This is a genomic window from Rhizobium sp. Leaf306 (genome assembly GCF_001423425.1).
Lineage (GTDB): Bacteria > Pseudomonadota > Alphaproteobacteria > Rhizobiales > Rhizobiaceae > Neorhizobium > Neorhizobium soli.
This window is the reverse complement of the sequence record NZ_LMNX01000002.1, coordinates 396,339-627,024: the sequence shown is the minus strand read 5'-3', so window position 1 is coordinate 627,024 and position 230,686 is coordinate 396,339. Positions and strand designations below refer to the sequence as shown.

Annotated in this window: 209 protein-coding genes, 2 tRNA genes and 2 other RNA genes (2 of these 213 only partly in view); 87 read left to right on the top strand and 126 right to left on the bottom strand. The window is 60.4% G+C overall.

What is annotated here, in order from left to right; all coding sequences use genetic code 11:
• The 3 genes from ilvC to ASG19_RS10795 form a co-directional block, all read right to left on the bottom strand.
• Positions 1-809: the 5' portion of a ketol-acid reductoisomerase gene (gene ilvC, locus ASG19_RS10805; protein ID WP_062456348.1), read on the bottom strand. Its footprint begins 211 nt before the window's first position; the window shows 809 of its 1,020 coding nt (coding positions 1-809); it begins with the start codon at positions 807-809; its stop codon lies off the left edge, out of view.
• A gap of 39 nt (positions 810-848) precedes the next feature.
• Positions 849-1,499: a TetR/AcrR family transcriptional regulator gene (locus ASG19_RS10800; protein WP_062456344.1), complete on the bottom strand. Its 651-nt coding sequence runs from the start codon at positions 1,497-1,499 to the stop codon at positions 849-851.
• Positions 1,500-1,674: 175 nt separating this feature from the next.
• Positions 1,675-2,580, bottom strand: coding sequence for an AraC family transcriptional regulator (locus tag ASG19_RS10795; RefSeq protein WP_062456341.1), 906 nt, complete (start codon positions 2,578-2,580; stop codon positions 1,675-1,677).
• 189 nt (positions 2,581-2,769) lie between these two features.
• On the opposite strand from ASG19_RS10795, the gene ASG19_RS10790 reads away from it, so the two are divergent.
• Positions 2,770-3,819, top strand: coding sequence for an NAD(P)-dependent alcohol dehydrogenase (locus ASG19_RS10790; protein WP_062457989.1), 1,050 nt, complete (start codon positions 2,770-2,772; stop codon positions 3,817-3,819).
• A gap of 51 nt (positions 3,820-3,870) precedes the next feature.
• On the opposite strand, the gene ASG19_RS10785 is transcribed toward ASG19_RS10790, so the two are convergent.
• On the bottom strand, positions 3,871-4,278 hold the full coding sequence (locus ASG19_RS10785; protein WP_062456338.1) for a helix-turn-helix domain-containing protein: 408 nt from the start codon (positions 4,276-4,278) through the stop codon (positions 3,871-3,873).
• Positions 4,279-4,395: 117 nt separating this feature from the next.
• Here ASG19_RS10785 and ASG19_RS10780 point away from each other — a divergent pair, with 117 nt between their 5' ends.
• Both ASG19_RS10780 and ASG19_RS10775 read left to right on the top strand, forming a co-directional pair.
• The gene (locus ASG19_RS10780) at positions 4,396-5,280 is read left to right on the top strand and encodes an SDR family oxidoreductase (RefSeq protein WP_062456335.1); all 885 of its coding nucleotides are present in this window, start codon (positions 4,396-4,398) and stop codon (positions 5,278-5,280) included.
• An 85-nt stretch (positions 5,281-5,365) separates the two neighbouring features.
• Positions 5,366-6,310, top strand: a complete 945-nt coding sequence (locus ASG19_RS10775; RefSeq protein ID WP_062456332.1) for a helix-turn-helix domain-containing GNAT family N-acetyltransferase — start codon at positions 5,366-5,368, stop codon at positions 6,308-6,310.
• Positions 6,311-6,363: 53 nt separating this feature from the next.
• On the opposite strand, the gene ASG19_RS10770 is transcribed toward ASG19_RS10775, so the two are convergent.
• Together ASG19_RS10770 and ASG19_RS10765 are read right to left on the bottom strand one after the other, a co-directional pair.
• Positions 6,364-7,632: an NAD(P)/FAD-dependent oxidoreductase gene (locus ASG19_RS10770; RefSeq protein ID WP_244474072.1), complete on the bottom strand. Its 1,269-nt coding sequence runs from the start codon at positions 7,630-7,632 to the stop codon at positions 6,364-6,366.
• Positions 7,633-7,906: 274 nt separating this feature from the next.
• Positions 7,907-8,659: a pyridoxine 5'-phosphate synthase gene (locus ASG19_RS10765; protein WP_062456326.1), complete on the bottom strand. Its 753-nt coding sequence runs from the start codon at positions 8,657-8,659 to the stop codon at positions 7,907-7,909.
• A gap of 340 nt (positions 8,660-8,999) precedes the next feature.
• Here ASG19_RS10765 and ASG19_RS10760 point away from each other — a divergent pair, with 340 nt between their 5' ends.
• On the top strand, positions 9,000-9,716 hold the full coding sequence (locus ASG19_RS10760) for a MerR family transcriptional regulator (RefSeq protein WP_244476141.1): 717 nt from the start codon (positions 9,000-9,002) through the stop codon (positions 9,714-9,716).
• A gap of 6 nt (positions 9,717-9,722) precedes the next feature.
• On the opposite strand, the gene ASG19_RS10755 is transcribed toward ASG19_RS10760, so the two are convergent.
• The 6 genes from ASG19_RS10755 to nthA all read right to left on the bottom strand — a co-directional run bounded on the left by ASG19_RS10755 (position 9,723) and on the right by nthA (position 13,286).
• On the bottom strand, positions 9,723-10,847 hold the full coding sequence (locus ASG19_RS10755; RefSeq protein WP_062456323.1) for an ATP-dependent RecD-like DNA helicase: 1,125 nt from the start codon (positions 10,845-10,847) through the stop codon (positions 9,723-9,725).
• Positions 10,848-10,931: 84 nt separating this feature from the next.
• Positions 10,932-11,363, bottom strand: coding sequence for a type II toxin-antitoxin system HicB family antitoxin (locus tag ASG19_RS10750; RefSeq protein WP_062456318.1), 432 nt, complete (start codon positions 11,361-11,363; stop codon positions 10,932-10,934).
• A 3-nt stretch (positions 11,364-11,366) separates the two neighbouring features.
• Complete coding sequence (locus ASG19_RS10745; RefSeq protein WP_062456314.1) at positions 11,367-11,555, bottom strand: type II toxin-antitoxin system HicA family toxin; 189 nt, start codon at positions 11,553-11,555, stop codon at positions 11,367-11,369.
• 45 nt (positions 11,556-11,600) lie between these two features.
• Positions 11,601-11,963, bottom strand: coding sequence for a nitrile hydratase accessory protein (locus ASG19_RS10740; RefSeq protein WP_062457983.1), 363 nt, complete (start codon positions 11,961-11,963; stop codon positions 11,601-11,603).
• Between the two features lie 13 nt (positions 11,964-11,976).
• Positions 11,977-12,636, bottom strand: coding sequence for a nitrile hydratase subunit beta (gene nthB, locus ASG19_RS10735; RefSeq protein ID WP_062456311.1), 660 nt, complete (start codon positions 12,634-12,636; stop codon positions 11,977-11,979).
• On the bottom strand, positions 12,633-13,286 hold the full coding sequence (gene nthA, locus ASG19_RS10730) for a nitrile hydratase subunit alpha (RefSeq protein ID WP_062456308.1): 654 nt from the start codon (positions 13,284-13,286) through the stop codon (positions 12,633-12,635). Before nthA ends, nthB begins: the two co-directional genes overlap by 4 nt.
• 196 nt (positions 13,287-13,482) lie before the next feature.
• Here nthA and ASG19_RS10725 point away from each other — a divergent pair, with 196 nt between their 5' ends.
• Positions 13,483-14,325, top strand: a complete 843-nt coding sequence (locus tag ASG19_RS10725; protein WP_062456305.1) for an aldo/keto reductase — start codon at positions 13,483-13,485, stop codon at positions 14,323-14,325.
• Here ASG19_RS10725 and ASG19_RS10720 read toward each other — a convergent pair.
• The 3 genes from ASG19_RS10720 to ASG19_RS10710 form a co-directional block, all read right to left on the bottom strand.
• Positions 14,322-15,332: a capsular biosynthesis protein gene (locus ASG19_RS10720; RefSeq protein WP_062456302.1), complete on the bottom strand. Its 1,011-nt coding sequence runs from the start codon at positions 15,330-15,332 to the stop codon at positions 14,322-14,324. The genes ASG19_RS10725 and ASG19_RS10720 overlap by 4 nt on opposite strands.
• A 30-nt stretch (positions 15,333-15,362) precedes the next feature.
• Positions 15,363-15,935 carry an acetolactate synthase small subunit gene (ilvN, locus tag ASG19_RS10715; RefSeq protein WP_062456299.1) on the bottom strand — a complete coding sequence of 191 codons (573 nt, stop codon included), beginning with the start codon at positions 15,933-15,935 and terminating at the stop codon, positions 15,363-15,365.
• Positions 15,936-16,005: 70 nt separating this feature from the next.
• The gene (locus ASG19_RS10710; protein ID WP_082476316.1) at positions 16,006-17,784 is read right to left on the bottom strand and encodes an acetolactate synthase 3 large subunit; all 1,779 of its coding nucleotides are present in this window, start codon (positions 17,782-17,784) and stop codon (positions 16,006-16,008) included.
• Between the two features lie 382 nt (positions 17,785-18,166).
• On the opposite strand from ASG19_RS10710, the gene ASG19_RS10705 reads away from it, so the two are divergent.
• The gene (locus ASG19_RS10705; RefSeq protein ID WP_062456295.1) at positions 18,167-20,356 is read left to right on the top strand and encodes a DUF87 domain-containing protein; all 2,190 of its coding nucleotides are present in this window, start codon (positions 18,167-18,169) and stop codon (positions 20,354-20,356) included.
• A 16-nt stretch (positions 20,357-20,372) separates the two neighbouring features.
• Here the strand turns inward: ASG19_RS10705 and miaA are convergent, their stop codons facing one another.
• Entirely contained in the window at positions 20,373-21,266 is an 894-nt protein-coding gene (gene miaA / locus ASG19_RS10700; protein WP_062456292.1) for a tRNA (adenosine(37)-N6)-dimethylallyltransferase MiaA, read from the bottom strand.
• Here miaA and serB point away from each other — a divergent pair, their 5' ends adjacent.
• Positions 21,267-22,160 carry a phosphoserine phosphatase SerB gene (gene serB / locus ASG19_RS10695; RefSeq protein WP_062456288.1) on the top strand — a complete coding sequence of 298 codons (894 nt, stop codon included), beginning with the start codon at positions 21,267-21,269 and terminating at the stop codon, positions 22,158-22,160.
• Positions 22,161-22,186: 26 nt separating this feature from the next.
• Positions 22,187-22,789, top strand: a complete 603-nt coding sequence (locus ASG19_RS10690) for a GNAT family N-acetyltransferase (protein WP_062457977.1) — start codon at positions 22,187-22,189, stop codon at positions 22,787-22,789.
• 9 nt (positions 22,790-22,798) lie between these two features.
• Here the strand turns inward: ASG19_RS10690 and ASG19_RS10685 are convergent, their stop codons facing one another.
• The 5 genes from ASG19_RS10685 to ASG19_RS10665 form a co-directional block, all read right to left on the bottom strand.
• The gene (locus ASG19_RS10685) at positions 22,799-24,538 is read right to left on the bottom strand and encodes a Do family serine endopeptidase (protein ID WP_244476140.1); all 1,740 of its coding nucleotides are present in this window, start codon (positions 24,536-24,538) and stop codon (positions 22,799-22,801) included.
• Positions 24,539-24,810: 272 nt separating this feature from the next.
• Positions 24,811-25,773 (bottom strand): protease modulator HflC, encoded by a 963-nt coding sequence (locus tag ASG19_RS10680; protein ID WP_062456283.1) that lies wholly within the window; start codon positions 25,771-25,773, stop codon positions 24,811-24,813.
• Entirely contained in the window at positions 25,773-26,882 is a 1,110-nt protein-coding gene (gene hflK / locus ASG19_RS10675; protein ID WP_062456280.1) for an FtsH protease activity modulator HflK, read from the bottom strand. The genes ASG19_RS10680 and hflK overlap by 1 nt, the downstream gene beginning before the upstream one ends.
• Before the next feature lie 162 nt (positions 26,883-27,044).
• Positions 27,045-27,572: a dihydrofolate reductase gene (locus ASG19_RS10670; protein ID WP_062456277.1), complete on the bottom strand. Its 528-nt coding sequence runs from the start codon at positions 27,570-27,572 to the stop codon at positions 27,045-27,047.
• Positions 27,572-28,366, bottom strand: coding sequence for a thymidylate synthase (locus tag ASG19_RS10665; protein ID WP_062456273.1), 795 nt, complete (start codon positions 28,364-28,366; stop codon positions 27,572-27,574). Before ASG19_RS10665 ends, ASG19_RS10670 begins: the two co-directional genes overlap by 1 nt.
• A 124-nt stretch (positions 28,367-28,490) precedes the next feature.
• On the opposite strand from ASG19_RS10665, the gene ssrA reads away from it, so the two are divergent.
• From ssrA to ASG19_RS10645, 4 genes are all read left to right on the top strand, one after another.
• Positions 28,491-28,859: a transfer-messenger RNA gene (gene ssrA / locus ASG19_RS10660) on the top strand.
• 111 nt (positions 28,860-28,970) lie between these two features.
• On the top strand, positions 28,971-29,474 hold the full coding sequence (locus ASG19_RS10655; protein ID WP_062456270.1) for an SspB family protein: 504 nt from the start codon (positions 28,971-28,973) through the stop codon (positions 29,472-29,474).
• Between the two features lie 9 nt (positions 29,475-29,483).
• Positions 29,484-29,690: a DUF4169 family protein gene (locus ASG19_RS10650; RefSeq protein WP_062456267.1), complete on the top strand. Its 207-nt coding sequence runs from the start codon at positions 29,484-29,486 to the stop codon at positions 29,688-29,690.
• Between the two features lie 98 nt (positions 29,691-29,788).
• A complete protein-coding gene (locus ASG19_RS10645) occupies positions 29,789-30,034 on the top strand; it encodes a ribbon-helix-helix domain-containing protein (protein ID WP_062456265.1) in 246 nt (81 codons plus the stop codon).
• A 51-nt stretch (positions 30,035-30,085) separates the two neighbouring features.
• Here the strand turns inward: ASG19_RS10645 and ASG19_RS10640 are convergent, their stop codons facing one another.
• From ASG19_RS10640 to ASG19_RS10630, 3 genes are all read right to left on the bottom strand, one after another.
• The gene (locus ASG19_RS10640) at positions 30,086-33,814 is read right to left on the bottom strand and encodes an AsmA-like C-terminal region-containing protein (RefSeq protein WP_244476139.1); all 3,729 of its coding nucleotides are present in this window, start codon (positions 33,812-33,814) and stop codon (positions 30,086-30,088) included.
• A gap of 87 nt (positions 33,815-33,901) precedes the next feature.
• Complete coding sequence (locus ASG19_RS10635; protein WP_062456259.1) at positions 33,902-35,317, bottom strand: FAD-linked oxidase C-terminal domain-containing protein; 1,416 nt, start codon at positions 35,315-35,317, stop codon at positions 33,902-33,904.
• Between the two features lie 87 nt (positions 35,318-35,404).
• Positions 35,405-36,268, bottom strand: a complete 864-nt coding sequence (locus ASG19_RS10630; RefSeq protein ID WP_062456257.1) for a DMT family transporter — start codon at positions 36,266-36,268, stop codon at positions 35,405-35,407.
• 94 nt (positions 36,269-36,362) lie between these two features.
• Here ASG19_RS10630 and ASG19_RS10625 point away from each other — a divergent pair, with 94 nt between their 5' ends.
• Positions 36,363-37,799: a PLP-dependent aminotransferase family protein gene (locus ASG19_RS10625; protein WP_062456254.1), complete on the top strand. Its 1,437-nt coding sequence runs from the start codon at positions 36,363-36,365 to the stop codon at positions 37,797-37,799.
• Between the two features lie 10 nt (positions 37,800-37,809).
• Here ASG19_RS10625 and ASG19_RS10620 read toward each other — a convergent pair whose 3' ends face one another.
• Both ASG19_RS10620 and ASG19_RS10615 read right to left on the bottom strand, forming a co-directional pair.
• Positions 37,810-41,004 carry an efflux RND transporter permease subunit gene (locus ASG19_RS10620; RefSeq protein WP_062456252.1) on the bottom strand — a complete coding sequence of 1,065 codons (3,195 nt, stop codon included), beginning with the start codon at positions 41,002-41,004 and terminating at the stop codon, positions 37,810-37,812.
• Entirely contained in the window at positions 41,001-42,179 is a 1,179-nt protein-coding gene (locus tag ASG19_RS10615; protein ID WP_062456249.1) for an efflux RND transporter periplasmic adaptor subunit, read from the bottom strand. Before ASG19_RS10615 ends, ASG19_RS10620 begins: the two co-directional genes overlap by 4 nt.
• A gap of 218 nt (positions 42,180-42,397) precedes the next feature.
• On the opposite strand from ASG19_RS10615, the gene ASG19_RS10610 reads away from it, so the two are divergent.
• Both ASG19_RS10610 and ASG19_RS10605 read left to right on the top strand, forming a co-directional pair.
• Positions 42,398-44,974, top strand: coding sequence for a UvrD-helicase domain-containing protein (locus tag ASG19_RS10610; protein ID WP_062456246.1), 2,577 nt, complete (start codon positions 42,398-42,400; stop codon positions 44,972-44,974).
• 68 nt (positions 44,975-45,042) lie between these two features.
• The gene (locus tag ASG19_RS10605) at positions 45,043-46,188 is read left to right on the top strand and encodes an amidohydrolase (protein ID WP_062457974.1); all 1,146 of its coding nucleotides are present in this window, start codon (positions 45,043-45,045) and stop codon (positions 46,186-46,188) included.
• A gap of 46 nt (positions 46,189-46,234) precedes the next feature.
• On the opposite strand, the gene ASG19_RS10600 is transcribed toward ASG19_RS10605, so the two are convergent.
• On the bottom strand, positions 46,235-47,683 hold the full coding sequence (locus tag ASG19_RS10600; RefSeq protein WP_162238145.1) for a DUF2778 domain-containing protein: 1,449 nt from the start codon (positions 47,681-47,683) through the stop codon (positions 46,235-46,237).
• Positions 47,684-48,190: 507 nt separating this feature from the next.
• Positions 48,191-49,414 carry a YeeE/YedE family protein gene (locus ASG19_RS10595; RefSeq protein ID WP_062456240.1) on the bottom strand — a complete coding sequence of 408 codons (1,224 nt, stop codon included), beginning with the start codon at positions 49,412-49,414 and terminating at the stop codon, positions 48,191-48,193.
• Positions 49,415-49,718: 304 nt separating this feature from the next.
• Here ASG19_RS10595 and pncA point away from each other — a divergent pair, with 304 nt between their 5' ends.
• The 3 genes from pncA (at position 49,719) to ASG19_RS10580 (ending at position 51,544) form a co-directional block, all read left to right on the top strand.
• Positions 49,719-50,345, top strand: a complete 627-nt coding sequence (pncA, locus tag ASG19_RS10590; protein WP_062456237.1) for a bifunctional nicotinamidase/pyrazinamidase — start codon at positions 49,719-49,721, stop codon at positions 50,343-50,345.
• A gap of 117 nt (positions 50,346-50,462) precedes the next feature.
• Positions 50,463-51,209, top strand: a complete 747-nt coding sequence (locus ASG19_RS10585) for an AzlC family ABC transporter permease (RefSeq protein WP_062456234.1) — start codon at positions 50,463-50,465, stop codon at positions 51,207-51,209.
• Between the two features lie 11 nt (positions 51,210-51,220).
• Positions 51,221-51,544 (top strand): AzlD family protein, encoded by a 324-nt coding sequence (locus tag ASG19_RS10580; protein WP_062457971.1) that lies wholly within the window; start codon positions 51,221-51,223, stop codon positions 51,542-51,544.
• 6 nt (positions 51,545-51,550) lie between these two features.
• Here ASG19_RS10580 and ASG19_RS10575 read toward each other — a convergent pair whose 3' ends face one another.
• The gene (locus ASG19_RS10575; protein WP_062456231.1) at positions 51,551-53,386 is read right to left on the bottom strand and encodes an aminopeptidase P family protein; all 1,836 of its coding nucleotides are present in this window, start codon (positions 53,384-53,386) and stop codon (positions 51,551-51,553) included.
• Positions 53,387-53,624: 238 nt separating this feature from the next.
• On the opposite strand from ASG19_RS10575, the gene ASG19_RS24210 reads away from it, so the two are divergent.
• Positions 53,625-53,798, top strand: coding sequence for a hypothetical protein (locus ASG19_RS24210; RefSeq protein ID WP_062456227.1), 174 nt, complete (start codon positions 53,625-53,627; stop codon positions 53,796-53,798).
• Positions 53,799-53,878: 80 nt separating this feature from the next.
• Here the strand turns inward: ASG19_RS24210 and ASG19_RS10565 are convergent, their stop codons facing one another.
• The 3 genes from ASG19_RS10565 to ASG19_RS23880 all read right to left on the bottom strand — a co-directional run bounded on the left by ASG19_RS10565 (position 53,879) and on the right by ASG19_RS23880 (position 55,681).
• Positions 53,879-54,760 (bottom strand): 50S ribosomal protein L11 methyltransferase, encoded by an 882-nt coding sequence (locus ASG19_RS10565; protein ID WP_062456224.1) that lies wholly within the window; start codon positions 54,758-54,760, stop codon positions 53,879-53,881.
• Positions 54,761-54,826: 66 nt separating this feature from the next.
• Positions 54,827-55,426 (bottom strand): SCO family protein, encoded by a 600-nt coding sequence (locus ASG19_RS10560; RefSeq protein ID WP_062456221.1) that lies wholly within the window; start codon positions 55,424-55,426, stop codon positions 54,827-54,829.
• A gap of 99 nt (positions 55,427-55,525) precedes the next feature.
• Positions 55,526-55,681: a hypothetical protein gene (locus ASG19_RS23880; RefSeq protein ID WP_156466476.1), complete on the bottom strand. Its 156-nt coding sequence runs from the start codon at positions 55,679-55,681 to the stop codon at positions 55,526-55,528.
• A 123-nt stretch (positions 55,682-55,804) separates the two neighbouring features.
• Between ASG19_RS23880 and ASG19_RS10555 the strand changes: the two genes are divergently transcribed.
• A complete protein-coding gene (locus tag ASG19_RS10555) occupies positions 55,805-56,272 on the top strand; it encodes a chemotaxis protein CheW (protein ID WP_062457968.1) in 468 nt (155 codons plus the stop codon).
• Between the two features lie 79 nt (positions 56,273-56,351).
• Here ASG19_RS10555 and ASG19_RS10550 read toward each other — a convergent pair whose 3' ends face one another.
• Positions 56,352-56,849, bottom strand: a complete 498-nt coding sequence (locus ASG19_RS10550; RefSeq protein WP_062456218.1) for a CreA family protein — start codon at positions 56,847-56,849, stop codon at positions 56,352-56,354.
• A gap of 66 nt (positions 56,850-56,915) precedes the next feature.
• Positions 56,916-57,506 (bottom strand): 3'-5' exonuclease, encoded by a 591-nt coding sequence (locus tag ASG19_RS10545; RefSeq protein ID WP_062456214.1) that lies wholly within the window; start codon positions 57,504-57,506, stop codon positions 56,916-56,918.
• A 274-nt stretch (positions 57,507-57,780) separates the two neighbouring features.
• Here ASG19_RS10545 and ASG19_RS10540 point away from each other — a divergent pair, with 274 nt between their 5' ends.
• Positions 57,781-58,320, top strand: coding sequence for a GNAT family N-acetyltransferase (locus ASG19_RS10540; protein ID WP_062456211.1), 540 nt, complete (start codon positions 57,781-57,783; stop codon positions 58,318-58,320).
• A gap of 3 nt (positions 58,321-58,323) precedes the next feature.
• Here the strand turns inward: ASG19_RS10540 and ligA are convergent, their stop codons facing one another.
• From ligA to ASG19_RS10500, 8 genes are all read right to left on the bottom strand, one after another.
• Complete coding sequence (gene ligA, locus ASG19_RS10535; protein ID WP_062456208.1) at positions 58,324-60,501, bottom strand: NAD-dependent DNA ligase LigA; 2,178 nt, start codon at positions 60,499-60,501, stop codon at positions 58,324-58,326.
• Positions 60,502-60,680: 179 nt separating this feature from the next.
• On the bottom strand, positions 60,681-62,354 hold the full coding sequence (recN, locus tag ASG19_RS10530) for a DNA repair protein RecN (RefSeq protein ID WP_062456205.1): 1,674 nt from the start codon (positions 62,352-62,354) through the stop codon (positions 60,681-60,683).
• A 40-nt stretch (positions 62,355-62,394) separates the two neighbouring features.
• Positions 62,395-63,261, bottom strand: a complete 867-nt coding sequence (locus tag ASG19_RS10525) for an outer membrane protein assembly factor BamD (RefSeq protein ID WP_062456202.1) — start codon at positions 63,259-63,261, stop codon at positions 62,395-62,397.
• 192 nt (positions 63,262-63,453) lie between these two features.
• Positions 63,454-64,410: a UDP-3-O-acyl-N-acetylglucosamine deacetylase gene (gene lpxC, locus ASG19_RS10520; protein WP_062456199.1), complete on the bottom strand. Its 957-nt coding sequence runs from the start codon at positions 64,408-64,410 to the stop codon at positions 63,454-63,456.
• Positions 64,411-64,776: 366 nt separating this feature from the next.
• Entirely contained in the window at positions 64,777-66,537 is a 1,761-nt protein-coding gene (gene ftsZ / locus ASG19_RS10515; protein WP_062456196.1) for a cell division protein FtsZ, read from the bottom strand.
• Positions 66,538-66,619: 82 nt separating this feature from the next.
• Entirely contained in the window at positions 66,620-67,951 is a 1,332-nt protein-coding gene (gene ftsA, locus ASG19_RS10510; RefSeq protein ID WP_062456193.1) for a cell division protein FtsA, read from the bottom strand.
• Entirely contained in the window at positions 67,948-68,868 is a 921-nt protein-coding gene (locus tag ASG19_RS10505) for a cell division protein FtsQ/DivIB (protein ID WP_062456190.1), read from the bottom strand. Before ASG19_RS10505 ends, ftsA begins: the two co-directional genes overlap by 4 nt.
• Positions 68,856-69,782, bottom strand: a complete 927-nt coding sequence (locus tag ASG19_RS10500; protein WP_062456188.1) for a D-alanine--D-alanine ligase — start codon at positions 69,780-69,782, stop codon at positions 68,856-68,858. The genes ASG19_RS10505 and ASG19_RS10500 overlap by 13 nt, the downstream gene beginning before the upstream one ends.
• A 393-nt stretch (positions 69,783-70,175) precedes the next feature.
• On the opposite strand from ASG19_RS10500, the gene ASG19_RS10495 reads away from it, so the two are divergent.
• Positions 70,176-71,480 (top strand): MFS transporter, encoded by a 1,305-nt coding sequence (locus tag ASG19_RS10495; protein WP_062456185.1) that lies wholly within the window; start codon positions 70,176-70,178, stop codon positions 71,478-71,480.
• A 193-nt stretch (positions 71,481-71,673) separates the two neighbouring features.
• On the opposite strand, the gene ASG19_RS23520 is transcribed toward ASG19_RS10495, so the two are convergent.
• The 18 genes from ASG19_RS23520 to ASG19_RS10410 form a co-directional block, all read right to left on the bottom strand.
• Positions 71,674-71,901: a hypothetical protein gene (locus ASG19_RS23520; protein WP_113167596.1), complete on the bottom strand. Its 228-nt coding sequence runs from the start codon at positions 71,899-71,901 to the stop codon at positions 71,674-71,676.
• Between the two features lie 31 nt (positions 71,902-71,932).
• On the bottom strand, positions 71,933-72,907 hold the full coding sequence (murB, locus tag ASG19_RS10490; RefSeq protein WP_062456182.1) for a UDP-N-acetylmuramate dehydrogenase: 975 nt from the start codon (positions 72,905-72,907) through the stop codon (positions 71,933-71,935).
• A 1-nt stretch (position 72,908) separates the two neighbouring features.
• Entirely contained in the window at positions 72,909-74,318 is a 1,410-nt protein-coding gene (gene murC, locus ASG19_RS10485; RefSeq protein WP_062456179.1) for a UDP-N-acetylmuramate--L-alanine ligase, read from the bottom strand.
• Positions 74,315-75,439: an undecaprenyldiphospho-muramoylpentapeptide beta-N-acetylglucosaminyltransferase gene (gene murG / locus ASG19_RS10480; protein ID WP_062456176.1), complete on the bottom strand. Its 1,125-nt coding sequence runs from the start codon at positions 75,437-75,439 to the stop codon at positions 74,315-74,317. The genes murC and murG overlap by 4 nt, the downstream gene beginning before the upstream one ends.
• A gap of 4 nt (positions 75,440-75,443) precedes the next feature.
• Positions 75,444-76,598 (bottom strand): putative lipid II flippase FtsW, encoded by a 1,155-nt coding sequence (gene ftsW, locus ASG19_RS10475; protein ID WP_062456173.1) that lies wholly within the window; start codon positions 76,596-76,598, stop codon positions 75,444-75,446.
• A 2-nt stretch (positions 76,599-76,600) separates the two neighbouring features.
• A complete protein-coding gene (gene murD, locus ASG19_RS10470; protein ID WP_062456170.1) occupies positions 76,601-78,007 on the bottom strand; it encodes a UDP-N-acetylmuramoyl-L-alanine--D-glutamate ligase in 1,407 nt (468 codons plus the stop codon).
• Between the two features lie 4 nt (positions 78,008-78,011).
• Positions 78,012-79,115, bottom strand: a complete 1,104-nt coding sequence (gene mraY, locus ASG19_RS10465; protein WP_062456167.1) for a phospho-N-acetylmuramoyl-pentapeptide-transferase — start codon at positions 79,113-79,115, stop codon at positions 78,012-78,014.
• A 30-nt stretch (positions 79,116-79,145) separates the two neighbouring features.
• A complete protein-coding gene (locus ASG19_RS10460; RefSeq protein ID WP_062456163.1) occupies positions 79,146-80,579 on the bottom strand; it encodes a UDP-N-acetylmuramoylalanyl-D-glutamyl-2,6-diaminopimelate--D-alanyl-D-alanine ligase in 1,434 nt (477 codons plus the stop codon).
• The gene (locus ASG19_RS10455; protein WP_062456161.1) at positions 80,576-82,048 is read right to left on the bottom strand and encodes a UDP-N-acetylmuramoyl-L-alanyl-D-glutamate--2,6-diaminopimelate ligase; all 1,473 of its coding nucleotides are present in this window, start codon (positions 82,046-82,048) and stop codon (positions 80,576-80,578) included. Before ASG19_RS10455 ends, ASG19_RS10460 begins: the two co-directional genes overlap by 4 nt.
• 59 nt (positions 82,049-82,107) lie before the next feature.
• Positions 82,108-83,856: a penicillin-binding protein 2 gene (locus ASG19_RS10450; RefSeq protein ID WP_062456158.1), complete on the bottom strand. Its 1,749-nt coding sequence runs from the start codon at positions 83,854-83,856 to the stop codon at positions 82,108-82,110.
• A complete protein-coding gene (locus ASG19_RS10445; protein ID WP_062456155.1) occupies positions 83,856-84,323 on the bottom strand; it encodes a hypothetical protein in 468 nt (155 codons plus the stop codon). Before ASG19_RS10445 ends, ASG19_RS10450 begins: the two co-directional genes overlap by 1 nt.
• Before the next feature lie 3 nt (positions 84,324-84,326).
• Positions 84,327-85,352 (bottom strand): 16S rRNA (cytosine(1402)-N(4))-methyltransferase RsmH, encoded by a 1,026-nt coding sequence (gene rsmH, locus ASG19_RS10440; protein WP_062456153.1) that lies wholly within the window; start codon positions 85,350-85,352, stop codon positions 84,327-84,329.
• 14 nt (positions 85,353-85,366) lie between these two features.
• A complete protein-coding gene (gene mraZ / locus ASG19_RS10435; protein WP_062457964.1) occupies positions 85,367-85,801 on the bottom strand; it encodes a division/cell wall cluster transcriptional repressor MraZ in 435 nt (144 codons plus the stop codon).
• A 443-nt stretch (positions 85,802-86,244) separates the two neighbouring features.
• An RNA gene (gene rnpB / locus ASG19_RS10430) (RNase P RNA component class A) lies at positions 86,245-86,691 on the bottom strand.
• 42 nt (positions 86,692-86,733) lie between these two features.
• Positions 86,734-87,954 (bottom strand): FAD-dependent oxidoreductase, encoded by a 1,221-nt coding sequence (locus tag ASG19_RS10425; protein ID WP_062456150.1) that lies wholly within the window; start codon positions 87,952-87,954, stop codon positions 86,734-86,736.
• A 67-nt stretch (positions 87,955-88,021) separates the two neighbouring features.
• The gene (locus tag ASG19_RS10420; protein WP_062456147.1) at positions 88,022-88,648 is read right to left on the bottom strand and encodes a lytic transglycosylase domain-containing protein; all 627 of its coding nucleotides are present in this window, start codon (positions 88,646-88,648) and stop codon (positions 88,022-88,024) included.
• A gap of 243 nt (positions 88,649-88,891) precedes the next feature.
• Complete coding sequence (locus ASG19_RS10415) at positions 88,892-89,662, bottom strand: N-acetylmuramoyl-L-alanine amidase (protein WP_062456144.1); 771 nt, start codon at positions 89,660-89,662, stop codon at positions 88,892-88,894.
• The gene (locus ASG19_RS10410; protein ID WP_062456142.1) at positions 89,659-90,402 is read right to left on the bottom strand and encodes a DnaJ family molecular chaperone; all 744 of its coding nucleotides are present in this window, start codon (positions 90,400-90,402) and stop codon (positions 89,659-89,661) included. The genes ASG19_RS10415 and ASG19_RS10410 overlap by 4 nt, the downstream gene beginning before the upstream one ends.
• Positions 90,403-90,759: 357 nt before the next feature.
• Between ASG19_RS10410 and ASG19_RS10405 the strand changes: the two genes are divergently transcribed.
• The 3 genes from ASG19_RS10405 to ASG19_RS10395 all read left to right on the top strand — a co-directional run bounded on the left by ASG19_RS10405 (position 90,760) and on the right by ASG19_RS10395 (position 93,911).
• Entirely contained in the window at positions 90,760-91,971 is a 1,212-nt protein-coding gene (locus ASG19_RS10405) for a pyrophosphate--fructose-6-phosphate 1-phosphotransferase (protein WP_062456140.1), read from the top strand.
• Positions 91,972-92,020: 49 nt separating this feature from the next.
• Positions 92,021-92,656, top strand: coding sequence for a hypothetical protein (locus ASG19_RS10400; protein WP_062456138.1), 636 nt, complete (start codon positions 92,021-92,023; stop codon positions 92,654-92,656).
• A 112-nt stretch (positions 92,657-92,768) separates the two neighbouring features.
• On the top strand, positions 92,769-93,911 hold the full coding sequence (locus tag ASG19_RS10395) for a transglycosylase SLT domain-containing protein (protein WP_082476284.1): 1,143 nt from the start codon (positions 92,769-92,771) through the stop codon (positions 93,909-93,911).
• Here ASG19_RS10395 and ASG19_RS10390 read toward each other — a convergent pair.
• Positions 93,851-95,209 carry a serine hydrolase gene (locus tag ASG19_RS10390; protein WP_062457961.1) on the bottom strand — a complete coding sequence of 453 codons (1,359 nt, stop codon included), beginning with the start codon at positions 95,207-95,209 and terminating at the stop codon, positions 93,851-93,853. The genes ASG19_RS10395 and ASG19_RS10390 overlap by 61 nt on opposite strands.
• 108 nt (positions 95,210-95,317) lie before the next feature.
• Between ASG19_RS10390 and ASG19_RS10385 the strand changes: the two genes are divergently transcribed.
• From ASG19_RS10385 to ASG19_RS10365, 5 genes are all read left to right on the top strand, one after another.
• Entirely contained in the window at positions 95,318-96,577 is a 1,260-nt protein-coding gene (locus ASG19_RS10385) for a DUF3419 family protein (protein WP_062456132.1), read from the top strand.
• A complete protein-coding gene (locus ASG19_RS10380) occupies positions 96,577-97,260 on the top strand; it encodes a class I SAM-dependent methyltransferase (RefSeq protein ID WP_062456130.1) in 684 nt (227 codons plus the stop codon). The genes ASG19_RS10385 and ASG19_RS10380 overlap by 1 nt, the downstream gene beginning before the upstream one ends.
• Positions 97,261-97,393: 133 nt before the next feature.
• Positions 97,394-98,188 (top strand): GH25 family lysozyme, encoded by a 795-nt coding sequence (locus ASG19_RS10375; protein ID WP_062456127.1) that lies wholly within the window; start codon positions 97,394-97,396, stop codon positions 98,186-98,188.
• 130 nt (positions 98,189-98,318) lie between these two features.
• Positions 98,319-99,548 carry a lytic murein transglycosylase gene (locus ASG19_RS10370; RefSeq protein ID WP_062456124.1) on the top strand — a complete coding sequence of 410 codons (1,230 nt, stop codon included), beginning with the start codon at positions 98,319-98,321 and terminating at the stop codon, positions 99,546-99,548.
• Positions 99,549-99,637: 89 nt separating this feature from the next.
• Positions 99,638-100,552 carry a DMT family transporter gene (locus ASG19_RS10365; RefSeq protein ID WP_062456121.1) on the top strand — a complete coding sequence of 305 codons (915 nt, stop codon included), beginning with the start codon at positions 99,638-99,640 and terminating at the stop codon, positions 100,550-100,552.
• Positions 100,553-100,963: 411 nt separating this feature from the next.
• Here ASG19_RS10365 and metF read toward each other — a convergent pair whose 3' ends face one another.
• The 4 genes from metF to ASG19_RS10340 all read right to left on the bottom strand — a co-directional run bounded on the left by metF (position 100,964) and on the right by ASG19_RS10340 (position 106,589).
• Positions 100,964-101,860 (bottom strand): methylenetetrahydrofolate reductase [NAD(P)H], encoded by an 897-nt coding sequence (gene metF, locus ASG19_RS10355; RefSeq protein WP_062456114.1) that lies wholly within the window; start codon positions 101,858-101,860, stop codon positions 100,964-100,966.
• Positions 101,861-101,870: 10 nt separating this feature from the next.
• Positions 101,871-102,869: a metalloregulator ArsR/SmtB family transcription factor gene (locus tag ASG19_RS10350; protein ID WP_062456111.1), complete on the bottom strand. Its 999-nt coding sequence runs from the start codon at positions 102,867-102,869 to the stop codon at positions 101,871-101,873.
• Positions 102,870-103,016: 147 nt separating this feature from the next.
• Positions 103,017-104,666, bottom strand: coding sequence for an energy-dependent translational throttle protein EttA (gene ettA / locus ASG19_RS10345; RefSeq protein WP_062456108.1), 1,650 nt, complete (start codon positions 104,664-104,666; stop codon positions 103,017-103,019).
• Positions 104,667-104,786: 120 nt separating this feature from the next.
• Complete coding sequence (locus ASG19_RS10340) at positions 104,787-106,589, bottom strand: hypothetical protein (protein WP_062456105.1); 1,803 nt, start codon at positions 106,587-106,589, stop codon at positions 104,787-104,789.
• A 149-nt stretch (positions 106,590-106,738) separates the two neighbouring features.
• Between ASG19_RS10340 and ASG19_RS10335 the strand changes: the two genes are divergently transcribed.
• The 5 genes from ASG19_RS10335 to ASG19_RS24615 all read left to right on the top strand — a co-directional run bounded on the left by ASG19_RS10335 (position 106,739) and on the right by ASG19_RS24615 (position 111,753).
• On the top strand, positions 106,739-107,701 hold the full coding sequence (locus ASG19_RS10335; RefSeq protein ID WP_062456101.1) for an alpha/beta hydrolase: 963 nt from the start codon (positions 106,739-106,741) through the stop codon (positions 107,699-107,701).
• 54 nt (positions 107,702-107,755) lie between these two features.
• Complete coding sequence (locus tag ASG19_RS10330; protein WP_062456098.1) at positions 107,756-108,721, top strand: DMT family transporter; 966 nt, start codon at positions 107,756-107,758, stop codon at positions 108,719-108,721.
• 2 nt (positions 108,722-108,723) lie between these two features.
• Positions 108,724-109,923 carry a CaiB/BaiF CoA-transferase family protein gene (locus ASG19_RS10325; protein ID WP_062456095.1) on the top strand — a complete coding sequence of 400 codons (1,200 nt, stop codon included), beginning with the start codon at positions 108,724-108,726 and terminating at the stop codon, positions 109,921-109,923.
• Positions 109,920-111,569: a thiamine pyrophosphate-binding protein gene (locus tag ASG19_RS10320; RefSeq protein ID WP_062456092.1), complete on the top strand. Its 1,650-nt coding sequence runs from the start codon at positions 109,920-109,922 to the stop codon at positions 111,567-111,569. The genes ASG19_RS10325 and ASG19_RS10320 overlap by 4 nt, the downstream gene beginning before the upstream one ends.
• Positions 111,570-111,630: 61 nt before the next feature.
• Positions 111,631-111,753: a hypothetical protein gene (locus tag ASG19_RS24615; protein ID WP_256413794.1), complete on the top strand. Its 123-nt coding sequence runs from the start codon at positions 111,631-111,633 to the stop codon at positions 111,751-111,753.
• A 75-nt stretch (positions 111,754-111,828) separates the two neighbouring features.
• Here ASG19_RS24615 and ASG19_RS10315 read toward each other — a convergent pair whose 3' ends face one another.
• The 3 genes from ASG19_RS10315 to ASG19_RS10305 all read right to left on the bottom strand — a co-directional run bounded on the left by ASG19_RS10315 (position 111,829) and on the right by ASG19_RS10305 (position 113,496).
• A complete protein-coding gene (locus ASG19_RS10315; RefSeq protein WP_062456089.1) occupies positions 111,829-112,170 on the bottom strand; it encodes a RidA family protein in 342 nt (113 codons plus the stop codon).
• 79 nt (positions 112,171-112,249) lie between these two features.
• Positions 112,250-112,588, bottom strand: a complete 339-nt coding sequence (locus tag ASG19_RS10310) for a TIGR01244 family sulfur transferase (protein ID WP_062456086.1) — start codon at positions 112,586-112,588, stop codon at positions 112,250-112,252.
• A 74-nt stretch (positions 112,589-112,662) separates the two neighbouring features.
• On the bottom strand, positions 112,663-113,496 hold the full coding sequence (locus ASG19_RS10305; RefSeq protein WP_062456083.1) for a DUF4432 family protein: 834 nt from the start codon (positions 113,494-113,496) through the stop codon (positions 112,663-112,665).
• 183 nt (positions 113,497-113,679) lie between these two features.
• Here ASG19_RS10305 and ASG19_RS10300 point away from each other — a divergent pair, with 183 nt between their 5' ends.
• Entirely contained in the window at positions 113,680-115,101 is a 1,422-nt protein-coding gene (locus tag ASG19_RS10300; protein ID WP_062456080.1) for a L,D-transpeptidase, read from the top strand.
• A gap of 77 nt (positions 115,102-115,178) precedes the next feature.
• Here ASG19_RS10300 and ASG19_RS10295 read toward each other — a convergent pair whose 3' ends face one another.
• Together ASG19_RS10295 and ASG19_RS10290 are read right to left on the bottom strand one after the other, a co-directional pair.
• Positions 115,179-115,895 (bottom strand): ParA family protein, encoded by a 717-nt coding sequence (locus ASG19_RS10295; RefSeq protein ID WP_062456077.1) that lies wholly within the window; start codon positions 115,893-115,895, stop codon positions 115,179-115,181.
• Positions 115,896-116,110: 215 nt separating this feature from the next.
• Entirely contained in the window at positions 116,111-117,610 is a 1,500-nt protein-coding gene (locus ASG19_RS10290) for an amino acid permease (protein ID WP_062456074.1), read from the bottom strand.
• A gap of 666 nt (positions 117,611-118,276) precedes the next feature.
• On the opposite strand from ASG19_RS10290, the gene ASG19_RS10285 reads away from it, so the two are divergent.
• The 4 genes from ASG19_RS10285 to ASG19_RS10270 all read left to right on the top strand — a co-directional run bounded on the left by ASG19_RS10285 (position 118,277) and on the right by ASG19_RS10270 (position 122,225).
• Positions 118,277-119,380 (top strand): ABC transporter substrate-binding protein, encoded by a 1,104-nt coding sequence (locus tag ASG19_RS10285; protein ID WP_062456071.1) that lies wholly within the window; start codon positions 118,277-118,279, stop codon positions 119,378-119,380.
• An 80-nt stretch (positions 119,381-119,460) separates the two neighbouring features.
• On the top strand, positions 119,461-120,336 hold the full coding sequence (locus ASG19_RS10280; protein WP_062456068.1) for an ABC transporter permease subunit: 876 nt from the start codon (positions 119,461-119,463) through the stop codon (positions 120,334-120,336).
• An 11-nt stretch (positions 120,337-120,347) separates the two neighbouring features.
• Positions 120,348-121,136 (top strand): ABC transporter permease, encoded by a 789-nt coding sequence (locus ASG19_RS10275; protein ID WP_062457958.1) that lies wholly within the window; start codon positions 120,348-120,350, stop codon positions 121,134-121,136.
• A 27-nt stretch (positions 121,137-121,163) separates the two neighbouring features.
• Positions 121,164-122,225, top strand: a complete 1,062-nt coding sequence (locus tag ASG19_RS10270; RefSeq protein ID WP_062456065.1) for an ABC transporter ATP-binding protein — start codon at positions 121,164-121,166, stop codon at positions 122,223-122,225.
• 126 nt (positions 122,226-122,351) lie between these two features.
• On the opposite strand, the gene metH is transcribed toward ASG19_RS10270, so the two are convergent.
• On the bottom strand, positions 122,352-126,122 hold the full coding sequence (gene metH, locus ASG19_RS10265) for a methionine synthase (protein WP_062456062.1): 3,771 nt from the start codon (positions 126,120-126,122) through the stop codon (positions 122,352-122,354).
• A 160-nt stretch (positions 126,123-126,282) separates the two neighbouring features.
• Here metH and ASG19_RS10260 point away from each other — a divergent pair, with 160 nt between their 5' ends.
• Positions 126,283-127,539 carry an AGE family epimerase/isomerase gene (locus tag ASG19_RS10260; protein ID WP_062456059.1) on the top strand — a complete coding sequence of 419 codons (1,257 nt, stop codon included), beginning with the start codon at positions 126,283-126,285 and terminating at the stop codon, positions 127,537-127,539.
• Positions 127,540-127,555: 16 nt separating this feature from the next.
• Here the strand turns inward: ASG19_RS10260 and ASG19_RS10255 are convergent, their stop codons facing one another.
• The gene (locus ASG19_RS10255; RefSeq protein WP_062456056.1) at positions 127,556-127,951 is read right to left on the bottom strand and encodes a response regulator; all 396 of its coding nucleotides are present in this window, start codon (positions 127,949-127,951) and stop codon (positions 127,556-127,558) included.
• Positions 127,952-128,257: 306 nt separating this feature from the next.
• Between ASG19_RS10255 and ASG19_RS10250 the strand changes: the two genes are divergently transcribed.
• The 4 genes from ASG19_RS10250 (at position 128,258) to ASG19_RS10235 (ending at position 131,614) form a co-directional block, all read left to right on the top strand.
• A complete protein-coding gene (locus tag ASG19_RS10250) occupies positions 128,258-129,775 on the top strand; it encodes a PAS domain-containing sensor histidine kinase (protein ID WP_062456053.1) in 1,518 nt (505 codons plus the stop codon).
• Positions 129,762-130,382 (top strand): response regulator FixJ, encoded by a 621-nt coding sequence (gene fixJ, locus ASG19_RS10245; RefSeq protein ID WP_062456050.1) that lies wholly within the window; start codon positions 129,762-129,764, stop codon positions 130,380-130,382. Before ASG19_RS10250 ends, fixJ begins: the two co-directional genes overlap by 14 nt.
• 140 nt (positions 130,383-130,522) lie before the next feature.
• The gene (locus ASG19_RS10240; RefSeq protein WP_139283807.1) at positions 130,523-130,894 is read left to right on the top strand and encodes a transcriptional regulator; all 372 of its coding nucleotides are present in this window, start codon (positions 130,523-130,525) and stop codon (positions 130,892-130,894) included.
• A gap of 78 nt (positions 130,895-130,972) precedes the next feature.
• A complete protein-coding gene (locus ASG19_RS10235; RefSeq protein ID WP_244476138.1) occupies positions 130,973-131,614 on the top strand; it encodes a helix-turn-helix domain-containing protein in 642 nt (213 codons plus the stop codon).
• An 8-nt stretch (positions 131,615-131,622) separates the two neighbouring features.
• Here the strand turns inward: ASG19_RS10235 and ASG19_RS10230 are convergent, their stop codons facing one another.
• The 5 genes from ASG19_RS10230 to ASG19_RS10210 all read right to left on the bottom strand — a co-directional run bounded on the left by ASG19_RS10230 (position 131,623) and on the right by ASG19_RS10210 (position 136,741).
• Entirely contained in the window at positions 131,623-132,351 is a 729-nt protein-coding gene (locus tag ASG19_RS10230) for a copper homeostasis protein CutC (protein WP_062457952.1), read from the bottom strand.
• Between the two features lie 5 nt (positions 132,352-132,356).
• On the bottom strand, positions 132,357-133,319 hold the full coding sequence (locus tag ASG19_RS10225; protein ID WP_244476137.1) for an ROK family protein: 963 nt from the start codon (positions 133,317-133,319) through the stop codon (positions 132,357-132,359).
• Positions 133,316-134,872 (bottom strand): VOC family protein, encoded by a 1,557-nt coding sequence (locus ASG19_RS10220; protein ID WP_062456041.1) that lies wholly within the window; start codon positions 134,870-134,872, stop codon positions 133,316-133,318. Before ASG19_RS10220 ends, ASG19_RS10225 begins: the two co-directional genes overlap by 4 nt.
• 113 nt (positions 134,873-134,985) lie before the next feature.
• A complete protein-coding gene (locus tag ASG19_RS10215; protein ID WP_062456038.1) occupies positions 134,986-136,137 on the bottom strand; it encodes a M20 family metallopeptidase in 1,152 nt (383 codons plus the stop codon).
• A 31-nt stretch (positions 136,138-136,168) separates the two neighbouring features.
• Positions 136,169-136,741 (bottom strand): DUF922 domain-containing protein, encoded by a 573-nt coding sequence (locus ASG19_RS10210; protein ID WP_244476136.1) that lies wholly within the window; start codon positions 136,739-136,741, stop codon positions 136,169-136,171.
• 185 nt (positions 136,742-136,926) lie between these two features.
• Here ASG19_RS10210 and ASG19_RS10205 point away from each other — a divergent pair, with 185 nt between their 5' ends.
• The 9 genes from ASG19_RS10205 to ASG19_RS10165 all read left to right on the top strand — a co-directional run bounded on the left by ASG19_RS10205 (position 136,927) and on the right by ASG19_RS10165 (position 145,311).
• The gene (locus ASG19_RS10205) at positions 136,927-137,679 is read left to right on the top strand and encodes a FadR/GntR family transcriptional regulator (RefSeq protein ID WP_062456032.1); all 753 of its coding nucleotides are present in this window, start codon (positions 136,927-136,929) and stop codon (positions 137,677-137,679) included.
• Between the two features lie 71 nt (positions 137,680-137,750).
• Positions 137,751-138,656, top strand: a complete 906-nt coding sequence (gene kdgD / locus ASG19_RS10200; protein ID WP_062456029.1) for a 5-dehydro-4-deoxyglucarate dehydratase — start codon at positions 137,751-137,753, stop codon at positions 138,654-138,656.
• 4 nt (positions 138,657-138,660) lie between these two features.
• Positions 138,661-139,812: a mandelate racemase/muconate lactonizing enzyme family protein gene (locus ASG19_RS10195; RefSeq protein ID WP_062456024.1), complete on the top strand. Its 1,152-nt coding sequence runs from the start codon at positions 138,661-138,663 to the stop codon at positions 139,810-139,812.
• Positions 139,812-140,693: an amidohydrolase family protein gene (locus ASG19_RS10190; RefSeq protein WP_062456021.1), complete on the top strand. Its 882-nt coding sequence runs from the start codon at positions 139,812-139,814 to the stop codon at positions 140,691-140,693. Before ASG19_RS10195 ends, ASG19_RS10190 begins: the two co-directional genes overlap by 1 nt.
• Positions 140,694-140,744: 51 nt before the next feature.
• Positions 140,745-141,731, top strand: a complete 987-nt coding sequence (locus ASG19_RS10185) for a TRAP transporter substrate-binding protein (RefSeq protein WP_062456018.1) — start codon at positions 140,745-140,747, stop codon at positions 141,729-141,731.
• Positions 141,732-141,818: 87 nt separating this feature from the next.
• Positions 141,819-142,340 carry a TRAP transporter small permease gene (locus tag ASG19_RS10180; protein ID WP_062456015.1) on the top strand — a complete coding sequence of 174 codons (522 nt, stop codon included), beginning with the start codon at positions 141,819-141,821 and terminating at the stop codon, positions 142,338-142,340.
• Positions 142,340-143,620 carry a TRAP transporter large permease gene (locus ASG19_RS10175; RefSeq protein ID WP_062456012.1) on the top strand — a complete coding sequence of 427 codons (1,281 nt, stop codon included), beginning with the start codon at positions 142,340-142,342 and terminating at the stop codon, positions 143,618-143,620. Before ASG19_RS10180 ends, ASG19_RS10175 begins: the two co-directional genes overlap by 1 nt.
• 125 nt (positions 143,621-143,745) lie before the next feature.
• A complete protein-coding gene (pepT, locus tag ASG19_RS10170) occupies positions 143,746-144,981 on the top strand; it encodes a peptidase T (RefSeq protein WP_062456009.1) in 1,236 nt (411 codons plus the stop codon).
• Positions 144,982-145,080: 99 nt separating this feature from the next.
• Entirely contained in the window at positions 145,081-145,311 is a 231-nt protein-coding gene (locus ASG19_RS10165; protein ID WP_062456007.1) for a hypothetical protein, read from the top strand.
• Between the two features lie 9 nt (positions 145,312-145,320).
• Here the strand turns inward: ASG19_RS10165 and ASG19_RS10160 are convergent, their stop codons facing one another.
• A complete protein-coding gene (locus ASG19_RS10160; protein WP_062456004.1) occupies positions 145,321-146,034 on the bottom strand; it encodes a Crp/Fnr family transcriptional regulator in 714 nt (237 codons plus the stop codon).
• 224 nt (positions 146,035-146,258) lie between these two features.
• Between ASG19_RS10160 and ASG19_RS10155 the strand changes: the two genes are divergently transcribed.
• Positions 146,259-146,612 carry a hypothetical protein gene (locus ASG19_RS10155; RefSeq protein WP_210168446.1) on the top strand — a complete coding sequence of 118 codons (354 nt, stop codon included), beginning with the start codon at positions 146,259-146,261 and terminating at the stop codon, positions 146,610-146,612.
• On the opposite strand, the gene ASG19_RS10150 is transcribed toward ASG19_RS10155, so the two are convergent.
• The 3 genes from ASG19_RS10150 to ASG19_RS10140 form a co-directional block, all read right to left on the bottom strand.
• Positions 146,609-147,247, bottom strand: a complete 639-nt coding sequence (locus tag ASG19_RS10150) for a Crp/Fnr family transcriptional regulator (RefSeq protein WP_244476135.1) — start codon at positions 147,245-147,247, stop codon at positions 146,609-146,611. The genes ASG19_RS10155 and ASG19_RS10150 overlap by 4 nt on opposite strands.
• A gap of 146 nt (positions 147,248-147,393) precedes the next feature.
• Entirely contained in the window at positions 147,394-148,032 is a 639-nt protein-coding gene (locus tag ASG19_RS10145; protein WP_062457949.1) for a nucleoside triphosphate hydrolase, read from the bottom strand.
• A gap of 58 nt (positions 148,033-148,090) precedes the next feature.
• Positions 148,091-148,753 carry a phosphatase PAP2 family protein gene (locus ASG19_RS10140; RefSeq protein WP_062457946.1) on the bottom strand — a complete coding sequence of 221 codons (663 nt, stop codon included), beginning with the start codon at positions 148,751-148,753 and terminating at the stop codon, positions 148,091-148,093.
• Positions 148,754-149,024: 271 nt separating this feature from the next.
• On the opposite strand from ASG19_RS10140, the gene ASG19_RS10135 reads away from it, so the two are divergent.
• Both ASG19_RS10135 and ASG19_RS10130 read left to right on the top strand, forming a co-directional pair.
• Positions 149,025-150,407: a sensor histidine kinase gene (locus ASG19_RS10135; RefSeq protein ID WP_348271489.1), complete on the top strand. Its 1,383-nt coding sequence runs from the start codon at positions 149,025-149,027 to the stop codon at positions 150,405-150,407.
• Positions 150,404-151,069: a response regulator transcription factor gene (locus tag ASG19_RS10130; protein WP_062455995.1), complete on the top strand. Its 666-nt coding sequence runs from the start codon at positions 150,404-150,406 to the stop codon at positions 151,067-151,069. The genes ASG19_RS10135 and ASG19_RS10130 overlap by 4 nt, the downstream gene beginning before the upstream one ends.
• A gap of 11 nt (positions 151,070-151,080) precedes the next feature.
• Here ASG19_RS10130 and ASG19_RS23875 read toward each other — a convergent pair whose 3' ends face one another.
• Positions 151,081-151,782: a hypothetical protein gene (locus ASG19_RS23875; protein ID WP_156466473.1), complete on the bottom strand. Its 702-nt coding sequence runs from the start codon at positions 151,780-151,782 to the stop codon at positions 151,081-151,083.
• A gap of 390 nt (positions 151,783-152,172) precedes the next feature.
• Between ASG19_RS23875 and ASG19_RS10120 the strand changes: the two genes are divergently transcribed.
• Complete coding sequence (locus ASG19_RS10120; protein WP_062455989.1) at positions 152,173-152,571, top strand: DUF1236 domain-containing protein; 399 nt, start codon at positions 152,173-152,175, stop codon at positions 152,569-152,571.
• Between the two features lie 281 nt (positions 152,572-152,852).
• Entirely contained in the window at positions 152,853-153,512 is a 660-nt protein-coding gene (locus ASG19_RS10115) for a peroxiredoxin (protein WP_062455985.1), read from the top strand.
• A gap of 63 nt (positions 153,513-153,575) precedes the next feature.
• Here ASG19_RS10115 and ASG19_RS10110 read toward each other — a convergent pair whose 3' ends face one another.
• The 5 genes from ASG19_RS10110 to ASG19_RS10090 all read right to left on the bottom strand — a co-directional run bounded on the left by ASG19_RS10110 (position 153,576) and on the right by ASG19_RS10090 (position 158,555).
• The gene (locus tag ASG19_RS10110; RefSeq protein WP_062455983.1) at positions 153,576-153,854 is read right to left on the bottom strand and encodes a hypothetical protein; all 279 of its coding nucleotides are present in this window, start codon (positions 153,852-153,854) and stop codon (positions 153,576-153,578) included.
• A 126-nt stretch (positions 153,855-153,980) separates the two neighbouring features.
• Positions 153,981-154,070 (bottom strand) — tRNA-Ser (locus tag ASG19_RS10105).
• Between the two features lie 112 nt (positions 154,071-154,182).
• Complete coding sequence (locus tag ASG19_RS10100) at positions 154,183-155,238, bottom strand: siderophore-interacting protein (protein ID WP_244476134.1); 1,056 nt, start codon at positions 155,236-155,238, stop codon at positions 154,183-154,185.
• A gap of 114 nt (positions 155,239-155,352) precedes the next feature.
• On the bottom strand, positions 155,353-157,527 hold the full coding sequence (locus ASG19_RS10095; RefSeq protein WP_062455978.1) for a TonB-dependent siderophore receptor: 2,175 nt from the start codon (positions 157,525-157,527) through the stop codon (positions 155,353-155,355).
• 140 nt (positions 157,528-157,667) lie between these two features.
• On the bottom strand, positions 157,668-158,555 hold the full coding sequence (locus ASG19_RS10090; protein WP_062457940.1) for an AraC family transcriptional regulator: 888 nt from the start codon (positions 158,553-158,555) through the stop codon (positions 157,668-157,670).
• Between the two features lie 132 nt (positions 158,556-158,687).
• Between ASG19_RS10090 and ASG19_RS10085 the strand changes: the two genes are divergently transcribed.
• Positions 158,688-159,461: a siderophore-interacting protein gene (locus ASG19_RS10085; RefSeq protein ID WP_062455974.1), complete on the top strand. Its 774-nt coding sequence runs from the start codon at positions 158,688-158,690 to the stop codon at positions 159,459-159,461.
• A gap of 45 nt (positions 159,462-159,506) precedes the next feature.
• Here the strand turns inward: ASG19_RS10085 and ASG19_RS10080 are convergent, their stop codons facing one another.
• The 8 genes from ASG19_RS10080 to ASG19_RS10045 form a co-directional block, all read right to left on the bottom strand.
• Positions 159,507-160,940 (bottom strand): aldehyde dehydrogenase family protein, encoded by a 1,434-nt coding sequence (locus tag ASG19_RS10080; RefSeq protein WP_062455972.1) that lies wholly within the window; start codon positions 160,938-160,940, stop codon positions 159,507-159,509.
• Between the two features lie 15 nt (positions 160,941-160,955).
• Positions 160,956-161,753: an NAD(P)-dependent oxidoreductase gene (locus ASG19_RS10075; RefSeq protein ID WP_062455968.1), complete on the bottom strand. Its 798-nt coding sequence runs from the start codon at positions 161,751-161,753 to the stop codon at positions 160,956-160,958.
• Between the two features lie 81 nt (positions 161,754-161,834).
• Complete coding sequence (gene hutH, locus ASG19_RS10070; protein WP_062455965.1) at positions 161,835-163,325, bottom strand: histidine ammonia-lyase; 1,491 nt, start codon at positions 163,323-163,325, stop codon at positions 161,835-161,837.
• A gap of 92 nt (positions 163,326-163,417) precedes the next feature.
• Positions 163,418-164,239 carry a PhnD/SsuA/transferrin family substrate-binding protein gene (locus ASG19_RS10065; protein WP_062455964.1) on the bottom strand — a complete coding sequence of 274 codons (822 nt, stop codon included), beginning with the start codon at positions 164,237-164,239 and terminating at the stop codon, positions 163,418-163,420.
• The gene (locus ASG19_RS10060; RefSeq protein WP_062457937.1) at positions 164,239-164,955 is read right to left on the bottom strand and encodes an ABC transporter ATP-binding protein; all 717 of its coding nucleotides are present in this window, start codon (positions 164,953-164,955) and stop codon (positions 164,239-164,241) included. Before ASG19_RS10060 ends, ASG19_RS10065 begins: the two co-directional genes overlap by 1 nt.
• Positions 164,936-165,715 carry an ABC transporter ATP-binding protein gene (locus ASG19_RS10055; RefSeq protein WP_062455961.1) on the bottom strand — a complete coding sequence of 260 codons (780 nt, stop codon included), beginning with the start codon at positions 165,713-165,715 and terminating at the stop codon, positions 164,936-164,938. The genes ASG19_RS10060 and ASG19_RS10055 overlap by 20 nt, the downstream gene beginning before the upstream one ends.
• The gene (locus ASG19_RS10050; RefSeq protein WP_062455958.1) at positions 165,712-166,722 is read right to left on the bottom strand and encodes a branched-chain amino acid ABC transporter permease; all 1,011 of its coding nucleotides are present in this window, start codon (positions 166,720-166,722) and stop codon (positions 165,712-165,714) included. Before ASG19_RS10050 ends, ASG19_RS10055 begins: the two co-directional genes overlap by 4 nt.
• Position 166,723: 1 nt before the next feature.
• A complete protein-coding gene (locus ASG19_RS10045; protein WP_062455955.1) occupies positions 166,724-167,587 on the bottom strand; it encodes a branched-chain amino acid ABC transporter permease in 864 nt (287 codons plus the stop codon).
• A gap of 386 nt (positions 167,588-167,973) precedes the next feature.
• Here ASG19_RS10045 and ASG19_RS10040 point away from each other — a divergent pair, with 386 nt between their 5' ends.
• Entirely contained in the window at positions 167,974-168,291 is a 318-nt protein-coding gene (locus ASG19_RS10040) for a hypothetical protein (protein WP_062455952.1), read from the top strand.
• Between the two features lie 128 nt (positions 168,292-168,419).
• Here ASG19_RS10040 and ASG19_RS10035 read toward each other — a convergent pair whose 3' ends face one another.
• Complete coding sequence (locus tag ASG19_RS10035; RefSeq protein ID WP_062455948.1) at positions 168,420-168,941, bottom strand: hypothetical protein; 522 nt, start codon at positions 168,939-168,941, stop codon at positions 168,420-168,422.
• 172 nt (positions 168,942-169,113) lie between these two features.
• On the opposite strand from ASG19_RS10035, the gene ASG19_RS10030 reads away from it, so the two are divergent.
• From ASG19_RS10030 to ASG19_RS10020, 3 genes are all read left to right on the top strand, one after another.
• Complete coding sequence (locus tag ASG19_RS10030; protein WP_156466472.1) at positions 169,114-169,521, top strand: DUF6508 domain-containing protein; 408 nt, start codon at positions 169,114-169,116, stop codon at positions 169,519-169,521.
• Positions 169,522-170,268: 747 nt separating this feature from the next.
• Positions 170,269-171,552, top strand: a complete 1,284-nt coding sequence (locus ASG19_RS10025) for a GSCFA domain-containing protein (protein ID WP_082476282.1) — start codon at positions 170,269-170,271, stop codon at positions 171,550-171,552.
• Between the two features lie 982 nt (positions 171,553-172,534).
• Entirely contained in the window at positions 172,535-173,926 is a 1,392-nt protein-coding gene (locus ASG19_RS10020) for a reverse transcriptase domain-containing protein (RefSeq protein WP_062455942.1), read from the top strand.
• An 80-nt stretch (positions 173,927-174,006) separates the two neighbouring features.
• On the opposite strand, the gene ASG19_RS10015 is transcribed toward ASG19_RS10020, so the two are convergent.
• The 3 genes from ASG19_RS10015 to ASG19_RS10000 all read right to left on the bottom strand — a co-directional run bounded on the left by ASG19_RS10015 (position 174,007) and on the right by ASG19_RS10000 (position 176,599).
• Positions 174,007-174,477 (bottom strand): recombinase family protein, encoded by a 471-nt coding sequence (locus ASG19_RS10015; protein WP_062455939.1) that lies wholly within the window; start codon positions 174,475-174,477, stop codon positions 174,007-174,009.
• Between the two features lie 53 nt (positions 174,478-174,530).
• Entirely contained in the window at positions 174,531-175,058 is a 528-nt protein-coding gene (locus ASG19_RS10010; RefSeq protein ID WP_062455936.1) for a hypothetical protein, read from the bottom strand.
• Positions 175,059-175,504: 446 nt separating this feature from the next.
• The gene (locus ASG19_RS10000) at positions 175,505-176,599 is read right to left on the bottom strand and encodes a hypothetical protein (protein ID WP_062455930.1); all 1,095 of its coding nucleotides are present in this window, start codon (positions 176,597-176,599) and stop codon (positions 175,505-175,507) included.
• Positions 176,600-176,933: 334 nt separating this feature from the next.
• Here ASG19_RS10000 and ASG19_RS09995 point away from each other — a divergent pair, with 334 nt between their 5' ends.
• Positions 176,934-178,298 (top strand): P-loop NTPase fold protein, encoded by a 1,365-nt coding sequence (locus tag ASG19_RS09995; protein WP_162238143.1) that lies wholly within the window; start codon positions 176,934-176,936, stop codon positions 178,296-178,298.
• Here the strand turns inward: ASG19_RS09995 and ASG19_RS09990 are convergent.
• Positions 178,295-178,858 carry a recombinase family protein gene (locus tag ASG19_RS09990; protein WP_062455924.1) on the bottom strand — a complete coding sequence of 188 codons (564 nt, stop codon included), beginning with the start codon at positions 178,856-178,858 and terminating at the stop codon, positions 178,295-178,297. The genes ASG19_RS09995 and ASG19_RS09990 overlap by 4 nt on opposite strands.
• Positions 178,859-179,353: 495 nt before the next feature.
• Between ASG19_RS09990 and ASG19_RS09985 the strand changes: the two genes are divergently transcribed.
• Both ASG19_RS09985 and ASG19_RS23870 read left to right on the top strand, forming a co-directional pair.
• On the top strand, positions 179,354-180,424 hold the full coding sequence (locus ASG19_RS09985) for a DUF262 domain-containing protein (RefSeq protein WP_062455921.1): 1,071 nt from the start codon (positions 179,354-179,356) through the stop codon (positions 180,422-180,424).
• Positions 180,425-181,363 carry a hypothetical protein gene (locus tag ASG19_RS23870; RefSeq protein WP_156466471.1) on the top strand — a complete coding sequence of 313 codons (939 nt, stop codon included), beginning with the start codon at positions 180,425-180,427 and terminating at the stop codon, positions 181,361-181,363.
• A gap of 55 nt (positions 181,364-181,418) precedes the next feature.
• Here ASG19_RS23870 and ASG19_RS09975 read toward each other — a convergent pair whose 3' ends face one another.
• Entirely contained in the window at positions 181,419-183,203 is a 1,785-nt protein-coding gene (locus ASG19_RS09975; protein WP_162238141.1) for a site-specific integrase, read from the bottom strand.
• Between the two features lie 117 nt (positions 183,204-183,320).
• A tRNA-Ile gene (locus ASG19_RS09970) sits at positions 183,321-183,396 on the bottom strand.
• A gap of 195 nt (positions 183,397-183,591) precedes the next feature.
• Here ASG19_RS09970 and ASG19_RS09965 point away from each other — a divergent pair.
• Positions 183,592-184,359, top strand: coding sequence for an SIMPL domain-containing protein (locus ASG19_RS09965; protein WP_062455912.1), 768 nt, complete (start codon positions 183,592-183,594; stop codon positions 184,357-184,359).
• 78 nt (positions 184,360-184,437) lie between these two features.
• Here ASG19_RS09965 and ASG19_RS09960 read toward each other — a convergent pair whose 3' ends face one another.
• The 6 genes from ASG19_RS09960 to ASG19_RS09935 all read right to left on the bottom strand — a co-directional run bounded on the left by ASG19_RS09960 (position 184,438) and on the right by ASG19_RS09935 (position 192,257).
• Positions 184,438-184,779: a hypothetical protein gene (locus tag ASG19_RS09960; protein WP_092661070.1), complete on the bottom strand. Its 342-nt coding sequence runs from the start codon at positions 184,777-184,779 to the stop codon at positions 184,438-184,440.
• Positions 184,780-184,934: 155 nt separating this feature from the next.
• On the bottom strand, positions 184,935-185,357 hold the full coding sequence (locus ASG19_RS09955) for a secondary thiamine-phosphate synthase enzyme YjbQ (RefSeq protein ID WP_062455906.1): 423 nt from the start codon (positions 185,355-185,357) through the stop codon (positions 184,935-184,937).
• A gap of 25 nt (positions 185,358-185,382) precedes the next feature.
• A complete protein-coding gene (locus ASG19_RS09950) occupies positions 185,383-186,696 on the bottom strand; it encodes a DUF930 domain-containing protein (RefSeq protein ID WP_156466470.1) in 1,314 nt (437 codons plus the stop codon).
• A gap of 122 nt (positions 186,697-186,818) precedes the next feature.
• Positions 186,819-188,870, bottom strand: a complete 2,052-nt coding sequence (gene rpoD / locus ASG19_RS09945) for an RNA polymerase sigma factor RpoD (protein WP_062455900.1) — start codon at positions 188,868-188,870, stop codon at positions 186,819-186,821.
• Between the two features lie 537 nt (positions 188,871-189,407).
• Positions 189,408-191,420 carry a DNA primase gene (gene dnaG / locus ASG19_RS09940; protein WP_062455898.1) on the bottom strand — a complete coding sequence of 671 codons (2,013 nt, stop codon included), beginning with the start codon at positions 191,418-191,420 and terminating at the stop codon, positions 189,408-189,410.
• A 384-nt stretch (positions 191,421-191,804) separates the two neighbouring features.
• Positions 191,805-192,257, bottom strand: coding sequence for a GatB/YqeY domain-containing protein (locus tag ASG19_RS09935; RefSeq protein ID WP_062455897.1), 453 nt, complete (start codon positions 192,255-192,257; stop codon positions 191,805-191,807).
• 307 nt (positions 192,258-192,564) lie between these two features.
• Here ASG19_RS09935 and carA point away from each other — a divergent pair, with 307 nt between their 5' ends.
• A complete protein-coding gene (gene carA / locus ASG19_RS09930; RefSeq protein ID WP_062457935.1) occupies positions 192,565-193,770 on the top strand; it encodes a glutamine-hydrolyzing carbamoyl-phosphate synthase small subunit in 1,206 nt (401 codons plus the stop codon).
• A gap of 42 nt (positions 193,771-193,812) precedes the next feature.
• Here the strand turns inward: carA and ASG19_RS09925 are convergent, their stop codons facing one another.
• The 4 genes from ASG19_RS09925 to ASG19_RS09910 form a co-directional block, all read right to left on the bottom strand.
• Positions 193,813-195,228 (bottom strand): MATE family efflux transporter, encoded by a 1,416-nt coding sequence (locus tag ASG19_RS09925; protein ID WP_082476280.1) that lies wholly within the window; start codon positions 195,226-195,228, stop codon positions 193,813-193,815.
• Positions 195,229-195,609: 381 nt separating this feature from the next.
• Positions 195,610-196,506: a neutral zinc metallopeptidase gene (locus ASG19_RS09920; protein WP_062455896.1), complete on the bottom strand. Its 897-nt coding sequence runs from the start codon at positions 196,504-196,506 to the stop codon at positions 195,610-195,612.
• Between the two features lie 100 nt (positions 196,507-196,606).
• Positions 196,607-197,854, bottom strand: a complete 1,248-nt coding sequence (locus ASG19_RS09915) for an MFS transporter (RefSeq protein WP_062455893.1) — start codon at positions 197,852-197,854, stop codon at positions 196,607-196,609.
• A 71-nt stretch (positions 197,855-197,925) separates the two neighbouring features.
• A complete protein-coding gene (locus ASG19_RS09910; RefSeq protein WP_062455890.1) occupies positions 197,926-198,939 on the bottom strand; it encodes a phosphatase PAP2 family protein in 1,014 nt (337 codons plus the stop codon).
• A gap of 248 nt (positions 198,940-199,187) precedes the next feature.
• On the opposite strand from ASG19_RS09910, the gene carB reads away from it, so the two are divergent.
• Positions 199,188-202,676, top strand: coding sequence for a carbamoyl-phosphate synthase large subunit (carB, locus tag ASG19_RS09905; RefSeq protein ID WP_062455887.1), 3,489 nt, complete (start codon positions 199,188-199,190; stop codon positions 202,674-202,676).
• Between the two features lie 107 nt (positions 202,677-202,783).
• Positions 202,784-204,352 (top strand): MFS transporter, encoded by a 1,569-nt coding sequence (locus ASG19_RS09900; RefSeq protein ID WP_062455884.1) that lies wholly within the window; start codon positions 202,784-202,786, stop codon positions 204,350-204,352.
• Positions 204,353-204,358: 6 nt separating this feature from the next.
• Here ASG19_RS09900 and ASG19_RS09895 read toward each other — a convergent pair whose 3' ends face one another.
• From ASG19_RS09895 to ASG19_RS09885, 3 genes are all read right to left on the bottom strand, one after another.
• Complete coding sequence (locus tag ASG19_RS09895) at positions 204,359-204,736, bottom strand: DUF6693 family protein (RefSeq protein WP_062455881.1); 378 nt, start codon at positions 204,734-204,736, stop codon at positions 204,359-204,361.
• Positions 204,737-204,836: 100 nt separating this feature from the next.
• Positions 204,837-206,288, bottom strand: coding sequence for a UdgX family uracil-DNA binding protein (locus ASG19_RS09890; RefSeq protein WP_062455878.1), 1,452 nt, complete (start codon positions 206,286-206,288; stop codon positions 204,837-204,839).
• On the bottom strand, positions 206,288-207,520 hold the full coding sequence (locus tag ASG19_RS09885; RefSeq protein WP_062455876.1) for a putative DNA modification/repair radical SAM protein: 1,233 nt from the start codon (positions 207,518-207,520) through the stop codon (positions 206,288-206,290). Before ASG19_RS09885 ends, ASG19_RS09890 begins: the two co-directional genes overlap by 1 nt.
• Before the next feature lie 242 nt (positions 207,521-207,762).
• Between ASG19_RS09885 and greA the strand changes: the two genes are divergently transcribed.
• The 3 genes from greA to ASG19_RS09870 all read left to right on the top strand — a co-directional run bounded on the left by greA (position 207,763) and on the right by ASG19_RS09870 (position 210,316).
• On the top strand, positions 207,763-208,239 hold the full coding sequence (gene greA, locus ASG19_RS09880) for a transcription elongation factor GreA (RefSeq protein WP_062457929.1): 477 nt from the start codon (positions 207,763-207,765) through the stop codon (positions 208,237-208,239).
• A gap of 63 nt (positions 208,240-208,302) precedes the next feature.
• Positions 208,303-209,355, top strand: coding sequence for a glycosyltransferase family 4 protein (locus tag ASG19_RS09875; RefSeq protein ID WP_062457926.1), 1,053 nt, complete (start codon positions 208,303-208,305; stop codon positions 209,353-209,355).
• Between the two features lie 70 nt (positions 209,356-209,425).
• Positions 209,426-210,316 (top strand): hypothetical protein, encoded by an 891-nt coding sequence (locus ASG19_RS09870; RefSeq protein ID WP_062455873.1) that lies wholly within the window; start codon positions 209,426-209,428, stop codon positions 210,314-210,316.
• Between the two features lie 23 nt (positions 210,317-210,339).
• On the opposite strand, the gene ASG19_RS09865 is transcribed toward ASG19_RS09870, so the two are convergent.
• Genes ASG19_RS09865 through ASG19_RS09855 form a run of 3 tightly spaced genes read right to left on the bottom strand, consistent with a single transcriptional unit; the run spans position 210,340 to position 212,665 of the window.
• Complete coding sequence (locus ASG19_RS09865; RefSeq protein ID WP_062455870.1) at positions 210,340-211,071, bottom strand: hypothetical protein; 732 nt, start codon at positions 211,069-211,071, stop codon at positions 210,340-210,342.
• Between the two features lie 60 nt (positions 211,072-211,131).
• Positions 211,132-212,145: a Stealth CR1 domain-containing protein gene (locus ASG19_RS09860; protein WP_062455867.1), complete on the bottom strand. Its 1,014-nt coding sequence runs from the start codon at positions 212,143-212,145 to the stop codon at positions 211,132-211,134.
• A gap of 49 nt (positions 212,146-212,194) precedes the next feature.
• Complete coding sequence (locus ASG19_RS09855; RefSeq protein ID WP_062455864.1) at positions 212,195-212,665, bottom strand: Lrp/AsnC family transcriptional regulator; 471 nt, start codon at positions 212,663-212,665, stop codon at positions 212,195-212,197.
• Between the two features lie 341 nt (positions 212,666-213,006).
• Between ASG19_RS09855 and trxB the strand changes: the two genes are divergently transcribed.
• The 4 genes from trxB (at position 213,007) to ASG19_RS09835 (ending at position 216,950) form a co-directional block, all read left to right on the top strand.
• Positions 213,007-213,981 (top strand): thioredoxin-disulfide reductase, encoded by a 975-nt coding sequence (gene trxB, locus ASG19_RS09850; protein WP_062455861.1) that lies wholly within the window; start codon positions 213,007-213,009, stop codon positions 213,979-213,981.
• Positions 213,982-213,983: 2 nt separating this feature from the next.
• On the top strand, positions 213,984-214,886 hold the full coding sequence (locus ASG19_RS09845) for a LysR family transcriptional regulator VtlR (RefSeq protein ID WP_062455858.1): 903 nt from the start codon (positions 213,984-213,986) through the stop codon (positions 214,884-214,886).
• A gap of 591 nt (positions 214,887-215,477) precedes the next feature.
• Positions 215,478-215,774, top strand: a complete 297-nt coding sequence (locus tag ASG19_RS09840; RefSeq protein WP_062455854.1) for a metalloregulator ArsR/SmtB family transcription factor — start codon at positions 215,478-215,480, stop codon at positions 215,772-215,774.
• 51 nt (positions 215,775-215,825) lie between these two features.
• Complete coding sequence (locus ASG19_RS09835) at positions 215,826-216,950, top strand: alkene reductase (RefSeq protein WP_062455851.1); 1,125 nt, start codon at positions 215,826-215,828, stop codon at positions 216,948-216,950.
• An 80-nt stretch (positions 216,951-217,030) separates the two neighbouring features.
• On the opposite strand, the gene ASG19_RS09830 is transcribed toward ASG19_RS09835, so the two are convergent.
• Entirely contained in the window at positions 217,031-217,291 is a 261-nt protein-coding gene (locus ASG19_RS09830; RefSeq protein WP_062455848.1) for a DUF2188 domain-containing protein, read from the bottom strand.
• 201 nt (positions 217,292-217,492) lie between these two features.
• Here ASG19_RS09830 and ASG19_RS09825 point away from each other — a divergent pair, with 201 nt between their 5' ends.
• Positions 217,493-218,605 carry a calcium:proton antiporter gene (locus ASG19_RS09825; RefSeq protein ID WP_062455845.1) on the top strand — a complete coding sequence of 371 codons (1,113 nt, stop codon included), beginning with the start codon at positions 217,493-217,495 and terminating at the stop codon, positions 218,603-218,605.
• A 124-nt stretch (positions 218,606-218,729) separates the two neighbouring features.
• A complete protein-coding gene (locus ASG19_RS09820) occupies positions 218,730-219,950 on the top strand; it encodes a PQQ-dependent sugar dehydrogenase (protein WP_062455843.1) in 1,221 nt (406 codons plus the stop codon).
• A 134-nt stretch (positions 219,951-220,084) separates the two neighbouring features.
• On the opposite strand, the gene ASG19_RS09815 is transcribed toward ASG19_RS09820, so the two are convergent.
• Positions 220,085-221,287: a pyridoxal phosphate-dependent aminotransferase gene (locus ASG19_RS09815; protein WP_062455840.1), complete on the bottom strand. Its 1,203-nt coding sequence runs from the start codon at positions 221,285-221,287 to the stop codon at positions 220,085-220,087.
• Between the two features lie 220 nt (positions 221,288-221,507).
• Here ASG19_RS09815 and ASG19_RS09810 point away from each other — a divergent pair, with 220 nt between their 5' ends.
• Positions 221,508-222,449, top strand: coding sequence for an EAL domain-containing protein (locus tag ASG19_RS09810; protein WP_062455836.1), 942 nt, complete (start codon positions 221,508-221,510; stop codon positions 222,447-222,449).
• 476 nt (positions 222,450-222,925) lie between these two features.
• Positions 222,926-223,141: a cold-shock protein gene (locus tag ASG19_RS09805; RefSeq protein WP_006725577.1), complete on the top strand. Its 216-nt coding sequence runs from the start codon at positions 222,926-222,928 to the stop codon at positions 223,139-223,141.
• 78 nt (positions 223,142-223,219) lie between these two features.
• On the opposite strand, the gene ASG19_RS09800 is transcribed toward ASG19_RS09805, so the two are convergent.
• Entirely contained in the window at positions 223,220-223,867 is a 648-nt protein-coding gene (locus ASG19_RS09800) for an MBL fold metallo-hydrolase (RefSeq protein ID WP_062457923.1), read from the bottom strand.
• A gap of 68 nt (positions 223,868-223,935) precedes the next feature.
• On the bottom strand, positions 223,936-224,130 hold the full coding sequence (locus tag ASG19_RS09795) for a hypothetical protein (RefSeq protein WP_062455833.1): 195 nt from the start codon (positions 224,128-224,130) through the stop codon (positions 223,936-223,938).
• A gap of 264 nt (positions 224,131-224,394) precedes the next feature.
• On the opposite strand from ASG19_RS09795, the gene ASG19_RS09790 reads away from it, so the two are divergent.
• Genes ASG19_RS09790 through ASG19_RS09780 form a run of 3 tightly spaced genes read left to right on the top strand, consistent with a single transcriptional unit; the run spans position 224,395 to position 227,002 of the window.
• Positions 224,395-224,871, top strand: a complete 477-nt coding sequence (locus ASG19_RS09790; protein WP_156466496.1) for a MarR family transcriptional regulator — start codon at positions 224,395-224,397, stop codon at positions 224,869-224,871.
• Between the two features lie 13 nt (positions 224,872-224,884).
• Positions 224,885-225,583 carry a response regulator gene (locus ASG19_RS09785; RefSeq protein WP_062455827.1) on the top strand — a complete coding sequence of 233 codons (699 nt, stop codon included), beginning with the start codon at positions 224,885-224,887 and terminating at the stop codon, positions 225,581-225,583.
• Positions 225,584-225,622: 39 nt separating this feature from the next.
• Positions 225,623-227,002 (top strand): ATP-binding protein, encoded by a 1,380-nt coding sequence (locus ASG19_RS09780; RefSeq protein ID WP_062455824.1) that lies wholly within the window; start codon positions 225,623-225,625, stop codon positions 227,000-227,002.
• A gap of 71 nt (positions 227,003-227,073) precedes the next feature.
• Here ASG19_RS09780 and ASG19_RS09775 read toward each other — a convergent pair whose 3' ends face one another.
• The 4 genes from ASG19_RS09775 to ASG19_RS09760 form a co-directional block, all read right to left on the bottom strand.
• The gene (locus ASG19_RS09775) at positions 227,074-227,415 is read right to left on the bottom strand and encodes a tRNA-binding protein (RefSeq protein ID WP_062455821.1); all 342 of its coding nucleotides are present in this window, start codon (positions 227,413-227,415) and stop codon (positions 227,074-227,076) included.
• Positions 227,416-227,421: 6 nt separating this feature from the next.
• A complete protein-coding gene (proC, locus tag ASG19_RS09770) occupies positions 227,422-228,237 on the bottom strand; it encodes a pyrroline-5-carboxylate reductase (protein ID WP_062455818.1) in 816 nt (271 codons plus the stop codon).
• The gene (locus ASG19_RS09765) at positions 228,237-228,737 is read right to left on the bottom strand and encodes a YbjN domain-containing protein (protein WP_062455815.1); all 501 of its coding nucleotides are present in this window, start codon (positions 228,735-228,737) and stop codon (positions 228,237-228,239) included. Before ASG19_RS09765 ends, proC begins: the two co-directional genes overlap by 1 nt.
• A gap of 538 nt (positions 228,738-229,275) precedes the next feature.
• On the bottom strand, positions 229,276-229,560 hold the full coding sequence (locus ASG19_RS09760) for an accessory factor UbiK family protein (RefSeq protein WP_062455813.1): 285 nt from the start codon (positions 229,558-229,560) through the stop codon (positions 229,276-229,278).
• A gap of 234 nt (positions 229,561-229,794) precedes the next feature.
• Here ASG19_RS09760 and lgt point away from each other — a divergent pair, with 234 nt between their 5' ends.
• On the top strand, positions 229,795-230,613 hold the full coding sequence (lgt, locus tag ASG19_RS09755; RefSeq protein ID WP_062457920.1) for a prolipoprotein diacylglyceryl transferase: 819 nt from the start codon (positions 229,795-229,797) through the stop codon (positions 230,611-230,613).
• 7 nt (positions 230,614-230,620) lie between these two features.
• Positions 230,621-230,686: the 5' portion of a class I SAM-dependent methyltransferase gene (locus ASG19_RS09750; protein ID WP_062455810.1), read on the top strand. It continues 1,050 nt past the right edge of the window; the window shows 66 of its 1,116 coding nt (coding positions 1-66); the start codon lies at positions 230,621-230,623; its stop codon lies off the right edge, out of view.

Here is a 230,686-nt window from a genome sequence, read left to right as displayed (position 1 = left end):
TCGGCGGTGATGATGCGCGGACCGGTGACGTATTCGCCCCACTCGGCCGTGTTGGAGATCGAGTAGTTCATGTTGGCGATACCGCCTTCATAGATCAGGTCGACGATCAGCTTCACTTCGTGCAGGCACTCGAAATAGGCCATCTCCGGCGCGTAGCCGCCTTCGACCAGCGTTTCGAAACCGGCGCGGATGAGCTCGACGAGACCGCCGCAGAGAACGGCCTGTTCGCCGAACAGATCGGTTTCGCACTCTTCCTTGAACGTGGTCTCGATAATGCCGGACCGGCCGCCGCCAACGCCACAAGCGTAGGAGAGAGCGATCTCAAGCGCATTGCCGGACGCGTTCTGGTCGATGGCAACGAGGCAAGGAACGCCGCCGCCCTTCTGGTATTCGCCGCGAACCGTATGGCCCGGGCCCTTAGGTGCGATCATGACGACGTCGACGGAAGCCTTCGGCTCGATCAGGCCGAAATGGACGTTGAGGCCGTGGGCGAAAGCGATGGCAGCGCCGTCGCGAATGTTGCCGGCGATGTCGGCCTTGTAGATGTCTGCCTGCAGCTCGTCGGGAGCCGCCATCATCATCAGATCTGCCCAGGCGGCAGCTTCGGCAACGGTCATGACCTTAAAGCCATCGGCTTCGGCCTTCTTGACGGTCGGCGAATCGGCACGCAGGGCGATGACGACATTGCTGGCACCACTGTCCTTCAGGTTCAGCGCGTGGGCGCGACCCTGGGAACCGTAGCCGATGATGGCAACCTTCTTGGACTTGATGAGATTGAGATCAGCATCCCGATCGTAATAAACGCGCATCGTATGTTCCTTCCCTATGAACGTAACTGTTGTTGATGATTAGCGGGCCGAGGAGGTGCGCAACACCTCCAGCGGCTGTTTCTCGGTGCGATACAGCGACAGAAAGGCATCGATGGCTCTTTCCGCCTGGCGTGCAGTATCCTTCAGCCCCGGTTCGCCGAGCAGCATGCGAACATGCAGATCAGAGACGATCAGGCCGTAAAGCGTATGATAAGCGGCATCCGCGTTGTCGAACCGCAGGAGACCTACCCGTTTGCCCGCATCGATCAGCGCCATGGCGCGACGATCGATCTGGCGGCGGCCGTGCTCGACCAGCAGTTTGCCGAGCTTGGATCCGTTCGGTCCGGCACCCGGTCCCGACTGGCCGATCGCCAGCCGGTTCAGCGCCAGCGACACGTCGCCGGAGAGAACCTCCAGCAGATCGCGTGCGAAAAGTTCGAGATGCTCGCGCAGAAGCTCGGCGCTCAGCCGCTCGCCGGAGCGCTCGAAAGTGCGGACCTTGGCGGCCTGGTGGGCGATCATCGCCGCCAGCAGGCCTTCACGGTCGCCGAACCACTTGTAGAGGCTTTCCTTCGAGCAGCTTGCGGCGCGCGCAAGCCCGGATGTGGTGAGTGCTTTCTCACCGCCTTCGACGAGCAGACGCAGCGCCTGCTCCAGAACCTCGTTCTGGCGCGGCGAAAAGTCGGGCATGTCTGCGGTTTCGGTTCTCACGGCTCACCTCTGAAGTACCGTACGGTACGGTTCTGCCGGTATAAATGATTTCACATGTCCGTCAAGTGCTTCTGGCGGGTCCTGTGAATAAGATGCGGAAGGAACTGGCTTTGCAAAGCAAGAGAGAAGTCGCGCTCACCCGCCTCAACCGCGATCAGCCGGCAGACGGCTCACGCACTGCGCTGATGTCACGGCTCGGCGACATGCCGTAGAGACGGCCATATTCGCGGCTGAACTGGGACGGGCTCTGGTAACCGACGCGGTGGCCGGCATTGCCTGCATCCAGCCCGTCGACCAGCATCAACCGGCGCGCCTCATGAAGGCGGAGATGCTTCTGGAACTGGACAGGCGTGAGAGCCGTCACGGCCTTAAAGTGATGGTGGAACGAGGACGGGCTCATTCCCACGTGATCCGACAAATCCTCGATCTTGAGCGGACGATGGAAATTTGATCGCAACCAGCTGACGGCGCGTGCGATTCTGGAACTCTGCGTTTCCGACATGGCCATATGGACAAGCCTTGGCCCATCGGGCGAGGTCAGCAGGCGGTAGAAGATCTCCTGTTCGATAAGCGGCACCATCGCAGCGATATCGGATGGCGTATCAAGCAACCGCACCAGTCTGGTTGTCGCATCGATCAGATCAGGCGACGCATGGTTGACCGTCAGCCCGCGGTATCCCTCGCTTGCCAGAGAGTCTGGCTGGAAGTTGATACGGTCGAACAATTCGTGCAGCCGCTCCATCTTCAGATCGAGGCAGAGGCAGTAGTAGGGAATATCGCCGCTGGCCTCCACCACCCAGGACGCGACGGGCAGATCGAGTGATGTCAGAAGATACTGACCAACGCCGTAGCGATACGTCTCACGGCCAAGCGTCAGGCTCTTGGAGCCCTGTAGGACCAGCGTGTAACTGGGAGAATAGGCCGTATGAAGCGGAGCTGTTGGAGCCGAACATCGGTGCAGCCGCAACCCTTCGATCGCAGTCGTGCCGTCATTGCCTTCGACCGCATGCCGGGCAGCGAGTGCCGTCAGTTCCTGATAAGGCATGAAGGAAATTGTCATGAAGTCTCACCACCGTCGCGCGTTCGGGCACTGACATGGCAAATCCATATCAGGCACAAGACAGAGGTAGTATCCGAAAACGGAATTTGTAGGATCGTGCAAGAAGCTTGCAGGATCGATCTAACGCTTATGACGACGGATCGGCATAGTCCGGCAGTTGATTTCAACTGAAAATGAATGGAGTTTTCCATGGCTATTGCACGAGGCTATGCCGCGACCGACGCCACCAAGCCGCTCACACCGTTTACCTTCGAGCGCCGCGAGCCGAACGAAGATGACGTGGTGATCGATATCAAATTCGCCGGCATCTGCCATTCCGACATCCATACCGTCCGCAACGAATGGAAGAACGCCGTCTACCCGATCGTTCCCGGTCACGAGATCGCCGGCATCGTTACCGCCGTCGGTTCGGCCGTCACCAAATTCAAGGTCGGCGACCGCGTCGGCGTCGGCTGCTTCGTCGATAGCTGCGTCGGCTGCGCAGCGCGCGATGTCGACAACGAGCAGTACATGCCGGGCCTTGTCCAGACCTATAACGACGTGGATACGCTGAACGGCAATGCGGCCACCCAGGGCGGCTATTCCGATCACATCGTCGTCAAGGAAGGCTATGTCCTGTCCATCCCGGACAATCTTCCGCTCGACGCTGCCGCTCCGCTGCTGTGCGCCGGTATCACGCTCTATTCGCCGCTCCACCACTGGCAGGCTGGCCCTGGCAAGAAGGTCGCGATCGTCGGCATGGGCGGTCTCGGCCATATGGGCGTCAAGATCGGTTCCGCGATGGGCGCTGATATCACCGTCCTCTCGCAGGGCCTTTCCAAGAAGGAAGACGGCCTGAAGCTCGGCGCCAAGGAATATTACGCGACGAGCGACGCGGAAACCTTCACCAAGCTTGCCGGCACATTCGATCTGATCATCTGCACGGCAGGCGTGGCGATCGACTGGAACGCCTATCTTGGCCTGCTCAAGGTCAACGGCTCGATGGTCATTGTCGGTGCACCGGAGCATGCGATCCCGGTTCATGCCTTCTCGCTGATCCCGGGCCGCAAGAGCCTGTCGGGTTCGATGATCGGCTCGATCAAGGAAACCCAGGACATGCTGGATTTCTGCGGCAAGCACGACATCGTTTCGGAAATCGAGATGATCAAGATCCAGGACGTCAACGAAGCCTATGAGCGCGTGCTGAAGAGCGACGTGCGCTACCGCTTCGTCATCGACATGGCATCGCTCGACGCCTGATCCGTTTGGTAGAGTGGAATGACAAGGGCGGTCTTCGGGCCGCCCTTTGTGTTAGCGAAGATCGCTCGCGTCGAACTTCGACCGTGCCGCCCTGACGTTGGCGTGGTTGCTTGCCGCCCACGCAAGCACTGCCGAGAGTGGTTCAAACAGCGAGTAGCCTAGCGGCGTCATCCGGTATTCGACGCTTGGCGGCTTGGTCGGAAACACCTGCCGATCGATGTAACCGTCGCGCTGCAGATCCCGCAGCGTCTGCGTCAGCATCCGCTGGGAAATATCGGGCACAAGCCGCCGCAGCTCGCCGAACCGGTACGGCTTTTCCGAAAGCGCCTGAAGAATGAGCGTCGACCACTTGCCTGCGATATGGTTCATCACGTCCCGGACCGGACAGTTCCCGGCATCCCAGGTTGACGTGTCACAGGGTCGCTCAGCCAGCGTCGGCTTGCTTGCGGTAACGGCCATTGCGGTGGTTCCCTTTTGGTAACGATCTCCCTCAAACCTGCCTCCTTTACAGGAGGTCGTCAATTCCTATTCTAGTGTTAGTCTCTTTTTGAGACCAACAAAGATAGGAAACGCAGGATGACCAAACTTCTCGTCACCGGTGCCGCCGGTCAGCTCGGCCGCGCCGTTCTTCATCACCTCCTGGAGACATCGAAGGTTTCCGCAGGCGATATCGTTGCCGCAAGTCGCGATCCGTCCAAACTGTCGGAGTTCGCAGCCAAGGGCATCGAAACCCGCAAGGCTGACTTCACCGACGAGGCCGGGCTTTTGGGCGCCTTCGCCGGGATTGATCGCTTACTGATCATCTCGACCGATGATCTCGCCACGCCGGGTGGTCGCCTCAAGCAGCACAAGGCTGCCGTTGCCGCTGCTGAAAAGGCCGGCGTCAAGCACATCCTCTACACATCTATGCCGAACCCGGACAGATCGCTGGTGAGCTTCGCGCCGGATCATCTCGGGACCGAGGAGGCCATCAAGGCGACGGGGCTGTCCTACACGATCCTGCGCAACGCCTGGTACGGCGACAATTACCTGATGTCGATGCCGCATAACCTCGTGACCGGCACCTGGTACACGGCCATGGGCGACGGCAAGCTTTCCAACATCGCGCGCGATGACTGCGCCCGCGCCGCCGCAGCAGCGCTCGCCAATCCCCCGGCCGGCAACAGGACGGTGACATTGACGGGCTCGGAAAGCCTCAGCGCGGACGAGATCGCATCACTGGTTTCGAAGGTCACGGGAAAGCCGCTTGCGGTCGTCAAGGTCACCGAGGAGCAACTTGCAGGCGGAATGGCCAATGCGGGGCTTCCCGACTTCCTGATCAAGATGCTCGTATCCGCCGACGCCAATATCGAGGCGGGCAACTTTGATCTGGTGACCGAAGATTACGAGACGCTGACAGGTGCAAAGCCCCAATCGCTTGCGTCCTATTTAGACAGCCGCAAGGCCGACCTCACCGCGTAAGACAACAGGCAACCTAGTTCCGGTATTTAGTTGACTCAGTCAACTAAATACCGGAACATCTATCCTCCTGGATGGGAGGATCATCATGTCTAGAGCAGAGACCTTCGAGGCAATCCGCGCCTTCAACCGCTTCTACACCAACAAGCTCGGCGTGCTGTCGAAGGGGTACCTCGATACCGACCACACGCTGACGGAAGCGCGTATCCTCTACGAGATCGGCGCGAGCCAAAGAATTTCGGCCACCGAGCTCAACCGTGAACTCGGGCTCGATCCTGCCTATCTCAGCCGCATCCTGAAGAAATTCCGCGAAGCAGGCTTTCTCGGGAGCGAACCCGACCCGTTGGACCGGCGCAGTCAAATCCTGACGATTACCGCGCCGGGGAAAGCGGAATACGAAATGCTCGGCACGCGATCGAGAGCGCAGATCGCCCGCGAGCTTTCCGGCATCAGCGACGCTGATCGAGACAGAGTGGTCACCGCGATGGCTACCATCCACGGTATTCTGGCAGCCACGGAGCGCTCCACGGCACCGGTCGTGATCCGTGAACACCGAACCGGCGACATGGGCTGGCTGATTGAGGCGCAGGCGGTTGCCTATACGCGGGAATACGGGTGGAACGACCGGTTCGAAGGTCTCGTTGCCGAGGTGGCGGGACGGTTCATCCAGAACTTCAATCCGGACAGGGAGCGGTGCTGGATTGCCGAAAGAGACGGACAGCGCATAGGCTCAGTTCTGGTCGCTGACGCTGGCGAAAACATCGCCAAGCTGCGCGTCCTTTATGTCGATCCTGCAGGCCGTGGCCTCGGCCTTGGCAGGACCCTTGTCGAGCAAGCAATCGCCTTCGCGAAGGCGGCAGGCTATGCCAAGCTGTCGCTGTGGACCAATGACGTGCTGAAGGCTGCCCTCCACATCTACGAGGCCACCGGCTTCACGCTTGTCGCCGAGGAGAGACATGCGATGTTCGGCCCGGAATGCATTGGCCAGACCTGGGAACTCGATCTGACGAACGCTCAACGCGCCGATGTCTGAGATCGCGCTTGGATCCCTGGATCACGCCCGAGGATCCATACCCCGCCAGACGATCAGGACTCGTCCTTCAGCGTTTCCTTCTGGGTGATCAGCCGCGCGCTATGCTGGCCGGACAGATAAATCCACAGCCAGCTCCAGGCAACGGCGGCGCGTGATCTGGTGCCGATCAGGAAGTAGATATGGGCAAGCCCCCAGATCCACCAGGCAAGTCCGCCGGTCAGCTTGAACTTGCCGAAATCGATCACCGCCGCACGCTTGCCGATGGTTGCGAGACTGCCCTGGTGGCGATAGTGGAACGCCGCGGGCACAGGCTTGCCGGCGAGCCGCGTCTTGATCACCTTCGAGACGTACTCGCCCTGCTGCTTGGCGGCCGGCGCGATGCCGGGCACCGGCTTGCCGTCGTCCTGCGAGACCAACGCGGTATCGCCGATGACAAAGATCTCGGGCTGCTCGGGGACTGACAGATCCGGACCAACGACGGCGCGCCCTGCCCGGTCCGCCGACGCACCGATCCAGCGCGCTGCGGGCGATGCCTGAACACCGGCTGCCCAGATCACCGTCTTGCAGGGAATGAAGGCGTCGCCAACGGTGACGCCTTCCTCGGTGATCGCGGTGACGGGCTTGCCGGTATGAACCTCGACGCCGAGCTTTTCGAGCGCCGTCTTCGTGTAAGCCGACAGATCCTCGGTGAAAGCCGGCAGCACGCGTGGACCTGCCTCGATCAGCATCACCCGTGTTCGGGTCGTGTCGATCTTGCGGAATTCCTTCGGCAGCACCTTGTTCGCGAGTTCCGCGATCATGCCGGCCATTTCCACGCCTGTCGGACCGGCGCCGATGATCGCGAATGTCAGCTCGGAATCCAGCTCCGACGTCTTTTCCGCCATCTCTGCCCGCTCGAATGCGAGCAGGATGCGGCGGCGCAATGTCGTCGCATCCTCCAACGTCTTCAGGCCGGGCGCGACACTTTCCCATTCGTCGCGGCCGAAATACGCGTGGCGTGCGCCGGTTGCGAGAACCAGCGTATCATAGGGCACCATACGGCCGGACGCGAGCTTCACCGTCTTCGCACCCTTGTCGATTCCGAGAACCTCATCGAGCACCGTCGTGACATCGCGCCGATCGCGGAACAGCCTGCGGATCGGCCATGCTATTTCCGACGTGGCGAGCACCGTCGTCGCGACCTGATAGAGGAGCGGCTGGAACAGATGATGGTTGCGACGATCGATGAGCGTGATGTCGGCATCGGCACCTTTCAGCCCATGCACCGTTTGCAATCCCCCGAAACCTCCCCCGACGACGACAACTCTATGCTTGCTCACGATGGATGCTTCCCCGAATGACGAATGACAATGAAATGCTGCAGCGCAATATGATGCAGGTCTTAATCAAGTTCTCAGTCAACGGAACTGCGGCACTTTGTCCATCTGCCTTTTGTGCAAGGCAGGGAGCCGCCTGATGCAAGGCATTCAGGCGCTCGATAGCGCCGCGTGGGGGCAGCATCCGACCCGTCGCCTTCACGCGGTGACAAGCCTGCCGTGACGGCACCAGACTCTAACAGCCTCATGGTCGAAGAGAGAACCGCGGCTGCGGGTTCAGTTAGATCGTCTGACCGCAGGCGCGGCAGAAACGACGCACCGTCTCGGCCATTCCGTATTCCAGCGCATCGGCCGTCAGCCCGTGGCCGATCGAGACTTCGGCAAGCGCCGGAATGCGCTTCACCAGCGCGGGGAGATTGTCGACCGTCAGGTCGTGCCCGGCATTGACGCCAAGGCCTTGCGCCAATGCAGCATCCGCAGTCCTTCCCAACAGCTCGAGAAATTCGATGCCGCGTTCCGGATTGTCGAAACAGCCGCCATAGGGACCGGTATAAAGTTCGATCCGATCGGCACCGGTCGCCTTGGCAAGCGCCACCGCTTCGACATCGCCGTCACCATCGGCAAACAGCGAAACCCGCATGCCGCCCTTTTTCAAGCGCGCCACAATCGGCTTCAACATTTCGCCTGTCGCACGGAAATCGAAACCGTGGTCGGACGTCGCCTGGGCCGGATCGTCAGGCACCAATGTCACCTGCTCCGGCTGGATACGTTCGCACAGCGCCAGGAAATCCTCGCTCGGATAGCCTTCGATGTTGAATTCTGCGTCCGGGAATTCGTCGTCGATCAGGGCTCGAAGAACCGGCAGGTCGGAAAAGCGGATGTGGCGCTGGTCGGGACGCGGATGAACCGTCAGTCCGGATGCCCCGGCCTGCAACGCAATCCGCCCCAAAGCTTCAACGCTCGGCCACGGAAGATCGCGGCGATTGCGGAGCATGGCGACAGCATTGAGATTGACGGAGAGCGTAGTGGTCATGGCAGCGTCCGAAGCGAGAAATGTCAGCCTGCTTTTAGGACATGCGCAGCGTGTTGACCACCGTTTGGGAACATTACGTAGAAAATAGATCTTTCCGATACGTAAGCATATTATAATCTACAAAATTCCGGAGTAGTAATCGTTAAAACTTTACGTACGTTGTCTTCATGCAGAATTCGCCAAGTCGGCAAGATGCGGCACATGAGGCCGGCGAGGCGAATTCTGCTGTCACGATCAATCGGGTCCGCATTCCTCTTACCGAAGATCATCCGCTCATCATGACGCATAAAGCGGCCTGTGGATGCAATCGAGCAGGACCAGGTAGCGACCGAAGGATCCGATGCGAAGCGACCTGTTTGATGCAACGAGCCAGACTTCCCAGCCCTCCTGCCTGTTGTCGCCGGAATTCCTGGCGATCAGATTTTTCCCGCAAATCCAGTTGCCGTTCGAGCTGCCGGATCAGCCTGTGCCGATTGCCGACGTGGCGGACCTGTTCGGCGTAACGCACCGGACACTGCATTTCTACGAGGAAAAAGGGCTGCTGGTCGCAGGCCGTGCAACGGGACGCGGAACGGCCCCGATGCGGGTTTACGCATCAGATCAAATCCGTCGCATGGCAGTTATCACGGCCTGCCGCGAGGTCGGCATCGGCATCGTGATGATCCAGGACCTCCTGTCGGAGCTGGCAGGAGCTGCCAGCCAAGCCAAGGCCGACGACATCTTCAGTACCGCACTTCAACAACGCAAACGGGAGATGACCGCAGAGATTTCCCAGATCCGGCGGCAGATGCAGCAGATCGAGACCCTGGTGTCGCAGGACACCGACGACCGTGCCGAGACCAGCCGGCGTGCAGCCTGTCCGCCGCTTGCCGATATCGAACGCCGATGCCTGTCGTTGATGAGCGATGGATATTCCGCATCAAGGATAGCCCGCGAGCTTGAGATTGATCTCGACGAAATGCGCCGAATCGAAATCGCGCTGATCGACAAGTTCGAGGCGAGCAACCGTTTTCAGGCAATCGCCAAGGCACTGGTGGCCGGTGTCGTCCTCAACTGAACCGCTCTAGCGGACGATCGTCAGCGTTTCGGCAGCACGGGTGATCGCCGTGTAGAGCCAGCGCTCCCGCGTATCGCGAAAGGCAAAACTCTCGTCGAACAGAACGACGTTCTGCCACTGTGAACCCTGCGCCTTGTGGACGGTCAGCGCATAGCCGTAATCGAACTCGTCATAGCGTTTGCGTGTCGACCACGGAATTTCCTCGTCGCTCTCAAACGCAGTCTTCAGCAGCTTGATCTTGGCTGCACCGCGATCCATGTCGTCGTCTTCCGGGCGGATCATCAGGTTGATACCGGGCTTGACGGTTTCTCGCGACGAACTCATCACCTGCCACAGAGACCCGTTCAAAAGGCCCTTGACCTGATCGTTGCGAAGGCAGACCAGCTTGTCGCCGGACTGTGGGTAATCGGCGGTAAAGCCCTTCAGTTCGCGAAGGCGCTGGTTGTAGCGCTTGCGGGTCCGGTTGGTTCCGACCAAAACCTGATCGGCCTCCATCACCAGTTCCTGCGTCACCTCGTTGCGGGAAATTACCTTCGCCTTGCCGTAGTCGCCATGCATGATCTCCTTGCCTTCGCGCACGGTCATGGCGAGCTGGATGATCGGGTTGTCCTGCGCCTGGCGATGGATATCGGTCAGCAGATAATCCGGTTCCTGTTCGGTAAAAAAACCGCCGCCCGTGACCGGTGGCAGCTGGCCGGGATCACCCAGAACCAGAACAGGCGTGCCGAAGCTTAAGAGGTCACGCCCCAGCTGTTCGTCTACCATCGAGCATTCGTCGATGACGATCAGTGCTGCCTTGGTGAGCGGGCTCTGGCGGTTGATCGAAAACATCGGCGACACGGAAGTCTTGCCGGTTTCCTCGTTCTCAACCTCCTCCTCGCCCCGCGGGCGATAGATCAGCGAGTGAATGGTTTTCGCATTGCGCGCGCCGCGCGACCGCAGCACCTGCGCCGCCTTGCCGGTAAACGCGGCAAACAGCACGTCGCCATCGACGTGCTCGGCGAAATGCTTGGCAAGCGTCGTCTTGCCCGTGCCCGCATACCCGAACAAACGGAAAACCTGGCTACGGCCTTCCTTCAGCCATTTCGAAACGGCCTTCAAGGCCTCGTCTTGTTGCGGCGCAAATTGCATGGCCGCGACTTGGCAGGATTCTGCCCGTCAGCGCAACTGAAAAGAACGAAAGATGAATGGAAGCCGGGGATGAAGGAAGCTGATTCAGGCGCCCAGCGCCAACTTCCGGCCATTGCCCGACTCGGCGGACTCCATCTCATGCTTGGCTGCACGGGCGAGAAAGCCGGATCGGGTAAATCCATTCGCCTCGGCGAAAGCGTCGATCGAGGCGAGCATGTCTTCGGGAAGCGTGATGTTGATGCGAACGGCCTTCTTGCCTTCGGTCTTGAGCGAAACAAGGATGGCGACACCGTCCCTGTTGTCCTGGTTTTCCATCACGGCATCAAGTGACGCCGGTTCCGGAATGGCATCGCCATCTTCCAACAGTCCTTCGACATGCAACGCCAGCGCTTCCTCAGCCATCCGCCGCGCCTCATCCAGATCCCGACCAGCGGTGACAACACCGGGGAAATCCGGGAAGGAAACGCCGAAATCGCTGTCGGCATCCTTATGAATCAGTGCGATATAATTGCGCATGGCTTACCTCAAATTTAGTCCGGCTTGCTTTTCGATGCTCTTAAGCGTTCCGACTGGAATATCTCGCTTAGGGTGAGGAACAGTTACCCGACCAAGCTTCCTTGGATGCTTGAACTGGACATGACTGCCCTTCCTGGCGACCTCGTACCAGCCATCAGCCTTCAACGCAGAGATGATGTCGCCACTCTTCATGGCCTATCTATACACACTTGATGTGTATTTTCAAGGTGCCTGTTGTCAACTCTGTCGGTGCGGATCGTTCCTCAGCTCGATCGGCATGCCATGCGGCGTGGCTTCCGCCGCGCGCTGCCAACTCTGCTGCAGGCTAAGGATCGTCGCTTCGTCGGCGACCTGTTTTTCTGCGAGAAGGTCGCAGAGCGCTGCAACCCAGCAGTCGAAATAGTCGCTTCCATCATCTGCCCTGCCGGGCTGATGGACCTGGCCCGAGAGCGCTTGCGCCCATTCCGGCCACGTAAACACGCCGCGCTCGTGCAGATGCACGGTCATCGCGAAGGCTTCGGCCGCCCAGGGCTCGGGAAATACCGGATCACCCTCCGGTGACACCGGCAAGCCCGGCGATTGCACGATGTCCGGTTTGATATCGCATCGGTGTTCAGAGGCGCTCAAGATAGCTCTCCCAGGCGTCGATGGAAACCGTCAGCGTCGGATCGGCGCCCTCGCCCCAGATTTCAGCCGCATCGAAAACGACGGTATAGACCCATTGCGGGTTTTCGCCCTTGCCATGGGCATTGTCATCCGGGAACACGAAAGCGCCCTGCACCGCCTCGACCACGCCGGTCTTGGCGCGTGCGTAACGCGGCAATCGCGTGTGGGTCTCCGGGTTGAAGTTTTTCGTGCGGACACGATCGCCCGCGGCAAAGGCTGGCCTTGTCTCCAGCGGCCGGTCGCACGGCCCGCCTTTGGAAAGCACGCCCGCAACCGTCTCGGCTTTCAAGATGCGTTTGGGCACCGCCGGTTCGACCTGTTTTGTGCCCGAGGCAATTTCCGCGCTGGTCGCAAAACCGTGCCGTTCCAGAAGCACTTCCAGCGCCCGGGTCCAGATCTCGTAATAGCTGGCCGCGAGATAGCTCGCCGGTGGGATATTCTCGCGCGCATGCCGGCTTTCATCGATGTTCCATGCGCCAAATGCACCGCAGGAGAGCGTCAGGCCCAGCACGCGGCGTTCCCAGTCCGCATGGAAATAGGGCTCGTTGCTGTCAGGTGCCACCAACCCGAAACCCATCTGTCCGCCAAGGTCGTGCGGGCCGTTCATGACGGCACCCCTGCGATCGCGGTACCGATCATCGCGTCACGGCTGACCAGTGCGGCAAGCGCTTGCTCGTCCAGCCCGTCCGTCCCGTCAGGTCGTTCAGGAATGACGAGGTAGCGCAGTTCCGCCGTCGAATCCCAGACGCGGATCTTCGTCTCCTGGGGAAGAGCCAAGCCGAATTCGGCCAGCACGCCGCGTGGATCGATCACCGCACGGGAGCGATAGGCCGGCGCCTTGTACCAGGTCGGCGGCAGGCCAAGGACCGCCCACGGATAACAGGAGCAGAGCGTGCAGACGATGAGGTTATGGGTACCCGGCGTGTTGAACACGGCGCGCATATGCTCACCCTGGCGGCCGGTATAGCCGAGGCTGGCGATCGCCGCCGTGGCATCTGCCTTCAGCCAGTCCGCAAACACCGGATCGCTCCATGCTTTCGCTACCACGCGGGCGCCGTTCTTCGGCCCGATCTTCGTCTCGTAGGTCTCGACGATCGCATCAACCGCTTTCGGATCAATCAGGCCTTTTTCGACCAGCACCGTCTCAAGCGCCCTTACCCGCGCCTGCATGTCGGTGTAGCGGTTGTCGTGGTCGTGAAAGTGACCGTGAGCGTGGCCATGGTGGTCGTGGTGATCGGTCTCGTGATCGTCGTGCATGGCCGGACCTCATGATCGCTGCGGGATACCTTTGCCAACGTCCGCATCGAGGAGATGCAAACGTTGTCGTCGTCGGTTCAGCGTATGCGCCTTCCTCATGCCCGGCAAGCCTTTGCCGCCACCGGACGGACCGGAGGCTTGGCATCACGGCAGAGCGCCTTATCTGACATCAGATCACTCATCAGCGAGGTCGAAGATGCCCGATATTCCAACCGTCACCCTGCCCTCCGGCATCTCGGTTCCAGCGCTTGGTCTTGGAACCTGGAAGATGGGCGAGTCCCCGAACGACGCCAACGCCGAGATCGAAAGTCTGCGCCGCGGGCTCGACCTTGGGATGACACTGATCGACACGGCGGAAATGTATGGCGAAGGCGCGTCGGAAGAGCTCACAGGAAAAGCCATCGACGGCCGGCGCGACGAGGTGTTTCTGGTCAGCAAGGTCTATCCCTGGAATGCCAGCCGCCCCGGTGTGATCGAGGCCTGCGAGGCCAGTCTCGAACGCCTGCAAACGGATCGGCTCGACCTCTACCTCCTGCACTGGCGCGGCGAGCATCCGCTCGAAGAAACCGTCGCCGGGTTCGAGGCTCTGCGCCGCGACGGCAAGATCGGCGCCTGGGGCGTCTCCAATTTCGACACCGCCGACATGGAAGAACTGATGGCGGTGCCGGATGGACGCAACTGCGCGACCAATCAAGTACTCTACAATCTGTCGCGCCGCGGCATCGAATACGATCTCTTGCCCTGGTGCCAGGAGCACGAGATTCCGGTCATGGCCTATTCCCCGATCGAACAGGGACGGATCCTGCGCAATGCGGAACTGATCCGCATCGCCAAAGCCTACCAGGCAACGCCAGCGCAGGTGGCGCTCGCTTTCCTGCTGGAGCGGGACAAGGTGATCGCGATTCCGAAATCCTCGACCGCGTCGCGCGTCGAGGAGAATGCCGTTGCTGTCGACCTCGACATCAGCGACGAGGACTGGGAGGCTCTCGACGCCGCCTTCCCGCCGCCGGAACGCAAGCAGCCGCTGGAGATGCTCTAGTCGAGATTCAGCCGTCGGCGCTCGTCCGCGAGCGTCTCGATCGCCTTGAAGACGTCGATTTCGGCAAAGCTCTTCGTGTCGCGATAGACCGGGTATAGGCCGAAGGCTGCCGCTGCCAGCTGATCGATGGTGGGACGGGCGGTCCGACGAGACAGAGTGGCCTGCGCGCCCCCACCGAGGTGATCTTCGGTCAGGTCCCAGCCCGCATAGAACGGACCGGCATAACACCGCACCGGCTTTTCGCGCAGGAGCGCGTCCAGCCCGAACTGGCTCGAGACCGTCCAGACTTCGTCCACCACGTCGAGAATGGAGGCAACCGAGACCGCATCCGACAGGAGAATCACGCCGGACGCGTTCGCTGCCTGTTCGGTCAGGTAGCCCTTGCGGAAACCGGCCATCACATCCGGATGGGTGCGCACCACGCATTGAGCACCGCTCGCGATCGCATCCTTGAGCATCCGAGAAAAGCTGTCCGGCGAGCCGCCCGCCATCGGCACCGAAACATCGCCGAACACCTGGTCAACCAGAAGGATGCGCTTTCGCAGCGATCTCTCGAGTTTCAGCTCCCGATGCGGCAGGTTGTTGTATTTCGAGAGCTTTTCAGACACCAGCGCAGTGCGGATATCACTGCCCAGGGATGCAGCATCCCAATCGTCGGCAGATGCCGCGATCACCTTTTCCAGCCGCGAGGGAACGGCGGCCCTTACCGGCATGCCAAGGTCGTCGATCTGGATCGAAATCGGCAGCGCGTTCTGCTTGCCGAGACCCACCGAGCGTAAAAACCCGTCTTCGAGAAACCAGCTCGGCAGGCCGCGCAGCGCGGCAATCAACCTCGCCGCCTTTGCCGGAGCGCGACCGCCCCACAGAACGATCCCGCCGATCCCCGGCCGAAGCGTCGGCTCAAGCGCCTCTACGCCGAAGTAATGCCGCAAAAAGGGCTGGGACTGCCGGACATAGAAGGTCGCACCGATGCGCGTTCCAGGTTTCGGCAGCCAGCCCTTTTGCAATGGAATATCCCCGGCGCCACGGCCCGACACTTACATGCCCTGCGAGCCGCGGTTCATCGCGGCGATGCCCGTGCGGCAGATCTCGATCAGGCCGAGAGGTCTGATGACCGCCACGAACTGATCGATCTTCGACGACTTGCCGGTGATTTCGAAGATGAAGTGCTCGATCGTCGCGTCCACGACCTTCGCCTGGAACGCGTCGGCGAGACGCAAGGCCTCTGCCCGCTGGTCGCCGTGGCCGACGACCTTGAGCAATGCCACTTCCCGTTCGATCGGCCGGTCCTGGCCAAGATCGCGCGCTCGGACCGTCAGGTCGAGAACCCGGTGGACAGGCACGATGCGCTCGAGCTGCGCTTTGATCTGCTCAAGCACGGTCGGCGTTCCGTTGGTGACGATCGTGATGCGCGATAGGTGCGCTTCATGCTCGGTCTCCGAAACCGTCAGGCTTTCGATATTGTAGCCGCGGCCGGAGAAAAGCCCGATGACGCGGGCAAGAACGCCCGGCTCGTTGCTGACGAGAACCGAAAGCGTATGGCTCTCGACCTTGGCCGTCTCCGGCTGGAAGAAGTAGGCAGAACCGGTCGGCTGCTGATGTGCATTCATGGTCTCAGGTCCGTTTCCTCAGAGATAGGTTCAGGACGCCAGCGTTCCGCTGACGCCCCAGATGCGCCGATCAAACCAGCTGACGGCCCTTGGCGTCGATCGCTGTCGCAACAGCGTCATCGGTCGCCTCGTCCGGCAGCAGCATCTCGTTATGAGCCTTGCCTGACGGGATCATCGGGAAGCAGTTGGTGAGGTTCGCAACGCGGCAATCGAAGATGACCGGCCGCCTGACCGCGATCATCTCGGCGATCTTGTCGTCCAGCTCCTTGGGATCGTCGCAATACATGCCGACAGCACCGTAAGCTTCCGCTAGTTTGACGAAGTCAGGCATCGCTTCCGTATAGGAGTTCGACAGGCGGTTGCCGTGAAGCAGCTGCTGCCACTGGCGCACCATGCCCATATACTGGTTGTTCAGGATAAAGATCTTGACCGGCAGATCGTGCTGGATCGCGCAGGACATTTCCTGGATGCACATCTGGATCGACGCGTCGCCGGCAATGTCGATGACGAGCGCATCGGGATGCGCGACCTGAACGCCGAGAGCTGCCGGCAGGCCGTAACCCATCGTGCCGAGACCACCCGATGTCATCCAGCGGTTCGGCTCTTCGAAACCGAAGAACTGTGCCGCCCACATCTGGTGCTGGCCGACCTCGGTCGTGATGAAGGTCTTGTGACCCTTCGTCGCCTCGTAGAGACGCTCGACCGCGTATTGCGGCATGATGACGTCGGTCGAGTTCTTGTAGGAAAACGACTTGCGACCCCGCCAGCTCTGGATTTCGCTCCACCAGTCGGAGATCTGCGCCTTGTCCTGCTTTTGCGGCAGGGCGCGCCACAGGCGGACCATCTCCTCCAGAACATGGCCGACATCACCGATGATCGGGATCTCGACACGAACGTTCTTGTTGATCGACGACGGGTCGATATCGATGTGGATCTTGCGCGAGTTCGGCGCGAACGCGTTCAGGCGACCGGTGATGCGGTCGTCGAAACGCGCACCGACGCAAACCATGACGTCGCAGTCATGCATCGCCATGTTGGCTTCATAGGAACCGTGCATGCCCAGCATGCCGAGCCAGTTCTTGCCCGATGCCGGATAGGCGCCGAGCCCCATCAGCGTCGAGGTGATCGGGAAATCCGTGAGCTCGATCAACTCGCGCAGCAAACGCGACGCTTCCGGACCGGAATTGATGACGCCACCGCCGGTATAGAGGATCGGCCGACGGGCCGAGGCCATGAGCTGTACGGCTGCCTCGATTGCCTGCATATCGCCGGCAAGCTTGGGCGCGTAACTCTTGTTGGCAGGCGTCGCGCCCGGTGGCGTGTAGGTGCCGGTCGCAAACTGGATATCCTTCGGGATATCGACGACAACAGGTCCCGGACGGCCCGACTGGGCGATACGGAACGCCTCGTGGATGACACCGGCCAGCTGGTCGACGTCCTTGACGAGCCAGTTGTGCTTGGTGCAGGGGCGCGTGATGCCGACCGTATCGGCTTCCTGGAAGGCATCCGAGCCGATCAGGTTGGTCGGAACCTGGCCGGTCAGACACACGAGCGGGATCGAATCCATCAGCGCGTCCTGCAGCGGCGTAACCGCGTTGGTGGCGCCTGGACCTGAGGTGACGAGCATGACACCAACCTTGCCGGTCGAACGGGCATAGCCTTCGGCCGCATGGCCGGCGCCCTGTTCGTGGCGGACGAGGATGTGCTTGATGTCATCCTGCTGGAAGATTTCGTCATAGATCGGCAGGATCGCGCCGCCGGGATAGCCGAAAATATGCTCGACGCCGTTGTCCTTCAGCGCCTTCAGGACGATCTCTGCGCCCGTCATCCTGTTATTCGTATCCGTCATCATCGTCATCCGTTCACTTCTGGATTTACCGGCGGCTCCTCCGAGCCGGTTTGAAGACATAAAAAAAGGCCCCTTGAGGAGCCTGTCTTTCCGCGCATGGGTGGCTATCGCCGGACGGTTACACCGTCCTGCCCATGCGCGTTCCCACCACGATAAGTGCGTTCGAAATCTTCATGGCCGTGAGTGTTAGCCGGATATGCCCCATTCGTCAACGCAGACCGTCAGCAAAAACGTCATCTCATTGAGATCGCTCGCAGTTCGCGCCGAAAGTCACGAGGTCCTACACAAGTTGTTAAGCCGGCAAGGCTACAGTCGCGAGATTGGAGGAACCTGATCTCCATATCACCTTTCGATTGCCACCCCATTTGCAGGGCCGTTACTGTTGTTGAACAACGACCTTCACCGTTCGATCTCTGCCGGGGAGCAAGAGCGTCGCGATGCCCAGAAAATCGGTAACCGGATGCTGGGCCGTGTCGTCGCCTGCAACGGCTCGCATGCGACGATCGCAGCTGTCGCCGAGCATGGCGACACCGATCTCACCGAACTCTGGTCCGTCGGCCGGCTGATCTCCATTTCCGTCGGCAGCAACCGCGTCGTCGCGCTTGCCTATTCGATGCAATCTGGCGAACGCCAGTGGGCGGAAGGCGAAGACACGAAATTCCACATCGAAGTCGAGCTGCTCGGCGAGGTCCGTGTCGGGCATGATGGCCGCGAAGAGTTTTCGAGCGGCATTTCCGCCTACCCCTATCTCGGCGCCATTGCCCATCGTATCCGCTCGGCCGACCTTCTGCGCATCTACGATGCCGGCAAGAACGATACGTGCACGATCGGCAAGCTCAGCCAGGATGAAAGCATCGATGCGGCGATCCATGTGCCTTCAATGCTGTCGAAGCATTTCGCCATCGTCGGCTCCACCGGCGTCGGCAAGTCGACAGCCGTTTCGCTTCTCCTGCACAAGGCGATCGAAGCTGACCATCGGCTCCGCGTTCTGATCCTCGATCCGCACAACGAATTTGCGGCAGCCTTTCCCGATCATGCGGTCATTATCGATACCGACACGCTCGACCTGCCTTTCTGGCTGATGCGCCTTGAGGAATTCTCGGAGGTCATTTTCCGTGGCCGCCCGGCTATCCCCGAAGAGCTCGACATCATGCGCGACCTCATCCCGGAAGCAAAACGCGCTTTCAAGGGCAGCGATTCGGGCCTGATGCGCCGCTCGGCTTCGGAAAAAAGTTCACTGACCGCCGATACGCCCGTCCCTTACCGCATGGCCGATCTGCTGGCCCTGATCGACGAACGGCTCGGCAGGCTGGAGGGTCGCTCCGACAAGCCGTTCCTGCGCGCTCTGAAAATGCGCATCACGTCGGCTATCAACGATCCGCGCTACCATTTCATGTTCTCCAACAACACGATCCAAGACACGATCATGGAGACGATCGCGCATATCTTCCGCATTCCCGGCGACGACCGGCCGATCTCGACGTTCCAGCTTGCCGGCATCCCATCGGAAGTCGTGAACTCTGTCGCCTCTATCCTCTGCCGCATGGCGTTCGAGCTTGCGCTCTGGAGCAATGGCGCAATTCACATGCTCGTTGTCTGCGAGGAAGCGCACCGCTACGTACCGGCGGACCGGGAGCTCGGGTTTGCGCCGACCGTGCAGGCCATCTCCCGCATCGCAAAGGAAGGCCGGAAATACGGCGTTTCCCTTGGCATCATCACGCAGCGCCCCGGCGAGCTTGACCAGACGATCCTGTCCCAGTGCTCGACACTGTTTGCCATGCGCCTGTCGAATGAACGGGATCAGGTCATCATCAAGTCGGCGATCCCGAATTCGTCGATTTCGACGACGAGCTTCCTGTCGTCGATCGGCAATGGCGAGGCAATCGCGTTCGGCGAGGCCATCTCGGTTCCCATGCGCATGCGCTTCTCACGCGTCGAGAAACGCTATCTTCCAAAGACCAACAGTCTTGCAAACAAGGGCAGCGAAGAAACGCCCGACACGGTTGATTTGCGTTCGATCGTGTCCCGCATGCGCTCGGTCACAGCGCCGGAAATCTCATCGTTCCAGCAGAGCTATTCCGCCAATCCACCCGCCCCGGAGGCAGGTCTGCCGATCCCCCCCGAAGACAGGCAGGCTGTGCCGGCCGCCGATGACGCGGAACTGAATGACTGGCGGCGTGAAATCGGCAGCGGTATACCGCCGCTCGATGCGCCTGCCCCGCGCTCGCCGGAGCCGCCCTCGTTGGCACCCTACACATCCGACATGCTGCCGACCCCGCGTGCAGCGGAGCGGCTTGCACCGCGCTTCCCGGAACGCGACAGGCCGGTTGAGCGCTTTGCCGAGCGTCCCGCGGAGCGCCAGACCGACCGGCTCACGGATCGCCCGCCCGCCATTCACGACCGTTTCGCCGATCTTCGTCGGCAGGTTTCGTCCGAGACCCCTCGACCAGGCTCGCCGTCACTGGAACCGCGTCCGAACGCATTCCTGCGGCGCGAAGCTCCGCCAAGGGAAGGTTCGTTGCGCGATGGTCTTCTCAAGAAGCCGCTGAGCAGTCTCTACGACAAGGACTGATCCCGAGCGAGCGCCCTCACGTCGCGAGGCGCTCCCAGCTTTCGTCCATCTGGTTGCGGAACCAGGTCATCTGACGCTTGGCGTATTGCCGCGTCAGCGCGGAGCCACGCTCGATGACCGCGTCGCGGGTCATCCGTCCCGCGAGCATTTCGACGATCTCCCGCACGCCGATCGCCTTCATGATCGGCAGGTCCGGGGCCGGATCGCAGGCGAGCAGCGATTCGACCTCCTCGACTGCGCCCCCATCCAGCATCTTGACGAAGCGGGCATTGATACGATCGTGCAGGATCTTTCGATCCGGCAGAACGACGATTTTGCGCGCTCGCAACGGATCGATGATGACCGGGCCTGCCTTGCCCTGAAACTCGGTGATGGATCGGCCTGTTTCTTCCAGCACCTCCAGTGCCCGCAGGATTCGCTGTCCGTCCATCGGCTTCAGATTGGCGGCCACCGCCGCGTCACGTGCCGATAACTCCGAGTGAAGCGCCTGCGGTCCCTCCTCCTTGAGCCGCAAGCGCACACGGCACCGAATATCCTGGGAAATCTCCGGCATGTCCGACAGACCGCCCGTGAGCGCCTTGAAGTACAGCCCCGTGCCGCCGACGAAGACCGGAATCCGCCCCTGTTCTTTCAAGACCGGCAGGAGTGCGGATACGTCCCGCTGCCATTCGCCCGTCGAATAGGCGTGCGTCGCCGGCACATGCCCATAGAGGTAATGGGCGATGTCCCCTGTCTCTTCCTCTGACGGACGCGCGGTGATGATCCTGAGCGTGTCGTAAACCTGCATGCTATCGGCATTGACGACGACGCCGCCGCATTCGCGTGCCATGCGAATGGCAAGCGCCGACTTGCCGCTGGCAGTTGGCCCGGTTATCAGGATCGCATCAGTATTTTGCATAAGGTCGGTCATATGGCTTTCGTTGCCACGCTCATTGCCCATCCGTCAAACCCCGTTCTCACTCCGGCCATCGCCGAACGGGCCGCCGAAGCGGTCAACGCCTCCGGTCTGTACTGGCTGGCAGACGGGATCGCCTGCGATATCGCCCTTCGCGACGGCACCGATCCGTCGGCTGCGGAAGAAACACTCCGCGGCTTGATCGGCGAGGAGCGGATCGATGTTGTGGTGCAGCAGGCGGAAACCCGGCGCAAGTCGTTCCTCATCGCAGACATGGATTCCACCATGATCGGCCAGGAATGCATCGATGAACTCGCCGACGTCGTCGGTTTGAAGGACAAGGTGGCGACGATAACGGCACGTGCCATGAACGGCGAGATCGCATTCGAGCCGGCGTTGAGAGAACGGGTGGCGCTCTTGAAAGGCCTGCCGATCGGCGTCGTCGACGAGGTCATCGAGAAGCGGATCACGCTGACATCGGGTGGACCGGAACTGATCGCGACGATGAAGGCGAAGGGTGGGTACACGGCACTCGTGTCCGGTGGCTTTACCGTCTTTACCAGCCGCATCGCCGCAATGCTCGACTTCGACGTCAACCGCGCCAACATCCTCCTCGAACAGGATGGTATCCTTACCGGCGACGTCGCCGAACCAATCCTCGGCAAACAGGCCAAGGTGGATGCGTTGGAAGAGATCGCCCGCGAACTCGGCATCACCCCTGATGATACGATTGCTGTCGGCGATGGCGCAAACGACCTTGGCATGCTCGGCATCGCAGGCTCCGGCGTGGCCCTCCACGCCAAGCCCACTGTTGCGGCCCAGGCCAAGATCCGAATCGACCACGGCGACCTGACCGCGCTCCTCTATATCCAGGGCTACCGGAAGACGGATTTCGTCATTCCCGGCTGAGGCTCCACAGAGGGATGAGCAACACCATGCAGCCGCAGCCTATCGCAACCACGCTCCTTGAAACTTCACGCCTCGTCCTGCGCCGCTGGCTCCCCACGGACCGGGACCTGTTCCGCGAAATCAACGCGGATCCTGACGTGATGGCGTTCTTTCCGTTCCGTCGCAGCCACGACGAATCGGATGCGTTCCTCGGGAAACTGAACGACATGTTTTCCGAAAACGGGCTTGGCTTTTACGCGCTCGAACTCAGGGAAACCGGCGAGCCACTCGGGTTTTGCGGGCTGACCTATGCCAATATGCCGGGGATTTTTCCGGCCGAAACGGTGGAGATCGGCTGGCGTCTGGCTGCCCGTTACTGGGGCAATGGCTATGTGACGGAAGCGGCAGAAGCGCTGCTTGATTTCGCCTTCGTGGAGAAGGACATCAAGGCTGTCGTCTCGTTCGCCGTAGCGGACAATAACCGCTCGACGGCTGTCATGAAGCGCCTTGGAATGCATCGGGCGGCCGGCATGGATTTCGACCATCCGCGCGTGCCGGAGACGCATCCCCACCTCAAGCGCCATGTCGTCTATGCAATGACACCGGAGGAATGGACAAGGCGGAACGCCCGCCTTGTCGAGAAAGCCTGAACTCTCAGGCTATTCCAGCGGAAGTGCCACGAACCGCAGGTTTCCGGTCTTGTCGGCCACCATGACATGCGCGTTGCGGCGGCCTTCCTTCTTCAGCACGTCGAAGCGCTTGGCGACCTCACCCGGGTTCTCGACGAAGTCCTGGGCGATTTCGACCACCACGTCGCCGGCCTTGAAGCCCTTGGCAGCGGCAACCGAACCAGCCTTCACCTCGGACACCACCACGCCCTCGACGCTTTCCGCGATCCCGAACGTCTTGCGGTGCGCCTCATCCAGCACGCTCAGCGTCATGCCGTAAACCGTGACGGGCTCGCTGCTTTTCTCGCCGGCGTCCGGGGAGCCGCTGTCATTCTTGCCCTGGTCATCCGGGGACTGATCGTCAGGGCTTTGTGCGTCTGGCGACTGTCCTTCGGGTGCTGCCGGCTCATCGCCATCTGCGGCATCGGCCGTATCATCGAGTTGCCCGAGCGTGATGCGGACGGTCTGCTCCTTGCCGTCGCGCAGCAAACGCACCTCGACATCCTTGCCCACAGGGCTTTCGGCAACAATCCGCGGCAGATCGCGCATCGAACTGACCGACTGTCCGTCGAAGGCGAGCACGACATCGCCCGACTTGATTTCACCGTTCTTGATCGGACCGTTTTCAACGACGCCGGAAACCAGGGCTCCACGGGCCTTGTCGAGCCCCAGGCTCGCTGCAATATCGTCGGTGACCGGCTGGATGCGGACACCGAGCCAGCCGCGGCGGGTCTCGCCGAACTCGATCAGCTGATGGACGATGTTTTCCGCAAGTTCTGTCGGGACGGCAAAGCCGATCCCGATCGAGCCGCCGGAGGGCGAAATGATCGCCGTGTTGATCCCGATCACCTCGCCGCGCATGTTGAACAGCGGTCCGCCGGAATTGCCCTTGTTGATCGCCGCATCCGTCTGAATGAAGTTGTCGTAGGGCCCTGCATTGATGTTTCTGCCGCGTGCGGACACGATGCCGAGCGTCACCGACCCGCCAAGACCGAACGGATTGCCGATCGCCATGACCCAGTCGCCGATCCGGATCTTCTTGGAATCACCGAAGGGAACGGCCTTGAGCGGCGTCTTGGACTCGACCTTCAGCACGGAGAGGTCGGTTTTTGTGTCGGTGCCGACCAGCCGGGCCTTCAACTTACGGCCATCCGGGAAAATCACCTCGATATCGTCGGCGCCTTCGATAACGTGGTTGTTCGTCACCACATAGCCGGAGGAATCAATCACGAAGCCGGAGCCGAGCGAAGACACCTTCTGGTTTCCGCCCTGATTGTCCTTGTCGTCGAAAAAGTCGTCGAAGAATTCCTGGAAGGGTGAGCCCTCCTGGATCTGCGGCTGCGGGCCGGCACCCTGGTCCTTGACGCTCTGCGACGTCGAGATGTTGACGACGGCGTCGAGCAGACCTTCCGCCAGGTCGGAGATCGGCGCTGGACCGGCGGGCACTGCGGACGGGCTGACCGGAGGTGGCGGATTGAACTTGTTGCCGACTGGCGCTGGTGGCGCGGGCAGCATGCCGCCGGGCTGGGTGGCCGGCTGGCTGTTCGCCTGTGGAGCCGGCGCCTGTCCCGGAGGTGCCGGGGCTTCCCCCTGCGGAGCGGGCGCCTGTCCCTGAGGCGCTGGCGCCTGTGGCCGAGGAGCCGGGGCCTGGACCTGCTGCGGCTGGGCCGGGCTTTGCGCCAGTGCCTGAAGCGGACTGACCATGACGGCAACCACTAGACCGAGGCTCACGGAACCCTTCAAGGACGATAGTTTCGAATGGCCCATTGGCATCCTCGTTTTCTGTCACGGTGTCTGCCGCGGCAGAAAAGCATCCGTGCAACCCACAACGTTACGCATTGATAACTCGCGCCCCGTTCTGAAGAAAGCATAGGGCGGAATAACGGCCGGGAAAATTACCTTTTCGTGAAACCGCGACCATCAGCGAACATGGATGTGGATGACGGGTGAAAAGGGCAGTTGCGAAAAGGGCGGCCATGACAGGCCGCCCTTTTCTTGAGTGCTTAGTTCGTCGGTTGCACCGGTGCCGGCTGGGCTGGCGTCGGCTGGGCCGGTGCAGGCCGTCCCGCTGCAGGCGGCGTTACCACTCCGTCCGACGAGTTGAAGAACCGGAAGAACTGTGAATCAGGCGAAAGCACCAGGGTCGTATCCTTCCCGGCCATCGAGGCGACATAGGCGCGCATCGACCGGTAGAACTGGAAGAACGACGGATCACGCTGGAACGCTTCCCCGAAGATGCGGTTACGCTCGGCATCGCCCTGACCTCGGATGATTTCCGAATCGCGCTGCGCTTCCGATACGAACTCGACAACCTGGCGGTCGGCGATAGCACGGCGGCGCTGGCCTTCTTCGCTACCACGGGCGCGGATGAGTTCCGCTTCCGCGAGACGCTCGGCACGCATGCGCGCAAACGTCTGCTGCGAGACTTCCTGCGTCAGATCCGTACGGCGGATGCGAACATCCTGGATCTTGACCCCAAGCGTTTCGGCGGCAACGTCGAGATCACGCTTGACCTCGGTCATCATCGACGCACGCTCTTCGGAGAGTGCTTCAGTAAAGCTGCGCAGACCGTAGACGCGGCGCAGACCGGCGTCGAGACGCGTGCTGATACGCGATTCGGCAGACACGCGATCGCCCGAAACCGCTTCCCGGAAACGCTGCGGGTTTTCGATCCGGTAGATCACGAACGCGTCGACTTCATAGAAGGCACCGCCGCGGACCTGAACGCGGATATTGTCGAGATCCAGGCGAAGTGCGCGGTCTTCGATATACTGAACGCGATCCGCATCGGCAAAGGCGAAGGGAAGCTTGAAATAGATCCCCGGCTCGTTCTTCACGCTCTGGATTTCACCGAAGCGAAGCACGAGCGCCTGCTGCCGTTCGTTGACGACGAAGACGGACGAGTAGACGAGGAAAAGGAGAACGGCGAGACCGATCAGGAAAGCGGGCAATTTGTTCGAGATCATCAGTTGCCCCCCTGTGCGGCTGCCGGCCGGTTGATTTCATTGAGCGGCAGATAAGGGACGACGTTCTGACCCTGCTCGATGATGACCTTGTTGGAGTTCTTCAGAACGTTCTCCATGGTCTCGATGAAGATGCGTTCGCGCGTCACGTCCGGTGCGTTCACATATTGGTCGTAGATCGACACGAAGCGCTGCGCTTCACCCTGAGCCTCGTTGACCGTCTGGTCACGATAGGCGGACGCCTCTTCGCGGACCTGCGCGGCCTGACCACGGGCGCCACCAAGCTTCTGGTTGGCGTAGCGATTGGCTTCCTCGACGATACGGTCTTCGTCCTGCTCGGCGCGCTGAACCTCTTCGAACGCGTCTGCCACTTCACGCGGCGGCGCTGCATCTTCGATCGGCACGGCGTTGATGGCAATGCCTGCGCCGTAACGGTCCATCGTGCCCTGAATGATGTCGCGCACCTGGGTCGACATGCCTTCACGAGCGTCGCGGAAAATATCCTGAGCCGGACGGCGTCCGACGACTTCGCGCATGGCGCTGTCTGCAACCTGCTGCAGCGTCTGGGCCGGGGCCTCGACGTTGAAGAGATAGGCGCGTGGATCGGTGACGGTGAAGAGGACCGAAAACTGGACGTTGACGATATTCTGGTCGCCGGTCAGCATCCATCCGGCATTCGAATTGGTGGCACTGCTGCGCGCACCGATATTCTGCTGCTGCTCGGTGACCTTGACGATCTCCACCGTTTCGAACGGCCAAAGATGGAAGTGAAGGCCCGGCATGGACAGTTCTTCCTTGGGCTTTCCAAATCGAAGTTCGACGCCCCGCTCGTCCGGCTGAACCGTATAGATCGATTCGAATGCCAGGAATGCGAGAACGGCCAGAAAGACGACCGCGACTGCTCCGCCGTTGAAACCACCAGGCATAAAACCCTTCAGCCGGTCTTGGCTGCGCCGCAGGATGTCTTCGAGGTCAGGCGGTCCGCCATTTCCCCCTCCGCCACCACCGCCGCCGCGCGGACGGTTCGGGCCTTGTCCCCAAGGTCCTTGATTGTTACCGCCGCCGCCGCCGCCCCATGGGCCGCCGCCGCCATTCTGATTGCTCCAGGGCATCAAAACCTCTTTGTTAGTGCTACTCCCTAACCGGTCGCCTGTCCGAGCCGCCTGAAATGCAGCAGCTCGCGGTCCGTGCCCCCGGTCATGCCGTTATAAGTATCGGAAGAGCCGCTTTCAACGCAGCTTCAATAACTTCCCGGTGTTCGGTAACGAATTATGTCACTTTGGCATCGATCGGCGGCTGTAGACAGCAAAACGGGTGGCAAAGCTGTCGCGCTCGCCGGCCGGGACGAAGATCTCCTCGATCTTTTCGTACACGGTTGGATCGATTGCTGGAAACATCGTATCACCGTCTGCAATATCCGCTTCCACATGGGTTACGTAAAGTCGGTCTGCCAGATCGATTGCTTTCGCGTAGATTTCACCGCCGCCGAGAATGCCGACCTCTTCAGCACCGGTCGCTGCAGCGATCTCCCTCGCCCTAGATATCGCCTGCTCGAGGGACGCCGCCGTCTCCACACCCTCGACCGAGAGATCGCGATTGCGGGTGACCACGACATGCGGGCGGCCGGGCAGCGGCTTGCCGCCGAAGCTGTCGAGCGTCTTTCGCCCGACCACCATCGGCTTGCCGAGCGTCATCGCCTTGAAACGTTTGAGGTCGGTCGACAATCGCCACGGCATGTCGCCATCTCTGCCGATGACATTGTTGCGCGACACCGCGACGAAGATTGCGACCGGAACCGCCATCAGACTGCAATCGGTGCTTTGATGCTGGGATCAGCGACGTAATTCTCCAGCGCAAAATCCTCGAAGCGGAAGGAGAAGATGTCCTTCACATCAGGATTGATACGCAGTGTCGGCAGCGGCTTCGGCTCGCGCGTCATCTGCAGCTGCGCCTGTTCGAAATGATCCGAATAGATATGCGCGTCGCCAAGCGTATGCACGAAATCGCCAAGCTTCAGCCCGGTCACCTGCGCCACCATCATGGTCAGGAGCGCGTAAGAGGCGATGTTGAACGGAACTCCCAAAAATATGTCCGCCGACCGCTGGTAGAGCTGACACGACAGCCGCCCCTCCGACACGTAGAACTGGAACAGGCAATGGCAGGGCGGCAGCGCCATGTCGTCAACCTGTGCAGGATTCCAGGCTGTGACGATGTGCCGGCGCGAGTTCGGGTTGACCTTCAGGTTCTCGATCAGGTTGGCGATCTGATCCACATGACCGCCATCAGGCGTCGGCCATGAGCGCCACTGATATCCGTAAACCGGACCGAGATCGCCTTTTTCGTCTGCCCATTCATCCCAGATGGAGACACCATTTTCCTTGAGATAGGCAATGTTCGTATCGCCCTTCAAAAACCACAAGAGCTCATGGATGATCGAGCGCAGATGCAGCTTCTTCGTGGTGAGGACCGGGAAACCCTCGTTCAGATCGAATCGCATCTGGTAGCCGAAGACCGAGCGGGTACCGGTCCCGGTGCGGTCGCCGCGGTCGGCGCCAGTCTCCATCACGTGCCGGAGAAGGTCGAGATACTGCTTCATAGGTCTTCCGCCGATTGGTCGAGATCGTCCTACATAATAGCACGAAGCCTACTCACCAATCACCTCCCCGTCACCGGCGCGGCTTTTCCAAGCTTTTCACGTTGATGATAGGAATATGACGAGACCTCTTTTCATCCGGTTCGCAAACCCCTATATCACTCGTGCCGGACTTCGGTTCGGATATGGCGATAAACGGTCGATGAAATAAGCCTATTGGACCCGGGGGCGGTACCCGGCGCCTCCACCACAAACCGGTCGGTCAATCTGGACCGGCTTGTGATGGGGGCGAAATAGGATCGACAAGGGTGTAAAGATCGAACTTTTGCTCGGCATGATACCGCCGTTATCGGGTCACAAGTGTAGTTGCAAATGACAACAACGCTAAGGGTTACGCTCTCGCTGCCTAATGGCGGTGCGGGAAACCCGAACTAAGTCCTTACGGTTAGCCCCGTAAGGCGGGGTCCGGAGGCACCTGGCAACAGAAGCCTTCACCTTCGCTCCCCGGTGGAATATCATGACATGACTCGACGCCGAAGCGGACTTCCCCGCGGGCGCGTCTCGTGACATAAGCGGCGTTTGAAGAGCAATAGAAAGACAGGATCGCATGGGGCAGGATCACATCCGCTACGATATTCTGGCACAGGACGCCCTCCGCGGCGTTATCCGCAAGGTTTTGTCCGAGGTCGCGGCAACCGGCAGACTGCCGGGTGACCACCACTTCTTCATCACATTCCTGACCGGCGCACCCGGGGTACGAATCTCTCCGGCGCTGAAGTCGAAATATCCGGAACAGATGACGATCGTCGTCCAGCACCAGTTCTGGGACCTCAAGATCACCGATACGCTTTTTGAAATCGGCCTGTCGTTTAACGATACGCCGGAACGCCTGGTCATCCCGTTCAACACGATCCGCGGCTTCTACGACCCGTCCGTGAATTTCGAACTCGAGTTCGAAGTGCCGATGGTCGAGGAAGGCGAAGTTTCCGCCGAGATCACCGCGATCCCGGTCGATACCACGCCAAAGGTTGTGGATGCGGATGCCGCCACCGGCGAGGACAAGAAGGAAGGCTCCGTCGTCTCCCTCGATTCGTTCCGCAAGAAGCAGTAGGCAGACACGATGTGCGCCGAGATCGTCAACCTTCGGCAGTTTCGCAAAGGCAAGGCGCGTTCGCAAAAGGACGCGGCTGCCGAACAGAACCGCATCAGCTTTGGCCGCACCAAGATTGAAAAGCAGCTGACGACGGCCCTCAACGAAAAAGCGGGGAAAACCCTCGATCAGGGCAAGCTCGAAAAGCCTTCTCCGGAAACGGACGAACGGCGTTAAGGCTTCGTTAGGCTGACTCATGGCAACGGCTTGACCGTGCGCATGCGACATCCTCAATTGCGCTCCATCAATCACCATGAGGGTGACGGGGCCTACACTTGATCCGAAAACATTCTGCGACCCTGCACGGTCATCGAACGAGTTTTTCGCTGGAAGATGAATTCTGGCATGAACTGAAATCCATTGCTGCCAAACGCGGCATCAGTCTGGCCGCCTTGATCGCCGAGGTCGACGACGGTCGTTCGGAAGACAACAATCTTTCCTCTGCACTCCGCCTGCATGTGCTGCGCTGGTTCAAGACCTCGCTGGCCGACTGTCTTGCCGGGCTGCCAGCCAGGCGCTGACGGTCAGCGTCCTCCCGCCCCCCATTTGCTCTGATCAGCGTGCCGCCGCACTCACGGCTGCACGCCCGGCAAACTGGGGTTTGAGGAGCGACCCGTACCCGAAGGCTGCTCCTGGAAAAGGTCGCCGGCGGGTGGCATCGTGAACGGCGCCGGCGCCGATGGCTGCTGGTTCTGCCTTTGGATTTCCCGTTGCCGCTCCTGCTGGAGCCGGGCTGCTTCAGCGCGCCTTGCTGCCTCCTGCCGTTCGGCTTCCTGGCTTCTGCGTTCTGCCTCCGCCGCCTCCTGGCGTGCCCGCTCCTCGGCCTCTGCCTTCACGCGTGCCGCCTCCCGTTCCACGCCACGGAACGTGTAGAGCGCGACTTCGCGGCGCAGCCGCTGTTTCTCGAGCACGCTTGCCTGCAGCGTCTCGACGCGGCGGCGTTCCTGTTCGAAGGCCCGCAGTGACAGGAAGTTTGCCATTGCGGCCATATCGATGCGCTGTTCCGGCTGCTCAAGCGATCCGGAATAACCGAGCGTGACAGTCGGTTCTCCGCCCGCCACAGCCTCTTCACCCGCATCGTAACGGACCGACAGCACGGCATCGATGCGGCTATCGACAAAGTCGAGCACGCCCTCAGCCGAGACCTGTGCGGCGCCGGCCGTTGCGGTAAAATTCTGAACCCGTGCGGCGCCGCCGGTAATCGTCATCGGAATGGTGACGGACCCGAGCCGGGCTGTCCCTTTCAGGACCTCAGTTGTCACGATCGGGCGAACCGCCGCCTCGTTGACCTCACCCTGCAGCCTGTCGGCACCGGCAAGAACTGGCGCGAGCGCATCCGGATTGATCCCGGCAATCTCGAAATTCTTGAGGCGAATCTCGCCGGAGCCGCTGACGCCATGCATGAGTTCGTCCATGGTCTTGCCCGTCGCCTCGATGCTGACAGTGCTGTCCAGCCTGCCCGTCGCGACCGGTGTGCCGCCCTTTTGCCAGACGAGCGGCGCGAGATCGGCGTTTTCGACCTGCAGCTTTGCCTGGACGATACCGGTTGCATCGCCGTTCGACATCATCAGCCGTCCGGACAGCTTTCCGCCCTGCCAGGTTCCGGACGCGTTGTCGATCGTCAGACCACCGGCTTTGCCGTTCACCCTGCCCGAAAAACCGGTAATTGTTCCAAGCGCATCGGCCCGCAGCGTTTTTGCCGACAGATTGATGCCGACATCCGTCGATCCAATCAGCGGCGTGGCGAACGGCGTCTTCGATGGGGCGCCTGTCACGCCATTCTCCATCGGCCCGAATACCGCCTCGCCCATCCAGGCAAGATCGATCGTGTCGACAGACATATCGCCGGTAACGGGCAGGCCGGGAGCGCGGCGATCGGCGGACAGCGACCCGCCGACAGCGTTTCCGGCAAGCTCGCCAGTGAGGCCCGAAACTTTCACAGTGTCCGCCGAAAGCTCGACATCGGCTGCGAGATCGACAGGCAGTCCGCTGCCAAATTGCGGCAGGCTGACACCGGTAACCAGAAGATAGGGCTCGATATCGGCGCTCTTGAGCGACACCCGCGCGCGCCCTTCGCCAAATCCGGCATTCTGGATATTCACGTCGCCGGCCATCAGCAGAGATGTCTTGGGCGTCGTGAAGCTCAGTTCGGTGGTGGCCGCTTGCTGTTCCTTTTGCTGCAAGGTCAGCGCCAACCTTCCCGCGCCGTCACCATCGAAAGGCAAGGGATCGAGACCGGCTTGACCCAGCAGGACCGTCGCCTTCGGGTTGGCAAGCGATGCAGACAGCGTCATCGCGTTGCCTGCCGTGAGATCGAAGATGCCGGGTAGCTTTAGATCCGCATCGACCGTGCTGCCATTCGCCTTGCCGCGCAGCTTGATATTGGCACCGCCAAGACCGCTGCCGCCGAGCGAAATATCGGCGATCAGATCTGAATCCGCATACCAGCTGCCGTTTCGGGCCAACCGGTCGAGCAACGGATGATGCGGCAGCCGATCCCGCAGCATGGTGATGAAAGACGTAGGGTCCGGTGAACGGAAACTCACCGACCCGGTCCCGCCGTAGGAAACCAGCGAGCCCTCGAACATGCCTTTGGCGGACAAGGTGGCACCCTCGATATCTCCGACAGTCAGCCGCTCCAGCGACAACACGCCCTCGGCCACGCTAAACGCGGTATCGACCTTGGTTGCGACGACGCCTAGAGCCGTCAGCCGGTCGGCCTTGAGGCTTGCTGCGACCCGGTGATCCAGCACGTCCTGACCGGCATCGTCGCCGGTGACCAGCGACGCGAGCGCGCGCATGGCGTCGATATCGATCTCGTTGCCGGCAAGCGCCATGGAAAGGCTTGGCGCCTGGCCGTTCGGCGACTGGCGCTCCAGCCTTCCTTTTAGCGTTGCAGGGCCTATCCCAAGTTCCAGAGCTTCGAACCGCTGAAGTTCCGGCGTGAGGTTCACCTTGGCCGAGAAGCCGGCGTTTTTCAGCTGCCGGATCGCAGGATCAACGCTGCCGGACAGCCAGTCGGCAAGCCCGGAGGGCTGTGTCGATGCAACCAGCATGTCGCCGACGAAAGCGGTTCGGTTTGCAAGGTTGAGATTTCCCTTGGCCTCCAGCTGGGTGCGGCCCGGCAGGGTGGCAGTCACGTTGTCGACGGCCCAGCCGCGGCCGGCCGGTCTGACGTCGAGATGGATGTCGCGGATCGTTGTGTCGTTGAAGACGATCGCCGGCAGCTTGAGGTTGACCCGCCCCGGTACCTGCGGGATCGGGATCGATGCAACCATCTGCACGAAGGCATTGAGGCGACGCTGCGCGGAGGCGGCCGGATTGCGACCCGTCTTTGCCTGCGGCCCTTCGCTCAGGCGGTTGACGTCGATCTGCTGGCCATCGGCCGTCAGCAGGAATTCCGGCTTCGGCCCTGTATCGAGCGTTGCCTCGCCGGTGACGATGTAAGGGTTTTCCTTCGGACCGACTTCGACCCGGTATTGCGGAATGCGGGCGCGCTCGCCGGTCAGCTCAAAATCGCCGGACACGCGCGGACCGGGCGGCGGCGCCTTGACCGGCTCGGACTCGTCTTCTTCCTGCAGGAAGGCAAGGTTGAACTTGCCATTGTAGCTGGGCTTGTTGTCGACCGCGGCAAGTTCGCCATCGAAATCGACCACGACCGGATGGGCATCCGGCCAGACGCGAAGCCGCAACGGAATCTGCCGTCCCTCGGCAGCGGCTTCACCGCTTGTCAGGCTGAAGCGGGCCTCCTGGCCATCCAGCACCGCATTGCCCTCGCCCCGCCATGGCCCGGCAAGCGTCCCCGCCGACAGGTCGGTGGACAGTCCGGTCATGTGGCGGACCTGGCCGTTGCGATCGTCGATGATCTCGATTTCGCCACCCATGATATGGACGTCTTCGAGAATGACGCTGCGGGCCGCGATCGTCGGGCGACTGCCGCGCAGCCATTCGAACGTGCCGTCCTTCAGGATGCGGAAGCGAACCTTCGGCTTGTCAATGCGCATATCGAAAATGCGGGCCTCGCCGGAGAGAAACGGCGCGAGTTCCATATCCATCGAGAATTGCGCCACCTGCACGAGCGGCTGGCCATCGACGTCCTGGCCGACGCGCACGTCATGCAGTGTAACCGACGGAAATGGGAGGATCCGCGCATCGACCGAGCCGTGGACGGCGACCTTCTTGCCGAGCAGACGGCTGGCCTGATCCTCGAAAGCGACGCGGAAGCTCGACCAGTCGACAAAGAACGGCACCAGCAGCGCCGCAAACAGCGCCGCCACGACCAATCCGCCCAAAGCCAACATGATGCGTCCGAGCACCGGCCTATCTCCCTGTTTCTATGGCAAGAGTAGTTCCACGCGCCGGACTGGCAAGTCAATCATTGGGAAGTGTTATTCCGCGATGCGGAAGATCTTTCCCGGATTGAAGAGGTTTTGCGGATCAAAGCCTTTCTTGATCGACCGCATCAGCTCGACGGCACCGCCCAGTTCCTCGTCGAGATAGGACATCTTGCCCTGCCCGACGCCGTGTTCGCCGGTGCAGGTTCCGTCCATCGCGAGAGCACGGCGGCTCAGGCGTCCCGTAAACGCCTCGACATTGGCAACGGAAGCCGGATCCTTGTCGTCGAAAAGCACGAGAACATGGAAATTGCCATCGCCCGCATGGCCGACGATCGGCGCCAGAAGCCCTGCTTCACGAATATCGGCCTGGGTTTCGGCCACGCATTCCGCCAGCCGCGAGATCGGCACGCAGACATCGGTCGAAAGCCCGTTGAGCGACGGATCGAGCGCGCGGCCGGCCCAGTAGGCATTGTGGCGGGCGTTCCACAGCTTCGTGCGTTCCTCGGCATTGGCAGTCCAATGGAACTCGTCGCCGCCACAGTCGGAGGCAATCTCGGCAAACTGTTCCGACTGGATGCGGACCGTTTCCTCGGTGCCGTGGAATTCGAGAAACAACGTCGGCTTCTCCGGGTAGGATAGGCCCGAATAGGCATTGCAGGCGCGGATCTGCACGTCGTCCAAAAGTTCGATACGGGCAACCGGAATGCCCATCTGAATGGTCATGATGACGGCATCGCAGGCAGCCTCGACGCTCGGGAAGGCGCAGACGCCACCGCCGATCTTCTCCGGAATGCCCTGAAGCTTCAGCGTCACCGAGGTGATCACGCCGAGCGTCCCTTCGGAGCCCACGAAGAGCCGGGTCAGATCGTAGCCGGCCGAGGATTTGCGGGCGCGACGCGCGGTGCGGATCTCTTCGCCATCGGCGGTCACCACGGTCAGCGCCAGGACATTGTCCTTCATCGTGCCGTAACGCACCGCGTTGGTGCCCGACGCACGCGTCGACGCCATGCCGCCGATCGTTGCGTTGGCACCGGGATCGATCGGAAAGAACAGGCCGGTATCGCGCAGTTCGCGGTTGAGCTCCTCACGCGTGATCCCTGGCTCGACGGTGACGTCGAGATCTTCAGGGCTGATGCGAAGGACCTTGTTCATGCGGCTGAAATCGATCGAAATGCCGCCGGACGGCGCATTCACCTGACCTTCCAGAGAGGAACCGACGCCAAACGGGATCATCGGAACCCGATGTTCGCCGCACACCTTCACCACGGTCTTCACGTCGTCGCTCGTCTCGACGAACACGACGCCATCGGGAAGCTGGCCCGGAAGATAGGTGGTCGTGTGTGCATGCTGTTCGCGGAACGACTGGCCGGTCTGGAACCGTTCGCCGAAAGCCTGTTTCAAGATCCCGAGGACCGCGGCAATGCCCTCCTCGTTCCGTTGGCCTGCCTTCACGTCGCGAATTGCCATGCTACGTCTCCTCAAGATGCTAGGGCTTGGTTAGGAGACACGGCAAGGTTTGTCCAGAACGAACAACCCCGCATCGGTACGGTGGGCCTATCGCGCGAAGCGGCGAGCACCGGCGACGCAGAGGATGACGGCCAGCGTGACCACGATCATCATCGGGCTGATGCTTTCACCGAGCAGCAGGGCGGCAAGCACGAGGCCGAAGAATGGCTGCGTCAGCTGCAGCTGGCCCACCGCAGCAATGCCGCCCTGCGCCAGCCCGCGGTACCAGAAGATGAAACCGATCAGCATGCTGAAGAGTGAGACATAGCCGAGGCCAAGCCATGCCGGCATGCGGATTGCTGAGAAATCCGGCGGCAGCTGCGTAAGCGTGATGACGACCATCACCGGCAGAGATAGAACAAGCGCCCAGCAGATCACCTGCCATCCCCCAAGCGTCCGCGACAGGCGGCCACCTTCCGCATAACCGAGGCCGCAGACGAGAACCGCGGCAAGCATCATGCCGTCGCCATAGGGTGACGCCATCACACCCTGCGACAGCGCAAAACCGGCAACGCAAGCGCTCCCGGCAATCGCGAAGATCCAGAATGCCCGCCTGGGTCTCTCGCCACCGCGCAGAACCGCAAAGCATGCCGTCGCGAGCGGCAACAGAGCGATGAAGACGATGGAATGGGCCGATGTCACGTGCTGGAGTGCCAGCGCAGTGAGAAGCGGAAAACCCACCACGACGCCGAGCGCGATGACCACAAGAGACACGAGGTCGCGGCGCGACGGCCATTTCTCCCGGAAAACAAGGAGAATGCAGAGCGCGAGGATGCCGGCAATCGCGGCGCGGGCAACGGTCAGAAAAACCGGATCGAACTGCGTGACGGCAACCCTTGTCGCCGGCAGCGACCCGCTGAAGATGATCACGCCGATCATGCCGTTGATCCAACCTGAAAGAGAACGATCCATAAGCCTGCATACCCCTACCAAAAGCCTTCGACGCTTATGCACGCAAGCCTCTGGCCGCGACAGCTACACTCAGGTACGATTTGACAAAACTGTAATGGTGCATGAGGCAGTACGGATGGACTTGGGGACGCAAGGTGGGCAGAAGGTCGCTATGGTCGTTGCGACCATTCGGCAACGGATTTCCGGGCGCAGCCTTGTGCCCGGAGCAAAGCTTCCCTCCGTGCGCAGCCTCGCGGCAACTCTTAAAGTCTCCACCTCCACCGTCGTCGATGCCTACGACCGGCTGACGGCAGAGGGCGTGATCACCTCCCGCCCCGGCTCCGGTTTCTACGTTGCCAGCCAGACGGCACCGTTGTCGCTCGCGCAGATCGGTCCGAAGCTCGACCGCGCCGTCGATCCCTTGTGGGTGTCGCGGCAATCGCTCGATGTCCGGCGCGATGGCCTCACGCCGGGTTGTGGCTGGCTACCGCCATCCTGGTTACCGGACGAGACCCTGCGGCGATCGCTTCGCACGCTGTCCCGCGGCGATACGGCAGCGCTTACGGACTACGGTTCTCCGCTCGGCCTGGCACCGCTTCGAAGCCTGATTGCGCGCAGAATGGGAGAGCGCGGCATCGAGGCGTCGCCCGACCAGATCGTATTGACAGATTCCGGTACCCAGGCGATCGACCTTCTATGCCGGTTCCTGATCGAGCCCGGAGACACGGTCCTTGTGGACGACCCGTGCTATTTCAATTTCCAGGCAATCCTGCGCGCTCACCGAGCCCGGATCGTCGGCGTGCCCTATACGCCGAACGGGCCTGATCTAGACGCTTTCTCAAACGTCCTCGCTGAGCACCGCCCTCGCCTCTACATCACCAATTCGGCGGTCCACAATCCGACGGGGGCAACGCTCAGTCCCGTCACTGCGCATCGCGTCCTGAAACTAGCCGAACAGTTCGGCCTGACGATCGTCGAGGACGATATCTTTGCGGATTTCGAGCACACGCCGGCACCGAGGCTGGCCGCCTTCGACGGTCTGGACCGGGTCATTCATATCGGCAGCTTTTCGAAAACGCTGTCCGCTTCGTTCCGCTGCGGCTTCATCGCCACGAAGCGCGAATGGATCGAGGGTCTGACGGACCTCAAGATCGCGACCTCGTTCGGCGGGCCATCGCTTGCGTCCGAACTGGTCTATCAGGCGCTGAGCGATGCCAGCTACCGAAAGCACCTGGACACGATAAGGGGGCGGCTCGCCGGCGCAAGGGTCGAGGTATCGGCACGGCTAAGAGCGATCGGCATCGTGCCGTGGATCGAGCCGCAGGCAGGCATGTTTCTGTGGTGCCAGCTGCCCGATGGTCTCGATTCCGCGGACGTGGCGCGGGCGGCACTGAAGCACAACATCGTGCTCGCCCCGGGCAATGTCTTCAGCCCGTCGCAATCAGCGGCGAGCTCCATGCGCTTCAACGTGTCACAATCGCTCGACGGCCGGATCTACGACGTCCTGAAGCAGATTTTCGCCGACATGCGACCCCCCGAAAACGCTGCCTGAAGGCAAGCCCCTACTCCGCAGCCATCAGCTGCTGCTCTTTCGTATCGTTGGCGCGTCCTTTGCGGGCGCTTTCCAGCTCGTCCTGCAGACGCTGTTCCTCATGCATCTGCGGCTTGGAGAAGCGGGCAATCAGAAGGTAGGCGACGGGGGTTATGTAGAGCGTCACCATGGTTGCCATGCCGAGGCCACCGACGATCACCCAGCCGAGCGCGATACGGGCTTCGGCACCGGCGCCCTTGGCAAGAACCAGAGGCACGCCGCCGATCACGGTGGCGATCATCGTCATCATCACCGGTCGAAGACGGATCGCGCACGCCCGTTCGATCGCCTCGCGGCAGGAGGCGCCCTCGTTGCGGAGATGGTTGGCAAACTCGACGATCAGAATGCCGTTTTTCGCCATTACCCCGACAAGCAGCACAAGCCCGATCTGGCTATAGACGTTGAGACTGGAGCCCGTCAGCACCAGCGCGAAGGCAGCACACGCTAGTCCCAGCGGCACGGTGGACATGATGATGATCGACGACAGGACGCTTTCGAACTGCGCCGCAAGCACCAGGAAGATGATGGCGATCGCAAAGCCGAATGTCAGCGCCATGCCGCTCGAGTTTTCCTTGAGTGTCGCAGCCTCTGCTAGCGGAATGAGACGCGATCCGGCAGGCAGAAGTGGCTGGGCAAGCTCGGTCGCCACCTGGACCGCCTGACCGAGCGAGACCCCATCCTTAAGGCTCGCCGAGAAGGAAACGGCCGCGAGCCTTTGTTCACGGGTGAGCCTTGGCGCGACGGCCCTTTCTTCAAGTGTCGCCACGGTCGAAAGCGGCACCATGCGGCCATCCTTGGCCTTCAGGAAAATGTTCTCGAGATCCGTCGGATCGTCGATCGGACGAGTGGTCGATGTCAACTTGACCGGCGTCGCCTCGCCGTCGACAAACACGTCCACCACAGACCGCCCTTCGAGAAGAGACTGCAGCGACGTGCCGAGATTGGTGATGTCGATCCCGAGGTCGGATGCCCGCTCGCGGTTTACCGACACAAAAATTTGCGCCTGTGTCGGCTCGTTGTTGAGACGCGGCGTATCGAACATTCCGCTCGCGCGCAGCTGGTCCACCAGTTTCAGTGCGGCGGCCGTCAGCTGTTCGTGGTTGGTGCCGACCATCGCCATCTGCAACCCGTTGCCGGCGCCGCGGATACGCAGACTGTTCTGCTGCGTCGCAAAGGCGCGAAGCGACGGCACGGTCGCGGTGGCCGCGTTGATATCGCGCACGATATCGGCCTGGCTGCGCTCTCGCTCGGACCACGGTGCAAGGGTCAGAACCATGAAGCCGTTATTGGTGGCGCCACCCTGTCCCGAGATCGAATAGATGTTTTGGATCTCGCCGGAAGCCACCAGCGGCTGCAGTTTTTCTTCGATCTGCTGCAGCTTGTCGCGCATATATTGCAGGCTGATGCCTTCGGGTGCCGTCGCCCGCAGCATGACCATGGCCCGGTCTTCCGGTGGGGTAAGTTCGCTCTTGACTGTCTTGAAGGCCATATATCCGGCACCGCCGAACAGCAGCGCAAAGACGATGACGATCGCCGGCGCGCCAAGGCAGGCATGCAGCGTCACCCGGTAGAAATTGGCAAACAGCGTGCCGAACCGGCCAAGCAGGCCGTCGTTCTTTTCCTGTATCGGCTTTGTCAGCATGCGCGAGGCAAGCATCGGGCAAAGCGTCAGCGCCGTAACCGAAGACAGCGCGACGGCAAACGCCAGAACGAAACCGAACTCGCGGAACAGGCCGCCCATCTGGCCGGGGAGGAAGGATAGCGGAATAAACACGGCGGCAAGCGTCGCGGTCGTCGCCAGCACCGCGAAGAAAACCTCCTGCGTGCCAATCACGGCGGCCGCGCGCGGACCCATCCCCTCGGATCGTCGCCGCACGATATTTTCGAGAACGACGATCGCGTCATCCACCACAAGGCCGGTCGCGAGCACGATCGCCAGCAGCGTCAGAATGTTGATCGAGAACCCGACGGCATAGATCGCGACCAGCGTACCGATCAGCGCCACCGGCATGGTAAGCGCCGGGATCAGCGTCGCCTTCCAGTCGCGCAGGAAGAGATAGATGACCGCAATGACGATCGTTCCCGACAGCGCCAGCGCGATCTCGACCTCGTGCAGCGCGCCTTCGATGAACACCGCGTCATCACTGGTGATGGCAATGCGCGTGCCCTTGGGCAACGTCTTCTGGAGATCGGCGACGGCGGCCCTTACACCTTCCGAAATGCTGAGCGTATTCGATTGCGCCTGGCGCAGAACGCCAAGACCAACGCCCGGAACGCCATTTGATCGCAATGCCGTCGTGCCATCATCCGGCCCGAGCATTACGGTCGCCACGTCGCGCAGCCGGACATTGTTGCCCAGCATGACGTTTTCGAAGTCTTCGGGCTTGGTCAGGCTCGCCGTCGCGCGCACGACGATGTCCTGCGTCGAGGATTCGAGCGACCCGGCGGGCACGTCGAGCGCAGCCGTCGAAAGCGCCTCGGCCAGATCCGCAATCGTCAGTCCGCGACTGGCGAGCGCCGTCTGGTTCACGTCGACGCGGAATACCTTCTCCTGATCGCCGTAGAGTTCCACGTCGGCCACGCCATCCACCGACGCAAGCCGGTCGGACACCTCGTTATCGACCAGAAGCGTCAGGTCTTCCATGGAGAGCGTGTTCGACGTGACGGCAAGCCGCATGATTGGCTGGCTGTCGGAATCGGCCTTGACGATACGCGGCTCGTCCACATCGTCGGGCAGCTGCCCGGTGACGCGTCCAAGCGCATCGCGCACGTCGTTGGCCGCGACCGCAAGATCGGCGGTGTCGTTGAATTCCAGCGTGACGCGGCTCTGGCCGAACTGCGATTCCGACGAAACGGCCTTGAGGCCGGCCACACGGGCAACCGCGCCCTCGATGATATCGGTCACCTCCTGGTCCATCGTCTGGGCAGAAGCGCCGTCATAGGTGGTGCGGATGGTGATGACCGGCTGGTCCACATCCGGCAACTCGCGCACCTCGACCCCCGCCAGAGCGGCAAGGCCTGCGACGACGAGAAGCGTATTCAGAACCGCGGCAAGAACCGGACGACGCACGAAGAGCGCGGTGAAGCCGTTCTGCTTGCCGCCAGACTGGCCGGACTGGTTCGCCGAAGGGTCGTTATTGGAGTTTCCGCTGTGGTTGCTGCTCATCGGCTGGCGACCTCCGGCGGCTTTTCACCGGCAATACGAACGGCACCGTTTGCGCGAACCCGCTGGAGGCCCTCAGTCGCAACGATATCGCCATCCTTCAGATTGGCTGAAACGAGGATCGCATCGGGATTGCGCTGGATCACCCTCACCCGCTCCTTGACCGATTTGTGATCGACGATATGCCAGACGAACGAGCCTTTCGCATCCCACTGGACTGCAAGCGGATCGACGCTTGGAAAGGTCTCGCCCGGAAACCGCATCGTCACGCCGAAAGACATGCCGGCGCGGAGTTCGTCATCAACATTGGGAATTCTGGCACGAATGCGGATCGTACGGCTTGCCGGATCGACCCTGTTGTCGACGGCCTCGACCGAACCCTCGAAGGTGCGGCCTGGACGCGAGACGGAGGCGGCCTCGACCGGCATGCCAGGCTTGACCTGAACCGCGAAACGCTCCGGCGCCCAGAAATCCACCAGCAGCTCGGTACGGTTGTCGATCGTCACGATATTGCTCGCGGTCGTGACGTTGTCACCGATATTGACCGCGACGATGCCGACGATCCCATCGATTGGCGCGACGACCGAGCGACGCTTCAGCGCCAGTTCGGCGTTGGTGACCGTCAGCTGCGCCGTTTCGGACGCAATCTGCGCGTCGAGCACGTCGAGGCGGGAGAAGCTCTTGAGGTTCCGGTAAGTATCGGATTTCTCACGCGCACTGCGCAACACCACCTGCGCCTGATCGCGCAGGATGATCTGCTCATCGTCATCGAGCTGCGCAAGAATCTGGCCCTTTTTGACCATGTCGCCGGATTTGACGAGGATCTCGTTTACGGTGCCCGTCGCCTGCGGCATCACGATAACCGACTGGATCGCCTCGCCGTCACCGATCGCCGACAGTCTGTCGTTGACCACACCGGTTCCGACGGGTCTGGTTGCAACCAACACCACCTGGCTCTCACCGCCGCCCCGCTGCCCGCCGCGCGATGACGAAGCCGGTGAGCCCGCAACCGTTGCGGCCGCCGGCTCGGCGACATCAGGATTGATGGAAGTCACCATGCCTGCGGGAACGCCCATCGAAATCAGTGACCGCCCGGCATCTGCCGACAGGTAGACCCAGAGACAGAGCCCTCCGAGCAGTACCGCAACCGACATCAGAAGCTGGTTCCAGATCCGCATTCATTCCTCGCAAGTCTATCGATAAGTGGTGCAAGTATCCCCGTTTCGCGCCCAACTGGCAAGGTCGAGGAACCTACCTTACTGTTTTGTAACATCACGCGATTTCACGGATGTGTCAGAGCTTCAACGACACGAATCCGAACGATTCCTAGGGGAAACACAGGAATGAAAAGAGAACATCGGCTGGTCTTTCGAGCCCGAATCACTACATTGGCCGGATGAGTAACAGTTACGACGACATTCCTTTCTTCGATGAGGAGCCGGAGCCCGCCCCCCGCAAGGCGCGAGGCGAAGACCAATCGGACCAGCGCCCGGTGCCGGCATCGGCTGGCAACCATGGTTCGGCTCCCGTTCCTGCTGGTAGTTCCGGTGGTGCCTCCGGTGGTTTGGGGATCGCGGCACGGGCCATGGCGGCGCGCGGCGGCAACCGGCCGTCGCCCGACTATATGACTGGCCTTAACCCGGAACAGCGCGAAGCAGTCGAGACTTTGGATGGACCCGTTCTGGTTCTGGCGGGCGCCGGAACCGGCAAGACGCGGGTGCTGACCACCCGTATTGCCCATCTGCTGGAGACCGGCCGCGCCTATCCGAGCCAGATTCTCGCCGTGACCTTTACCAACAAGGCTGCGCGCGAGATGAAGGAGCGCATCGGCGTTCTCGTCGGCGGCGCCGTCGAAGGCATGCCGTGGCTCGGCACGTTTCACTCGATCGGCGTCAAACTGCTGCGGCGCCATTCGGAGCTGGTCGGCCTGCGATCCGATTTCACCATCTTAGACACCGACGACGTCGTGCGCCTGATCAAGCAGCTCATCCAGGCGGAAGGTCTGGATGACAAGCGCTGGCCGGCCAAGCAGTTCGCCGGCATGATCGATGGCTGGAAGAACAAGGGCCTGTTGCCGCCCGACATTCCGGAAGGCGACGCCCGGGCCTTTGCCAACGGCAAGGGCCGCGAACTCTATGCCGCCTATCAGGCCCGCCTGCGCACGCTCAACGCCTGCGATTTCGGCGACCTTCTGCTGCACCCGATCGCCCTGTTCCGCAAGGCACCGGATCTGCTGAAGGAATACCACCAGCGGTTCCGCTATATCCTCGTCGACGAGTATCAGGACACCAATACGGCCCAGTATATGTGGCTGCGTCTTCTCGCTCAGCGCCCGAAGGATGTGCCGCAAAACGTCTGCTGCGTCGGCGACGACGACCAGTCGATCTATGGTTGGCGCGGCGCCGAAGTGGAAAACATCCTTCGCTTCGACAAGGATTTCCCGGGCGCCAAGGTCATCAAGCTTGAGCGCAACTACCGCTCGACTGAGCATATCCTCGGCGCTGCCGGCCATCTGATCGCCCATAACGAAGGACGCCTCGGCAAGACGCTGTTTACCGACCGGGTCGATCCCGAGGACGAAAAGGTCATCGTCCACGCCGCCTGGGATAGCGAAGAGGAAGCCCGTGCCGTCGGTGAGGAGATCGAGCGGCTGCAGCGCGGCGATGGTCGCAGCGATGCCAAGAAACACGCGCTGAACGACATGGCGATCCTGGTGCGCGCCTCGTTCCAGATGCGCGAGTTCGAAGACCGGTTCGTGACGCTCGGCCTCAACTACCGCGTCATCGGCGGCCCGCGCTTTTACGAGCGGCTCGAGATCCGCGATGCGATGGCCTATTTCCGCATGGTCTGCCAGCCGGCCGACGACCTTGCCTTTGAGCGCATCGTCAACACACCAAAGCGCGGCCTCGGCGACACGACCATACGCTACCTGCATGACAGCGCCCGCGCCCGCGATGTGCCCATGCTTCAGGCCGCAAGCGAAATGATCGAGACCGACGAGCTGAAGCCGAAGGCCCGCAAGGCCCTGTTCGATGTCGTGCAGAATTTTCGCAACTGGCAGGCACGTCTCGAAACCGTGCCGCATACGGAACTGGCCGAGCAGATCCTCGAAGAGTCGGGCTATACCGACATGTGGAAGAACGACAAGACCGCCGAAGCGCCGGGGCGGCTGGAAAACCTCAAGGAACTGATCCGCTCGATGGAGCAGTTCGAGAGCATGCGCGGCTTCCTAGAGCACGTCTCGCTCGTCATGGATGCCGAGACCAACGAGAACCTCGATGCCGTCTCGATCATGACGCTCCACTCGGCCAAGGGTCTGGAATTCGAGACCGTGTTCCTGCCCGGCTGGGAGGAAGGCCTGTTCCCGCACCAGCGCGCGCTGGACGAAGGCGGCCGCTCCGGGCTGGAGGAGGAACGCCGCCTCGCCTATGTCGGCATCACCCGCGCAAAACGCCGCTGCCATATCTGGTTCGTCTCGAACCGCCGCATCCACGGCCTGTGGCAATCCACAATGCCCTCGCGCTTTCTCGATGAACTGCCGCCGAGCCATGTCGATGTCGCGGCATCGGAATCCTCAAGCTTCGGCGGCTATGGCGGCCGCGGCGGCTACGGCCAGTCGCGCTTCGACAAGGCGGATGCCTTCGCCGGCAACTCCTATTCGACGCCCGGCTGGAAACGCGCCCAGGCCAACAAGACAGATGCCACCCGCGACAACTGGGGCAGCCGCTCCGGCCACGCCGTGGAACGCATCGGCTACGGCGAAAGCGGCCCCCGCGGCCGCACGATCGACGGCGAGCTGGTCGCCAAATCGACAACCGACACGCCGTCGAAATTCACCACCGGTGACCGGGTCTTCCACATCAAGTTCGGCAACGGCAATATCACCGCGATCGAAGGCAACAAGCTGACGATCGAGTTCGACAAGGCAGGGCAAAAGCGGGTGCTGGACGGGTTCGTGGAGAAGGCGGGCTGACGAGACGTCTACTCACTCGCAAACGAGGGTCGTGACCATGATGAGGGCTTTAGAATCTGATGAATGACATCTCCCTCAGCAACAGCGACGTCGTCGAACTCACCGCATGGCGCCGCCGGCTTCATACCATGCCTGATGTGTCCGGTGAGGAAGTGGAAACCGCTCGCGAGGTGGTGCGGTTTCTGTCGGAGACCGGTCCGGACGCGATCGTTGAGGGTCTGGGTGGCGCCGGCGTCGCGGTCGTCTACGACAGTGGCCTGCCCGGAATGACGGTGATGCTGCGGGCGGAGCTCGATGCTCTTCCGATCGAGGAACTCGGCGACCCCGAGCACAAGTCGAAGGTATCGGGAAAAAGCCATATGTGCGGCCATGACGGGCATATGGCAACGCTTGCGGCGGTCGGCCGCGCGCTCGGACGTCGGCGGCCAGCGAAGGGTCGTGTCGTTCTCCTGTTCCAGCCGGCGGAGGAAACCGGCGCCGGGGCGGCAGCGGTCCTTGCCGACGACAAGTTTCGGGACCTGACGCCCGATATCAGCCTGTCCCTGCACAACATGCCGGGCATCCCGCTCGGCCACGTTCATCTGAAGGACGGCCCGACCAATTGCGCGTCGCGCGGCATGAAAATCATCCTGACCGGCAAGACTGCCCACGCGGCATGGCCAGAGACCGGGATCTCGCCGGTTTCGGCCGTGGCCAGGCTGCTGCCAGCCCTGAGCGGTATTTCGGCAGGCTCTGTCGAAAACGACGACCTCGTGCGAGCGACCGTGACCCACGTGACGATCGGTGAACTCGCGGCGGGCATTTCACCGGCGCATGGCGAGATCTGGGTGACGCTGCGCACCTCGACGGATGATCAGATGTCCGCTCTTGTCGAACAGGCGGAGACAATGGCGAGAGACGCGGCTGCGGCGGATGGGCTGGCCCTGGCCTTGTCCTATCAGGATGTGTTCGGCCACTGCATCAACGATCCCGCTGCAGCCGACATCCTGAGGGCCGCCATGGATGCCGAGGGCGTGCCGCATGTCGCTGGGGAAGCCTACCGCGCCTCGGAGGATTTCGGTCGCTTCGCTAAGGTCTCGAAATCGGCCATGCTGTTTCTCGGCGCCGGCGAAAGCCACCCTGCCCTGCACAATCCGACTTATGATTATCCCGACGATCTGATTGCGATCGGCGCGCGCATCTTCCTGGCCGCAACGCGGCAGACGCTGGGCTGACAACGAAAAACGGAGCCTAAAAGGCTCCGTTTTTTGTTGAGTTTAATCAGGCGTCTTTGTTGCCGAACAGCTTTGCCATGATGCCGCCGCCGCTTGGGCCGGCGCCGGGGCGCTTGCCATCCCACTTCGGCACGATGATCATGTGGGTGATTTCGCCGCGCTGGAAGGCCTTCAGGAACTTGTCGTAGTCGGCGAAGGCCACGCAACCATGGCTGTCGCCGCGAACGCGAAGCAGGAAGCTGTGGGCGAGAAGACCCGTGCGGCCCTGCGGCGCCTTGCCGTCGGTCGGCGTCAGGCGGATCGCCGCAACGCCGTGGAACAGCGATTCGCGCATCGAGAGCTTGTAGGTGCCCGGAGGTGTCGGGCCGCGCATCTTCACATGCGTGAACTTCGGGTTGTCGCGCATGCTGCCGATGCCGGAATGGGCCTCGAGCTTGCTGCCGTTCGGCATGATGACAACGCCGTTGGTGATGTCGTAGATCGCAACCTTGGTGCCAATGCCCGGCCACTTCGGCGAACCCTGCGACGGAGCGAGAGGCTCTTCGCGCATCGGGTTGTTCGGCTTGGCAAAGGCAAGCACGGTTGGCTTGTCGTTATCGTTGTCGCCACGGCCAGGCTTTTGCGGTGCGACGGCTGCGATTGCGGCAAGTGCATTCGGCTTTTCAGGCTTGACGGAAGCGACGGCCATGGAAGCGCTGGTGGTGGCCGCACCGGGACGCAGGACGGGCAGTGGTCCGGCTTTCGGCAGCGCCTGGGCGAGAGATGTCGGCGCAGGTGAAGGCAGCGGCGTCGCCTGTTCGGCAATCGCCACCGTATCCTCCGACATGCTTTCCGGCAGATCGCTTTCGAGCGACGCCAGTTCCACCGGCTTCATCGTGTTGAGTTCCGCCACCTCTGTCGCCGGCTGAACTTCCTGGAGAATGTCGGGCATTGCGCCCAGAGCTTCACTACCGCGTGGCGCTACGACCACAAGACTTTCCATGGCAGAACCGAGGGCGGACTTGATCTGGTCGGAGCCGGGCCGAAGCTTGCCAAGGGCCGCAAACTGCTGTTCGGTTTCGGCGTGACGGGCAGCCTTTGCCATCGCAAGATGCATCGACTGACGAACGCTTGCGTCATCAGGACGCTGGGAAGAGAGAGCAGCAAGCTGCGCTCCTTCCAGACGACCGCGCTTCGGCTCCGCCGGCGCGCTGCCTGGAAGGCGGGAGAATTTCGAAACATCGAGATTGCGGTCCGCAGTGCGCGCCGATGCAGCCACGAGATGCTCGCGCGCGGTCGGTGGCGCAAGCAGGGCCGTTTCGAACCTGATGCTGGGGGCAGACTTGACCGAGGTCGCGACCGTGACCATCGAGGCACCAACCAGCGCCGCCACGGTAAAGCCGACGCCAAGCGCCATATTCGTCATGAGTGAGCGGGACTTCTTGCGGCGCGCCTGCGCCGAGGATGCTTTCGATGCCGCTTTGCGACCGTTCTGCTTCGAAGCTTTGGATTCCAACTGACGCGCCATTACTCGTTACCCGAACCGTTACTCACACCGGCAAGGCCTGCTTTCGCAGTCTTGCCCGCAAGATCAAAGCGGACTGAGAAAGCAGACAGGATCTGCTCATCGCCGCCAATCGACTGCATATGAGAATGAACGATTATGGTAACCAATGTCTTTACGCCGCCCCGATTTGGTTTCGGTGGTGCACTTAAAAGCGCATACCGCCGGAAGTTAAGCAGAAATGCGGCAAAGGGGTGTCCGACCCTGCCCGCAAGTCCGGTGTCTAGCTCGTCGACTGTTGCTGTTTAGCGACAAAAGTTAACAAACTCAAGGCTTACACCGGTTTTTAACTGTTGCGACATTTGAGGTACGAAATCGCACCCGCAATTTTGAGGGGGTAAGATGCGGCAAGCCCGAGCCAAAGTGTGGCGACACTCTGTCTGAACCCACATGCGAAAATGGGCGCCTCTGTGGAGGCGCCCATGGATCGTGGAGTTTTGAAGGGATGCGGTGAACGGCTCAACCGTCGGCCCGGCGAATGGACCGACCTTCCATGAAGAAGAAGGGCCGCAATTTCACACCCAGCACATTTCCGGCAAACGCCGCGACTGCCCAGAGATAACCATGCAGGCTGCCGGACGCGATGCCGGAGAAATAGGCTCCGATATTGCAGCCATAGGCGATTCGCGCACCGTAGCCGAGCAGCAGACCGCCAACGACGGCCGCGAGGATCGAACGCAGCGGGATGTCGAGGCTGGGAGCAAACTTTCCGGCCAGCGCCGCCGCCAGCATGGCGCCCGCGATGAGGCCGAAATCCATGACGGATGTGACATCGGCAAACACGCTTCCGGCCAGTGCCTTGGCATTCCCCGGCTGCTGCCAGTAGGCCCAGGCTGTCGGATCAAAGCCGATCGCCTGCGCGCCCTTCGCACCCCAGAGCGCGAAGGCGGACGTGATCCCCCAGGGACGGCCGGCGAGTGCGAGCGTCGCGAAATTGAGGATGACGAGCGCAATCGCGCCAGCCACCAGCGGCCACGGACCACGCAGATAGCGGGCAAGACCATGCCGTGGCGAAGGCGGTGCCTGTTCAAGTGCGCCGTTGCGCCGCTTCTCGACGACCACAGTGATCGCGGCGATCGCCGCAAAGATGGCAAGCGATACCGCAATGCCGCCAAATGCACCGAAGGTCTGGAACAGAGACGTCGGCGGCAGCGAAGGAAGACTGACCCACCAGTCGAAGTGGATGGTGGCGAGAACCGAACCGACGATGAAGAAGAACAGGGTCACCAGCATGCGCGCATTGCCACCACCGGCGGTAAACAGCGTGCCGGATGCACAACCGCCGCCAAGCTGCATCCCGATGCCGAACATGAAGGCGCCGACGATCACGCCGATACCGGCCGGCGAAATATTGCCACGCACCTCGGTGCCGAACAGCACGCCGTTGGATAGAGCCGGGAAAAACAGGATGACGGCAAGCGCCAGAAGAATCATCTGAACGCGAAGACCCCGGCCCCGGCCCTCCGCAATGAAGACACGCCAGGCAGACGTGAACCCGAAGGCCGCGTGATAGAGCGCGATGCCAAGCCCGCCTCCGATGAGGAAGAGCGCACCTTGGGCTGGACCATAAGCGAGGCCGAGCGCAACGGTGCCGACAACAAGCACGATGAGAGCGCCGAGACCGGGAAAACCGATCGGCGGCAGGCCTTCAGCCCGCGTTTCTAGCGAAGACGACAGTGACATGGGAGAAACTCCGTGAAGATGACCTCTAGATAGGGTTGTGGTCCGCATCCGACGAGGAATCACGTTTCAACATTCGGCTCGAAACCGGATTGGGATTTCAGATCCGTCAGCAAAAGCGATCGAGTCATCTTCAGACATCCTAGAAACCGCGGAGATCAGATGACCGCAGAACCTGCCACCAAGGCCGACCGTTTCGTCACAAATGATTTGGAGCGACGATCGTGTTGGGCAGAAGAGGCTTGATCGATGCCGCCATGCTTGGCATCTTCGTGTGACAAGGAAGAACCACTCGTGAGGACGATCTATGAAAGCGCTGCTCCTGATCGACATCCAGAATGGCTTCTGCCCTGGCGGCAACCTCGCTGTTGCCCACGGTGACGACATCGTGCCGATCGCAAACAGCCTCATTTCCGACGGCGGTTACGATGTGATCGTCGCCTCGCAGGACTGGCATCCCGCCAATCACGGCAGCTTCGCCTCCCAGCATCCGGGCAAGAAACCATTCGACATGGGCGAGCTCTCGGGCCAGCCGCAGGTCATGTGGCCGGATCATTGCGTGCAGGAAACACCGGATGCGGAATTCCACCCGGATCTCGATATCGGCGCAGTCGATTATATCCAGCAGAAGGGCGAAAACCCTGCGGTCGACAGCTATTCCGCCTTTCGCGACAACGACCAGGCCGCCCTTACCGGCCTTGCCGGTTACCTCCGGGCGCAGCAGATTACGGAGCTTGACGTTTGCGGTCTCGCCACGGACTACTGCGTGAAGTTTTCAGCCTTGGACGCTGTCGAAATGCTGCCGGACGTCAAAGTGCGCTTCATCGAGGATGCGAGCCGCGGCATAACACCCGAGGGTGTCAGGGCTGCCATCGAGGAGATGCGCGCCAACGGCGTCGGCATTATCAAGAGCAGCGAGATTCTCGCGGACTGACGCACTCCGCGCCGCCGATCGTTCAGCAAAATCGATACACGCATCAACGCAATTCGATTGTCACCGGGCGCTCACGTGCATAAACGAAGCATTGCACGCGCACGCATCGGAAGACTCATGAGTTTCAGCGAACCGATCACCACAAGCGGCCAGATCAGGAACGGATTGAAGAAGGGCTTCGTCATCGTCCTCTCCTCAGCCCCGTTCGGCATCCTGTTCGGAGCGATCGCCATCGACAACGGTTTCAGCATGGCGGAAGCGGCGCTGATGAGCGCGTTTGTCTTCGGCGGTGCGAGCCAGTTGGTCGGGATCGAACTGTTCGGCCACCATGTCGCGGCCTGGATGATCGTGCTCTCGGTGCTCGCCGTCAATTTCCGCCACGTTCTCTATTCTGCGGCAGTATCGCCGATCCTCGGGCGCTTCCCGCTCCTCAAGCGCTGTCTTTCGTTTTTCCTGCTAACCGATCCGCAATTTGCCGAGACGGAGAAACGTGAAGAACAAACCCCGGTCACTTTCGCCTGGTACATCGCCATGGGCGGAGTGGTCTGGATTGGATGGGTCGGCAATACCATTGTCGGCGCGCTGTTCGGCAGCCTGATCGGCGACCCGAAGGCGATCGGCATCGATGTCCTCCTGCCAGTCTACTTTCTCGGTCTGGTGATGGGCTTTCGCAAGCGGCACAATTTTCTACCCGTCCTCGTCGCCGGAGCAGTCGGATCGGTTATCGCCTACTGGGTCGTCGGGTCACCCTGGCATATCAGTGTGGGGGCAGCGCTCGGGATCGTCGTCGCGGCCATCCTGCCTCCTCCCGGAGCCTCGGATCACGACGTGAAAGACCCGGCCCTTGAAACGGAGGCTGCGTGATGGAAACCGGCATGAGCGCCTTCTCCGTCGATAGCCAGACCGTCACCCTGATCCTGATGGCGGCAATTGCGACATACGCCACGCGGCTCGGCGGCTACATCCTTGTCAACAGCCTGAAACGCATACCGCCACGGGTGGAATCGGCCCTCAACGCCGTGCCGGCCGCCGTTCTGGTGACACTCGTCGCTCCACCCTTCGTCAACAGCGGCTGGGACGTGCGCATTGCGATGATCGCGGCGCTGGTGTTCGGACTGCGTTTTCCGGGCCTCATGGTCCTCGTCGTCGGCTGGGCGGCAGTCATGGCCGCCCGGCACGGTTTCGGTATCGGGATGTAATCCGGCTCAGCCGGAGATCGGCGCCGTCGCAGTTGTGAGCCAGGTCTTGACCGAATCCTTGTCGATCAGCGGCATCAGTTTTTCGCGCACCTGTGTGTGATAGTCGTTCAGCCACTGCAGTTCTTCCGAGGTCATCAGCGAGGCGACCACAAGCCGGCGATCGATCGGGCACCAGGTCAGCGTCTCGAACGACAGAACCGGCATGTCCCCACCCTCGACAGGCGCGGCATCGTTCACGAAGATCAGGTTCTCGATGCGGATCCCGAAGGCGCCGGGGCGATAATAGCCGGGCTCGTTCGAAAGGATCATGCCGGGCAGAAGCTCCTGCGTCGACATCCGCGAAATACGCTGCGGTCCCTCATGCACGGAGAGATAGGACCCGACGCCGTGTCCCGTGCCATGCGCGAAATCCGCCCCCGCCTTCCACAGCGCGATACGCGCCAGCGGATCGAGATCGCAGCCGCGCGTTCCCTTCGGAAACTTCGCCATGCTAATGGCGATCATGCCCTTCAGAACCAGCGTGAAGAAGCGCTTGCGATCCTCGGAAACCGAGCCGACCGCAACCGTGCGGGTGATATCCGTCGTTCCGTTGACATACTGCGCGCCCGAATCGATCAGGAACAGTTCGCCGGGCAGGATCTGCCGGTTGCTTTCGGACGTCACCCGGTAATGCATGATCGCAGCATGCTCTCCGGCACCGGAAATCGTATCGAAGGAAACGTCCTTCAGCGGGTTCTGCATGCTCTGGCCGACGCGGGCCCGGGTCGCTTCCAGCGTCTTTACCGCATCGATCTCGGTGATTGAGCCCGGCGTCTGGCCATCCAACCAGCACAGAAACTCGACGACAGCCGCGCCATCCTGCAGATGCGCCTTCGCCGATCCATCGAGTTCCGCCGAATTCTTGCAGGCGCGCGGCAGCTTTGCCGGATCGATCCCCTCGATCACCTCGCCGCCAGCTGCGACGATTGCAGCCGTCAGCGCGAGCGGTGTCAGATCCGGATCGATCAGGATGCGGGCGCCGTCTTTTGAAACCTCAGCAAGACGCCCGAGGAACTCGGAGGGATCCCGCCGGAGGGCGAGAGCGTCCAGGTAAACCGCCTCTTCGCTCCCGAGCTTTGCCGCATCGATGAAGAGTTCTGCCTTGCCGTTTGCAAAGACGATCGCGCGCGCCAGCGGGTGTGGCGTGTGCGGCACGTCAGCCCCGCGAACATTGAAGATCCAGGCGACGGAGGACGGATCCGTGATCAGTACCGCAGACAGTCCCTTCGCTTCGGTCTGCCGCGCGATCTCGCTCAGCTTGTCGCCGGCCGGCTTTCCGGCAAACTCTTCTCTCTGGATGGTCAACGCGCCAACCGGTTCCGCAGGGCGATCGCTCCAGATCGCATCGAGCGGATTGTGGGCCAGCGAAACCAGCGTGCCGCCGATCTCCGCAAGCGCCTTTTCCAGCCTGCGCACTTCCGCACCGGCATGCAGCCAAGGGTCGATGCCGAGGCGGACCCCTTTCGGCGCATGTTTCGCAATCCAGGCATGCGGCGGCTCGCCGACCAGATCGCCGCCGGAAAACACAGTTCCGTCAACCTGTTCGGCCAGTTGCGTCACGTAACGCCCGTCAACGAAGACGATCGCTTCACGCTGCGTGATGAGCGCCATGCCGGCAGATCCGGTAAAGCCGGTCAACCACGACAGGCGCTCGGCCGACTCAGGCACATACTCGCCCTGATACTCGTCGGCGCGGGGCACGAGAAACCCGTCGATGCCGAGTTCGGCAAAGCCGTCGCGCAGGGCAGTCACCCTTTCGCGGCCGAACTGCGGGGCGGACTTGGTCTCGAACGATTGAAACATGAGTGAATTCCGGCTGGTTTGATTCCGACTGATGGCCGCCATGTTAGAACATTTCCCCGCGCCGCCGCCAGTATCCTATGCAGATACGTGACAGGGCAGTCAGTGTCAGGAACCTATCCATGCAGCCGACGCATGCCACACATGATGCAGACCCACTGCCTGCCTCATTTTTTATCATTTAAGGTGTCGTCAAGGTTCGATGACTTCTGGGGTCATCACTTTGAAAAGGACGAACACGATGGCCAACTCATTTCTCCGCAATGCAATGAACCGCGTGGTCGAAGCCCGTCAGCGTCAGGTCTCCCGTTACGTCAACGGCGCAATGCTTGGCCTTGATGATGCGACGCTGAAGAGCCTCGGCACGACGCGCGAAGAACTTCAGCGCCAGGGTGCGACCCGTTACATCTTCTGATTTGAAGACGACGCGATACCCGGCACGCAACTCGGTGTGCCGGCAAGCCTACAGAACCTGACAGGCCAGCCCATGGCCCATCACATGCCTCGCACGAAGTGCATGGTCACCCAGCCGTTGCGCCAGATCGTGCGCACATGCCGGCAGCGGGCGCCTGCATAAGCGGAAATCACCTTCCAGCGCTGCTCGGCTAGAATACCGGACAGGATCACCGATCCGCCCGGTGTCAGATGCGTCACCAGCTGCGGCGCCATCTTGATCAACGGCCGCGCCAGAATATTGGCGATGATGAGGTCGAACGGACCGTCCTGGCGAAAGGCCGAGGAGTGGAAACCCGGTGCCGTCTCCAGCCGCAGTCCGCTGGCAATGCCGTTGCGGCGAACATTCTCCTTGGCAACCCGAACGGCGACCGGATCGATGTCCGTTGCAAGAACCGGGATGTTGCGCAACTTGCGCACCGCAATCGCCAGAACGCCGCTGCCCGTTCCCAGATCGAGCGCATTTCTCGGCTCGGTTGCTCGAACGACCGTGTCGATCACCTCGAGGCACCCCGCCGTTGTCCCATGATGGCCGGTCCCGAACGCCTGTCCAGCATCGATCTCTATGGCAATGTCATTGATCTTGACCTTGTCGCGGTCATGCGAGCCATGAACCAGAAACCGCCCTGCCCTGACAGGCTTGAGCCCTTCGAGCGATTTGGCAATCCAGTCGACATCCGGGATAACCTCCATCGCAATCGAAAGATCGGGAAAATCCTCGCTGATCGCCTTTGCGATGCGTTCTCTGAAGACCTCTTCGTCGTCCGCCATCATGTAGACGGAGGCTTCCCAGATATCCTTCTTCTCGTCCACCTCGGTCGTGGCAATCGCCACGTCCTCTTCGCCGAACTCCAGCGACAGGAGGTCGAGGATCTCGGCCGAACCGATTTCGGTGGATGTCACGTAAAGCCGGATTTCACTCAAAGGAAGTCGCCTTTCATAATCTTCGCGGCAAGCTTTGCCACAGATAAGGCATCCGCCTCAAGCGACTTATCCCTTGGTCAGGTTCTCGAGCTTCTTTGCAGCAGCAGCTGGATCCTCGCCGTAAGCGATCGTCCCGGCAAAACGGCCGCCGTCCTTCAGGAGGAAAATCGATGCCGTATGGTCCATCGTGTAATCGCCGCCAGGGTTCTTCTCATCCACCGGCACCTTGCGGGCGAGCACGCGAAACCCTTTGACCATCTCCATCACCTTGGCAGGCGGGCCTGAGATACCGCGAATACGGTCGGAGACATTCGAGACATACTGTCCCATCAGCTCCGGCGTATCGCGCTCCGGGTCGACGCTCACAAAGTAAGCGTTGAGCTTGGTGCCATCGGGATCGACCTGATGCAGCCAGGTGTTCAGCTCGAACAGCGTTGTCGGGCAGACTTCCGGGCAATGGGTAAAGCCGAAGAACACGGCCGTCGGTTTGTCGCGGAACGCTGCTTCGGTGATCGGGCTGCCATCCTGCGCCACAAGCTCGAACGGCACACCGAACGGCCCTTCGGCAACCTGCTGCTTCGAACGCGTGACCTCCAGGGTCAGCCAGGCCAGAACACCGGCCAGAATGACGACGGCGAGCCAAAGTACAATTCGGAAAGTCTTCATCGTAGTTTGCCTGCTGCATCATCAGTTGAGATCGTGACCGCTGATAGCCGCAGACGACGATTGTTGCAAATCACCACCACGTTTTCACAGACGTGGCCGTCACATGCACCAGGAGAGCGTTCCCTCGGCCGTCGCGAGGAAGATGGAAGAACCGTGCTGCGCCCAACCAACAAAAGCGAGGACGCCGATCAGCATCGCGGCAAGCGCGGCGATCAGAAAAACCGGAAGTCGAAGCGATGGAGCGATCGGTTGCATGACCCACTATAGCATCGTCGACCGGCCTGGAAATAGAACAAAAAGCGCGTTGTGGCGGCAAAGATTAGGGGAAGTTTAACGGGGACGTGAGACCTTCAAAAAAACGACATCAGGATGATCGACATGAGTAACGCCATCAAGCAGTCGGGAGCCTATCTCGAAATCGTCTCCTTCCATCTGGGAGACCAGGAATTCTGCATCGACATCATGGCGATCCGCGAAATTCGCGGTTGGGCGCCGGTCACTCCGATGCCGCATACTCCGCCTTACGTGCTTGGCCTCATCAACCTGCGCGGCGCGGTGATCCCGGTCATCGACATGGCCTGCCGCCTCGGCATGAAGATGACCGAACCATCAGAGCGTTCGGCGATCATCGTCACCGACATCGCCGGCAAGCTGGTCGGCCTTCTGGTCGAACAGGTCTCCGACATGATGACGATCAGAAGCGAAGATCTGCAGCCGGCACCGGAAATCATTCCGGAAGCCCAGCGCGATTTCTGCCGCGGCATCGTTGCCCTGGAAAAGACCATGGTCTGCTTCCTGAACCTCGACACCGTCATTGCAGACGAACTGTCGCGCGAAGCCGCCTGATCGTAAGCCTTAGAGCTGTCCTAATTGAAACCGGGTTCCGAAAGGAGCCCGGTTTTCTTACGTCAGGACGTAGAGCGGATCAGGGTTTGCCCTTTTCCCAGGTCACCGGCTGGTTGAACAGCGGCACGCTGGAGATCGCCATCTTCGCCGATCCTTCGACAACCTGTCGCGAATGGGCAAGGTAGATCAGCGTATCGTTCGGCTTGTCGTAGATCCGCTTGACCAGAAGGTCTTTCCAGATCAGCGACCGACCCTGGCGAAACACTTCCTCGCCACCGTCGTCGAGCTCGATGTCACCAATCTCGATCGGCCCGGTCTGGCGGCAGGAGATGGAATTGTTGGACGGGTCCTCGAACCACTTGCCGTTCTTCAGCCTGTCGATGACGCTGCGGTCGAAATACGTGACGTGGCAGGTGACACCCTTCACCTTCGGGTCCTGCACTGCCTCGATGATGATGTCGTTGCCGATCCAGTCGACGCCGACCTTGCCGACCACCTGGGCAAGAGCGGGAACGGCAAGACCGCCGAGGATAGCGGCGGTCGCGAGAACGGCAAGGCGGCGGCTCGAACGAGTCATAGTGGCAAAATCTCCAGTCAACGATACGTGATCAGAGATAAGCTTCGGCAGCGGGGTTACAAGTGATCACTGCTTGCGCAATGTGCAGGCATCATAGCCACCGGAAAACAACCGCCCTGCCCGCATGCCGATCGCGGTCGGGATGTCGTGGATATGCATGACCTCAAGCGACCGTGCAATCGCGATCGAGGCTTCGGCGCAGACCGCCGCATCCTCGGCTGCATTGTGATGCAGAAAGCTCAGCCCCAGGTGCTGCGCGAGGATATTGAGCTTGTGCGAGATCAGATGCGGCCAGACCTTTTGCGCCATCTTGACGCTGCAGAGATAAGACAGTTCCGGATAGGACTGCCGGTACTGGTCGAGACAGGCCCGCCAGACGCTGAAATCGAAGGCGGCATTATGGGCGATCATCGTCGCGCCACGAAAATCGTCGATGAACTCGTCCATCACTTCGGGAAACTCGCCGGCATCCTCGACATGGTCGGGCCGGATCCCATGGATGGCGATGTTGAAAGACGAAAACCGCATATCCCGCGGCCGGATCAGCCGTTCCTCGACCCGCACCACACGACCGTCCTCGATCCACGCGAGGCCCACCGAGCAGGCGCTGCCGCGCTGTTCGTTGGCGGTTTCGAAATCGATCGCAATGGTCTTCAAGGTCGCGTCCTAATCTTCGGTCATCGGACTTTTATGCCGGATGGAGCGATTCGGCAAAGCGGATCCCCGCCTGCATCTTGACCTCCACATGATTGTCAGGCCCAATGTGACCATGATGAACGCTATCGCCCTTACCCGTCTTACCATAACCATCCGCCTTGCAGGGCGTGTGGCGGGTTTGGCGCGTTAGTCGATCATCCGTCCACCACCCTGCCGAAGATGGCAGGGATCGGCTGGTCCGCTCTGCCTCGGTCATACCTGAAGGAGAGCCATCATGACATCAAGCGACGAAATCCAGGAAAAACCACCCCGAGCCGAACGACTGGACGGCTACGTCATCAGGTCGTCGACACCTGACGATGCGGTGGCCATCACGGCCCTCGCCAATCTTCCCGGTTATCGCTACGGCACTCTGAGGCTGCCTTTCCAGACCGTAGCGGAAACTCGCCAATATTTGGAAAACCCGACGCCCGGCGCAAAGAATCTCGTGGCTGACCTCGACGGCGTCATCATCGGCGGCATCTCCCTCGGTCCGCTACAGGGCCGCCGCCGGCATGTCGGGACGATCGGCATGGGCGTGCACGACGATTTCGTCGGCCGCGGCGTCGGTTCGGCCTTGATGAAGGCCGCGATCGACCTTGCCGACAACTGGCTGAACCTGCACCGCCTGGAACTCGACGTCTTTACCGACAACCACGACGCCATCAGGCTCTACGAGCGCTACGGCTTCGTTATCGAAGGGCATCTCAGGGACGACGCCTTTCGCGACGGGCACTATGTCGACGCCTATGCGATGGCGCGGCTGAAAACCTGATGCTTAGCCCCCGATGAACGTCAGCCACTCGTCTTCCGTCATCACCTCGACGCCGAGTTCCCTTGCCTTGTCGAGCTTGGAACCGGCGCCGGGGCCGGCAACGACGTAGTCGGTCTTCTTTGAAACCGAACCGGCCACCTTGGCGCCGAGCCCTTCGGCACGGGCCTTGGCCTCGTCGCGGGTGAACCTCTCCAGAGAACCGGTGAAGACGACCGTCTTGCCCGCAACCGGGCTGTTCGACGCGGCGATCTGTTCTGCCGCCTGCGGCGTCACCTCGGTGAGGAGACGCGTCACGACGTCGAGATTGCGGGGCTCCTTGAAGAACTCGACGATGGCGCGGGCGACGATCTCGCCGATGCCCTCGATATTGTTGAGGTCAGCCCAGGCATCGCCCGAGAGACTGGCCGCGTCGTTCATGGCCTCGGCGAAGGCCTCGTAGGTGCCGTAGTGACGTGCCAGAAGCTTTGCCGTCGTCTCGCCCACGTGGCGAATGCCGAGCGCGTAGATGAAGCGGTTGAGCGCGATCGATCGCCGCTCGTCGATCGCGTCGAACAGCTTCCGGACGCTTACCCTGCCGAACCCATCGATGTTTTCGAGCTTCAGCAGTTGAGATGTTTCCTGACGCTTCTTCAGCGTGAAAATGTCGGGCGCGGTGCGGATCTGCAGCGCCGGGTCTTCCGCCTCGAAGAAGAAGTCGACCTGCTTTGCCCCCAACCCTTCGATGTCATAGGCATTGCGTGACACGAAATGCTTCAGGTGTTCGGTCGCCTGCGCGCGGCAGACGAAGCCGCCGGTGCAGCGGGTGACCGAATCGAGCTTGCCGGTCTTCTCGTTCTTCTCGCGCACCGCATGACTGCCGCAGACCGGGCATTTCTTCGGAAACTCATAGGCCTTGGCATCCGCCGGCCGCTTTTCCATGACCACGTCGAGAACCTGCGGGATGACGTCGCCGGCACGCTGCACGATGACCGTGTCGCCGATGCGGATGTCGTGATCGTCCTCGCGGATCCGCTCGCCGGAATTGCCGATGCCCTTGATATAATCCTCGTTATGCAGCGTCGCATTGGTGACGACGACACCGCCGACGGTGATCGGAGTCAGTCGCGCGACCGGTGTCAACGCGCCGGTACGTCCGACCTGGATATCGATATTCTCGACCGTCGTGAATGCCTGCTCGGCGGGGAATTTGTGGGCCGTCGCCCAGCGTGGCGAGCGCGAGCGGAAACCGAGGCGCGCCTGCAGATCGAGCCGGTCGACCTTGTAGACGACACCGTCGATATCATAGTCGAGCTCGGGGCGCTCGAGGCCGATCTCCCGGTAATGACCGAGAATATCCTCGAGCGAATTCAGCCGCTTCATCAGCGGATTGACCGGGAAACCCCAGTCCTTGAAGGTCTGCACCATCTCGTATTGCGTGCTCGGCAGATCGTTCGGCTCGGACATCTCGCCCCAGGCATAGGCGAAGAATTTCAGCTTGCGGCTGGCCGTCACCTTGGCATCGAGCTGGCGCAAAGAGCCTGCCGCCGTGTTGCGCGGATTGACGTAGAGCTGCTTGCCCTTCGCTTCCATCTCCGCATTGAGCGCCAGGAAATCGCTCTTGCCCATATAGACTTCGCCGCGAACCTCGACGACCGAGGGAACGCCTTTCGGAAGCTTGTTGGGGATTTCCTTGATCGTCTTGATATTGGCAGTGACGTTTTCACCCGTCGTGCCATCGCCACGGGTCGCGGCATTGACGAGGATCCCGTTCTCGTAGCGAATCGACATCGACAACCCGTCAATCTTCGGCTCGGCCGTAAAGGCGATCGAGCCGTCCGGCAACTGACCGAGAAAGCGGTAGACGGAGTTCACGAAGTCGCGCACGTCGTCGTCGGCAAAGGCATTGTCGAGCGACAGCATCGGTCGCGAATGGGTGATCTGTGCGAAGGTCGGCAGAGGTGCTGCACCAACCTTGATGGACGGCGAATCGGCCCGGATCAGCTGCGGGTAACGCTCTTCGATCGCCGCATTACGCTTCTTCAGCGCGTCGTAATCGGCATCGGAAATCTCCGGCGCGTCCTTGGCGTGGTAGAGCTCGTCGTGATGGGAGAGCTCCTTCGCCAAACGCTCCAGCTCGTCGGCCGCGGCCTGTTCTGTCAGATCGTCAACAGCGGTCTCGGTCGTGGTCTGGTCGGCGGCCATGCGGGAATCTCCATCTTCAACGGCATTTCTAGTGCAATTTGAGAAGATTGGAAGAAGCAGCGCCCATCACAGCTGTGACTGAACGCCACGAGATGCAGCATCGTTTCGGGATACGTGATTGCGTTACGCCCTGTCCGGGTGAGCCTGCCCGCACGCTCCCGCGACTGCCGGATAACCGTCTAGCCGTTGCCGGCAAGCAGGCTTCTGGCGGCCGCCCTCGCCTCGTCCGTTACCGAAGCGCCGGCCAGCATGCGAGCAATTTCCTCGGTGCGGTTTTCAGGCGCCATCGTCGCCACCCGTGTGGCAATCTTGTCGGAACCGTCGCCGGCCGGACCCTTGGAGATCAGAAGATGCGTCGCAGCACGGGCCGCCACCTGCGGCGCGTGGGTCACCGACAGCACCTGCACGGTGCCCGACAGACGCTTCAGCCGCTGGCCGATCGCATCCGCCACCGCACCACCGACACCGGTGTCGATTTCGTCGAAGACGAGCGTTGGTGCCGAGCCGCGATCGGCAAGCGCGACCTTAAGCGCCAGCAGGAAGCGCGACAGCTCGCCGCCGGACGCGACCTTCATGATCGGCCCGGGGCGCGTGCCTGGATTGGTCTGAACGTGGAATTCGACCGTATCGATACCCTCGGCAGCCGCAGCCTCCGGATTTGCGGTCACCTCGACCATGAAGCGGGCCCGCTCCAGCTTCAGCGCCGGCAATTCCTGCATCACCGCTTCGGCCAGCGTCTCCGCGCCCGCTTTACGTTTGTCCGAGAGAACGAGTGCCGCCCGATCGAATTCCTCTTTCGCGGCGGCCGCGAGCTTTTCCAGCTCGCCGAGGCGTTCCTCGCCCGCATCGAGATCGGCAAGGTCCGCCACCATCTTTTCGGCAAGTGCCGGAAGATCGACGACGGCGACCGAATATTTGCGGCCGGCGGCGCGCAGGGCAAACAGCCGTTCTTCGACCCGTTCCAGTTCACGCGGATCGAATTCGGTCCGGCGAAGCGCCGTTTCCACTTCCATCTGTGCGTTCGACAGATGGTTGAGCGCCTGATCCAGCAGTTCGACGGTTTCTTCCAGCAGCCCAGGCGCCTCGTGGCTCTTGCGCTCGAGGCGGCGCACCATGGAGGCGATCAGCGGTACAGGCGAACCGTTGCCGTTGAGAAACTCCGACGCTTCCGAAATATCACCGGCAATGCGCTCGGACTTCTGCATCTTCGAGCGCTGCTCGGCCAGTTCCTCCTCCTCGCCGTCGCGGGGAGAGAGGGCTTCCAGTTCCTCGACCGAGGCCCTGATATAATCGGCCTCGCGTGCGGCGGCCTCCACCTTGGCGCGATGCGTCTTCAGGGTCCGGTCGGCATCCCGCCAGGATTTGTAGAGGTGGGAAACCGAGAGAACCTCATCGTTTAGGCCTGCAAAAGAATCGACAAGCGTGCGGTGGGCGCCGGTATCGATCAGAGCGCGATCGTCGTGCTGGCCGTGGATCTCGACCAGAACCTGTCCCGCCTGGCGCATCATCTGCACGCTGACCGGCTGGTCGTTGATCGAGGCGCGGGTGCGCCCGTCGGCCGACTGGATACGGCGGAAGATCAGATCGCCGTCGTCGTCTATGCCGTTGTCGCGCAGAAGCTTGCGGGCGGAATGGTTCATCGGCACGTCAAAGACCGCCGTCACCTGCCCCTTGTCCTCGCCATGGCGCACGAGACCACCGTCGCCGCGGCCGCCCAGCGCCAGAGAAAGACTGTCGAGAAGGATGGATTTGCCTGCACCGGTCTCGCCGGTCAGCACGGAAAGGCCCGCTTCGAAGGCAAGGTCCAGCTTCTCGATCAGAACGATGTCGCGGATCGAAAGCTGGATCAGCATGCGGCCTCGCCTATCCTGTCAGGCACTTGGTTGAAAGGTCTCAGGCGCCGACGAGCTTTGCGCCGGCACGCGCAATCCACGAGCCCTTGTTCTCGCGCGGCTGAACACCGCCGGACTGAAGCAGCTTGTAGGAGTCTGCGTACCACTGGCTGTCCGGATAGTTGCGGCCAAGCACGGCTGCGGCAGTCTGCGCCTCTTCGACGATGCCCATCGCGTAATAGGTTTCCGTCAGACGCGCGAGGGCTTCTTCAACCTGGTTGGTATTGGAAAAGGTCTCGACGACCCTGCGGAAGCGCGAGATGGCGGCAAGATATTCCTTGCGCTCGAGATAGTATCGCCCGACCTGCATTTCCTTGCCGGCAAGCTGGTCACGCGCAAAGCGGATCTTGGCCTGCGCATCCTCGACATATTCCGAATCGGGATAATCACGGACGACCTTGGTCATCGCATCGATCGTGTTGTTGGCGGCCTTCTGGTCCTGCGTGACGTCGGCGACCTGCTTGGAATAGGCAAGGCCGACCAGATACTGCACGTAGGCCGAATCTGCGGAGCGCGGGTACTGGTTGAGATAGCGGTTACCGACGGTGATGGCTTCGTCGTTGCGGCCCATGCGATACTTGCTGAACGTGCTCATGACGAGCGCCTTGCGGCCCCATTCGGTGAACGGGTTCTGCTTCTCGATGGCGTCGAACTTGCGGCTCGCTTCGACGATATTGCCCGCCTTCATGTTGGCAAGGCCCTGATTGTAGAGGGCCTCGGGCGACTCGCTTTCGAAACCGAGCTTGGTGATGTCGATGTCTTTGTCCGACTGGCATGCGGTAAGGCCGAGACCGGCACCCGCAAACACCAACGATACAAGTGCGATCCTTGCCGCTCTACGCATTTCTACAGCCTTCGCATACGCCATTCGACAATTCCCGATGTCCCGCCCGTTTTGCCCTGCTGCCCGAAAGCAGGTCGTTCTAGCCATAAAAGTATTGGCAGAGCAACGCAATGCTCACCCATTAACGCATTTTTGTGGCACCGAACGCAGCACACATGGCTATTCAAAAGAAAAGCCGCTTCCAACGGAAGCGGCCAAGTCGACTGGAGTTGTTATTCAAGCAAAAGACGGCGCCAGTTCACTGACGCTGACCGGAACGAAATCTCCGGCCCTCACGCGCGCAACCCGCGACGATGGCGCTTCGACGATTTCATAAGCCATCGGATCGTTGAGCAGAGCTTTCAGCGCATTGGCGTTCATCTTGTGGCCGCCGCGATAGGAGCGGTAGCAGCCGATGAACTGAGCGCCGGCAAGCGCAAGATCGCCAACCGCGTCCAGCGTCTTGTGGCGCACGAATTCGTCCTGATAGCGAAGACCCTCGACATTCACGACCGTTTCGTCATCGGAAATGACGACGGAATTCTCAAGCGACGAACCGAGAGCGTAGCCAGCAGCCCAAAGGCGCTCGACGTCACGCATGAAGCCGAATGTACGAGCCCGTGAAAGATCCTGCTTGAACCGCGCTGCGGTCAGTTCACCGTTCCAGCTCTGACGGCCGATCAGCGGAGATGCGAAATCGATCTCGACTTCAAAGCGGGTACCATCATGCGGCCGGAACTCGGACCAGGACGCGCCCGATTCGATTCGGACCGGCTTGATGACACGGATGTAGCGACGCTTCACATTGAGATTGACGATGCCGACCTGTTCGATCGCATCAATGAAAGGATAGGAGCTGCCGTCCATGATCGGCATTTCGGCGCCATCGACATCGACAGTCACGTTGTCGATCCCGAGCGCGTAGAGTGCTGCCATCACGTGTTCGATCGTGGCAACCCAGGTGGCCGGCGACGAACCGAGGATCGTGCAGAGATCGGTCGGTCCAACCTGAGAGGAGACGGCGCGGTATTCGGCAGAAGATCCGTCATCAAACTGACGCGCGAAGATGATACCGGAATTGGCTTCAGCAGGCTGGAATGTGATGCTGACCGGAAACCCCGAATGCACGCCAATACCGGTCAAAGAAACCGGGGCCGCGATGGTGGTCTGGAAACCGAGCAATCCGATGGTCATTCTAATGCCTTCTCTCAAGACCCCTGGTCTGGGATCGAGCTTGGTTAGATACCGGCGACAACGCCTCTCAAACGTTCATGTCAGCATCATTTATCGTCTTACATACGCAGGCGTCTTTAACATTCCAAATCACTGTTCGTATCGGATTGTTACGCCACCAACCCGCAGAATGACGCGGTGTTAGGACTCAAGGCACAAACGCGGACGTCTACCGGTAACAACCTGAATTAAGGCAACTTTTCCGGAGGTCCAGGACAAAATCCTTAACGCCTCAGGCGTCCGGATACACAAAGCCCGGGTGCAACGACCCGGGCTCTGCAGACATTTGTTGAACGCCGCGCGCTGACGCTGCGACGCTCCCACAAATCAGTTCGACTGACGGCGAAGGAATGCCGGAATTTCGAGCTGATCGTCGTCATGCTGCGAGCTCTGCGGTACCGAACGACCGTGATCGTCGAGGTTGCCGCGACGCGGTGCGTAGAGGCTTGCCTCAGGCGACAGCGGACGGCGCTGCTGCTGAGCCGGTGCCGGAGCGGCGGCCGGTTCGACATGCTCTTCTTCATCACGGCGGCCAAGCGAGTTGGTGATTCGCTTCAGAAGCCCCATCGGGCCGCGCTCTTCCTGCACATGGCTGGCAGGCTGGGTGCGGTGATCCATCTCGGCCTTTACGACCGGCGGAAAATCCTCGACCTTCGGCATGCGGACCGGTTCCATGACGGGTTCGCGGTAGACAGGTTCCTGCTGAACCGGCTGTGTCATGCGCGGTGCTGGCTGCTGCGTCATCTGCGGAGCCGGGCGCGAAACCTGCGGAGCGGCTTCTGCAGGTGCAGACTGTGCAAACAGACGGCTCTGCGGACGGAAAGCCTCTTCGGCCGGCGGCTGCTGCTGCATGACAGGCTGCGGCGCAGGCGCTGCAGGCTGATGCATGACCGGCTGCGGGATAGCCAGTTCGCGTTCCATGTCGGCTTCAGCCTGGCGGATGGTCTCGGCGATCGGATCGATTGCCTTGGGAGCCATTGGCGCAGGCGCTGCGGCCTGAACCGGTGCCTGCATCATGACAGGCTGCTGTGCGGCCGGAGCCGGAGCAACGGCCGCCGAAGGACGGATAATCGGCTTCTGGGCTGCGCGCATTTCAGCGGCACGCAGGTCGATTTCGCCATGGGCGCGGTCGATGCCGGTGGCAACCACGGAAACGCGGATGATGCCTTCCAGCGCTTCGTCGAAGGTTGCGCCGAGGATGATGTTGGCGTCCGGATCGACTTCTTCGCGGATGCGGGTTGCCGCTTCGTCGACTTCGAACAGCGTCAGGTCGCGACCACCGGTGATGGAGATCAGCAGGCCCTGTGCACCCTTCATCGAGGTCTCGTCGAGCAGCGGGTTGGCGATAGCAGCTTCCGCTGCCTGCATCGCGCGGCCCGAACCCGAAGCTTCACCGGTGCCCATCATCGCACGGCCCATTTCGCGCATCACGGAACGAACGTCCGCGAAGTCGAGGTTGATGAGGCCTTCCTTGACCATCAGGTCGGTGATGCAGGCAACGCCCGAATAGAGAACCTGGTCGGCCATGGCGAAGGCGTCGGCAAACGTCGTCTTGTCGTTGGCGATGCGGAATAGGTTCTGGTTCGGAATGACGATCAGCGTGTCGACCGACTTCTGCAGTTCCTGGATGCCCTGTTCGGCAAGCCGCATGCGGCGACCGCCTTCGAAGTGGAACGGCTTGGTAACAACGCCAACCGTGAGGATACCCTTGTTGCGGGCAGCCTGTGCAACGACTGGAGCAGCACCGGTGCCGGTGCCGCCGCCCATGCCGGCGGTGACGAAGCACATATGCGTTCCGTTAAGATGATCGATGATCTCGTCGAGGCATTCCTCAGCGGCAGCGCGACCGACTTCCGGCTGCGAACCTGCGCCGAGACCTTCGGTGACCTGCACACCCATCTGGATGATCCGCTCGGCCTTGGTCATGGTCAGCGCCTGGGCATCGGTATTGGCAACGACGAAATCGACGCCTTCCAGCCCTGCGGTGATCATGTTGTTGACGGCATTGCCGCCGCCGCCGCCGACGCCGAAAACGGTGATCCGAGGCTTCAGCTCGGTAATATCAGGCTTTTGAAGCTTGATCGTCATTGTACCTGTCCTTCTTCTCGTGGCCGCATTGCCGAGCTGGCCAATTCATTGCAACTTCTCTGATCCGGGAGCAGAGCCCGGGTCAAAAACTTTCCTTGAGCCATTGCCCGACGCGGGCGAGACGGCCGTTTCCATTTCCGAGCGAGCTGATCAGGCCGCTCTGGGATGCATGTGTTTCGAGGTCCGCGACCTGCGGGTAGATCATCAGTCCGACGGCCGTCGAAAAGGCCGGGCCCTTGGCGGCAGCCGGCAAGCCGGAAATGCCCATCGGACGACCAATACGAACATTGCGGGCCAGAATGTGACGGGCCGTCTCCGACAGGCCGGTCAACTGGCTGGCACCGCCCGTCAGAACCACGCGCTTGCCGACGATCGGGCTGAAACCCGATTTCTGGATCCGGTCACGAATCAGTTCCAGCGTTTCTTCGATGCGGGCCTTGACGATTCGGGTGACGAGCGAGCGTGGAACCTGGGTCGGCTGGTCGCGGTCGTCCTCGCCGATCGGTGGAACCGAAATCATGTCGCGGTCGTCTGCGCCGTTGGAGACGGCCGAGCCATGCACGACCTTCATCCGCTCGGCATCCTCGATCCGGGTCGAAAGACCGCGGGCAAGGTCCGTGGTGACGTGATGGCCACCGAGACCGATCGCATCCGTATGAACGAGCTTGCCTTCGGCAAACACCGAAATTGTTGTCGTGCCGCCGCCCATGTCGATCGCTGCACAGCCCAGTTCGACTTCGTCGTCGACAAGGGCTGCAAGGCCGCTGGCATAAGGCGTTGCCACCATACCCTCGACGGACAGATGCGCCCGGTTGATGCAGAGCTCGAGGTTACGCAGCATCACGCGCTCGGCGGTGACGACATGCATATCGACGCCCAGCATATCGCCGTACATCGCCAGCGGATCGCGGATCCCGACTTCGCCATCCAGCGTGAAGCCGGTCGGCAGCGAGTGAAGGATTGCGCGGTCCTGGCGAGCCGACTTCTGGCTGGCGGCGACGAGAACACGCTTCAGATCGGCCGATTCGACTTCCTGTCCACCGAGGTCGATCGATGCCGTATAGACGTCGCTGGTCAGACGACCGGCAGAAACATTGACGATGAGGCTGTCGACCGTGAGGCCGGCCATGCGCTCTGCAGCGTCAACCGCAAGACGGACGACGCTTTCCGCCGCATCGAGATCGCCGATGACGCCGGACTTGACGCCGCGCGAACGCTGGTGGCCGATGCCGATGATCTCGACATGATGGGTCCGACCCGGCAGGATCTGGCTTTCCTGCTTTGGCGTCAGCCGCGCAATCATGCACACGACCTTGGTCGAGCCGATGTCGAGCACCGAAACGATGTGGCTGCGCTTGGAAGACAGTGGCTTCATGTGCGGAAGCCCGTAATTGGAAGAACCGAATACACTCACGTCTCTCCTGCCTTCTTCAACGCCTTCGTGCGTGCCTCGACTGCCTCGTTGCGGCGTTCGGTGGCGGCAGAAGTAAGTTCAACGGTTGTGCGGTCGTGCAGGCGAAGATCGACGGCAGCGATGTCACGCTCCAAGATCCGTTCTTCCTTTTCCAGACGAGCCAGCACGCTGAGCGCGGTCTCGACCTGGGTTTCCGGCAGCTTCAGGACAACGCCGTTGTCGATGTGCAAATCCCAGCGACGACCGGCGACGCGGACGTACGCCTTTACCCGCGAGCGAAGCTCCGGCCACGCAGCCATCTGATCGACGAAAGCGGATGCGGCCTTGTCTGCTTCACGACCCACGAACAGTGGCAGGGAAGCGAACTTGCTGTCCCGCAGCGGCGCGATGATGGAACCGTTCTTTTCGATCAGAGCGAGATCCGAACCGTTCTGCCAGATCCCGAAAGCCTCGCGCTCCTTGAGCATCACTTCGATCGTGCGCGGATAGACTTTGCGGACTTCGGCATAGCGAACCCAGGGAAGCTCAGACAGCTTGCGGCGCGCCTGATCGACATCGAGAGCGACCAGCGAGGTCGTGCCATCGAGACCGAGAAGCTGCAGGATGTCGATTTCCGACGTCTGGTCATTGCCCGAGACGCGAACGTCTTCGATGGCGAAACCGACGGCCGCTGTCGTCGCCTGGGCAACCGTCTGGGCATGGCCGCCGAGCGACATTCCGTAGAGGCCGACAACCGCGAAGAAACCGAAAGTCGCGAACGTGCCGGTATGATCAGGGATATGGATGCGGCCCGTCGCAAGGCTCAAGCCGAAGCGGACGACGCGGCGCAGTGGACGCGGCAGTACACGACGCTCTTCAGCGCCGAGATAGTTTGCCCGGCCGTGATCGTCAGCTTTTTTGCTATTCAACGCAAACACGACGCGTCCTCCACCATCCAACGGACGAGACCACCAAAAGTATGACCGGCATGAACAGCCATCTCAGGCACAAGCGAGGTCGGCGTCATCCCGGGCTGCGTGTTGATTTCCAGCCAGATGACTTCGCCGTCTTCGGAAAACCGGTCGTCGAAGCGAAAGTCCGAGCGACTGACGCCACGGCACCCCATCGCCCGGTGCGCCTCAAGCGCCAAGGATTGAATTTTTTGGTAAATATTTGGTGAAATTTGTGCGGGAATGACGTGGCTCGAACCACCGACCGCATATTTCGCATCGTAGTCATAGAACGCGTCGCCGTTCGGGATGACTTCCGTCACACCCAGCGCCACGTCGCCCATGACGCCGCAGGTCAGCTCGCGGCCATAGACATAACGCTCGACCATCACCTGGCTGCCGTACTTCCATTCCGGCGAGGTAATGATCTGCGGCGGGTGAGACTGGCCTTCCTTGACGATGACGACACCGAAAGACGAGCCTTCGCGCACCGGCTTGACGACGTAAGGCGTGGCGATTGGATGCTCGTTGGTAAACTCATGGCGATCCATGACCTTGGCTTCAGCAACAGGAATACCGGCAGCCTTGGCCACGTGCTTTGCCTGCTGCTTGTCCATCGCGAGAGCGGAGGCCAGAACGCCGGAATGCGTATAGGGGATCTCGAGATATTCGAGCACACCCTGGATGGTGCCATCTTCACCGAAGGGACCATGCAGCGCATTGAAGGCGACATCCGGGCGCAGGCTGGCAAGAACCGCTGCGACATCACGATCGACATCAACCCGCGTCACCTTGTAACCCTCGCCTTCCAAAGCCTCAGCACAGGCGTTGCCGGAAGACAGGCTAACCGGCCGCTCGGAGGAAAACCCTCCCATCAATACAGCCACATGCATGTCGTTCATCAACCACTCCCGGAAAAGGGCTTTAGGCTTAAGCGACATCGCTTGCGCCAAACTTGTACGACCAACGATTCTTTCTCAGATCTGATCGCCAGGCTATTGGTGCACCAAAATGGTTAACAAATCGTTTACTTTCCTTAATGGGAGAACCCAACAGGCTGAAATTGAAGCACAAATTAGATTTTGAAATGGTTAATGCAGGACTTGAGGGCGCAGGGTACCGCACGGGACATGAAGCTCGAACGGCTGCTCGAACGCGGCAAGATCGCAATGGATCAGGGGTGAAAACGTGCCGTTTATTGCGCGTTTTTTGTTTTACTCGTCAGAAAACTGCTGTATGTCGCAGCCGGTACTCCTAGAGAGCCGCATATTTAAATCTCCTGAATTGGAATCAGTATGACAAACGCGACGCCTCCCGCTTCGCCGTCAGCTGAGCCGTTAGCGCATGTTGCAATGAATTCTCCTGCACGCGTCCTGACGGCCAGCCTGGTCGGCACGACGATCGAGTTCTTCGATTTCTACGTTTACGCGACGGCTGCGGTCCTCGTCTTCCCGGCGCTGTTCTTCCCCAACAGCGATCCGACGACGGCGCTGCTTGCCTCGTTCGCAACCTTCTCGATCGCATTTTTTGCCCGCCCGCTCGGAGCCGTCGTGTTCGGCCATTTCGGTGACCGGATCGGACGCAAGACCACGCTGGTTGCCGCACTTTTGACCATGGGCATTTCCACCGTGATCATCGGCCTGCTGCCGACCTATGAGACGATCGGCGTGGCAGCACCGCTGCTTCTGGCGCTTTGCCGTTTCGGCCAGGGCTTTGGCCTCGGCGGCGAATGGGGCGGTGCCGTTCTGCTCGCGACTGAAAACGCACCTCCGGGTAAGCGCACCTGGTACGGCATGTTCCCGCAGCTTGGCGCTCCTGTCGGCCTGTTCCTGTCTTCGGGCGTGTTCTGGATCCTGCTGCACTTCATGTCGCAGGAAGCGCTTCTGTCCTGGGGCTGGCGCATTCCGTTCATTGCATCGATCCTGCTGATTGCCGTTGGCCTCTGGGTACGCCTCTCGATCACCGAGACGCCAGCCTTCCAGAAGACAATCGACAAGCAGGAGCGGGTCGAGATCCCGGTCGTGGAACTGTTCCGCACGCACAAGCGCAGCCTGGCGCTTGGCACTTTCGTGGCGCTTGCAACCTTCGTGCTGTTCTACATCGGCTCGGCCTATCTTCTGTCCTACAACGTCAAGATCCTGAAGATGCCGTTCCTCGATGCGCTCGAGGTGCAGTTGCTCGGCTCGATCGTGTTCGGCATCTTTATTCCGATCGTCGGCAAGCTGGGTGACCGCTACGGACGCCGCGAGATGCTGATCGTGACGACGGTGCTGATCGGGCTGTTCTCGTTTGTCCTGCCAGCACTGATGACCAATGGCGAAGGCATGATCTTCCTGTTCGTCGTACTGGCGATGGTGCTGATGGGCATGACCTACGGCCTGATCGGAACGGCGCTGGCCGCGCCCTTCCCGACCGCTGTCCGCTATACGGGCTCGTCGATCACCTTCAATCTTGCCGGCATCTTCGGCGCGTCGCTTGCGCCCTATATCGCAACCTACCTCCAGGCCAATTACGGCATGGCCTATGTCGGCTACTATCTCGGCATCGCTGCCGTGATCACGCTGGTCTGCATCCTCCTGTCGGGCAAGGACGAAGTCTGAGCCACGGCGGAATCAAACTGACAAAAAAGCCCGTGAAGTCTATGACTTCGCGGGCTTTTTTGTGTGAACTGTCACTCTCCTGGATGTAGCCGGTGCTTGCGACGGCTGCTTCGCTCCGCAAGCAAGACGGCAACCCAACCCGCCCCAGCGATCACAAAGGGCAGGACATACAGGAAGAAGAAAGTGGGTGCGTTCATGAGATCAACTCTCCAAGAGCACGTCTTGCACCCCAATGTAGTAGCAAACCGCCGGAAATCCAAGCCAGCGTCGAAAGGGCGATAGACAGCGAAATACCAGCCGACGCTGCTCCGTTGGAAAGCGAGACAGCCGGAGCTATGAAACCTGCCGCCACACAAGCCGTGGAAAGCCTGTCCAGCGAATTCGCCAGAAGTTTGGTTCGCTCGTTGTGTATCAGCGTCATTCGCCCATCCTTGAAGAAGGACTAGTTATAGCTACTCCGTCGTCGTACCCTGGAAGGGTCGCACTTCCCGGCCCGGCATGAAGATGCCGAGGCGCTTGATCTCCCATTCCAGCTTGATGCCCGATTTGTCGAACACGCGCTGGCGCACCATCTCGCCGAGATATTCGAGATCATAGCCGGTGGCATGGCCGATATTGATCATGAAATTGCAATGCAGCGACGACATCTGGGCGCCGCCGTTCATCAGGCCGCGGCCGCCGGCCTCGTCGATAAGGCTCCAGGCGGAATGGCCTTCCGGGTTCTTGAAGGTAGAGCCGCCGGTCTTTTCCTTGACCGGCTGCACGGTCTCGCGGTGCTGGCGCACAGCGTCCATGTCGGCGCGGATCTTGGCACGGTCCTCCGGATATCCTTCGAACACCGCATGGGTGAAGATCAGGTCCTTGGACGCCGACGAATGACGGTAGCTGTAGCCCATGTCCTCGTTGGAAAGCACATGTACTTGACCCTGGCGATCGACGGCATGGACTTCGACCAGCCGCTCGGCAGTCTCCCCGCCATTGGCGCCGGCATTCATGCGCAGCGCTCCGCCAATCGAACCCGGTATGCCGTAGTAGAAGGCAAACCCGCCGATACCATTGTCCATCGCCATCGCAGCGAGGTGCTTGTCCGGGCAGATCGCACCGGCCTTGATCCGGTTGTCACCCATGAGATCGAGCTGGCCGAACCCCTTGGCAGAGAGACGGACCACGACGCCCGGAATACCGCCATCGCGCACCAGCAGATTGGAGCCGACGCCGACGACCGTAAGCGGAACGTCTTGCGGCAGCATCTTGAGGAAAGTCGCGAGATCCTCGGCGTCATGCGGCTGGAACATCAGCTCGGCAAGTCCGCCCGCCTGGAACCACGTGACACGGTCCATCGGTGCATTCGGCGTCAGACGACCACGCAGGTTCTTGACGCCGTCCCCGAGTGACGTCAGCAGCTTTTCCCCATTCACTTGTTTCATTCTACTGTCCCGAAAATCTCTCAAGTTCCTTCGGCAACGACGCAGCCCATTGCGTGATGTTGCCTGCCCCCAGAAGCACCACGAAATCCCCCGGCTTCGCAATGCCGGAGACGATCGACGCCAGTTCGCTCGGAGAGGTCATGTAACGTGCATCGCGGTGGCCGCTCGATTTGATCCGCGACACCAGCGATTCTGAATTGACCCCTTCGATCGGATCTTCTCCCGCCGCATAGACCGGCGCAAGGATGATACTGTCGGCATCGTTAAAACAATTCGCAAAATCGTCAAACAGGCTCGACAACCGGGAGAAACGGTGCGGCTGGTGGACGGCGATGACGCGCCCCTGGCATGCCTCGCGCGCTGCCTTCAGCACGGCCTTGATCTCGACCGGATGGTGACCGTAATCGTCGAAGATGGAAACGCCGTCGACAGTGCCGGTCAGCGTGAAGCGGCGCTTGACGCCCGAGAAATTCGCAAGCCCCTTGCGGATATTCTCTTCCGATATCCCGAGACGGTTGGCGACGGCAATCGCTGCCGTTGCGTTGGAGATGTTGTGGCGGCCTGGCATCGGCAACACTAGATCCTTGAAGGTGAAGATCCGGCCGGTGCGACGGCGACGGATTTCCACGTCGAAGATCGACTTGGTGCCCTCCATGCGGATGTTCGAAAACCGCGCATCGGCCTGCGGGTTCTCGCCATAGGTGACGACCTTGCGGTCCTCGATCTTGCCGACCAGCGCCTGCACTTCCGGGTGATCGAGGCAGAGAATGCCGAAGCCGTAGAACGGCACGTTCTCGACGAATTGCCGGAAGGCCGCCCGCACCGCGTCGAAATTGCCGTAGTGGTCGAGATGCTCCGGATCGATATTGGTCACAACCGCGACGTCAGCGGGCAGTTTTAGGAAGGTACCGTCCGATTCGTCGGCCTCCACCACCATCCACTCGCCCTCGCCCATGCGGGCGTTGGTGCCGTAGGCATTGATGATGCCGCCGTTGATGACCGTCGGATCGAGATTGCCGGCTTCGAGCAACGCCGCGACCATCGAAGTCGTGGTGGTCTTGCCGTGCGTGCCGCCGATCGCGATCGCGTTGCGGAAGCGCATCAGCTCCGCCAGCATTTCCGCGCGCCGGACGATCGGCAGCGATTTTTCGCGCGCAGCAACCAGTTCCGGGTTGTTCTTCTTGATCGCCGTCGAAACGACCACGACTTCCGCATCGCCGAGGTTTTCGGCGGTATGGCCAACGAAAACCGGGATACCCTTGTCGCGCAGGCGCTGCACGTTGGCGCTATCGGCCTGGTCGGAGCCCTGAACGTTGTGGCCGAGATTGTGCAGCACTTCGGCGATACCGCTCATGCCGATCCCGCCGATGCCGATGAAATGAACGAGGCCAATAGCCTTCGGCATCTTCATGCCCGTACTCCCTTGAATTCTGCAATATTTTTACGTTCAGCAACCGCGGTGACGAGGTCTGCGAGTGCGATCGCCGCATTGGGCCGACCTGCCCGCTTGGCGGCTGCCGCCGTCTGTTCCAGCCGCTCCGGCTCATTCATGGCAGACGATATCATCGCCGAGAGGCGTTCCGGCGAAAGCTCGGACTGCGCCACGACCTCGGCTCCGCCGGTCGCAACGAGCGCCGCCGCATTGGCCGCTTGGTCGTGATCCAGAGCATAGGGATAGGGCACCAGAATGGCCGGTCTGCCGATCACCGAGATCTCCGATACCGTCGATGCACCCGAGCGGCACACCACGAGATGCGCCGCCGCAAGACGCTCGGCCATATCGGGGAAGAACGGCGAGATTTCTACCTTTGAATTCAGCTTGCCGAAGCACGAGCCGACACGGCCCTGATCCTCGGGGCGTGCCTGCTGTGTAACAACCAGCCTGTCCCGCTCGGATTGATCGAGAAGGCTCAAGGCTGTGGGCACGGCAGACGAGAAGAACTGAGCGCCCTGGCTACCACCGAACACGACGAGCCGGAACGGATCAGTTCCCCGCGACGCGACGTAGGGCACGTTTGCGGCTTCCAGAACCGCGGGACGCACCGGATTGCCGGTCGTTACGGTCTTTGCCGCGTATGTCCCGGTCGTTTCGGGAAGAAACCCGCCAGCGATCGCCTGCACCCTCGAAGCCAGCGCCTTGTTGGCGCGGCCCATCACCGCATTTTGCTCGTGGATGATCGTCGGCACACCCATGCCGGTCGAGGCCATCAGTGGCGGGACTGTTGGATAGCCACCGAAGCCGACGACCGCGATCGGCCGCAAACGCGATATCAGCTTGCGCGCGGCGCGAAGACCGGTCCAGAGCTTCCAGGCAGTCCGCGCCATCGCGATCGGATTTTTCGAACCGAACGTCGCCGACGGTACGACATGAATCTCATCCGCCGGAAACTTGCCCGCGAAACGCTCGGCGCGGCTGTCGGTCACCAGATGCACGGAAAAGCCACGTGCTTTCAGCTCGTGACCCAATGCTTCCGCAGGAAAAAGATGACCGCCGGTTCCCCCGGCGGCTAACAGAATAATGCCCTTGCTCATATACCTACTCCGCGGGAACTCCGGACGCGACGCGGAACAAGCTGCGTTCCTGCGCGCGCCGTTCCGGCCGGTGACGTGTGAGTGCCAGAATAAAACCAGCTGTCACACATATGGCGATCATCGACGATCCGCCATAGGAGATCAACGGAAGCGTCATTCCCTTTGCCGGCATCAACTCGAGATTGACGCCGATGTTGATCATCGACTGTATACCGATCTGCAGCACCAGACCGGCGACGGCAAAGCGGTTGAAGTCGTTGCGCTCGTTGAAGGCATGCTTGAGGCCGCGCAGCACGATGAAGGCGAAGATTGCGACGAGCGCCATGCAGAAGATAATGCCGAATTCCTCGGCCGCGACGGAGAACACAAAGTCGGTGTGACTGTCGGGCAGGATCCGCTTGACGATGCCCTCGCCCGGTCCCTGACCGAACCAGTTGCCCCGCACGATTGCCTCATGCGCGGTTTCCACCTGGAAGCGGTCGCCTTCGCCGGTCAGGAACTTGTCGAAACGCGCCGTCACGTGCGGCAGCATGTAATAGGCCGCAAGAAGACCGCCGACACCGACACCGCCGAGCAGAACGATCCAGAGCCACGGCATGCCGGCCATGAAGAACATGCCGCCCCACACGATGCTGGTCAGGATCGTCTGCCCAAGGTCGGGCTGCGCGACAAGAAGGGCCGCGACGATGCCGAACAGGATGATGGCGAAGAGATTGCCCGGAATTTCAGGCTGCCGTGCATGCTCCGAAAACAGCCAGGCGCAGACCACCACGAAGGCGGGCTTCATGAATTCGGACGGCTGAATGGACAGCGCGCCGACCCCGATCCAGCGCCGCGCCCCCTTGACCTCGACGCCGAAGAACAACGCCAGAACCATCGCGGCCAGCGAAAGAGCAAGAAGCACGATTGCGGTCCTTCGTACCTGACGCGGGGTCAGGAACGACAGGCCGATCATGATGGCGAGCGACGGAATGAGGAAAACCGCATGGCGTTCGACGAAGTGAAAGTCTGAGAGACCAATGCGCTGGGCAACGGCTGGCGATGCCGCAAACGACAACATGAACCCGATGCCCATCAGCATGATAAAGGCCGCCAGGAAAAAACGGTCGATCGTCCAGAACCAGTCTGCGAGCGGTCCACGGTCTGCGCGGCTTACCATATTCAGTTTCCTTTTCCGGTATCGACCAGCATGTCCACACTGTCGAGAGCTGCGACGAGTGCGACAAACGCATCGCCGCGCACTTCGAAATTCTTAAACTGATCAAAGCTGGCGCATGCCGGCGACAACATCACTGCCGACGAAACAGTGTCGGCTGCCGCATCTGCGGCTGCATGGGTAACGGCCCGTTCGAGCGTGCCCGAAATCTCGTAAGGGACCGTGTCTCCAAGAGTTGCTGCGAATGCCGGTGCCGCTTCTCCGATCAAATAGACTTTTGTTATATTCTGGAAGAGTGGTGCGAGGCTTGCGATGCCGCCTTCCTTGGGAAGACCGCCCGCAATCCAGTAGATCCGATCGTAGCTGGAAAGCGCAGGGGCCGCGGCTTCGGCGTTCGTCGCCTTCGAATCATTGACGAAAACAACATGGTCCCGTCTCCCGACCGGCTGCATGCGGTGCTTGAGGCCCGGGAATGACCGCAGACCGGCGCGGATGTCATCGGCAGACACGCCGACCGCCAAGCAGGCTGCAATCGCGGCTGCCGCGTTCTGAGCGTTGTGGCTGCCCTTCAACGTCGGGATGCCATCGAGGTCGACAAGCGCAGACGAAACGCCACCATTCATCTCAACGAGCCGGGTTGTCTCGGCATAGATACCATCGGCGACCGCATTGCGCTTGGAAATGCGCCGAACCTTGACGCCTGTGCGCTCGACCCGGTCGGCGATCAGCGTCGAATAGCTGTCGTCGACGCCGATGACGGCGGTCTTCGCCCCAGCAACCAGTCGCTCCTTGATGTCGGCATAATGCTGCATCGTGCCGTGACGGTCGAGATGATCAGGCGTGAGGTTGAGCAATATGCCGGCAGTCGGATTGAGCGTGGGCGCCAGATCGATCTGGTAGGACGAGCATTCGACGACGTAATAGCGTTCGGCCTTCGGCGGATCGAGCGTCAGGATCGCCGTCCCGATATTGCCGCCCAGCTGCGTGTCGCGCCCGCTTGAGCGCAGAATATGCGCAATCAGCGCAGTCGTGGTCGACTTGCCGTTGGTGCCGGTGATGGCGATGAACGGGCAATCCGGCGCATGCGCCCGGCGCTCGCGCACGAAAAGCTCCACATCGCCGATGATCTCGACGCCCGCAGCACGCGCCAGATCGGCACTCCAATGCGGCTTTGGATGGGTCAGCGGAACACCCGGCGACAACACGAACGCCGCCTGCGCGCTCCAGTCGATGGTTCTCAAGTCCGCCGTTTCGATGCCTGCAGCGTTTGCCTTGGCGACGCTATCAGGGTTGTCGTCCCAGGCGAGAACCGTAGCACCGCCGGCAACCAGCGCCTGCGCGGTCGCCAGCCCCGAACCACCGAGACCGAATAGTGCGACACGTTTTCCGCTGAACGTCGTGACCGGGATCATCGGATCACCGCAGCTTGAGGGTCGAGAGGCCGAGCATCGCGAGGCCGACGGCGATGATCCAGAACCGGATCACGACCTGGCTTTCGGTCCAGCCGAGCTTTTCGAAATGGTGATGGATCGGCGCCATCAGGAACACACGCCGGCCGGTCATCTTGAAGAAGCCGACCTGAATGATCACGGACATCGTTTCCATCACGAACAGGCCGCCGATGATCGCCATGACGATCTCATGCTTGGTGGCGACGGCAACCGAACCGATCAGGCCGCCGAGTGCCAGCGAACCGGTATCGCCCATGAAGATCGCAGCCGGCGGGGCGTTGAACCAGAGAAAGCCGAGGCCAGCCCCGATCACCGCGCCCATGATGACGGCGAGCTCACCGGTTCCGGGAACAAAATTGATCTGCAGATAGCCTGCAAAGACGGCGTTACCGACCAGATAGGCAATCACTCCGAACGACGCGGCGGCAATCATGACCGGCACGATCGCCAACCCGTCGAGACCGTCAGTCAGGTTGACCGCATTGCCGGCGCCGACGATGACGAAGCCACCGAACAGGATGAAGAAATAGCCGATATTGATCAGGAAATCCTTGGCGAAGGGAAAGGCGACCGAGGTTGCCAGATGCGGGTTTCCCGCAGGCTCCGTCACCATCGCTAGTCGCATCATGAAGAACACGGCGATGCCGGCGATGAGGAACTCGATGCCGAGGCGCGCCTTGCCGGAAAAGCCCTTGTCGGTCTGCTTGGTGACCTTGAGATAGTCGTCGTAAAAACCGATCGCGCCGAATCCGAGCGTCACGAGCAGCGTGGCGACCACGTAGATGTTGGAAAGATCGGCCCAGAGCAGCGATCCGCCGACGATGCCGGCGAGAATCATCAACCCGCCCATGGTCGGCGTACCGGCCTTCTTGAAATGGGTCTGCGGTCCGTCAGCGCGGATCGGCTGACCCTTGCCCTGACGGATTCGGAGTGAATTGATCATCCGTGGCCCGAACATGAAGACGATGAACGCCGAGGTGAAGAGCGCTGCTCCCGTCCTGAACGTGATGTATCGGAACAGGTTGAAGAACTGAATCTTGTCTGCCAGTTCCACGAGCCAGATCAGCATAAAGGGCCCTTTCAAAAAAGCCGCGTCGTCTTAAGGTTGGCGGTCCGTGTCGGAAAAAGCCGGGTAGTTGTCAAGCAGCGCGGCAACGATCTTGCCGAAACCAAGCCCAAGTGACGACTTCACCATCAGCACGTCGCCGGGAATGACGGAGCGCACGACGTATTCAGTCAGTGCGTCCGTCGTTTCGAAATACTGTACGTCGACACTATCAGGCAGCGCATCCCGCAGAGCGGCCATTTCCTTGCCGGCGAGCCAGACGTGCTCGATCCCGGAGGCGAGCAATGGCCCGCCCAGCTCTTCGTGCACCTGGGCCGAGAACTCGCCCATTTCCAGCATGTCGCCGAGGACGGCAATACGGCGACCGGTCAGTTCCGGTGCTGTCGCTGAGAGCAGGGAGATCGCGGCCCGAACCGAGGCAGGATTAGCGTTGTAGCTCTCGTCGATCAGCGTCAGATGGCCTTCGCCAATACCGAGACGATGGCGCTGTCCCCTGCCCTTGACGGCCTTGAGTTCGGCCAGCGCCTGCCCCACCGAGCCCATATCGGCACCGAGGAGAAGCGCCGCTCCTAAAACTGCCATGGCATTTTCGGCGATGTGGCGGCCAGGTGCGCCGATCACAAACTCCTTCGTCTCGCCATTGAGAACGGCCCAGATAACGGAGCTCTCGGCATTGCCCTCGAAATCGGCAAGGCGATAGTCGGCCTTTGCATGCTGGCCGAAGGTCATGACATGGCTGACGCCCAACTCGTGGGCTTTCTCTTCCAGCAGCGCAAACTGTGCATTGTCGTGGTTGAGGATGGCAGCCCCGCCGGGCTCGATACCCTCAAGGATCTCGGCTTTGGCAGCCGCGATCTCTTCGAGACTGTTGAAATGCCCGAGATGGGCGGCCGCAATCGTCGTGATGATCGCCACATGCGGGCGCACCATTTTGACCAGCGGCCGGATTTCGTCGGCATGGTTCATGCCGATCTCGAACACGCCGAAATCCGTATCGGACGGCATGCGCGCAAGCGTCAGCGGGACGCCCCAGTGATTGTTGAACGAGGCCACGGCCGCATGCACCTTGCCGGACGGGGCAAGCGCATGCCGCAGCATTTCCTTGGTCGTCGTCTTGCCGACCGAACCGGTCACGGCAACGATACGGGCGCGACTGCGGTCACGTGCCGCGATCCCGAGCTTGACGAGTGCGGCCAGCACGTCCTCGACGACGATCATCGGGATCGTCAGACGGCCCATTGCCGGCAGCTTCGCTTCTGAAACGACGATCAGCGATGCACCGTTGGCAATCGCCATGCTGGCATAGTCATGCCCGTCGACCCGGTCACCCTTGATGGCGAAAAACGCTTCACCCTCGGTGATTCCGCGGCTGTCGATCGAAAGACCGGTGACGCCTTCCGGCATCTGCCCGATCGGCCGGCCGTCCATGACGGTGGCCATTTCCTGCGAGGTCCAAAGAAAGCTCACGATGCTACGCCCTCCGCCAGGTCCTGCAATGCCTTGCGCACTTCGACATGATCGGAGAACGGCAATGTCGTTGCCCCAACCGTCTGTCCTTCCTCATGCCCCTTGCCGGCAACGATCAGCGTATCGCCAGTTTTGAGCAGTCCGACCGCGTGACGGATTGCCTTTGCCCTGTCGGCGATCTCTTCCGCGCCCGGCGCTGCCGCCATGATCTCGGAGCGGATCGTGGCCGGCTCCTCGGAGCGAGGATTGTCGTCGGTGACGATCACCACGTCCGCAAGGCGGGTGGCAATCTCTCCCATGATCGGACGCTTGCCCTTGTCGCGATCTCCGCCGCAGCCGAACACAACGACCACGCGGCCGGTGGTGAACGGACGCACGGAGCTCAGAACGTTCTCGAGCGCATCGGGCTTGTGGGCGTAATCCACATAGGCAAGCGCGCCATCCTTCGTCTGGCCGACAAGCTCGAGCCGGCCGGATGCGCCGACGAGCTTTTCAAGCGCCGCCATGGCGACCGCGGCCGGAACGCCGGTCGACATCGCAAGTCCTGCGGCAACCAGCGCATTGGCGACCTGGAAGTCCCCCGCAAGCGGGATATCGACCTCATAGATCTTGCCGTCCGCATGGATCTCCGCGGTCTGCTTGTGACGGAAGTGTTCGACACGCTTCAGGCAGAGATAGCCGCCCTTGCGCCCGACGGTCCGGATGCTGAGGCCTGAAGCAAGTGCCACCTCGATCGCAGTTTCAGTCCAGCGGTCGTCGGCAAAGATCACGGCCGGAGCGCCCGCAGGTGCCAGCGTATCGAACAGCCGCATCTTGGCGGCCATGTAGCTCTCGACGGTCGGATGGTAGTCCATATGGTCGCGGCCAAGATTGGTGAAACCGACAGCCGACAGCTTGACGCCGTCGAGACGGCTCTGGTCGAGACCGTGGCTGGACGCTTCCATCGCCGCGTGGGTGACGCCTTCGGACGCGAGTTCCGCCAGCAGCTTCTGAAGCTCGACGGGATCAGGCGTGGTCAGCGAGCCGTAGTCGTTGCGATCAGGCGAGACGACGCCCGTGGTGCCGATCTGTGCAGCCGCATGGCCGGCATAGGCCCAGATCTGCCGGGTGAAAGAGGCAACCGAAGTCTTGCCGGCAGTGCCTGTTACCGCAACCATCGTCTCCGGCTGAGCGCCATACAGCCGAGCGGCAGCGATTGCTAGAAAGCGGCGTGGATTGTCCACGACCACAACCGGGATGCTGCTGTCTGCCGGATGGGACGCGATGGCGACAACCGCGCCCTTGGCGGCGGCATCGTCGACAAAGCGCGACCCGTCAGCCTTGGATCCAGCAAGAGCTGCGAACAGCATGCCCTCGGCGATTTGCCGACTGTCCGAGGAAAGACCGAGAATATCCACATCACCGGCTGGTCCAGCCAGGATATCGGCCGCTTCCGGAAAATCGTCTCCGGCAAGATCGCGCAGTTTCATCGGTAATCTTTCCATCTAACAGCAGGCTCCCTCACGAATCGAGGGTCCGTTCTTGATCCTCAATAAGACACAAGCAGGGCAGAACCGTCATTGCCGAATTTTGGCTTTACACCGAGAATGGGAGCAGACCGCGCGATGATCTCCTTGACCATGGGTGCTGCGGACATTGCAGCAAGCGCGGCGCCATTGCCTTTGTCGGTCTTCGGCTCGTCGCTGAAGGACAGGACGACATAGCGCGGATTGTCCATCGGGAAGGCAGACAGAAACGCGTTGAAGTTCTTGTCGTGGGCGTAGCGGCCGTTGACGACCTTGTCCGCCGTTCCGGTCTTGCCGCCCACATTGAAGCCGGCCACGCGCGCATTGCGGCCCGATCCGTTGATGCCGTTCCATTCGAACAGGAAGCGCATGTCCTTGCTGGTCGTGGGCTTCATGACCTGGGTGGCGATCTCGTCGGCCTGCGCCTGGGTGCGGGGCAGGAATGTCGGCGGAACGAGCTTGCCGCCGTTGACCAGTGCCGCACCGGCAACAGCCGTCTGTAGCGGCGTCGTCGACACGCCGTGACCGAACGAGATGGTGATGGAGTTGATCTTCTTCCATTCACGCGGCTGACTTGGCATCGCGATCTCCGGCAGTTCGGTCTTCATCCGGCTGAGAAGTCCAAGCCGCGTCAGGAAGTCCTTGTGTCCCGCAATGCCGACCATGTCGGCGATCTTCGCCGTGCCGATGTTCGAAGAATACTGGAAGATTTCCGGAACGCTCAACACGCGCCCCTTGCCATGGAAGTCCTTGATGGTGAAACCGCCGATGCGGATCGGGAAGCGCGCATCGAACGAGCTCTGCAGGTTCATCTTGCCGTCATCGAGACCCATGGCGAGCGTGAAGGATTTGAAGGTGGAGCCCATTTCGAACGTGCTGTTCGACATGCGGTTCATCCAGCCCTTTTCAGCGTCCACGCCGTTCGGGTCGTTCGGATCGAAATCCGGTGCGGATGCCATACCGAGGATTTCACCGGTGTGAACGTCGATGACGACGGCGCCTGCACCGATCGCCGAGTATTTGCCGATCGATTCGGCAACGACCTGCTGAACGATTGCCTGCACGCGCAGATCGATCGACAACTTGACCGGCTCAAGCGGCTGATCGGAGGTCATGCCGACGGCCGCAAGGTCCGCGAGACCCTGGGAATCGATGTAGCGTTCCATTCCGGCGACGCCGCGGTTGTCAATATTGACGTAACCGACGAGATGCGCAGCAGTTCTGCCACCGGGATAGAAACGGCGCTTCTCAGGCCGGAAACCGATACCCGGGATGCCGAGTGCCAGAATCTGGCTCTGCTGCTTCGGGGTCAGCTGGCGGCGCAGCCACTGGAAATGCGAATTGGAGCGAAGCTTCGTATAGGTGCCCTTCACGTCGAGATCGTTCAGCACGGTCGCGAGCTTTTCGATCACCTCGTCGGCGTCGACGATCTTGTGCGGCTCGGCAAACAGCGAGACGGTGCGGATGTCGGTGGCCAGCACCTCGCCGTTGCGGTCGACAATATCCGGGCGCGACGCCATGAACCGGTCTGCCGGCAGAATGCTCGACGTTACCTCCGGCATCGCAAAGCCGTATTGCACGAGACGTCCGCCGATGACGCCGTAGAACGCGACAAAGCCGGCGATCAGGAGGCCGACGCGGTTTTTCGCCTGGGCGGACTTGCGCTTGCGCGTACCTTCAAAGGACGCGCCGCGCATCGTTGGGCGGCCACGGCCACCGGCCGAAAAATGCGCCCTGCTCTTCAAAACCATTATTCGTGACAGGAAGGACATCAGCGTCTCACCGATCCGGTTGAATGAACATCAAGAGTGGAAGCACCACGGTTTTTCGGCACCGGTATCTTGGACGGAGGCCTGGACTTTGCAGCCTCGACGCCCTTCAGCGCCGCTGCGACTTCACTGTCCTTGCCGGAAATGATGTCCTCGATGGTGGTCTCGGGCTGCGGCAGACGCGACTTCATCATCGGCAATTCCTTGGGCATGGCGAGTTGCGTCGTATCGGTCGCGCCAAGGCCGAGCTCGGTGCCATAGACGCCGATCAGCCGGTGAAGACGGTTTGGCTGAGTCAAAAGCGCCCAGTCAGCCCTCAAGAGATCTATCGTATCTTTCTCGAGCCTGATCTCGGTTTCGAGACGCCGGACCTCTTCAAGTTTCTCATCGGCGCGATGCTTGATCGAATAGGTCACAACAGCCGTTGCCGTCATGACGCCGATCAGCACGAGATCGAAGCTTCTCAACATCCGTCAGACCCCCAATGTCGAAAGGCTTGCGAGGCTCGGCAGGTCGAAGATCGACATGTCGGAGCCACGCGATTTTGCTTCGGTGCGGATACCGGCGCGCAGCTTGGCGGAACGGGCGCGCGGATTGATCTCCGCCTCCTCCTCGCTTGCCGCCACCATCGCCTTGCCGAGCGGATCGAAGATCGCTTCCTTCACCGCAACCATCGGCAGATGCCTGGAGCCGGAGGTCTTGGACGAGCGATCGGCGAAGAACTGCTTGACGATCCGGTCTTCCAGCGAATGGAAGGTGACGACCACGAGCCGGCCACCGGGCTTCAACGCCTGCTCGGCGGCAAACAGCGCCTGCGCCAGCTCGCCGAGTTCGTCGTTGACGAAAATGCGCAGCGCCTGAAAAACACGCGTCGACGGATGGATCTTGTCCTTGGCTTTACGCGGATTGACGCTCTCGATGAGATTGACGAGATCGCGCGTCGTGCGGAAGGGCTCGGTCACGCGGCGCTTTTCGATGGCACGTGCGATACGACCGGAATGTTTTTCCTCGCCGAGAAAGCCGAAGATGCGGATGAGATCGCCGACCTTGGCGCGGTTGACGACATCGGCCGCCGATACGCCATTGCTCGACATGCGCATGTCGAGGGGACCGTTGCGCTGGAACGAGAAGCCGCGCTCGGCCTCATCGATCTGCATCGAGGACACGCCGATATCGAGCACGACGCCATCGAGCCCGCCTTCCGGCGCATGATCGGCAAGCTGCGAGAACTGTGAATGAATGAGAGAGAGGCGACCTGCATGCGCGGCAACAAGAGCCTGCCCATTGGCGATTGCGGAAGGATCGCGATCAAGGCCAATGACGTCAGCACCGGCAGCCAGCAGGGCGGACGAATAACCGCCCGCCCCGAAGGTGCCATCAAGGATGACCTTGCCAGGAAGAGGCTGAAGCGCCTCCACCACTTGGTGCAGAAGAACTGGAATATGGCGAACCGGTCCGCCTTCGGGCTCAGTTTGACCTTCGCCTGGATTCGCCGACATCCCGCTCTCCTGTACTATGCGGGACGTGAACTCAAACGTCCCTCCCGTGCTGCCGCCTGCGCCTCGTGAAATGCTTGCGGCTGCCAAAGCTGAAAATGATCCGAACGCCCGACGAAAGTGACTTCCGAGCTGATACCCGTGAAATCCCGGATGAAATCCGAGACCATCAGCCGGCCTTCCGCATCGAGCCTCATGAAGACACCGCCGCCGTGAATCAGCAGCGACATCCTGTTGGCGTCCGGTGAAAACGGATCGACGGACGCAATCTGCCGCTCGTAGCGATCGAGCAGATCCGGACCGCCGACGCTGATCGCCGGATAGATGAAATCCTGGAGGCAGTAGAGCTCCTGAATTCCGCGCTCGGAAAGAACCGCGCGAAAGCCGGCAGGCACAGAGACCCGCCCCTTCGTATCGATCCTGTTCGTCGCATTCGACAGGAAGCGGCTCATCGCAACAAACACCCGCCCCGTTCGCAAAAGACACGGGAAACTTCCCGCCAGACTGCTTGGATTCAAACAAGGAAGATCCGTGCGGATAAGCAGATGCTTGCCCGATTGTGAGATCGAAACTCTTGATTTGATGGGCAAAATGCCCTTGTGCAGTGCGAATTTGGGATACCATGGGACCATATGGGCGTCAATGGGAGAGGCCCTGCAAGCTCCTCCATGTTCGGATTTATTTATAAGCTGTTAAGTTTAACAAAGGGTTATTAAGCGCTTTGGAGAAACTGCCTTTGCGACCCTTCGCAAGTGATATTTTGACAGTTGCTAAGAGCCGGAAACGCAAGGCGCTTTCCGGCCTGCTCATATAAAAAGCGGCACCGAAATTGGGCAATTTGCATGTCAGATTGCCCCGTCGGGGACGGGCACAATTGACGAATCAGAAGAGAGTAGTGACCAGTTGGCCTGTAAGCCGGGTTCTGTATGGCCCCGGTGCGAACACCGGAACGTGGCAGCCATTCATCTGGGACGCCGTTTACACGTCGCCTCGCGCAACCCACCCGGATGACTGGCCCGGAAACAGGCTGTAGACGTACTTGCGCACGTCCCGCGTCATCCCTATTCGGTCTTGCTCCCGGTGGGGTTTACCATGCCGCTTCCGTTACCGGTCGCGCGGTGGGCTCTTACCCCACCCTTTCACCCTTACCCCGCTATCTCATCGACCCTTGCCGCAATGCGTCATCCGGTCGATCAGAAAGCGGGGCGGTTTCCTTTCTGTGGCACTGTCCCTAGGGTCGCCCCCGCCGGACGTTATCCGGCACCGTGTTTCCGTGGAGCCCGGACTTTCCTCACCCTACCGCCTTTCGGCATTGGTAAAGTGCGGCTGCCCGGCCAACTGGTCGCGCGGCTCATAGCCGAGATGCACAGATAAGGCCATAGGCCTACCGGTATTCCGCATGGAAATCGACCGGATAGCCATCGTCGATGATCGACCCGTTAAAGATCAGTTCGGCGCCGAGCCGGCCTATCTCGTCGGAACTCTTGGCGGCAGCGCCACAACCGCCGGTCAGAACACCGATCCGGTCGAACGCCGTCATGGCGATGGCCGGATAGTTGTTCGGCGTGAATGACGTGACGCAGGCGGCCATGGAAGATCGCGACAGATCGAGCCTCGGCATCAGCCGTTCCATGACGTCCGTCAGGTGGCGCCGGGTCGTCTCGCGTCCGCCGCTCTTGAACCAGTCCCGGATCTCAGGCTCTGACGGCAGCAGAAGATCGTCCGGATCGCCGCCGATCTTCACATAGGTTTTGCCATCAGGATAACGGACCGGAGGCAGAAGGTAGATCCCGTCATCCTCCTCGTTCCATTTCCAGATCAGCGATGGCATGGCCTTCAGCTCCTCCATCGCCCCCTCGCCGACCTCGTAGAACGCGATGGTCCTTGCATAGACTGAGAGATCGAGACGAGCGCCGACAAGTGCTTCGTTGATGGAAAAGCCGCCCGCCGCCACAAGCACCTTGTCGGCCGTGTAACTGCGCCCTTCCGCCGTCGTCACGGTCACGATCGCGCCGTCCTGGCGAACAGCCGAAACGGTCTCGGGGATCAGCGTGGCACCCTGGCGCTCCGCAAGCATGACTTGCGCCTTCACCAGCCGGCGCGGATTGATGTGCCCCGCCCGCTTCTCCTCCCAGACGCCTTCGGCGCCATCCTGAAAGGCGAAATATGAAAACCGGTTCGAAAGGGCCTCATGCCCCAGCGTTTCGGTCTCGACACCTAGCCGCCCGGCGGCATCGAGCACGCGACCGACATAGGATGGCTGCCCGGTACGCCCGGGCGCAGAGGACTGCAGTCCGGCGCGCCCAGGCCCGACCATCAGACAGCCCACTTCCGAGTAGAAATCGATACCGCTTTCGGACGCGATCTCGCCGTAGCGCTCGATCGAACGATTGGCGAGGCGGGCCCAGACTGGATCCTGATCGATCGTCCGGGTGATGCGCGCCTCGTCGTAATGGCTTGCGAACACGCCGTCATGCCGCTGGTAATCGTCAGGTTCGCCCGGCCCGATCAACGCCACACCATCGGTCCATTTGGAAAGATGCCGGGCCGCTGCCGCCCCCATCATGCCGCTTCCGATGATGATGTATTTGAACCGCGCCGCCATGCCCTGTCCTTTCGATTCCCTAGCTCGAATTGCCGCTCTTTTCAGGCAGTTCTAACCGTTTCCCGAATCAGAATACCAGAGGCGCCAGAACGGCATACCCCTTCGGCGGAAAATCGAACGCGAAGGTCTTTTCGATCACATCGTCCTTGTTGTCTTTAAGAACCGCTTCGACCCGCTGACAGTAGCGCTTGGACGTCGGGTTCATACGCTTGGCGGCGTGGCCCGCATTGTATTTAAGGATCGTGCCGCAAATCTTGCCGCCACCCAGATCATGGGCGCCCGCCAGATACTTCATGCCGTAGCGAATGTTGGTTTCCGGATCGTAGAGGCCATAATCAGGGCCCTTGTAGCCCATCAGCCTTGCGGTCGCCGGCTTCACCTGCATCAGGCCGATCTCGCCGGCACTGCCCTTCACAGTCGGGCGAAAATTGCTTTCGATCTGCACGACAGCCTCAGCAAGGTCGAACGGCACATCGTATTGATCGGCATATTTGGCGATCAGCGTCGTATAATGCATCCGGCGAACCATCTGCCTCTCGGTGGCCGTCGGGGCAGCAAACCCGGTTTCGCGTGTCTCCCAGGGAATGGTCAGCGGTTTGACATAAACCCGAACCACGTCTCCGCCGTCTTCGGCACGCACAGATCCACATCCCGCGAAAAGCATGGCAATGCCTGCCGCGACCGCACAAGTCATCTTAGTCAATTCTAAAGTATCTCCGGAACAACAGGCTCGCGGGATATCGTGATACGCAAACATCCCTCGTCGCGACGCCGGACGACGGCGCGAGGTTTTACAAGACCTGTAGGTTTATCTTGGCAGCCCCCGTCTGGGGACGCTGCGTTAGCAACTCTTTAGAAAGCCGCATTAAGGAGATCATGTGGCAATGCAAAAAAGCCCTGTCCGCAAACGCTTCCGACAGTTTCGCGAAGCTTGCGCCTAGCTGTATTTCGGCAGTGCCTTGAGCAGCCGATGCAGCGTGTCGATCGTCGAAAAATCGGCAATCCCATCGACCAGCGCGGGCCTGAAATGCCGTTGGAAAGCCTCGACGACGCCCTTCGTGCGATCGCAGAATGTGCCCGTGATTTCAATATCGTATCCGTAGAGCGACAGCATCGACTGCAGGGCCTCGATCGGCTGACCACTTTCGCCGTGCTGGAAAAACCGGCCGCCGCTGATCTGACCTGGCTCGACCCAGTGACCGATCCCCGCCAAATACAATTTCTGCCAGGGGAAATTTTCGCCCGGGTCGAGCTTGCGGATGGGGGCGACATCCGAGTGTCCGACGACCCGTTCCCGAGATATTCCCCAGCGATTGCCGCAGTCTCGACACAATTCGACGACCGCATCGATCTGGATATCCGGAAAATGGGGAAGTCCGCCGGGATGTCCGGGATTGGCGATTTCTATCCCGATGGAGCAGGAATTGATGTCCGTTTCGCCGGCCCAGCTGCTTTTGCCCGCATGCCAAGCGCGCCGCGCCTCGGGAACAAGCTGCACGATCCGGCCGTCTTCATGGATGAAATAGTGACTGGAGACCTGGCTCGCCTCGTTGCGAAGCCATGCCAGCGCCTGATCGGCATCAGGCATGCCGGTATAATGCAGGAGGATCATGTCCGGCTGGCGCCCGCCTGCCCTTTCCCCATGATTTGGCGAAGGCTCGACCGTGGCGCGGGCATGATCGGCGGCAAAGGAAGCCGGAATTGTCATGCCGCGCGGCGCTCTTTCTCGATCGCTTCATAGGCCGCGTTGAGCGCGGCCATCCGTTCGGTCGCAGCCGCATGCAGTGTTGCCGGCACGCCGCGTGCGATCAGCCGGTCGGGATGATGCTCCGAAACCAGCAGACGGTACTGTTTGCGGATTGCCGAGAAATCGTCGTCACGCGAAACGCCGAGCACCAGATACGGGTCACGACCGTCGAGATGCACGTGGCGGGCCATGATGCGGCGGAAATGTTCCTCGTCGATCCGGAAGATTTCGGCGATGCGCGCCAGAAACGCCAGCTCGCTCTCATGCACGAGACCATCCGCCTTGGCGATATGAAACAGACCATCGACGACGCTCTCAAGCATCGGGCAGTTTTCCATGTCGCCGCTGCTGCACAGCCCCGAAAGCTTTGTGGCATACGCCTCGTAGCCGGCAATGTCCTGGCGTGCGAGGTTATAGAGACGTGCAACGTTGCGCGCTTCCTCGGCCGGAAAATCGAAAATCTGCTGGAAGGCACTCACTTCGGCTTCGGTGACCACGCCATCGGCCTTCGCCATCTTTGCAGACAGGGCAATGATCGCCACCGAGAAGGAAACCTGGCGCCGGGTTTCCGGATCGCCCTCGAACATGGTGCGGATCGCATCGACGACTCGGTTGAGCACACCGCCCGCGGCATCGCCGACGGCACCGAGCAACCTTTCCCACAGGGAGGACAATTGGAGACAATTGAAATCGAAAATCATCCCTTAAATGACCAGATTACCGACGTTTTGGCAAGCTGAGGACGGTCCGCTGAAGATTAAACTCTGTTCATGTTTTTCGAACAATCATGCTGAAAGCCCGGTCTGTCCGGCAACGGCACAAAGTCGTTGACGGCCAATGGGTCGAAACGCCGACCAAAACGACCCGTCCTGCCGTGTGCCACGGCAGCCCGCGAGGCTGGTGATTTCTTTGAAACGATTAGATCGGGGAACGGACAGGAAAAACCTCGAAGCGACGGAATTTTCTTGAGAAATTCACTTTACAGGCTCTAGCTGGTGTCGCATCCATTCATCCCGTTTTGTCAGTTTCTTGCGCCCTGAGCGCATCAAGGAGGATCGATGTCCAAACAGAAAGTCGCACTGCTGACCGCCGGCGGCCTTGCGCCCTGCCTCTCGTCTGCCGTCGGCGGATTGATCGAGCGCTACTCGGATGTTGCCCCTGATCTGGACATCATTGCCTACCGCTCCGGCTACCAGGGCGTGCTCTTGGGCGACAGCATCGCGATCACATCCGAGATGCGTGAAAAGGCTCCTCTCCTTCATCGTTACGGCGGCTCGCCGATCGGCAACAGCCGCGTCAAGCTCACCAACGCCGCCGATTGCGTCAAGCGTGGCCTCGTCAAGGAAGGCGACAACCCACTGCAGGTCGCAGCCGAACGACTCGCCAAGGACGGCGTTACGATCCTTCACACGATCGGCGGCGACGACACCAACACGACGGCAGCCGATCTCGCAGCCTACCTCGGCGCAAATGGCTATGATCTCACCGTCGTCGGTCTTCCGAAGACCGTCGATAACGACGTCGTGCCAATCCGCCAGTCGCTCGGCGCATGGACGGCCGCCGAAGTCGGCGCGCGTTTCTTCGACAATGTCAGCAACGAGCAGACCGCCGCCCCCCGCACTTTCGTGATCCACGAAGTCATGGGTCGCCACTGCGGCTGGCTGACGGCCGCAACGGCGCGCGCCTATATCGAGCAGAGCCGCGGCAACGAGTATGTCGACGGCCTCATGATGAACGCCGAGCTGAAAAGCATCGATGGCCTCTATTTGCCGGAACTGGAGTTCGACCTCGAACAAGAGTCTGCACGCCTGAAGCGCGTGATGGAAGAACGCGGCACCGTGACGATCTTCGTCTCGGAAGGTGCCGGCATGAATACGATCATCGCGGAACGGGAAGCCGCCGGCGACACCGTCAAGCGCGATGCGTTCGGCCATGTGAAGCTCGACACGATCAATGTCGGCGGCTGGTTCCAGAACCAGTTTGCGGGCCTGATCGGCGCCGAACGCTCGATGGTCCAGAAGTCAGGCTATTTCGCCCGCTCGGCCCCGGCCAATGGTGATGATCTTCGCCTCATCCAGGGCATGGTCGATCTTGCGGTCGAAAGCGCTCTCAACAAGGTGTCCGGCGTCACCGGCCATGATGAAGACCAGGGCGGAAAACTGAGAACCATCGAATTTCCAAGAATCAAGGGTGGAAAACATTTCGATCTGACGGCAAAATGGTTCGGCGAGGTGATGGACCATATCGGCCAGCCCTACGAAACCGTATAACGCGTCGCGCTGAGCGACAAACGAGAGCCGTGGGCTCCGGAGGAATGTGATGACGATCGAAACATGGTTCGCATTTGCCGCGACCGCTGTGGCCCTCGTCATCCTTCCCAACCCGCTGACGAGGACAGTCGCGCTCTATTCCAAGCAGCGCGGCCGTCTAAGCGCAGTCGTGACGGTCCCCGCATTGGCCTTGGGACTGGGTCTCGCCTTCACCGCGGGCCTCGCGCCGCTACTGCTTGTCTGTTTTTACGCGCCATCGGCCATGACCGCGATCGGCTGGGTCGGCATCGCCTACGCCATGGTCTATGTACTCTGGTGCTTCCAGGACCCACAGGTCCGCGCGCCGCTCGCCGACAATGACAATCTGCCGACGCGGCGGTTTGACCGGATCTTCGCAGACGTCTTCGTTCGATGCGTTCGCACCCCCAGATACGCGATCATTCTTGCCGCGCTGACTGCACAGTTTCTGCGCCCTTCGCTGTCGCTCTCGCTCCAGGCCGAAGTGCTGACGGCGATTTTTCTCGCCTCCATCGCTGGCAGTGCGTTGGCACAGGCACTCATCCCCAGCCTTGCGCTGCGGGGCACAAAGCGATTTTCGAGGCGCAATCCAGCCTTGAACAAGCCCGGCACGGTATTCATCGCCAGGCGTGCCGTGACGGCTGGTTTCCGGCGAATCGCTGCTTGAGGAAACAGAAAGCGTCCTTCGACTTGCCGGGCGCCGCCTTATACGTTAATGGAAATCCACAATCGGTGACTTTTTGGCGGGTACGGTAACCATTTCAAATGAGAGCAACCTGATGACGGTGGTCAGATTCGTCAGCCGTAGAGCTGCTGTGGCGCTTGCGATGTCTTCCGTTCTGGCTGGATGCTCCAGCGTTGAGCGCGATACAAAAGTCGCGTCCGGTCAGCCGTCTCAGACCACGTCAGCTGACGGTCAGCTCGTCATCCAGTACAATTCTTCCGCCGCCGATCAATCTCAACAAATGGCGCCCGGCCAGACAATGGCGCAGATCGCCAAGAGCGGTCGCATTGCCGTTCCGGTTCCGCCGACCGTAGAAACCGTATCGGCTCAGAATGCCGCCATGGCGTCTCCGACCATGGCGCCGATCGTTGCCTTCACGCCGCCGCCGATCGCAACCGCGGTCCAGCCCGTGAGCCTTGCTTCGGCGCAGCCGCTCAAGCCGGCAGCCGGTTCGGTCATGACCCAGAAGTCGAGCCGTCTCGTGTCGCCGCCGGTCGCGACCGCCGTTGCGTCTGGCCAGATCCAGCCGGCAGCGGCGCAGGCCATCGCGCTCGACGAGGAAGAACTGACGCCGGATATGGTGGCGCTGCAATCGGTCGTGCCGACACCGCGTCCAGCCACGCTTACATCGAGCGCTATTGCTGGTGCTGCAACGCCGGCTGCCGCAAGCTCCACGCTTGCCTATGCAGCCGCACCCCGCGCTGTGGCTGCGGTCTCGGCCATGGGCAATATCAAGGACTTTCCGCCGGCTCCCGGCGAGCCGATGCCGGATACCGCGTCGAACGCGCCCGCAGACCTCAAGAAGCTCATCAAGCGCTATGCCGGTCTCTACGGCGTGCCGGAATCGCTGGTGCACCGCGTCGTCCACCGCGAAAGCAAATACAATCCAAAGGCCTATCACAAGAACGGATATTGGGGCCTGATGCAGATCAAGTACTCGACCGCGAAGTCGATGGGCTACCAGGGCAAGCCGGAAGGACTGCTGGACGCCGAGACCAATCTTAAATACGCGATCCGATATCTCCGCGGCGCCTGGCTCGTTGCCGACAACAAGAACGACAACGCCATCCGCCTCTATGCCCGCGGTTATTACTACGACGCCAAGCGTCGCGACATGCTGCATGTGCTGAAGGCCGATCAGAGCCCTGCGACACCTGTCGCCTTCTCAACGGCGCCGAACAGCAAGCCCGGTTCGTAACCCAGCGACCTGGGCGTCAGCCCAAGCCGAACCACCACGAGATCAGCCGACGGCATGACAGCAATTGTCTGCCCGTCGTGGCCCTGCAGGTAGAAAGTATCTGCCGGTAGCGGCATACCATCGGCCTTCGGCAGCCACGTCTGCATCTTCGAAAACCGTCCGCCCGAATGCGCATTCGGCTCCTGCATCAGGTGCACAAAGCCCTCGGGGAGCAGTCGCATCCCTTTCCACACCCCGTCGCGCGCCAGAAACAGGCCGAACCGTGCCCAGTCGCGCCCGGTCGCATAGAGATAGGAACTGCCGGCAAACGTCCCCGCCGCATCCGGCTCCATGACGGCGCTTGTCATGCCGAGCGGATCGAACAAGGCCCTGGATGGATAGCCAAGAGCCGTCGCGCGATCACCGATCCTGTCCATCCATATCTTCGACAGAAGTATGCTGGTGCCCGACGAATATCGGAAACGCGCGCCCGGATCTGCCTCGAGCGGGATCGTGGCCGCGAACGCGGCCATGTCGGGTTCGAGGTAGAGCATCCGCGTGACATCGGCGACGGCACCGTAATCCTCGTTGAAACCAAGCCCGCTTTCCATGGCGAGAAGGTTGGCAAGCGTGATTTCGCGTCGTTTGTCGTTGCTCCACGCGGGCAGAAGATCACGATCTCCGAGCGACATCCGGCCGCTCTCCATCATCGTACCGATCAACGCCGCATTGACGGTTTTCGTCATTGACCAGCCGAGCAACGGCGTATCCTTCGAGAAGCCGTCTCCATACCCCTCGCCGATGATGCGCCCGTTCTTGACGACCACCACAGCCCGCATGCCAGGCCCCGTCAGCGACTTATCCTCTAGAACCTCCATCACACGCGGATCGCGTTCGACCCCCTGCCCCACCGGCCAGGGCGAAGCCTGATCGACCGAGGGCGATGATCGCGGCGGCAGCGCGACTTGCGGCAACGCCGAACCATCCGGCGAAACGGTGCAGCCGAGGCCAGGCCTGTAGGTTGCCTGATTGGTTCCGATGAAGCCAAGCAGCCCGGCATCGACACGTCCGGCATCGCGGTCAACGGTCACCCGCATCATCAGGAGCAGCGGGTTGCCCGGCGCCTGCACGTCGATCGCCAGCACCTCCTGCGGATCGCGTCCGGCCAGAAACACGTTGGAGCAGACGATCTTGGCCGCATAGCCGCTTCCGACCCGAAGCAGTTGCGGCGGCGCAATGGTGATCCACGCCAGTCCCCCGACGATACCAAGTACCAAGGCTCCTGCAGTTCCCGTCACAATCCGCTTCATCAGGCGCATGCGCAAAATGTCCTTGTTCAACAACAGCCCGCGTCATCCAGCTGTAGCATGCCGGGTTTAGGCCTGCGTTCTACACATCGCGAAATAATTCACGCAGCGAGAGACGCAATGGCCGACGTCGTCAGGGAAACCGGTTTCACCAGCAATCAGAAGCTCAAGGATGCGCTGCTCCAGCACAAACTATTTTCGCGCGAAGGGCTGTCGGAACGGCTGTTCGGGCTCCTGTTTTCCGGTCTCGTCTATCCGCAGATCTGGGAAGATCCAGACGTCGACATGGAAGCAATGGAGCTCTCATCGGAGCATGCGATCGTCACCATCGGCTCCGGTGGCTGCAACATGCTGGCCTACCTCTCCCGCAATCCGCGCAGCATCGATGTCGTGGATCTTAACCCCCACCATGTCGCGCTGAACCGGCTGAAGCTCGCGGCATTCCGTCATCTGCCGAGCCATATGGATGTCGTCAGGTTTCTCTCGGCGCAGGGTACACGATCGAACAGCATCACCTTCGACAGACTGATCGCGCCGAATCTGGATCGCGCAACCCGCAGCTACTGGCAGAAGCGCTCGATCACCGGCCGTCGCCGCATCTCCGTGTTCGACCGCAACATCTACCGCACCGGGCTCCTCGGCCGGTTCATCGGCGCGGGACACCTTCTGGCGCGCCTGCATGGCGTCGATCTGACGAAGATGGCGCAGACCAAATCGGTCCGAGATCAGCGCCGCTTCTTCGACGAAGAGATCGCGCCCCTGTTCGACAGAAAACTGGTCCGCTGGATCACCTCGAACAAGAGTTCGCTGTTCGGCCTTGGCATTCCGCCGCAGCAGTATGACGAGCTGGCCGGCATGGCGACCGGCGGCGGCGATAACGGCTCAATCGCGACCGTGCTGCGGGAGCGTCTCGAAAAGCTCGCCTGTCATTTTCCTCTGAAGGACAATTATTTCGCCTGGCAGGCGTTTGTCCGCCGCTATCCCGCCGCCCACGAAGGCACGCTGCCCACCTATCTCAAGGCCGGCAACTACAAGGCGATCCGTGCCGCCACAGACCGGGTCGCGGTTCACCACGAGAGTTTCACCGCTCTCCTCAAGCGCAAGACGGCGGGCTCCGTCGATCGCTACGTCTTGCTGGACGCGCAGGACTGGATGAACGACCAGCAGATCAACGACCTCTGGTCGGAGATCGACCGGACGGCCGCTGTCGGCGCCCGGGTGATCTTCCGGACGGCCGCCGAGCGCAGCGTCATCGAAGGGCGCCTCTCGCCCTCGCTTGCCGCGCGCTGGACTTATCTCGACGAGCGCTCGCAGGCCCTCAACCTGCAGGACCGCTCCGCCATCTACGGCGGCTTCCATGTCTACGCGAAGGCCGACTGATGGCAGAGACCGACGCAGGCAACCTCGGACCGGCCAATCGTGAAGAGATCGGCCATGCCGGCAGGATGGACCGGATGTACCGCTACCAGCGGCATATCTACGACCTCACCCGCAAATACTATCTCCTGGGACGCGATGGCACGATCGCAGGTCTTGCTCCGCCAGTCGGTGGAAGCGTGCTGGAAGTCGGCTGCGGAACCGGCCGTAACCTGCTGCTCGCCCACAAGCTTTTCCCGAACGCGAAACTCTACGGCCTCGATATCTCCGCGCAGATGCTCCAGACGGCAGACGCGAATTTCCGCGGCACAGGAATAAAGCCTATTCTGAAGGTCGCAGATGCCACGACATTCACGGCGGAGGAGTTCGGCGTCAACGGTTTCGACCGGATCCTCATTTCCTATGCCCTGTCGATGATCCCAGACTGGGAGAAGGCGATCGACGCCGCCCTTGCGGCGCTGTCGCCTCAAGGGTCGCTGCATATCATCGACTTCGGACAGCAGGAAAACCTGCCGAACGTCATGGGATCTGCGCTTAAGTCCTGGCTCGCCCGCTTTCATGTGACCCCGCGCGCCACCCTCGAACAGGCGCTGGAAAAGCGTCTCGCAACGGCAAAGGCCGACATGATGTTCGAGGTGATCGGCCGCGGCTATGCCTGGCGGGCGATCCTTCGCCGCCGGGGATAATCACTAAGCGTATTCCAGATCTTGCTTTCTAACTGAATTTTTACGAGCTTATGGTAAACGGGACGCTACGCCTCCCTTTTGCCCACTCGATCGCGGACAAGGCTCTCTGTCTCTGCCCTAACACGGAACCTTCATGCCCCGGCTTCCAACCGTTCTTTCTGCTGCCGTCCTGTCTGCCGCGCTTCTGATGTCCGGTTGTACGTCCACGAGCTACGATCTGGTCGATACTGGCTCTGTCCGGCAGATGAAGTTCAAGGACACGGATCCGCAGGATTTCGGCGCCAACCATCCGGGCCGCCACGAGGTTCACGGCATCGACCTGTCGAAATGGAACGGCACCGACATCGACTGGCAGACGGTGAAGAAATCCGGCGTCGCCTTCGTCTTCATCAAGGGAACCGAGGGCAAGGACCGCATCGATTCCGCCTTCACCACCCATTGGCGCAACGCCGCCAATGCGGGCATTCCGCACGCGGCCTATCACTTCTACTACTTCTGCTCGACACCGGAAGATCAGGCAGACTGGTTCATCGCCAATGTTCCCAAGGAAGCAAACATGCTGCCGCCGGTACTGGACATGGAGTGGAACCACGCCTCGCCCACCTGCAAGCTGAAGCCGGATCCGCAGACCGTGCGGGCCAGCATGAAACGCTTCATGGACAGGATCGAGGCCCACTACGGCAAGCGGCCGATCATCTACACGTCGGTCGATTTCCACCGCGACAACCTCGTCGGCGCCTTCCCCAACTACCATTTCTGGGTTCGCTCGGTCGCCGCCCATCCGACCAAGATCTATACGGACCGCAAGTGGGCGTTCTGGCAATACACGGCAACAGGCGTTGTCCCGGGCGTCAAAGGCGCAACCGATATCAATGTCTTTGCCGGAAACAGCAAAGCGTGGAAGACGTTTATTGCGTCGGCCGACTGATGTGCTAACCCGCACAAGCTCTCTGGCAATGTATCTGACGTTACGCTAAAACCGGCGCGACCTGAGGGTCTGCGCCCATGTCCACCAGTGACCATGTCGCGCGGAAGAAATCGATTTTAGGAAACCGCTGATGTCTTCGACACTTGTCCGCCGCGCAGCTTTGGCTTGTGCTCTCGCCGCCTGCCTCTCTTCCACCGCCCTTGCCCAGACAGCCACTCAGCCGACCGCTCCGCCAATTCCGGCAGCACCTTGCGGCGGCGATCTTGCGACCTTCCTCGAAGGCGTCAAGGCTGACGCGATCAAGGCCGGCGCTACCGCTGCCGCAGCGGATCAGGCATTTGCAGGCGCCGAGATCGACCAGAAGGTTCTGTCACGCGACCGCGCGCAGGGCGTCTTCCGCCAGACTTTCCTCGAATTCTCGCAGCGCACCGTCAGCCAGGGCCGCCTCGATATCGGTCGTCAGAAGATGAAGCAGCTTTCGGACGTGTTCGGCCGCGCCCAGAGCGAATTCGGTGTTGCGCCTGGAGTCATCACCGCATTCTGGGCGATGGAAACCGATTTCGGTGCCGTTCAGGGCGATTTCAACACCCGCAACGCGCTTGTCACGCTGTCGCATGACTGCCGCCGTCCTGGCCTGTTCCGGCCGCAGCTGATCGCGCTGATCGAGATGGTCCAGCACGGCGATCTCGACCCGGCCACCAACACCGGCGCATGGGCCGGCGAAATCGGCCAGGTGCAGATGCTGCCGGAAGACATCATCGCGCACGGCGTCGATGGCGACAACAGCGGCCATATCAACGTCAAGACGAGCGGTCCCGACGCCATCCTGACGGCGGCCAAATTCATTCAGAGCATGGGCTTCACGCCCGGCCAGCCCTGGATCCAGGAAGTGACGCTACCGGAAAGCCTGCCCTTCGAAAAGAGCGGCCTCGGCAACGAGATCCCGGCCAGCGAATGGTTTTCCTATGGCGTCACGCCGCGCGACGGCGTCACGTCCTTCGGCAATCTGCCGGCAGCACTCGTTCTGCCGCAGGGCCGCAAGGGACCCGCGTTCCTGACCTATCCGAACTTTGGCATCTACCTGCAGTGGAACCAGTCGTTCATCTACACGACGTCTGCCGCCTATTTCGCCACCCGCCTCTCCGGCGCCCCGCCTTACCTGAAGGGCAACCCGGAACCGGGTCTCGACGATACGGGCATGAAGGCACTGCAGACCAAGCTTCAGGCGCATGGCTATGACGTCGGCAAGATCGATGGCATTCTGGGCTCCGGCACGCGCGTTGCCGTCCAGAAGGAACAGGCACGCCTCGGCATGCCGGCCGACGGCTGGCCGACCCAGGCTTTGCTGTCCGCGCTTTGATCAGCGGGCCTTGCATCACATGACATGAAACGGGTGGCGGGCTGACCGCCGCCCGTTTTATCTTCGAGCAGCATCAATAAAGGCATTCCATGTCATCCGCCGCAGCCAGACTGACCCCCGTCGCCTGGGCATTGCTGTTCGTGCTCGGCCTTCTCTGGGGCGGCTCGTTCTTCTTCGCCCGCATCGCCGTCCAGGAAGTACCGCCGTTCACTCTGGTGTTTCTGCGCCTCGGTCTTGCGGCGCTCGCTCTCCACATCTACCTGCACGGCCGCAACGGAACCTACTCCATCCTTGCCACCCACTGGCGCGCCTTTGTCGCAATGGGCTTCCTCAACAACGCTCTGCCGCACACGCTGATCTTCTTCGGCCAGACGGAGATCGGCGCAGGCCTTGCCTCGATCCTCAACGCGACGACGCCGATCTGGACCGTCATCATCGCCAACCAGTGGACGTCGGACGAAAAGCTGACCGGGGCAAAGCTCGCAGGATGCGCTGCAGGCCTTGTCGGCACCTGCATCCTGATCGGCCCGAGCACGATTACAGATACGGCAGCACCGCTCTGGGCGCTGCTCCTGCCGATCGGCGCCGCGATCTCCTATGGTATCGCCGGCACCTACGGAAAACGCTTCCGCGGCATACCGGCCCCGGTGACGGCCACGGGACAGCTCACGGCGTCGAGCCTGATGATACTGCCGGTCTCGCTGGTCGCGGACCAACCCTGGACGCTTGCTGCACCGTCTCCTCACGTCGTCATGGCTATCGTGGCGTTGGCGTTACTCTCGACCGCGCTCGCCTACCTGATCTTCTTCAGGGTCCTGGCACTGGCCGGCGCAACCAACGCTTCCCTCGTCACGCTGCTCATCCCTCCGAGCGCCATTCTTCTGGGAGTATTCTTCCTCGGCGAACGACTGGAATGGACTGATATTGCCGGCATGGCGGTCATCTGTGCAGGGCTCCTTCTGCTGGATGGGCGAATCCTTCGCACCCGCACAACGGCAACGTAGTCCTCGCTGGAAACGGTACTGTTAACCGTCTGATCGCGATATTTAACACTTTGAAAACTTCCGTTAACGGGACTTTCCGTTGTCAAATCAATGAGATGGCAAATCATCGGTCGGTTTCGGCCGCGTCTTGATGCGCTGCAGCACAGTTTCCCTCTTCCCATTTGCCATGAAACAGACATAAACTCTGTCAGTCAACGCAAGGAGGCAGACATGGGAAGAACCTACCCTCTCAATGTCCTGGTGGTTGGTATTGCGTTTGTGTTCGTCGCTTCGATGTTGTTCATCTAGACGCATTCCAAAACAACGCATGCAACCGGTGACCGGTGATACCTCGGACTGACCGTTTGATAATCGGCAGCATTACAAAAGCGCATGTTCCCGCATGGAACATGCGCTTTTTCATTGTCGGCGCTACGCAGCGTTACCGACGTTTGCATCCTTGTCAGGGTGCCGGCCAAGCCGTTCCAGCACACCTGAGACCAGCGGGACGCGGTTCATCGTGTAGAGATGGAAGTGATCGTGACCGCGGCGCATCAGGTCTGCGATCTGCTCGGCCGCGACATCGGCCGCCACCTTGGCACGATCATCAGGCTTGTCGTCCAGACCTTCGAAGCGGGCATCGAGAAACGCCGGAACGGTGGCGCCGCAGCGGCCCGCAAAACGCTTCAGCTGAGTCAGGTTCTGGATCGGCATGATACCCGGCACGATCGGGATGGTGATGCCCGCCGCATGAACGGCCTCGAGATAGCGCTCGAACACCTCGTTGTCGAAGAAGAACTGCGTCAGGGCGCGGTTGGCACCTGCATCTGCCTTGCGCTTGAGCGTATCGATATCGGCAGCCATGCTCGGGCTTTCCGGATGCATTTCCGGATAGGCGGAGACGGAAATATCCATGTCGCCATATTCCACCAGCATGCGCACCAGATCGGCCGTGTCCGAGAAACCATCGGGATGCGGCGTATAGGCCGCGCCGACGCCTGCGCTCGAATCCCCACGCAGCGCAACGATGCGACGAACGCCCGCTGCCCGGTACTCCTCGACAACAGACTTGACCTCCTCGCGCGCGGCATCGACGCAGGTCAGATGCGCAGCGGTCTGGAGTTTGGCATCGTTGATCATACGCTGAACCGCTGCGAGCGTCGGCTCGCGCGTGGAGCCTCCGGCGCCATAGGTCATCGTGACGAATTCCGGCTTGAAGGCTGCAAGCGCATCGACCGTTTCCCAGAGCTGCGTCTGCATCTCATCGGACTTCGGCGGAAAGAACTCGTAGGAGAGCTTGAACGGGGCCTTGGCTGCGGGTGTATCCATGATCAGGCTCCTAGATAACGGTTTCGGCGAGAGCGGGTGTGTCGGCTTTCGCCATCAGCAGGCGACGGTCGCCGGCAAGCCACACTGTCACTGTGAGGGCGCCTTCGCGGCCCGGGCTGAGGTCGATCACCTTCTGGACGTCCAAGCCCACTCTGTTCAGCCACTCGTTCATCGCCTGATGGGAGAAACCGAGGCGCAGATGCGCGTGCTCGTCACGCAGATGCTCCAGCGCATGCGGCGCAAAATCGACGATCAGCAATCGCCCGCCGGGCCGCAGCATGCGGGCGGCTTCGGCGATCGCAAGATCCGGCCGGTCGAGGAAATGCAGCACCTGGTGAATGGTGATGAGATCGAAATCCTGGCCTTCGACAGGCGGATTGAGAATGTCGCCGTGCCGGACCGATGCCTTGACGATGCCTGCATCGTCGAGATTGGACCGGGCGACAGACAGCATGTCGCGGCTGGCGTCGACACCGATCGCGCGGCGATAGCGGCTTGCCAGCAAACGCAGGATCCAGCCCGTTCCCGTGCCGAGATCGAGCAGCGAATCAACTGGCGATGGGCCGATCAGCCGCAGCAGCGCCTCTTCGACCGTCTCGTCGCTGGCATGCAGACGACGGAGTTCGTCCCACTGCGAAGCGTTGCGGCTGAAATATTCCTGGGCCTTCGCCGAGCGCTGGTTTTTCACAGTTGTCAGACGCTCGCGGTCACGCACAAGCACCGGATCATCCTGCGAAGCGGAGGCGAGCAAAGTCTGGACCAGTGCGGCGCCGTTCCCTTCCTGGCGCAGCCGAAAGTAAGCCCAGGCGCCTTCCTGGTATCGCTCGATCAGCGCTTCTTCGGTCAACAGCTTGAGATGACGCGAGATCCGCGGCTGGGACTGACCTAGAATTTCGGTCAGATCCGTGACGGTCAGATCGCCTGCGGCCAAAAGCACCAGCAAACGAAACCGTGTGGGCTCCCCTGCTGTCTTCAGCACATCTACCAGTTCATCGAGGACCAACCCCATACAACACGCCTTCACAATCAACATATAAAGATATGTTTATGTGATTTCAAATTGCCACGCAAGACGCAACGGGAGCTGAGCAGGCATTCCTACAAAAAAACCCGGGGACGACCCCGGGTTTTTGTAAGCTTCAAACTGCGTCTGCAGTTAGCGTGTCAGACGCTTGTGGGCCTGGCTGCCGGGATTGAGAGCATCAGGGCCGAGACGACGGATCTTGTCCTCTTCGTAATCCTCGAAGTTGCCTTCGAACCATTCCACATGGCCATCGCCTTCGAACGCGAGGATATGCGTCGCCAACCGGTCAAGGAACATGCGATCATGGCTGATGATGATCGCGCAGCCGGCAAACGCTTCGAGCGCGCTTTCGAGAGCGCCCAGTGTTTCCGTATCAAGGTCGTTGGTCGGTTCGTCGAGCAGCAGAACGTTGCCGCCGGCCTTCAGCATCTTGGCAAGGTGGACGCGGTTACGCTGACCACCCGACAGGTTGCCGACCTTCTGCTGCTGATCGCCGCCCTTGAAGTTGAAGGCGCCGCAATAGGCGCGGGAGTTCATGTCGAACTTGCCGAGCTTGATGACTTCGGCACCGCCCGAGATTTCTTCCCACACCGTCTTGTTGCCGTCGAGAGCATCGCGGCTCTGGTCGACATAGCCGAGATGCACGGTTTCACCGATGCGGACAGAACCGGCATCCGGCTTTTCCTGTCCGGTGATCATCTTGAACAGGGTCGTCTTGCCGGCGCCGTTCGGGCCGATAATGCCGACGATACCGCCCGGTGGCAGCTTAATCGACAGGTCGTTGATCAGCGTGCGGCCTTCAAAGCCCTTGTTGATGCCTTCCATCTCGATCACCACCTGGCCGAGACGCTCGGACACGGGGATGATGATCTGCGCATCGCCGGGACGGATGCCGTCGGCAGCATCGACCAGCTGTTCGTAGGCCTTGATACGGGCCTTCGACTTGGCCTGACGGGCCTTCGGGCTGGAGGCGATCCATTCCTGTTCGCGCGAAATCGCCTTCTGGCGGCCGGCATCTTCGCGGGACTCCTGCTGCATGCGCTTGGCCTTCGCCAGCAGGTAAGCCGAGTAGTTGCCTTCGTATGGAATGCCGCGGCCGCGGTCGAGCTCGAGGATCCAGCCGGTGACGTTGTCGAGGAAGTAGCGATCGTGGGTGATCATCATCACGGCGCCGGGATAGTCGCGCAGGTGCTTTTCGAGCCAGGCGATGGTCTCGGCGTCAAGGTGGTTGGTCGGTTCGTCGAGGAGCAGCAGGTCCGGCTGCGACAGAAGCAGGCGGCAGAGCGCGATGCGGCGACGCTCACCACCCGAAAGCAGCGTGACGTCCGAATCCTTCGGCGGGCAGCGTAGCGCTTCCATCGCCATTTCGACCTGCTTGTCGAGATCCCAGAGGTTCTGTGCGTCGATGACGTCCTGGAGCTTGGCGCCTTCGTCCGCCGTCTCGTCGGAATAGTTCATCATCAGTTCGTTGTAGCGCTCGAGCACCGCGGTCTTGGCAGCAACGCCGACCATGACGTTCTCGAAAGCCGTCTTCGTTGGGTCGAGATGCGGTTCCTGCTCGAGATAGCCGACGGTCGCACCTTCAGCGAGCCAGGCCTCACCGGTGAACTCCTTGTCCTGTCCAGCGATGATGCGCAGAACCGTCGACTTACCCGCGCCGTTCGGACCGAGGATACCGATCTTGGCATCCGGATAGAAGGACAGGTTGACGTTCTCGAGGATCTTCTTGGCGCCGTAGGACTTGTTCAGCCCCGACATGTGATAGATGAACTGACGTGCCATGGATAAATGTGCTCCGGGGAATTTGTTTGCCCGCTATGTAGGCGAAGACGGGCTTGGGAGCAACGCATACGAGGCGCAAACCATGCGCTTTCCGAACGGAATCGTGGCACCGGAGGCTTTCTAGCGCAGGTTTGCGTGGTCGATCCGGAAAAGCTGAAACGGATTTGCGGGACCGGTATCAAGCCGTGCGAGACCGGGCCAGTCCTTGCCCGCGGACAATGCATCGTAGAGCGGCGCCGATCCAGGCTCAGCCTGCGCAGGGAAACGGCAGACCGCCACATAATCGAACGGTGCAAGCGCTTCGCGACGCGTCTCTGGGTCGGTTGTGATAAAGGCTGTATAGGCGTTCGCCATCCCGCGTGAGGCCCGGTGAAACGGGATCGGCCCGACCGTCAGCCCTGATGGCATCGGGTTCCTCAGCACCGACATGGCAAGTGTCGGGGGGGCTAGAAGATGCCATTGGCCGAGATTTGTGAGAGCGGACATGTCGCCGGCCTTGCAGTCGTCGATGGTCATCGCCTGGACGGCATCGCCGTGTATCGTTTGTGGCCGCGAAAGGCTCCAGAGACCGACCATGAGCAGAAAGACGCCGGTCCCGACGCTGAACAAGGTCCTTGATACTCGGCCGGACTGCCTTGATGTCTGATCGATATGGCGGAGCGCCAGCGGCACGAAAAGTGCGGCGAAGACGAATGGAAAGCGGATATAGCGAAGCAGACCGGTTGCCAGAAGCACACTGACGAGTGCGGTGACGAACAGGATCGCAAGGGCAGGATTACCGGCGCGAACCTCACTCAAGACCCGTGGCGCCGCAATAGCCAGTATGGTGAGGAAAATACCGATCAACAAGATGCCCGGCAAGGGCGAGCCGCCTGCATAATGGAGCAGTCCCTGCTCCTGCGGCACCCGGTCGAACCATAGCTGCTTGGCGAGCGGATCCATCCCGGCATAGGGGCCCGCAAGGCATTCAGTAAAAGAGATTCCGGTTGTAACGATGACGCCGATCGAGGCAGCGGCAAGAACGGGCAGTTTTACCCAGCCGGATGCATCCGCGAAACATCTGCAGGCAATCCAGGATGTGCCGGACAGACCGACAAGAAGACCGATATAGGGTGCAGAAAACGCATCGCACGGCGTCGACATCGTACCTGAGGCACCAAGCAGTGCCAAAGCTGTTGGAACAGTGGCGATACATATTGTGGCCGACGCCGCCGAGAGCGTTTCGGCCGCCCTGGTCGCCCCTGCGACGAATGCCACAACAAGTCCGCCGAACATGATGACCAGGAACGGCAGACCTTCGAGTGCGATGGCGACCGACATGACGGTGCCTACCCCGACAACGATACCGCCGATACGATCGAAGCGGACAAGACCGTAAGCGACAGCCATCAGTGCAACGATCTGAAAATTGTGATGGTCGATCCGACCGGGCGAAAATTCGAAGACCGCATACAGCATCGCGAACGTCCCAGCCGCCAGCCGGAGATAGTGAATCCCCTCAGTGATCGGAGCAATGCGTTTCCAGATCATGGCAACAAACAGCCCATAGACCGAAAGCAGCATCGGAGGCCAGATCAACAGGGATGCGGAGATGGCTTCGTCGCGGCCAAGCAACGGCGTCAGCAGAAGCGAAAGGCCGGCATAGGGAAGATCGACGAGACGAGACCAGGGCGAGACGTAGATCCCTGGGCTGTCGATCATCGGCAGCGTCAGGTGCCAGAAGGACCCGGATGCGGATAACAGATGGCGAATCTGAACGCCCCGGAGAACATCATCCACATCCGCGAAGAACAGCCGTCCATCCGAAAGGTCGAGTAGCAGCAAAAGGATTGCCGTCAGATAGACAACGAAAAAGATCCGCAGAAGCGATCCTTCCTGCCGCGTCGATGACGCGCCTGCCTCGCCTCTCCTCGCGCCAGCCATCCTCGAAGCCACCTGCGTTTTGCCCTTCAGCACCGGCTTACCTAGCTTGAATTAACATTGCGCTACCGGATTGCCTCTGCGAAAGATCGAACGGGAGAAGCGGCCGGGCAGGACAAGCGACTGACAGCGTCGGTGCCGCAGGAATAGCGATGTTTGACACAACCAACTGGCTCGATAGTTCGACGGGCGCGCGCATAGCATTTCATCATCAACCCGCGACATCGGACGGCCGTGGCGTCATCCTCGTCTTGCACGGTCTCGCCGACCATTCCCGCCGTTACCGGCGGTTTGCCGAAGCGATGGCGACGCACGGTTTTCATGTCTATGCGCCCGACCACCGCGGCCATGGCGAGACCACGGCACCCGGCATACCGCTCGGCCGCTTTGCTGTGCGCGACGGTGCAAGGCATGTAACTGCGGATGTGAAAGCGGTTCGCGATCTCGCGGCTGATGCCCATCCGGACCTGCCGATCATTCTCGTCGGGCATTCGATGGGCGGCCTCATCGCCCTCAATGCCGCGATCGATTATCCGCAGGCCTTCGACGGGATTGCCGTCTGGAACTCCAACTTCGATCCAGGCCTCGCCGGGCGCGGTGCCCAAGCAATTCTGCTTGTCGAGCGCGCGCTAAAAGGGTCTGATGTTCCAAGCACGCATCTGCCGAAACTCACTTTCGGCGCATGGGGAAAATCGATCCCCGGCCATCGCACGGATTTCGACTGGCTGAGCCACGACCAAACCGAAGTCGATGCCTATGTTGCCGACCCGCTCTGCGGTTTCGATGCCAGCGTCTCGCTCTGGCTCGATATCTTCGAGATGTCCTACCGGGGACCCGCGCTGCTGGAACGTCTGCCCGCCGACCTGCCGGTCAATCTGGTCGGTGGCACGGACGATCCGGCGACCGACGGCGGACGCGCCATCCGCTGGCTTGCGGACAGGTTCCAGAAGCGCGGCATGCGCAATGTCGAAACGATCATCTACCCACAAACCCGCCACGAGACCCTGAACGATCGCGTCCGGGACCGCGCGACCAACGCCTTCGCCGAATGGGCGAAAACGCTCACCTCGCGTCGCTCAGATCCGTCGCGCGATACCCGCACGCAAACGGAATGAGTTCATGACATTTCCTCAAGTGCGCTCGGAGAATGCCGAAGGTATAGCTTTGCCATGACGTCACCGCATGCGCATACGAGACCTGCTCTGCAAGCGTCCGGCATTTCCGCCGGCATGGGCCTGATGCTGCTTGCCATGCTGATCACGCCGCTGATCGACGTGTTTTCCAAGCTTGCAACTGCCAACGCCTCCCCGACGCTCATCACGATGGTGCGCTTCATCGTCCAGGGCCTTTGCATGCTGCCGATCGTGCTGTGGACCGGGTCATGGCGCAATTTCTCCTGGGAGCTCAGTTTCTATCACGCCATCCGCGCGGCCGTGATCACGCTCTCGATGATCTGCTTCGTCGCAACGCTCGCCGTCATGGAAGTTGCCGATGCCGTCGCGATCTTCTTCGTCGAGCCGATTATCCTCACCGTCATGTCGTCGATCTTCCTCAAGGAAATCATCGGCTGGCGGCGCTACACGGCTTGCGGCGTCGGCTTCCTGGGCGCGATGATCGTCATCCGCCCGAGCTTCCAGGAAATTGGCTATATCGCGGTATTGCCCGTGGTCACAGCTTTCGGCGTCGCCGTCTTCGCCCTGATGACGCGGGCGCTCGCCCATCGCGAAAACCCATGGTCGATGCAGTTTCAGATGTCGCTCTGGGGAATTCCGATATCAGGTGCCCTCCTCCTGATCGGTCATGTCAGCGGCATCGAATTCATGGCCCCGTCGATCCCCGATTTGACGACGACCACATGGATGGTCGGCGTCGGCACGGTCGCTGCCCTCTCCGGCCTGCTTGCCGTCTATGCCTATCGCGCCGCGCCCGCCTCCGTCATTGCGCCGCTGCAGTATTTCGAGATCGTCTCGGCGACTTTGTTGGGCTGGCTGGTGTTCGGTGATTTCCCGGATCCGGTCAAATGGCTCGGCATCTCCATCATCATCGGGTCAGGCCTCTACATCATCTGGCGCGAACGCCGCGCCGCCTCGCTTAAGCCCGTCACCAACAGCGAAAACACAGTGGTAAGCCCCTGATCATGGATGAGCCCAAGAAAAAGCCGCCGCTTGCCGGCATTCGCGTTCTCGAACTGGCCCGCGTGCTCGCAGGCCCCTGGGCCGGCCAGATGCTGGCCGATATGGGTGCCGATGTGGTCAAGGTCGAAAACCCTGATGGCGGCGATGATACCCGCGCCTGGGGCCCTCCCTTCGTCGAAAGCATCGACGGTGAAAATCTCTCGGCCGCCTATTACCATTCGACGAACCGGGGAAAGCGATCGATCGCAGTCGATCTGAAAACGGAAGAAGGCCAGGACATCGTCCGCCGCCTCGCCGCGCAATCGGACGTCCTGATCGAGAACTTCAAGGTCGGCGGTCTTAACAAATACGGGCTCGACTACGAGAGCCTGAAGGCGATCAATCCGAAGCTGGTCTATTGCTCGATTACCGGTTTCGGCCAGGACGGGCCCTATGCGACCCTTGCCGGCTACGACTATATCGTCCAGGGCATGTCCGGCTTCATGTCGATCACAGGCGAACCGGACGGCCAGCCGATGAAATCGGGCGTCGCCATCGCCGACATCTTCACCGGCATCTATTCCGTCACCGCCATCCAGAGCGCGCTCATCCACGTCATGAAAACAGGCGAAGGCCAGCATATCGATATGGCGCTGCTCGATGTCATGTCGGCGGTCCTTGCCAACCAGAACATGAACTACCTGATTTCTGGCATCTCGCCGGTCCGCCTCGGAAACGCCCATCCGAACATCTCTCCTTACGAGGTGATCAACGTGCAGGACGGCTACATCATTCTCGCCGTTGGAAATGACGGACAGTTCCGCCGTTTCTGCCGAATTCTCGGCATCGAGCACGTCGCGGATGACGAGCGGTTTTCCACCAACAAGGCGCGCGTCGCGCACCGGATCGAGGTCCGCAGTCTCCTGATCGCCGAGACGATCAAGTGGACCAAGGCTGATCTCTTGTCCGCCTGCGGCGACAATGCCGTGCCTGTCGGACCGATCAATTCGATCGGCGAAATGTTCGAGGATCCCCAGGTCAAGGCGCGCGGTCTGCGGGTCGATCTCGAGGCAGCCGACGGCACTGTCATTCCCGGCGTCCGCAGCCCGATCGTGCTATCGGAGACTCCTCTTGCCTATCACCGCCCGAGCCCGAACGTGGGCGAGCATACGGCCGAAATTCTTGCCGAACTGAACATGATCGAAAAGGAGCGCAATCGATGAAAACGGGTGGAGAACTGATCGTCGAGGCACTGAAGGCAAACGGGGTGAGCAGAGTGTCCTGCGTCCCGGGCGAGAGCTATCTTGCCGTGCTCGACGCGCTCTATGAAAGCGGTATCGAGGTTCTCGTCTGCCGCCAGGAAGGCGGCGCGGCGATGATGGCGGACAGCTGGGGGCGGCTGACGGGCCAACCCGGCATCTGCATGGTCACCCGTGGCCCCGGCGCCACCAACGCGTCTGCCGGTCTCCACATCGCCAAACAGGATTCGATCCCGATGATCCTGTTCATCGGCCAGATCGGCCGCGACATGAAGGAACGCGAAGCGTTTCAGGAAGTCGAATACCGCCGCGCCTTTACCGAGTTCGCCAAATGGGTCGGCGAAATCGACGATGCCCGCCGTATTCCGGAATTCGTCACCCGCGCCTTTGCCGTCGCCACTTCCGGCCGCCCCGGCCCAGTCGTGCTGACGCTGCCCGAGGATATGCTGACGGAAGCGGTCGAGGCGGTTCAGCCCCGCCCCTATACCCCGGTCGAAAGCCATCCCGGCAAGAGCCAGATCGCGACCTTCGACGAGATGCTGCGCAATGCAAGGCGGCCGATGGTAATCCTCGGCGGCACCCGCTGGGACGAGAAAACGGTTTCGGATTTCCAGGATTTCGCCAGCCGCTTCAAGCTGCCGGTCGGCTGCTCATTCCGTCGCCAGATGCTGTTTGATCACCTCCATCCATCCTATGCCGGCGATGTCGGCATCGGCATCAACCCGGCGCTTGCGCATGAAATAAAGGACAGCGATCTCCTGATCCTCATCGGCGCCCGCATGTCGGAAATGCCGTCCTCCTCCTATACTCTTCTCGACATTCCCTACCCCAAGCAGACCTTGGTCCATGTCTACCCGGATCCGGAAGAGCTTGGCCGGATGTACCGCCCGGATCTGGCGATCTGCGCGGCACCGGCGGAATTCGTCGCAGCCATCAAGGATCTGCAGCCGCCGGCGCTGCCACTCTGGACCGAGCGCAAATCGTCGATGCACGATTCCTATCTGAAGTGGTCGACGCCCCCGAAAAGCGGCCCCGGCGACGTCCAAATGGGACCGATCATGGCCTGGATCGAGGAAAACGTTCCGACCGACGCGATCTTCACCAATGGCGCCGGCAACTATGCCACCTGGGTGCACCGGTACCACCGGTTCCGGAAATACAACACGCAGTCGGCACCGACATCAGGATCGATGGGCTACGGCCTTCCGGCGGCGGTCGCGGCAAAGCAGCTGTTTCCGGAACGCGAAGTCGTCTGCTTTGCCGGCGATGGCTGCTTCATGATGCATGGACAGGAATTCATCACCGCCGTCCGCTACGGATTGCCGATCATCACCGTCCTCGTCAACAACGGCATCTACGGCACGATCCGCATGCATCAGGAACGGGAATATCCCGGCCGCGTGTCGGCGACGGATCTCGTCAATCCGGATTTCGTCGCCTATGCGCAAGCCTTCGGCGGGCATGGCGAACTGGTCGAGAAGACGGAGGATTTCGGTCCCGCCTACCTTCGGGCCCGCGCAAGCGGCAAGCCAGCCATCATCGAAATCAGGCTCGATCCGGAAGCGATCACGCCGGCCAAAACGCTGACGCAGATCCGCAACAGGAACTGAAACGGCGGCATCTGAGCAGTCGACGGGTGGAACATTTCGCCGGCCATGCCGTTGATGGCGCATGGCAAATGACACAAAACGCAAAGCACTGGGCGGCATGACGACCTTCGTCGCCGTCATTTTTTTTATCGGTCTCGCACTCGCGGCTTACTACTTCATCGGCATGACGCCGGGCGAGCCGTGATCCCAAGGGATCGTCGATACAAAAAGGGGGCCGGTTTTCACCGGCCCCCTTTTCATGTCAGTATGAACCGGCCGATCAGATCGCTGCGGTAACGATGAATTCGACCTTGTACTTCGGCGCAGCGAGCTTGGCTTCGCTGGTGGCGCGGGCCGGTGTATTGGCCGGATCGACCCATGCTTCCCAGGCTGCGTTCATTTCGGCGAAATCAGCAATGTCGGAGAGATAGATCAGGGTCTGCAGGATCTTCGACTTGTCGGAGCCGGCAGCGGCCAGCAGACGATCGACTTCGGCAAGCGCGTCCTTGCACTGGTCGGTGACGCTGTCGCCTTCGCCAACCTGGCCGGCCAGATAGACGGTGTTGCCATGGACGACGGCGCCGCTCATGCGGGCGCCGGGCTCGATACGCTGAATGCTCATAAAATGCTCCTGAATGCTGAGCTTCGGAAATTAAGGGCGTGGCATACCGCGCCCTTGCGTGGAAAGGCTTTCGAACCGATCAGCCGCGCAGGCGCAGGCTCTGTTCGTAGATCGCCGTGGAGCGTGCGCCCGAGCGGCAATAGCCAAGCAGCGGCTTGGGAAAATCTTCGAGCACGTCGACCATCTCGGTCACGCCTTCCGGTGTCAGGCCCATGCGGCCGACCGGGATATGGCGGATGTCGAGACCGAGCTCCTTGGCGCGTGCCTCGATCGCGGCGAAATCCGGCTGGCCGGGCTCTTCCTCGTCGGGGCGGTTGCAGACGATGGACTTGAAGCCGAGCGCCTTGATCTGGTCGAGGTCTTCGACCGTGATCTGGCCTGAGACCGAGTATTCGTCGTTGATCTCGCGGATATCCATGGCAGAGCCTCCATTCTCGATAGGGGGCAAGCTTTACGATGCACCCCGGGGAGCGTCAATCGCCAAGCGGCCTTTTACGCAAACACGAAGCGCAGGCCGTAGTCGACGCTTTCGCCGGGTTGAAGCCATTTCAGCTCGCCTGACGCCTCCAGTTCGCCGCGGGTGGCCAGCCGGTGCGAGACCGGCTCGATCCCCAGCACATGCGCCGGCTGCTTCTGGTTGCGCCACATCTGCAGGTATGGAAGCGTGTCGGTCCTGAAACGCACTTTGAGCGTGAGACCACCGAGCGCCGCGATCGGTCCCAAGGCCAGTTCCGCCCAGGGATCGCCGCCCGCTGCCGGCACGCAGAACACGCTCCCTGGCTCGGGCCCGAAATTCCAGGGCATCTCTTTTTGCTCTAACATCGCGCTCGAAAGACGGACGTTGTCGTCCAGCAGCCAGGCCCCGATATTCATATGGTACATATGCACCCGGGCGATGGCTTTCGTTCCAGTGTTCGTCACCCTGTCGGACAGGCAGACTTCTCCGGTCACTCCATCAATCCGCCAGTGGCGTTCCAGAAGCGCGGATCCCCCCTCGGCTGTCGTGACCGGAACGCGCGCCCGGCATTCGGCATCCTCCTGCATATCCCAGAATACGATCTCGGCCGGGTGCGACGAGTAGGAGCCGTGCAGCGGAAATCTCGCGCCGTCTGCGCGACCCGGAATGGCTTCGGGGTGGCGGATGTGGTCGGGACCACAGGTGAACAGAAACCCTTCCAGCGAATGATCGATTCGCGGATCGCCGTCGTCAGGAATGGCCCGACCTGGCGCAATGTCGATACCGCCGACGAAACACGCGCCGATATCCAGCACAGACGCCTCGTCCAGGTTGAGCTTCGGCCCGTTTCCTGCTGAAAACGCTTTCATAAAACCTCCCTCACGGCTACTCTCGCCGGATCGTGATCGAATTTAACCAACGGTTCATAACGAATTCACTTTTCTCACGATAAAGTCGAAATTACCTTGTCTATGGCACCAGATACTAGAGCCGGGAACCATGTGCGCGGTTTCCCGCTTAACGTAGACGGAATAATTTCTTTCGGTGGAAACGTGAAGCGTCTCATTCTCGCAAGTATCAGCCTTATGGCAATTTCAGCAGCCTTTGGGCCCGTGTCGGCGCAGGCCCAGAGCGGATATCTGTATCCGCAGGAGCAGACGACCCTTGTCGCACCTGACGGCGCCATTCTCGACTACAGGCCGGATCCGCGCGACGTCGTGATCAGCCGCGACGGCATGGGCCGTCGTGTCTATCTCGATCGCCGCGGAAACATTGTCGCGACCGAAACGCGCCAGGATGCTTACCGTCCGCAGCAGGCGGAATATCCGCCGGCACCTCGTGGCTACAGAAACCAGCGCGACACGGTCTATCAGCCGCAGGATCAGTATCCGCAAGACCAGGGCGGATATCAGGATTACCGCCAGTATCGTCCCGGTGAAGAACCGGGTGCCGTGACCGGGTCGATTGCCGGCCCCGGTTCGATTACCCGCGAGCCACTTACCAACGATGCACTTCCCGGCATCGACGAGAACTATTCCGAGCCCGAAGAAGCCTCGATCGACCCGAATGCGGGCTCGCAGCTTCCGGCACCGCAGCATGATGCCAAACCGGTCATCACCGTCACTAAGAAGCCGCAGGCCGAGATCGCCGCACTCCAGGTGTTTCTTGACCGCGAGGGCATTTCGCCGGGTGTGATCGACGGCCATCTTGGCGACAACGTCAACAAGGCGATCGCCGCCTGGCAGGAAATGACCGGCGAGACGCTTGATCCGAACAATTCCGAAGACATCATGCAGCGCCTGACCTATTCGGGCGGCCTGCCGATCATCGATTATACGATCACGGCCGCGGACGCTGCCGGACCATATGTTGCGTCTATCCCGGAAGACTACGCTCACAAGGCCACTCTGCCGGCGATGTCCTACACATCCGTGACCGAAAAGCTCGCCGAGCAGTTCCACATGGATGAGAACTACCTGAAGTCGCTCAACCCGAACGTCGACTTCACCATTCCCGGCATGACCATCAAGGTGATCAACCCCGGCACGCCGAAGACCGGACAGGTGACGCGGATCGTTGCCGACAAGTATCGCAAGCAGGTCTTCGCCTACGGTGAAGACGGTGTGCTGATTTCGGCTTATCCGGCCACGATCGGTTCGAGCGATACGCCATCGCCGTCGGGCAACCATACGGTCCAGCGCATCGCGCTCGATCCGGGCTACACCTACAATCCGAAGATCAACTTCACACAGGGCAACAATACCCAGATCCTGCAGATCCCTCCGGGTCCGAACGGCCCGGTGGGCACGGTCTGGATCGCCTTGTCGAAACCCACCTACGGCATTCACGGCACGCCGGAGCCTTCCAAGATCGGCAAGACCAACAGCCACGGCTGCGTGCGCCTCACCAATTGGGATGCGACGGAACTTGCCAAGATGGTCAAACCCGGCACGACCGTCGAATTCCTCGAGTAGGTTTTGCCAGACTTAACAACGCAAAAAGCCTCTCCGGCAAACCGGAGAGGCTTTTTTTTGGCTACGTTAAATTGGCTTCAGGCGGCGTTGCGGCGAAACGGAAACAGTTTCGATCCCATCGAGCGCACGACGCGGACAGGCATCATGCGCATCACTTCCTGAGCGAAACTGCGCGCATTGTCTTTTGCCTTGTCGACATTGCTGACCTTTGTCGCGTCGAGCGTGTGCAGCGTTCCGCCGGTCTCGAACAATTCCTTGAACGCGACCCGTTCGCCGATCGACGTCTCCAGCACATTGACGCCCTTGGCCGCCAGCAACCCCTTGATCGCCAGCATGGCTCGCGTCGTTACCATCGAGGTGACACGGGTAAGGACGACGGAATGGGGAATGTCGAGCTTGGCCTTGTCCTTCATCTGCGCGAGCAGATCGAGAATCTGTGCTGCGCCCTTCGCATCCATCGCCGAGCCCTGGACCGGGATGATGACGTGGTTGGAAAGCCCGATTGCAGTGGTTACCAGCGCGTCTCGCGCGCCGGCAAGATCGATGATGAAGTAGTCGGTCGAAGATGCCATCTCGCGCAGGTGGCATGGAAGCGACGCCGTCGTGACTTCTGAAATCACCGAGAGGTTGGGCACGGGGCCGGAGATCTCGCACCACTGGCTGATCCACTTCTGCGGATCGGCATCGATGATCGTGATGCGAAATCCCTGGTGGGCGAGTTCCGTGGCAAGCAGCAGGGCTGCAGTCGTCTTGCCGGCACCGCCCTTGGCATTGGCAAATGAAATTACGGGCATTCTCGGTCCTTGATGAAATAGAGCCGCATCGCTCACCACCACGCCGCTTCATGCGCAGTTAACGTATTCTTCATGAACTTGGTTAACGAGACGTAAATTAAGGGTTAACGCATATTGCCTGTCACATTTCAGCATGCCGACCTAAAAAGGCTGAGAACGCAAATGTGGCCCGCGAAGCGATCGCGGGCCACGTGTTGATCACGGATGTCTGGGGATCAGACCAGCGCTGCCGCCTGCTTGTGCTCCATCGCGAACTCTTCTTCCGGCGAAAGGATCAGACGATGGCGGCCAACAAGCGCGAAATAGGCGATCGCGACAGCAAACCAGATCACCACCCAGACGACGCCCTTGAAGAAGTTGGGATCCTGAACCTGATAGAGAAGCGTCACCACGGCGATGACGATCGTCAGGACGGCACCCGGGATGCCCAGTGGAGACCGGAACGGCCGCTCGATATTGGGCAGTTTCTTGCGCAGGATGATGAACGAGATCGCCTGCATGATGTAGGAGAACATCGCGCCGAACACCGCCATGTTGAGCAACACGCTGCCGATGGCGCTGCCGCCTGCTTCCGCACCGAGCGAGAACCAGATGACCAGCATCACGGCAAGACCGACCAGCGCTCCCGCCAGCATCGCGACGTAGGGCGTCTTGTAGGTCGGATGCGTGACCGAGAGCGCCGTCGGGAAATAGCCGGCCCGTGAGAGCGAGTAGATCTGGCGACCCTGTGCATAGAGGATCGTATGGAAGCTGGCGATCAGACCCGTCAGCGCCACCAGACCGAGGATAACGACGCCGCCGTCGCCATAAACGGACTTGAACCCGTCGAGAAGCGGCTCCAGCGCCGTACTCAGATGAAAGGCGCCGACACCCGGCAGAGAGGGATTGAGGAGCACAATCATGAAGGCCGACAGCATCAGCGTCATCATGCCGAGGATGATGCCCTTCGGCATGTCACGCTTCGGATCGACCGATTCTTCTGCCGCCAGCGGCAACTGTTCGATGGCAAGGAACAGCCAGACCGCAAAGGGAAGCGTTGCAAGCACGCCTGTGATCCCGAACGGGAACCAGTCGCCATTGCCTTCAGGCAGTTCGATCGCTGCACCATCAGGTCCGACGCCGATGTTCAGCGCCCAGCGGGAAAAGTCCATGTTGGGGATGGCGCTGACCCAGAAGAACACCAGCACCGCCAGCGAAACGATCGTGATGACCAGCGTCACCTTGAACGACAGTTCGAGGCCGAACACGTTGAGCGCTAGGAAGATGATGTAGAACAGGATCCACAGGATCGGCGAGTAGACGGGATCGAGGCCGAGGATCGAATTCACATAGGCCGTAATAAAGGTAACGATGACGGCGGGCGTGAGCACGTATTCGACGTTCTCGCAGAGCCCTGTAATGAAGCCGCCCCAGGGTCCCATCGCCGTTCGCGCAAAGGAATAGGCAGCACCCGTGTGCGGCAGCGCCGGGCTCATCTCGGCGATCGAGAACGTCAGGCCGAGATACATGACGGCGATGATGATGCCTGCAACCAGCATCCCTCCCCATCCGCCGGTCGCGAAACCGAAATTCCAGCCCGAGAAATGCCCTGAGATAACGGCGCCGACGCCGAGCGCCCAAAGCGACCAGACCCCTGCATAGCGCGAAAGCCCGCGCTTTTCGAAATAGGCAGCATCCGCCTTCTTGTAGCTGACGCCCGCTGATGAACTTTCCATGCCTTCTCTCCTGATCAAAGAAATAGGCAGCGAGGCCGTCCGGCCCGCCGTCCCCGTCCATTCGGATCCGCCCGCTTTTGTCGGTGTCGGTATCCCGCAGCTCTGGCTGTTCCCCTGGTCTCTCAGTAAACCGGCTGGAGAGTTCCCACACCGGCCCGTCGAAAGCCTGCCTCGACCGTAGGCGGCTTCGTTTCGAATAAACTCGTTCATAGTCTAGGTCGTGAAGTCAGTGCCGGACGCGATGACTGTCCTTTGATCCCGCCGACATCGGTCTTGAAGCGATTTCGTGAAGTATGAACACGCATTAACCACGACGAGAATTCTTCACTTCCGCCGCGTCGTCAACGGTAATCTCAAATCTCCTCCATGGGCCCCGTTGACTCGGTCCTGGAAACGAATGTTAATCCTGTCACAAACCGGCGCAGACCGGAGGGAACGGCTTTCGTATGACCGGCAGGATTGACCAGTGATGACAGGGCAAACACGATTGCCGTGTCCGAGCGCAGTTCCCTCCGGACAAACGGATTCAATTGGTGAGGGATATCTTCTAAATTCCTGAAATACAGGCCTGATTTCTAGCATGCGCTTGGAATGCGCGCTGTCACATACGATACACACAATGGCTCTACGAGTCGCGCCGAGACGCTCAACCCCAGGAGGACACCCGTGCTCAAGAACGCCCATCGTCTGCTGTCTCTGACGACAGCAGTCCTCATCGCTTCCACCAGCCTTGCAGCAGCCGAGCCGAGCGCGGAACTGATCGCCGCCGCCAAGAAGGAAGGCGCGCTGACCACCATCGCCCTGCCCCACAGCTGGTGCGGCTACGGCGACGTGATCGCCGGCTTCAAGGCCAAGTACGGAATCGAAGTCAACGAACTGAACCCGGACGCGAGCTCGGGCGACGAAATCGAAGCCATCAAGGCCAACAAGGGCAACAAGGGCCCGCAGGCTCCTGACGTGATCGACGTTGGTCTGTCCTTCGGCCCGTCCGCCAAGGCCGAAGGCCTGATCCAGCCTTACAAGGTTTCCACCTGGGACTCGATCCCGGCTGAAGCCAAGGATGCTGAAGGCTACTGGTACGGCGACTATTACGGCGTTCTCGCCTTCATGGTGAACAAGGATCTCGTCAAGGAATCGCCGAAGGACTGGAAGGATCTTCTGAAGTCCGACTACGCGAACGCCGTCGCACTCGCCGGCGACCCGCGCTCTGCAAACCAGGCTGTCCAGGGCGTCTATGCTGCCGGTCTCTCCGCCGCTAAGGGCGATGCCGCCAAGGCTGGCGAAGAAGGCCTGAAGTTCTTCGCAGAACTCAACAAGGCCGGCAACTTCGTTCCGGTCATCGGCAAGGCTGCCCCGTTCGCACAGGGCTCCACCCCGATCATCATCGCCTGGGACTACAATGCTCTGTCCTGGGGCGAAAGCCTGAAGGGCAACCCGCCTTATGAAGTCGTCGTTCCGCAGTCGGGCGTCGTTGCCGGCGTCTATGTGCAGGCGATCTCCGCTTTCGCACCGCATCCGAACGCTGCCAAGCTCTGGATGGAATACCTCTATTCCGACGAAGGCCAACTCGGTTGGCTGAAGGGCTATTGCCACCCGATCCGTTTCAACGATCTTGCCAAGAACAACAAGATCCCGAAGGCACTGCTCGACGCCCTGCCGCCGGCCGCGTCCTATGAAAAGGCCGTATTCCCGACACTCGAACAGCAGGCTGCCGGCAAGACCGCGATCACCACGAAGTGGGATTCCGTGGTCGGCGCCAACGTCAAGTAATCTAGCCTAGACGGCCTTCCCGCTCCGCTTTTATGGGCGCGGGGAGGCCTTTTTCCTCCTCCGACAGAAACACCGGATTCATGTCCACCGCATCATCGTCCTTCATCGACCGCCGTACCGTCGTCGATTGGCTCGGCGTCGCGCCGTTCATGATCTTCGCGTTGATGTTTCTGATCGTCCCGACCTTCTATCTTGTCGTCGGCGCCTTCTTCACGCCCGAGGGAACACTCACCTTCAAGAATATCGCGGACCTGTTCACGCCGACGATCCTTTCGGCCTACTGGATCTCGATCAAGGTCTCCTTCGCATCGTCGCTCGGTGGCGCGATCATCGGCTTTGCGCTTGCCTGGGCGATCGTTCTCGGCGGCCTGCCGTCCTGGATCCGCTCCAGCCTCCTGACTTTCTCCGGCGTCGCCTCGAATTTTGCCGGCGTGCCCCTCGCCTTCGCCTTTATCGCCACGCTTGGCCGCACCGGCCTCGTGACCGTCTTCATGCGCGACTGGTTCGGCTTCAATCTCTATTCGACCGGCTTCAATCTCCTGTCCTTCGTCGGTCTCACCCTCACCTACATGTTCTTCCAGATCCCGCTGATGGTGCTGATCCTGACCCCGGCACTCGACGGTCTGAAAAAGGAGTGGCGTGAAGCCTCCGAGATCCTCGGCGCATCCACCTGGCAATATTGGCGCATGGTGGCGATGCCGATCCTGTGGCCAAGCCTCCTCGGCACCAGCCTGCTTCTCTTCGCCAACGCCTTCGGCGCGATCGCCACGGCCTATGCGCTGACCGGCTCCTCGCTCAACATCGTGCCGATCCTGCTTTATGCGCAGATCCGCGGCGACGTGCTGCACAATCCGAACCTCGGCTATGCGCTGGCACTCGGCATGATCGTCATCACCGGCGCCTCCAACGTCTTGTACATCTGGCTGCGCATGCGCGCCGAACGCTGGCAGAAGTGAGGATGCGCGAGATGAAGATGACAAAATTCTTCGCCTGGCTCGCCATCGCCGTCGGCGTCATCTACTTTTTCGTGCCGCTGCTCGGCACGTTTGAATTCTCGTTGCGCATGCGGCGCGGCGAATACTCATTCGATGCCTACGGCTCGGTGTTTTCGGATGCCGCCTTCCGGGCAACCTTCGGCTTCTCCATGCTGATGGCGCTGCTCACCATCATCTTCGGCATGCTGCTGATCGTGCCGACGGCCTACTGGGTCAGGCTGCGCGTCCCCCAGATGCGACCGGTGATGGAGTTCATCACGTTGATGCCGCTGGTCATCCCGGCGATCGTCATCGTCTTCGGATATCTCAGGCTCTACAATTCGTCGTCCTACATCCCGTTCACCGGTTCGACCTTCGGCACCAACGTGCTTCTGGTCATGTCCTACATCACCCTGTCGCTGCCCTACATGTATCGCTCGGTCGATACGGCGATGCGCACCATCGACGTCAGAACATTGACGGAAGCGGCGGAAATCCTCGGAGCCAAATGGCCGACGATCCTGTTTCGCTGCATCTTCCCGAACGTGATGTCGGGCGTGCTGTCGGGCGCCTTCATCACCTTCGCGATCGTGATGGGCGAATTCACCATGGCCGCCCTTCTCAACCGACCCGCATTCGGTCCCTATCTCCAGCTCGTGGGCGCCAACAAGGCCTATGAGCCGTCGGCGCTCGCCGTGATCGCCTTTGCAATCACCTGGCTTTCGATGGGCCTGCTCCAGCTCGTTTCCCGTTTCAGCAAGATGGCACCCTCCCGGGCTTAGGGACTGCGCCTCAAGGATTTTCACCTCATGTCGTTTCTCGTTCTCGACGGTATCAAGAAAAGCTTCGGCCAGACGCAGGTCGTCAAGGACTTCCATATGGCGATCGAGAAAGGGGAATTTGTCTCCTTTCTCGGACCGTCCGGTTGCGGCAAGACCACGGTTCTGAGGATGATCGCCGGGTTCGAGAACCCGAGCGACGGCACGATCTTCATCAACGGCCGCAACCAGTCGGGCCTGAAAACCAGCCAGCGCAATATCGGCATGGTGTTCCAGGCCTATGCCCTGTTTCCCAACATGAGCGTGTTCGACAACGTCGCCTTCGGCCTCAAGGTCGCTGGCATGTCGAAGGCGGATATCGACGCCCGCGTGAAGGAAATGCTGAGGCTGATTGGCCTTGAACACCTGGCCGACCGTTACCCGTACCAGATGTCCGGCGGCCAGCAGCAGCGTGTCGCACTCGCCCGTGCGCTCGCACCAAAACCGCAGGTCCTGCTGCTGGATGAACCGCTGTCAGCGCTCGACGCGAAGATCCGCGTATCCTTGCGTGAGGAAATCCGCCAGATCCAGATGAAGCTCGGCATCACAACGGTCTTCGTCACCCACGATCAGGAGGAAGCGCTGTCCATCTCGGATCGGATCGTCGTCATGAACGCCGGTCGCGCCGACCAGATCGGCACGCCGTCGGAGATCTACAACCGCCCGGCCACCCGCTTCGTCGCCTCGTTCGTCGGCACGCTCAACATCATCGACGCGATCGTCGTAGATCCGGCCGCCAACACCATCCGCATCGGCGACAACATCATCACGCTGCGCGAACCGATCGGCGCCTTGAACCAGGGCGACACCGTTTCGATCGCGCTGCGCCCCGAAGCCGGCTCGCTGTCTGAGAGCGCCACGGGCGATACGGCTTTAACCGGTACCGTCGTCTCGACGCATTTCCTAGGGTCCGTCGTGCGCACCCGGTTCACCGCGGGCGGCAACCAGATCTCGTTCGACATGTTCAACGCGCCGGACAAGGTGCTGCCGCAGCCAGGCGAAACAGTGACCCTGCGTTTCGCCGCAAGCGACCTGCTGGTGGTCAAGGAATAGGCGCTGCGCGCCGCGACTGGAAAATGCTTGATCGCTAACAATGCAGCAATATCAAACGGAAGAAGCCGGCAAGTGATTCAACTTGCCGGCTTCTTGATTCAATCTGTGAACATGGCGGCAGACCGCCTAAGCGGCATCCTCGACCGCGGTCACATTGGTCGGGATATAGTTCAGCACCGGGCCGAGCCAGCGTTCGACTTCCTCGATGGCCATGCCCTTGCGGGATGCATAATCCTCGACCTGGTCCCGTTCCACCTTGGCAACGCCGAAATAGTAGCTGGCGGGATGGCCGATATAGAAGCCCGAGACGGATGATCCCGGCCACATCGCGTAGCTCTCGGTCAGCGTCACGCCCGTCGCCTTGGTAGCGTCAAGCAACCGGAACAGCGTTTCCTTTTCCGTATGGTCGGGTTGCGCTGGATAGCCCGGTGCCGGACGAATGCCGGCATACTGCTCGTGGATCAACTCGTCGCTGGTGAGCGTCTCATCCGGCGCATAGCCCCAGTACTCCTGACGCACGCGCTGGTGCATGCGTTCGGCAAACGCTTCCGCAAACCGGTCGGCGAGCGCCTTGACCAGGATCGACGAATAATCGTCGTTCGCCCGCTCGAACCGTTCCGCGATCGCCACTTCCTCGATACCGGCCGTGACCACGAAGCCGCCGACATAATCCGCCTTGCCGCTCGAAACCGGTGCGACGAAATCCGACAGCGCCACATTCGGCCGGCCGTCACGCTTGGACAGCTGCTGGCGCAGCGTGAACAGCGTCTCGAGCTCCGTGCTGCGCGTCTCGTCGGTAAACAGCTTGATGTCGTCGCCGACAGCGTTGGCCGGCCAGAAGCCGATCACGGCCTGGGGCCGGAACCACTTTTCCGCAATGATTTTTTGAAGCATCGCCTGCGCATCTGCAAACAGATGCCGCGCGGCCTCGCCCTGCTTCTCGTCTTCGAGAATGGCCGGGTAGCGACCCTTCAATTCCCAGGTCTGGAAAAACGGCGTCCAGTCGATATAGGTCGCAAGCTCCGCCAGATCGTAGCCTTCGAACACTTTCGTGCCGAAGAACTGCGGCTTCTTGGGCTCATAGGATGTCCAGTCGACCGTCTCGGCATTGGCGCGGGCACGCTCGATCGGCAGCCGCTTTTTGTCCGCTTCCGAGCGGGCATGCGCCGCCGCGACCTTGGCATATTCGCCGCGGATCGTCTCGACATAGCCATCCTTCGCGTCCGGCGACAGAAGCGCCGAGACGACGCCGACGGCGCGCGAGGCATCCGTAACATAGACGGCCTGGCCCCGCTCATACCGCGGATGGATCTTGACGGCCGTATGAACCCGGCTGGTCGTGGCACCGCCGATCAGCAGCGGAACGTTGAAGCCCTGCCGCTCCATTTCGGCTGCCACATGCACCATTTCGTCGAGCGACGGCGTGATCAGGCCCGACAGACCGATGATATCGACCTGCTCGGCAATTGCCGTTTCGAGGATCTTCGTCGCCGGTACCATCACGCCGAGATCGACGATCTCGTAATTGTTGCAGGCGAGCACGACGCCGACGATGTTCTTGCCGATATCGTGGACGTCGCCCTTGACGGTTGCCATCAGGATCTTGCCGGCGGTCTTGCGCTGGTCGCCGCCGTTGAGGCGCTTTTCCTCTTCCATGTAAGGCAGCAGCACCGCAACCGCCTGTTTCATCACGCGGGCGGACTTCACCACCTGCGGCAGGAACATCTTGCCCGAACCGAACAGATCGCCGACCACATTCATGCCGGCCATCAGCGGCCCCTCGATGACGTGCAGCGGACGCGCGGCTTGCAGCCGCGCCTCTTCCGTATCGGCGTCGATAAATTCGGTAATGCCGTTGACCAGCGCATGCGACAGCCGCTCTTCCACCGAGCGTTCGCGCCAAGCCAGATTCTGGACCCTTGCTTCCTTGCCGGGGCCGCCACGATACTTTTCCGCCACTTCCAGCAGCCGCTCGGTCCCGTCGGCGCGGCGGTTCAGCACCACGTCCTCGCAGGCCTCGCGCAGTTCCGGATCGATGTTCTCGTAGATCGCCAGCTGACCGGCATTGACGATGCCCATGTCCATGCCCGCCTGGATGGCGTGGTACAGGAACACGGCATGCATCGCCTCGCGCACCGGCTCGTTGCCGCGGAACGAGAAGGAGAGGTTCGAAACGCCGCCGGAAATATGCACCAGCGGCATGCGTTCACGGATGGTGCGCGTCGCCTCGATGAAATCGACGCCGTAATTGTTGTGTTCCTCGATCCCGGTCGCAACCGCAAACACGTTCGGATCGAAGATGATATCCTCGGGCGGAAAGCCTGCCTGCTCGGTCAGGATCTTGTAGGCGCGGCTGCAGATCTCGACCTTGCGGTCATAGGTATCCGCCTGCCCCGTCTCGTCGAACGCCATGACCACGACGGCCGCGCCGTAATTGCGGATCAGCTTGGCCTGCGCCAGGAACTTTTCCTCGCCTTCCTTGAGCGAGATCGAGTTGACGATCGGCTTGCCCTGAACGCATTTCAGTCCGCCTTCGATGATCTCGAACTTCGAGCTGTCGATCATGACGGGCACGCGAGCAATATCCGGCTCGGCGGCGATCAGGTTGAGAAACTCGATCATCGCCTGGCCCGAATCGATCAGGCCCTCGTCCATGTTGATGTCGATGACCTGCGCGCCGTTCTCGACCTGGTCGCGGGCAACGACCAGCGCTGCCGCATAATCGCCGGCAGTGATCAGCTTACGGAATTTGGCCGAACCGGTGACGTTGGTGCGTTCGCCGACATTCACGAAGGGAATGTCCTTGGTCAGCGTGAAGGGCTCGAGGCCCGACAGCGACATGAACGGCGAATGCTCCGGGATCTGGCGCGGCTTGTACTTGGAGACAGCCTCGGCGATCGCGCGAATATGCTCCGGCGTCGAGCCGCAGCAGCCGCCGACGACGTTGACGAGACCTTCGCGGGCAAATCCCTCGACCTGCTTCGCCATCATTTCAGGCGTCTCGTCATACTGACCAAACTCGTTGGGCAGGCCGGCATTCGGATAGGCGCAGATGAAGGTGTCGGAAACGCCCGACAATTCCTGCAGGTGCGGACGCATGGCATCTGCGCCAAGCGCGCAGTTGAGACCGATTGTGAACGGGTTCGAATGGCGCACAGAGTTCCAGAACGCAGACGGCGTCTGGCCGGACAGCGTGCGTCCGGAAAGGTCGGTGATCGTGCCCGATATCATCACCGGCAGGCGAATACCCTTCGCCTCGAAGCGCTCCTCGCAGGCAAAGATCGCAGCCTTGGCGTTGAGCGTGTCGAAGATCGTTTCGATCAGAATGATATCTGCACCGCCGTCGATAAGACCGTCGATCTGCTCGCCATAGGCAATCCGCAGGTCGTCGAAGGAGACGGCGCGGTAGCCCGGATTGTTGACATCGGGAGAAATCGAGGCCGTCCGGTTGGTCGGCCCGATGGCGCCGGCCACGAAACGGCGGCGGCCGTCTTCCTTTTCGGCGCGGATCGCGGCCCGGCGGGCAAGGCGTGCCCCGTCGCGGTTGAGATCGTAGACAGCGCCTTCCATCTCGTAATCCGCCTGGGCGATACGGGTGGAGGAAAACGTGTTGGTCTCGAGAATATCGGCGCCGGCCTTGGCGTAACGATAGTGGATATCCTCGATCGCCTGGGGCTGCGAGAGAATCAGAAGGTCGTTGTTGCCCTGCTGGTGACAGGCGCAACCGATGAAGCGTTCGCCACGAAAATGCTCTTCGTTGAAGCCGAGCCCCTGGATCTGGGTGCCCATGGCGCCATCTATCACGAGAATTCGTTCGCGTGCGGCCGCCTTTAGAGCCGCAAGGATTTCCGCACCGTCGCGGCGATCGCCTTCGGGACCGAAGAGTTCATCAAACAAGGGACACACTCCTGAACAGCATCAAACGGTATTCATAATCATATAAAGATGCGTTTATATGATGTCCAGCCGTCGTGCCGTGAGTAATAAACGAATTGTCGATGACAGGCCATACTCCTGACGGTATAGCCTTGAAGCAGAATGCAAAAGGGAGAGAAGCATGAGCGACGCGGGCCAGGTATCGAAATTCTGGAGCGATCTGCCCTACCACCGGCGTTGGCTGCTGCAACAGGCTGACGGCCTGTTCGATTTCTTCCAGCACAGGGCCATCAACCCCAAGGGCGGCTTCTTCGATCTCGACCCCACCGGCAACCCGCTCCCCGGCGACAATCCCGTTCGCGGCATTCACGCGTCTGCCCGCATGGTGCACTGCTATTCTATCGGCTATTTGTTGGGACGTCCGGGTACGGGCGACCTGGTCGACCACGGCATGAATTTTCTCTGGAACGGTCACCGCGACCAACAAAACGGTGGCTATGCCTGGTCGATGAACGACGATGGCCCGGCCGACAGCAACAAGCAGGGTTACGGCCATGCTTTCGTGCTGCTCGCCGCATCCTCCGCCAAGGTCGTCGGCCATCCGCTTGCGGACGCGATGCTGGCCGACGTCACCGACGTGCTGGAAACCCGGTTCTGGGATCGCGAACACGGCGCCATCGCAGAGGAATTCGCGTCCGACTGGTCGCCGATCGACGGTGGCAGCTATCGTGGCCAGAACTCGAACATGCACCTGACCGAAGCGCTGATGGCGGCCTTTGAGGCAACCGGCGAACGGCATTATCTGGACAAGGCCGAAAGCATTGCGGACCTCGTGATCCGGCGCCTTGCCGGTAGCGTCGGCTTCCGCGTCGCCGAGCATTTCGATACCGACTGGCAGATCGACAAGGATTACTACCACAAAGACGAGATGTTCCGCCCGGCCGGCACGACACCTGGCCACTGGCTTGAATGGGCCCGCCTGACGCTGCAACTGTGGACGCTTGGCGACAAGAAGCACGCCTGGATGCCGGATGCGGCCAAGAACCTGTTCGTGCAGGCCATGTCACTCGGCTGGGACAAGGAAAAAGGCGGCTTTTTCTACACACTCGACTGGGAAGACAAGCCCGCCAAGACCAACAAGCTCTGGTGGCCGATGTGCGAGGGCGCAGCAGCTGCCCACTTCATCAACCAGCATCTGCCGGCCGACAGCTTCTACGAAGACAGCTACAGGCTGATCTGGGGCACCATTGCCAACAAGTTCATCGACCACAAGAACGGCGGCTGGCACGAGGAACTGACGGAAGATCTGGTCCCGGCTCACACCCTGTTTCCCGGCAAGGGCGACATCTATCACGCGCTGCAGGCATGCCTCATCCCGCTGTTTCCCGCGGATGGCAGCCTGACGAAGATGATCGTGGAGGCGGATGGCCGGATCTGACGGCCGGTTCCGCCGGTCAGCCGGCCGAGACCATGGAGCGGATCAGCGAGACAAGGCTGTCGTAGTCATAGGGCTTGGTCACCAGGCCCGAACGCGACAGGCCTTCGGCGCCTTCGACATTGCGATCGCCCGTCGCGAAGATGACCGGGAGATCCGGAAATTGGGCGCGGAGTTTGATGGTCAGTTGCAGGCCTGTCATGTCGGGCAGATGCACGTCGGTAACCAGGATATCGACCGGCTGCTCGGAGGCAAGGCCTAGCGCCTCACCCGCTGTGCCGGCTTCGACGACGCCCATGCCGGCATCCTGCAGGAAATCGGCTGTAGAGATGCGGATCAGGGCTTCGTCTTCTACGAACAAAACCTTGATCGGTGCGGCGCGCCCTTCATTTGCTTCGGCGGCTACGGTCGACATATCAAATTCTCCGGCAGCAGCCATGGCTGCGTGTGTGTTACCAGTCTGATTCTGGTTGATAACCTAGCGGAATGTTTAGGCCAAGGCCCAGCCTTATCGGGTTTACCGATCAATTGCACGCCGGGATGAACAGGGTTCCGGAGCGAATGCGCGGTTTCTCTGACATATGGTGAAAAGCATGTGTATGAAGACCCCTCCCCGATTTGCCCGTTGGACGCTGCATTTAAGCCTGTGCTACAACGCGTTCAAGACATCCGCGCCCGTCTCTCCGCGCGCCTGTCGATCGCCTTTTCAGTAGGATGAGCGATGATCCTAAGCGAAATGACCGGGCGCACCGAACGCTTCGTACAGTTCATTCAGAAACGTGATTTCACCCGTGGTGAGGTCTATCTCCTTGCTGTCGTCGGCTTCCTGGTCGGCTTTGCAGTTCGTCTGGCTCTTTCCGTTCCCATGAACGGCAAGGGGATCTACTTCTTTTTCGTGCCGTCGATCATCTTCGCCTCCGTCATCGGAGGCTTGAGACCGGGTGTGGTCGCGGCAGTCCTCTCCGTAATCGGTGTCTGGGCGTTGAAGGAACTGTCACCCGTCAGCGCGACCTCGGCGGAACTGAGAGTGGTCGCTCTGACCAGCCTGGCAATCGCGGTCACCGGCAAGGTCCTGCATATCGCCCGTATCATCATCGCAAAGACCCAGGCCAAGGCCGAGGTTCGCGAGGCGCATCTGCGATCGATCCTCGACACCGTGCTCGATGCCACTATCGTCATTACCAAGGAAGGCATCATCGTCTCCTTCAATTCCGCGGCCGTTCGCCAGTTCGGATATACGGAAGACGAGGTCGTCGGACGCAACCTGCGTATCCTCATGCCGGAGCCCTACCACAGGGAGCATGACGGCTATCTCGAGCGCTACGCGCGCACCGGCGAGAAGCGGATTATCGGCCGGGATCGCGTCGTGGTCGGCCGTCGCAAGGATGGCTCCACCTTCCCGATGAAGCTTGCCGTTGGCGAAACCCGGTCGGGTGGCGAGACCTTCTATACCGGCTTCGTGCGAGATCTTACCGAACGCGCCGAATCGGCGGCACGATTGCAGGAAATGCAGGGTGAAGTTGCCCGTCTCGCGCGACTGAACGAGATGGGTGAAATGGCCTCGACCCTTGCCCATGAACTGAACCAACCGCTTTCGGCCATCGCGAACTATGTCCACGGCTGCGCAAGACTCCTGCGGGACATGGACGACGACATGGCGTCGCGATTGCGAGACGCGCTGAAGGAAGCCGGCAACCAATCGCTCCGCGCCGGGCAGATCATCAAGCACCTGCGCGAATTCGTGACGAAGGGTGAAACGGAAAAAGCGCCCCACAACATACGCCGGCTGATTGAAGAAGCCGCGGCTCTGGCCTTGGTCGGCTCTCGGGAAAACGGCGTGCGGACGATGTTCGAATTCAACGACGGCCCGGAAATCGTCGTCGCTGACAAGATCCAGATCCAGCAGGTCCTGACCAATCTGATGCGCAACGCAATCGAAGCGATGCGCGACAGTGAGCGGAAAGAGCTCACGATCCGCACGCTGGTCCAGGACGACGAGCACGTGGCTGTGGTCGTCGAAGACACAGGCCCCGGGATTGCGGAGGAGATCGAGGCCCAATTGTTCAAGCCATTCGTGACGACCAAGGCGGGTGGTATGGGAATCGGACTTTCGATATGCAAACGTATTATCGAAGCCCATGACGGTGAGATGGTGGTCACCCGAAATGTCGCCGGAGGTGCCACGTTCCGGTTCACGCTGCCGTTGTACAAGGAGGACGAAGAGAATGCCGACCGCTGACTACGTGGTGCATATCGTCGACGATGAGGAGCCGGTGCGCAAGTCGCTCGCCTTCATGCTGACGATGAACGGATTTGCCGTGCGCGTGCATGAAAGCGCGACAGCCTTCCTGAAATTTGCGCCCGGAACTCGCAACGCCCTGCTCATCAGCGACCTCAGGATGCCCGATATCGGGGGTCTCGAGCTGATCAGGTCACTCGCCGCCCAGAAGATCCGGATGCCTGTGATCTTCATAACCGGCCACGGCGACGTGGCAATGGCAGTGGAAGCAATGAAGGCCGGCGCTGTCGATTTCATCGAAAAACCGTTCGACGATACGACCATCATCGAAGCAATCGAGCGGGCTGCCAAGCTTCTCGTCGAAAAGCCGACGGAAGTGACCGAGGTGCAGGAAGTGTTGAGCCGCCTCCAGTCGCTCAGCGATCGCGAGCGCCAGGTCCTTTTGGCAGTCGTTGCCGGCTTGCCGAACAAGTCGATCGCCTACGATCTCGACATCAGCCCCCGGACGGTTGAAGTCCACCGCGCCAACGTGATGGCCAAGATGCGGGCGCGCAGCCTGCCGCAACTGGTTCGGATGACCATGGCGGCCGGCTTCGACCAGGAGTGACGCCGAACCTGAACAAACGGACAATCCGCGATTTAATTGCAACTTCTTGATCTAACGCAAAGTCCGCTTGGGGCGCGGCGCGCATATTACAATCGGCGTCCAATGTCGCCCTAGCGCCCCCCGGATCCTGGATAGTCCACGTGTTGTCACCCTCGACCACTATTGCAGTGATCGCTCCGGATGCCGGGCTTAGACAGTCGCTGGCGTTCGCGCTGGAGGTCGAAGGTTTTCAGGTCCTCTCCTATGAAAGCTGGTGCGCGGGCCACGCTTCGGCAGCCTCGTCCGCGTGCACGATCATCGACTCCCACGAAGTCCACGGCAACCTCGACGCCCAGCACAAGCTTCTCGACTCTCCCAGCCGTTTCATCATGCTGGCAGACGGAATGACGCCGATCCCATCCAAAAACACGGCGCGCATCCTGATAAAGCCGTTCGATGGTGCCGAACTCCTGCGGATGGTGAGGGATTTCGCCCATCTGAGCCACGCCACGCCAGCACCGGTTGCTACGTAGAACTCCGTAGGGAGACACCTCAATATCGCCGACGAGTGGCTTGCGGCATCCTAGCTCTGATCACTTGGAGGAAGAGCCGTGAACGCTCCGGTCGCGAACGCCCAGGCAAAGATGCTAAACGCAACGCCGATCGCGTTTCCGTGTTCCTCCGCACCAGTCACCCGGGTTACCCAGGTCCAGACCTATGCCGGCGGCAAGGAAATCTACACGCCCGGCGAGAAATCCGGCACGTTCTACGAGGTCGAATTCGGCGCCGTCCGCCTCCATCGGCTGCTGTCCGATGGCCGCCGTCAGGTCATCGGCTTCTACCTTGCCGGCGAGACCTTTGGTTTTGAAGCCGACCGCACGCATGCCTTTTTTGCGGAAGCGATCGTTCCGACGGGACTGCGCAGGTTTTCCCAGCCCGGCAATGGCGACGACATTCTGAAGCTCGCCTTGCGCGGCATGCTGCGCGCCCAGGAGCACTTGGCGGTCATCGGCCGCCAGACCGCGGTGGAGCGCATCGCCGGCTTCCTGCTGGACATGGCCAACCGCCAGGGCAATCTCGACCATTTCGACCTGCCGATGTCGAGACTCGACATCGCGGATTATCTCGGCCTGACGATCGAAACCGTTTCGCGTGTGTTCGCAAAGCTGCGCGCATCCAACCTGATCAAACTGCAAAGCGTCCGCTGCGTGCAGATCCAGGACTTCAAGGCCCTCGCCAGCCTCTGCGCCTGAGCGAACCCTCAGCTGCCGACACCATCCAAGATCGTCCGCATCTCGCGCACGATGACTTCGCTTGTCCGGTATGATTGCGTAGCCTCAAAACCGAACTCGACAGCCCTGCTGTCACCGCGCTTGAGAACAGCGCGGCAGGAGCCGTGGACCTCGCGGGCACCGGTGCAGTTCAACAATTCGACAACGTTTGCCGGCGTGACCCCGCTGCCCGGCATGATCGACAACCGTGTCCCGGCTTGATCGACCAGTTGCTTCAACAGGTTCACGCCGTCTATGGCGCGCGGAACCAGCCCGGACGTCAGGATGCGCTCAACGCCGAGCGTCATCGCCACGTCGAGGGCCTCAACCGGATCAGGCACCAGATCGAAGGCACGGTGCAGCGTCACACCGAGACCGTCAGCATGTCGCATCAGGCGTTCGAGCAGCGCCACATCGAGACGGCCGTCGGCCAGATTCGCACCGATCACCACACCCGCCAACCCGGCGGACCGCACAGCGTCGATATCGCCGAGCATCGCGGCCTCGTCACCGAGACCGAAGACGAAATCCCCTGCCCTCGGTCGGATCATCGCATAGACCGGGGTCGACGCTTTCGCCGCCAGTGCCATCAGCCCCGGCGAGGGCGTCAGTCCGCCCAGATCGAGCGCCGCGCAGAGTTCGATCCGGTCGGCCCCGCCTGCCACAGCCGCCTCGAACCCCTCAGGCGTATCGACACAGACTTCGAGCGTGATCCGCATCGCCATCAGCCCTCCTGCCGGCCGAGCACCGCTGCCCCGACCAGCCCACCATCCGCCTGCCGAAGCGCCGGGATCACCAATGGGTGACTTATCCGGTTGAGGATGCGTTTGCGCACTGCTCCGTCCAGCAGGTCGATCAGTGCCGAAACGGAGGCCAGTCCCCCTCCGACGGGCACGACCGACGCCCCTGTCGTGTTGACCGCGAGCGCCAGGGGATCGGCAATCAGTTCCAGCCAGACGGCGATCGTCTTTTCCGCCAACGCATCGCCGGCCTGCCAGTCTTCAATGATCGTGTGACTGGTCTCGGCTCTCTCATGGAGCAGGCCGTCGATACGCTCTATCCCGCGTGCGCCGCCGACCGTATCGGCACAGCCGGACTGGCCGCAACCGCAGGCCAGGCGCGGAATGTGGATCGTCTCGCCGGCGATCTCGACGGTCGTATTGACGATCGGCCCGTGGCCCCATTCGCCGGTCACGCCGCCCGCACCGCGCACCAGCTTGCCACCAATCGCCAGACCACCGCCGATCCCGGTGCCGATGATGGCGCAGAACACGACGTCATGGCCCTTGCCGGCACCTTCACTGGCTTCGGCAAGCGTCAGACAATCGGCGTCGTTGGCCGCAACGACCGGCCTTCCGAGCCGCGCGGAAAGTTCCGCCGCCACGGGACGTCCTGTGATGCAGGGAATGTTGGCGGCAATCGAAACGCCGGTCTTGGGATCGACGATCCCGGTGATCGACAACGCCAGCGGCGTCGAGTCATTGTCTTTAACCAGATGGGCATGCCGCGCGATCAGGTCAGACAGCGCTGCCACGAACGCATCCCAGTCGGACGCGGGTGTTGGAACCCGCTCCAGAGGCTCGATGACGCCAGGCTTCGGCGACACCGCGAACTTGATGAACGAACCGCCGATATCGGCACAGAATACCGGCTTGTCGTTTCCGGTCGTGAACACGTTACCTGTCAACCAATCCGCTCCTTGAGCCATTCGTGCACGATGACCTCGTCTTCCGCGTCGAGGCCATGATTGGCATCGAGTACCCGGGCCGTCACGTCGGCCCCGGCCGTCCGTAGCCTGTCCTCGATCTCGCCGGCAAGTGGGCCGTAAAAATCGTTGATGGCGCTGAGTGACAGGACCTCTGCCCCGGAAAGATCAACGACGGGTCGGTCTTCCAGCACGTTCATTGAGCGCAGCAGCACTGCCTTGCGGATCAGCTCAGGGTAAAGCTGCATCGTCGCTCCGATCATGTTGCCGCCGTTGGAATAACCGAGGAACGCGGTGCGCGCCGGATCCGCGCCATAGGCCGGAGCGATATCCTCGATGAACCCGACGAAAGCCTCCACTTCCGAGGCTATCTCCTTCTGGTCGAACGTCGTCTGACTGAGCCTGCGGAAAAACCGCGGATAGCCCTCGTCCACGGAGCGGCCGCGCAAACCGATCAGCATCGCATTGGGTGCCGCCTTTCGGCCGAGCGGCAGCAGCGCCGTTTCGTTGGCGCCGGTGCCGTGCATCAGCACCAGCGTCGTGCCGTCCCAGTTGTCAGGCATGTGGACCCGATGCACGAACGGCAGGTCGCGGTAGATGACGCGTTCCTCGCCCGGCAGACCGAACTGCGGCAGCATCACCTTCAGCGCCTCGTGGTCCGCCTTGAAATGCTTCGGAATGAACAGCTGGCTTCCGAGCGTCTCGACCGGTTCATCGGTGGCAAAACCCGGCCCGTCCGAGGCGAGTTCGATCAGCGTGCCGCCCGGCTCGCGCACGTAAAGCGAATGGAAATACTGCCGGTCGTGGATGTTCATCTCGCCCGAATCGGCAGCAGCAAGCTCTGCATGCACCGCTTCGACCGCCGCGCGATCGGTGGCGCGAAACGCGATATGATCGATCGCGCCCGTCCCCGGTGCTGCAGTCCAAAAGCCTGAAGCGTCGCGGACATCGACGATATCATGCGCATCCGAAACCAGCCGCTGGATGTTGCCTTCCCGGCTTCCAACAGCCAACCCCATATGCCTCACAAGGAATTCAGCGGTCTCCTGAGGCTTCTCGGAAAGGATCGTCGCGCCGTAAAGCCTGCGGACTGCGTTTTCTTCGGCAATGCCACCATCCTTCCACCAGACCCAGGGTCCCGTTTCCTCGACGCCGACGAGCTTGACGATGATCCCGTCCGGATCCGTTAGGCGCAGCACGGGCTGGCCGAATTCCTGCGCCGGCCCGGATAGCTTGATGTTATATTGGAGGGCCCTCGTTAGCCAGAAGCCGATCGCTTCCGGCGAAATCTCCAGGCTGATCTCGCTTGGCGCCCCATGCCCCACCCGGCCGAGCGATCCGTCCTCCCAGGCAAGAAACGTCACGATCGATCCGGGCGATGCGGCACCGTCGCCGTAAAACAGATGCAACTGCTGCGCATCCTCGAAACCGGCGGTCCGCTTCACAAGCCGCAATCCGAGGAAGCCGACGTAGAAGTCGACATTCGCCTGTATCTTGCGGGTGATGGCGGTGATGTGGTGCAGGCCGCTGGTCATGTCGGAATTCCCGATTGGTCTTCGATATCAGCCATATGGACGCAATTTCTGGACGATGAAAAGATGCCGTGATGGGTGCGGCCGGTGCCGCACCGTTCACAAAGCGGCACCCGTCAGGCTTCGGGCTCGAGCGACATCATCAGGTTGGCCAAGAGGGCCGTCCGCGGCGCAACGCTCGACAGCAAAATATACTCTTCGAACGTATGCGCTCCTGCGCCATCAGCGCCCAAGCCATCGAGCGTGGGCACGCCAAGCGCTGCGGTGAAATTGCCGTCGGAACCGCCGCCGGTCGTGACGCCCTCCAGCGCGATGCCCAGATCCGTTGCGACCTTCGCTGCGCTATCGAACAGTCTCCGCCCCGCATCCGACTGCGCGAATGGCGGCCGGTTCATCTGTCCATTGATCTCAAACGTAATATCCGGATCGACCGGCTGCATGGCGGCGATCTTCGCCGTGACTTCCGTGGCGGCCGCATCGTCGGGCACGCGCACATCCACCTGCATGCGGCATTCCGCCGGCACCGTATTGCGGCCGGTGCCGCCGCTGATTGTGCCGACCGTGACGGTAATGCCCCGCTCCGTGTCGTTCAGCGCCTCCAGATCGAGCACAAGCCTTGCTGCCGCCCGCACGGCGCTTCGTCCGTCCTGTGGCCGTGTGCCCGCATGCGAGGCCCGGCCACGCACGACGATATCGTACATCGCCACACCCTTGCGGGCGATGACGATCTTGCCGCCGTCGCGCGCCGGTTCCACCACCAGCGTATAACCGGCGCTGCGTGCGCATTCCTCCATGAAGGCCCGCGACGAAAAGCTTCCGACCTCCTCATCCGGCACGAAAACGAGATCGACCGGCATTCTGCTGCCCTTTGCAACCGCGATCTTCAACGCCTCCAGCGCCATCAGCGCACCGGACTTCATGTCGTAGATGCCGGGTCCGTAGAGCTTGTCGCCGTCCTGGCGAAGTGGGAGCTGGTTATCGATCACGCCGATCGCATGGACCGTATCCAGATGAGCGAGCACCAGAACCGATCTCTCGTTGCTCCCTGCCTGCCGGGGTGATCGGACCGCCAGAATATCGCCGAACCCGAGCGTGCCCGGCAGCCGTTCGATGGAAAGCCCGGCCTTTTCCGCGATTGCTTCGACGCGATCAACCAGACGGTTCACCGCCGCCGCATTGCCGGAGGGTGTCTCGATCCGCACCCACTCTTTCAGCTCTTCGATCAGAGCCTCGGCATCGACATCACCAGCGGAAATAACCTGCGTCATTGAAAGCTTCCTTTGAAAAATTCGCCTGTCTCTAGCGCTCGTTGACGAGCTGGAGGATCAGCTGCTGCACATTGCCGCCATCGCCGAGTTCTACCTTGTCGAAATCCCGGTTGCGTTGCTGATGGGCGGGAAAGATGACGGCGATCTTGCTCTGGAGTTCAGCCCGTACCTTGGTGCATTTCGGATCGTTAGGCACCGAAAGCCCGATACTGGCCGCCTCGATCTGGCGCACGAGATCCTCGATCATCGCGCCGTGGACCCGCTCGTGCCGGCGCACACCTGCGGTGAACGCGTCCCATTTCTGCTGAAGCGCTGGCGACAGTTTCGAAGTCAGCTTCGGAAGCGTGTAGATGATGATGATGTTGGGCCGCGCCGAAACCAGCGTGCAGGCGCCATCCTGCTGCGGTTCGTATTTGCGCGACCAGGTCAGCTTGAAATCCGTATGGGCGATCGCCCGAACCTGGCTGCCGACCTTGGGGCCGTTTTCGCCGATCGAGGAGTAGAGCTCGATGCCGGACGTGCCTTTGACCGGATAGGTCTTCACCTGCTCCACCGGCTTCCACTGCGCCTGGGCTGCCGCCGGCCAGAGACTAAGAGCACACAACAGACCGATACACCGAACTCTCTCGCGCACTCATCACCCGACATCTGAAATCAATGCCGCAACCTAGAGACAAGTGCGGCCGCTTTCAACTGCCGCAAAGGCTCCATAAGCAAAAGCCGTGACAACGAAGCCGACTTATCATACAGGTTAACGGGAGCAGATAACGAGAGCGCAAGGAGAGACGCATGGCTGGAGAGACGAGGCTGGAGCCGGCAAAGGGTGCAGGAACGCTGGTGTCTCAGCTGACGGATACATTGCGCCAGGCGATCGCCGCCGGTCAGTTCACGGCCGGTGCGCGGCTGCCAAGCGAAGCGCAGCTGACGGAGACCCACGGCGTCAGCCGCACCGTTGTGCGCGAGGCGATCGCCGCACTCCGCGCCGACCGTCTTGTGGAAGCGCGCCAGGGTGCCGGCGTCTTTGTGCTGGAACCACGGCAAAACAACCAGCCCACGATGCTCTCGCTCAACAATATCGATCTTGCTCAGGTGTCCTCGATGATCGAGCTCCTGGAGCTCAGAACCGCCGTCGAAGTCGAGGCTGCAGGCCTTGCAGCGGTGCGCCGCTCGCCGGCACAGGAAGAGAGTATCTTCGAGCACCACCATGCCGTCCGCGCCTGTCTCGAGGCAGACAAGCCGACCAGCGAGGCGGATTTTGCACTGCATCTCGCCATTGCAGAAGCGACCAACAACCCACGTTTCCGCGAGTTCCTGACCATGATCGGCAAGCGGCTGATCCCCCGTGCGGCCCTGCGTCCGGACGATTCCGAATCCGATCAGGCGGCCTATATCGCCCTTCTCGACAAGGAGCATGACGCGATCGTCGTGGCAATTTCGGAAGGCGACGAAGAAGGCGCAAGGCAGGCCATGCGCAGCCATCTGCGCGGCGCGCAACTGCGCTACCGGACGCTCCTGCGCGAAGTTCGCCAATCTGTCAGATGACGTGTTGACACAAATTCATCATACATGTACGACAACATTGTCTGGAGGAGACACTGAGAGGATAACACTACATGACGCCTGAAGAGATCAAGGCAGCGCTTGGCGCCGGCCTGCTGTCGTTCCCTGTGACCCATTTCGATGCCGAGGGCCAGTTTCAGCCTGAAAGTTATCAGCGTCATATCGAGTGGCTTTCCGGCTTCGAGGCGCCCGTTCTCTTTGCCGCCGGCGGCACCGGAGAATTCTTCTCGCTGGCCCCCGACGAAATTCCCGCCATCGTGAAATCCGCCAAGGAAGCGTCCGGCAAGACCGCGATCGTGTCGGGCTGCGGCTTCGGCACCCGTGTCGGCGTCGACCTTGCAAAGAAGGTCGAGAAAGCAGGCGCGGACGGAATTCTGCTTCTGCCCCACTACATGATCGATGCGCCGCAGGAAGGCCTGTACAAGCATGTGAAGGCGATCTGCCAGTCGGTCGGCATCGGCGTCATGGTTTATAACCGCGACAACTCCGTGCTTCAGGTCGACACGCTGCAGCGTCTCTGCGACGAATGCCCTAACCTGATCGGCTTCAAGGACGGCACCGGCGATATCGGCCTCGTGCGCCAGATCACGGCCACGATGGGCGACCGGCTGATGTATCTCGGCGGCATGCCGACGGCGGAACTGTTCGCCGAAGCCTATCTCGGTGCCGGCTTCACCACCTATTCGTCGGCCGTCTTCAACTTCGTGCCCGGTCTTGCCGTCGAGTTCTACAAGGCGCTGCGGGCCGGCAATCGCACCCGCTGCGAACAGATCCTCACCGAATTCTTCTACCCGTTCATGGCGCTTCGCGGCCGCCGCAAGGGTTATGCCGTCTCGGCCATCAAGGCCGGCGTGCGTCTGCAGGGTTTCGATGCCGGCAAGGTCCGCCCGCCGCTTGATGACCTGACGGAAGAAGAAGAGCAGATCCTGCTGAAGCTCATCGGCGATCAGAAGCGGTGAACCTATGAAGATCGCTTCGGTCCGCACCCACCTTCTTGAACACAGGCTGGATGTCGCCTTCGAAAGCGCCTCGATGCGCTTCGACCGCCGCGCCCATATCCTGGTCGAGATCGAGTGCGACGACGGAACCATCGGCTGGGGCGAATGCCTTGGCCCGGCCCGGCCCAACGCAGCTGTGGTGGCGGCGTATACAAACTGGCTGATCGGCGAAAACCCGCTGGAAACCGAAAAGATCTGGGCGAAGCTCTATAACGCATTGCGTGACCAGGGCCAGCGCGGCCTTGCCGTGACTGCTCTCTCGGGCATCGACATCGCGCTCTGGGACATCAAGGGCAAGCATTTCGGCGTGCCGATCTCGATCCTGCTCGGAGGCCGTTTTCGCGAAAGCGTCAAGGCCTATGCCACCGGCAGCTTCAAGCGCGACGGCGTCGACCGCGTCGAAGACAATGCCCGCGATGTGGCCCGCTACCGCGACGAAGGTTTCCACGCGACCAAGATCAAGATCGGCTTCGGCGTCGAGGAAGACCTTCGCGTCATCCGCGCCGTGCGGGAAGCAGCCGGTCCCGAAATGCGGCTGATGATCGACGCCAACCACGGCTATGACACCATCGAAGCCGTCAAACTCGGCAACGCGGCGGCACAATACGATATCGACTGGTTCGAAGAGCCCGTCGTGCCGGAACAACTCTCCGCCTACCGCGAAGTCCGTGCCCGCCAGCCGATACCGGTTGCCGGCGGCGAAACCTGGCACAGCCGATGGGGCATGCGCGAGCCGGTGGAAACCCGCGCCGTCGACATTCTCCAGCCCGATCTTGCAGGCGTCGGCGGGTTTACCGAGGCCAAGCGCGTCGCCGATCTCGCGGCGCTTCATGGTATCCGCGTTGTGCCCCATGTCTGGGGCACGGCCGTCCATATCGCCGCCGCCCTGCAGTTCATGGCCGCGATGATCCCGAGCCCGGTTCGAGTCAATCCGATCGAACCCATTCTCGAATTCGATCGCACCGACAACCCTTTCCGCCAGGCGGTGATCAAAACGCCGATCGAACATCGGCAAGGCGTGGTGCAGATCCCCGATGGCCCAGGCCTCGGGATCGAGATCAACCGCGACGCGCTGAAGGAATTCAAAATGCCTGAACCGAAGTCGGGAGAGGTCTGATGCTTGTTCGTCCGCTCTCCGGAGACGCGCCCAAGACGAAACTGCCAAAAGGCGCGGTCGACTCGCAGATGCATATGTATCTGCCGGGTTTCCCATCGCAGCCCGGCGGCCCCGGCCTGCCGGTCGGCACACTTCCCGATGCGGAGCAGTATCGCCAGTTCATGGCATGGCTCGGCATCGATCGTGTCGTGATCACGCAGGGCAATGCCCACCAGCGCGACAACACCAACCTGGTCGCCTGCCTGAAGGAAATGGGCGATGTTGCCCGTGGCGTCGCTGCAGTCGCGGGTGATGTCTCCGATGGCGAACTCGACCAACTCGCCGAAGCCGGTATCGTCGGCCTGCGCATCATGGATCTGCCCGGCGGTGCAGTGGACCTTTCGGCGCTCGAAGCACTCGACGCCAAGGCTGCCGCCCGCGGCTGGATGCTCGCAGTCCAGTTCGACGGCAGCAATATCCTTGAGCATGAGCCACGCCTTGCCAAACTCAAGAGCCGCTGGGTGTTCGACCATCACGGCAAGTTCTTCTCAGGCGCAACGCCTGACGGCCCGGAAATCGCAGCGCTGAAGCGACTGATGGATATCGGCAGATGCTGGTTCAAGTTTGCAGGCGTCTACGAGTCCTCGAAGTCCGGCGCACCTGATTATGCCGATGTCGCGGCCTTCTCGCGCGATATCGCCGCCTACGCGCCTGAACGCATCGTCTGGGGCAGCAACTGGCCGCACAACCTTGCACGCGAGCAGAAGGACTATCCGGACGACGTCGCGTTGACCGACACGGTTCTAAGCTGGCTGGCGGACGAAGAAGCGCTTGAGCTGGCGCTCGTGAAGAACCCGGAACAGCTGTTTGGCCTTCCGGACTGGAGTGCATCGAACAAATAAATTTAATCACCGCCGGCGCGTGGAGGCGACGGCTTTTTGGAGGAGGAAGACATGAAACTGACGAAAGCCCTCGGGCTCGCATTTTGCCTGGCGCTGGCCACCACCACGGCCCATACAAGCGTCCGCGCGCAGGAGATCACCCTGCGCTCTGCCGATATCCATCCTGATGGCTATCCGACTGTCGAAGCAGTCAAATACATGGGCGACCTCGTCAAGGAACGCACCAGCGGCCGCATCGGCGTGCAGGTGATGAACAACTCGGTTCTCGGCGGCGAGAAGGACACGATCGAGCAGACCCGTTTCGGCGTCATCGACATGAACCGCGTCAATGCCGCGCCGTTCAACAACCTCATCCCCGAGACGGTCGTTCTCGGCCTGCCCTTCCTGTTCCGCTCGACCGACCACATGCACAAGGTCGTAGACGGCCCGATCGGCGACAAGATCCTTGCCGCCTTCGAACCACACGGCCTGATCGGTCTGGCCTACTACGACAGCGGCGCGCGCTCCTTCTACACCACCAAGAAGCCGGTCGAAAAACTGGCCGACCTCAAGGGCATGAAGATCCGCGTCCAGCAGTCCGACCTCTGGATCGCGATGATGCAGGCCTTCGGTGCCAACCCGACGCCGATGCCGATGGGCGAAGTCTACTCGTCGCTGGAAACCGGCGTTGTCGACGGTGCTGAAAACAACTGGCCGTCCTACGAATCGGCCCGTCATTACGAGGTCGCCAAGAACTATTCGCTGACCCAGCATTCGATGAACCCGGAAATTCTGGTCATGTCGAAAGTCTCCTGGGACAAGCTGACGCCCGATGACCAGAAGGTCATCCGCCAGGCCGCGAAGGACAGCGTCGTCAAGATGCGCGAACTGTGGGCTGCCCGCGAAAAGTCTTCGGAAGAAAAGGTCCGCGCCGGCGGCGTCAAGGTCATTACCGTCAACAAGGACGAGTTCTCGGCCGCGATGAAGCCGGTCTACGACAAGTTCGTGACCGACGCGAAGATGAAGAGCCTGTTGGAAGAAATCCAGGCCGTCAACTGACAGCCCTGATCGGCCGGCCCCGCCACACCGGGGTCGGCTGTGCTTTTCCGACATCGGGGAACGTGTCGGGCTTTGGAGGACGGGACAATGCGAAATTTCATGCAGGCGATAAGACCTGTTCTTAGCATGATCAGCCGATCATCATTGTGGATCGCCGGTATCGGCATGGTCTCGATGACCCTGATCGTCGGCTGGCAGGTTTTCAGCCGTTATATTCTCAACGATAGTCCCAGCTGGTCGGAGCCGTTGTCGCTCTATCTGATGTCCTGGTTCATCATGCTTGGCGCTGCGGTCGGTGTTCGCGAAAGCGTCCATCTCGGGCTCGACGTTGTTCGCTACATCATGCCGCCGGCCATCCAGCGGGCCATGGACCTGCTCAGCCTCGGACTGATCGTGCTGTTTGGCATCGGCATGGCCTATTACTCATCGCTTCTGGCGATCGGGACCTGGACGGCGCGCATCCCCGTACTCGGATGGCCCGGCGGTACGGATTTCTTTCCGATGATCGTCGGTGGCGCAATGATATCGATCTTTTCACTCGAACGTTTCATCGACGTCGCGATCGGCGAGGAAATCGCAGCGGACGTACTTGTGCAGGAGGCCGCATAATGGCCTATACCATTCTTTTCGGCGCCTTCACCTTTCTGATGATCATCGGCATGCCGATCGCATTTTGCCTCGGCATCGCATCCTTCGCGACGGTGCTCTATATCGGCCTGCCCCCGATCGTCGTCTTCCAGCAGATGAATTCCGGCATGAACGTGTTTGCCATGATGGCGATCCCGTTCTTCATCTTCGCAGGCGACCTGATGGTACGCGGCGGTATCGCCACTCGGCTGATCCGCTTTGCGGCCGGCCTGGTCGGCCACATGCGGGGTGGCCTCGGCCAGGTCAACGTGGTCGCTTCGACCCTGTTCGGTGGCATTTCCGGTTCTGCGGTGGCCGACGCTTCGGCGGTCGGCGGCCTGATGATCCCGCAGATGGCAGCTCGCGGCTATGACCGGGATTATGCTGTCAACGTGACGGCAAATGCTGCGATCATCGCGCTTATGATCCCGCCGTCGCACAACATGATCCTTTATTCGATCGCAGCCGGCGGCAATGTCTCCGTCGCCGATCTCTTCACCGCGGGCATCATTCCCGGACTGCTTCTCGCCGCCGCCTTGATGGTCACGGCCTGGTGGGTTGCCGTCAAGCGCGGTTACCCGGCGGACCCGTTCCCCGGCTTCAGGCGTGTGGGTTACTACTTCCTGGCGTCGCTCCCGGGCATCCTCCTGATCGCCATCATTTTCGGCGGTGTCCGCTCGGGCGTGTTCACGGCAACGGAAAGCTCCTGCATCGCGGTACTCTACGCCTTCCTTGTCGCGATGATCGTCTATCGCGAACTGAACTGGGATGGTTTCGTCGAAGCGGTTATGGGTGCTGTCCGCACCACGGCAATGGTCTTGCTGGTGATCGGCATGGCTGCCTCGTTCGGCTGGCTGATGGCTTTCCTGCAGGTGCAGACGCTGATCATCGCCGCGATCTCGGCCATCTCTGACAATCCGATCATCGTGCTCTTGATGATCAATATCATCCTGCTGGTGCTTGGCACGTTCATGGACATGGCGCCGATGGTGATCATCGCGACGCCGATCCTGCTGCCGGTCGTCAAGGCGTTCGGCATCGATCCCGTCCATTTCGGCGTGGTAATGATCCTCAACGCCGGTATCGGACTGAACACGCCTCCGGTCGGAACCGTGCTCTTCGTCAGCTGCGCGGTGGGCGGGATCACCATCCGCGAAGCCATGAAGACCATCTGGCCGTTCTTCGGCGCCAGCATCTTCGTGCTGCTGCTGGTCACCTATATCCCCGGCCTCTCGCTCTGGCTGCCGGCTCTGTTCAAGTAGGCCGAGGCTGTTCAAGTCGGATAGTCATCGCTCCTGAAATCAAAGGTCCCGTCCAGCACGGGACCTTTTGCATTTTGGAGATGTCAGGCTACAGTCCGGCTTTGATTTGATCCGGATATTTGCTCATGACCGATACCGTTACCGACCGCTTCCTCCGATACGTCGTCATCGATACCCAGTCGGATGCCTCCTCACCCACCCAGCCATCGACCTCGAAACAGCTGACGCTCGGCCGTGTTCTGGTCGCAGAACTGCTGGAGATCGGCCTCTCAGATGCGCATCTCGACGAACACGGCTATGTATATGCGACGGTGCCATCCAATACGGGTAAGAACAACGTGCCCGTCGTCTGCTTCTGCGCGCATATGGATACGGCACCTGACTTCAGCGGCACCGATGTCAAGCCGCAGGTAATCCGTAACTACCAGGGCGGCGATATCGCACTTCCCGGCCACGCGGGTCGCGTGATCCGCGAGAGCGAGCACAGGGAACTGAAGAACCAGATCGGCCACGACATCATCACCTCCGACGGCACGACGCTTCTCGGCGCCGACGACAAGGCGGGGCTGGCCGAGATCGTCACGGCCGCGAAATACCTGATCGACAACCCCGACATCAAGCATGGCGCCATCCGCCTCCTGTTCACGCCCGACGAAGAGATCGCCCGCGGTGTGGAAAAGGTCGACATTCAAAAACTCGGCGCCGATTTCGGCTATACGCTGGATGGCGAAACAGTCGGCACGATCGAGGACGAGACGTTTTCTGCCGACGGGGTCGAGATCGCCATCACCGGCGTCGCGATCCACCCCGGGTTCGCCTACGGCCGGATGGAGAACGCGATCCGCATCGCCGGCGCCATCGTCGATCGCCTGCCAAAACACATGGCGCCGGAAACGACGAAAGGCCGGGACGGCTTCATCCATCCGACGGATCTGAGCGGCAGCATGGAGAAGGCAAAGATCAGCCTGATCATCAGGGACTTCGCCGACGAGGGTTTGAAGACCAAGGAGACGTTGCTCGAGGATATCGTCAAGGACGTCATGCACGACTATCCCGGTTCGACCTACACGTTCACCGTCATCGAGCAGTATCGCAATATGAAGCTGGTGCTCGACCGTCATCCTGAGATCGTCGAGAATGCGATCGATGCGATCAAGCGGGCCGGTCTGACGCCGAAGCGCGGCAGCATCCGCGGCGGCACTGACGGTTCAAGGCTATCCTTCATGGGCCTGCCCTGCCCCAACATCTTTGCCGGCGGCCATGCATTCCACTCCCCGCTGGAATGGGTCAGCAGCCAGGATATGGAAAAGGCGGTCGACACGATCGTTGAACTGGCCAAGCTCTGGGAAGAGCGCGCCTGAGCCTATGTACGCAACCGTACAGTCTTTGCCGACATGAACACGGATCTGGAACCTAAGCGAGCCTCGCGGGTATGAATAAAAAGCTCGCTAGGTACCCACATGCCCCGATTTTATTTCCACGTTCGTGACGGCAAAGATTTGATCGAAGACGAAGAAGGCAACGATCTTCCGGATCTTCCAAGCGCCCTGGCCGAGGCCGAGGCGTCTGCGCGCGAAATCATGGCCGACCGGTTGCGACAGGGTCGTCCTTCCGTCTCACCAATGATTGAAGTTCGCGACTACAAGGGAACGAAGGTTGGGGAGTTCTCCCTGCCCGCGGCGACAAACTGAGGTCGACTTCTACCTCAAGGGTCCGATCAGACGCTCGTATTCCCGCTCGCATTCCCCGTAGGCATCTTTGGCGAAATCCTCGAGTGCGCTACGGTCTCTGACGATGATCATGCCACGCTCGGAGTAGATCAGCTTGCGACCTTCGAGCAGATGCAAGGCCGTCGTCACGCTCGGTCGGCGGACAGCCAACATGATCGAGAGGAATTCGTGGGTAAGGCTGATCTCGTCGCCGTCGGTCCGATCGTGACACATCAGGATCCACCGGGCCAGACGTTCGTCGATGTGATGGACGGCGTTGGACAGTGACGTGTAGGCCCCCTGGACCGACAGGGCCTGGCTGTAGCGCGTCAGAAGGTTGAGACAGGCGCGATCCTTCAAAGCCAGCTTCAACTGATCTGAGGCCAGACGGTAACCACGGCCCTCCACTTGCATAAAGATCGAATAGGGGTCCGATTCCGCGTCAAGGACCATCGCCGTGGGGGTCATTCCGTCGCGACCAAAAATTCCGATCTCAGCATGCTGCCCTTGCGGAGACCTCGCCACAATCGAGGCGATACCGGATTCCGGGAAATAGGCGTGCAGGGGCGTTTCGTTCGGAGCCGATAGCTCGGTTCCGCGCGGAAGATCGACATGTTCGAGATGCGGCGCAATTGCTTCGAAGCTTTCTCGGGGCATCAGCCGGAGAAGCGAATTCCGGACCGTATCTTTCTGAATGTCACCCATCGCCAACCCTTGAAGGCAGAGACCAGCCTGCTCGGCCTATGGAGATATCTCCGCCTGAATAGAATGATTCCATCTATGTCCATAAAATAAGCGAGACAACCCGCTTCCCAACGTCGGTACGCTATCAGACCAACGGACAAAGTCCGAAGCAAATTGATTAGAACGAATCCGCGCTTTCAACACAGTGACCCTTTGGAACTGGTTTGTCGAAACATATGATTTTATTGCTTGAAGATCAGCCGCTCATTTCGTTGGATATCGAGGACGCGCTCGGGGCTGCTGGGCTGAATAACGTTATCAATCTGCGCTCGAAACAAGCTGCGCTGGAATGGCTGCAGAAGAATGTTCCGAGCATTGTCATTCTCGATCTTCATCTGACCGACGGTGATTGCTACGGGGTCATCCAGGTGTTGCATGACGCTCGCATCCCATTCGTGGTCTACTCGGGCAGTGAAAAGCCGCAGGACTGGGAAAACGAGCTCTTCAGCGATGGCGTCTGGATTGACAAGCCGGCCGATCCAGCGTTCGTCGTTTCCGTCGTCGAGCAGAAGCTCGCCGCGGTTTCAGCCAGAGCTTAGACTGACGCTGACATCTCCATCACGCGCTGATATTCAACCTCACCTCCGCCATAGCAGTCGGCTGCGAGTTTCTCTAGCGCCGGACGGTCTCGCACGACGATCGTTCCCCGATACGAATGGATCATTTGCCGACCTTCGAGCACATGCAGCGAGGTCGTTACACTCGGACGCCGGACGGCAAGCATGATTGCCAGGAATTCGTGCGTGAGGTTGACTTCGTCGCTGCCTGTCCGGTCGTGACACATCAGGATCCATCGGGCCAGACGCTGCTCAATCGTCTGGGTGGCATTGGTCAGCGCAGTCAGAGCAACTTGCACCGAAGAAACATGCGCCCACCGGAAAAAGACCCGGCGTATCTCCGGCCTGCTCCAGATGAGGTCAACCATCTGCCCGACCTCGATGCGTGCGCCGTGCCCCGGAACCTGCATGATGACCTTGTACGGGTTACGATCGGATCCCAGTATCGCCGACGCGGGAGACATGCCTTCCCGCCCGAACAGTCCGATCTCGGACTGCTTGCCGCGCGCAGAGATCGCGACGGTCGACCCGATCCCGGAATAAGGGAAATAGCAGTATCGGTCGACTTCGTCCGGCCCGGAAAGGAGCATGCCCTGCGGCAATTCGAGCTCCTCCATGCAGCGTTCCGCGTGCGAGTAGTCGTCCTCGGACAACAGGGATAGCAGCGTGTTGGGTGATCGCATTGGTTTTCACCCGTCCTCTGTGATCGTTACCCTGTTATATTTGGATCACGAAGTCGATCTGTGTAGACCCCCGGGAGCACTTATCGTGCAGCTTCGAGATCCAGTCTTTCGAGAACCAGATCGGCGCCCTTCGATTTTTCGAGCACCAACCGAACATTCGGCATGTCGTTTCCGTGGATCTTGTCTTCGAACGCCTGGCCGGCGAGACCGTAGAACGTCCATCGCGCCTCCAGACGCCGTTGCAACTCCTCGATCGGCGGGGCGAGCAGGATCCGGTAGTCGAACAGCGGTGCAAGACGCTCCCAGCCACCCTCGCCCAGCAGAAGATAGTTGCCCTCGATCACGATGAACCGATGGCGTGGCGAGACGACCCGTGCCGCAGCGATCGCGAGTTCGCGCGACCTGTCGAACACGGGCACGAGCACTTCATCCTCGGCCGCTTTCACGGCCTGGACGACATCGATAAAACCGCGCAGGTCGAACGTATTGGGCGCCCCCTTGCGGGCGAGCAATCCGCGCTCCTCGAGAATGCCGTTGTCCATGTGGAAACCATCCATCGGCAGGACTTCGGCTGTTTCCCCCCGTCCGGAGAGCTTGGATGCCAGAATGTCGGCCAGTGTCGACTTCCCCGCTCCGGGCGGTCCTGCGACCGCGATGAGCGAGCGAGACTTTCCCTCCTCCGTCTTCAGGATAAGGTCGCACAGTTCGTCGAGTTGCATGTCCGCCATCACTATTGCCTTTTCGTTTGCCCACTCATTCCCGACGCGGTCGCTTCATTCAAGATGCGCGTGACGAAATATACCGTCGTGCGACAATCCAGCAGCCGGCAGCCCAGGCTGCACCCGCACACCACCCCGCCATCACGTCTGTTGGATAGTGAACGCCGAGATAGAGGCGGCTGAGACCGACCAGCAGGGTCAGCAGGATGCCGGTCGCGAGGAAAAAGATGCGGGTCGAGCGATATTGTTCGGCACGGGACAGCAGCGCCGCAAGGGTGAGATAGGTCACCGCCGAAAGCATCGCATGCCCGCTCGGGAAGCTCAGGTCGTGGACATTGACGAGATGCGGTACGATGTCCGGCCTTGGCCGCGCCACGCCGAGCTTGAGAAGGTTGCTGAGCAGCCAACCGCCGAGAATGGATAGAAACATGAAGACGGCGATCGAGCGGCGGCCCGCGAGCAGAAGATAGATCGTGGCAAGCACGGTCATAAGCGATAGCACGGTAATGCCGCCAAGCGCGGTGATGTCACCGACGGCATGGGTCAGCCAGTAGGGCCCGATGGGCACCGAAGGGTCGCCTGCCTGGCGCAGAGCAAGCAGTATCCGTTCGTCGAATTCGTGCGTTTCGCCATCGATCACGATACCGGTCAGGCTGATGAACAGGAAGAGGCTACCGGCCAGGAGTGAGAACATGATCAGGCCAAGAGGCTCAAACGTCATGAACCGCTCGGCAATGATCGTTCTCAGGCGTTGCAGCACGGCATCGTCTCCGGGTTTGCATCATCAGCCGCGATGGCGACGACGTCGTTGTCGGTTTCATTGCTGCAACAGATAGGCAGAAGAGACGTGAAGGCAAAGAAGGTGCATGAAGAATGTGTTGTGGAGGCATCATCGCTCCTTTCGCGACACGGCCACAATTGATCCTGCTTTCGGCTGCCATAGGTATGGTTCGATCAATCGAGGCCCCGGGGCATTGCTGAAGACAGGAATTTTGGAACGCTGGAACCAACAGACGCTGGCGCGGCAATTTCTGTTTGCCGGCGGCATCGTGTCCATCGTTGCAATGCTGCTGGTCGGCGCCTTCGTGACGAACCTCATCGAGGATGCGGTCACACGCAATTCTGCGGCCACCACCGCACTCTATGTCGATAGCATCATTGCGCCGATCCTGCCGGATCTCAAGACAACGGACACGCTCGACGACGTGACCAACCGCGTTCTCGACGAAACCTTCGGTCAGGGCGCTCTCGGGAAGCAGGTCGTCTCCTTCAGGCTATGGCGCGCAGACGGCACCGTTCTCTATGCGACGGACAAAACGATCCAGGGCAAACGTTTCCCGCCGGGCAAGGATCTGACCGCAGCCTTTTCCGGCAAGATGGTCGCACAGTTCGACTATGTCGATGATGCCGAAAGTTTCGATCAGCGCAGTTTCGGAAAGCCGCTTCTCGAAATCTACAATCCGATTCTGCAGCCGTGGTCCGGCGAGGTGATCGCGGTCACGGAATTCTACGAGATCGCCGATGATTTCCAGCAAAGCCTGTCGCAGGCGCGCCTTCAGAGCTGGCTGGCCGTCGCCGGGGTCACGACGACGTTCTTCCTGCTTTTGTCGGCGATCGTCTTCAGGGGCAGCCGGATGATCGAGGCGCAGCAGCGCAGCCTCACGGAGCGGGTGGTGGACCTGCAGAGCCTGCTGACCCAGAACAGGACCTTGCACAGCCGTGCACAGCGCGCGTCGCAACGCGCAACAGCGTTGAACGAAGGCTACCTCCGGCGGCTGGGCGCCGACCTGCATGACGGCCCCGCCCAGCTTGTCGCCTATGCGGCGCTGCGAGTCGACAGCGCGCTCCTGGTCGATCCGGAAGCTCCCCGCGATGTCCGGGAAGCGGAGATTGCTGCAATCAAGGCGCGCTTGCAGGAAGCGATGGATGAGATCCGCAGCATCTGCAGCGGGCTTGTCCTGCCGCAGATCGAGACGGCAGCTGTGCCGGAAATCCTCGAAAAGGTCGTTGGCGCTCACCGCGAGCGGACTGCGGCGACCGTTGACCTCAACGTCGCATCGCCCGCCAGACCGCTTCTTCCTTCCGCCAAGATCTGTATCTACCGGTTTGTCCAGGAAGCGTTGAACAACGGATACAGGCACGCCGCTGGCGCAAACCAGACAGTCACCCAAACCTACGAAGGCAACATGATCATTGTCGAGGTAAGCGACGATGGACCCGGCTTCGACAAATCCACTATGAGGCCGGAAGGATTAGGGATCGCTGGTCTCAGGGAGCGGATTGAAAGCCTCGGGGGAACCTTTGATCTCGCGACGTCTTCTCGTGGAACAACGGTCAGAATGTCGCTGAACGTTCATGAATCGGAGCATGTATGAAAGCCCCAACCAGAATAGCCGTCATCGACGACCATCCGCTGTTTCGCGAGGGAGTGATCCGCAGCCTCTCTGAAATGGAGGGTTTCGAGATCGTGGCGGAAGGTGGCTCTAAGGACGAGGCGCTTCATATCGTCGAGCATATACGCCCCGACGTGATGCTGATGGACATCTCGATGCCCGGAAACGGACTGCAGGCTGTCGCCGGCGCCGTCGAGGCCTGGCCCCCTATCAAGATCGTCATGCTGACCGTATCGGAAGCCAACGAGGACATTGCAGGTGCCCTGAAGCTTGGAGCCAAAGGCTATGTTCTGAAAGGCATCGGATCCCGCGAACTGGCCGATGTCGTCCGCACCGTTGCCTCTGGAGAACCCTACCTGGCCCCTAGCCTCTCCGCCCGGCTTCTCGCCGGCATGGCAAAGGAACGGGAAAATGCCGCCAAGCAGGATCTGATGGCGGAATTGACGGATCGCGAACAGGAAGTCCTCAACCTCGTGGCATCGGGTCTCAGCAACAAGCGGGTGGCGCAACTGCTCGATCTGCATGAGAAGACGGTCAAGCACCACATGACGCGCATTCTGTCGAAACTCAAAGTCTCCAACCGCACCGAAGCAGCGCTGGCCCTTAGGGATGCGACCGAAAGTCGGACGGGCGGAGCAGCCTAGCGCGGTATCCGTTAGCGGCTTAGCGTCTCAAGTCTCTTTCGGTCCGATCGTGTGGCCTCGCGGTTCACGATCGGTCTTTGCCGTGAATCCCGCATCTCGTACCGATCGCCTGAGATCCGCTCTGTGGTTCCGTTCGCATGACGAACAGACAGCGAGCGCGAATTCTTAGAGGTCTTCTTCCGTCCTTCGGCCGAGACGTCCGGTGTCTCGGGTTCCGTCCCGATCGCATTGTCCTTTTGGGTGCCGGTGTTCTGCGGTCCATCTGTCACGGCTCCATTCGCCGGAGCATCCGAGGGTGTCCCCGACGTTCCGGCATTTTGCGCGTCCCCGCGATTGCCCTCTCCCGGCGCACCGCTACCAGAGCCGCCCTTGCCCCCGTCACCCTTCGATCCGCCATCCGCGCCGTCACCCGCTGAGCCGCCGCTCTGCCCTGACCCGCCTTGGCCTGAACCACCTGGGCCAGAGCCACCGGGACCAGAGCCACCCGAGCCAGAACCACCTTGCCCCGAGCCACCCTGACCCGAGCCTCCCTTGCCACCATTACCGCCGGCTCCGCCCCCAGACCCTGCACCGCCATTGCCTTGCGCCTGTGCCTGGGCGATGCTGATCAGCATTCCATCCGACGCCACATCGAAACGAAGCTGCACAGGCAGAAACACCGTGACGAATGCTGCGGTGGTGACGGCGGTGAGTATGTCTCGGCGTGTGATCATCTGTTGGCTCTTCAAATGTGCCGTGACAAAGGGCGCATTGCCCGTCGTATCGGCCTCTTGCCACATGAGGTGTCAGCATCCCGCCTGCGCAGTGCACTGAGTATTTGAAATCCATCGGCCGCCGGAATTGTTCCGTCTTTTCCGTCTCTTCGGCAAGATCAGCGAAGTGTCAGCCTTTGGTCCCATACCGCACAGGACTGAAGCCCAATGGCTGGAACGAACCACCCGTTCGGCCATTGTCAGGTCGTATCAAGGCGCTGAACACATTATCCTTTTGGGTATCAGGACATCGCCATACTCATCCAGAACGGGGTCGGAAACGACCGTTGCATCTGGCGGAACATAAAACTGCCGGGCCGGTCCCGTCGCAGGCATCGAAAGGTAAACGTTATGAAAACGAAGATCCTCGTTCTTTCTACCCTTCTCAGCATCGGCATTGCGCCGGTCGCTATGGCGCAGCAGGGCACGGTTAATGGTGCAGCAGGCGGCGCGGTTACCGGCGCAATCGTCGGCGGACCTGTCGGCGCAGCCGTTGGTGGCGTCGCTGGCGCGATCGTCGGCAGCGCAATCGATCCGCCGCCGCAGCGCGTCGTCACCTATGTCGAGCAGCAGCCGATGCCAACCGAACGCGTCGTCGTCAAGGAGCGCATCGTGGTCGGCCAGGCGGTTCCTGAAACCGTCGTTCTCTCGCAGATCCCAGAAGCGCCGGAATATTCCTACACGGTCGTCAACGAGGAACGCGTGATCGTCGATCCGCAGACCCGTAAGGTCGTCCAGATCATCCGCTAATCGCGGTCGAAGGATTTCCCGTCAGCCTCGCCTTCCGAAAGGAATGCGGGGCTGATTTGCATTCAGACGCCGGTCATCGGCGACGAACCCAGACCGCGCAATGCGACTTCGATATCGTTACTCGATGCGCAACTTTTCGCCCCATCTCGCTCGCAATTTGGAACAAACGTGGTGGTATTCAGTGGGCCGACCGCTAATATCCAACGTGACCCAAAGGCGGCGCCCGACCGGGTATGTCGCCGTCACCGATCACAATGCGAAAAGCACTGGAGGACTTCATCATGAGCCTGCGTATCAACGACATCGCCCCGGACTTTACTGCCGAAACAACCCAAGGCACGATTGAATTCCACAACTGGATCGGCGATGGCTGGGCGGTTCTGTTTTCCCACCCCAAGAACTTCACGCCCGTCTGCACCACCGAACTCGGCACCATGGCGGGGCTCGAAGGTGAATTCAGCAAGCGCGGCGTCAAGATCGTCGGCATCTCGGTCGATCCTGTCGAAAGCCACGGCAAGTGGAAGGACGATATTCGCACAGCCACCGGCTACGATGTCGATTATCCGTTGATCGGCGACAAGGATCTGAACGTCGCGAAACTTTATGACATGCTGCCGGCAAGCGCCGGGTCATCGTCTGAGGGCCGCACACCTGCAGACAACGCGACGGTACGTTCCGTCTATGTCATCGGTCCAGACAAGAAGATCAAACTGATCCTCACTTACCCGATGACAACAGGTCGCAATTTCAATGAAATCTTGAGGGCGATCGATTCGATCCAGCTGACGTCAAAGCATCAGGTCGCAACGCCCGCCAACTGGCAGCAGGGCGACGATGTGATCATTACGGCAGGGGTTTCGAATGAGGATGCGCTTGCGCGCTTTGGATCGTTCGACACGGTTCTTCCGTATCTGCGCAAGACGAAACAGCCGTCGGCCTGAGCCTAAGGTCCAAATGTGAAAACAGGCGCATGGAAGAAATCCATGCGCCTGTTTCAGGTCTAATTAATCGCGCTCAGCGGCAGTGTACAGAAGGAAGCCGATTGCGGCTCCAATCGCAAGCGCGCCGACGAGTGCGCCGGTTGCGGTACCCGGGTTGCGGCGTACGACCTCCGAAATGTCATGGCTGCCGTGCTTCAACTGCCGCGCCACCTGGCGGGCACGCGGTGCGAGATAGCTGGATGCCTCGCTTGCCGAAGAGCTGGCCTGTTTCATGAGAGCCGAACGCAGGTCGGCGAGCTGATCGGACAGACGATCGATGTCGGAGGAAATATCGCGAGCCATGGGGTATCCTTTGTGATAGGTGAATGACTATCAACGGGTACGTCGCGAGGTGGTTCCTGACTTATCTTTCTGAAGGTGCAAAAGTTCCCAGAAAAGATGTCGAGACGAAACGATCTGGGAAAATAGTGGCGGAGAAGATGGGATTCGAACCCACGATACCCTTCCGGGTATACTCCCTTAGCAGGGGAGCGCCTTCGACCACTCGGCCACCTCTCCGCACTGTTCCCAAGAAGGGAACAATGGCGTCCTACCTGCTTCGCCATGCCGGCGTCAACCATGTTGCCGCTCACGCCTGACGATTAGGGCATTTGCCCCAATGCAATCTCAGTCAGTGCTTGTTCTCGCCCCAGTATCCGATCACGCACATGCGCTTCTTGTCGTGGCCGCGGGACTTCAGATGGTTGCGGATCGGCCGAGCTTCGGACTTCTCGCAGCCGATCCAGATAAAGGCTTCAGCCCCGGCCTGCTCGATGACGGGAAGAACGACCGGGCCAAGAATGCCGGCTTTGCCAGGCGCAATGCCCTTGCGATGCAGCCAGGTGATCTCGACAGATGCGCTGGAGCAGAGTGGCAACTGATCGGCAACGTCGTCGACTTCGATGAACACCTGCAGCCGCGCATCGGCAGGCGCTTCGGCGAGGATGCGGGAAATCGCCGGCAAGGCCGTATCGTCGCCGGCAAGGATGATGTGCCGGGCATCCGGCAGACCGCCGCCGCCGGGTCCGAGCAGACCTGCGACATCGCCCGGTTCGGCATGGCGGCCGAACTCGGCACCCGGCATCGGCCGGCCGTCGCTTTCGTGTAGAACGAAGTCGATATCCATCTCGCCGCGGACCACATCGACGCTGCGGATCGTGTAGATGCGGATCACCATTTCGTCTTCGCCGTTCAGCCAGCCGAGGCGACCATCCGCACGGGTAACCGGCCAGACGGGCTTGCGGCCCTTTTTCGGGATCAGCAGGCGAATGTGGTAGTCGGCGCCGACGAACCGGGCAATGTCGTCGCAGGCAAGCGTCAGGCGGCGCATATGCGGCGTTACATGCCGTGCGGCAACGACGCGAATTTCGGTAAGGCCCGGGATCGGCGTCAGGACCGCTTCGTCATGCCAGTTCAGCTCAAGCGGCTCTTCGCCGGCAAACATGAAAAGATGCTCGGCAATCGAGCTGCGCACGAGCTGCAGCAACTGCGCCGACGGGCAGGAAATATCGATCGAAAGGCAGCCGCCCTGCTTGCGGATATTGGCTTCGCCAACCTCGCTTGCGAGATTGACGTGGTCGCCGTCGCGCTTGACCTCGCTATGCTCGACGAAATGTTCGCAGATCTCGCACAGCATGCGCTCCGGGTCGACCGGAATTGCCTGGCCGGAAAGCGTAAACCTGTCCATCAACATTCCCGTCGCGCTCCTCTGCGCTCACCCGTTCGTCAACAGTCTCCATGAGCCGGTCAGTGTGAAAGGCCCCGTAGGGCCTTCCTGCTAAAGTTTACTCAAGTTGTCAAGTTACCAAACCTTACTGACTTTCAAGGTCAGCGTACGGGCTTCGCCGTAGCCGCAGAAATACATCGTGTTGCAGCCTGCGACATATTCCTTGTCGAACAGGTTGGTCACGTTGAGAGCAGCTTTCCAGTCGTTCTTTTCATAACGGATCCCGGCATCGAACACCGTTGCGTCCTCCACGCGAAGCGTATTGGCGTCGTCAGCCCAGGACTTGCCGCGGTAGCGCACGCCGGCCCCTAGACCCAGGCCTTCGAGCGGTCCGTCCGTGACCGTGTAGTCCAGCCAGAGCGATGTCTGCGCGTTCGGCACCACCGCCGGCGTATTGCCCTCCAGCGAGGAATCGCCAGGGTTTTCGGTGAACTCGAGATCGGTGTAGGAGGCGGCAGCGATGAGCTTCCAGTTGCGATCGAGATTGAACTTGCCTTCGAGTTCAACACCGCGTGAGCGGACTTCGCCGAGCTGACGGTCACCGATGGCCGGGACACTGACCGTGTAGTTCTGCTTGTCGATCTGGAATACAGACGCCGTCAGACTTCCGTCGAGCCAGGTCGGCTCGTACTTGACGCCGGCCTCGTACTGCTCGCCTTCTTCGGGCTTCAGCGCGCCATCCGCACCGGTGCCGACCAGCGGGCTGAAGAAGGTGGCGACGCTGGCATAGGGCGTCACACCGTTTTCGAATTCGTAGGCGATGCCCGCACGGCCGCTCCAGGCGGTATCGTTCAGCTTGGCATCACCGGTGCCAAGGCGGTCGTCCACCTCGCTTTCAAGATAATCGAAGCGACCGTTGAGGGTGGCGACCCAGCCTCCGCCGAACTTGATCTGGTCCTGAACATACGCACCGACCTGATTGATCGTGTAGATCTGATGCGTCGAAGGCACGAGTGTTGGTGTTGGCAGGTCATTGCTCGGGTTGAGCGGATCGTATTGCGGCGGATAGGAACCGAAGGGTGTCGCGAGCTGATCGTTGTCGAGACGGTAGTAGCGATAATCCACGCCAGCCATCACCTTGTGGCTCGCGCCGCCAAGCTCGAACTCGTTCTCCAGCCGGTTGTCGATATTGAACGAGTCGGCCGAAGAGCGCACGTCGTCTGCGTAGGTCAGCACCAGACCATCGGTCTGCGAGAGGAAGTCGAACGCGTAGATCTGGCGTTCGCGCTTGTCGAGATGCGCGTAACGCAGGTTCTGCGTGAACTTCCAGCCGCTATCGAACTCATGCTCGAACTCGTAGCCGACCATTGCCTGGGTCGAACGACCGATGTCGAAGTCGGGGTCGCCGACAAACACGTCTCGGTCAAGCTTGCCGAACACGGGATTGTTTTCCACCGTGCCGGTATAGGGCAGCAGACCGTTGGACGTATGGGTCTGATCGAGCTTGCTGACGGAGGCCCAGACATTGAGGCTGGTCGTGTCGGTCGGCTGGAATGTGATCTGCGGCATGAACACGCCGCGGATATCATCCTGCTCATCCGAATAGCCCTGGCCGCCGGAAAGCTTGCCCGTGAAGCGGTAGCTGACGACATCGCTGCCGAGCGCCTTGTCCGAGAAGTCGAAGCCGGCATAACCGCTGCCGTTGCTGTCCACTCCGAGCTCGGTGTAGAAATAGGGCTCGTCCGTGGGGCGCTTGCGCACCAAGTTCACGACACCGCCGGCATTGGCGCCCCCGAGCAGAACCGATGCCGGGCCTTTGAGAACTTCCACGCGCTCCAGCAGGAACGGATCGATCTGGAAATTGCCGAAAGCGTGACTGGTCAGAGCCAGATTGTCGTAGAAGAGACCCGTCTGCGAAGCGTTGAAGCCGCGCACATAAATCCAGTCGGTATCGGGATCAGAACCATAAGGCTGCGCAAAGACGCCGGGCGTATAGAGAAGCGCCTGATCGACCTTATCGACGACGCCGCGGTCCTCCAGCTCCTCGCGTCCGACGACGGATACGGACTGCGGAATTTCATTGATCGGCGTATCGGTCTTGGAACCCGTGGTCGTCTGCTTGGCAACGTAACCCTCAACAGGGCCGGTACCGCCGCCTTCCGTTCCTTGGCCCTCGATCACGATCGGTGCAAGCGTTGTCCCCTCGCTCTGCACCTGCGCCCGCGCGCTAAACGATGCGCTGAGCGCCATTAGGGCAACCCCTGCCCCAAGCGCCGCCTTCACCTTGTTCTTCCCCAAACTTCCACTCATATTCGCCCCACTCACGCCGCCACACTACCTGGCACAATAGATGAGTGTTTAACTCAAATTAAACGCCGTCGCTTGCCCGCATCCGCGATATTTGAACGATCTTGGGCAAAGTTGCTGGACTGAACCCCATCGCAGCCGATTCAAACCGAGTGTGACTTTTTCCATTTCGACGGCGTGGTGCCCACATGCTTGCGGAACACGCGGCTGAAATGGGCGTGATCGGCAAAGCCGCTCTCGACCGCGATTTCGGTCAGCGGCCGGGCGCCGGAAATCAGCATATGCTTGGCACGGTCGAGACGGGCATTCATCTGCCACTCGTGCGGTGCAAACCCGGTCGACGCCTTGAACGAGTGGCTGAAATGCGATTGCGACAACCCCGTCAGGGTCGCGATCTCCTGCAGTCGAATGCTGCGAAGGCAATTGGCCTCGATGAATTCCACGGCGCGCCGCAACTGCCACGGGGCAAGCGTGCTGCGCTTGCGAGCGTCCGACAGCTTGACGATCTTCAGCACATCGACGAGCAGCGCGACCGTCAGGCCATCGCCGTAGAGATCATGGAGCGGGTCCGGACTGGCGACTTCCGTCGCAATCAGCTGCGCCAGCGACATCACGCGCTGATCGGCAAACAGGAGATGCGGCTCGGTCAGACGCCGCGGATCGAGCTCGTCCATCAGCCGGCGCCGCAAACCATCCGCATCGAAATGAATGTCGAGGTGCCGCACATACTGGACGTCTTCGATATCCACCCACAGATCCATCTCGGCCGGGATATAGGAAATCGGGCTTTCGCAACTGTCCTGCGGCGAACCGCCCGCTCGTGGACTGCACTTCACCAGCGGCCGCCCGCCGCCGCGATGCTCCAACAGAATGAAAAGCCGCGGATCCTGCGCCACGTAATAACCGCCCGCATGCGGGCCGCATTCCACATCCCACAGATCTGCGGTGATACCATTCCAGTGCCGCCGACGCATGCCGCCGATGACCGAAAAACCTTCGATCTGGTTTCGCATCCGGGGCTGGAAGGTCATCGATTCACCGTGGCACATTAAACTTGTTTGTGATTATCAAGTTTAAGCGCTTGCATCAATCCCCGTGAATTTTCATGGTGGTTCTCTCGGACCGCTCGTCTTCTCGGGCTTTGAAGCGGTGAAAGGACAGACATGAACGACCTCTCCAACCCGTCACCCGCGCTGCCGTCCGGCCCGAAGATCGAGCGCTTCAAGCACGAGCTCAAACGGCGCAACCTGGTTGTCGAAACCGTCGCGGCCATCACGCCGAACATGCTGCGCATCACGCTGACGGGCGAGGACCTCGCCGACTTCGTCAGCAGCGCGCCGGATGACCACGTCAAGATCATGCTGCCCACATCCGATGGAGAACCAGAGCGCCGCGACTATACCCCACGCTTCTACGATGCCGATGCGCGACGGCTGGTAATCGACTTCGCAGTCCACGAAGCGGGACCGGCAACACGCTGGGCGCTTGAGGCGAAGCCCGGCACCGCGCTGTCGATCGGCGGCCCGCGCGGATCAGCGGTCATTACCGGTGTAAAGCGCTGGATCCTGATCGGCGACGAGACCGCGCTTCCGGCAATCGGTCGGCGGGTCGAGGAAGGAAGGCCCGGCGACACCATCACGGTGATCGCCGCGGTCGAGGGACAGGCCGAAGAACAGTCCTTCGAGAGCAAGGCCTCGCTCCGGACGATCTACGTCCACCGGCCGCTGTCGCACGCAACCGATGCCCAGCCGCTGATTACAGCGCTCGATACCGTCGAAATCGAGCCGGATACTTTCGTCTGGGTCGCGGCCGAAGCCTCTGTCGCGCGCGCGATCCGGGCCCATCTCGTGGAACGCCGCGGCCATGCGCTGCCGTGGCTCAAGGCCGCGGGCTACTGGGTCAAGGGCAAGGCGGATGCCCATGAGAAAATCGAATGAGGATGTCGCCCGGCACAGCGTCTGCCGTGCCGGGCTGAATATTGTTTACGGCAGCGTATAGGCCGTCTTTACCACGGTGAAGAATTCGGCTGCATACTTACCCTGTTCACGCGAACCGAAGGACGATGCCTTGCGGCCGCCGAAGGGCACGTGGAAATCGACGCCCGCCGTCGGCAGGTTGACCATCACCATCCCGGCTTCGGAGTTGCGCTTGAAATGCGTCGCATGCTTCAGGCTGGTCGTCGCGATGCCGGCGGAAAGGCCGAACGGCGTATCGTTGGCAACGGCAAGCGCCTCGTCATAGTCCTTGACGCGGATGACCGACACGACCGGTCCGAAAATCTCTTCCTGGCTGATGCGCATCTGGTTGGTGGCTTCGGTAAACAGCGTCGGCTGAAGATAGAAGCCGGGCGTATCGCGGGACACGACCTCGCCGCCGAAGGCAAGCTTGGCGCCCTCGCTTTTGCCGATCTCGATATAGTCGGTATCCTGCTTGAGCTGCCGTTCGTCGACGACGGGACCGATATGCGTGCCGGCCTTCAGTGCATTGTCAACGGTCAGTGACTTCAACTTGTCGGTCATGGCAGCCACGAACTTGTCGTGAATGCCTTCCGTCACGATCAGCCGCGACGAGGCCGTGCAGCGCTGGCCGGTCGAGAAGAAGCCGGAGTTGGCAGCGGCTTCCACGGCGACCGAAAGGTCAGCATCGTCAAGCACCACCATCGGGTTCTTGCCGCCCATTTCCAGCTGGAACTTGCGGTTATGCTCGATCGAGGCGAGCGCCACCCGCTTGCCGGTGCCGGTCGAGCCTGTGAACGTGATACCGCCGAGATCCCGGCTGTCGAGCATCGCCTGACCGACCACCGAGCCGCTTCCCATGACCAGATTGAGCACACCCTTCGGCAGGCCTGCGCGGTGGAGAATATCGACGATCGCCCAGGCGCAGCCCGGCACGAGTTCGGCTGGCTTGAACACGACCGTGTTGCCGTAGCAAAGCGCCGGCGCGATCTTCCAGGCCGGAATGGCGATCGGGAAATTCCACGGTGTGATAATGCCGATGACGCCGAGCGGCTCGCGGGTGATCTCCACAGTAATGCCCGGCCGTGCCGACGGCACGATCTCGCCGGTCAGGCGCAGCGCTTCGCCCGCGAAGAAATCGAAGATCTGCGCCGCGCGCGTCACCTCACCGATCGCTTCCGGCAGGATTTTGCCCTCTTCGCGTGCCAGCAGCTTGCCGAGCTCTTCCTTCCGGGCCAGGATCTCGTCCGCAGTCTTCTTCAGGATCGCGTGCCGCTCCAGGATGCCGGAACGCGACCATGCGGGAAACGCAGCCTTCGCCGCCGCGATCGCGGTCTTGGTATCCTCGGCGCTGCCGCGGGCATAGAGACCGACGACATCTTTCGTGTCGGACGGGCTGATGTTCTCGGACGCATCCGTGCCGACCCATTCGCCGGCAATCAGGTTCTGGTAGATCGTCATTGCAAAATTCCTATCTCAGATATCGTCCGGATGCCCGGCCGTGGTGAATGCACCGCCTTGATAAATGACCGCCGGATCGGCCGGATCGTCAACCGCCGCCGCCTCCACTTCCACGCGCCATTTGGCGGATGTGTCCTGTGGTCTCCAGCCAAGGAAGGACGCGTTGCCGTTGTCCCACCATTGCTCATCGTTTGCCGAAGCGCCGTAGACCACCGCATGGCCAAGCCGTGGAGCGGAAAAGGCCCGCCCGCAAAGCGATACGAAATCCTGGTAGCTCAGCCATGTTGCCAGCATACGACGGGTCAGCGGCTTGTCGAAGCAGGACCCGATCCGCATCGACAGCGTCTCCTGCGCGAATTTCTGCCAGTACATGCTGGCAACGGCCTCGCCGAACACTTTGGAAACACCGTAGAGCGAGTCCGGCTTCGGTGCGACGCTGTTGTCGATGAATTCGTCGCGTCTGTAATAGCCGACGACATGGTTGGAACTGGCAAATACGATGCGCGGCTTGCCGCTGTGGCGGGCGGCTTCATACAGATTGTAGAGGCCGACGATATTGGCCTGCAGGATCATGTCGAACGGTTTTTCGATCGAAACACCGCCGAGATGGATGATACCGTCGACGCCTTCAACCAGTTTGGCGACGGCTGCGGCATCGGACAGATCGCAGCGCACGAAACGCTGGTTCGCACCGGGGTCATCGATCTCAGTGAGATCCGACAGCACCACTTCTTCTGCAAGCTCGCTCAGCAGCGGACGAATTCCGCGCGCAAGCCCGCCGGCGGCGCCGGTCAGCAAAAGTCTCTTCAGCATTGATCCTCCCCAGGACAGCTTCCTATCACAATGTCATCATACATGATGACCTAACTCATACTATAAGATGCGCGAGGGAGGTCAAGCAGGCGGCGGCGGATTGCCGGCGATCAGTTGGCGCAGCACCTCCATATCCTCACCCAACGGGCGATCGTCCGCGTAGATAGCCACACGCTGTCGCACCATATCGTGGACGTCCAGGGTGCCGATCGCGGGAGAATTGGTTTCGGCGAGAATGTCCTGGGCCTGGACGCCCGCCATCAATTCGATCGCAAGCACCTGTTCGGCATTGTCGAGTATGGCGAGCAGCTTGTTGGCCGCCGCGGTCGGATGCGCCAAAAAGTCCTCCTGAAGCCCCGATGTGAGGCCGCCATCGGTCGCGGCGGGCGCGGCCAGCCGCCTGTTCTCATTGACGAGTGCGGCAGCGGTATACTGCGCGATCATGAAACCGGAATGGCTTCCCGCGTCGGTCGCGAGAAACGGCGGCAGGCCGTTCACCAGCGGATTGACCAGCCGGTCGATGCGACGCTCGCTCATGGCTGCAACTTGGGCAATGGCACTCGCAAGCGCATCGGCGGCATGACCAAGCGCCGGCGCCACCGCATGCGCTTCGGACCAGACGAGCGGCGCATCCGGCGTGCCGGCGATTGCAGGGTTGTCGGTGACGGAGGCAAGCTCCTGATCGACTGTCCCGCAGGCATGGACAAACACGTCGCGGGCGGCGCCATGCGCATGCGGTATGGCGCGAAGACTGAGCGCATCCTGTGTTCGACGCCCGACCGCGGCCGCGATGATACCGCTTCCCTGAAGACGCGACCGCAATGCCGCTCCGACCATAGCGATGCCGGCCGAATGTCTCAGCGCCAGCACATCCTCGTCGAAAGCGGCCATCTGGCACCCGGCAGCCTCCAGCGTGACAGCGGCAATGGCATCCGCCCAATCGAGCAGCCGTTCGGCACGCGCGAGCGCCACGCAGGCGAGACCGGTCGAGCAGGCGGTGCCATTGACGAGGCTGAGCCCTTCCTTGGCGCCGAGCACCAGCGGCTCGAGCCCGATTGCGGCAAGCGCCGCGCGGCCGGTCATCCGCTCCCCCGCCACGCAGGCATGTCCCTCGCCGATGAAGACGAGCGCCGTATGGGCATTGTGGATAAGGTACCCCGCCGAGCCCTTCGACGGCATATCCGGAACGCAATCGGCCTCGAGAAACCGGCAGAGGTATCGAACGATATCAGGGCGTACCCCCGAATACCCATGCGCGAAATTGGCGATCTGCGCCGCAATGACCGCCCTCACCTCGCGGCGGCCAAGCAGCGGGCCGACACCACAGGCATGGCTCATGACGATATTGCGCGAAAGCCGGCTCTGCGCCTCGCGATCAACGACCGTATCGGACAGCGCCCCGACGCCCGTCGTGATGCCGTAGGCCCTCGCGCCACTCTCCACCAACGCCTCGACGATGCGGCGGGCATAGGCGACGCGGTCCCAAGCCGCTGGCGAAAGCGCGAGATCCTCGCCTTCCGCAACGTGAGCGACATCACGCCACGTCAGTGCCTTGTCGAGAAGGATCGTCACGGGCAGCGTCCCTTGAAAGGCCGGGGTCGGCGAAGGCGCTACGATAGGCGTCTCAAGGGATAAGGCAAAGTCCCGGCAGCGGCGTCGATGTGTCAGGCGACGGCAGGATAGCCAAGCGCTGCGGCCTGCCGCTCAAGCTCGAGCAGGCTTTCGTAACGGGAATCGTCGAGAGCCGCGAAACCGGTCAGCGCCAGCACGTCACGCACATCCGTAAGCGACGGGTCAACGAGTGCTGCCTCAAGCGCTTCTCGCAAAAGCGCCACCTCGTCATCGGATGCAGATGCACGGGTGATCAGCGGCAGTCCTGGCCCAGACGGTGTCTCTGCCACCACGACGATATCAGCGAGATCTTCAGGCGCGAACCGCGCCACATGACCGTACGTGATGCAGTCTATCGCAGCGCAATCCGCCCTGCCCTTGGAAACCGCCGCGATGCTGGCGGCATGCCCACCGGTTTCGATGACCCTCCCGAAGATGCGGGATCCACGCGCAATCGGCGCGATCGCGGCGCGAAACAGATTGGCGCCCGAATTGCTGTCCCGACTGTTGATCGCCGCCGACCGCCCGCGCAGGTCCTCGAGCGAGACTATCCCCGCATCCTTGCGGACAATCACGAAGCTGCGCATATCCGGCCCGTCGCAACCCGGATAGGCATAGCAGGGCGTCGCCACCAGCCGCACGTTTCCGCGCAGACTGCTGACGTAAGGGTATCCGCAGGTCTGCGACAAAAGCAGCTCCGGCCGCATCCAGGCATCGTCATGGGAGATCGAACGGTCGAGCGTACCGGGAACCCCGGCCATGCCCGCATCGGTGAGCCTGCGGGCAACAAACGCCCACAGCGCATCGGTCGCCTCCGCAACCGGCAGCGGCGCGACATACATCGCCAGACTGGCGAGCCGCGCCGGGCTGTCCATCAATGCAAACCGCCGACACCGAGCAGACGGTCCACGGTCTGCTGATCCTTCGACAGAGCATCCGGCGTGCCGCTCCAGGCAATGCGCCCGCGCTCCAGAATGATGACATCTTCCGCGAAATCGAGCGCGCTCTGGATCCGCTGCTCCACCAGTAGGATGGTCATGTCGCCTGAGGTCGCAAGTGCCGCGAAGGCAATGATCAGTTCCTCGCAGATGACGGGGGCGAGCCCCTCCAGCGGTTCGTCGAGAAGCAACACGGAGGGACGGCCGAGAATGGTGCGGGCCGTCGTCAGCATCTGCTGCTCGCCGCCGGAAAGCTGGTTGCCCAGATTGCTCCGCCGCTCCTTCAGCCGCGGAAACATGGCATAGGCCTCCTCGATCGCATCCTTCGGGCGCGCCTTGAGGCCAACGAACAGGTTTTCCTCCACCGTCAGGCTCGGGAATACGCAGCGTTCCTGCGGCACATAGCCGAGGCCCGCACGGGCGCGGTCGGCGCTCGCGGCAGTGCTGATATCGGCACCGTCAAGCGCAATCCGTCCGCCGTAACGACGGGTCTGCCCGGCAAGGCTCGCAAGCAGCGTCGTCTTGCCCATGCCGTTGCGGCCGAGAACGGCCAGCCGCCGTCCAGCCGGGACCGTGACGGTGATGTCTTCCAGCACCCTGGTCGGGCCGTAGCCCGCCGACAGGTTTTCGATCTCAAGCGACGCGGCCGGCATCGGCATAGCTCCCCAGATAGGCTTCCCTGACGCGGGGATCGCGTGTGGCGTCGCCCGGCGCGCCGTCGAAGATGACAGCACCTGCGGCAAGCACCACCACCTTTTTGGCAAACCGGAAGACGAGATCCATGTCATGCTCGATCATCAGCACCGCCAGATCGGCCGGCAGCTCGTTGAGAGCCTGCTCGATCAGCCCTACATCGCTCTGCGGCACGCCGGCCGCCGGTTCGTCGAGCAGCAGCACTTTCGGCTTCAAGGCGAGCGCGATAGCGATCTCTAAAAGACGCTGCTGACCATAGGCGATCTCGCGGACCTTGCGGTGCATGAGCGCGGTCAGCCGCAACGTCTCGAGCCGGTGCTCCACCTCCTGCATCACATCAGGCATGGTCAGGAAATTGCCGAAGATGCGGCCGGACCGCCCTTCCCGCTGAAGAACCGCAAGGCCCAGATGCTCGGCTGCCGTCATATCCTGAAACAGCCGTGTCACCTGGAAGGACCGCACCAGTCCCCGTTTGACGCGAGCGCTTGCGTCAAGCCCCGTGATCACCTCGCCGCCCAGCCGTACCTCGCCGGAACTGGGGGCCAGCGTTCCCGTCACCAGATTGACGAAGGTGGTCTTGCCGGCACCGTTCGGGCCGATCAATGCCACGCGATCGCCTGCCGCCATCGACAGCGACACATCATTCGTGACCACCAGCCCGCCAAACGACTTTTTGAGGGAGACGACTTCGAACACGGGATTTCCGACAGCTGCGGTCATGGCCGTCCCTCCCGCCGTTTTTCAAGAAACGCCGCTACCGTTCCATAGATGCCTTTCGGCGCAAACAGAACCACGGCAATCAGAAGCGCGCCGACCATGGTCAGCCAGTGGAACGGATTGACCGAGGATACATAGTCCTGGAACATCATGAAGGCGACAGTGCCGGCAAGGGCCCCGAACAGCGAACCGGTGCCGCCGAGTGCCAGCATGACCAGCGCTTCCGCCGACTGGGTAAACGACAGCGTATCGAGCCCGACCACCTGCGTGGAGATGGCGTTGAGTGCGCCACCCAGCCCTGCGACCGCGCCTGAAATGCCATACATCTTGACGATTGCCCGCTTCGGCGAGGCGCCCATCGCCCGGATCCGCAGCGGATCCTCCTTCAGCCCGCGGCACAGCATGCCGAATGGAGACCGCACGAGAATGCGCAGGAGAACGAATACGACGAGCAGCATCACGACCGCAAAGACATAGGCCGTATTGCCGAACAGATCGAATTCGAAACGGCCGAAGATCGGATCCGGCGCGATCCCCGAAAGACCGTCGCTGCCACCGGTAAAGGACGACATCTTGTTGGCAAGCTCGTGAAACAGATGAATTAGCGCGATCGACAGAACCAGCTGCGGCAGGCCATGGGCACGCAGCATGACGAGCCCCGACAACAGCCCGGCAAGCGCTCCACCGATAAGACCCGCAAGCGTCATCAGCAGCGGATCGTTGATGCCGAAATGGGCAGACAGAATGCCGGCCGCATAGGCGCCGCTGCCAAACAGCGCCGCATGACCAAGCGTCGCCACGCCGCAATAGCCGGTGACCAGATCGAGCGACAGCACGAGCAGCGCCACCGCGATGATGCGCGTCAGAAGCGCTAGATTGTCCGGAAAGGCAAAATAGCCGATCGCCGCGGCAAGAACGATCACGCCGACCCCTACGACATCGCGCATCAGCGAACGGCGCCGGCGCCGGCGCATGGCGCCCATATCCCTTGAACTCACATCAACCGCCATTCTACTTGGCCCCCTTCATGAGGCCGTTCGGAAACACGCAGATGATGGCGATCACCGCAAGGTAGAAGAAGAACTCGCCGAACTCGGGCAGCAGATAGCGGCCAGTCGTATCGACCGCGCCGAGCAGCAGGCAGGCGAGCAGCGTGCCCCCGATCGAGCCTGCCCCGCCGACGGAAACGACGACCAGGAATGTCACGAGATAGCGCAGCGCATAATAGGGTTCGACCGGCAGCAATTCGGCCCCGACCACGCCGCCGAAGGCCGCAAGACCGACCGCGACCGCAAAGCTGACCGCATAGATGATTTCCGTGCGAACCCCGAGCGCTGAGGCCATCGCCGCATTGTCGACCGAGGCCCGCAACCTGATGCCGAAACCGGTCTTCTCGATTGCAAGCCACAGGCAAAGTGCCACGGCAAGACCGCAGAAGATTGCAAACAGACGATGCGCGGAAATGCTGCGGAAACCGAGATCGACCGGCTGCTGCAGCACATCCGAAAGCGGAATGGTCTTCAGCGTCGGCCCCATCAGGTAATTGGCAAGCCCGATGATGCAAAAGGTGATGCCGATCGTCATCAGCACCTGCGTCAATTCAGGCGCGCCATAGATGCGCCGATAGAGAAACCGCTCGATCGGCACCGCAATCACGATCGTGGCGACCACGGCTGCAAGAATGGCCGGCGCATAGCCGAGGCCGAGATCCCGCGAAATATAGGAAGCGACATAGCCGCCGATCATCGCGAAGGCGCCGTGGGCGAGATTGACCACCCGCATCAGCCCCATCGTCACTGAAAGCCCGATCGAAATCACGAACAGGATCATGCCATAGGCGAGCGCATCGATACCGATGCTAAAAATCGTCTGCAACCGTCTCGCCTCCCATGCGGTCCTGAACTGCAGGCTGCTTATAATTGAAGCCGAAGGTCAAGAAAATTGCTGGGGTGACAAAAGCCGGAATTCGCCCGAGATGCGGTTATCCACAGAGCGGGGCTCCGGCATGGCGAACGAAGCGAACCGACCATGCAAGAACGCCCCCAGCCGCCGCCTCATGGCCGACCAGTCGCCAGCGAGTGGCCGAGAAGTCGAAGGCAAGCGCGCTCCCGAATGACGCAACCGAACCCTCCCCGAACCGACGAAGTTGCCAATGGTCAAAAACCCACGGCCCGCCCGCATGAAGATCTTTTGCTAATGTGAGGAAACCTTTTGCCCGCCATCGGGTTAAGTCACCGTAGGGAATACAAGGAAACACCATAATGATGAAGCTTCTCGCAGTAACGATCCTTTCCGCTGGTCTCGCAACGTCGGCTATGGCCCAGACGGCAACGTCCGGCACCGCCGCAGACCGCAGCAACGTACAGCAGAACACCGCAGGCGAAGGTGGCAACATCCCGCCGAAGCCAGCAGCTTCCGGCACCGTCGATTCGACAGCTACCAACAGCACCATGCCGAGCAGCAGCACGATGGGCGAAGGCAGCAAGAAGTGCAACAACGGCGGCCAGCCAGGTGATGCAGCCAACTCGGGCAACCTCCCGAACAACACCGGCACAACCGTCCAGGGCACCAACTGCTAATCAGCAGTTTTTCCCCAAAAGCGCTCTTCGCGATATCGCGGGGGGCGCTTTTTTTGTTTGGGGATAGGATCCGTTCGTAACGATTGATCCGCCACTTACGGCGCATAGGAAGAGGTCCGGATCAGCCTTCACCAACGGCTGCGGCTTCTCCGCAACGAAATCAGCTTTTCGCGCAGCACAGCAAGGCCGGCAGCTTTGGCCCTTGGGGCGGGTGCCTGTTCCAGGTAGCGCTCCGGTCGGTCGACAAAGGCCGAACAGATGAGCGTTTCTGTTTCCGGATAGACCCCGGCAAAGGTGATCAGCTTTTCCTGCCGCCCGTCGTGGAAGTGCAGCCGAAGCACGTTGTCATAGGGCAAAACGTAATAACCAAGGAACCAAGCCTCTTCGCCGGCCTCCATCATGCCGCCGCCGTTGGCATGCAGCGTCTCGACGCAGCGGTAATATCCGCCGAACCGCAACGGGCTGTAATCCAGGCCGGCATTGCGCCCATCGGCAAAAATCCGCAGATGCCCGAACTCGCTGGCGAGATAGGCAGCCTCAATCGCATCAACCCAGGCCTGATCCGCAGCGCTGGTCGCTTCGCGCCTTCCCAGCAGCCGAATAAGAAAATGCATCATCTGTCGCTGCGGCCACTTATTGCGGATCGGCATGGAGTATCATCGACGCACAAGTCTGGCCAGATTGGTCTCGCCGGGGAAATCCCGACCCGCAGATCGAACTTCTGTTGCCGTTGATCGGCCACCCGGTTTAACTCGCCAGCACGTTCGCAACCCAAATCGAAACGTCGACAAGACCCCTTTACCCGCAAGGACGCATTCCACCATGCAGCCACCACCCGATATGGCCCCTCTCCTCGCGTACGGAGCCGTCTTCGCCGACCCGGACTTCACATTCGGCGCGTGGTCAGGCGGAGGGACGGAAGCCGGCGTCATGCAGTCTCCCTACTACGCCTTCTCGGAAGGCGGACTTGGTTTTATCGAAGCCGTGGTTTCAGGCAATTGGGTGCGGCCGGAAATCGACTGGTTAAGCGACGGTTTTCGCCAGCGTTACCAGCATATGATCACGACGCCGATGGCGATCGAAACCGCTTCACAGGATGATATGGCCCACCTTTTGACAACGCTGGTGCGCGGTGATCGATTCAACGAGGGAATGCTGGCCCAGGCCTTCAACGACGGAACACTCGCCCGTATCGTCGCGCGGGCCGTTGCCCTTGCCGAAAGGGGCTGAAAACGGATCCGAGGGCTCTCCAGTCACCTGCCGATACTGAGGGGACGGATCGCTCGCTCGCACGATGTTAATAAGTATGGTTGATGTGGTGGACACGGAGAAATTCGATTAGCGCAGCAAAAGCAATGCTGTTAGTGCTAAATCGCCCCTCCGCCCTCCGCTGATCTTGTTGCGATCTTTTGAACGACGACCTCGCAGGATCAGCTATGAACCGGACCTCTCGCTCAGTCGAAACGACTGCTGTCACAGGTCTCCCACGCACCAGCAAAAACTTTGCCGAAGCCGCTGCAAGCTGCGTTAAGCATGGCGGCGACGCAAAGTATCTTGATGCGGTGCCAACTCACATGGGAATCCAAATACATGTATCGTGAGCTCTTATGCTCACGTCGCGTACAAGCACTAAGCTCTGGTGCTTCACTGGTGCAACGTAAGATTCATCGAAATAAAATCAGCCTTGAGCACCATGAGTTGGGAGCTTTCATCAGAGAAGATATAGCGCCGTCAAAACCGGGATCGTCCGACAGGCTCATCGATTGCAGGAAGCGATCAAGACGTGTGCTCGCACAGCCGGATGCCATCAGGATTGAAGGCTCGGCCCGTGGTCATAAGGTGAGTTCATGCAGAGGGTGTTGCCTACAAGCTTCAATCCGAGCAGACATGCTGCACGGGTAGGCTGCATTCACGGTGAAAATATTGACTGGCTATCAGGAGGTAATACTCTGTAAGAATATTCGAAGGGGATTTTGGATGTCGACATTTGTTTATGAGCAGGATGGTCAGAAGAAGACGACCTCCCAGAGCTTCTATCGTGGTGAGAACACGAATTTCTATCCCACGCCCGCTTCGCTGAAGGTGGCGGACGCGATCGACAAATACATCATCGCAGGCTGGAAGCCGACGGCGCCTTTTCTGGCGAAGGAAACCCCGGTCGTTGCTTTCGGTTCCTGTTTCGCGACCAATATCAGCACCTATCTGCACGATCGCGGCTACAATGTGCTGACCAAGAAAGACAACAAGGCCTATGTGACAAAAATGGGCGATGGCATGGTGAATACATTCGCCATCCTGCAGCAGTTCGAATGGGCCTGGCTGAACAAGGTGCCCGAGGGGGATCTCTGGCACGGCTACAAGGCCGAGGAATTTGGGTATGGCGAAGAAGTGCGGCTCGTCACCAAGCAACTGTTCGACGAGGCGGAGATGTTCATCATCACGCTCGGCCTGTCGGAGATCTGGTATGACGAGCCGACCAAGGAAGTGTTCTGGCGCGCCGTGCCGAAGGACAAGTTCGATGCTTCTCGCCACAAGTTCCGCGTCTCCACCTTCGAGGAGACACTGAGAAATATCAACGCCATCTACGAGATCATCCGCCGATTCCGGCCGGAGGCGAAGATCATGTTTTCAGTGTCGCCGATTCCGCTGACGGCTACATTCCGGTCGGTGAGTGCGATTGCGGCGAACTCCGTTTCCAAGGCTATTATCCGAGCCGCCTTTGACCAGTTCTATCGCGACCGTTCGCCGAATGATTCGTCACTCTATTATTTCCCCTCCTATGAGGCGGTGAGCCACGTTTATCGCAACCAGTGGGGGATGGACGGCCGGCACGTGGCGCAATCCGTGCTGCATTTCAACATGGCGATGTTCGAGCACTATTTCTGCACGCCAGGCATTCCCACCGAACAGCTTCAACAGATCTACCAGCAGTCGCTCGTTATCGATGAGCGGATCGGCCGGGAAGGACATCTCAACCAGGGTAAATCTTACGAAGAGATCCGCGAACGAACCAAGCAGGTGAAACGCCAGCAACGGATAGATGCACGTATCGCCGAGCGGGCGCAGGCCCGCCAGCAGGCCACCGAGATCCGCAAGGCGAATGCCGAAAAGATCCGCCAGTCTCAAAAGATCAAGCAGGCCGCGAGCTTCAGATGGGGTACCTTGAGTCCGCTTATGTCGCGGATCTATCTCCCCCTTGCAACGGCCGCCGCCGGCTTTGCCGCAAATGGCTTGATCGGGTTGAGCTTCTTCGGGGATTGATTGAAAGAAAAGCAGCAGGACTGACTGAGTCTGCTGCACGGCCAGCTTTGCGCGGCTCTGAATGGTAGTCCCAATTGGACCGCGAATAGTCCTGAATTTGCAGGCAAAGACGACGCAGTTGCGATTAGGTACGGGGTTTTGAAGAGCCCGCTATTCGGCACAATGACAAATTTGATCGGCGGCAACGATACCCAGATGGTCCCGAGGAGGTCTAGGTAGGTTGCAGTCATCGTCGATGACGACTTGATAGCTGGCGGGGCCTATGTTGAACCATTAGTCGGCGTGGGCGGAGTCTCTCTTCGTAGAGATCGGCAGAAGCGAATGGAGGTATCAACTACATCAATGGGGAGGTCCCAACCTCTTCCGGATCTTTCAGCGTGGTGAAATCGGAAATTAGCAGAGAAAGTAAACTGCACTACGAGGGAATTGGAAACGATTTGGCTCTCGTTTGGAAGGACTGCGTGCGTGGATATGCTGGCAACAAGCTGGACTGCTCCTCGCGCTACTAACCGCAGGCGCGGTGTTCCCTACGGCGGCCTTCAACAAGGTGACGAAGGCATCGATCGCATATTGCGTTGCGACCTCGTGACTACTCCATCGCAATCGCTGAGACGTGTGTCGAGCCGAAGAGACCTGATACGAACACATTTGTCCGAGGAGCATGGTGAGACTATCTAACGTTTCACAACCGGCACCACACAGATGTGGAGTTACTAAACCTCGTGACAAAATTCCGGAAATTCGCGTCCGGCTACAATGAGGCTACGAAGCAATAGATAAAACAATGGTGGGCCCGGAGAGAGGGGAAGAACGAAAAGTCCACGCTATAAGTTTCAAACACTTAAGGTGAAACTGGTTGCATCTGTGTAACACCGACGTGTTACAATTTCCAAGGCCTATCTTACGTGTTTTTGCACTCATCCAACAGTCGCGGCTCATCAATCCGCTGGTCAAATCTAAGGCGTCAATTTAGACCTGAGCGATGACATATGCGCCTCGATACCACTTCACTCATTACGCAACCGACCATCCTGATTTTGTTGCTGAGGTTTTAGGTCATGGGAACCGCAGAGATGCCGCCCTTCGCCAAATCGCTCATGCACCCAATCGGGACAAGCAGCGGCTTTTGATTTTGAGGTTTCTCGGTCATACGAACTTTAAGCTGCTCTACCTGCTGAGGAGCGTTCAAGCTAAACGCAGGCTCCGCACACATCCTCCAGAAGCGATGCGGGAGCTAGCTGCCCGCATGACAGCTACATATCATTTCGCTGAGTATGTCAGGACGACTACGGTGCAACCCGCACCACACAAACGTCGCCGCACCACGTTTGATTTTGGTCCGGGGAAGCACGCTCTGCAAACCATGGTCGCTGACGTGATCCGGGCTATGTTTCCTCTTCCATCAGGTCGGCATTTCACGCTAGAAGGGGGCGTCAAAGCCGCCTTGATGGCGGTTAATGAGCATGCCCAGCACGGGTTCATTCACGGGATAGAACGGGACATCGATCAATTCTATCCTAGCGTGGACCTCCAAGGTCTTGCGACATTGCTAAGGCCGCTACCGGGTTCGGTAGTGCGGAATGTTATCGGCTACAGGCACGGTGATACCGGCTTGACTGCTATGCATTCTACCGAGGCTATTGATGATGCGCCTCTTCCCCCCAGAGGCATGTTGGCACAAGGAAGCGCCGCTTCACCTGCTGCCGCCGAACTTCTTGTGGCAGACCTCTTAGAGGCGATGCCCGGTGATGTCCGCGTGATGTCCTACGCGGACAACATCCTGATCCTCGGCGAGACTATCAGCAGCATTGAAACAGCAGATGCAATCCTTGTGGGTCGCGCAAGCGAACACCAATGTGGTCCTCTGGGGCTGAAGCCGCGCAAAGAATGCCTAATAACCGGACCCAGCGGCATCAATTTTCTCGGCCACGATGGCTATTGGAACGGGAGCCGTATTCAGTGGATGCCTGACACGGCAGCGACCAACCATATCCTACAGGCAATCGAGCTATCAACCAACGAGCGTGAAGGGGCACTCGACCAAGTTCGGAATGCGATACAACGACTTCGCCACTGGCAGCGGGGCTATGTCTGGGAAGACGGCCAAGAGGAGACCGAACGGTTTAGCGCACAGCTATGGGCGAAACTTGCTTTCAATGCACCTCACCTCTCCCGCGAGTACATTCTCGCAATTCGCAGTGTCACCAATTACTTCCAGCGGCATCACAGTCGACATGGGGAATACCCGGATCTGGCCGACCTTCTGCCAGACTTCGCAGATGCGAATGAGCGTCGCGGTAAAAGACCTGCATTTATACGTGACATCGAAAATCGCCTCGGCATTCCGCTGCGTCCTTCCGAAACTGAGGCTTAGCGCTGCTTCACCTATGCGACTTTAAACAAGTTGCAACAAGTATCGGTATCCAAGCGCCTCTCAGCCATCGAAAGACTGCCTTACACTTTACGGAGAAATCGGCGTTGCTGCTCGCGTCTTGCCCGCATCCAAAGCTCGTCCATGACAATTCGTAGCTCGGGAACCTCGTGTTGAACATGATCCTCCACAGCACTGAGGCGCGACACGCGACGCTCCGCTGTTCCGCCGTGAACGGTACAAAGCTCTACCACCTCATGGAAATGCAGGAGCTTCAGTATTCGGGCGCTGTGCTCCAAATCGCGTGATAGGCGATCAAGGGTCAGGCATAGCAGTACGTCAAATGCTCCCTGGCACGGTTCACTCAACATAGACTGAAGGCCGGGCCGCGTCTCGAAGCTCGCTCCACTCACCCCGGCATCTACGTATACTTCGTGCAGTCGCCGGCCATGCTTTTCAACGAACGCTGTTCCAAGATGGACTTGAGTTTCAATGGGTGCGAGGTTCTGCTGATCGGTGGAATAGCGTGCATAGAGAGCCACACGTTTTATCATAGCAGTCTTCAATGCCTACCGCTGCATGTGACGGCGGTGTGGGGGCACTCGCATCATTTTGCGCTTCCTCTTCCGAACGAAATTGTTACGCTCTTCATGAAATCTGGAGCGGATTGCGTAGGCGCGGTTTCACGACGCGCTTCCGGCGCGAAGGCAGCATCCTTCCGAAAAGCGTTCGGCAGGGTATTCGGCATGTCGATACGAGCCGTTTCGGGGCTCCTGCGGAAGGACAGCCGCATAATATCGCCGTAGCTCTTCGCGCCGCATTGGAGGAGAGCGCGCTTTCCATCCGCGAACTCTATGGCCACGATCTTTTCGTGACGGTTCCCGCCTCCGAGGACGCCCGCAAGCAAGCCTACAGGTCCAAGCACTGCACTTCCAATAAGGCCCCAGCCCGCTTTCTTCAGGATCGACGTGCTGTTCTGCTCCGTGACGACGTGGATGCTTACAACTTCGTCTGCCGGGTATTCCGGCCCGAACACTCTCGCCAGTCGTATACGATCTGGCTTGCCGAAGAACGCCGGTTCAAAAATGCAAGCAGTGCCGGGCTCCCAGTCACCGGCCAATACCTTGATGCCCATACTCTACTCCTGTCGGTATATCTGATGGTGGGGAATGATCGTACCTACTGGAACCGGAACGCGAGCGAACAAATCGGTGATCTCAGGCCCATAGTCGGCCCGTAGCTGCGCCGCAAGATCAACAGGCTCTAGCGACAGCCGGGCATACCACTCCGCACCGTCGACGCTGTATCGATCCACGATCCGCCTCCAAGGGGCGGGTTGCCGGAAGCGTTGGTGCAGAGCCATATGGATCGAGTGGCTTATCGTATATGGCTCCCAAGAGTAGTACGTTTCCGAGTGGAGCCTCGGCATGTTTGTATCGCCGGAGATGCAACAAATATTCGAGCGTTGCGCCCATCCGTTATCGATGAGGAAATGGATCGCCTGCCAGCCCCTGACCCGCTCCGCGTGGGTGAAGCCGTTATATGTCGGAAGCTCGCCCCACCGCCATTTCCGCAAGCCCTTCAAAGCCGCATGCCCTCTGCTGCCTCGACGTTGAACGCTGGCGGCAGGACGCGGAAGATTGAGGCAAGCACCTTGCCGACCTGCACGGCGATGTCGGAGACGATCTCCGGCTTCTCGCTTCCCGGAGCGACCGCAAGCGGGATCATGATGCGCCTAGGACTTTCGACTACTGTGGGCCATCGGGTTTCGGTCGTTGCACGCCGGTTGATGATCGCCAGCACCTCGGGCGATGAGTATTGATCGAAGCGGAGCCATATCGGTGAGTGCTTGTGCGCTAGCCATGCCGCACAGTCAAAGCCGAGATAAAATACGACGCCATGGGAGCGGAGATATCGACCAAAATAGCCATGACCGCCGCCCGCTTGTAGCCCCTTGCGGTCACACAGACCGGAGGCGACGAGTTCTTCGCCAACGTCGTTAACAAGATCGCAGAATTGCAGATAACGGCGCGGCGCGTCGGTGCCGGTCAGTTCCTCAGAGCGGAGCGGAAGGAAGGCTTGGCTATCCATTCGCTCGCAAAGGCCTTGAAGCTGACGCACGTCTTCCAGCCTCTCGGTCTCCCGAGCAGTTTCCATCTCGCGCACAATGGCCGAGAGCACCGCCCGCCAACTGACGAGCAAAAAATGATGGCCGTTGCCGAATACAGCGGACCATAGTTCGGGCTGCACTTCCAGGCGCGCGGACACAGCATATTCGCCGGCCTTGAGCCGCCGTGTAAGCTCCGACCAGAGTGACGACATGCGGGCCGCCGGAATGATAAAGAGCAGCGCTGAAGGTGCGTCCGGTAAAAGCCGAGCGGCGTAGGTAAGCGGCTGGTTGATGGTCAAGCCTGCGTGAAATTTGGTCTCGGCAATAACGCGCCGCTGGAAGTCGGTGCTGTAGCCCTCAATGTCCGGGCGTCCGTCATCCTCCGCAACTGCTTGCGTGGCGAATGATAAATCATCGGGCAGGTCGAGGCCTCCGGCACTGGCGATGCCGGTGAATGCCGACCGTGCTGCCCGGGAGCGTTGCAGAATGAAGCCTAGAGCTTCAATCGCGATATTTTCCGGCGATGGCGCAAACCGTGTCGCGAGGTGCGCGAATAGCGTTTCCATCAACGTCCCTGTGGGGCGTTTGTCGCGGTCCGTCCCCGCGAATTGCCCCTTTGATCCTCTGGTGATCGGGGAGTTGGAAAGCCGCACGAGACGACCCCCATGGCCTTTAGTTCGGGTGAACCTGTTGCATACGCCACAGGCTCTCCGACCATAGGTCAAGGAGTTTGGTGCCTCTCGGTCAGCACCAACCGCTCGTGTGGGGTTTCCACGCCCCGAAGCGGCCACGTACCGCTCTACATTCTTATTCGCGTGGATAGGCGCGTTTGTCAAAGGCGAAGCTGTTGCAGACTTCATCTGTGGGTGGCAGCATTTGCAAAAAGTTAGGAGGATGAAGATGAGGATTTACCCGAAGCCGCTGGAAATCGGTGACAATGAGGGCTTTTCCACTGGCAAAGACCTGTTTGCAAAAGCAGACCTCGCCAACGGAATGTCTAACCTCGTAGCCACTGTCGAAGACCCACTGGTGATCGCGTTCGACGGGCAGTGGGGCTCTGGTAAAACAACCTTCTTGAAGCTTTGGGCAGGCGAACTCCGTAATGCTGGACACCCTGTTATCTTCTTTGATGCCTTTGAAAACGACTACGTGGAAGATGCGTTCGCGGCACTGGCCCGAGAAATCGTAGAGCTAGCCGAGGAGCAAATACCTGCAACCGAAAGGGTTACAGACAGCTTCAAGGAGAAGGCGACAAATCTCGGCGCCTTGCTATTTAAAGGGGCCGCCCGGCTAGGCGTTAAAGCTGCCGTTCGTGCGGCTTCGGCTGGCGTGCTCAGCTCCGACGATTTCAGCGGCCTTGGCGAGGACATCGGCAAGGAAGTTGAGGGCGCGGCTGAAGCATATATGGAGCAGCTGCTGTATCAGCCCCGAAAACAAAAGGAGGTCGCGGAGAGTTTCCGCATCGCCTTGGCAAATCTGCCTGCTTTAATGTCTCCGCCCGCCGAGGGGGAGCCGCAGAAGCCGCTTGTGTTCATCATAGATGAACTTGACCGGTGCAAGCCGCATTTTGCTTTGTCGCTCTTGGAACGCATCAAGCACTTCATGGCCGTGCCGAATGTGCATTTCGTTTTGGGTGTTCACCTTGCGCAGCTTCAAGGCTCCGTTAAGTACGCATATGGCGGTACTATCGATGCAGCGGCTTACCTTCAAAAGTTCATCAATCTCACCATTCTTAATGTCGAGGCGGTGGAAGATGAAAGGCGAAGCGATCTCCATAAGTATGCTCGCCATCTTGCGAGCAGTCTCTCGATCCGCGGCGGCCATGAGAGCCCTCTTGATGCTTCGGTAGAGACCATCATTCGCCTTATCCGGTACGAGGGGATGGGTTTTCGGACATTAGAGCGCGCATTTGCCATTCTGGCATTGTCAATCGGATTGACACCGAAGAACCGGCTTCAGCTCGGCGCGATCATGGGCGGGTTGGTGATGATGAAAATGCTCCGTCCCGACCTCTACAGAAAAGCCAAGCTTGGAACGCTCACTCTTCCCGAGGTGAAGGAATTTCTTCGTTTCCCGCCTGATGAAAACCGAGACGGTAAGATGGGATGGGAAGAGAAATGGTGGACATATCTACTGATAGAAGTGGTGCCGGAGGAGTTCGGTGAGTTCGGTCGGTCGCTGTCTTTCGACTACAGCTTTGGCAGTAGGCCGGATATCGTTAAACATACTGCAAACTCTGTAATCGACCGCCTTCTTCCTGCCTAAGCCGAATTGCCGAGGATGCGGTAAACCGAAGCGCGGCTGATACCTATTTGCCGGGCGATACTGCTTGCTCCCACACTACGGGCCTTGAGCGCGAGAACGTCCTCGGACTTTTCGCGCGCGGTAGGAGCGCGGCCTTTGTACTTCCCGGCAGCCTTCGCTGCGAGAATACCTTCTCGCTGCCGTTGCAGCATCACCTCACGCTCGAATTGAGCCATGGCAGCGAAGACTGTTAGCAGCATTCTGCCGGAGGGGGATTTCGTGTCTACCTCGCCACCCCCAAAGTCGAGAATACGAAGAGCTACACCTTTTCCATCCAACTGCTCGACCAGCGACAACAGGTGGGACGTAGACCGCGCCAGACGGTCCAGCCTGGTAACGACTAAGGTGTCACCTTCCCGGACAAAGTCCAAGGCAGCAATAAGCTGCGAACGTTGGCCAACCGATGAAACCTGCTCGCTGAAAATCTTCTCGCATCCGACGACATTTTTCAGGTCTCGCACCTGCGCGTGCAGCCCGGCAGCCTGTTCAGCAGTTGAAGTTCGCGCGTACCCAACCAGCATGTCCCGCCCTTTGTCTCAATAGCTTCGTTGACACAATGCAACAAGTTGCACCAAAAGCCAGAGCTAACTCTATTGAGACACCAGCTAAATGGATTGGGGATGTCTCACTGAGGCAAGGTTCAGAGCGACGAAACTCTGTCCATTGGCGTCCCAAGAGCGCGCGTGCTAGTGACACGACGTGCCGTGCGTTCAAGAGTGGGCGTAACAAGCTGTTGGTAATGCAGGGAAACACTAGACTGTTGCCTGTGCTTATAGTCTGAATAGTATTCGAGATTTGGACGGCTCGGGTCGAGAGGCAGAAAATGACTACAGCATCGGCTATAGTGCGCGTGGCAATCGGCACGGATCGGAAGTGATGTTTTTCTGCGATAATTTCATGGTACCCCCACTAGTCGGTCCCGTTATAGTTTCCGAACAAGCGAAATTTACATCCACTAGCCGAGCCCGTCTAGAGGACCGTTTAATCAACACAGCCGGAAATATTTAGGCGGAAAAATGAAGCCAGTAGAAATCACAAGACTTTTCCTTGACGCACAAGATGATCTTGTATTGCAGGCTTCTGATCTCTCGCTTGATACTATAGCAAACATGGTATCACGGGGTTCAATCGATGTTGCGCCAAGTTTCCAAAGACGTGAACGCTGGGAAAGCGAGCGTCAATCGGCATTGATTGAAAGTTTCTTGTTAAACATTCCCGTGCCGCCGATCTATCTTTCTGAAGATGACTTTGGAAGATATTCAATTATCGATGGGAAGCAGCGTATTATATCGATCACAGCATTTTTGAATAACGAGTTCAGGTTAAAAAATCTGTCGGCCTTTCAAGAATTGGATGGGTTTCACTACAAAGATTTACCAGCAGAGCTTCGAAACGCCCTTGCAATTCGCCCTTATCTGAGAGTTGTAACCCTCTTAAAACAGTCCCATCCCGACCTGAAATATCAGGTGTTCCTGCGGCTCAATAGGGGCGGAGAACGCCTCAATGCTCAAGAAATTCGGAACGTAGCGTTTCGTGGCGAGCTTAACGATCTTATCTATCGATTGGCTGAGAACGATTTTTTACGCCGGCAACTCAAGATAACCAGCGATAAATCTTCAGCATATCGAAACATGTCCGATGCCGAGTACGTCTTAAGGTTTCTTACTCTGTCGGACAGATGGGAGGACTTCTCAGGCAGCTTATCGCGTTCCATGGATGAGTTCATGATGCATTTCCAGCATCCAGCACATAGCTTCCTGAGCAATATTCGGCATCAGTTCGAGAGATGTATCCATTTCAGCGAAGCTATTTGGGATGAGTACGCATTCAAACGGCCCGTCGGCGTGGGTTGGCGCGACCTCCTGATCGCCGGGATGTACGATGCTCAAATGGTCGCAATTAGCCTGCTACAAGACCATGAGTTAGCAAGCATTACGAACAAGAAGCAGCAGGTTGTGGACGCAACAATCGAAGCAGTGGAAAACAATGAGGCCTTTGACGAAGCAATCCGAACAGCGACGAACACGCCGTCTCGCATCAGGTACCGCGTTCAAATCATGAGCGATATTCTTCGAGCAGCAATTTGAATGTCTCGAGCACGATCAGATTTTATAGAGCGGGTGGCAGCCTTCAAATTGGCACTGGATGTACAACATCTTATTGAACTTGCTCCCACCGAAGTCGAGCACAATACGCGCGCAAGGATGCTCCGGAACGGCCTTTGTGTGGTCGGCTTCACAATGCTTGAAGATTTCATAAAAAGTCGCGCGGATGAAGTAATCGAAAAGGTCGGACAGGGGCCGATTGCTTTTTCTCAGCTTCCGGAACGGTTGCAACACCTCGGTACCATCGACGTTCTCGATGGTCTTCGGCAACAAACGCGAAGAATGATGTCCGACAAATTAGATGCGCTTCCAATGGTACAACACCACAGCCAACAAATCGCAAGCACCGTGAATGCTCAGTTTCAACTTTCTTTCTTAGGTTTTGGGCGTGATGCTTCAAATCTAAATTCCACTGCCGTGAAAGGGCTGTTGCGAACTTTTCAGATCAAAGATGGCTGGGGTCAAATTGGCCATGTTGGCGGCAGAATTGGATTTGGCATTCCTTCTATGGAACAGTCTTTTGTGAATGCTTCTAAAAGTCGACATGCTGCGGCGCACGAGATCAGAGCAAACACATTGCTTGCCACACTACGAACGACAATCAATGATGCAGTCGCAATAGCCTTAGGCTACGATCTTCTGCTTTCTAAAGCGATACGCACCCTATTGGTAGGCAACACGCAGTTTTGCCAAGATAACTTCAACATACAGCACACAGCATTATCGCTACGTTTCGTTGATCAAATCGGTCCATCCCTTTGGTCTTGCTTTCCAGAGAACGCACAAAGGGCTTGGAAAAGGTCTGCCAATAGAGAACAGCTTATCCAAGATGCCGAGAGTATAGCTTTACGACGAGGGGAGTTTGTCGTCTTAAGAGACCAACGTCGTCTCCCAACGGATTGGAGAACACCCGGCGCGTGAATTTCATTTCGCAGCTATTCAAGAAATAATGATTGAATGACGCATTTCTTTCAAATTACAGCAAGTGAGTGGTCTTAATATCTTGATACGATATCTTGCTTATTTCGTCATACAACGCTGTGATCGGCAAACTTGAGCCGTACTTCTCGTCCGTTGCCGTTTTCTTCCAGCCGCCTATCAGCCTGCGGCGCTCTTGTGGCACACCGGCAAGCCGCATTGAATCCGCCCAGTTGTGCCGGAACGAGTGGAAAGATGTCTTTTCCTTCTTCGCCCCCTGCTTCTCAAGGAGGCGGGAAAACCATTTCTGAAATCCATCCGAAAAATACCCTCGACTATCTTTCTTGAGGTCCGGAAACAGCCGCTCGTTGCCCGCTTCGCGGCGAGCCGCAACGAACTCTGAAAAGCCAAGCTCTTGAAGCGTGGGATGAACCGGCACGCGGCGTCGGGCTGACGCCGTCTTCGTTCGACGGCCACCATCATCATAGCCCTGAGCCGCTTTCGATTTTCCGAAAACGATGTCAGGCTTGATGTTGAAGAAATATATGCCGCTTTCACTCTGTATATCTTCGGTACGCAACTGGCAGATTTCATTGAGGCGCATGCCCTGATACAGGCCTATTAACGGAACCCAGAATTTTGTGCGTTTCGGCTTGCTCTTTCCCACTTTCGCCCAGTTTCTCTCATCGTCCTGACAACCGGTGTAAATGGGGGCGGAGAAAATCTTCTCCAATTGCTCGCGGGCAAAGGGGTGGCGATCCTCCTCCCCGTGCTCGTGCCCTTCCAATCCCAGCTTTCGGGCGGGATTTTTATCCGCGCCTTCCTCAACGACGGCGTAGTTGAAGAGCGCGCTCATCTTGTGGACATAGCTGTTGACCGTGACCGGGCTCAAAACTTTCCGGCCGTCTTTCGATCCTCTATCGGCGGCCTCGGCAAACGACATCCCGCGATAGAGTTTGGTGGAGTTCGCAGGCAAGCGCAGCAGAAGGTCTCGAACTGCCTTGCAATCATCCCGCTCTATGTCGCGCAGGCGTCGGTCGTACCCGATCACCTCATCCATAACCCTAAACAGCAGGGAGTAATCGGCGTCCACCTTTTTGCGCATATCTTTGCGGTTGGGGTCAGCCTTGAACTCTTCAATAAGCTCGGCCAACGTCACGGTGCGCTTGCTGCGCCGCGTCGGCGAGTGGATAACCTCATGCAGTTCAGGGTCAGCAATGTACATCGGGATGACAGCAAGGTCCGCGATCTCCTGCCGCATCAATTCCACGACGCCGCGACGCACAAGGTCAAAGAACAGCTTATAGCGCCACCCTGCTCGATCAGTGGTGATTTCGCTGCGAACCTGCATCGGCCCAACCTTGACGCGGCGTATCGCTATACCGTTTGCCCGCGCCAATCCCTCAATAGCGCCACGAAGCAGTTGTTCATGATGTGGGCTGTTCGGCAAGGTTAGAATGAGAACGTTGCGGTTAAGCTCCAATCGGCGATGCTCGAGGTCGCCGGGCAGTTCCACCTCGTCGGGTTCTGGCACATACAAGTCCCCACCGCTAAACGCTAAAGCGGCGGCACGATAATTGGTCGAGAACCAGTCCGTAACGATCTTTTCAAGCTCGTGCGCAGTGAGGTCATCGAAATTTCTGCTGTTTTCCTGTGGATGCAGCCGACCTCCGGCTTCATCCAGCAGCTTTTGGTGATCAGCAATCGCGTGATTGGCCTTTCGCGATGCCTCTTTGAAATCAGAAGTCTTCAGGCTGGTAATAAGAAACTCGCGCCCGACAGCCTGTCGAAGTTCAGCCGGAACCCTCCTGCGCACATAGTAGCGCCCGTCACGAGTGTACAAATACCTATCCGTAGAGATTGATTTCCAAGCCATGGTGTGACACTTTCGTGTAACAGTGAATTTCGGAAAGCCTAGTAACCTCAAAAGGTTAGAAAAATAATACCCTATGAGGGTAAATGGTGGGCCCGGAGAGACTCGAACTCCCAACCAAGCGGTTATGAGCCGCCGGCTCTAACCATTGAGCTACAGGCCCCTGCCCTTTGAAGGCATGACGACTGGCGCAATGGTTCGCCGGTCGCAAGGGTCCGTCTAGCTCAAATTGTGAACGCTCACAAGGCCTCGCCGCAATAGGTTCACAATCACACGTCACCTAGAGGGTGTTCGGCTTTCAACTCAGGCATTTGGCCGGGATCGTCGAGGTCGAACAACCAGTATCAAAGGAGACACAATGCGCCGTTTGCCCACCGCCCCTTCTCTCGCGCCGGCTTTCCTAGCCCTTGCCCTCGGCACGGCCTTCCTTCCGCTGTCGCCGTTTTCGGCAACGGTCGCCTCTGCGCAGGAAGCCCGCACGCCGCGCGAACCGATCATCAGCGTGTCCGGTGAGGGCAAGGCCGCGGTCGCGCCCGATATGGCGATCCTGTCGCTTGCCGTCGTGAGGCAGGCAAAGACCGCCGATGCGGCCGTCTCCGCCAACAACACGGCAATGAGCGAAGTGCTCGCCGCCATCAAGGCTGAAGGCATTGCCGATCGCGACGTCCAGACCAGCAGCTTTGCGATCTACCCGCAATATCGCCAGGTAGCCCCGAAGGACGGCATCGAGCCGCCGCAGGAAATCATCGGCTACGAAGTGTCCAACACGCTGACGCTTAAGGTGCGCGATCTCGAAAAGCTCGGCGGTCTGATCGACAAGACGGTCAAGCTCGGTGTCAACCAGGGCGGACAGATCGAGTTCACCAATACCAATACCGACGAAGTGATGACGCAGGCGCGCAAGGCAGCCGTTGCCGAAGCGCTCGCCAAGGCAAAGACGCTGACGGAAGCTGCCGGCGTCAAGCTCGGCCGCATCATGGAGATCAGCGAGAATTCGGCACCGCCCATGGCCCCGCCGATGATGCGCATGACAATGGCAAAGGATTCCGGCAACGGCGTCCCGGTGGCGGCCGGCGAGACCAGCTACACGGTCAACGTCAACGTCGTGTTCTCCATCGATCCCTGATCGGATTGCTTCAACGACAAAACCCCGCCCGGCGAATGCTGGACGGGGCTGAAGATAGACTGGGACGCTTGAGATCCGTTAGCGACGGATGAGCGGGCAGCCGCGCACGTTGGCAAACACGACCCGGTCGCGTCCGCGGCGGTCGACGCCGACGACGGTCACGCTGCGGCGGGAGATGTCGACGACGCGGGTACGGCGCAGACCCATCGCTTCGGCGCGACGTTCAGCCAAGCGCGGCGAGCAGCCGACGGGACGCATGTGGCGCGGGCGCTCATAGCGCGGCGGGTGGTGCGGACGCCAGTCGCGCTCACGGTACTGTACGAATTCCGGGCCGGCGGCGGCGGCGATTGGCGCGGACGCCGAAATCCCTGTCAGGGCGATCAAGGCTGCAAGGCCGGCCTTCGCCATCAGGCGTGTGATTGTAGTCATCTTTTGCTTCTCCTGAACCTGTCACCGGTTGTCCGGCTGTCTCGCGCCGGCCTTTCGGGCCAACGGTCGATGCAACTCTATCCAACCCAGCTGAATGCCTGCAAAACCGATCATTCAGTATGTGTTCATTTGGAAAACAACGATCATCACGACGATAGATGCAGCACGATCTCTCGACGGTGCGGGCTGTCGCGGTGCTCGAAGAGATAGATCCCCTGCCACGTGCCGAGCACCAGCCTGCCGGCGGATATGGGAATGCCGATCGAGACTGCCGTCAGTGCCGCCTTGATATGTGCCGGCATATCATCTGGCCCTTCCATTGTATGGCTGACCCAGCCCATCGAAGGATAGTCCGAGGGGGGAACGAGGCAGGAAAAGAACGCTTTCAGATCGCGCTTCACGTCCGGATCGGCATTTTCCTGAATGATCAGCGAACAGGACGTGTGGCGAACAAAGACGGTCAGCAGGCCCTCGTCGCGCCCGGCCTGGCGCACGAAGCGTTCGGCTTCATCCGTGAACTCGTATAGCCCTTGGCCTCTGGTCGAAATCTGGATCGCGGTCTGCGGCATCGAAATTCTCTTCCCTGCTTGAAGATCAAAACTCGGGAAAACCGCGCTTGCGCCATTCCGAGCGCGGCACGAGGCCACCCAGATTCATCGAAAACGAAACGATTTTCGTGGCATCGGCATCGACTTCGCAGCGGAAGCTGACATCATGCCACTGGCCTTTGGCGCGAAAGCCGATATTGCGCGCCTCGAGAACCGTCCCATTGGGCAGCTTCGGTGCGGGCAAGACATCGGGATTGTAGGCGGGCGAGCCGTTCTGAAGTTGCGCGCTGAGTTCCGACGAGCAGAGCTGCCCTGCCCGAACGCCGCGCGGAATGCCGGCCATCGCGACGGTCGCCAGCGCATCACCGGTATCGCGCGCGGAAAACAGCGTTCTGACAGGCTTGAGATCGCCGGCGGCAGTGGATGGTTTCGGCGGCGCCGGCTTTTGCGTCGGCACGGGTGCGGAGGAAGGCGGCCCTGTAAAGAGCCCGGCCGTCATCGCATCAGGAGACGCACCGCCGGCAGGTCCGGGCATTCCCGACGGATCGGAGCCTGGAACACTGAGCTGCGGTGGCGTCATATTGGTCGGCACCGGCGCTTCTGCTGGCGCGCCCTCGCCCTGTCCGTCGGTACCCGCCGTCTGTGCAGGCTCCTCAGGCGCTGGCGGATCGGCATCGGTCGCAGCGGGCGCTGGCGTATCCTCCGCAGCATTGCCGTCAAGCGCCTGGCGCGGACCGCTATCCTTTTCGCCAAACTGGAACACAGGCCGCAGTGCGGACATCGGCGGAGCTGACGCCTGCTTCTCCTCCTCGGCCGGTGTCGGGCTTGCAGGCGGCGGCGGCGGTGCCGGCTGCTCGGCCTTCTGCGGTGCCTCGGGCTCTTTCGCTTCTTCCGGCGCCTTTTCTTCGGGCGGCTTTTCTTGAGGCTGCGGCTCTTCGGGCTTTGGTTCTTCAGGCTTGGGAGGCTGAGGTTCCGGCGGCTTCGTCTCCTCCGGCTTTTCGTCCTGCGCAGGGGAAGGCGGCGGAGCAGCTTCCGGTGCAGAAGCCTTGCTCGCCGAAATCACGGGGTCCTCGAGCGGATCTTCCTGAGGCTTCTGCTCGGGCGGCTTTTCCGGTGGCGGCTCTTCGGCCTTCGCCTCTTCCTTGAGGTTCAGCTCGTCAGGCTTCTTCGCCTCTTCGACCGGCTCCTGCCTTTCCTCTTCCGGCGGCGGCACGATCTCCACCTGGACGGTTTCCTCCTCGGGAACCGCATTGGTCGGCAGCGGCAATTTGACGAGGAGCGCGCCCGCGATGATCAGATGCAGAGCGACGGACGCACCCAGCGCCGTTGCGATCACCTTCTTATGCGGGGCGGGAGACATTTCCGGCATGGCTCCCATGTAGGATGGTTCGCGGGCATGATCGAGCCCGGCCCGATCACAACATCAATAAAAAAGCCCGGCACGTCATAACGGCCGGGCTTTTAATGGGTCTGGTCCAGCGATCAGCTGTCGAGGAACGAGCGAAGCTTGCGGCTCCGGCTCGGGTGCTTCAGCTTGCGCAGCGCCTTCGCTTCGATCTGGCGGATACGTTCGCGGGTAACCGAGAACTGCTGGCCGACTTCTTCGAGCGTGTGGTCGGTGTTCATACCGATGCCGAAGCGCATGCGAAGAACACGTTCTTCACGCGGCGTCAGCGATGCGAGAACCCGCGTCGTCGTTTCACGAAGGTTCGCCTGGATGGCGGCATCGATCGGCAACAGCGCATTCTTGTCCTCGATGAAGTCACCCAGATGCGAATCCTCTTCGTCACCCACAGGGGTTTCGAGCGAGATCGGCTCCTTGGCGATCTTCAGGACCTTGCGGACCTTTTCGAGCGGCATGGCAAGCTTTTCGGCCAGCTCTTCCGGGGTCGGCTCGCGGCCGATCTCGTGCAGCATCTGGCGCGATGTGCGGACGATCTTGTTGATCGTCTCGATCATGTGCACCGGAATACGGATCGTGCGGGCCTGGTCGGCGATCGAGCGGGTGATCGCCTGCCTGATCCACCAGGTCGCATAGGTCGAGAACTTGTAGCCGCGACGGTATTCGAACTTATCGACGGCCTTCATCAGGCCGATATTGCCTTCCTGAATAAGATCCAGGAACTGCAGGCCGCGGTTGGTGTATTTCTTGGCGATGGAAATCACGAGACGAAGGTTCGCCTCGACCATTTCCTTCTTGGCGATCCGCGCTTCGCGCTCGCCCTTCTGCACCATCGACACGATCCGGCGGAATTCGGTGATCGAAATCCCGGTTTCGGTCGCGAGACTCTGGATCTCCTGACGGATATCCCGGATGGCGTTGAACTCCGCCTTGGCGAAATCCTTCCAGCCACGAGCCGACAGATTGGCAATCGACTTCATCCAGTTCGGATCAAGCTCGGCACCCTGATACTGTTCCAGGAACGAGTCGCGCTTGACGCCGTAGGATTCAGCCAGACGAAGAAGACGACCTTCGTTCTGCATCAGACGCTTGGAGATGTCGTAGAGCTGTTCGACAAGGCTTTCGACGCGGTTCTGGTTCAGTGACAGCGACTTCACTGCCGTGATCAGCTCGTCCTTCAGTTCCTTGTAGCGGCGCTCCTGAGCGGAAGACAGCGTGCCGGAGGCGGCAAGCCGCTGCTCGACCTGCTGGTCCTGAAGCTTGCGCAGCTTCTTGTAGGTATCCGCAATCGTGTCGAGCGTTTCCATGACCTGCGGGCGCAGTTCCGCTTCCATGGCGGCAAGCGAAAGGTTCGACTCGTCGTCGTCCTCTTCCTCTTCTTCCAAGCCCTGGTCACCGCCGACAGCGGTGATGTCGTCATCGTTGGCAGCAGAAAAACGGGCCTTGCGGGTCTTTTCCTTTTCCTCGGCAGCCTTGCGGTCCGCCTCGATCTTTTCCGGGCTCTGGAACTGTGGCGCAGCCTTCGCCTCGGGACCCGAATAGGTCGTCTCGAGATCGATGATCTCGCGCAGCAGCGTCGTGCCTTCGTTCAGTTCGTCGCGCCAGATGATCAGCGCCTGGAACGTCAGCGGGCTTTCGCACAGACCGGCGATCATCGTCTCGCGGCCAGCCTCGATGCGCTTGGCGATCGCGATTTCGCCTTCACGCGACAGAAGCTCGACCGAGCCCATTTCGCGCAGATACATGCGCACCGGATCGTCGGTACGATCGGTGGGTTCTTTCTTCTTCGCCGTGGCAAGAGCTGTGCTGGACGTCGGGGCAAGTTCGCCGCCTTCGCTCTCTTCGCTCTCGTTGGAGTCCTCCTCCTCGGTGGTGGCCTCCTCGGCTTCTTCATCTTCTACGACGTTGATGCCCATGTCGGACAACATCGCCATCGTGTCTTCGATCTGTTCGGAAGTGACCTCTTCGGACGGAAGAACCGAGTTAAGCTCGTCCATCGTCACGTAGCCGCGCTTCTTCGCGGCTTTGATCATCTTCTTGACCGCGTCGTCAGAAAGATCGAGAAGCGGACCGTCGACCGAGCCTTCGCGCTCGGTATCGGCTTCTTCGTTTTCTTTGACTTTAGTTGCCATGTATGTCGTCGCTTTCCCTGAACGCCACTGCGCAGCGCTTCGTGGCCTGCGGCGGAGGGCAAAAGCCACACCAGCCGCGAATCAATATCCAACTCGTAACGGAATGACCTTTAACTCCCGATTACCATCGGCGACCGCTACTCGCGGGGACCGCCAGAACGAAGATGCCGAACATCGCCGCGGCGCTAGACCCACTCCACCAATATTGCCCGAAATGGTGATTCCCACAAAATAACGCTTCGTCAAGTTCTTCCAAAGCTTGTGCCCAGGAAAAGTGGAAATTACCTTACGACCATGTCCCCGTTGGCGGTACTCCCGTCATATTGAAGCCATATGTAAGCGGTGCACAATGAAAGACAAGAGCCCGCCGCCCGGTAAAAACCCTTGGCTCTACCCGAAATGCGCGGGATTGACGCGATTTTCCGATGCGTTGCAACAATACAGTGATCAATCAAGAGCTGTATAGACCACTCCACTCGCGCTGTTAATCCATCAGGCGACCAATTCAACACGGTTTAGTATCTGCGCAGCTCTCCTTTATCCGTGACTGACGGCAGCGCCCTTGACGCGTCCTGACAGAACACCGAAGCCGTCGATGATCGCTTCCTGGTTTTCAAGCCTGGAAATTTCATTCTGTACCTCCAGAAGTGCACGCAGCAGGATCTCGGCACGCTCGGCCTCGTCCTCGGTCATCTCCGCGAGTTCACGCTCCAGCTCGATCTTCTGCCAGCGGAGCTCCTTGTTTCTGGAATGCAGTGCCCGGGTCTGGCGGTAGGCTTGCAGCGAATCCTGCGGATCGGCCTCTTCCGTCGCCGTCCACAGTCGCGCATTGCGGATCTGCTGGTTCATCGACTTCAACAGTTCCTCAAAGCCATTCTCGCCGAGTTCCCGTTTCAGGTCCTGCACCGTCAAACCGGCACCGGCCTGCCCGACAATAGTCAGCACGCAAGACCACATCCGCTTCAGATCGCGGTTCTCGAATTCGATCGAGGCGATCTCGTCATACTCGTTGAGCAGAAGCTGCGGGTGATGGACGATGGTCAGCGCCAGCACGCTTTCGCGCAGGGCCGGAAGGTCGAGATGTCCCCGCACCAGCCCCGATCGCGTCAGGCGGTCGGAAATGCCCATTCCGCGACCCTGCTGCTGGAAAGACGATCCACCCCTTCCGCCGGCTGCACCGCCTCTGCCGGCCCCGCCGCCTTCGCGCTGGTAGCTTTGACGACGATCGCCCCCGCCGCCACTGCGCTGCGGCTGGAACAAGCCGTTGAGACGATCGCGCACATTCTGCTGGTAGTGACGGCGCACGCTTTCGTCGGCAATCACGGAAACGATCTGCTTGAGGCGCGCCTCGAGCTCCGCCCGCTTTTCCGGGGTCTCGAAGGCGGCACCATTGGTTTCCCGCTGCCAGACCATCTCCGCCAGCGGACGCGCCTGCCCGATCACGCCATCGAACGGCGCTCTTCCCTCGTGCTTGACGAGATCGTCCGGATCCTTGCCGTCAGGAAGCAACGCGAACCGCACCGAGCGGCCGGGCTTGATGGAGGGAAGCGCCAGATCCGCAGCACGGTTCGCGGCACGGATACCGGCACCATCGCCATCAAAGCATAGGACCGGTTCCGGCGTCATCCGCCAGAGCAACTCCAGCTGGTTTTCGGTCAACGCCGTACCGAGCGGCGCAACGGCATTTTCGACACCCACCTGGCTGAGCGCGATCACGTCCATATAGCCTTCCACGGCAATGATCGTGCCCGGTTCCTTCGATCCCGGCCCCGGCTGTGCCGCCCGCCTGGCGCGGGTGAAATTGTAGAGCACCTGGCCCTTGTGGAAGAGTTCGGTATCCGGCGAGTTCATGTATTTCGCCGGTGCATCCGGCGCCATCGCACGTCCACCAAAGGCAATCACCTTGTCGCGCGACGACAGGATCGGGAACATGATGCGGTCGCGGAAATAGTCGTAGGATACGGCAATCCCCTCGCCGTGACGCACCAGTCCGCAGGCCTCGATCTGCTCCTTGGCCACACCCTTGCCGGCCAGGAACTCCTTGAGCGCATTGCGGCTGTCCAGCGCATAGCCGAGCCGGAAATTCTCGATCGTGCGCGCCGTCAGTCCGCGGTCGCGAAGATAGGCGCGTGCCTTGGCGCCGGTCGGGCTCTGCAACTGGTCCTGAAAGAAGCGCGTCGCCATTTCCATGACGTCGAGAAGCGACATCCGCTCCCGTTCGCGCTTTTCCGCCTGCGGATCGGGTTGCGGCATGGCGATACCAGCCATATCGGCAACCTGCTGGACGGCTTCTGGAAAGTTCAGCCCTTCCAGATCCGTCATGAAGCGGAAATGATCGCCCGACACGCCACAGCCGAAGCAGTGATAGCGGCCCTTGCGGTCCTCGCAGTGAAAGCTCGGGCTTTTCTCGCCATGGAACGGGCAGCACGCCCAGAAATCGCCGCGCGCAGCATTGGTCTTCCTGCGATCCCAGGTGACACGACGGCCGATCACCGTCGAAATCGGCACCCGATCCCGGATCTCATCAAGAAAACTGTTTGAAAAGCGCATGTCTACCTCGCGGGCCAGAGACCATATTAAGGCTCAGTGCGCAGGAATGCCAGCCCGGCCGCAAATCATGCCCGCTATTCACAGGCCGCCGCTCCCGTGACCACCGACCCGATCAACCCACAGAAATTAACGAATTGTAACTTGCGATACGCAGGTTCCCTGCATAGCGTTGAATCCGACAAGACGTGCCGTCAGTCGCCTCGACAGGCGGGTACGGCATCTGAGATTGCTCTTCAGGACGGCTGCCTGCAATGACTGCGGTCGATCGTCCTCTCCTACCGGTGGCATGTCCGCGGTCGGCCGATGGGAGGCGTAGAAGAGCAAAAGGCGGGAACTCCATGAAGGACTTCCCGCCTTTCTCGTTTTATGCGTAGCGGCTAGACCTCAGCTCAGCTGCGCCTTGATCGTGCCGGACGCCTTGGCGAAATCCATCTGGCCGGCATAGCGTTCGCGCAGAATGGCCATCACCTTGCCCATGTCCTTCATTCCAGCAGCACCGATCTCGGCGATGACGGAAGCGACGATCTCGCTCGCCTTCTCGTCGGAAATCTGTTCCGGCATGAAGGATTTGATGACGGCGATCTCTTCGCGTTCCTGCGCTGCAAGTTCCGGGCGGGCGTTGTCTTCGTAGATCTTCGCCGACTCCTCGCGCTGCTTCACCATCTTCTGCAGGATCTGCAGGATTTCGTCGTCAGTGGCAGCGTCCTTGCCGGTGCCGCGATTGGCGATGTCACGGTCCTTGATGGCGGTCTGGATCAGCCGCACGGTCGAAAGCCTGCGGGTTTCCTTCGCCTTCATCGCTTCCTTCATCGCTTCGGAAAGCTTCTCGCGCAACATGGCCTGTCTCCTTGAACGTCACTCGATCCGCAGCGGACCGATCTTTTGCGACGTCATAGAACAAGCGTGAACGGCGATCAAACGTTTTGCCGACACGGCAAAACTCACCGATTGCCGGTCTTTGCGCCCAGCTTTCTCATAAACTGCAATTGACCCGCTGTTCTGCCTTGTTTATGTCGAGGACCTGCACAACAATTGGATAGTGGGCCGCAAGCGGGTTTCCGCGCGCCCTTTTCTGCGACGAGAGATGACCTCGACACCCTGTTTTCCTCTCCGGGAAACGGGCCGCTGGGGCAGAAGGATGGATATGACCGCGACCACCCCTTGGACCACGAAAAAACCCACCGCCGTTCTCGTGCTTGCCGACGGAACCGTGATTGAAGGAACAGGCATCGGCGCGACCGGCAAGGTCACCGCCGAAGTGGTGTTCAACACCGCCCTCACCGGCTACCAGGAAATTCTGACCGATCCGTCCTATCTCAGCCAGATCGTCACCTTCACCTTCCCGCATATCGGCAATATCGGCACCAATGACGAGGACATCGAAGACCTGACGCCCGCTGCCCGCCGCGGCGCCGTCGGCACGATCTTCAAGGCCGATATCACCCAACCGTCGAACTACCGCTCGGCAAAGGATCTCGACGCCTGGCTGAAGAGCCGCGGCGTCATTGGCCTCTCTGGTATCGACACACGCGCGCTGACCGCCTGGATCCGCCAGAACGGTGCCCCGAACGCCGTGATCGCCCATGATCCGAACGGCAATTTCGACATCGAAGCGCTGAAGGCGGAAGCCAAGGCCTGGAGTGGTCTCGAAGGTCTCGACCTCGCCAAGGAAGCGACCTCCGGCCAGTCGTCGCAGTGGACCGAAAAGCCCTGGGTCTGGAACGAAGGTTCCGAAGAGCTGAAGGCCGAAGACGCCAAGTATCACATCGTCTGCATCGACTACGGCGTGAAGCGCAACATCCTGCGCCTCTTCACCGGCCTCGACTGCAAGGTCACGGTCGTGCCGGCACAGACCTCGTCGGAAGACATTCTGGCCCTGAAGCCGGACGGCATCTTCCTTTCGAACGGCCCGGGCGATCCGGCAGCCACCGGCGCCTACGCTGTCCCCGTCATCCAGGACATCGTCAAGACCGACATTCCGACCTTCGGCATCTGCCTCGGCCACCAGATCCTCGGCCTCGCACTCGGCGCCACGACCGAAAAGATGCACCAGGGTCATCACGGCGCCAACCACCCGGTCAAGGATCACACGACCGGCAAGGTGGAGATCGTGTCGATGAACCACGGCTTCGCGGTCGACTCGAAGTCGCTGCCGCAGGGTGTTGAGGAGACTCACATTTCGCTGTTCGACGGCACCAATTGCGGTCTGCGTCTGTCCGGCAAGCCGGTCTTCTCGGTCCAGCATCACCCGGAAGCATCGCCCGGTCCGCAGGACAGCCACTACCTGTTCCGCCGCTTCATCAACATGGTGCGCGAGAACAAGGGAGAGGCAGCGCTCGCAGAGCGCTAAAACCTTCTCAAGTCACGGTTTCAATCCGATGGCTCGCTGCTCTCAGCGGGCCATTTGCTTATGGCGCTGCAAAAGAATCCAGAACCGTCCGCACAGGAAGAGAGCTGCGGCGGCAAGGCCGATCACGAAACCGAACCAGACACCCTCGCCGCGATAGCCGAGTGGAAATGCGAACACCCAGGCGCAGACGAAGCCGATCGGCCAGTAGGCGATCAGCGCCAGAAGCATCGGCACTTTCGTATCCTTCAATCCGCGCAAAAGTCCGGCCCCCACGGCCTGCAGCCCGTCCACCAGCTGGAAGATGCCGGCAATGACAATCAGCGGTGTGGCGAGCGCGAGCACCGCAGCGGCGTCCGGCTGGCTGGTGTCGAGGAAAAGCCCCGCAAGCGCGCCCGGCATCACGGCGTAAAGGACACCGCCGATCGCCGTGAAGATGATGCTGACGATCAGCACGGCCCCGCCGGCCCTTCGAACACCGACCATGTCGCCACGACCGTTGGCAAGACCGACCCGAACCGTTGCAACCTGCGCCAGACCCAGCGGCACCATGAAGGCGATCGAGGCAAGCTGCAGCGCAATCCCATGGGCGGCAAGCTCGAGCTTGCCGATACTGCCCATCATCAGCGAAGCCGCCGCAAACAGGCTGGTTTCGGCAAGGATCGTGAAGCTGATCGGCAGTCCGAGCAGGAAGACTTCCCGAACCATCGACCAGTCAGGCTTCCAGAAGCGCACGAAGAGTTCGTAAGCGCGCATGGCGGGCTGCGCCTGCACATAGGCAATCGCGATCAGGAAGCCGACTAGGTTGGCGGACACAGCAGCGATCGCCGCGCCATGAAGACCCAGCTGCGGCGCTCCGTAATGGCCGAAGATCAGCAGATAGGCGACAATCGCGTTCATGATGAACATGCCGATCGTGATGTAGAGAACGATCCCGCCCTTCTCCAATCCGGTCACGAAGCTGCGCAGAGCCATCAGTCCGAGCGCCGGGAACATGCCCCATTGCGCAATGCGCAGATAGCTCTGCGCATTGGCCGCGACATCGGGCGCCTGACCGAGGCCGAGCAGCATCGGTTCGCTAAACCAGAGCAGCGGCGCGACAACCGTGCAATAGGCAATCACCACCCACAGCCCCATGCGCACCGACCGGCGCACGCCGATCCTGTCGCCGTGGCCGAGCGCCTGCGCAACCAGCGGCACGACGGCACTGGTAAACCCGGTGCCAAAGATGAACACGACGAAAAACAGCTGCGTTGCGATGACCACGGAGGCCAGTTCGGTCGTCCCAAGCCAGCCGACCAGAATGACGTCGGTCGTATGGATCGCCATCTGCGCAAGCTGGGCTCCCACCAGCGGGATGCCGAGCGCAAACGTGCCGCGCAGATGCGACGACCAGGAACGATCCGTAATGACGGCGTCATGCGGCGCAGATGCACCGGCAGTGTTCGGCAAGCCCGACATCGATAAATCCTACAAATGGAAAAAGCCGCTTCCAGAAACGGTCAGCGGCACGGTACCCTGCCTATAAAGAAGGCATCGGGGTTCATCAAGGCTCGGCACCGATCCAGCAAAAATTGTAGGGCGAAGTTCACCAACGTTGATGGGTGACGTGACAGGTCTGACGGACCGATCGATGGGAGGATGGTGCGGCAAGGATTCTCGGCCTTGTCCATCGCCGCGGGCTGGTGCCGAATGCAGCCCGGCATAGGTCCCGGCTTTGCGGAGTCTAGCACGCCCAAACCGAGAAAGTGCGGGCGATCGGTTTCGCCGCCCACACGATTTTTCGAAGATTGATCTCTCAGTCACGGCTCTGCTGCTCGCCGGAGCAGCAGAGATCACTGCTCAGACATTGCCCGAGAACGTGTCGCAGGCCTTCATGTCGCCGGTGTCGAAGCCCTGCTTGAACCAGCGCATCCGCTGCTGCGAGGTGCCGTGGTTGAAGCTTTCCGGGACGACATAACCCTGACTGCGCTTCTGCAGCGTGTCGTCTCCGATCTGCTGGGCGGCGTTCAGAGCCTCCTCCAGATCGCCGCTTTCGAGAAAGCCCTTCTGCTGGGTCCGCTTGCCCCACACGCCGGCAAAGCAGTCCGCCTGAAGCTCGACGCGAACCGACATGCGGTTGGCCTCGGTCTCGCTCATATTCTGCCGCGCCTGGTTGAATTTCGGCAATACGCCGAGCAGGTTCTGGACGTGATGCCCGACTTCATGCGCGACCACATAGGCCTCGGCAAAATCGCCTCCGGCCCCAAGCCGCTGGCTGAGTTCCTTGAAGAACTCCGTATCCAGATAAACCTTGCGGTCACCCGGGCAGTAGAACGGGCCGCTTGCCGACGACGCAAAACCGCAGGCAGACCGAACCTGACCGCCGAAGAGAACCAGCGTCGGCTCCTCGTAACGAGCGCCGTTGCTCTGGAAGATTTCGTTCCAGGTGTCTTCGGTATCAGCAAGGACGGTGCGGACGAAACCGGTCATCTCGTCTTCAGCCGGCGTACGCGGCGCCTGCTGCGTGGTGCTGGTGCCCGTATCCATGCTGGTATCGCCGCCCGACAGAAGCGTCAGCGGATTGATGCCCGTGACCCAGCAGATGATCAGCACGACGACGATGCCGCCGATGCTCAATCCACCACCGCCACGTCCGCCGCCACCGATCGGGATGCGGAAACCGCCACCGCGGCCACCCATCGAGGCACCCCGTTGATCCTCGACATTGTCGGATTGCCGACGCCCTTTCCATTCCATATCGCACCCCAGGTTCTAATCTATTCGGTCGGAAATGATCCTTGACGACGATATAGAACAGGCCCGCCAAATATCCATGTCGGGATGTCAGGCTGTTGGCTCAGGCGACCCTCAGCTGCGCCTTGCTGGGCAGGAACACGGTGAGAAGGCCAATCGCCGGCAGGACGGCGCAGATGGAATAGACAAAACTGATGCCCCTGTGGTCGGCGATGATGCCGAGCACGGCGGCGGCGATGCCACCCATGCCGAAAGCGAGCCCGAAGAAGATGCCGGCGATCATTCCCACCCGGCCAGGGACCAGCTCCTGCGCCAGGACGATGATGGCCGGGAAAGACGACGCCATCAGCAGCCCAACGATACCCGACAGCACGATCGTCATCGGTAAATTGGCGAACGGCATCGCCAGCGTGAACGGCAGCACGCCGAGAATGGAGATCCAGATCACCACCTTGGAGCCGAACCGGTCGCCGATCGGACCGCCGATCAACGTGCCCAGCGCCGTCGCGCCCAGAAAGACGAACAGCATGATCTGCGACGACTGCACGGTGACGCCAAAGCGCTCGATAACGAAGAACGTGTAATAGCTGCCGATTGCCGCCATGTAGATGTTCTTCGAAAACGTCAGGATCGCCAGCACGACCAGTGCCACCATCACCGTGCGACGCGGCAGGCTGTGAATACCGAGGCTCTTCTTGCGCCCCTTGTTGGCCAGCATATGCGCCTTGTACCAGCGCGCGACCCAGGAGAGGATCACGATGCCGAGCAGCGCGATTGCCGAAAACCAGGCGACGCTGCCCTGCCCCATCGGCACGATGATGAAGGCGGCCAGCAGCGGCCCGATCGCCTGTCCGAAATTGCCGCCCACCTGAAAGGTCGCCTGCGCAAAACCATAGCGCCCGCCGGACGCAAGCCTCGCCACCCGCGACGATTCCGGATGAAACACCGCTGAGCCGATGCCGATCAGCGCAGCCGCCACCACAAGCATCAGATAGACATGCGAACCGGCGAGCAGAAACAGCCCCACAAACGTCGCCCCCATGCCGATCGGCAGCGAGTACGGAAACGGCTTCTTATCGGTGATGATGCCGATCACCGGCTGCAGCAGCGATGCGGTGCACTGGAAGGCCAGCGTCAGAATGCCGATCTGCCAGAAGTCGAGATTGTAGTCGGCCTTGAGCATCGGATAGATCGCCGAGATCATCGACTGCATGATGTCGTTGAGCATATGGCAGAAGCTGACCGCAAAAATGATCGGCATCACCGTCTTGTCCGCCTGGGCGGCGGAAGCCGAATTTTCCGGCTGCACGGTTGCAGCTGCATCAACGGGTCTGGACGTGGCATCCGCCATCGGGGCTCCTCCGCGCGGGTGTTCGTCCTTCAAGGATCGTTGCCGCTGCAAATATTGACGTATGCCAAGGATTAGAGCGGCAAATCAGGCCTGTCCATGTCAGGACGGGAGCAAACGGTACGATCGTGGTTCGGAAACGGGTCTCGTCGAGGCTGTGACAGAGCCTGGTTTTCCATTACCGGCGATCTGTTTGGTCCCCGTGTCAGCCGTTTGACGGCAACGATGGAAACGCCGGCGACGACCCCGCCTGCCAGCACATCGACAAAATAATGACTGGCATGCGAAACAGCCGCAACAGCCATCAGGATGTTGATCACCATCATCGGATAGCGCGCAAATCTAAGATCCCATGCGGCCCAGGCGCAAAGTGCGGCGACCGCGGCGTGCACGGATGGGAATGTCAAAATGCCGGCGACCTCCTCCATTCTGAAAATGAAATCAGGATCTGTCCTCAAGGCATTGAACTGATCGAGAAAGAAAAAGCTGAAATACGCGTTGATGCTTGTCAGTTGCTCTGGCTCGACACCGTAGACGACATAGGCTCCAAGTGCTGGAAACCAGATCGATATCACGCTCGAGATGTAGCATAGCACCGCGTATGCAATCGCCATCTGATAGGCACGCAGAGGACGACCCGTCGCGATGAGGACGACCGGAATCAGGAGCAACTGGAACGAAAACGACAGGTACGCGAGGCCGAGGATCTCAGCCAGCAACGGCCTTGCATCAACAAATGCTATGAACCCTCGCCATGACAGGCCAAGTGCCGCATCCCACGACATAAGCACCGCGTCCGCAGTCGGCATGCCGACCCGGATGCTGAGATAGGTAGAGACGAGTACCGGCACGATGAGAAGCAGAGTACAGGTGACCGTTTCGAGAACGAACGTCATCGCATTCAGCTTGCGGACGTGACAGTAAAACCCGACGACGACGAGCAATGCGACAAAGTAACCGGCGGACCTGCCGACGCCGGCATAATCCACTTTCAGTCCGGTAATCTGCGCCAATCCGAAAGCCACCACATAGGAGGCGACGGTGAGCGACAGCAACCCGTACCGCGCCCTGATCAGTTCCAAATCCATGACGTCAGACTACCTTGCACAAACAGCACGAGTGTATCCGTCGAAAGTTAAAACCAGCCTGACACCGAATGTTGCGTGTGCAACGTCCAATCCGGACAATTCCTGTCGATATGCTCAATTATGGGGTTCCGTTCCCCGGCACATTTCCCTATAAGCCGCGTCTAGCCAGAAAAAACATGCGCACGCCACCCGACCGGAGCTTCACGCCCCGTGCCGGTTTTTCGCGCAGAAAAAAGTGGATAGAGATCATGCCGAAGCGCCAAGACATCAAATCGATCCTCATCATCGGGGCGGGCCCGATCGTCATCGGCCAGGCATGCGAATTCGACTATTCCGGCACCCAGGCCTGCAAGGCGCTGCGCGAAGAAGGTTACCGGGTCATCCTGGTCAACTCCAACCCGGCAACGATCATGACCGATCCGGGCCTGGCCGACGCCACCTATATCGAGCCGATCACCCCGGAAGTGGTGGCCAAGATCATCGCCAAGGAACGCCCTGACGCGCTTTTGCCGACCATGGGCGGCCAGACGGCCTTGAACACGGCGCTTTCGCTGAAGAGAATGGGCGTGCTCGACCGCTACAATGTCGAGATGATCGGCGCCAAGCCCGCCGCCATCGACATGGCCGAGGACCGCGCCCTCTTCCGCGAAGCCATGAGCCGCATCGGCCTCGAAACCCCGAAGTCGATGCTGGCCAACGCCACCGACATCAAGGATGCGGACCGCAAGACGCACGAAGCCGAGCGCAACAAGGTCAAGGCCGAACTGTCCGGCGCCGAGCTCGACAAGGCGCTCGACGCGCTCGAAAACCAGTGGAACCTCGGCGAGACCGACCGCAAGCAGCGCTATATCAGCCACGCGATGGCGATTGCGGCACAGGCTATCGACGTCGTCGGCCTACCCGCCATCATCCGCCCCTCCTTTACCATGGGCGGCACCGGCGGCGGCATTGCCTACAATCGCTCGGAATTCTTCGAGATCATCGGCGGCGGCCTCGATGCCTCGCCGACCACCGAAGTGCTGATCGAGGAATCGGTTCTCGGCTGGAAGGAATACGAGATGGAAGTGGTCCGCGACACCGCGGATAACTGCATCATCATCTGCTCGATCGAAAACATCGACCCGATGGGCGTCCACACCGGCGACTCGATCACCGTCGCACCGGCCCTGACGCTGACCGACAAAGAATACCAGATCATGCGCAACGCATCGATCGCGGTCCTGCGCGAGATCGGTGTCGAGACCGGCGGCTCCAACGTCCAGTTCGCGGTCAATCCGGCCGATGGCCGTCTTGTCGTCATCGAAATGAACCCGCGCGTATCGCGTTCGTCGGCGCTCGCCTCCAAGGCGACAGGCTTCCCGATCGCCAAGGTCGCGGCAAAGCTTGCGGTCGGATACACGCTCGACGAACTCGACAACGACATCACCGGCGGCGCGACCCCTGCCTCGTTCGAACCGTCGATCGACTACGTCGTCACCAAGATCCCGCGCTTTGCCTTTGAGAAATTCCCGGGCGCCTCGCCGGTGCTGACCACCGCCATGAAGTCGGTCGGTGAAGTCATGGCGATCGGCCGTACCTTTGCCGAATCGCTGCAGAAGGCGCTCCGCGGTCTTGAAACCGGCCTGACCGGTCTCGACGAGATCGAGATCCCCGGCATGGAAGAGGGCGAAGGCTCCAAGAATGCCATCCGCGCCGCGATCGGCACGCCAACGCCGGACCGTCTGCGCCAGGTCGCCCAGGCTCTCCGTCTCGGTCTCTCCGAAGCCGAAGTGCATGAAGCCTGCAAGATCGACCCGTGGTTCATCGCCCAGTTCAAGGCGATCGTCGACATGGAAGCCCGCGTTCGCGAACACGGCCTGCCTGCTGACGCCGAGAACCTGCGCATGCTGAAGGCCATGGGCTTCTCAGACGCCCGCCTCGCCAGCCTGACCAAGAAACGCCCGAAGGAAGTCGCGGAACTGCGCAACGCGCTCAACGTGCGGCCGGTCTTCAAGCGCATCGATACCTGCGCTGCCGAATTCGCGTCGCCGACCGCCTACATGTACTCGACCTACGAGACGCCGTTCGTCGGCGAACTGCGCTCGGAAGCCGAAGTCTCGACCGCCAAGAAGGTCGTCATACTGGGCGGCGGTCCGAACCGCATCGGCCAGGGCATCGAGTTCGACTATTGCTGCTGCCACGCCGCCTTCGCCCTGAAGGATGCCGGCTACGAAGCGATCATGATCAACTGCAACCCGGAAACCGTATCGACCGACTACGACACGTCCGACCGCCTCTATTTCGAGCCGCTGACGGCTGAAGACGTCATCGAGATTCTCCGCGCGGAACAGGAAAAGGGCGAAGTCGTCGGCGTCATCGTGCAGTTCGGCGGCCAGACACCGCTGAAGCTTGCCGAAGCGCTCGAAAAGAACGGTATCCCGATCCTCGGCACGGCGCCCGACATGATCGACCTGGCCGAAGACCGCGACCGCTTCCAGAAGCTTCTGATGAAGCTCGACCTGACGCAGCCGAACAACGGCATTGCCTACTCGGTCGAGCAGGCCCGCCTCGTGGCGTCGGAAATCGGCTTCCCGCTGGTCGTTCGCCCATCCTACGTTCTCGGCGGCCGCGCCATGCAGATCCTGCATTCGGAAAGCCAGCTGCAGAGCTACCTGCTCGATACGGTGCCGGAACTGGTGCCTGAGGATATCAAGCAGCGCTACCCGAACGACAAGACCGGCCAGATCAACACCCTGCTCGGCAAGAACCCGCTTCTGTTCGACAGCTACCTGTCCAACGCCATCGAAGTCGATGTCGACTGCCTCTGCGACGGCACAGACGTCTATGTCGCCGGTATCATGGAGCACATCGAGGAAGCCGGCATCCACTCGGGCGACAGCGCCTGCTCGCTGCCGCCGCGCACGCTGTCCAACGCGATGATCGACGAACTGGAACGCCAGGCAACGTCGATGGCCAAGGCGCTCAACGTCGTCGGCTTGATGAACGTCCAGTTCGCCATCAAGGACGGCACCGTCTACGTGCTCGAAGTCAACCCGCGTGCCTCGCGCACCGTGCCCTTCGTGGCCAAGACTATCGGCGCCCCGATCGCAAAGATCGCCGCCCGTGCCATGGCCGGCGAAAAGCTCGACGCGATCTTTGCGGCCTACGGCACCAAGCCCGATCCGCGCAACCTGAAGCATATCGCGGTCAAGGAAGCGGTCTTCCCGTTTGCCCGCTTCCCCGGCGTCGACATCCTGCTCGGACCGGAAATGCGTTCGACCGGCGAAGTGATGGGTCTCGATACGGACTTCGCGCTCGCCTTTGCCAAGAGCCAGCTCGGTGCAAGCGTCGAACTGCCCCGCGACGGTGCGGTCTTCGTGTCGGTCCGCGACGACGACAAGCCACGCGTGCTGCCGGCCATCCGCATGCTGAAGGAAATAGGCTTCAAGGTCATCGCCACCGGCGGTACCGCCCGCTTCCTCGCCGAAAACGGCATCGAGTCGACCAAGATCAACAAGGTCTTGGAAGGACGCCCGCATATCGAGGATGCCATCCGCAACCGCCAAGTCCAGCTCGTCATCAATACGACGGATTCAAACAAGGCGATCTCGGACTCGAAATCGCTGCGCCGTGCAACGTTGATGCAGAAGGTGCCGTATTACACGACGATTTCAGGTGCCGAATCCGCTGCGATGGCGATCAAGGCGCTGAAGGCCGGCAATCTCGAAGTGCGGACGCTGCAAAGCTACTTCGCATAACACTCTCCGACGGGCGCTTCAGGCGCCCGTTTTCTTTGCTGGCCCCCGCGGTTGCCCGATCCTGAGACGTGCGGTAAATCCGCAAGCCGATATCTGGGAGAGGAACGATGCAGACGCCGTCGCAACATCCGGGCCACGAGCCTGCCGGTCGCCGGGAATGGATCGGTGCCTGCGTCCTGTCGATCGCCTGCCTGATCTACTCGATGGACTTGTCCATCCTTTTTCTCGCCGTCCCCGCGATCGTTGTGGATCTCGATCCGTCGGCGTCCGAACTGCTCTGGATCAACGATATCTACGGCTTCATGGTCGCGGGCTTTCTTGTCACCATGGGCACGCTCGGAGACCGGATCGGCCGCCGCCGCGTGCTGCTGATCGGCGCATTCGCCTTCGGGATCGCCTCGGCACTTGCCGCTTTCTCCTCGACAGCACAGGAACTCATCGCAGCCCGTGCGCTTCTCGGCATCGCCGGTGCGACGATCGCGCCCTCGACCCTGTCGCTGATCGTCAACCTGTTCAAGAACGAAGCCGAGCGAAACCGGGCGATCGGCATCTGGGGAACAGCTTTCGCACTGGGCGGACTAATTGGCCCGCTCCTCGGCGGCTTTCTCCTGCAGTATTTTCACTGGGGCTCGGTGTTTCTCATCAACATTCCGATCATGCTGGTGCTTCTGGTCGTCGCCCCGTTCCTCCTGCCGGAATACAAAAGCCCGGAAAGTGCCAAGCTCGATCTCGTCAGCGTCGTCCTGTCGCTCGCGACCGTGCTGCCGGTGATCTACGGCTTCAAGCACATGGCGGCAGATGGGTTCCAGAGCCAGCATCTGATCCCGATCGCGGTCGGCGTTGCGTTCGGCTACCTGTTCATCCGCCGTCAGAAGCGCCTGACGCAGCCTCTGATCGACCTCAAGCTGTTTGCCATCCCCGCCTTCACCGCCTCGCTTCTCGTCAATCTCGCGGGCATGTTCTTCGTCTTCGGGGTGTTTCTCTACCAGAACCTCTTCCTGCAGTTCGTGCTCGGCCTGTCGCCGCTCGAAGCCGCCCTCTGGTCGATCCCGTCATCGATCGTCTTTACCGTCATGTCACTACAGGCCTACCGTTTCACCAACCGGTTCGGTCCGGTCAACACCGTCCTGATCGGTCTCATCATCAACGCGGCCGGCATGTTGTCCATGTCGATCGCCGCCTATTCCGAGAGCCTCTACGGCGTCCTCGGCTCGACCATGTTCATCGCCATCGGCTTTGTGCCCGTCGTTTTGACGACGACTGGCCTGATCGTTGGCACGGCGCCGCCGGAACGCTCCGGCTCGGCCTCGGCGATTTCCGAAACCAGCGCCGAATTCGGCGGCGCTCTCGGCGTCGCCCTTCTCGGCAGCTTCGGCACTTTGGTTTACCGCATTCTGATGGATGGCGCCGATGTAACCGGCCTTAACCCGGCCCAGGCCGCGACGGTCAGGGCGACAATCGGCGGCGCCGTCGAGACGGCACGCGGGCTCGGTGGCGCCGCTCTTCAGGCAGGCGAAGGCCCGGTCTGGCTGGAGGCCGCCCGGCAATCCTTCTCGACGGGTTTTGCCAGCTGCTGCCTCCTCGCCTCACTGGTCCTGCTTATCCTCGCAGCGACCGCCCGCACGATCTACGCCCGCGCCCATATCGACGAAAGCGCGATCGGCTCGGGACACTGAACGCGCTCAGATATAAACGAGCCTTGTCCTGTTGAAGCAGAGCCGCAAGGTGCGGAAGACGTAGAACACAAGACCGATCCCGAGCGTCACGATGGAGATCAGGATCCAGATCAGGATGTGACCTATCATCTCCGCCAGGTTGAGTTCACATTCGAGCCGCGCGATCCGCTGGCCGTCCCGGCCGATCAGGTAGGTCTTGTTGATGATGCTCTTGTAGAAGTAGTAAACCGCGAAGAACGCACCGATCCCAAGTGTCAACACACTGATGATCACCCAGAGTATGATATACCCGACCGCCTCCATTAGCGAATATTCGCACCGAAGCGTGGAGCCGAAAGGTTGCGTCTTGAATGGCGGTGTGACCGCGACGTCTGTATTCGACATATTCCCCAGCTATAGTCTTGAGAGACCCCGCCGAATACAGCTTTCATTTCAAGACGAAGTCAATTGAAACCTGGGCCCACCAATGAAGCTGATGCTTCGCTTACGAAGCCAGGCGTCCGATCGCCACGATATCCTCTTTGAACCGCGCCACCTCCTCCGCCTTTCGCCCTTCATTGGGAATGCGAAGCAGGTAGGACGGATGCACGGTGACGAACAGCATCCGTCCGTTCTCCATGGCGATCGGTCTGCCCCGCACGTCCTCCAGCTTGTGGCGCATCTCGGTGAGTGAAAACAGCGCGGTCGCACCCATCGCGACGACCAGCTTCGGCTGCACCAGATCGAGTTCTTGGACGAGCCACCAGCGACACTGCTGCACCTCGCCCATATTTGGCTTCTGGTGAATGCGCCGCTTGCCGCGTGGCTCGTATTTGAAATGCTTCACCGCATTGGTGATGTAGAATTGCGTCCGGTCGATCCCGGCCGCGCTCACCGCCTCGTTGAACACTTTGCCCGCCGGCCCGACGAAGGGGCGCCCGGCCAGATCCTCCTGATCGCCCGGCTGCTCGCCGACGATCATCACCTTGGCATTGACAGGCCCCTCGCCGAAAACCGTCTGGGTCGCCATGCAATGGAGGTCGCAGCGGGTGCAGCGACGTGCTTCCTCCCGCAAGGCCTCGATTGTACCGGCGGTCGGCCCTTCTGGCATTGGCACCCGTGCTGCGGCTTCCTGGATGCGATGGTGGAACGCCAGGGGTTCGCTCGCCGCCTTGCGTCCCATCTCGATCACACTTGCCTCGGCGCTGGCGATCATGCCCGGAATAAGCTCTGCCTCGGGCAGGTTCTTCCAGTACTTCTTCGGCATTTCCGACATCATCATCTTCACCTTCAGCCGCGCGGGGTTGAAGATATTGGCATAGTACGTCCGCCACAGATCGTCCGTGTCGTCGCGAAGGTCTGGCTTTTCGGCGGGCTCATCGCTGGTCCGCAGGGTCTCGCCATCCCAGGACGCCGAACCCCTGGGCGTCACGATCAGCCAGTCCATGTCGTTGAAACGACGCTGGAAAAACGGGGCCACACGGTCGATGATAAAATGATCAGGCTCGAACCAGGACACAAAGCGCCGGCGTCCGGCAACACCCTCCGGCAGTGGAATTTCCTTGAAACGGACGAAGGCGGTCATCTTGTGATAGTCGCGGCCGATCGACTTCGACACCCGGTTTGCCGCCACCACATCTGGATCGGTCGCCATACCCAGAAAATTGCGCCCGTGCGCCATGCGAAACAGCATCCGGTAGAGAAGCGAGAACCGCGTCGGATCGGAATGGCAGATGACCGAGGCGGCAAGCTTCAGAAAGGCTGGAGGAACACCCTGCGTCACCGGCTTGTCGACAGGCGCAGGCAACTGGTTGCCGTCCAGCCCGAACAATCCGTCCGTGTCGTCCATCGTGCGCCACTCGACGCGATCAGGTGCGATGCCGGCCGCCAGATAGGCACGCGCAGCATCGCGCCACTCGGTCAGATCGCCTCTCCCCCGCAACAAGACTCGGTACATCATAGAAGCGACAGCTGCTCCGGCTTTGGCTGGAACATGGATCGCAGATCGGCCCGGTCGGCAAGCTTGCGCGGTGTCCACCCTTCGCAGGTGATAAAGGGCTGTACCTTCTTCAGAGACACGCTCAACCGCTTTAAATCCTCCAGACGCAGCTTGCGAAACCGCCGCGACGAAAGGATCGCTCCGACGGTCTTGGTCCCGAAACCCGGCACCCGCAGCAGCGTCTCCTTGTCCGCCCTGTTCACATCGACCGGGAACTTGTCGCGGTTGCCGAGCGCCCATGCAAGCTTCGGATCAAGGTCCAGATCCAGCATGCCGTTTTCCGTGGACGCCGTAATCTCGCCGATCTCGAACCCGTAGAACCGGTAAAGCCAGTCAGCCTGATAGAGCCGATGCTCGCGCATCAACGGCGGCTTGATCAGCGGCAGTGTCTTCGACGAGTCCGGGATCGGGCTGAAGGCGGAGTAATAGACGCGCTTGAGGCTGTAGCTGCCGTAAAGCCTGGCGCTCGTCCCGAGAATGGTCGCGTCGTTGGCGCCGTCTGCCCCGACGATCATCTGCGTGCTCTGGCCGGCAGGCGCGAACCGCTTGCGACGCTTGGTCTGCAGCGTCGGGTCGCGCATCTCCTCGATCTTCAGCCGCAGATCGCCCATCGAGCGACGAATATTGGCGGGCCGCTTTTCCGGCGCAAACTGGCTGATCCCGGCATCGGTCGGCAGTTCGATGTTGATCGACAGACGGTCGGCATAAAGCCCCGCCTCCTCGATCAGCTGCTGCGAAGCTTCTGGGATCGTCTTCAAATGGATGTAGCCGCGAAAATTATGAACGGTCCGCAATTCCCGCGCGATCCGCACCATGTCGCCCATCGTGTGATCGGACGAGCGGATAATCCCCGACGACAGGAACAGACCCTCGATATAATTGCGCCGATAGAATTCCAGCGTCAGCCAGATAACCTCTTCGGGCGTGAACCGGGCGCGCTCGACATTGCTGGAGGAACGATTGATGCAGTAGGCGCAATCGTAGATGCAGAAATTCGTCATAAGGATTTTCAGAAGCGAGATGCAGCGGCCATCCGGGGCATAGGCATGGCAGATGCCGGACCCCTCGGTCGAACCCAATCCGCCGGATACCGACGAATCTCTCTTTGATGTCCCGCTGGAGGCGCAGGAGGCGTCGTACTTGGCAGCGTCCGACAGGATCGCCAACCGTTCTTTCAGCGACTTCTTCATTAGTGCGTTCTCTATATGTTCTTTACGACTGCGTCAACCCGTTGACAAATCGAGGGACGTTTGATTCATTCAACTCCAGCTGGCGCATCTGACACCATTTCGATTTTCCTAGCGGGAGCAGTCGAAATTCTGTTATGATGCCCTAAATTCAGATGCTGCAGATGGTTCCGAAGTTACCGCTCCGGAACCTGTTTCTTTTTGTGTCCGCGGCATCCGCGGACATGCGCCTTAAGGACAAGAAAATGGTTGAAAAGGTACCGATGACGCCGAAGGGGTTTACCCAGTTGCAGGAAGAACTGCGCTGGCGCCAGCAGGAGGAGCGTCCCCGCATCATCGAAGCGATTGCGGAAGCGCGCGCCCATGGTGACCTTTCGGAAAACGCCGAATACCACGCGGCCAAGGAAGCCCAGAGCCACAATGAAGGCCGCATCGGCGAGCTGGAAGATTTCACGGCCCGCGCCGAAGTGATCGACCTCTCCAAGATGTCCGGTTCCACGATCAAGTTCGGCGCAACCGTCAAGCTGATCGATGAAGATACCGAAGAGGAAAAGACCTATCAGATCGTCGGCGATCAGGAAGCCGACGTGAAGGCTGGCCGCATCTCGATCTCTTCACCCATCGCCCGTGCCATGATCGGCAAGGAGAAGGGTGACAGTATCGAAGTCGTCGCCCCTGGCGGCTCCAAGGCCTACGAGATCCTCGCCATCTCCTGGGGCTGATCGCTCGTGGAAACGTCTGGCGAAGTCGCCACGGAGATGGGCAGCGGTATCGCTCCCGGCTCCGTGGTCGATATATCCGATATCGAAGTGATCGCGCCGAACTTCAAGAAGCGGCTCTCCGGCGTGACGTCCACGATCGTCCAGCTGATTCCGGTGCAATGGGCAAAGGGTCAGAAGATCGCGGTCTTGGGACCTGGCCTGCCCTCCCACCTTCCCCACATCCGCTATGCCGACCTTGCCGCGCTGTGGTCACCGCCATCAGGGCGGCGCGCCCGTGTCTGGCATGCCCGCCGCAATATCGAGATGCTGCCCGGCCTCTTCATGCGCGATGTGCTGCGGATGCCGCTGAAGCTCTTGTTTACCTCCGCCGCGCAACGAACCCATTCCGCCTGGACGGGTTTTCTGATCAGCAAGATGGATGCGGTCGTCGCGACGTCTGCACGATCGGGTTCATACCTGAAAGTGCCCTATAAGGTGGTGCACCACGGCGTCGATCTCGATCTCTTCCGTCCCTCCGGCCCATCCGACCCTTCCTCCCCGGCAGATGGTTTCGGCAAGCATCTGATCGGCTGCTTCGGGCGCGTTCGGCATCAGAAGGGCACAGACCTTTTCGTGCGCGCCCTGATCGAACTGTTGCCGTCCTATCCCGAATGGACGGGCGTCGTCTGCGGGCGTGTCACGCCGGACAACAAGGTTTTCGGCGATGCGTTGAAAGCCGATGTCGCCATGAGCGGTCTGACAGATCGCATCCTGTTCATGGGCGAAGTGGACGACATCAAACCTTGGTACCGTCGCCTGTCTCTGTATGTGGCGCCGTCCCGTAATGAAGGCTTCGGACTGACGCCGCTCGAGGCGATGGCATCGGGAACCGCAGTCGTTGCAAGCGATGCCGGCGCCTATTCCGAAATGATCGTCGAAGGTGAGACCGGATCGGTTGTTCCGGCCGGCGATTACACGGCGCTTCGCGATGCACTTCGCACCTATTTCGAAAACCCTGCACTGGCCGGCCAGCAGGGCTGGAGCGGTCGCGAGCATGTGCGCGTCGCCTTCGCCATCGAAAAGGAAGCCAACAGTCTGGCGGAAATCTACGAAACGCTTTTGGAGACCAGACCATGAAAACTTCAGAGGTATTCGGTGCCACGCAACCGGTCCGGCTCTGCCCGCATCTGCATGGAGGACGCTTCAAATGACGGAACTTTCTGCCGGGATGGCGCAGCACAGACCGACGACGAGCGGCCTTTTGAGCGAGGGAGACTGGCAGCAGTTTTTCGCCGGCTATAGCCACATCGTCCTTGTCGCCAACAGTGACGAGCAGAACTTCAACGAGATCCACGCCGCCTATCCGGAAACGACGCTGTTCGTCTTTTTCAACTACGTCAGCAAGGTGCTGAAAACGCCGTTCACGCGCAATTCGCTGCTGGTGGCACGCACCAGCCGCGTCGGGTCCGAACTGATCTACGACAACGCTCTCGACAAGGTGCTGGCCCTGCTGCCGGGCCCCGGGTTTACCGGCGTCATGAGCATGCGCGCCGCCACGATGGAACAGGTGACGGAACCGGCCGAGTTCGGCGGCGTCGCAGCAGGTGCCATCGACCTTTGCAGCTACCTCGAAGATTTCTACCCGCGCGACCATACCGCCAGTTCCGGCTTCGCGCTTTCGGTCTGGCTCTGCGAGAAGGTGCCGCAGGCCAAGGTCGTGCTTTGCGGTTTCTCGGGACGCCGCAGCCGCAAGTGGCAGATGTTCCACATCCACGACTGGACGTTCGAACAGTCGGTGCTGCAACTGCTCGCCAACAGCGACAAGCTCGAAATGGCAGGAAGAACAGCTTTCAATCCCTACAAGGCGCTGTCGCGCCACTTCCCCGATATCGACAACAGCAACTTCGTGTTCGCGGCGATCCAGGTTCTTTCCGAACGGCTGGAAAACAGCAACCGCAACCTCGGCAAGCTGATCACGATCACCATGCCGCTTCGCGTCATCTACAATCTCGCAAGAGGTATGCGGATCAGGTCCAAGAAGGACAGGCTGGTGAAGCAGCGCAAAAAGCAGCGCGCAAAGAATGGCGAGCCATCCTGAACCCGGGACAACTCACGCTGCTGCTACCACCATCCGCTGCGATCGCGGTGGTGGAGCGCTCGTAAACGGCTGAATGCCGTGTCGTTCTCCTGCAGGCGGTCGTAGATCGCCTTCGCGATCGCGCCGGCAATCCCCTGTTTGAAAAACGGATCGAGCCGCCAGCGCATGTTTCGCAGCGTGTCGTCGGTCCCCACCTTGAACAGATACATCCCGTTGAACCTGTGCATCGGCGCACCTTGCGTCTGTTCGATAGCATCTTGCGAGACAGGACGCTCGTCGCCGCCATGGATAAAGCGGTCGGTCTCGTAAACCTTGATCGTGTTGGCAAGCGAGGAGCCGATCATGGCGATCGCCCTTGCCGTCAGGTCCTCGTCGAGATCGGCGATGCTGTCGCTCGCGGAGATCAGCCAACGCAGATCGAGATGCGCGGTGAGGAACGGCGCTTCATTCTCCCACAGGGTCTTGAACTGCTGGTACGTCTCCCGGACATTATATTCGCGCCGCATGAGGACGATAAGCTGCGCATGATAGAACAGCAGCTCCGGCTGGCCTTTGAACTCCAGTCTCAGGTTCGCCATGTGATCGTCGAGCGACTTCTGCTTGCCCGACCGGTGCTCGCGGTCCGAATCCTCGATCAGCCGCTGCTTCATGCCCGCGTAATCCTGGTCGAGCTTGGCGTATTTCGCAGCTCCCCAGCGCTTGCGGTAGCGGTTGAAGGACAGCAGTGCCTCAAGCTTACTCTTCTTGCGTACCACGCACGTTCTCCAAGTCTTGCTGCCGTAGCCTCGGCAGTCCTGTCTACACCGGTAACCTCGTCAGCCCGCCGCCCGCAGGTGTTCGATAAGCCGGTGCGGCAGATGGGTGTGAAATTTCGTTATCATCACGTCAGTCAGCGCCTGGCGAAGCTCGATGCTGAGTTCGTCCTGGCTCTGGATACATCCGAACGGGGCGCTACCCTGTTCGATCATGGCGAGCACAGGTGCGGTCGCCCGCTTCTGCCGCGGCTTGATATAGGCCGTGCGGTGTTCGGGTAACGGGGTCGCGCCAAAGCGCTCCATCTCGAGATGATTGGCAAGCGCAACCGGCGAATGCTGGGCGATGTTGCGAAAGCGATGGGAGAGCTGCTGGCGAAGCACGTCGGGATGCGCTGCATAGTAATCGGCAAGCGTTGAGCGTCTGACCGCGTGAAAGTAATGGCCGACCTGCAGAAACCGGTTCTTCGCACCCGCCAGCTCTGCCCCCTTCTCCTGCGCGACGGTAAAGCTCGGAACAGCGTTGGACGCTTCCGCCCGCTGCCGCTTGAACCACTGCAGGCACTGCTTGAGGCGGGATCGCAATCCGCTTTTCACGCGCCCGTAAATCATCGGCTTGCCGTCGCGAAAGAACGCGGAGGCAGATGTCGGAGCGTTCAGAAAGAAGTCGTCATTGCTGTAGACGAAATTCTCGCAAAGCCCCGGAATATTCCAGACCGCAGCCTCGATCGACAGCGAGTTGAACGTCGGCAGCACGGCCGGAAGCCCGTCGAAGACCACGTTGTGATCAACGATGGCGATGAAATCTTCCGTGCAGAAACCCGCCTGCGCAAAACTGTCGACGAATTCCGGCTTCTGCCCGTCCGTGACGATGTGAATTTTGGTGATGAACGGCGCGTATTTCAGCACGGAGGCGATGAGATAGTAGATCTCGCCGTTATCGGCAAACCGCGTCGGGCTGGATGCCACCGCGTGCGAACTCGACGCAACGTCATCGTATTGCAGGCACTTCGCGCGATGATCCGGGTCCGAACCATCAACCCAGGTGATCACAAGCTCGATGTCGTGGCTGGACATGCTCTGGTTCCTGCTCCCTGCCCCTCGGACGATCTCGATCGAGACGACCCTAGATCTGCACGACCGGCGCATCCTTGACCTGCCGGATCGTCAGCATGGTGCGAACCGTATCGACATTGTCGACCGCGGTCAGATCCTCGATGACGAAATCCTGGAAGACGGTGAGGTTCTCGGCCACGCATTGCAGCAGGAAATCGGTCTCGCCGGAGACCATCCAGGCCTGACGCACCAAGGTCCGCGTTTCCATATCCGCCGCGAAGGCCTTCAGCTTGCTGTCCGACTGCTGCTTCAGTCCCACCATGCAGAAGGCGACAAGATCGTATCCGAGCAGCGACGCCTGCAGCATGGCGCGATAACCCTTGATGATGCCGTTCTCTTCCAGCTTGCGAACGCGCCGCAGACAGGGCGGCGCCGATATGCCGACCCGTTCGGACAGCTCAACATTGGTCATGCGTCCGTCCTTCTGCAATTCGCGAAGGATCTTCAGGTCGATGGTATCGAGTTCGACTTTCACGACCATGTGTAGTGCCTGCCTTCAAAATTGACGGGAGCACGCAGGCTCCCGGGTATCCATCTCGGTGTCGCGAAGACATACAATAACATCGTTCCGACGCAAGAAAATTTCGCGCGCCGGTCCAGTTGTTGTCAACCGAGGTGCACGTGGAGACACATCCAATCGCAGTTGACCTGCCGTTTCCGCCGGGCGGTTCCAACTGTCTTGTTGTTATCGCAAGGCTGCCCTTGCAATGTTGCATGGATGGCCCTTACATGACGTGTCAAAAGCGGCAGACCGAATAATGGCTTCCTATATGAGGAAGCGGCGCCAGGCGCCCGACACGGTCTTGGAAAGGAAACGTCATCATGTCCGCCCGTCATACAGAGGTTCTGATCATCGGTTCCGGCCCCGCCGGCTATACAGCTGCGGTGTACGCAGCGCGTGCGATGCTGAAGCCGGTCTTGATTGCAGGCATGGAACAGGGTGGTCAGCTGATGATCACCACGGACGTTGAAAACTATCCGGGCTTTGCCGATCCGATCCAGGGTCCCTGGCTGATGGAGCAGATGCTGCAGCAGGCGGTCCATGTGGGCACCGAGATCGTCAACGATCTCGTGACCGAGGTCGAGATGAATCATCGCCCCTTCACGGTCCGCACCGATTCCGGCACCGTCTGGACTGCCGATACGATCATCATCGCGACCGGTGCGAAGGCCAAATGGCTCGGCATCGAAAGCGAGCAGCAGTTCCAGGGTTTTGGCGTTTCCGCCTGCGCCACATGCGACGGCTTCTTCTATCGCAACAAGGATGTGATCGTGGTCGGCGGCGGCAACTCCGCAGTCGAGGAAGCGCTCTATCTCTCCAATATCGCGAAGACCGTGACGGTCGTCCACCGGCGTGACTCGTTCCGTTCGGAAAAGATCCTGTCCGAGCGCCTGTTCCAGCGCCCCAACGTCAAGGTCATGTGGAACACCGAAATCGCCGAGGTCACCGGCAAGCCGGCCCGCGCGCCACTGCCGCCATCGGTCGAGGGTGTGCGCCTGCGTGATACCAGGACCGGCACGATCTCCGATCAGCCGATCGACGGCGTGTTCGTGGCGATCGGCCATGCGCCGGCGACCGAACTCTTCAGGGACAAGCTGAAGATGAAAAACGGCGGCTATCTCTGGACGGCGCCTGATTCAACAATGACCGACGTTCCCGGCGTGTTTGCCGCGGGCGACGTCACCGACGACACCTTCCGACAGGCGATCACCGCCGCCGGCATGGGCTGCATGGCAGCGCTCGAAGCCGAACGTTACCTCGCCGGCATTCAGCCGGTTGCCATTGCTGCGGAGTAAGCATGGGCGTACCTCTCGACTGGGACAAGCTGCGCATCTTCCACGCTGCGGCGGAGGCGGGATCCTTCACCCATGCAGCAGACAAGCTGCATCTGTCCCAGTCGGCAATCAGCCGGCAGGTCAGCGCGCTGGAACAGGACGTCGGCGTCAAACTGTTCCACCGCCACGCCCGCGGCCTCATCCTCACCGAACAGGGCGAGCTTCTTTATCGTACCGCCCATGACGTGCTCTTAAAGCTCGAAACCGTGAAGATGCAGCTGACCGAGACGACGGAAAAGCCGTCGGGCAAGCTGCGCGTCACGACGACGGTCGGCCTTGGCCAGGGCTGGCTCACCGACAAGGTGCAGGAGTTCCTGCAGCTTTATCCGGAAATGTCGATCCAGCTCATCCTCGATAACGAGGAAGTCGACGTCAACATGCGCCATGCGGACTGCGCCATCCGCCTTCGCCAGCCGCAGCAGTCGGACCTGATCCAGCGCAAGCTGTTCACCGTCCACATGCACGTCTATGCAGCCCCGTCCTATATCAACCGCTATGGCGAACCGCAGTCGGTCGAGGATCTCGACACCCACCGCATCATCTCCTTCGGCGAGCCTGCCCCGAATTACCTTCTCGACGTCAACTGGCTCGAATCCGCCGGCCGTTCTTCGGACAACACCCGCACGCCGCATCTGCAGATCAACAGCCAGACCTCCATCAAACGAGCCTGCCTGCTTGGCATCGGCATCGCTTGCCTGCCCGACTATATCGTCGGCCGCGACCCTGGGTTGATCCAGCTGACGCTGAGCGCCGACATCCCTTCATTCGACACTTACTTCTGCTACCCGGATGAAATGAAGAACGCTGCCAAGCTGAAGGTCTTCCGCGATTTTATCGTCGCCAAGGCGCGTAACTGGAATTTCTGATCGCTGTCGAAGACGTTTCGCTCAGAATGGGCACCGGGATTCTCGCAGCGATTTCATACACGACTCAGTGACTAGAGTAAGCTGTGCAGAACGTGCATGGCAGTCCTGCGCAAAAAAGCGTTGCCGCTTGCCCAAAAAACCATCATATCGCACTCAGCTGATGCATATGGTGGCTTTCCTCCCAGTTCCACCGCAGCAGCTGTTCCCCTCTGGAGGTTGTTTTTAACCTTCATAATTATAAGGGCCCTGGAGTGATCCGGTGGCCCTCTTTTTTTGCCCTGCTGTTGGCCGCCCCGCCGCAGTTCTCGGCTGCCTGCCAGAGTAATTGGACCGAAACGGTCAATATTTCGGCCACCCCCCTTGCTCTCACAAATCGCTGCGCCCATATAGGGGTCAGCCGGAGCAATTGATGACGTCCCCGTCATCAGCGCCGGCTGTTCCCCTCTGGAGGTTTTAGACCTTCACACCTGACGGGCCTCGGAGCAATCTGGAGGCCCTTTTTTTTGCCTTCCTCCAAAAAAATGGGAACGTCATTCCTTTAAATCGCCTTCAGACGATCTATATATCGGTTAGAGACGATATGGAAAGACGATGGATCGCACCGAGATACTGAAAGCACTGTCCCATCCGACGCGGATTGAGTTCCTCGAATGGATGAAGCAGCCCGAGCAGCATTTTTCCGATCAGGATCATCCGCTCGAAATGGGCATCTGTGCCAAGCAGTTCGAAAGACGATGTGGTCTGTCGCAATCGACCGTCTCTGCGCACCTTTCGACCCTCGAAAAAGCCGGCCTCGTGAAGACGAGCCGGGTTGGTCAATGGGCGTTCTACAGCCGCGACGAGGAGAAGATCGCAGACTTCGTGACCAATCTTCGCTCCGCCCTCTGAATGCCACCCCTTAACTCAATCACTCCCAAAGCAGCATGGAAGGATATTCCTGTGACCTCACTCTTTGAACCGGTAAAGTTCGGCGACATCGAACTGAAGAACCGCGTCGTCATGGCGCCGCTCACCCGCAACCGTTCGCCGAAGGCGATCCCCAACGATCTCAACATCGCCTATTACGAACAGCGCGCCTCCGCGGGCCTCATCATCACCGAGGGCACCCCGGTCAGCCAGCAGGGACAGGGCTATGCCGACGTTCCGGGCCTTTACCTCGCTCCGGCCATCGACGGCTGGAAGAAGGTGACGGAAGCCGTTCACAAGAAGGGCGGCAAGATCGTTACCCAGATCTGGCACGTCGGTCGCGTGTCGCATACCTCGCTGCAGCCGAATGAAGGCGCACCCGTCGCGCCGTCCGCACTGGGCGCCAAGGGCAAGACCTACATCATCAACCCGGATGGCAGCGGCGCGTTTGCCGATACATCGGAGCCGCGCGCTCTCGAACTTTCCGAAATCCCGGGCGTCGTTGCCGATTTTGCTGCCGGTGCAAAGGCTGCGATCGAGGCCGGCTTTGACGGCGTCGAAATCCACGGCGCCAACGGCTACCTCATCGACCAGTTCCTGAAGACTGGCGCCAACCTCCGCGAAGACGAATACGGTGGCTCCGTCGAGAACCGCGCCCGGTTCGCGCTCGAAGTCGTTGACGCCGTTGCTGCAGCCATCGGCAGCGGCCGCGTCGGCATTCGCCTGTCGCCAGTTACGCCTGCCAACAACATCACCGAAGATGCGCCGCAGACGGTCTTCGATTATCTCGTCAAGGAACTGGCGACCCGCAACCTGTCCTTCATCCACGTCATCGAGGGTGCGACCGGTGGTGACCGCGACTATGTCCAGGGCGGCAAGCCGTTCGATTACCAGGAGCTGAAGGATACCTACCGCAACGCTGGCGGCACTGGCGCCTGGGTGGTCAACAATGGCTACGAAAAGGATACGGCTGAAAAGGCTGTGGCCAGCGGCTATGCGGATGGCGTCGCCTTCGGCAAGCTGTTCATTGCCAACCCGGATCTGGTCGAGCGTTTCAAGACAAACGCGCCGCTCAACGAGCCGGACAAGAACACATTCTACGGCGGCGGCGCAAAGGGTTATACCGACTACCCGTCGCTTGAATCAGCAGAAGCCTAAGCTTTAGGCTCTACTTCCTGAAATCGGCCATGCCTGGCACAAACCCCGGGCATGGCCTTCTTTTTGGTCGCAGCGAATGCTTAGCGCGCGTCCGCCTGATCGCCATCCACAACTTCGGCTTCGGGACGGTCACCGCCGTCGCTGTGCTCCGTGTGCCAGACGCCCTTTGCGTCCTGCCAGCTGATCTCTTCGGGCTCACCACCCACCTGCTGTTCCGCAGCCACAATCCGGGCCGCCTGCAGCGCGTCGTTGTGGTTCGGGAATGTTTCGGAATAAACGTCGCCCAGTCGATAGGCCCAGCCGCCATCATGTGGCACGATTGTGTAAACGACCTTGGTCATAGATCCTCCTGTATGTTTTTTCGTGGCTGCCCCGACCGGTCTCGGTCCAGAAGGCCGCGTAGAGCAAAAAAGCCGGAATACGCCGCGAAGTTCCTTCCACTGGCGAGGATAATGGCACCAAAGACCGATTATCGCAAACCGTCCTCTGTGCAGGTCGACCGACAACCCTAGTTTCTCCGAGATCGTTTCCAGGAGCTTCCAGTGCAAATCGCGACCCACCTCCGGCAGGAGAAATTCCTGCTGATCGCCCTCGTTGTCGCCATTCTCGGCTTCTTCATCGAACACTCAATTCTGGAGGCCGGAAAGACGGTGTCGCTGATCGCAGCAGCGCTCTTCGTCGGCGTGATCGTGCTTGCATCCACACGCGTCGCCCATCATGCGGAGGTTTTGGCGCACAAGGTTGGCGACCCCTATGGCACGATGATCCTCACCCTGTCCGCGGTGGCGGTCGAGGTCCTGATCCTCGCCATCATGATGGGTTCGAATTCCTCACCGACGCTGGTGCGCGACACGATCTATTCGGCCGTGATGCTGGATATCAACGGCATTCTGGGCCTCGCGGCCCTGCTCGGTGGCCTACGCCATGGCGAGCAACCCTATAACGACGATTCAAGCCGCACCTACACTGTCATGATCATGACGGCGGTAGGCATTTCGATGATCGTGCCGGAATTCGTACCGCGTGAAAGCTGGCACTACTATTCCGCCTTTACCATCTGCGCGATGATCGCGCTCTACGGCGTCTTTCTCAAGATGCAGGTCGGGCCGCACAGCTACTTCTTCAGCTACACCTATCCGCGGACCCAGAAGGCGGCAGCCGCCGGGACAGCGTCCGCGCCTCAGGAGGAGGCCGCCGAGGATTCCGCGGCCGTATCGATCGGCATCATTCTTCTGGGCGTTCTGATCATCGGCTTCCTGGCGGAATTCATGTCGGTCTTCATGGGCGAAGGCCTGGAAGGCTCCGGCGCCCCGATCGCACTGACCGCCGTGGTTGTCGCCGCCATCTCCGCCGCGCCGGAAATCCTGACCGCCATGCGGGCGGCGCTCAAGAACAGGATGCAGTCGGTCGTCAACATCGCCATGGGCGCGTCGCTCTCGACGGTCATTCTCACCGTCCCGGTCATGGAAGGCATCGCGCTCTATACCGGCCAGCCCTTCATCATGGCGATGACGCCGGTCCAGACGGTGATGGTGGCGATCACGCTCGTGGTTGCGGCGATCAACCTCAACGACGGCCAGACCAATGCGATCGAGGGCATGACCCATTTTGTGCTGTTTGCGACCTTCATCATGCTGACGATGATCGGATTGTGACATCTGCAATAAAGAAGAGTTGAACACCCTGTGTTCGGTCTTCGGGACTGGCCGCCCTAGATGGGACAATGGCTGGCGAGCGATCGCCACTGAAAGGCATCAAGACAAAGTCCGGAGGTGACCCATGAAACGCACGAACATCTTCCTTGCAGGCACGGCCCTGGCTCTCGCACTGGTCGGCGCTCCCGCAATGGCGCAAACCGGTGGCAAACCGGTTGAAACAAGCGCTCCAAATGCGAAGGATCAAAAGCCTGCCTTCACCGGTCAGACCCGCGCAGCGCAGCCGGCGGAAATGCCTCAGATCGCCACCGAAGTCGTTGCCGAAGGGCTTCCGCACATCTGGTCTATGGAATTTCTCCCCGATGGCCGCATGCTCGTGACCGCAAAGGAAGGCGCGATGCATATCATCAAGGACGGCAAGCCCGGCCCTGCGATCGAAGGCGTTCCGAAAGTCCTGTCCGCTGGCCAGGGCGGTCTTCTCGATGTGGCGCTCGCACCGGACTACGAAACATCCGGAATGATCTTCTTCTCCTTCTCAGAAGAGCGTGAAGACGGCAACGGCACATCCGTCGCCTCCGCCAAGCTCGTCGCCAACGACGATGGCGGCGGCAAGCTGGAAAACGTCAAGGTGATCTTCCAGCAGATGCCAAGCTATGACGGCAACAAGCATTTCGGCTCGCGCCTCACCTTTGGCCCCAACAACGAGCTCTATGTCACGGTCGGCGAGCGGTCCGATCCGGAGCCGCGTGTCCAGGCACAGGATCTCAAAAGCGGTCTTGGAAAAGTCTTCCGCATCGACATGGACGGCAAGGCCCTCCCCGACAATCCATTCGTTGATCAGGCCGAAGCGCGGCCGGAAATCTGGTCCTACGGCCACCGCAATCTCCAGTCAGCAGCACTCGATGGCAACGGCCGCCTCTGGACGGTCGAACATGGCCCCAAGGGCGGCGACGAGTTGAACCGACCGGAAGCCGGCAAGAACTACGGCTGGCCGGAGGTCACCTACGGCGTCGAATATAGCGGCGGCAAGGTAGGCGACGGCATCACCGAGAAGGCTCAGACCGAACAGCCCGTCTATTACTGGGATCCGGTCATTGGCCCCTCCGGCATGGCCTTCTACGATGGCGATGCGATCCCCGAATGGAAGGGCGCATTCCTGGTCGGCGGTCTGGTAACCCAGGGCGTGGTGGTCCTGCATATGGATGGCGACAAGGTGAGTCACGAAGAACACGTTCCGCTCAAGGCCCGCATCCGCGACGTCAAGGTCGGCCCCGATGGCGCCGTCTACGCCGTCACCGAAACCCGCTCCGGCTCCTCGACGATCGTCAAGCTAACCAAGGCTTAAACGCAGGATCCTCGAAAAGGGGCTCGGCCGGGGCTATAGCCGTGGCCCGCTCCGACCTTCCCTCCACTGGACCACCACTCACGAAAAAGCCCGGCGCTTGGCCGGGCTCTCCCATCAAACTCGTGTCTCGAAACTTACTTGCAGGCTGCGCAGAAGCGCTGGATGCGCTTGCAGGCTTCTTCGAGAATGTCTTCCGACGTCGCGTAGGAAATGCGGAAGTTCGGGCCAAGACCGAAGGCCGATCCGTGAACCACGGCGACACCTTCCGATTCCAGGAGCTCGGACACGAAATCCTCGTCCGTTTCGATCACTTTGCCGGTCGGAGCCGTCTTGCCGATCAGGCCGGCGCAGGACGGATAGACGTAGAATGCGCCTTCAGGCTTCGGGCAAACAATGCCGGACGCCTGGTTGAGCATCGACACGACGAGATCGCGGCGGCCTTCGAAGATCGCCTTGTTCTTGGTCACGAAATCCTGCGGACCGTTGAGTGCCTCGACAGCCGCCCACTGCGCGATCGACGATGCGCCCGAGGTCTGCTGGCCCTGGATCATGTCCATCGCCTTGATCAGTTCGATCGGACCGGCCGCATAGCCGATGCGCCAGCCGGTCATCGCATAGGCTTTGGAAACGCCGTTCATCGTCAGCGTCCGGTCGTAGAGCTTCGGCTCCACTTCGACCGGCGTCGCGAACTTGAAGTCGCCGAAGGTCAGGTGCTCGTACATGTCGTCGGTCAGGATCCACACATGCGGATGCTTCAGCAGCACGTCGGTCAGCGACTTAAGTTCATCCGCGCTGTAGGCAGCGCCCGTCGGGTTCGACGGCGAATTGAAGATGAACCACTTGGTCTTCGGCGTGATCACACTTTCCAGCTCTTCGGCTGTCAGCTTGAAGTTGTTTTCCTGCTTGGTCGAAATCGTGACGGGGGTGCCGCCGCAGATCGAGACCATTTCCGGGTAGGAAACCCAGTAGGGCGCCGGGATGATCACTTCATCCCCTGCATTCATCGTCGCCATGAAGGCATTGAACAGAATCTGCTTTCCGCCGGTTCCGACGATGGTCTGCTCGACCTTGTAGTCGAGGTTGTTTTCGCGCTTGAACTTGTCGACGATCGCCTTGCGCAGCTCTGGAATACCCGAAACCGGCGTGTACTTGGTTTCACCGCGGTTGATCGCGTCGATCGCCGCCTGCTTGACATTGTCAGGCGTGTCGAAGTCAGGCTCACCGGCACCGAGACCGATAATATCACGACCTTTCGCCTTCAGTTCGCGAGCTTTCTGGGAAACAGCGATTGTCGCTGAAGGCTTTACACGGGAAAGGGCGTCGGCAAGAAAGGCCATGTCGTTTCGGTCCTGGGCTGATTGAACACTACGGCGGGGTGCGCTCATTCGCCGCCGAGCGGCCGCCTCAAGCTGTATGGAGAATGAACCGGCGCCTTTCAAGAAAAAAGCATGAATGAATGCGATCAATGTCGCTGATTAAAACCTTCGGGCGCGTATTTACGACCGCGTAACCCGTCTCGCCTACAATCTGCAAAATTGCGCAGGAGACGGTACGGGTATGGCATCGAGAAGCATTTTCGCCAACCTGGTTCGCGGCGACGACGGGGCATGGTCGACCGCGTACGGGCCTTTCATTCTCAGATCCGCGCTTCAGCCCATTTTCAGAACGTCGAAACCCGGCAATCGGCTGGCCATCGAAGCCTTTGTCGGGCTCGTGCGCGCCTATCGTGGCGAAGAGCCCGTTCCCCCGCACGAATTCTTCAGCCTCGTTGATCCCGCCGAAGTTGCCGATATCGACAGCATGGTCCGGACGATCCATATTCTCAACACCGGCCGGCTCGACAGACGCCAGGCGAAGATCTTCGTCAAGTTCCAGCCGGGTCTGGTGCGCACGCCCGAAGACATGCGCCACGAAGTCGAACGCATCAAACTTGCGAGCCACGAAGCCGGACTTGCCGTCAACCGGATCGTCTGCGAAATCCGCCAGACCGCCGAGACCAACGCCGCCGTCATCGCCGACTTCACCAGCCACATGCGCGCCATCGGCTTCCAGGTGGCGATCGATGATTACGGTGCGGGCGAGTCCGATCTGGCGCTTCTCAAGCGGGTGAAGCCTGACTACGTCAAATTCGAACCCGGCTGGGTCCGCGACTTTCTCGACAATCCGGCAGGAGCAGCACTCCTGCGTGTCGTCCTGCAGCAGATGCTGGATGACGGGATCGAACCGATCATCGAAGGACTGGAGGAAATGTGGCAGGTGGAGGTGTGCGAGGAATTCGGCGCGTCTCTCGTGCAGGGATATGCACTCGCACGGCCTGAACTCGCCCCGACCACGTTCGACAGGACATTCCCGGAACACGGCCTGCCGCGCATCGGCGGCGACCTCGACATGAGCCCCTCGCCTGCATCCGCCATTCGCGTCTCTGCCGCCGCCCCGTTTCCGTCGGCCACCCCTCTCAAGCGGATGAAAACCTTCGGCCGCAGACATCAGGGCAGCTAGCCGTCCGTACTTTCACCGGTTCGCAGTGGACTTCCCGCAGAGAGTGTAGACGTTGGGAAACGGCTACAAACATGACGCGAACAGGCATAGAGCCGATCGGGCGAAGCATCGCCAGCGATCCGTTGCCCATCCAACTTACTTCGGACCATGCGCAAAGCCCGCATTTCCAGCGCTTTTGGCCAAATGAGGCAGGCTGGAACGGGCCTGCCTTTCAAAAAACTTTTTCTTGCCAATTTTTGATAAACACAGCACTCTGTCCATGTTCGGGCAATTTACGAGCATGGGAAGACCTATAATGACGCGCTCCGAAGGCGCCAAGACTTCGGGCGGGAACTGGGGCTTGGTTTTATACCTTATCTGCCAGTCGCCGCGGTAAACACAGGGACCCTTTCTTAAAGCTGCCTGCCGCCGCCCGTGAGGGCACACTCTGATGCTGTCCGCCGCTGAACACGGACAGAAGGAAAAGGACCTGCTGCATGGCCGAGACTGGCACTGTGAAATTCTTCAATACGGACAAGGGATTCGGCTTTATCAAACCAGACAACGGTGGCGCCGATATCTTCGTTCATATCTCCGCCGTACAGGCTTCCGGCCTGTCCGGGCTGACTGAAAACCAGAAAGTAAGCTTCGACACGGAACCGGATCGTCGCGGAAAAGGCCCCAAGGCCGTCAATCTGCAGATCTCCGGTTGAGCTTCAAAAGCTCGCTCATTCCAGTTGGAGCCCGGCAGTGATGCCGGGTTTTTTTATGCCCGTGATACCGGTTGCCGGCTACAGGCCCTTCAGGAATGGATTGCTGCGGCGCTCGTCGCCGATCCGGCTTCCCGGTCCGTGACCGCAGAGAAAACCTACCTCGTCTCCCAGTGGCAGAACCTTGGTGCGGATCGAGTCCATCAGGGTCGCGTGATCGCCTCCGGGTAGGTCGGTCCGTCCGACCGACCCGGCAAACAGCACGTCGCCAAGATGTGCGAAGGCGTTATCTCTGTTGTAGAATATGATGTGACCGGGCGAATGTCCCGGACAATGAAAAACCTCGAACACATGCTCGCCGAACGAGATTGTTTCGCCTTCGTCAAGAAACCGATCAGGCACGACGTTGCGGACGTCGCCGTCGACACCGAACATCTGAGCCTGCTTTTCAAGGTTTTCAAGAAGGGGAAGATCGTCGCGGTGGGGTCCGACGACCGGAATGCCGAGCACCTCGCGAAGTTCATCGGCACCTCCGGCATGATCGATATGCCCGTGGGTCAGCCAGATCTCGGAAAGGGTAATGCCACTTTTGCGCACGAGGTCCAGAATAACCCCGATGTCACCGCCTGGGTCGACAATGACGCCTGTCTTTGTATCGTCGTCAAAGAAGACGGTACAGTTTTGTTGAAATGGCGTCACCGGAATGACGCTTGCCTGCAATCGACCCATAATGCCTGTCCTGCCCTGAACGTTGTCGTTCTTCATAGCCGGAAGGCTTGCCGATGACAGCCTCAAAATCAGTTGATAGCGGCGGCCAGATACGTGCCTTCAGCAGCAACCGGCGGGGCCAGCGAAACAGTCGCCAGCAGAAATGCCGAGACGACGACTTTCAGCGCAATCACCGTGATGAAGACCGGGCGCAGCGGATGAGCTTCGGCCTTGGTCTGGTTCAGCTCGATCGGCGGCATTGCGGAATAAGTGTGCGCGTTCATTGAATAATCTCCAGTCGTTCGCTGGGAATAATGGCGCTTGGGGATAAAGGTTCCGCCGGACAAGTCGTGCGCGCAAAAGAAAGTGCGTGTTCTCCCTGAAAGCAACACAACCGGTCGAATTTTGACCGCCAGAGCGATTTATCACGGGCGACAGCGCAAAAGGATTACGTTAAACAGCTTCTCACGATGAAGACGTAGCGAGCGAAAGGAAACGGCGTGCCGCCTGCAGCGACGGGAAAAGCCGTCAAGAAAGTCCCGCCACAGATGCCCGTGGTCGACGAGGGCCAGATCGATTTCGAAGCGATCGAGCTGTTCTTCTTTGCCTATCGCGACTTCGTGTCCGATCCAGACGCTATCCTGGCGAAGATCGGCATGGGGCGCGCCCACCATCGGGTTGTCTATTTCGTCTGCCGCCAGCCGGGGATGATGGTGACGGATCTTCTTGACCTGCTGCAGATCACCAAGCAGAGCCTCGCCCGCGTCCTGAAGCAGTTGATCGAGACTGGCTATATCCGGCAGATGGCCGGGGCCAAGGATCGCAGACAGCGCCGCCTCTATCCGACCCTTGCCGGCCGCGAACTGGCGCTGGCCCTGTGCGAGCCGCAATCCAAGCGTATCGCACGCGCCATGGAAGACTTCACCCCCGGGATGCGGGGAAGCGTAACCCTTTTCCTTCAACGGATGCGTGGACGTGACCCGAACCTCGTGATTTCTGATATCGACATCAGTCAGGATATCTGACCGGGACAGACAGATGACCAATACACCGCTTTTGGACGACGCCCCTCACCTTCTCGTTGTCGACGACGACACCCGCATCCGCGATCTCCTCAACCGCTATCTGGTGGAGCAGGGTTTCCGCATCACGGTCGCGGGAGATGCCGCCGAAGCGCGGCGCAAGTTGGAAGGACTGCATTTCGACCTCATCATTCTCGACGTGATGATGCCGGGCGAAACAGGCCTGTCGCTCACCCAGTCGCTTTATGAAAAGAAGACCACCCCGGTCATCCTCCTGACGGCACGGGTCGAGGCAGAATCGCGCATCGCCGGTCTCGAGGCAGGTGCCGACGATTACCTGTCAAAACCCTTCGATCCGCGCGAACTGGTCCTGCGCATCAACAACATCCTGCGCCGCAGCAGCTCGGCCGATGCACCGAAGATCGAGCAGATCATGTTTGGTCCGTTCACCTTCTCGATCCCGCGCAAGGAACTGCGCAAGGCGGCCGAGACGATCCGCCTGACCGACCGCGAACAGGAAATCATGATGCTGTTTGCCTTGCGCGCCGGCGAAACGATCCCCCGCCACGAACTGATCGGGGACGATACGGATGTCGGCGAGCGCACAATCGACGTGCAGATCAACCGGCTGCGTCGTAAGATCGAAGAAGACCCCGCCAACCCGGTCTATCTCCAGACCGTGCGTGGCATCGGGTACAGGCTGAGTATCGACTGATGCACAAGAGACCGACGACAGGACGATAACGGGCGGCGAATGGCAATTTTCAACACGCTGAAGCGAGAGACCAGCCGGTTTACCCTCCCCGGTTGGCGTCCGTTCACGCGCTGGCTGCGTCGCTGGCTGCCGACGGGCCTCTACACCCGTTCGTTGCTGATCGTCATTCTCCCCATGCTTCTGCTGCAGACGGTCGTCGCCGCGGTGTTCATGGAACGCCACTGGCGAATGGTGACGGAGCGCCTGTCTGAAGGCACCGTTCGCGACATCGCCGCCATTATCGAAATCATCCGCAGTTATCCGCAGGACAGCAACTACAACGAAGTCAGCCGTATCGCCGACAGCTCTCTCGGCCTGACGATTGCAATCGAGGAGAACGGCCAGCTCCCGCCGCCCCGCCAGCGCCCCTTCTTCGCGATCCTCGACAACATCCTTGCCGAACAGTTGAGCAGTCAGATCCGCATGCCGTTCTGGATCGATACGGTAGGCGACAGTCGGCTCGTCGAGATCCGCGTAAAAATGGACGAACGGGTGCTGCGGGTGTTTGCCAGACGCGGCTCTACCTACGCGTCCAACACCCACATCTTCCTGATCTGGATGATCGGCACCGCCTTCGTGCTGGTGGTGATTTCGATCCTGTTCCTGCGCGGCCAGATCCGCCCGATCCTGAGACTTGCCCAGGCGGCAGAAAGTTTCGGCAAGGGACAAAAGACCGAAGGCTTTTCGCCGCGCGGCGCAGACGAGGTAAGGCGCGCGGGCCTTGCCTTCATCCAGATGCGCGAACGGCTCGAACGGCAGATGGAGCAGCGCACCGCGATGCTGGCCGGCATCAGCCACGACCTGCGCACCATCCTCACCCGATTCAAGCTGCAGCTGGCACTTGCCGGCAACAAGCCTGAGCTCGCCGGCATGGAACAGGATGTCGAAGACATGCAGTCTATGCTGGAGGGCTATCTGGCATTTGCCAAGGGCGAGGCCGAGGAGGACTTCGGTACGCTGTATCTGAGCGAGCTTCTAGAGAAATTCCGCGTAAGTTTCAGCCTGCACGGGCAGATCCTCACCTACCACATCGAGGGCGACGACGAGATCGCCGTCAGGCCGAACGCCTTCAACCGCCTGCTTGGAAACCTCGTCTCAAACAGCCAGCGCTATGCCGACAACCTGCATATCGATGCGCGCCACAGCGCCAAATGGCTGACATTGACCCTCGATGACGACGGCCCGGGCGTTCCTGCGCAATCCCGCGAGGACGTGTTCAAGCCATTCCACAGGCTCGACGAGGCCCGCAATCTCGATGCATCCGGAACCGGCCTCGGCCTCGCGATCGCCCGCGACATCGCCCGCTCGCATGGCGGCAATGTCACGCTGGACGACAGTCCGAGCGGTGGCTTGAGGGCAATCGTTCGCGTTCCGGCCTGAGCGGACCGCTATCGGCAACATGCTGGACTGGGGAGAAAACTAAGACGTTTATTGAAGACGGCGTTGCCTGATCACATCATCTTCTTGCCGTTTGGAACGCCCTGCTCGACGGCAGCCAGAACGATCGCGCCGTTCTCGTCTTCAAAGCCAAGCGTCAGCACTTCGGAACGGACCGGCCCGATCTGGCGCGGCGGAAAATTGACGACGCCCAGCACCTGGCGTCCGAGCAGCGTTTCAGGCGTATAGTGGACGGTAATCTGCGCCGACGATTTCTTGACGCCGATCTCAGGCCCGAAATCGATCTTCAGCTTGAAGGCCGGCTTGCGGGCTTCCGGAAACGGCTCGACCTCGACGATCGTGCCAACCCGGATATCGACCTTCTCGAAGTCGGCAAAGCTTATCTCGTCAGACATGGCTGCTCAGCGTCCCAGTTCTTCCGCGCGGCTCCGCGCTGCCTCGATTGCCTTGTCGAACAGCGGCTGCATCCCATCGTCTGCCATTAGCACGGAGAGGGCAGCAGCCGTGGTGCCGCCCGGAGACGTCACGTTCTGGCGAAGCCTTGAGGCATCCTCGGTCGACTGGTGCAGAAGTTCTCCCGCACCCGACACGGTTTCGCGCGCAAGCCGCATCGCAAGATCGGCAGGAAGACCGGCTTTGCGCCCGGCCTCCGCCATGCATTCGACCAGATAGAAGACATAGGCCGGGCCACTGCCGGAAACGGCGGTGACGGCATCGATATCCGCCTCGCTCGAAACCCATTCCACCGGACCGCTGACCTTCAAGAGCGCATGCACCGCATCGCGCTGGGCGGCCGACACCTTGTCGTTGGCATAGGCACCGGTCACGCCACGGCCGATCATGGCCGGCGTGTTCGGCATGGCGCGCACCATTGCACCGTCCCCGAGATGGATCTGCATGGAGGACAGCGTCTTGCCGGCTGCGACCGAGACGACGACTGTCGAAGCGCCGACCACAGGCTTCAGCGGCGGCAGAACGGCATCCATCAGCTGCGGCTTGACCGCGAGAAACAGGATATCTGCCGACGCACCGTTTGGAAGTGCCGTAACATGCGTTGCGCCGGCGTCGGACATCATCGCTCTCATCGCCTCGGACGGCGATGGGTCAACGACGGTGACGGATGCGCCGGGAACGCCGTTCTTCAACCAGCCGGAAAGCATGGCGCCGCCCATATTGCCGGCACCGACGAGAACGATCGAACCCAGCTGCAACGCCATCAAGCCTCGCCGACCGTCTCGAACAGAACGCAATCCATGGCAGCCTTGGCTTCCATGCCGGACCAGACGACGAACTGGAACGCCTGATAATAGGCCTCGCAGGCATCAAGCGCGCTGGAAAACAGAACCTCGACCTGCTGGTTCGTGGGCTCGGCACCGCCGGCCAGCAGAAGCGACTGGCGGAAGATCACCACGTCCTCCTGACGCCACAGGTCGAAATGCCCCATCAGCGTCTGACCATTCACGTAGGACAGAAGCCGGATGACCTCGTTCACGCGGATATCGGGGATCTTCAGATCGAAGGCGCAGGCGAGATGCAGCGCCTCGAACTCCTCCATCCAGGAGAAGGATACGTGGTAGTCCGTCCACCGACCCTCCACGGTCATGGCGATCTCGTCTTCGCCTGACCGTTCGAATGTCCAATCGTTGGAAGCTGCGACGAACTCGATCATGTCCACCGGGTTCGACTGACGCTCAACGTTTAATTCCATGAGGCTCATGCGGCACCTTTTTGACCGGAATGATTGCGAATTCGAGCGGAACGCGCCAACACTTAACCGGAACTACATTTCGATGATCGCTCGTCGCCGCCAGAATAACTGAGTTACCCTGTCTGGAGCTTACCTTCAGCCTCGTCGGTAACCTATCGGTCACCACCGGAAGCTCACCGGCTCGTTTCGAATCATCGTGTAAAATCAGTGTAGCTAGACGGAGTCCGGCTGCCATCCCCTGAATGCCGATTTCCGTGGATTGAACCCCGAAACCGGTTCGCGCATGAGATCAGAACGGATGGTTAAATGACTCTGGACGCTGGCTTTTTTAAGAGTGTCCACAGGGCTTAATTTTTTGTAAATTTATGGGGATTTGGCGAGGCGAAACAGACGCCTGACTGTGCCGATTAGACGCGATGACGCTCAGTCGCGAATAGGCTGGGAAAGATCGCCGCGCAGGCTTTTGGCGCTGGACTTTGACGGCGATCTCAAACGGGGATTGCGAATCCCCTGAGGGGCCACAGTTTATGGCCGGATCTGAAGTGGCTTACTGACCTGACTGGCCCTGGTCGTGGCTCTGGCTCTGGCCGAATTTTGCCTCCAGCGCATCGAGACGGGCCTTTAGCGCAACATTCTCGTCGCGGGCGCGGGCAGCCATCTCGCGAACGGCTTCGAATTCCTCCCGCTTGACCAGATCCATGTTGTTAAGGAACCGTTCCGCCTGGGCATGGAAAGCCGTCTCCACTTCCTTGCGCACACCCTGTGCAGCGCCGGCAGCGTCCGTCATCAGCCGTGCGAAATCGTCGAATATGCGGTTCGTTCCGGTCGACATAAGGTTCCGTCTCCTTGCCATCGGCAGCGATATCGGCCCGATATCGGCCTGTGTTTGTCCTATGGGATCTGAAGTAGGGCTTGGGTCGCCGCGTTGCAAGCGTCATCCACTGTTGCGCGCGTCTCAGAATGAGATTCATCTTGACCGGCGATGTCCCCAAGTCCATCTTTTCACACGACTGTGAGTAAGCGAGACACCTGTAATTTGTACGAAGCGCTTCATTTTTTTGCTCTCATGCCATTTCCCGAGATAAATCCGGTCGCGTTCTCCTTGGGGCCGCTTGCGGTACACTGGTATGGCCTTGCCTATGTTGCCGGTATCATGCTGGGCTGGCTTTACGCCCGCAAGCTGACCGCAAACGCGTCACTGTGGCCCAACGGTCAGGCCCCGATGACCGCGGTCCATCTCGACGACTTCCTCGTCTGGATCGCGGCAGGCGTCGTGCTCGGCGGCCGCATCGGCTACATTCTGTTTTACGATCTAGGCCCGATCCTGGAAAACCCGATCCGCGCGATCGAGATCTGGAACGGCGGCATGTCCTTCCACGGCGGTTTCCTCGGCGCGACGATCGCGATGATCGTGTTTGCCCGCCGCCATGCCATTCCCGTCTGGAGCATGTTCGACATCGTCGCCGCCGTCGTGCCGTTCGGCCTGCTGTTCGGGCGCATTGCGAACTTCGTCAACGGCGAACTCTGGGGACGGTTGAGCGATGCACCATGGGCTGTCGTCTTCCCGACCGGTGGCCCGTTCGCCCGCCATCCGAGCCAACTCTATGAAGCAGGCCTGGAAGGCATCATCCTGCTTCTGGTGCTGGCACTCCTGATCTATCGTTTCAAGGCCCTTCGTGTACCCGGCACCATCTGCGGCGCGTTCGTCCTCGGCTACGGGCTCTGCCGAATTTTTGTCGAGTTCTTCCGCGAACCGGATGTGCAGCTCGGCTATTTGCTCGGCACCAATTGGCTAACGATGGGCATGGTGCTATCACTACCGATGGTTGCTGTTGGCATCTGGGCGATCACGCGGGCTCGCGTCGCCTCCGCGGCGAAAGTGTGAGGCACCCGTGAACAGCCCAGAAGTAACCACGCCCCTTGCCGAAAAGATCAAGACGCTGATCCGCGCCAGCGGA

Excerpts from the sequence above, each read along its gene's own strand:
- ASG19_RS10800 (WP_062456344.1), bottom strand. The coding sequence starts at position 1,499 with ATGCCCGACTTTTCGCCGCGCCAGAACGAGGTTCTGGAGCAGGCGCTG.
- ASG19_RS10795 (WP_062456341.1), bottom strand. The coding sequence starts at position 2,580 with ATGACAATTTCCTTCATGCCTTATCAGGAACTGACGGCACTCGCTGCC.
- ASG19_RS10790 (WP_062457989.1), top strand. The coding sequence starts at position 2,770 with ATGGCTATTGCACGAGGCTATGCCGCGACCGACGCCACCAAGCCGCTC.
- ASG19_RS10785 (WP_062456338.1), bottom strand. The coding sequence starts at position 4,278 with ATGGCCGTTACCGCAAGCAAGCCGACGCTGGCTGAGCGACCCTGTGAC.
- ASG19_RS10780 (WP_062456335.1), top strand. The coding sequence starts at position 4,396 with ATGACCAAACTTCTCGTCACCGGTGCCGCCGGTCAGCTCGGCCGCGCC.
- ASG19_RS10775 (WP_062456332.1), top strand. The coding sequence starts at position 5,366 with ATGTCTAGAGCAGAGACCTTCGAGGCAATCCGCGCCTTCAACCGCTTC.
- ASG19_RS10765 (WP_062456326.1), bottom strand. The coding sequence starts at position 8,659 with ATGACCACTACGCTCTCCGTCAATCTCAATGCTGTCGCCATGCTCCGC.
- ASG19_RS10760 (WP_244476141.1), top strand. The coding sequence starts at position 9,000 with ATGCGAAGCGACCTGTTTGATGCAACGAGCCAGACTTCCCAGCCCTCC.
- ASG19_RS10755 (WP_062456323.1), bottom strand. The coding sequence starts at position 10,847 with ATGCAATTTGCGCCGCAACAAGACGAGGCCTTGAAGGCCGTTTCGAAA.
- ASG19_RS10750 (WP_062456318.1), bottom strand. The coding sequence starts at position 11,363 with ATGCGCAATTATATCGCACTGATTCATAAGGATGCCGACAGCGATTTC.
- ASG19_RS10745 (WP_062456314.1), bottom strand. The coding sequence starts at position 11,555 with ATGAAGAGTGGCGACATCATCTCTGCGTTGAAGGCTGATGGCTGGTAC.
- nthB (WP_062456311.1), bottom strand. The coding sequence starts at position 12,636 with ATGAACGGCCCGCACGACCTTGGCGGACAGATGGGTTTCGGGTTGGTG.
- nthA (WP_062456308.1), bottom strand. The coding sequence starts at position 13,286 with ATGCACGACGATCACGAGACCGATCACCACGACCACCATGGCCACGCT.
- ASG19_RS10725 (WP_062456305.1), top strand. The coding sequence starts at position 13,483 with ATGCCCGATATTCCAACCGTCACCCTGCCCTCCGGCATCTCGGTTCCA.
- ilvN (WP_062456299.1), bottom strand. The coding sequence starts at position 15,935 with ATGAATGCACATCAGCAGCCGACCGGTTCTGCCTACTTCTTCCAGCCG.
- ASG19_RS10710 (WP_082476316.1), bottom strand. The coding sequence starts at position 17,784 with ATGACGGATACGAATAACAGGATGACGGGCGCAGAGATCGTCCTGAAG.
- miaA (WP_062456292.1), bottom strand. The coding sequence starts at position 21,266 with ATGACCGACCTTATGCAAAATACTGATGCGATCCTGATAACCGGGCCA.
- serB (WP_062456288.1), top strand. The coding sequence starts at position 21,267 with ATGGCTTTCGTTGCCACGCTCATTGCCCATCCGTCAAACCCCGTTCTC.
- ASG19_RS10690 (WP_062457977.1), top strand. The coding sequence starts at position 22,187 with ATGCAGCCGCAGCCTATCGCAACCACGCTCCTTGAAACTTCACGCCTC.
- ASG19_RS10680 (WP_062456283.1), bottom strand. The coding sequence starts at position 25,773 with ATGATCTCGAACAAATTGCCCGCTTTCCTGATCGGTCTCGCCGTTCTC.
- hflK (WP_062456280.1), bottom strand. The coding sequence starts at position 26,882 with ATGCCCTGGAGCAATCAGAATGGCGGCGGCGGCCCATGGGGCGGCGGC.
- ASG19_RS10670 (WP_062456277.1), bottom strand. The coding sequence starts at position 27,572 with ATGGCGGTTCCGGTCGCAATCTTCGTCGCGGTGTCGCGCAACAATGTC.
- ASG19_RS10665 (WP_062456273.1), bottom strand. The coding sequence starts at position 28,366 with ATGAAGCAGTATCTCGACCTTCTCCGGCACGTGATGGAGACTGGCGCC.
- ASG19_RS10655 (WP_062456270.1), top strand. The coding sequence starts at position 28,971 with ATGGGGCAGGATCACATCCGCTACGATATTCTGGCACAGGACGCCCTC.
- ASG19_RS10650 (WP_062456267.1), top strand. The coding sequence starts at position 29,484 with ATGTGCGCCGAGATCGTCAACCTTCGGCAGTTTCGCAAAGGCAAGGCG.
- ASG19_RS10640 (WP_244476139.1), bottom strand. The coding sequence starts at position 33,814 with ATGTTGGCTTTGGGCGGATTGGTCGTGGCGGCGCTGTTTGCGGCGCTG.
- ASG19_RS10635 (WP_062456259.1), bottom strand. The coding sequence starts at position 35,317 with ATGGCAATTCGCGACGTGAAGGCAGGCCAACGGAACGAGGAGGGCATT.
- ASG19_RS10630 (WP_062456257.1), bottom strand. The coding sequence starts at position 36,268 with ATGGATCGTTCTCTTTCAGGTTGGATCAACGGCATGATCGGCGTGATC.
- ASG19_RS10625 (WP_062456254.1), top strand. The coding sequence starts at position 36,363 with ATGGTGCATGAGGCAGTACGGATGGACTTGGGGACGCAAGGTGGGCAG.
- ASG19_RS10620 (WP_062456252.1), bottom strand. The coding sequence starts at position 41,004 with ATGAGCAGCAACCACAGCGGAAACTCCAATAACGACCCTTCGGCGAAC.
- ASG19_RS10615 (WP_062456249.1), bottom strand. The coding sequence starts at position 42,179 with ATGCGGATCTGGAACCAGCTTCTGATGTCGGTTGCGGTACTGCTCGGA.
- ASG19_RS10610 (WP_062456246.1), top strand. The coding sequence starts at position 42,398 with ATGAGTAACAGTTACGACGACATTCCTTTCTTCGATGAGGAGCCGGAG.
- ASG19_RS10595 (WP_062456240.1), bottom strand. The coding sequence starts at position 49,414 with ATGTCACTGTCGTCTTCGCTAGAAACGCGGGCTGAAGGCCTGCCGCCG.
- pncA (WP_062456237.1), top strand. The coding sequence starts at position 49,719 with ATGAAAGCGCTGCTCCTGATCGACATCCAGAATGGCTTCTGCCCTGGC.
- ASG19_RS10585 (WP_062456234.1), top strand. The coding sequence starts at position 50,463 with ATGAGTTTCAGCGAACCGATCACCACAAGCGGCCAGATCAGGAACGGA.
- ASG19_RS10580 (WP_062457971.1), top strand. The coding sequence starts at position 51,221 with ATGAGCGCCTTCTCCGTCGATAGCCAGACCGTCACCCTGATCCTGATG.
- ASG19_RS10575 (WP_062456231.1), bottom strand. The coding sequence starts at position 53,386 with ATGTTTCAATCGTTCGAGACCAAGTCCGCCCCGCAGTTCGGCCGCGAA.
- ASG19_RS24210 (WP_062456227.1), top strand. The coding sequence starts at position 53,625 with ATGGCCAACTCATTTCTCCGCAATGCAATGAACCGCGTGGTCGAAGCC.
- ASG19_RS10560 (WP_062456221.1), bottom strand. The coding sequence starts at position 55,426 with ATGAAGACTTTCCGAATTGTACTTTGGCTCGCCGTCGTCATTCTGGCC.
- ASG19_RS23880 (WP_156466476.1), bottom strand. The coding sequence starts at position 55,681 with ATGCAACCGATCGCTCCATCGCTTCGACTTCCGGTTTTTCTGATCGCC.
- ASG19_RS10555 (WP_062457968.1), top strand. The coding sequence starts at position 55,805 with ATGAGTAACGCCATCAAGCAGTCGGGAGCCTATCTCGAAATCGTCTCC.
- ASG19_RS10550 (WP_062456218.1), bottom strand. The coding sequence starts at position 56,849 with ATGACTCGTTCGAGCCGCCGCCTTGCCGTTCTCGCGACCGCCGCTATC.
- ASG19_RS10540 (WP_062456211.1), top strand. The coding sequence starts at position 57,781 with ATGACATCAAGCGACGAAATCCAGGAAAAACCACCCCGAGCCGAACGA.
- ligA (WP_062456208.1), bottom strand. The coding sequence starts at position 60,501 with ATGGCCGCCGACCAGACCACGACCGAGACCGCTGTTGACGATCTGACA.
- recN (WP_062456205.1), bottom strand. The coding sequence starts at position 62,354 with ATGCTGATCCAGCTTTCGATCCGCGACATCGTTCTGATCGAGAAGCTG.
- ASG19_RS10525 (WP_062456202.1), bottom strand. The coding sequence starts at position 63,261 with ATGGCGTATGCGAAGGCTGTAGAAATGCGTAGAGCGGCAAGGATCGCA.
- lpxC (WP_062456199.1), bottom strand. The coding sequence starts at position 64,410 with ATGACCATCGGATTGCTCGGTTTCCAGACCACCATCGCGGCCCCGGTT.
- ftsZ (WP_062456196.1), bottom strand. The coding sequence starts at position 66,537 with ATGACGATCAAGCTTCAAAAGCCTGATATTACCGAGCTGAAGCCTCGG.
- ASG19_RS10500 (WP_062456188.1), bottom strand. The coding sequence starts at position 69,782 with ATGAACGACATGCATGTGGCTGTATTGATGGGAGGGTTTTCCTCCGAG.
- ASG19_RS10495 (WP_062456185.1), top strand. The coding sequence starts at position 70,176 with ATGACAAACGCGACGCCTCCCGCTTCGCCGTCAGCTGAGCCGTTAGCG.
- ASG19_RS23520 (WP_113167596.1), bottom strand. The coding sequence starts at position 71,901 with ATGACGCTGATACACAACGAGCGAACCAAACTTCTGGCGAATTCGCTG.
- murB (WP_062456182.1), bottom strand. The coding sequence starts at position 72,907 with ATGAAACAAGTGAATGGGGAAAAGCTGCTGACGTCACTCGGGGACGGC.
- murC (WP_062456179.1), bottom strand. The coding sequence starts at position 74,318 with ATGAAGATGCCGAAGGCTATTGGCCTCGTTCATTTCATCGGCATCGGC.
- murG (WP_062456176.1), bottom strand. The coding sequence starts at position 75,439 with ATGAGCAAGGGCATTATTCTGTTAGCCGCCGGGGGAACCGGCGGTCAT.
- ftsW (WP_062456173.1), bottom strand. The coding sequence starts at position 76,598 with ATGGTAAGCCGCGCAGACCGTGGACCGCTCGCAGACTGGTTCTGGACG.
- murD (WP_062456170.1), bottom strand. The coding sequence starts at position 78,007 with ATGATCCCGGTCACGACGTTCAGCGGAAAACGTGTCGCACTATTCGGT.
- mraY (WP_062456167.1), bottom strand. The coding sequence starts at position 79,115 with ATGCTGATCTGGCTCGTGGAACTGGCAGACAAGATTCAGTTCTTCAAC.
- ASG19_RS10455 (WP_062456161.1), bottom strand. The coding sequence starts at position 82,048 with ATGAAACTGCGCGATCTTGCCGGAGACGATTTTCCGGAAGCGGCCGAT.
- ASG19_RS10450 (WP_062456158.1), bottom strand. The coding sequence starts at position 83,856 with ATGTCCTTCCTGTCACGAATAATGGTTTTGAAGAGCAGGGCGCATTTT.
- ASG19_RS10445 (WP_062456155.1), bottom strand. The coding sequence starts at position 84,323 with ATGTTGAGAAGCTTCGATCTCGTGCTGATCGGCGTCATGACGGCAACG.
- rsmH (WP_062456153.1), bottom strand. The coding sequence starts at position 85,352 with ATGTCGGCGAATCCAGGCGAAGGTCAAACTGAGCCCGAAGGCGGACCG.
- mraZ (WP_062457964.1), bottom strand. The coding sequence starts at position 85,801 with ATGAGCCGCTTCCTGTCGAATGCGACGAACAGGATCGATACGAAGGGG.
- ASG19_RS10425 (WP_062456150.1), bottom strand. The coding sequence starts at position 87,954 with ATGGCGGCGCGGTTCAAATACATCATCATCGGAAGCGGCATGATGGGG.
- ASG19_RS10420 (WP_062456147.1), bottom strand. The coding sequence starts at position 88,648 with ATGACTTGTGCGGTCGCGGCAGGCATTGCCATGCTTTTCGCGGGATGT.
- ASG19_RS10415 (WP_062456144.1), bottom strand. The coding sequence starts at position 89,662 with ATGACAATTCCGGCTTCCTTTGCCGCCGATCATGCCCGCGCCACGGTC.
- ASG19_RS10410 (WP_062456142.1), bottom strand. The coding sequence starts at position 90,402 with ATGATTTTCGATTTCAATTGTCTCCAATTGTCCTCCCTGTGGGAAAGG.
- ASG19_RS10405 (WP_062456140.1), top strand. The coding sequence starts at position 90,760 with ATGTCCAAACAGAAAGTCGCACTGCTGACCGCCGGCGGCCTTGCGCCC.
- ASG19_RS10400 (WP_062456138.1), top strand. The coding sequence starts at position 92,021 with ATGACGATCGAAACATGGTTCGCATTTGCCGCGACCGCTGTGGCCCTC.
- ASG19_RS10395 (WP_082476284.1), top strand. The coding sequence starts at position 92,769 with ATGACGGTGGTCAGATTCGTCAGCCGTAGAGCTGCTGTGGCGCTTGCG.
- ASG19_RS10390 (WP_062457961.1), bottom strand. The coding sequence starts at position 95,209 with ATGCGCCTGATGAAGCGGATTGTGACGGGAACTGCAGGAGCCTTGGTA.
- ASG19_RS10385 (WP_062456132.1), top strand. The coding sequence starts at position 95,318 with ATGGCCGACGTCGTCAGGGAAACCGGTTTCACCAGCAATCAGAAGCTC.
- ASG19_RS10380 (WP_062456130.1), top strand. The coding sequence starts at position 96,577 with ATGGCAGAGACCGACGCAGGCAACCTCGGACCGGCCAATCGTGAAGAG.
- ASG19_RS10375 (WP_062456127.1), top strand. The coding sequence starts at position 97,394 with ATGCCCCGGCTTCCAACCGTTCTTTCTGCTGCCGTCCTGTCTGCCGCG.
- ASG19_RS10370 (WP_062456124.1), top strand. The coding sequence starts at position 98,319 with ATGTCTTCGACACTTGTCCGCCGCGCAGCTTTGGCTTGTGCTCTCGCC.
- ASG19_RS10365 (WP_062456121.1), top strand. The coding sequence starts at position 99,638 with ATGTCATCCGCCGCAGCCAGACTGACCCCCGTCGCCTGGGCATTGCTG.
- metF (WP_062456114.1), bottom strand. The coding sequence starts at position 101,860 with ATGGATACACCCGCAGCCAAGGCCCCGTTCAAGCTCTCCTACGAGTTC.
- ASG19_RS10350 (WP_062456111.1), bottom strand. The coding sequence starts at position 102,869 with ATGGGGTTGGTCCTCGATGAACTGGTAGATGTGCTGAAGACAGCAGGG.
- ettA (WP_062456108.1), bottom strand. The coding sequence starts at position 104,666 with ATGGCACGTCAGTTCATCTATCACATGTCGGGGCTGAACAAGTCCTAC.
- ASG19_RS10340 (WP_062456105.1), bottom strand. The coding sequence starts at position 106,589 with ATGGCTGGCGCGAGGAGAGGCGAGGCAGGCGCGTCATCGACGCGGCAG.
- ASG19_RS10335 (WP_062456101.1), top strand. The coding sequence starts at position 106,739 with ATGTTTGACACAACCAACTGGCTCGATAGTTCGACGGGCGCGCGCATA.
- ASG19_RS10330 (WP_062456098.1), top strand. The coding sequence starts at position 107,756 with ATGACGTCACCGCATGCGCATACGAGACCTGCTCTGCAAGCGTCCGGC.
- ASG19_RS10325 (WP_062456095.1), top strand. The coding sequence starts at position 108,724 with ATGGATGAGCCCAAGAAAAAGCCGCCGCTTGCCGGCATTCGCGTTCTC.
- ASG19_RS10320 (WP_062456092.1), top strand. The coding sequence starts at position 109,920 with ATGAAAACGGGTGGAGAACTGATCGTCGAGGCACTGAAGGCAAACGGG.
- ASG19_RS24615 (WP_256413794.1), top strand. The coding sequence starts at position 111,631 with ATGGCAAATGACACAAAACGCAAAGCACTGGGCGGCATGACGACCTTC.
- ASG19_RS10315 (WP_062456089.1), bottom strand. The coding sequence starts at position 112,170 with ATGAGCATTCAGCGTATCGAGCCCGGCGCCCGCATGAGCGGCGCCGTC.
- ASG19_RS10310 (WP_062456086.1), bottom strand. The coding sequence starts at position 112,588 with ATGGATATCCGCGAGATCAACGACGAATACTCGGTCTCAGGCCAGATC.
- ASG19_RS10305 (WP_062456083.1), bottom strand. The coding sequence starts at position 113,496 with ATGAAAGCGTTTTCAGCAGGAAACGGGCCGAAGCTCAACCTGGACGAG.
- ASG19_RS10295 (WP_062456077.1), bottom strand. The coding sequence starts at position 115,895 with ATGCCCGTAATTTCATTTGCCAATGCCAAGGGCGGTGCCGGCAAGACG.
- ASG19_RS10290 (WP_062456074.1), bottom strand. The coding sequence starts at position 117,610 with ATGGAAAGTTCATCAGCGGGCGTCAGCTACAAGAAGGCGGATGCTGCC.
- ASG19_RS10280 (WP_062456068.1), top strand. The coding sequence starts at position 119,461 with ATGTCCACCGCATCATCGTCCTTCATCGACCGCCGTACCGTCGTCGAT.
- ASG19_RS10275 (WP_062457958.1), top strand. The coding sequence starts at position 120,348 with ATGAAGATGACAAAATTCTTCGCCTGGCTCGCCATCGCCGTCGGCGTC.
- ASG19_RS10270 (WP_062456065.1), top strand. The coding sequence starts at position 121,164 with ATGTCGTTTCTCGTTCTCGACGGTATCAAGAAAAGCTTCGGCCAGACG.
- ASG19_RS10260 (WP_062456059.1), top strand. The coding sequence starts at position 126,283 with ATGAGCGACGCGGGCCAGGTATCGAAATTCTGGAGCGATCTGCCCTAC.
- ASG19_RS10255 (WP_062456056.1), bottom strand. The coding sequence starts at position 127,951 with ATGTCGACCGTAGCCGCCGAAGCAAATGAAGGGCGCGCCGCACCGATC.
- ASG19_RS10250 (WP_062456053.1), top strand. The coding sequence starts at position 128,258 with ATGATCCTAAGCGAAATGACCGGGCGCACCGAACGCTTCGTACAGTTC.
- fixJ (WP_062456050.1), top strand. The coding sequence starts at position 129,762 with ATGCCGACCGCTGACTACGTGGTGCATATCGTCGACGATGAGGAGCCG.
- ASG19_RS10230 (WP_062457952.1), bottom strand. The coding sequence starts at position 132,351 with ATGCGGATCACGCTCGAAGTCTGTGTCGATACGCCTGAGGGGTTCGAG.
- ASG19_RS10220 (WP_062456041.1), bottom strand. The coding sequence starts at position 134,872 with ATGACCAGCGGCCTGCACCACATCACCGCCATCACCCGCAAGATACAG.
- ASG19_RS10215 (WP_062456038.1), bottom strand. The coding sequence starts at position 136,137 with ATGACGCAGGTTATTTCCGCTGGTGATGTCGATGCCGAGGCTCTGATC.
- ASG19_RS10205 (WP_062456032.1), top strand. The coding sequence starts at position 136,927 with ATGGCTGGAGAGACGAGGCTGGAGCCGGCAAAGGGTGCAGGAACGCTG.
- kdgD (WP_062456029.1), top strand. The coding sequence starts at position 137,751 with ATGACGCCTGAAGAGATCAAGGCAGCGCTTGGCGCCGGCCTGCTGTCG.
- ASG19_RS10195 (WP_062456024.1), top strand. The coding sequence starts at position 138,661 with ATGAAGATCGCTTCGGTCCGCACCCACCTTCTTGAACACAGGCTGGAT.
- ASG19_RS10190 (WP_062456021.1), top strand. The coding sequence starts at position 139,812 with ATGCTTGTTCGTCCGCTCTCCGGAGACGCGCCCAAGACGAAACTGCCA.
- ASG19_RS10185 (WP_062456018.1), top strand. The coding sequence starts at position 140,745 with ATGAAACTGACGAAAGCCCTCGGGCTCGCATTTTGCCTGGCGCTGGCC.
- ASG19_RS10180 (WP_062456015.1), top strand. The coding sequence starts at position 141,819 with ATGCGAAATTTCATGCAGGCGATAAGACCTGTTCTTAGCATGATCAGC.
- ASG19_RS10175 (WP_062456012.1), top strand. The coding sequence starts at position 142,340 with ATGGCCTATACCATTCTTTTCGGCGCCTTCACCTTTCTGATGATCATC.
- pepT (WP_062456009.1), top strand. The coding sequence starts at position 143,746 with ATGACCGATACCGTTACCGACCGCTTCCTCCGATACGTCGTCATCGAT.
- ASG19_RS10165 (WP_062456007.1), top strand. The coding sequence starts at position 145,081 with ATGCCCCGATTTTATTTCCACGTTCGTGACGGCAAAGATTTGATCGAA.
- ASG19_RS10160 (WP_062456004.1), bottom strand. The coding sequence starts at position 146,034 with ATGGGTGACATTCAGAAAGATACGGTCCGGAATTCGCTTCTCCGGCTG.
- ASG19_RS10150 (WP_244476135.1), bottom strand. The coding sequence starts at position 147,247 with ATGGAGGAGCTCGAATTGCCGCAGGGCATGCTCCTTTCCGGGCCGGAC.
- ASG19_RS10145 (WP_062457949.1), bottom strand. The coding sequence starts at position 148,032 with ATGCAACTCGACGAACTGTGCGACCTTATCCTGAAGACGGAGGAGGGA.
- ASG19_RS10140 (WP_062457946.1), bottom strand. The coding sequence starts at position 148,753 with ATGACGTTTGAGCCTCTTGGCCTGATCATGTTCTCACTCCTGGCCGGT.
- ASG19_RS10130 (WP_062455995.1), top strand. The coding sequence starts at position 150,404 with ATGAAAGCCCCAACCAGAATAGCCGTCATCGACGACCATCCGCTGTTT.
- ASG19_RS23875 (WP_156466473.1), bottom strand. The coding sequence starts at position 151,782 with ATGATCACACGCCGAGACATACTCACCGCCGTCACCACCGCAGCATTC.
- ASG19_RS10120 (WP_062455989.1), top strand. The coding sequence starts at position 152,173 with ATGAAAACGAAGATCCTCGTTCTTTCTACCCTTCTCAGCATCGGCATT.
- ASG19_RS10115 (WP_062455985.1), top strand. The coding sequence starts at position 152,853 with ATGAGCCTGCGTATCAACGACATCGCCCCGGACTTTACTGCCGAAACA.
- ASG19_RS10110 (WP_062455983.1), bottom strand. The coding sequence starts at position 153,854 with ATGGCTCGCGATATTTCCTCCGACATCGATCGTCTGTCCGATCAGCTC.
- ASG19_RS10100 (WP_244476134.1), bottom strand. The coding sequence starts at position 155,238 with ATGGACAGGTTTACGCTTTCCGGCCAGGCAATTCCGGTCGACCCGGAG.
- ASG19_RS10095 (WP_062455978.1), bottom strand. The coding sequence starts at position 157,527 with ATGAGTGGAAGTTTGGGGAAGAACAAGGTGAAGGCGGCGCTTGGGGCA.
- ASG19_RS10090 (WP_062457940.1), bottom strand. The coding sequence starts at position 158,555 with ATGACCTTCCAGCCCCGGATGCGAAACCAGATCGAAGGTTTTTCGGTC.
- ASG19_RS10085 (WP_062455974.1), top strand. The coding sequence starts at position 158,688 with ATGAACGACCTCTCCAACCCGTCACCCGCGCTGCCGTCCGGCCCGAAG.
- ASG19_RS10080 (WP_062455972.1), bottom strand. The coding sequence starts at position 160,940 with ATGACGATCTACCAGAACCTGATTGCCGGCGAATGGGTCGGCACGGAT.
- ASG19_RS10075 (WP_062455968.1), bottom strand. The coding sequence starts at position 161,753 with ATGCTGAAGAGACTTTTGCTGACCGGCGCCGCCGGCGGGCTTGCGCGC.
- ASG19_RS10065 (WP_062455964.1), bottom strand. The coding sequence starts at position 164,239 with ATGGACAGCCCGGCGCGGCTCGCCAGTCTGGCGATGTATGTCGCGCCG.
- ASG19_RS10060 (WP_062457937.1), bottom strand. The coding sequence starts at position 164,955 with ATGCCGGCCGCGTCGCTTGAGATCGAAAACCTGTCGGCGGGCTACGGC.
- ASG19_RS10055 (WP_062455961.1), bottom strand. The coding sequence starts at position 165,715 with ATGACCGCAGCTGTCGGAAATCCCGTGTTCGAAGTCGTCTCCCTCAAA.
- ASG19_RS10050 (WP_062455958.1), bottom strand. The coding sequence starts at position 166,722 with ATGGCGGTTGATGTGAGTTCAAGGGATATGGGCGCCATGCGCCGGCGC.
- ASG19_RS10040 (WP_062455952.1), top strand. The coding sequence starts at position 167,974 with ATGATGAAGCTTCTCGCAGTAACGATCCTTTCCGCTGGTCTCGCAACG.
- ASG19_RS10035 (WP_062455948.1), bottom strand. The coding sequence starts at position 168,941 with ATGCCGATCCGCAATAAGTGGCCGCAGCGACAGATGATGCATTTTCTT.
- ASG19_RS10030 (WP_156466472.1), top strand. The coding sequence starts at position 169,114 with ATGCAGCCACCACCCGATATGGCCCCTCTCCTCGCGTACGGAGCCGTC.
- ASG19_RS10025 (WP_082476282.1), top strand. The coding sequence starts at position 170,269 with ATGTCGACATTTGTTTATGAGCAGGATGGTCAGAAGAAGACGACCTCC.
- ASG19_RS10020 (WP_062455942.1), top strand. The coding sequence starts at position 172,535 with ATGACATATGCGCCTCGATACCACTTCACTCATTACGCAACCGACCAT.
- ASG19_RS10015 (WP_062455939.1), bottom strand. The coding sequence starts at position 174,477 with ATGATAAAACGTGTGGCTCTCTATGCACGCTATTCCACCGATCAGCAG.
- ASG19_RS10010 (WP_062455936.1), bottom strand. The coding sequence starts at position 175,058 with ATGGGCATCAAGGTATTGGCCGGTGACTGGGAGCCCGGCACTGCTTGC.
- ASG19_RS10000 (WP_062455930.1), bottom strand. The coding sequence starts at position 176,599 with ATGGAAACGCTATTCGCGCACCTCGCGACACGGTTTGCGCCATCGCCG.
- ASG19_RS09995 (WP_162238143.1), top strand. The coding sequence starts at position 176,934 with ATGAGGATTTACCCGAAGCCGCTGGAAATCGGTGACAATGAGGGCTTT.
- ASG19_RS09990 (WP_062455924.1), bottom strand. The coding sequence starts at position 178,858 with ATGCTGGTTGGGTACGCGCGAACTTCAACTGCTGAACAGGCTGCCGGG.
- ASG19_RS09985 (WP_062455921.1), top strand. The coding sequence starts at position 179,354 with ATGAAGCCAGTAGAAATCACAAGACTTTTCCTTGACGCACAAGATGAT.
- ASG19_RS23870 (WP_156466471.1), top strand. The coding sequence starts at position 180,425 with ATGTCTCGAGCACGATCAGATTTTATAGAGCGGGTGGCAGCCTTCAAA.
- ASG19_RS09965 (WP_062455912.1), top strand. The coding sequence starts at position 183,592 with ATGCGCCGTTTGCCCACCGCCCCTTCTCTCGCGCCGGCTTTCCTAGCC.
- ASG19_RS09955 (WP_062455906.1), bottom strand. The coding sequence starts at position 185,357 with ATGCCGCAGACCGCGATCCAGATTTCGACCAGAGGCCAAGGGCTATAC.
- ASG19_RS09950 (WP_156466470.1), bottom strand. The coding sequence starts at position 186,696 with ATGTCTCCCGCCCCGCATAAGAAGGTGATCGCAACGGCGCTGGGTGCG.
- rpoD (WP_062455900.1), bottom strand. The coding sequence starts at position 188,870 with ATGGCAACTAAAGTCAAAGAAAACGAAGAAGCCGATACCGAGCGCGAA.
- dnaG (WP_062455898.1), bottom strand. The coding sequence starts at position 191,420 with ATGCGCTTTTCAAACAGTTTTCTTGATGAGATCCGGGATCGGGTGCCG.
- ASG19_RS09935 (WP_062455897.1), bottom strand. The coding sequence starts at position 192,257 with ATGTTGCGCGAGAAGCTTTCCGAAGCGATGAAGGAAGCGATGAAGGCG.
- carA (WP_062457935.1), top strand. The coding sequence starts at position 192,565 with ATGACCGCGACCACCCCTTGGACCACGAAAAAACCCACCGCCGTTCTC.
- ASG19_RS09925 (WP_082476280.1), bottom strand. The coding sequence starts at position 195,228 with ATGTCGGGCTTGCCGAACACTGCCGGTGCATCTGCGCCGCATGACGCC.
- ASG19_RS09920 (WP_062455896.1), bottom strand. The coding sequence starts at position 196,506 with ATGGAATGGAAAGGGCGTCGGCAATCCGACAATGTCGAGGATCAACGG.
- ASG19_RS09915 (WP_062455893.1), bottom strand. The coding sequence starts at position 197,854 with ATGGCGGATGCCACGTCCAGACCCGTTGATGCAGCTGCAACCGTGCAG.
- ASG19_RS09910 (WP_062455890.1), bottom strand. The coding sequence starts at position 198,939 with ATGGATTTGGAACTGATCAGGGCGCGGTACGGGTTGCTGTCGCTCACC.
- carB (WP_062455887.1), top strand. The coding sequence starts at position 199,188 with ATGCCGAAGCGCCAAGACATCAAATCGATCCTCATCATCGGGGCGGGC.
- ASG19_RS09900 (WP_062455884.1), top strand. The coding sequence starts at position 202,784 with ATGCAGACGCCGTCGCAACATCCGGGCCACGAGCCTGCCGGTCGCCGG.
- ASG19_RS09895 (WP_062455881.1), bottom strand. The coding sequence starts at position 204,736 with ATGTCGAATACAGACGTCGCGGTCACACCGCCATTCAAGACGCAACCT.
- ASG19_RS09890 (WP_062455878.1), bottom strand. The coding sequence starts at position 206,288 with ATGTACCGAGTCTTGTTGCGGGGGAGAGGCGATCTGACCGAGTGGCGC.
- ASG19_RS09885 (WP_062455876.1), bottom strand. The coding sequence starts at position 207,520 with ATGAAGAAGTCGCTGAAAGAACGGTTGGCGATCCTGTCGGACGCTGCC.
- greA (WP_062457929.1), top strand. The coding sequence starts at position 207,763 with ATGGTTGAAAAGGTACCGATGACGCCGAAGGGGTTTACCCAGTTGCAG.
- ASG19_RS09870 (WP_062455873.1), top strand. The coding sequence starts at position 209,426 with ATGACGGAACTTTCTGCCGGGATGGCGCAGCACAGACCGACGACGAGC.
- ASG19_RS09860 (WP_062455867.1), bottom strand. The coding sequence starts at position 212,145 with ATGTCCAGCCACGACATCGAGCTTGTGATCACCTGGGTTGATGGTTCG.
- ASG19_RS09855 (WP_062455864.1), bottom strand. The coding sequence starts at position 212,665 with ATGGTCGTGAAAGTCGAACTCGATACCATCGACCTGAAGATCCTTCGC.
- trxB (WP_062455861.1), top strand. The coding sequence starts at position 213,007 with ATGTCCGCCCGTCATACAGAGGTTCTGATCATCGGTTCCGGCCCCGCC.
- ASG19_RS09845 (WP_062455858.1), top strand. The coding sequence starts at position 213,984 with ATGGGCGTACCTCTCGACTGGGACAAGCTGCGCATCTTCCACGCTGCG.
- ASG19_RS09840 (WP_062455854.1), top strand. The coding sequence starts at position 215,478 with ATGGATCGCACCGAGATACTGAAAGCACTGTCCCATCCGACGCGGATT.
- ASG19_RS09830 (WP_062455848.1), bottom strand. The coding sequence starts at position 217,291 with ATGACCAAGGTCGTTTACACAATCGTGCCACATGATGGCGGCTGGGCC.
- ASG19_RS09820 (WP_062455843.1), top strand. The coding sequence starts at position 218,730 with ATGAAACGCACGAACATCTTCCTTGCAGGCACGGCCCTGGCTCTCGCA.
- ASG19_RS09815 (WP_062455840.1), bottom strand. The coding sequence starts at position 221,287 with ATGGCCTTTCTTGCCGACGCCCTTTCCCGTGTAAAGCCTTCAGCGACA.
- ASG19_RS09810 (WP_062455836.1), top strand. The coding sequence starts at position 221,508 with ATGGCATCGAGAAGCATTTTCGCCAACCTGGTTCGCGGCGACGACGGG.
- ASG19_RS09805 (WP_006725577.1), top strand. The coding sequence starts at position 222,926 with ATGGCCGAGACTGGCACTGTGAAATTCTTCAATACGGACAAGGGATTC.
- ASG19_RS09800 (WP_062457923.1), bottom strand. The coding sequence starts at position 223,867 with ATGGGTCGATTGCAGGCAAGCGTCATTCCGGTGACGCCATTTCAACAA.
- ASG19_RS09795 (WP_062455833.1), bottom strand. The coding sequence starts at position 224,130 with ATGAACGCGCACACTTATTCCGCAATGCCGCCGATCGAGCTGAACCAG.
- ASG19_RS09790 (WP_156466496.1), top strand. The coding sequence starts at position 224,395 with ATGCCCGTGGTCGACGAGGGCCAGATCGATTTCGAAGCGATCGAGCTG.
- ASG19_RS09785 (WP_062455827.1), top strand. The coding sequence starts at position 224,885 with ATGACCAATACACCGCTTTTGGACGACGCCCCTCACCTTCTCGTTGTC.
- ASG19_RS09780 (WP_062455824.1), top strand. The coding sequence starts at position 225,623 with ATGGCAATTTTCAACACGCTGAAGCGAGAGACCAGCCGGTTTACCCTC.
- ASG19_RS09775 (WP_062455821.1), bottom strand. The coding sequence starts at position 227,415 with ATGTCTGACGAGATAAGCTTTGCCGACTTCGAGAAGGTCGATATCCGG.
- proC (WP_062455818.1), bottom strand. The coding sequence starts at position 228,237 with ATGGCGTTGCAGCTGGGTTCGATCGTTCTCGTCGGTGCCGGCAATATG.
- ASG19_RS09765 (WP_062455815.1), bottom strand. The coding sequence starts at position 228,737 with ATGAGCCTCATGGAATTAAACGTTGAGCGTCAGTCGAACCCGGTGGAC.
- ASG19_RS09760 (WP_062455813.1), bottom strand. The coding sequence starts at position 229,560 with ATGTCGACCGGAACGAACCGCATATTCGACGATTTCGCACGGCTGATG.
- lgt (WP_062457920.1), top strand. The coding sequence starts at position 229,795 with ATGCCATTTCCCGAGATAAATCCGGTCGCGTTCTCCTTGGGGCCGCTT.